The sequence below is a fragment of the Micromonospora luteifusca genome (assembly GCF_016907275.1).
GTDB classification, from domain to species: Bacteria; Actinomycetota; Actinomycetes; order Mycobacteriales; family Micromonosporaceae; genus Micromonospora; species Micromonospora luteifusca.
Window position 1 is genome coordinate 576,093 of record NZ_JAFBBP010000001.1, and the last position, 230,686, is coordinate 806,778.

Sequence of the window (230,686 nt, forward strand, 5' to 3'; positions counted from 1 at the left end):
GGGGTCGAAGGGTACTTCCGCAGCGGGGCGGCCAGTAACGAGGCCCTGTTCCACGAGTTCGTGACCTGGTGCGACCGGACCCCGAGCTGCGCACTGCACGGACGTGACGTGCCGGCGCTGTACGACCGGCTGATGCGCCGTGCCGATGCCGGCACGTTGGTCGACGCGGGCACCGGCGCCACGCTGACCTGGTTCGAGCTTGGGTTCGCGACATTCGTCAACTTCTTCGACTCGACCTGGGCCGACCTCGCGAACATGCTTCTCGCGTTGGAGCGGGGCGAGGCCGCTGATCCCCCGCTGGCGTCTCCGATGGTGTCGGTCGACGGCGACGAGGAGCTGACCGAGTACGCCCTACCCGCGTTCTGCCAGGACTGGTCGCTGCCGGTCAACGGGTTCGCCGAGTGGAACCGGTACCTGGAGCTGTCCCGTGCCGCGGCACCGCACCTGCGGGCCTCCCCGCTGGTCGTCCGCTTCGCCGCGATCTGCCTGGGCTGGACGGCGGTCAACCCGCAGCATTCGCTGCGGGTGCGGACGAGCACCCCGGTGCTGTTGCTCAACGGTCGCTACGACCCGGCCACCCCGTACGACGGGGCACAGCGGGTGGCGCGCCAACTCGGCACGCATGGCCGCCTCCTCACCTACGAGGGGTCCGGCCACGCCAGCTACCCACGCACGGAGTGCACCCGCAGTAGCGTCGACCGTTACCTTGTCGATCGAGTCTTGCCGCCGGCCGGCGCGAGCTGCCCGTCCGCCCCGGTCTGAGCCATCGTCTCGTCCGGACGAGCGTCGACGACAACGTGACACCCGGGTCGGCGCCGAGGCTGAGGGCCTCGGCGCCGACCCGGCGTTCGCTGGCGGATCGTCTGCGTGGGCTTCAGGTGCAGCGCCACACCAGTGGTCGGTACCCCTGGTTCTCGTACACCGCACCGACGACGGTCAGGCCGTCGTCACTGATCCCATTGGCCGTGTACGTGCCCGCCTCGGTCGCTCGGACGTCGGGCCGGCCCGGCAACCTGCGGGATGTGCCGTCCGGGGAGACGACGAGCGGCGCACCGTCGCCGACCAGCACGTCACCGTTGCCGGCGATCCCGGCCGCCCCGGGAAACGGCAGCAGGCTCGCCGCCCCGGTCGTGAGCTCCCACCGCACCGGCAGCATCTGCACGGCACCGCCCTTGTCGGCACCGGGGACCATGCCGACAGCCCAGTTGCCGTGCGCCGAGTCGACCGAGGCGTGCGGGTAGCCGTCGGGCAACGCGAGGGCCTTCCCCGTCCCCTGCGGCGTCCACCGGTAGGGCAGTTGGCCCATCGTGCCGACGACCGTGCCGTCCTCGGTGATCCCGGTCGCGGTGGATCCCGCCTGGCCGATCAACCGGTACTCCTGCGGGTGGTTCACCGACCACAGCACGGCGTGGTGCGAGTCGTTGGCACCCCTGGCCGTGCCGGCGATGTCGCCTCGGCCATTGACCGCGTGCACGAGGACCGCGTCGTAGCCGGGCGGGGTGGCCAGGAGACGCAGCGTCCCATTCCGGTAGACCCAGCCGGTGCCGTCGCCGTTGGTGCCGATCACGTACCCGTCCGCGTTGACCGCGTTCCCATGCCGCACGGCGGCCGGCAGGACAGTTGCCTGGCCGTCGGTCCAGAGCACGACCCGTCCGTCCTCGTTGCCGGTACCGATCTCACCGACGATGTGTCGCCCGGTGGGGTCGACGCCGATCGCCACCGCGACCGGTCCGTGGATCGGCTGCGGCAGCCACGACGCCTCGCAGGTGAGCGACGCAGCCGGGGCGGTCGACGTGCTCACGGTCGGTGATGCCGCGAGGGCCGGCGCTGCCGGAGCGGGCTCTCTGGCGACCCCGCCGAACTGGACGGCGCCCACGACGCCGAGCCCGGCCAGCACCGTCGCCGCGGCGGCACCGCTGGCGCGGCGGCGCTGTCGGCGACGCCGGCCGTCGCGGATCGCGCGGCCCACGTCGACTCCCGGCTCGGGAACCGGCGCCGAGCGCAGCAGTTCGGTGATTCGCTGGTCATCCAACAAGGTCATCTCGAATTCCTCCCGGCCATCTCGGTAACGGCGAGCACCTGGCGGATCGCCACCAGCGCACGAGCCGTCTGCGACTTCACGTTGCCTTCGGAGCAGCCCATCGCCGCAGCCGTGTCGGTCAGCGACAGATCACACAGAAACCGCAGGACAAGTACGGTTCGCTGGCCGCGGGGAAGATGGGCAAGCGCGGCGACCAGGCTGTCCCGCTCGGCCACCTCGTCGTGTGGCGTGACCGGCCGCTCCGGCTCCGGTGTCGACCCGAACAGCCGGACCTTCGCCCAGCTCAACCGCTTCTCGTCGACGAGCTTGTGGACCAGCATCCGGTGCACGTACGCGTCGACGTTGTCGGCCCGGCTGACCTTGCGCCAGTTCACGTACAGCGCGGTGATCGTCTGCTGCACGACGTCGTCGGCCAAATGGGCGTCGCCGCACATCAGGAACGCGGTCCGATGCAGGCTCGGCAGTCGCGCGGAGACGTACTCCACGAACTCCCGCTCGCCATCAATCATTGAGGCTCCCTCCTCCGCACCCTCGACGGGTCCGGACGACCGTCAGGTTGCGTCGACGCCGAGGTACGGCGGGGTGCCAGAGCAGCGCCGGTGACCGTAGCACCGCTGACCTGCCGGAGAACGTTCTGTCCTCGCCGTGGAGAGCAGGTTCCCCCCTGCGAGGGAGCGTCTTCCCCTGTCGGCGGGGGCCGCCCGCCGCGGCGCAGCGGAAGGATCAGGTGCATGACGACATCGGCATCGACCGCTCGTAGGAGCAGCCGGGGCCTGACGTACGCGGTGCTCGGCTGGGCTGTGGCATACGGGGGCGTGCGTCTGGCGTGGACCATCGGTGGAGCCCCGGAGTTCCGGCAGTTCGGGTCGGACCTGCTGGGGTTCACCGGCTGGTGGTCGGTGGCGTTGTGCGTGGCCGCGGGTGCGGTGGCGGTCGCCCTGGAGCGGGTGCCGGCGTGGCGGCCGGCGCTCGCAGGAGTCGCCTGGACGGTTGCCGGTGCGCTGGTCGCGGCGGCGGCGATCCTGCTGCCGGAGTTGGTGGGCTTCCTGTTCTTCACGGTCGGCCCGTACTTCGAACCGATTGCGTTCGCCAGCCGGCTCGGTTGTGTCACCGGAGCGATCCTGCTCGCCCTGGCCACAGCGCGGTATCAGCGACGTACCCGGGGTGGCTGTCCGGACTGCTGCCGGACAGTCACCCCGGGTACGCGACGCGCAGCACCCGCGCGGTGGGCGTGGTGGGCCGCGTACGCCGCGGTAGCCGGCCTCGTCACCCGCTTCGCGGCTCAGGTCGTGGTGGGCTTCGACGGTCTCACGCACGACGCATCCGTGATCGGGTTGGAGATCGGTCTGTTGCTGGCCGGGGTGCTGTTGCCGCTGGCACTCGTACACCGCTGGGGTGAGATCTGGCCGGGGTGGGTGCCGCTGCTCGCCGGCCGGACGATCCCTCGGCTGGTGTTGCTGGTGCCCGGCTTCGGGCTCGGGGCGGGCATCGTGGCCTACTTCGGCATGGGGATGGTGCAGTTGCTGTCCGGATCGGTCAGCCAGTTCTCCGACGCGTTCCTCTGGGTGGCGCTGTCGGCGTACTGCGTCCTGGGGCTCGGCCTCCTCGTGGGGTCGAGCGACTACCACCTGCGTACCCGCGCCGCGTGCACGGCCTGCGGCCGGTGACAGCGCCGATCATCCTGCGGCGTGCTCACCCTCTGAACACGCCTGCGCGGCCATGCGCACGGCCGCCGTCGCGGGAGCCTCAGCCACACGCTGGGGCTCCCGCTCGGCGGCGGGCAGATGGTCCTCGTAGGTCGTGCGGCGGTCAGTGTGAGTGGCGGGGCACGGCACTGCCGCTGCCACCGACGAGGAAGTCGAGGTCCGCGCCCTCGTCGGCCTGGAGCACGTGCTCGCTGTAGAGCCGCGTCCATCCCCGCTCGGCCACCACCGGTGGTGGCTGCCAGGCGGCGCGGCGTTCCGCGAGTTCCACGTCGCCGACCAGGAGCTCCAACTGCCGAGTCGGGACGTCGACCCGGACCAGGTCTCCGGTACGCACCAGTGCGAGCGGGCCGCCCACGGACGCCTCCGGAGCCACGTGCAGGATGCAGGTGCCATACCCGGTGCCACTCATCCGGGCGTCGGAGATCCGCACCATGTCGGTGATGCCGTCGGCGAGCAGCCGCCGCGGCATGGGCACGTTACCCACCTCCGGGAAGCCCGGGTAGCCGCGAGGACCGGCGTTTCGTACCACGATCACCGTGTCGGGTGTGACATCGAGGTCCGGATCGTCGGCCGCGACGACGTAGTCCTCGATCCGGTCGAAGACGAGCGCCGGGCCGGTGTGCTTGAGGAGGTGAGACGAGGCCGCGGAGACCTTCAGTACCGCCCCGGACGGCGCGAGTGACCCGCGCAGCACCACGGTGCCCGAACCGGCGGGTTGGAACGGTTCGGCGAAGGTGCCGATGACGTCCCGGTTCCAGCACTGGGCGCCGCTGATGTTGTCGGCCACACTGTTCCCGCTGACGGTGACGTGGTCCAGGTGCAGCAGCGGGGCGATCTCCTTCATCACCACCGGAACGCCGCCCGCGTAGGCGAAGTCCTCCATCAGGTACGCCCCGGACGGCATCAGGTTGACGAGCATGGGCACGTCGGCGGTGAGGGTGTCGAAGTCCTCCAGCGACAGCGGGACGCCGAGGCGTCCGGCAATCGCGAGCAGGTGTACGACGGCGTTGGTTGAGCCCCCGATCGCGGCGTTGACCCGGATGGCGTTCTCGAACGCATCCCGGGTCAACACCGTGGACAGTCGTTGGTCCTGTTCGACCATGGTGACGATCCGGCGGCCGGCGGCCTGCGCGAGCGCATACCTCCGCGAGTCGACCGCCGGTACGGCGGCCGCTCCCGGCAGTTGCACACCCAACGCCTCCGTCACGCAGGCCATCGTCGACGCGGTACCCATGGTCATGCAGTGACCCCGGCTGCGGGACATGCCGACCTCGGCCTCCGAGCAGTCCGCGGCGGTCATCCGACCGGCGCGCATCTCCTCGGTGAAGCGCCAGACGACGGTGCCAGACCCGATGTCCTGGCCACGGAACTTGCCGTTGAGCATCGGCCCGCCAGTGATCATCAGAGTCGGCAGGTCGACGCTCGCCGCGCCCATCAGCAGGCCCGGGGTGGTCTTGTCACAGCCGGAGAGCAGGACCACCCCGTCGAGCGGGTTGGCTCGGACCAGTTCCTCCAACTCCATCGCCAGCAGATTGCGGTAGAGCATGGTGGTGGGCCGCATGAGGGGCTCGCCCAGGCTCATCGCGGGGAACTCCAGCGGCAGGCCACCGCTCTCCCACACACCCCGCTTCACCGATTCGGCCAGGTCGCGCAGGTGGGCGTTGCAGGGTGTCAGCTCCGACCAGGTGGTGGCGATGCCGATCACCGGTCGCCCGTCGAAGACGTCGTCCGCGAACCCCTGATTGCGCATCCAGGACCGATGGATGAACCCGTTGCGGCCCTCCGCACCGAACCACTGCTCGCTGCGCAATGGCCGATTCGTCGTCGACATCAGCACACCTCTCTGTCACTCGTTCTGCCGCGGGGTGAGCGGCGATCAATATGCGCGTGGTGGATTGGCTGGTGGCACGAGCGTGACCTACCTGAGGCCTCCGACGGAGAGTCCGCCGCGCCAGTGACGTTGGAGGCTGAAGAACGCGATGATCAGTGGGATCACGGACACGAGTGAGCCCAGGATGATGAGGCTCCACAGGGAAGTGGTTCCCGCGTTGTTCGCGGACGCGATGCCCTGCCAGAGGCCGAGGCCGACGGTGACGGGAAAGAGCCGGTTGTCGGAGAGCATGGCCAGGGGCAGGAAGTAGTTGTTCCAGGAAGCCACGGCCGACAGGAGAAGCACGGTGACCACCGCGGGGCGCATCAGTGGGAGGGCGATCTGGATGAACGTGCGGACCTCCCCCGCTCCGTCGACCCGCGCCGCGTCGAGGAGCTCGTCAGGGACCGCGTCGCGTGCGTAGACGTGCATCAGGTAGACGCCGAACGGGTTGAGCAGCGACGGGAGGATCACCGCCCAGACCGTGTTCGTCAGGCCGAGCCGGCTGAACAGGATGAAGGTCGGAATGACCAGGGCGGTGGCGGGCACCATCAACGCGCCGAGCACGATCGCGAAGCTGAAGCGCCGGGCGGCGAACCGGTACTTGGCGAACCCGTAGCCGGCCATGACCGCCAGGACCGTGGCACCGATTCCGCCGGCGATGGCGTACAGCGTCGAGTTGAGCATCCACCGGAGGTAGATGCCACCGTCGTAGGTGAACAGCTGCTTGAGGTTGCCGATGTAGTCGATCTGGTCGGTGAACCACAGGGTGTTACCGCCACCGAACAGGCCCGGCGCGTCCTTGGAGCTGTTGACGATGACCCACCAGAAGGGCACGAGGAAATAGATCACCAGGAAGCCGAGGAGGATCTGCAGAGGGAGATAGCGTTGCGGTCGGCGGGCGCCTGCGCGGACGCTGGTGCGGTCAGTCATCAGAGGAAACTCCTCCGCTTGCGGGTGAAGAACAGGAAGGCGTACACGCAGATGAAGACGATTCCGCCGAGTGCGAACGAGATCGCCGACCCGTAGTTGAAGTTGGCGAGCGAGAACGCCTGTTGGTACGCGTACATGTTGGGGGTGAAGTCCGACCCGATCGTGCCGGCGGCGAGGAATCGCAGGATCTGCGGCTCGTTGAAGAACTGCAGCGTGCCGATCAGCGAGAAGACCAGGATCAGGATCAGCGCGGGCGCGATCAGCGGGATCTTGATCCGCGTCGCGACCTGCCATCGTCCGGCGCCGTCCATCCGGGCGGCCTCGTAGAGCGTCGGATCGACCCCCTGCAACGCGGCGTACAGGATGATCATGTAGTAGCCGGCCCACTGCCAGGTGACGACGTTGAGCAGGCCGTAGAAGATCAGGTCGCTGCTCAGGAAGTCGGGTGCGGTGGCACCGAACAGCCCGAAGATGTCGGTGAGCGGGCCGAAGCCCTTGCTGTAGAGGAACCCCCACATCACCGCGCCGATGACGGTGGGGATCGCGTAGGGAAGAAAGATCATCAGGCGGGAGAAGCGAGCGAACAGGGTGGTCACCGCGTCCAGAATGAGGGCCAGCGCGAGCGCGATGACGATCTGCAGCGGGATGGAGACGAGCGAGAAGCGGATGACGAACCACGCCCCGGACAGGAAACTCGGGTCGGTGAACGCCTTCACGTAGTTGTCGAAGAGGACGAAGCTGGTGCCGCCGATCAGCTTCTTCTGAAAGAGACTGAGGTACAGCGCGTATCCCAGCGGCGCGATGAGGAACGCCAGGAAGACGACCCCGAATGGCCCGACGAAGAGCCATCCCATCAGGTGCTCGCGGAGGTGCACTTTGCCGCGGATCTTGCGCGACTCATTGTGAGCACGCGGTGCGCGCTTCTCGGTTACGAGTGTCATCTTGGTCTCCGGGACGTGGACGCCGACGGTCGAGGGGTGGGCCGGCCGCCCAGTGCCGGCGCGGCCCACCCATTCGGTCACTGAACGGTGAAGCCTTGTTCCTTGGCGTACTTCGCCACGTCCTCCTGGAGCCGGTCGGCAGCCTGGGAGCCGGTGACAGAGCCCTTGATGACCTCGCTGATCTGCTTCGTCATCGCGTCGAGGTAGTACTGACCGAAGGGGGCGTAGGAGACGCCCTTGTAGGCGTCGGCCGCGGGGACGTAGACCTCCTTGTTCGCCTGCTGGCCGTTGAAGAAGGCCACCTTCAGGTCGATGAACGCGGGATCCTTGAGGGCCGTGAGGTTCAGCGGGAAGATGATCTGGTTGGTCCAGCCGTCAGTGAGCGACTCCTTGTCGGCGTAGAGGCCGTAGGCGACCTTCGCCGCGAGGTCCGGCTTCTTCGCCTGCTTGGTCACCGAGAAGGCCGACCCACCCCAGTTCACCTGCACCGGGTTGGCCGCGTCCCACTGCGGCAACGGCGCCACCGCGAACTTGCCGGTGTCCTGACCCTTGCCGACGCCCGCGCCGGTGAGATAGCCGGGTGCCCACGCCGCCGAGATGTACGTCGCGTAGTTGCCGTTGATCACGCCGGAGATGTACTCCGGGGTGAACTGGTCCTGCGTCCCCACCAGGCCCTTCTTCGCGAGGCCACCCCAGTAGTCCAGCACGTCCTTGGAAGGCTGGTCGTTGAGCTTCACGCCGATCGCCTTCGGCTGCGCCGGGTCGTAGATGAACGGAGTGGCGCCCTTCTGGATCTGGAGCGCCATGGTGAGCGCCGAGACGTTCGCGCCGAGGTCGCCGAAGAGCGGGCCGCCGGCGTCCTTCACCTTCTGCGCGGCCTGCTCGTACTCGGCCCAGGTCTTCGGCGGGGTGATCTTGTACTTGTCGAAGATGTCCTTCCGGTAGATCATCGCCACCGGACCGCCGTCGACCGGGACGCCGTAGACCGCGTCACCGACCGACACGTCCTTCCAGGCGCCATCGCTGTAGTTGGCCTTGACCGCGTCGAAGCCGTACTTCTTGATGTCGACGAGCGCGCCCTGGATCTGGAAGGTCGGGATCCGGTCCGCCTCGACCATGATCACGTCAGGCGCGCCGGTGCCCGCCGAGATGGCCGTCTGGAACTTGTCGTACTCGTCGCTGCCCTGCCCGACGTTGGTCCAGCAGACCTGCACCTCGTTGTTCTGCTTGTTGAAGTTGTCGACGACGAGCTGCGTGTTGGGGTACCAGCCCCACATCGTCACGACCGGCAGGTCCTTCTTGGTGATGCTGTTCGTGCAGTTGCTCGCGTCGCTTCCGCCCTCGTCGGAGGAGCAGGCGACGAGGCCGCTCCCGGCCGCGAGCATGGCTACCGTGGCAAGTAGTCGTTTCGTCTTCATTGACGTGATTCCCTTCGGGGATCGCGGTATACAAGGGGCGGTGCGCCTACATCGAGGGCTGGCGATCGACCGGGACGAGTAGGGGTGATACGCCCCTACTCGGTCCTCGGCCGATCGCGTTCGTGCGGATTCTCGAATTGCTCATGTCCGAGGGGCACCACCGGGGGCAGAAGCCCTGCTCCCGGTGGTGTCGCCCGAACGGGCTCCTAGCGCTTGAACAGCCGTGGCGCCAGGTCGATCAGGTTCTTCTGCCACACGTCCCAGCCGTGCGGCCCGGGGGTCACCCCGTCGAACTCGTAGCGGATACCGAGGTTGTTCAGCGTGGTCAGAGATGCCATGAAGCTCGGGTACACGAAGTCGGTCTGGTCGCCGACGTACAGACGCAGCATCTTGGTCCCGTTGTTGATCGCCGCTACGTCGACCCCGGAGCCATTACCGAATCCGGCCGAGAACGCCGCGACGTAGGCGAACTCACCCGGATAGGCCCGGAGAACCCCCAGCGCCTGCCCGCCGCCCATCGACAGACCGGCGAGTGCCTGCTGCGACGAGTCGCTGGAGATGTTGTAGCGGGCACGGGCCGTCGGGACGATGTTCTCCCGCAGTTCCCTGTTGAAGTTCGACGAGTTGCCGTTGCCCATCACGACCACCATGGGCACCAGGTCACCGTCGAGGAACTGATGGTCGAGGATCTGTTTGGCGCGCCCCATCTCGGTCCAGTCCGTGTAGTTCTGGCCGCTGCCATGCTGGAGATAGAGCACCGGGTACGGCTGAGCCCGCCCCGGGTCGTACCCGGGTGGGGTCCACACCAGCGCGGTGCGATCCTGGCCCGCCACGGTGCTGGAATAGGTCATGCTCTCGACCTTGCCGCCCTGGCCGGCGGGCACGTCCGACAGCAGGCGGGCGCCCGGTCCCGGAATGAAGAAGGTGCTCCACATCGGTTCCGAGGTCACCTTCGTCGGGTTCGCGACGTCCTTGACCGCGACCCGGTCCACGATGAACCGGTAGTAGTAGAACCACGGCTTCAGGGGACCCACTGTCGCACGCCACCGGTCACCATCGCGGGTCAGCGGCACGCGCAGCCAACTGCCTCCCGGCGCCCAGTTCGCCCACACCGTGACATGCTGGGCGTCCTTGAACTCGGTGGTGGTCTCGAAGGTGACGAAGCCGTCCTTCGTGACGAAGGGGGTCGGAGTGGTGCCAGCCGGCGGTGGGGTGAACTCCCCCTCCAGCGGTTGGTGACCCGGGCTCGGGCCGTGGTCCGACACGTGCCCGAACAGCCGCGGCACGAAGTCGACGAGGTTCTCCTGCCAGGTGCGCCAGTTCGCGCCGCCGTCCGGGTTGACCCCGTCGAACTCGAACGTGACACCGGCTCGATCCAACGCATCCGTCAGTCGATAGGTGGGGTTGTGCGCGGGATCGGTCACGTTTCCCGTGTACAGGCGCAGCAGCTTGACGCCGCGGTTGATCGCCTTGGCGTCCTTCCGGTCGACGCTCGGGGCGGCGAGCCCCGAGAACCAGCCGACGTAGCCGAACTGACCCGGCTTCGCGAGGGCCGCACCCAGCGCCTGCGTCGCCCCGTCGGACACGCCCGCGATGGCCTGGTGCGCCGGATCACGCAGGACCCGGTAGCTGTCGCCGACCGCCTTCCGGAGGTCCTTCAGCTCCTTGTCGTCCGAGCCGTTGGCATCGTTGATCACGACCACCATGGGCTTCATGGCGCCCTCGGCCGAGAGGTTGTCGAAGATCTGCTTGGTGCGGCCGAGGTCCAACCAGTCGGTGGCGGCTACGCCGTCGCCCGATTGCAGGAACAGCGTGGGGTAGTTCTTGGGGCCCTTGCCCGCGTACCCCGGCGGAGTCCAGACCAGGGCGGAACGCTCACCGTTCCTGGTCCGGTAGGTCAGCGTCTCGACCTTGCCACCGGCTCCCGAGGGCGCATCCACCAGCCACCGTGCCGAGTCACCGGTGACCAGGAAGGTGCTCCAGAGAGGCTCGGACGCGACACTGGTGCTGTTCGTCGGATCCTTGAGGCTCTTGGTGTCGTCGGCGGTGACCTGGTAGTGGTAGAGCCCCGGCTCCAGCGGGCCGAGGAAACCCGACCAGGCGTCACCACGGCGGGTCAGACCGAACTCCGCGACGGTGGAGGAGGGACCGAAGTTTCCCTCGACGACGACCTGTGACACGGAGCCCAGGTGCTCCTGGATGTACGCGGCCGGAACGCTGAACGAGGCGTAGCGGTCCTGGGAGACCTCCAGCCACGGCGTGTCCGCCCTCGCGGGTTGCTGGGCGACCAATATCGCCGCGAGTGCCATGACTCCAGCGGACAACGCCGCCGTGAGCCGACGCACGCCCGATCGGCGTAAGCGCCCATGGTACGGTTCGACTACCACGCTCCACTCCTTTCCTGTGCCGGCCGCGGATGCGACCCGATTGACCGGCTCAACTCATCGGTGGATCCTGCCGAGCGTTTGCGTCCACACCCCCTTCATGTTCTTGCCACGGCGCACCTGGCGTGATCGCCCGGTGCGGCGCGATGTCGGGCGTGACCGGGTGGTCGCGCCGGTGGTCGTGTGTCACGGCCCTGCCGTGCTCTTCGGTGGCGCGGTCGAACGGCGGACGACAAGGCTGGTCGGAAGCACTATTTGGCGCGCGCCCTCCCACTCGTCGGTCACCAGTGACTTGAGCATGCGCGCGGCCCCGTAGCCGAGCTGATACATCGACTGGTCCACAGTGGTCAGCCCCGGCTCGGTCAACGCCGACTCCGGTATGTTGTCGAACCCGACGACGGACAGATCCGCGGGGACGGAGAACCCCAACTCGGTGGCGACCTCCAGCACCTTGAGGGCCATGCCGTCGCTCGCCGCGAAGATCGCCGTTGGCGGATCCGGCCGTTGCAACAGTGCGCGAGCCAACGGGGCAGCCGACTCGGGGTTGAAATCCCCTTCGCCGATCAACGTCGGGTCGACCGGGATGCCGGCGCCGGCCAGTGCCGCCCGGTAGCCCTCCTCCCGCGACCACGCCGCCGCCAGGCTGGAGCGGCCCGCGATGAAACCGATGCGCCGGTGGCCCAGGTCGAGCAGGTGCTTGACCGCGGTGGTGGCACCCGCGAGGTTGTCGGCGGTCACCGAGGGCGCTGCCGAGCCCCGCACCGGGTCGATGGCCACGACCGGTGTCCGGCTCTGCACCTCACCAAAGGGCGTGACGACGATGCACCCGTCGGTGAGGGTGCCCGACAGGCGCGTCACGTGCCGCTGCTCCCAACCCTCCAGATAGGACCCGTAGAGATCGCTGTTGGCATAGATGATTAAGTCGAAGCCCGATCGGCTCAACGCCTTCATCACCCCCTTGAGCACCTCGGCCGTGTACGACGGGAAGCTGTGCGCCACGAGGCCCAGAACATTGGTGCGGCTGCGCCGGAGGCTCGAAGCCACCAGACTCGACTCGTAGCCGAGCTGCTCGATGGCGGAACGGACCTGAGCGATCGTGCGGGCACTGACGCCGTAATGCCCGTTGACCACGCGCGAGACGGTGGCGGTGGAAACGCCGGCGGCTCGAGCAACATCACTCATTGTTACCGGCGCATTGACCTCGATCATGCGACTCCCTCTGGACTGCAATCGTTATCGGTTACGTTTCCAGGGTGTTGCCAACGTAACTGAGAGCGTTAACAAACACAAGACCCTCTCGCCCTTGAGCAGGCCCCGATAAGGCGGTCCTACCAGGAGGGTTTCCAGGGCACGACTCATCATCAGTCGCCGTCGCAGATGCGCGAACAACTGTCACTCTCGGTGGCCGATGTGGAGAGGCCGATCCCGCGCTGAATCAACAAGTTGACATCGGGACGGCACGATCAGTCAGGATTCGTTCCCACCCCGGTACGGCGAGCCCGTCGTCTCAGCCAGGGCCAGACCGCAGCGCCCCGCCGGACAGATCCCGGACCTCGGCAGTACCGGTGTAGACCTTCGGTGTCGCCGCTCCGCCCGCGTCCGCACTAATGACAAAGCTGCCAGCGAGGATGCGATCGTCGGACGAGAAGCCCACGTACACCTCGATCTGTCCGGGTTCGACGGTGTAGTCCATGTTGCGGTCGTAGAAACCGAGCTGGGCCGTGGGCAGGTCGAACCGTACGGCCACCCGCTGGCCGGCGGCGGCCGAGACACGGGCGAAGCCCTTCAGCTCAAGCACCGGTCGGGTGACCGTTGCCTGCGGGTCGCGGACGTAAAGTTGGACGACCTCCTCACCCGCCCGGTTTCCGGTGTTGGTGATCGTGACCTCGACACCGACGCTGTCTCCGGCACGGACCTCCGCGCGGTCCACCGTGGCACCGTCGATCTCAAAGGGCGCGTAACCGAGACCGTGGCCGAAGCAGTATCGAGGCGTGACCGGCGAATCCACGTAGTCGCCGTGCCAGTGCGACCGCCCGCCGGACACCTTGTGGCCGTAGAAGACAGGTATCTGGCCCACGCTGCGGGGATACGAGATCGGCAGCCTTCCGCTCGGGTTCACCTCGCCGAGGAGAACCTCGGCGACCGCCTGCGCCCCGGTCTCCCCGGGCAACCAGGCCATCAGCACCGCGGCGCACTGCTCGTGCAGGAAGTCACTGCCGACCGGTCGACCTGCGACGAGCACCGCCACGACGGGGGTGCCGGTGGCGACGACGGCGCGCACCAGCTCTTCCTGCACACCCGGAAGGTCCAGACTCGACCGGTCCCGCGACTCACCGGTGGTCGCCCTGGGCGTCAGCCCCGAGCGGTCCCCCAGGACCAGCACCGCGATGTCGGCTGCCGCGGCAGCCGCGACTGCCTCGCCGAACCCATCGGTCGACGGATCGACCACATCGCATCCCGACACGTAGCGCAGCCGGTCGCCCAGCCGGGCCAGGAGCTCGTCGCGCACCGTGGGCACACCGTCGGTACTCTCGTCGATCTCCAGATCATCCGGGATCGTCATCATCTCGCCGAGCAGGCCCCGCCGCTCGCGCGCCTCGATCAACGCCTCGATGTGGGCCGCGAACGAATAGTCACCGAGCAGGTGTCGGGCATCGTCGGCGTTGGGCCCGATGAGAGCCACCGTTCCAGCATCCGAGAGCAGCGGCAGCACGCCGTCGTTCTTGAGCAGGACGAGGCTCCGGCGAGCGATCTCGAGCGCCACGTCCCGGTGCCGCTCCGCATTCGCCGCCGTCCCGACCGCACCCTCGTCGACGTACGGATCCTCGAACAGCCCGAGTTCGAACTTGTGCCGGAGGACCCGGGAGACCGCCTCGTCGAGCCGAGCATCGCTGACCTCGCCGGCGTCCAGGGCGTGCGTGAGGGCGCCCGCGTACGCGTCCGTCGCCGGCAGTTCGACGTCGACACCCGCGGTGAGTCCCAGAGCCGCCGCCTGCTGTTTGTCCTGCGCGAAGTGGTGGTAGGAGTGGAGGTCGTTGACGGCGAAGTAGTCCGAGACCACGCTTCCCGCAAAGCCCCACTGCCGACGGAGGATGCCGTCGAGGAGCTCCTGGTTGGCGTGGCACGGGATGCCGTCGAGTTCGTGGTAGCCGGCCATCACCGACTGCAGCCCGCCTTCGCGGACCGCCGCCTCGAACGGATACAGGTACACCTCGCGCAACAGCCGCGGCGGCAGGTGGGCCGGTGCCCAGTTCAGCCCACCCTCGGATGCTCCGTAGCCGACGAAATGCTTGGCCGTGGCGATGACGCCGTCCGTCAGGTCGTCGCCCTGAAGGCCCCTGACGAAGGCCACCCCCATCCGGGCCACCAGGTACGGGTCCTCGCCGTAGGTCTCCTCCGTCCGACCCCACCGCGGGTCACGCACGACGTCGAGCACCGGCGAAAGCCCCTGGTGACTCCCCATGGCGCGCATCTGTGCGCGAACGGCGTCGGCCAACTGACCGTTGAGCTCCGGCGCCCAGGTGCTCGCGACCCCGATCGCCTGCGGGAAGATGGTCGCCTCCCGCGCCATCACTCCCGAGCACACCTCCTCGTGCACGATCGCCGGAATCCCCAGCCGGGTCTCGGTCACCAGGAACCGCTGGATCGCGTTGGCGGCCTGGGCCACCTGCGCCGCCTTCAGGTTGGTGGCTCCGGCGACGCGGGTCACGTGCCCCAGGCCGTGTCCGAGGATCGGCCGGGCCCGTTCGGCGGAGAACCGCCCGCCCTCCAGCACCGCGAACGCCCAGGTGCTGCCCAGTTGCGCGAGCTTCTCCTCCCGGGTCATGCGTGCCAACAGGTCCGACACCCGCACCTCGACGGGCACGGTCGCGTCGACGTAGCTCGGCTGAGTCGCTGGCTCCACAGTGGTCATCCGGTCACCCCAATCACCGCAACGACGTGTCATCTGGCCTCATCGGTCACGACGCCCCCGGCTCCTGGTCGCGAGCACGGACGCGAGCGGTGGCGGCGAGGCGAACCCGGGAGCAGGACACCCGATCGGGTGGGGGCCGCGGAGTGCGGGCCGCCCGACGTGAACATTGATCACGGGCGTCGTGTTCCCTTACGTAAACGTAATCGGTAACGTTTACATTGATCGAGAACGTAATCGACGGGCATCGCGTTGTCCAGAGCCCACACTGCCCCCACCACCCCCCGGTCCCGGCACGGCGGCGGAGATCTCGGCGTCCGGACCGCGCACGAAGGGAGCCAGTCCTGAACCCCCACCTGTACGCAGCGCCGGAGCACCTGGCCGGCACCGCAAGTCCCCTCCCCTACCGGGTGATGTCGTGAACAGGGCGCGTTTGACCCTGGACCCACGTCGACGCGTGGCACCGGTACCACGCCGGCTCTTCGGCTCGTTCGTGGAGCATCTGGGTCGCTGTGTCTACGGAGGCATCTACGAGCCGGGACACCCGACGGCCGACGCGGACGGCTTCCGCGCCGACGTCCTCGCGCTGGTCCGCGAGTTGGGCGTCACCACGGTCCGCTATCCGGGCGGCAACTTCGTCTCCTCCTACCGGTGGGAGGACGGCGTCGGCCCGGTCGACCAACGACCGGCCCGACTCGACCTCGCCTGGCACAGCCTGGAGACCAACGCGTTCGGGCTCGACGAGTTCATGCGCTGGCTCGGCAAGGCGGACGTCGAGCCGATCATGGCGGTCAACCTCGGCACCCGTGGCACCGCCGAGGCGGTGGACCTTCTTGAGTACGCCAATCACCGCGGTGGGAGTCACTTCGCCGACCAGCGCCGGGACAATGGCACGCCCGACCCGTACGGGATCCGGCTGTGGTGCCTCGGCAACGAGATGGACGGCCCGTGGCAGGTCGGTGCGCGGACCGCAACCGAGTATGGGCGCCTCGCCGCGCAGACCGCGAAGGCCATGCGCCGATTCGATCCTGACCTCGAACTCATCGCCTGCGGCTCGTCGCACTACGGCATGCCCACGTTCGGCACCTGGGAACGCGACGTGCTCACCGAGGCGTACGACGACGTCGACCTGATCTCGCTGCACGCCTACTATCAACCGGTCGACGACGACCTGCCCAGCTTCCTCGCCTCTGCCGAGGACATGGACAGGTACATCGACTCCGTCACCGCCATCGCCGACTCCGTCGGGGCGATCCGCAAGTCGACCAAGAAGATCATGATCGCGTTCGACGAGTGGAACGTCTGGTACCAGTCCGCCGCACCATCCAAGCCGCCGAGTGGTGAGGACTGGCCGGTCGCGCCGCCACTGCTGGAGGATCACTACAGCGTGGCCGACGCCGTCGTCGTCGGCGGCCTGCTCATCAGCCTGCTCCGGCACAGCGACCGGGTGACCGCGGCGTGCCAGGCCCAACTGGTCAACGTCATCGCACCGATCATGACCGAACCAGGGGGCTCGGCCTGGCGCCAGACCATCTTCCACCCCTTCGCCCGCACCGCCCAGCACGCCCGGGGAGCCGTGCTCGACGTGCTCCGCGACGGCAGCACGACGACCACCGACCGCTACGGCGAGGTCGACGCCGTCGACGCGGTCTCCACCTGGGACGAGAGCACCGGCGAGATGACCGTGTTCCTCGTCAACCGCGTCACCGACACCCCTGCCGAGGTGACCGTCGACGTCAGCGGCGTCCAGGTGACCGGGATCATCGAGTGCGTCACGGTCGGCGGCACCGACCTTGATGCCCGGAACACGCCGGACGGCCCGGACCACGCCGCCCCGCGCGCGAACGGCACGGTGCAACAGGCCGGTGCCGGTGTCCAGCTGACGCTTCCACCCGCGTCCTGGAGCATGCTGCGGTTGCGGGCCACGGAAGTGACCCCGTGATCGGCTGACCATCGGCCGACGCGCCCCGGCCGCCCACTCCTGGTTGTCACCAGGGGTGGGCGGCCGGGGGTTCCGCAGCGTGCCCAGGGGTCAGGCCTGGGTTTACCGGGTGGCGACCGGAGCGCTCTGGGATTCGTTGAAGAGCTTGTCACCCTGGTAGTGGGCGACGATCGGACCGTCCAGCTCACCGTGCACGGTCTTGTTCAGCCGGGCGACACCGTTGTGCACCGGGGCCGACCCGAGGTGCGTGTCGCCGGCATAGAAGTCGACCTTGCCGGAGGGTGCGGCGGTGGTGGTGCTGACGGCACCGACCGTCGCGGTGGCGGTGACCTTGATGTTGTGCGTGGCGCCGGCGGGCGTCGTCGTGACGTCGAGTCCGGTGGTGGTGGAGCGGAACGTCAGGGTCCGCAGGTAGTGGTCCAGCAGGGGGCGCCAGACGTGCCAGGTGTGCACGCCGGGCACGTTGTACTCGTCCAGTTCGACCCCGGCGGCCCGCAGGGCGGCCGCGTTGCGCTGCGAGTTCTCGGCGATGTTGCCCAGGCGGTCCTGGAGCCCGGTGCCGATCATGATGCCGCCGGCCACCGCCTTCATGCTGTCGACCTGCGCCGGGGTGGCGGCCGGTCCGCCCGCGCTCCAGGCGGCGTGGTAGCCGAACAGGTCGGTGTGGTCGTACATGAGGGTGTATGCGCGGCTGCCACCGGCGGAGAAGCCCGCGAACGCGCGGTCCTGCGGACGGGTGGCGACGTGGTAGTTCTGCTCGACGAACGGGAAGATGTTGTTCCGCAGTTCGTTGACGTAACCCTCGTTGCCGCCGGGCAGGCCGTTGAAGTCGGTGGACACGATCACCATCGGCTCCACGGCACGATCCTCGATCGCGTTCTCCAGGATGAGGTGGGCCATGCCCTGCATCGTCCAGGCCGTCGAGTGGTCACCGCTGCCGTGGCTCAGGTAGAGCGTCGGGTACGGCGTGGCCCGGTTGGGGTCGTAGCCGTGCGGCAGGTAGACGACGATGTCGTGCACGCCCGGAGGGTTGGTCGACAGCGGCGAGGTGTACCGCCGGGACTCCAACTTGCCGATCTTGGCGACCGGCGCCTGGTAGCCGGTGTCGTACGTCGGGAACTTCTTGCTCTCCGGGACGTAGATCGTGCTGCGCACCGCGCCGGGCGCTCCCGGGTACTGCGGCTGGATCTGCCACTGGTTGGCGGGGTCATCGTGCAGGGTGCAGCCGGTGGCGAGCTCGTTGGTGCAGTCGTGGGTGAACGCGTAGCGGAAGGTGCCCGCGGGCAGCGGCGTGGTGAACGTCCACACGCCATCGGGGCCCTTCTGCATGGCCTGGATGTGCCACGGGGTGGCCGCGACGTCGCCGGGCTGCCACTCGGCGGGTGGCCGTGCGTCGCCACAATCCTGGCAGGAGATGTTCTCCGGTCGGGAGTAGAACCAGTCGCCGTAGATGTGGACCTGCTGGACGTCCGCGGGCGCCCGGTACCTGAAGGTGACCGCGTACCCGGTTGGTGCCTTGTCGGTGCGGGTGACGGTCGGGCCCAGCGGCGCGGGCGGCGCGGCCGACGCCGCGGGGACGGCGACCGTGCCGGCCGCGACGGTGACGGCGGCGAGCAGTGCGAGCATCAGCCGACGCCTCGGCGCCGGCGTCAGGGGACGGGGGATTGCGACGGGCATGTACCTGCTCCCTCTTCGGCGTGGTCAGGCCGCAGCAGCGGGCCAACCGACAATTCGATGGTGAGGCGAACGAAATACCAGTACCGAGCGATGCCGCGATGTGAGCGTTAACATCGCTCCCCATCGAAAATACAATCATCCATTACGGACGGTCAAGACTGGACGGGGCATTTATTTAGACGGATTGCATAGGCATTAATTAGGGCAGCATTCAGCGGCGCGCCCGAATCGAAGGCGCGCAAATACAGCTCGAACCTTCCTGGTCGCGACCGTGCGTAGACCGGTCGCGACCAGAAAGGCCAGGCGTATGTGACCTACCGACGCGCTATGCCACCCCTGATTCCAATTTTCCGTCAACTCGCCGGGGAATGGTTTTGTACTCGTCCCGTAGTTCCTCGGGAAGGACCCAAACCGGCGCGTCCTGCCACGCCAGCGGGCGAAGGAACCGCCGGATCGACGTGGCGCCCACCGAGGTGTGCACCGCGTTGGTCGACGGCCAGGGCCCACCGTGGTGCTGGGCCCACGACACGCGGACACCCGTGGGGTAGCCGTCGAAGACGATGCGACCCGAGCGGGCGGCGAGCACGTCGACCAACCGGCGTACGACACCGGCGTCATCGGCCGGTCCGCGATGGATGGAACCGGTCAGCGACGGTGCGACGGTCGCCAACACGGCGTCGAGTTCGGCGACGTCGTCATACCGGACCACGACCATGAGCGGCCCGAAGCACTCGTCGGCGATCTCGGTGGTCAGGCCGGACAGACCGACCTCCAGCAGCATCGGCGCCACGGTGAAGCCCGCGCCGGGCTCGACCTGGGGCCGCGCGGAGACATGAGCGCCGGCCCGCTCGAACGCCGCAGCCTGATCCTCGTACGCGTCACGGATGCGCTCGTTGAGCAGGACCGCACCGCCGGCGGCGGCGACCCTCCCCCGCAGCGCGTCGACCAGGTCGTCAGCGCCCGGGTCCGACGGGAGGAACGCCAGCCCCGGCTTGGTGCACAGTTGACCGCCCGAGCCGGTGAAGGAGGCGAACAGCCCCTCGGCGATCTGGTCACCCCGGTCGGCTGCCGCACCGGGCAGGACGACGATCGGGTTCACGCTGCTCAGCTCGGCGTACAGGGGAATGGGATCAGGGCGTTCGTCGATGGCCGCCTGGATGGCGCGGGCGGCACCGAGGGAGCCGGTCAGAGCGGCCGCGCGGATCGCGGGGTGGCGCACCAGCGAACGGCCCGCCTCCTCCCCGTACACGGTCGCGATCACACCATCGGGTCCGCCCAGGTCACGGATGGCCGACTCGATCGCCTCGGCGGAGGCGTGCGAGGTCAGCGGGTGGGACGGGTGGGCCTTCAGGACCGTGGGGCAACCCGCGGCGAGCGCGGCGGCGGTGTCGCCCCCGGCGACCGAGAAGGCGAACGGGAAGTTGCTCGCCCCGAAGACCGCGACCGGCCCGAGAGGTACGAGCATCCGCCGCAGGTCCGGGCCGCGCCCGAGCGGTGTGTCGGCGGCGTGGTCGATGGCCGCCTCGACGTACCCTCCGTCGCGCAGGACGTCGCCGAACATCCGGAACTGGACCGCCGCCCGCGTGAGCTCCCCGTCGAGTCGCGCGTGACTCAGCCCGGTCTCCGCCTCCGCGGCCGCGACCAGGTCCACGCGACGGGACTCCAGGGACGCCGCGATCGCGTCCAGCAGGTCGGCTCTGCCGAGTCGCCCCTGGCCGGACAGCCACTGCGCCGCTCGGGACGCTTGGCCGGCAATCGCCTCCAGCTGAGACTCGTCCGTCTCGGTGAGATCCGTCGCGCGACTGCGACCGTCGCGCGGATCGACCGTGTTCACCACGTTCACAGCAGTTCTCTCCTCGCCAGATTGCTCATCAGATCGCGGACGCCGAACTGCCAAGGCTCGCACTCCTCGGCGTGCCGCACACGATTGACCAGGGTGCCGAGCGCCGGGCAGCTGATCCGTACCACGTCGTCGACCTTGTGGGTGAAGCCCTCACCGGGGCGGTCGCGGTCCTGAATGGGGGCGAACATCGTGCCGAGCATCAGGGCGGCGCCGTCGGGATAGTAGTGGTGTGGGCCGATCAGCTGCCGCACCAACGCCTCCGGCTCACGCGACATCTGGGTCATCTCCGAGACCGCCTCCAGTCGGAAGCCGTCCACGCCGTGGACCTCCAGACCCACTTCCAACTCGCGCACCTGCTCCAGGCCGAACCGCTCGTCGAACAGCCTGATCAGCGGGCCGAGGGCACACGAGGCGTTGTTGTCCTTCGCCAGGGGAAGCAGGAGCGCCGAGCGGCCCTCGACATCGCGCAGGTTCACGTCGTTGCCGAGGGTGGCGCCGACGACCCGACCGCTGGACTGGACGATGAGCACGACCTCGGGCTCCGGGTTGTTCCAGGTCGACGCGGCAAGCACACCGACCGGAACGGCGGTGCCGACGGCCGAGAGGATCTGCCCCTTGGTGAAGATCTCCGCGTCCGGCCCGATGCCCACCTCCAGGTACTGACTCCACATGCCCTCGGCGACCAGCAGATCCTTGAGCTTCTCCGCCTCCGCGGAGCCCGGAGCCAGGCTGTGCAGATCCGCACCGATGTCGGCGAGCATCCGACGGCGGAGGTCCGCCGCGAGCGCCAGGTCTCCCCGGGCCCGTTCCTCGATGACGCGTTCGATCAACGAGACGGGGAAGGTCACCCCGGCGGCCTTGAGCGCCTGAAGGTCGACCGGGGCGAGCAACCAGGGCCGGTTGTGGTCGCGGTTCGTGGCACCCGTGTTGGCCAGTATCTCCCCGAATCCGCCCACCCGCGGCCCGTCGAGCCCGGCCACCGTGGCGGCGGGATCGGGTAGCTCGCAGATGTCCCGGACGGTCGGGAACCGGTGGCTGATGTCGATGACCTCGCCGCCTCGGACGGCCACGGGTGCGGGGCCGTCGACGGACGGGTCCCAGATCCGGCCGATGAGGACGCTGTGCTCGGCGTCGTCCGGCAGCGCCTCGGCACCGGTCCCGAACCAGTCCGCGTCGGCGGTTAGCCCGCGGGGCTGTGGCACCGTCATGAGCCGCTCTCCAGGTTGAAGAAGGACCGCTCGTCCCGAGGACGGATGTCGTAGACGGCGTCCCGGAACATCTGGAGCGGATGCGGTGTGAATGGGTGCTGCTCGATCGCGGCGAGATTGAGCTCGATGCCCAGTCCCACCCCGGTCGGGATGAGCACGTCGCCGTCGTCGGTCAGAACCAGCCGCTCGTTGGTGATCTCGGGACGCCAGGGCACGTCGGTCGCCATGATCTCCAGATACCGGAAGTTGGGCAGCGTCGCCCCGAGTTGCAGCGTCGCGGCCGTGCTGAGCGGACCACTCGGGTTGTGCGGCGCGAAGCCCACGTAGCTGGTCGCCGCGAGCGTGGAGATGAAGGCCAGCTCCGCGATCCCGCCGGCGTGCGTCACGTCGGGTTGGACGAAGTCGACCGCCTGACGGGCGAGCGCCGGTGCGAAGCCCTGCCGGCCGAACCACCGCTCCCCCGCCGCGATCGGCACCGGCGACGAGCGACGGATGTCGACGAGCGCGTCGAGGTTGTCCGGTGGGCACGGCTCCTCGAACCACACCGGGTCGAACTGGGCAATCTCCTTCGCGACCTTGATCGCGTGCCGGACGTCGAAGCGGCCGTGCCCCTCGATGAACAACTCCACATCGCGGCCCACCGCGCCGCGAACGGCGTCGATCTGCGCGAGCACCCGGTCCAACTGCTGGGTGGTGATGGTGAGGTCGTAGTTCTCGAACGGGTCCCACTTGAGGCCCCGGAACCCGGACTGCACGGTCCTGCCCGCGGCGGCCGCGTAGTCCTCCGGCGTGACGGCGCCGGAGAACCAACCATTCGCGTACGCGCGGACCCGGTCCCGGGTCGCACCACCGAGGAGCCGTGAGACCGGGACGCCGAGCTGCCGCGCCGAGATGTCCCACAGGGCCATCTCCAGCGAGCTCAACGCGGTCATGATGACCGGGCCGCCCCGCCAGTACCAGTCCCGCGCGGTCTCGTAGAGGATCTTCGAGATGCTGGTGGGATCCAGGCCCACCACCGCCTCGGCCAGCTCGGCGATCGCACCCTGGACGGCGCGTTCCTTGCCCTCCAGGGTGGCCTCGCCGAGCCCGACGATCCCCTCGTCGGTGTGGACGCGCACGATGACGAGGTTCGTGCGGTAGAAGTCGACGACGAGCGTGTCGACGGAGACGATCTTCATGTTTCGACTCAACCCTTCACCGCACCGGCGGTCATGCCGGACACCACGTACTTCTGGACCAGCAGGTAGAAGGCGACGGCGGGCAGCGTGAACAGGAAGGCCACGGCCATCACTGTCTGGATCGGCGTGCCCAGCTCACCGATGAAGTTCGCGATGCCGACGGAGGCAGGCTGCAGGTCCGGATTGAAGATGAACGTCACCGCGAACACGTACTCGTTCCAGGCGTGGAAGAAGGCGATGACCGCGGTCGCCGCGATCGACGGCGCGATCAGCGGCACGTTGATGCGGGTCAGGGTGGTGAAGGGCCGGGCGCCGTCGGCACGCGCGGCTTCCTCCAGCTCCTTCGGGATGCCGTCGATGGCACCCTTGAGGATCAGCGCGACGATCGGCAGAACGAAGGCGGAGTTCACGAGGATGAGGCCGGTCAGCGAGTCGAGCAGTTCGAAACGGCGGAACAGCGCGAACAGCGGGACGACCATGAGCGCCTCGGGAAGCATCTGCGTGAACAGCAGCACGACGGTCACCAGGGCCTTGCCCCAGAACGAGAACCGGGACAGCGCGTAGCCGAGCGGGATGCCCAGGCCGACGGAGAGGACCATCGTGCCGACGGCGATGATCAGGCTGTTGAGCAGCCACCCACCCGCCTTGCCCTCGGCCAACGCGTCCACGAAGACCCCGAACTGGCCGAGGTCCGGCGTGAGCCGGGGCTTGTCGGCGAAGAGGTCGCTGTTGCTGGACAGCGCGGTGACGAACATCCAGTACAGCGGGAACACCGCGACGCCCAGTACGACGAGCACGGCGACGATCCGTGCGGTGACACCGAAACGGAAGCGCCTCATCGGACGTCCCCCTTCTCCACGGCACGGGCGACCAGGCGGCTGCCGATGATGACGATGAGCGAGATGACGACGCCGACCATTCCGATGGCCGCCGCCGATCCGAGTTCCTTCGAGTCGAATGCCTGCGAATAGAGGTCGATGACGAGCGTCTCGGTGGCACCGACCGGCCCGCCCTTGGTCATCAGCCAGATCAGCTCGAACCGCCGCAGCGACCAGATCGTCATGAGCAGCGCCAGCAGACCCACGGTGGGCTTGATGACCTGCCAGGTGACGGCGCGGAAGGTGGCCCATCGTCCTGCGCCGTCCATGTGCGCGGCCTCGTTGAGCTCCGCGGGAACAGACTGCAGCGCGGAGAGCAGCACCACCGAAGTGAACGGGAACAGCTGCCAGATGGTCGTCGCGAGTACCGCCGGGAGCGCGTAGCGGGAGCTGTCCAGGATGGCACCACCCGGCACACCGAGTCCCACGGCGTCGAGGAAGCGGTTCACGATGCCGTACTGCGCGTTGAGCATCCAGGTCGCGATGAGCGCGACCGCGATGCCCGGAGCGGCCCAGGGGACGGTCACGAGCGCCCGTGCAACGCCGCGGCCCCGGAATTTCTTGTTGAGCAGGAGCGCGACGACGAGCCCGGCGCCGATGGCGACGACGACGCAGGTGATCACGTAGACGATGGTGATCAGCAGGGTGCGGTGGAATTCGGGGTCGCCGAAGATGCGGTTGAAGTTGTCGAGCCCGACCCACTCGCTCTTGGTGGGGTTGAGCAGTCTCGTCCGGGTGAAGCTGAGGTACACCTCCTGGAGGAGGGGTACCGCCTGGAAGACGAGGATGAACAGGGCGGCGGGGGCCAGGAACAGGTACGGCGTCCACTTGCTGCCCAGCGGGCTGGGCCGACGCCGGGCCCCGGCCCGGGGTGTTGTCTTCGGTGCTCCGGTCTGCTCGACCACAGTCATCGGGTTTGATCCTTCGGGGGGAAGGACGCTGCCGGCGCACGGATCGTCGCGCCGGCAGCGTCGCCGTGTCGAGCTGTCAGCGGACCAGTTCGGTCGCCTGCTGCTGGGCGCGATCCAGCGCCGACTTGAGGTCGGTCTTGCCCTGCAGTGCCGCGACCACGTTCTGCACGACCACCTTGCGGATGTCCGGCGTCTTGGCCTCGAACCCCAGCACGATCTGCGGCAGGCTGGTCTCGGTGAGTCCGTCGAAGACGGGGAGGAACGGGGTCGCCTTGAGCGTCTCCGGGCTGCGCTGCGTGGTGGTGGCCACGCTGCTCGCGCCGAGGATCTCCTGCAGCTTGACCTGGTTCTGCGGCTCCAGCGCCCACTTGATGAAGGTGCCGGCCTCGTCCTTGCCCTCGCTGGCCTCGTTGACCACGATGGGCGCGAGGATCGCGCCCTGCTTGCGGACCGGGAACGGGATGGGTGCGACGTTGAAGTTCAGCTTCGCGTTCTGGCCGCGCGTGGCGGTCACGTAGCCGCCGTTGTTGAGTTCCATCCCGACCTTGCCCTCGGCGAACATCCGCCGGAACGTCGCCGCGTCCGCTCCGCGCGGGATCACGTTCGCGTCGTACAGGTCCTTGAACGCCTGCAGGCCCTTGAGGTTCTCGGGCGAGTTGATCGTCAGGTTCTTACCGTCGGACCACGCGCCGCCGAAGCCGTAGACGTAGTTGAAGATGTCCTGCCAGACGCCGGCCTCCTCGGCCTCCGTCTGGCGGAACGCCAGGCCGAAGACGTCGCCCTTGGTCAGCGACTTCGCCGTGGAGGCGAACTGCTCGTAGGTGGTCGGCGGCGTCGGAATCAGGTCGGCGTTGTAGAACATCGCGTAGTTCGACGCTTCGAAGATGATGCCGTGCCGGACACCGTCGTGGACCATGAACTGGTCCGGCTGCTTGAGCAGGTCGTACTTGCTGGCATCGACAAGCTTGTCCAGCGGCGCGACGAGGCCGGCGTCCGAGGCGGCCTCGAACTCGGGCATGTCGAAGCGGACCAGGTCAGGCCCCTTGCCGCTGCCCATCTGGGTGAGCACCGTCTGGCCGAAGGTCGGGTACGGCACCGCGGCGGCGGAGACCTGCACCTTGTCCTGGCTCTGGTTGAACTCGTCGAGCCACTTTGTCAGCAGGGGTCCACGACCCGGGTCGCCGAAGGTCGAGGCGGCGAAGGTCAGTTTGGTGACGCCGTCACCGGATCCCCCGTCGGAGCCACAACCGGTCAAGAGAGTGGCGACCAAGCCGAGGGCACATGTCGCCCTGGCGAGGCCGAGATAAGCGCGCTGGTTACCCATCGTTACTCCACTGTTACGAGTCAGAGTCATCTGGATGAAATTGCAACGATCGTAGCGCCATGTGCAACGGTGTCAAGTGGCGGTTGCGCATCGCGTCAACTACATTGCATATATTGCAACGGATGCGATGGCGTATCCGTCGCGCGAGGGGAGACAGAGCCTTGGCGCAATCGATTCGTCGCGCGATCGACCTCATCCGTCGATCGGCGGAGCACCCACTGTCGCTGACGGAGGCGGCAGACGTGCTCGGCGTCCACAAGTCCACAGCCCTGCGGATCCTGCAGACACTGGAATCCGCGCGCTTCGTCCGCCGGACCGGCGCGGGCACCTATGTGCTGGGCAGCGGGGTGATCGAGCTGTCCGAGCTTGCGCTTGGCTCGATGGACCTGCGCCAGTTCGCCGCCGCCCACCTGCGGGCGTTGCAACGCGAGACCAGCCACACCGTGCACCTGGCGCAACTGACCGGCGACGAGATCATTTACATCGACAAAGTGGACAGTCCAGCGTTCGACGCCGTAAAGCTGCCGTCCCGGGTGGGGCGCGCGGTTTCGATCTACGCGAGCGCCGTCGGCAAGACGATCCTGGCGTACCTCCCGCCGGAGGAACGCCACCGACTCCTCTCCCACGTCGTCTTCGAGAAGTTCACCGACACCACCTTCGCCGACCACGACTCGCTCGAAGCCGAGCTCGCCCGCATCCGCGAAAACGGCTGGGCCACGGACGACGGCGAGCACGACGCCTACGTCATGTGCATAGCCGCGCCCGTCAGGGATTCGCGGGGCCAGGTCATCGCCGCCGCCTCGATCACGGCGATCGAGGTCATCGCGAGCCTCGACACACTGAAGAGCAACCTTCCACTCCTCCTGGAGACCGCGAACCGGATCTCGTACGAACTCGGCTACACACCCGCGTCCCCCGCGAGCCTGGACGACTCCGACGACGGATCGACCCGTCTGACGATCGAGTCGACTGAGCGACGGAGGGTCGGGACGTAAGCCGTCCGTTACTGACCGGGGGTCTCGGGCGGGGTCCAGTACCACGTTTCGAGCAGCTTCGGCTGCCCGAGCCCGTTCACCCTCTCGACGGGGGCGTCATCGCCACGGACATATCCGGCGGACTGGGCGACGCCCTGCGAGGGCACATTGCCCTGCACGATGCCGAGCCGCAGCCGGGAGAAGCAGAGCTTTTCGTGGCAGAACGCCGTCATCAGGCGCAGGGACCGCGACGCCAGGCCCTGGCCACGGTGTGCCGGGCCGATGGCGTACCCCAACACCCCGCTCGCCACGTGGAGCGCGACGAGGCCGAGCGGCTCTCCGCCGTCGCGCGTCACGGCCAGATCGACGATGCGCTGTGCACGGCGCTGCCGGATTCTGGCCAGGAAGGCGTCCGCGTCGAACGGAGCAGGAATGTCGGTGTTAGCGGCCATGTCATCCGCGTCGAACAACCGCGCCATGAACGGCGTGTCGGAGTCAGCCCATTCCCGCAGCACCACCCCCTCCCCGGTCAGCACGAGAGGAGAGTCGGTCGGATCGACCGCTGGCACATTTGTCGATTCACAGCCCACGCAACATCCTTACACGGGCGTTTCCCCATTTTCATCGGGCCACCCTCATCGAAGGCTTCAATTGAATTTTCCGCCCCGGTGTCTCTTTTTGATTCGAGCGATTCGCAGGAATAGCTTCTTCCTCGGGCTGAGGCTTTCCTCCGGCTCGGGACGCGGCGACCCGATCAAGCGACGCAGAACTCGTTCCCCTCAGGGTCCTGCATGACAACGTGGCCGAGGACGTCGCCGTACCACTGCTCACGGACCACTGTGGCGCCGGCGGCGACCAGCTCGGGCACGCGCTGTCCGATCAGTCGGGCCCGCTCGCCCATTCCCCCCGGACCTGGACCGGCGACCCGGATATCGATGTGCACCCGGTTCTTGGCGGACTTCCCCTCGGGCACCTTCAGGAAAGCGATCGCCGGGCCTCGACCATCAGGGTCGATGATGGACGCGCTGTCTGGCTCGTCGAAGCCTGGCTCCTCGACATAGCCCAGAGCCAACGCCCAGAAGGCAGCGACCCGCTGAGGGTCGTCGGCGTCGAACCCCACCGTCCAGAAGGTCGCCATGGCACCAACGTACGCGAGCCGGGCCGGAGTGCTCAGGCTCCGGTGAGCCGGTGGTGCTCGTCGGTCTCCAGGTCGATGAAGGCCTGGATCATGCCCCGGTAGATCCGCTCGATCAGGTCCGGGTCCGCGCCGGCCTCGTTCGCCAGCGCACGCACCCGGGCCACCACCTGCGCCACCCGGTCCGGCGCGCGGACCGCCTGCCGGTCGCCCTTGAGTGGTGCCGCACGCCGGACCAGTGCCTCCCGCCGGGCGAGCAGCCCGACGAGCTCACCGTCGAGCTCGTCGATCCGGGCGCGGATCTCGGCCAGCGCCGACGCGGTCTCCGTCATGCCGGAATTTCTGGCACGGACGACCGGTGGCCTCCGTGGCTCGCCAACAGCGCGTCTGCCACGATTTCGGCGTCGGCTTGCGCGACCTCCGCGGGGTACTCCGGCAGCAGGTCGTCCCAGATGACCAGCCACGACCCGTACAGTTGGGTCTGCCCCTCGGGTCGGGCGAAGAACCACACGTGCAGGTGCGCGCCACCGTCTCCGACTCGATAGACGTGGGCCCGCGAGACGTGCGGCAACGCCTGGATGTGGCGGACGATGCGAACGCTCAACAACCCCAGCTCGGCGGCCAGTTCGTCAGGTAGATCCGCCATGTCGTAGTGGTCGCGCGGATACAGCATGAGCAGCAGCGGAACGCCCACTCCCGGAATCCGGGCCAGCCGCCAGTGATCGTTGAACCAGATCCCTTCGTCCCGGTCGCGGCAGGCATCGCAGTCCGACGGATCCTCGCCGTGACGCGCGGGTTCCGGGAGCACCGGCGGACGCAACGGCGCTACGCGCAGCCCGGCCGGGTCGAAAGGACTGATATCCCATCCCGTCATGTCCGCCAACGGAAGCCGGCGCTCGCCGTCCGCGGCGGCGACTGCGTGGTCATAGAACTCATCCGGTCGCAAAGCCATGCGGCGAAGACTAGTCCGACAAGATCCGGGCCGGGGAACCACTTCCCGGCGGCGAGGGAACGAATCCCCCCTTCGGGAGGGATCGGTTCTGCTCCCACATCGTCCACCGTAGAGGTCACGCAGGGCCGCGGCGAAGCGGCCCGGATCGGGAGGACGACCATGCGTCAAGCATTCGGATGGGGCATCGCCGCGGTGGCGATGCTAGTTACGGCGACGGCGACGGCGACTGGGGCCGCGGCTGGGGCTGCGGATCGCGGGCCCGCGCGGGTGACCGGATCAGCGGAGTTCGTCCTGCCGTACGGACAGGACGGGGACGTACGCTCGTTCGCCTTCGACGTCCGGTCGGCGCCGTACAGCCGCACCATCCTGCTTCCGGGAGGAGAGGAGGTGAGCTCGCCTGCCGACGCGACCGGCACGGTCTGGGTCGAACACCGGCTGGCCACGCAGAACATCACCGTGCGGTTCGAAGCCGCAGTCGACTGCATGATCACCAGCCCCGGCCACGCGACCCTGACCGGCATCGTCACTCGCGCCGACGAAATGGCCATAGGGCACCTCGGCAAGCGCGTCGGTTTCAGCGTCCAGGACGGCGGTCGCGGCCGCGACCGCGTCGGCTTCACCTGGTCGGCCAGCTTCGACCAGGACGAGGCAGCCAATTGGGGCCCGGCCCGAATCGGTACCTGCCTCGCGCCGGCCGCGTTCGCCACGGTGAGCCGCGGGGATTACACAGTGCGGCACGCCCAGTTGACGGCGCCGCCGAACGGCGACTGACGTGACCACGGGGTAACCGGAGCATGGCGGGGCGAGAGGGCCGCCCCGCCGTGGCGCGTCCTGCTTTCCGAACCAGCGCTTCCCATCGGCCATCGTGACGGCACGCGGGACGGCAGGTCAGCCGCAGGCAATCTCCGCACCGGCCTCGTCCTTGGTGGGCCGCTGGATCACCTGAATCTTGTCCACCACGGCCAAGTCTCGGACATCCACCAGGAGAGCACAGTCGAACACCCGGCTTTTCGTCGTGACCCGGAACGACTCGGGCATCGCTTCCAGCGTGCCTGCCGCGAGCAGATCCGGACGGTCCTTGAAGAGCTTCCGGTAGTTCTCCCACGCCTGTTCCCGGCTCTCGAACTTGCGTTCCACCGGCTCCAAGGCGTCGAGCGCAGACTCGACAGCGGCATTCTGCTCGTCGGTCGCGTCCTGCTGCAGGAAAACGCTGACGACGTACTCGTGGGGCTGGGTCCGTGTGACGGCAAGGGTTACCGCCGTCGCGACGAGTGCGCCGACGATTGCCGCCACCCCACCCACGAGCACCAGCGGAATCCACGGCCCCTTGCGGGAAGCGGGCGGTGCAGGCGCGGCGGGCGACTCGGACGCCGCGGGCGGGCCTTCCGCAGGGAGCGGCTCGGGCAGGGACGAAAAAGAGTGCGACTCCGACACGGCGCACAGTAAAGCAGCACCTGCGGTTCCGCGTGGTGCCCGCGACCGTGTGGTCCTCAGACGCGGCTTCGTCCCGAGTCGAGTGGCATTTCCCAGCCGCGGGCCAGGGCGGCGAATTCCTCATGGAACTGCGGGAAGGTCTTGTCGACGCAGGACGGTTCGTCAAACTCGATTCCCGGCGTGCGCAGGCCGGTCACGCTCATGCTCATCGCGATGCGGTGATCTGAGCGGGTCCGCACCAGCGCTCCGGTCGGGGTCCCCGGGTCGATCTCGAGCCAGTCGGGACCCGAGCGGGTGGACACGCCGCAGGCAGTGAGCGCGGTGGTGATCGCGTCGATGCGATCCGACTCCTTGACCCGACAGTTCGCCACATCGGTGATACGGGTCGGCGCATCGGCGAACGGCGCGATTGCCGCCAGGGTCATCATGGTGTCGCTGATGTCGCGCATGGCCACCGTTCCTGGTGAACGCAGCCGGGCCGGGCCGGTGACGGTGACGCTGTTGTCGTCGACGTCGACCCGGCAGCCCATGGTCGGCAGAATCTCCGTGGCGAACCGCAGATCGCCCTGGCTCGACCGCCGGCCGAGACCCGGCACCGTCACGGTGTTTCCGGTGACGGCGGCAGCGGCGAAGAAGTACGACGCCGTCGACGCATCCGGCTCGATCCGATACTCCTGAGCTTGGTAGGTGCCCGGCGGAATCGTGATCGTGGAGTCCTCCCAGCTGGACTCGACCCCGAACTGGCGCATCATCGTCAGCGTGAGATGCACGTACGGCGCGGAAACGGGATTGCGTGCCCGCACCTTGAGGCCGTCACGCATCGCCGGTGCCGACAGGCACAGCGCCGACAGGTACTGGCTGGAGAGGCTCGCATCCACCTCGATCGTGCCGCCGTCGACGCGTGCGCCGTGCACGACCCACGGCAGGCTGTCCCCCGGTGCGGCGTCGACCCGCACACCGAGGCCCCGAAGCGCCGTCAACAAAGACCCCATGGGGCGTGCACGCATCTGCGCGCTGCCATCTATCACATAGCGCCCCAGTCCCAGCGCTGCCAGAGCCGGAACGAACCTCGCCGCAGTGCCCGAGTCGTTACACCACACCCTCGCCTCCGTGGTCGGCGGACCGGCCGGATCACCGGTCACGGTCCACACCTCGGGCTCGCGGGTCACCGGAAATCCGAGGCTGTCGAGGCCCTCTGCGAAAGCCACCGTGTCGGCCGCGACCAGCGGAGCCACCAGACGGGTGGTCCCCTCGGCCAGAGCCGCGATGACCAACGCTCTGGCCATGATCGACTTTGAGCCGGGAACGCGCGCAACTACCTCGCGGGGTGCAGACCTCATGCAACGCTCTCCTAGCTCGCCGGGCATGGCACCACCAGATTAATCAGGTGTATCAGCGCCATCCGCTCAGCCGGCCCCGGTCTCAGACGGCGGGCTTGCTGTCGGTGGCGGCCTCCGAGAGGGCTCGTGCGGCAGGCGGCCCATTTCCGTCGTAAGGTGCACCTCACAACACGTGTTGGGTTGGAGGCTGCGGTGGTCGCGACGACGGTGACCGACGCGATGGTGGCCGAGGTCATGGCCGAACTCGCCGGACTTGAGGACGCGAAGATCCGCGAGGTGAACGCGAGACACGGTGACGATCACGGCGTCAACCTCGGCAAGCTTCGCGCACTCGCCAAGCGGCTGAAGACGCAGCAGGAACTCGCGTACCGGCTCTGGGAGACGGAGGAGACCGCGGCGAGACTACTGGCGCTCCTGATCTGCCGCCCGAAGGCGTTCGAGCGTGACGAACTGGACGTCATGCTGCGCGAGGCGCGTGCACCCAAGGTGCACGACTGGCTCGTGAACTACGTCGTGAAGAAGAGCCCATACGCCGAAGAACTGCGACTGGCCTGGTTCGTCGATCCGGATCCCGTGGTGGCGAGTGCGGGCTGGGCGTTGACCACCGAACGCGTGACGAAGAAACCCGAGAGCCTCGACCTCCCCAGACTGCTCGACGTCATCGAGACGGAGATGAAAGGCGCCCCGGATCGCCTGCAGTGGGCGATGAACCACTGCCTGGCTCAGATCGGGATCGCGCATGCCGAGCACCGCGCCCGGGCGATCGACATCGGCGAACGCTTGGAGGTGCTCAAGGACTACCCGACCTCCCCGGGCTGCACGTCACCGTTTGCACCCACCTGGATCAGTGAGATGGTCCGCCGAGCACGATAAGGAGTCCGTCGCGTCAGTGGTCATCGTGCAACTCGGCCAGGTCGCGGCCCCTCAGTCGAGACAGAACTCGTTGCCCTCGACGTCCTGCATTGCGAGGCACGACTCGTTGTAGTCGTCGGCGAGCAGTAGCTGCACGCGTACCGCGCCGAGCGCGGTCAGTCGCGCGCATTCGGCCTCGAGTGCGGCCACACGCTCTTCCCCCACGAGCCCGGTGCCGACCCGCACGTCGAGATGCAGCCGATTCTTGACGACCTTGCCTTCGGGGACGCGCTGGAAGTAGAGCCGCGGGCCGACACCTGAGGGATCAACGCAGGCGAACGCTGAACCTTGGCGCTCTGGCGGCAGCGTGCGATTGAAGTCGTCCCAATTCGCGAACCCGTCCGGTGGCGGCGGCACGACGTACCCCAACACCTCGCACCAGAAACGAGCGACGCGCTCAGGCTCTGCGCAGTCGAAGGTGACCTGGAACTGCTTGACCGACGCCATCGACCCACCATAGAGACGGGGTCTCATGTTGCCCCCACCACCCCGTCCAGGTCGTGGTCATCGAGGCGCGGCTCGGTCCGCTGCACCCGCCGTCGGCTTGACAACGCTATAGCTATCCGTTATCCATTGACGATCTACACAAAGGATGTGCCGGGTTGCAGGACGTGGTGCTGGCCATGCTGGCGAAGGAGCCGACGCATGGGTACGAGCTGCGCAGCCGGATGCGTGCCGCGCTCGGCCCGCTGGGCGAGGCGATGAACGCCGGGCAGATCTACGTGACGCTGACCCGCCTGAGCAAGGCCGGGCTGGTGACCTCAGAGCGGTCCGAGGGCCTGCCGGACCGGCCCGAACGCCGGGTGTACGCGTTGACCGCGGAGGGGCAGCAGCGGGTCACCGCCTGGCTGACCGAAGTGAACTGGCCGAAGCCTGACCTCGCGGAGTTTCACCTCAAGCTGGTGGCTGCCGCGTCCGCCCGGCTGGCCGATCCGCTGGCGCTGGTCGACGCGCAGCGGCGCGAGGTCCTGCGCCGGCTGCGCGACGCGCAGCGGGCCGCGTTGGGCCGGTCGGTGGATCCGGTCGCCGGGCTGCTGCTGGAGGGTGTCGTGTTGCGGCTGCGGGCCGACCTGGAGTGGTTGGAGGCGTGCGAGCGCATGTGGACCACGCGTGATCGGACTGGACGGAAGGCGGAGGCGTGACCGGATCGACGGCGTTGCAGACACGTGGGCTGACCATGCAGTACGGCGAGGACAGCGGGCTGGTGCGCGCGGTCGACGAGGTTGACCTGGACGTGCCCACCGGGCAGTCGCTGGCGATCATGGGGCCCAGCGGCTGCGGCAAGTCGACGTTGCTGCACCTGCTCGGCGGGCTGCAACGGCCGACCGGTGGGCAGGTGTGGCTCGGCGACCGGCGGATCGACGCGATGAGCGAACGGGCCCTCGCCCGGCTGCGGCGCGACAGCGTCGGGTTCGTCTTCCAGTCGTTCCACCTCATGGACGAGCTCACCGCGGTGGAGAACGTCGAGTTGGCCGGGCTGCTGGCCGGCCAGCAGCCCGCCCGGGCCCGTAAGCGGGCGCTGCACCTACTCGACCGGGTTGGGCTGGCCGACCGCGCCGCGCACCTGCCCTCGGCGTTGTCCGGTGGGCAGCGCCAACGCGTCGCCATCGCTCGCGCGTTGAGCAACGAGCCGCTGGTCGTGCTGGCCGACGAACCCACCGGCAACCTGGACAGCGCAGCCACCCTGGAGGTCCTACGGCTGTTCGAGGAACTGCGCACCGCGGGACAGACCCTCGTGGTGGTCACCCACGACCCGCGCATCGCCGCGGTCGCCGACCGGGTGATCGCCATGCGCGACGGTGCGTTCGCCGACGACAACCGACTCGCCAGCACCGGCACCGTCTACGACGAGCGGCGCTGACATGTCCGGTCGCCTCCTGTTCGTCTGCCGGCTGCTGATGCGGGACCTGCGCCGCCGCCGAACCGAAACCGCCCTGCTCCTGGCCGCCATCACCGCCGCGACCGCCACGCTGACCCTCGGCCTGGCCCTCAACGAGATCGCCGACCGGCCGTACCAGCAGACCCGGACCGCCACTGCCGGACCGGACGTGATCGCGACACCCCGGGCCACCGGCCAAGCCGCGTTGGACGAGCTCGCATCGCTTGCCACCGCGGCCGGCGTCACCGACCACAGCGGCCCCTTCCCGATCGCTTACCTGACGATGACGGCCCACGGCAAATCCGCGCACGCCGTCATCGAGGGCCGGGACACCACACCCGTATCGGTCAACCGGCCCGCCGTGACCGACGGCACCTGGGTACGCCCCGGCGGCGTGGTCGTCGAGCGCGCCTTCGCCGACGCCCTCGGCATCCGCACCGGCGACACGGTCGACATCGACGGCCACCCGCTACGGGTGATCGGGACCGCGGTCACCGCCGCGAGAGCGACGTATCCGTACGCCGGATGGCACTATCCGGGCAGCCCCTTGGTCGAGCGCGGAGGCCTCGTCTGGGTCGACCGCAGCGACACCGCCACGCTCGCGGGCAGCCAACCGCTGTCGTACACCCTCAACATCAAACTCGTCGACCCGGCGGCGAGCACCACGTACGTCGTCGGCGACCAACTCACCACCTGGCAAGAGATCGACCACCTCAACGGTCGGCTGTACGCCGACGCGCAAATCACGCTGCTCGTCGGCAGCTGGCTGCTCAACGGCCTTGCGCTGGCCGGCGTCGCCGGCATCGTCGCGGGCCGGATCATCGGCCAGCGCCGCCGGGTGGGGCTGCTCAAGGCCGTGGGCGCCGGGCCGGCCATGATCGCCGCCGTCCACCTCGCCGAGTACCTCGTGATCGGACTTGCCGCCGCCGCGACGGGCCTGGCCGTGGGCTGGTTCGCCGCACCCGTGCTGATCCGCCCCAGCGCCGGACTCATCGGCTCCGTCAACACCGAGCCACCCACGCTGCGCACGGTGATCGCCGCCACGGCCCTCGCCCTCGTGATCGCTGTGGCAGCGACCCTGGTGCCGGTGGTGCGCGCCGCTGCCACCAGCACCGCCCACGCGCTGGCCGACGCTGCAACACCACCGCGGCGTCGGCGGATGCGTATCTGGCTGTCGCGGCAGCTGCCCATCGCCCTGCTGATCGGGGTACGCATCAACGCCCGCCGGCCCCGCCGCGCCCGGCTGGTCACCGTGAACACCCTGATCACCACGACCGCGCTCGTCGCCATCCTCATGGTCAACACCCAAGTGGTGCGCTTCGACCTCGGCTACACGGAACTCGCTAACCCCCGGGTGGAACGAAGCGAGCAGGCCACGCTCGTGCTCATCGTCGTGTTGTGCATCCTTGCGCTCATCAACGCCGTCGTAAGCACCTGGACCGTAGTCCTCGACGCCCGACAACCGCTGGCCGTCGCGCGGACGCTCGGCGCCACGCCCGCGCAAGCCGGCATGGGCCTGGCGCTAGCGCAACTGCTTCCCGCCATACCCGGCGTCGCCGCGGGGATCCCGGCCGGCATCGGGCTTGTTGCGTTCGTCAGCAGCGGCCAGGTCCAGTACCCGCCCGAGTCCCGGCTGCTCGCCATCGCACTCGGAGTCCTGCTCGCCATCGCCGCACTCACCGCCATCCCCGCGATGGTTGCCACACGGCGCCCGGTCGCGGACACACTCCGGTCCGCACCTGCCTGACAGCCCCCAACGGCCTGAATCCGCCCGGTCACGCTGGGGCACCTCGATATCCACTGCGGGAACCGAAACTATATCCGCGACGGATATACGTCAAAGGGCGAGTCAGGCTTCGTCCCAGCGCTCGGCGTCGGCTTCCCACCCGGACGGCGCTGCCCGACGTACGTCGTCTGTGCCGACCACCTGCAGGTCGGGCGCTCGGACCTTCACAACGGGGACATCGAATGCGAACTCCACGTTCCGCCCGTCTGCCAACGAGACCGTCACGTGCGTGTCGGGACCTGCCGGGTGGTTGTCCATCCATTGCACGTGGACGACCTCAGCCGTCAGGGACCCGTCCGGATGCATCCTCCAACAGGCCGCCGACATGATCGACTCCATGTCGCCGATGTGGCGGTATCTCGCCCGGCGGATACCGCCACATCGGCGAAGCGGAGTGGATCTGATAGGGGCACCCCATGCCGATCGACAGCGGCTGGCGCGAGATCGCCGGCGCCACACTGGTCTGGATGCAACAGCACCTCCGGTAACCGCCATCTCCGACATGGGGCCACTGTCAGGTGTCGGCGACAGCCGGCGTCGTTGAGGCTCGGCGATGTTACGATCGAGCGTCGTCGATTCCGCTTCGCGCGCCGTATGCATTCGCAGAACGCATCGACAATCTACCGACGGGGAGATCATGACGAGCCGCAACCAGACACCCCGTGCGATCTGGTCACGCATCATTCCCGCGACCATCGCCCTCGGCTCGCTGGTCGCCACCACGATGACCGGGCCGGCGCCCGCCGCCGCCGCGATCACCGGTCCCGCCAATCCGGTGGTCACCTGGGACCTCAATGCCCAGACGGCGATCTGGGACATCGCGGCGCAGCAACCGAACGAGCAGGTGCGCAGCTTCGCAATGGTGAGCGGAGCCGTCTACGACGCGCTGAACGCGATCGCCGGCACCCCGTACCAGCCGTACCTCGTCGCACCGCCGTCCCGCGGGACCGAGTCGGCGGACGCTGCCGTCGCCGCCGCCGCCCACGACGTGCTCGCCGCCCTCTTCCCCGCTCAGCAGGAGCGGCTCCGCACACAGTACGACGCGGCTCTCGCCGCGATCCCCGACGGGCGCTCGAAGCAGGACGGCGTTCAGGTCGGGGCACGAGCCGCGGCCGCAATGGTCACCGCCCGGCAGGACGACGGCGCGTTCGGCGACCAGCAGTGGCGGAATGGCACAGCGCCCGGCCAGTGGCGACCCACGCCCCCGCTGTTCCTGTCCCAGGGAGCATGGACCGGGCACATGCGGCCGTTCCTCATGCCCCGGGCGTCGATGATCCGCACCCCTGAGCCGCCACGGCTGACCAGCAAGGCGTACACCCGCGACCTCAACGAGGTGAAGGAACTCGGCTCGGCGACGAGCACGGTACGCACCCAGGACCAGACCGAGGCCGCGAAGTGGTGGCACGACCGGCGATCCGCCTCCTGGGAGATCAAGCGACAGCTCGCCACCACCCAACGGCTGGACGCCCTGCAGACCGCGCGCTTCTTCGCGATGACCGACCTCATCGTGGCCGACTCGGGAGTGGCGTGCTTCAGCCAGAAGGACTTCTGGAGCTACTGGCGTCCGGTCACGGCGATCCAACTGGCCGACACGGACGGTAACCCGAGGACGGCCGCCGACCCAGGTTGGCAGTCGTTGCTCGTCACGCCACCCTTCCCCGAGTACCCCTCCGGCCACGCCTGCGGCACCGGTGCGCGGATGTCGCTGTACCGATACTTCTTCGGCCGAGACGACATCGCATTCAGTGGGTCCAGCGCCGACTCCGGCACCACCCGCCAATTCAGCAGCTTTTCGCAAGCGCTCGACGAGCTCATCGGCGCGCGCGTCTGGGGCGGCGTCCACTTCCGCACGGCCGACGTCGAGGGGGCGAAGCTTGGTGAGGAGGTCTACCGCTACGCGGTCCGGCACTACTTCCGCCCCCTGCGGTAGCCCGCCGGCCTGACCTGCCCGGCTGAGATTTTCGGAAGGCAGGGACGAAAACCTGACCGGGCGGTGCAACCCCGGGGCGCGACCCCCGCGTCGTACGGCCGTGACAGTCAGTGCAGAGATCGAGAACACATCCATCCTGGTCGGTGGAGAGGAAAAACCCGGGTGAGGCGGGCCGACGAGGACGACTTCCACGACTTCGTCGCGTGCCGGATGGATCGCTGGCGACGCAGCGCCTTCCTGCTCTGCCAGGACTGGCACACCGCCGACGACGTCGTGTCGGCCACGGTCGCGAAGCTCTACCGGAACTGGCGCAGAGCGGGTCAGGCGGACAACCGTGACGCGTACGCCCAGCGGGTCCTGACCCGCGCCTGGCTCGACGAGCGACGCCGGCCCTGGAAGCGACGGGAACAGACGAGCGCGACGCTGCCGGACGTGGCCGCGGTGGTCCCGGAAACGGTCACCGACCGTGAAGGACTCGCCGCATTGCTGCGGTCCCTCGCCCCGAAGCAGCGGGCGGTGCTCGTGCTCCGCTACTACCTGGACTATTCGGTCGAGGAGACCGCGCGAACCCTCGGCATATCCACCGGCACCGTCAAGAGTCAGTCGGCACGCGGGCTGGCGAACCTGCGCACCGTCGTCACCGGCCAGTCTTGAGGAAGAGGCAGCAGATGGGTCACCAGTTGTTCGACGAGTTGATCGGCACACCACCGGCACCCCGGGTCGATGTGGAGCGCATCGTCCGACGCGAACGGCGCGCTGGCAGTGTCCGACTGATCGGGGGCCCGCTGGCCGCCCTCCTGGCGCTGGTGGTCGGCGTCGGTGTCGCCGTACGCGATCAGGATCCCGGCCCGGCTCCGGGCCCGCCACTGGCCGCGCCCACCCCCACGGCCACGGACACCGGGTTCCGCCTGGTCTTCGATACCGACGAGAGCGCCGAGGCCAGCGCGAACCGCCTCAGCACGGAGTTCGAAGCCGCGCTGCGTGAGGTCGCGCCCGGGTCGACGTGGTTCTGGATCCCCGACCACGTCGACGAGGCCCGCAAGCCGGACGGACGGCCGCCGGTGTTCACCCACCACGGCCGGGACGACATGGTCAGCGGCGGATCCGGCGTGTCGTACCAGGGACGGAAGGGCCCGCTGGGCGTGTCGATCTCCCCGGACGTCTTCGAGTCGGAACCCGCCGGCCGACCCGGTGACTCCGTCGAGCCCGCCGGGCCCGCCGGGTACCACTGGCCGTGCGAGCTGCCGGCCGGCCACCTCGGTGACCAGCGGTACCACCGTGTCTGTGCGGAGGGGACCACCCCCGGTGGCCTGCGGATGAAGGCCGAGACGCTGACCGGGAAGCGGGACGGGAGCGTGCAGCACATCGTCACGATCAAACTGCCCGGCAATCGAGCGTTCAGCGCGAGCGTCAGCAACATGTTGGGGGTCGACGAGCAGGCTGTCGCCGCGCAGCCAGAGCCCCCGCTCTCCGCAGAGCAAGTCAGGGCCGTCGCCGTACGGGTCGCCGAGCGGATCAGGGCTTGACCGCCACGAAGTCAGCGCTGTCGGAGCAGCCCGCGTCCAGCCATGAAGGCTCGCAACGTCTCGGCGTCCGCGGCGGTCATCAACCAACGCGGGATCACGGTCGCCGGCATCCGATCGACGTACACGATCCAGAACTCAGGGGTGTCCCGTACCTGGGCGACTCCGTCCCAGGCGATGCCGCCGGACTCCGAGCCGCTGCGCATCATGATGTTGTCGTCGGTGATGTCGTAGGCACCCTCGACGGCGTAGCGACTGGAGCGACGCCTGGCCCGCAACCGCACCCACGGGAGGTACAGCATCGACAGCAACCCACCCACGACCATCGCCATCCACAGCGTCGACGTCCGATTGCCCCACGCGAACCCCCGCGAGACGACGTAACCGATCGCCCCGACCGCCGCCAGCGCCGCGCCGATGTAGCCGTACCTACGCAACCGAACGCTGCCGAGCGCAGCGGCCACGCGGCCTGGGTAGGCGGGATCGGCGGGGACGTCAAAACGGATGTGCACGCCAGAACGATAGTGCCCCCGCCCGCCCCTGGCAGCGCCTGACTCCCGCCCCTGGCCGAATCGTCAAGTGCCGTCCGCTGTCGGCGGCAGGCGCAGCGCCGGCTGATCTTGCGGACGACAGCCCACCCGGCGGCTCGGCGCGCATAGGGAAGACTGGCGGCATGGCTGACTTGAGCGATGCGAAGGCTGCGCTACACCACTACCTCAAGGCGGCTCGCGAGGACCTGATCTGGAAGCTCGACGGACTGAGCGAACGCGAAGCCAGACTGCCCCGCACCGCGACCGGCAACAACCTGCTGGGAGTCCTCAAGCATTGCCTCAACGTCGAAGCCGGTTACTTCGGGCCCACCTTCGGACGCGAATTCCCGGCACCCGAGGCACTGGTCCCCCTGCAGGCGTTCGACGAGGACCCGCAGGCGGACTGGTACGCACGCGAGGACGAGACGAAAGATGGGCTGATCGACCTGTACCGCCGTGTCGGGATGTTCGCGGATCAGACGATCGACCAGCTACCGCTCGACGCGCCGGGGCGGGTGCCGTGGTGGCGGCCAGGTGGGCAGGACGTGACGCTGCAGAGGATCATCATCCACGTGACCAGCGACCTCGCCCGTCACGCAGGTCACGCCGACATCATGCGGGAGCAGCACGACACGGCGATCGGCCTGCGGCGGGAGAACACGAACATCCCCGACGACTACGACTGGCCGGCGTACGTCACCAAGCTGACGAAGCTGGCTGACCGCTTCGGATGAGGGGGCGAACCGCAGGCGAATCAGGCACTAGCCCGCGTGCGTGCGACGGGTCGTACTGAACCGGCGTTGGTAGGCGGCGGGGCTGATCGACAGCTTCCTGGCGAAGACCCGTCGCATGCTTTCGTAGCTGGGGAACCCGGCGAGGCTCGCGGCCTGCGTCGCGGTGTGGCCCTGGTCGAGCAGTGCCCTGGCCATGTCGAAGCGGATGCTCTCCACGTAGCGGGCCGGTGTGGTGGACAGCTCGTCGTGGAAGAGCCGGGTGAGATGGCGGGTGCTCACGTTGAGGTGCTGTGCGAGACCGCCGAGCGAGTGGTCTCCGCGGGGGTCCGCCGTCACGGCGTCGGTGATTCTCCGCAGAGCCGGCGAGCGCGGCGGCGGTCCCTGCAGCGGTGCGGAGAACTGTGACTGGCCGCCCGCACGCTGCATGTACACCACCAGGGCACGTGCGACGTCGCGCGTCAGGTCGGGCCCGTGGTCCTCTTCGACGAGAGCGAGCGCCAGGTCGATACCGGCCGTCACCCCTGCCGAGGTGTACGTGGTGCCGTCGCGAACGTAGATCGCGTCGGCCTCGACACGACACGTCGGGTACCTGGCGGCCAGCTCGTGCGCGACCCGCCAGTGCGTGGTCGCGCGCTTGCCGTCGAGAATGCCGGCGGCGGCGAGGACGAACGCTCCGGTGCAGATCGACGCGACCCTGCCGGCCACAGCCGCCGGTATCCGTGCGGCGTCCGCCAGGTCGGCGGGGACCTGGGTGCGCGGATAGTGGTCGGACCCGGCAACCAGCAGCGTGTCGAAGGCCGCCTCCGCGGAGACCGCGCCGTCGACCGCCATCCGAACCCCGAGATTCGACGTGACGTCCGCACCAGTCGGCGACAGCAGCACGATCTGGTAGTCGGCGCCGAACCGGTTGGCTTCCTTGAACACCTCGGCCGGACCGGCGATGTCCAGCAGCGTCACTCCGTCGTAGACGAGGATCGCGACGAGATGGCTGCCAGCGTTCACCACCATTTATTGGTAGCACGCGATTACTGGAGATGGCGGGGAACCTCGCGGGCGGTTGCTCACATCACGACTGCCGTTTCACCCTGTCTGGATATGAGTGATTCCTGGCCGGACGAAGGCGGCGGCAGGCGACGATCGGTGGGCAGCATGGAGGTCGCCAACACGGGTCGCACATTTCGCGGAAGGTCAGAGAAGATGCCAGAGGTCATCGCGGGGTTGGAGATTCCTGAGACAGCGGCGGTCGCCGAAGCGACCAGCCACATCCGGGAGACGACCCCACCTCTCATCTACCACCACTCCCGAAGGGTCTTTTTCTTCGGCATGATCAACGCGCGCAAGCTTGGCGTGAATCCGGACCCGGAATTGCTCTACCTGGCGGCCATGTTCCACGACAGCGGCCTTCTGACTCCCTTTTCGGACGTCGAGCAGCGCTTCGAGATTGATGGCGCCGACCACGCGCGCAAGTTCCTCCTCGACCGGGGTTTCTCGACGGCGTCCGTCGAGACCGTGTGGACGGCGATCGCACTGCACACCACGCCCGGCGTCCCCGACCGGATGGGCCCTGAGATCGCGACCACGTACCTCGGTGTCCTGACCGACGTGCTCGGCCTCGGCCTGGACGAACTCGATCAAGATCAGCTCGCCGAGATTCTCGCCAGCCATCCACGAGGCGACTTCAAGAACGAGTTTCTGCGAGCCCACGTCGCCGGGCTGAAGGACCGCCCGGAAACCACGAACGGCACCGTGAACTCCGACATACTCGAACACTTCCTCCCCGGCTTCCAGCGCGTGACGACGGTCGAGCGCATCCTCGGATCGCCCTGGTCGAGCTGATCGGAGACCGGCCGCCACAACCACGGCCGGCCGACGAACTTTCCTGAGAGGCTTCGAGTATGCAAGCGATTACCGTAAGCGACCGTAACGCGGGTGTCGGCGGGCTCACCCTGACCGACATGCCATACCCTCACGCCGCGGAGAACGACGTCATCGTGCGCGTCCATGCCGCGGGCTTCACTCCCGGAGAGCTCGACTGGCCGGCAACGTGGTCCGATCGCGGCGGCCACGACCGGACACCCAGCATTCCCGGGCACGAACTGTCCGGAGTTGTGGCGGAACTCGGCTACGGAACCACCGGCCTCAGCGTGGGTCAGCGGGTGTTCGGGCTGACCGATTGGGCACGCAACGGGTCCCTGGCCGAGTACACCGCGGTGGAGGCTCGCAACCTCGCCCCCCTCGCGGCCGACATCGATCACACCGTGGCAGCCGCGTTGCCCATTTCCGGACTGACCGCATGGCAGGGGCTGTTCGACCACGCCCACCTCACGACCGGACAGACCGTCCTCATTCACGGCGCGGCGGGCGGTGTGGGCTCGATCGCCGTCCAACTCGCCCGGGAAGTGGGCGCCCACGTGATCGGCACCGGCCGGGCCGACGACCGCGAGGTCGCGCTCACCCTCGGCGCACAGACCTTCGTCGACCTCGACGCCGAGGATGTGCGGCACGTCGGACAGGTGGACGTGGTGTTCGACGTCATCGGCGGCGACATCCTCGACCTGTCGACCGCACTGGTACGCCCGGGCGGCACCCTCGTCAGCGTCGCCGTGCCGCCTACCGCACAACCGAAGGACGGGCGGGCCATCTTCTTCGTCGTCGAACCTGATCGTGCCCGGCTGAGCGACCTTGCCCAGCGCCTTCGGACCGGACGGCTCAACCCCATCGTCGGCGCCGTGCGACCGCTCTCCGAAACGCCCTCCGCGTTCGCCCGCCGCCGCCGCACACCCGGCAAGACGATCATTCAGGTTCAACAATGAGGAGACGTGCATGGCCAAGGTGGTAGTGGGAGCGACTCCCTTTCAGGGGCACGTGAGCCCGGTCCTCACGGTCGCGGCGGACCTGGTCAGGCGTGGTCATGAGGTGGTCGTGTACACCGGATCCCGGTTCGAGAAGCGGGCTCTGGCGATCGGAGCGCGATTCCAGGCGCTGCCGCCGGAAGCCGACCTCGACGACCGGAGCCTGGACACCCTCTTCCCGGCGCGGGCCACTCTGCCGCCAGGGCCGGCCCAGTTGTCGTTCGACTTCGAGACTTTCTTCCTCGGCCAACTGCCCGCGCAGGTGCGCGGTCTCCGCGCGCTGCTGGCGACGTTCCCCGCGGACGTGGTGCTCGGTGAGCTCGGGTTCTGGTCGATACCGGTGCTCCACCTCTCCACGGCGCGGGAGGAACGCCCGACGCTGGTGACGCTGGGCACCGTCCCGCTGTTGATCCAGAGCGAGGACGTTCCCGCGTTCGGTGCCGGCATGCTGCCGACGCCCGGCGAGGAGGCACGCGCCCGCAACCGAGCGATGAACGCCGAGGTACGCCAGGTCTTTGCCGACCTGCAGAGGTTCGGCGAGGCGACGCTGACGTCGTTGGGCGTGACATTGCCCGACTACCTCTTCGACGCGCCTTTTCGCCGTACGGACCATTACCTGCAACTGACCGTGCCCAGCTTCGAGTACCCCCGCAACGATCTTCCCGAGCACCTGCGGTTCGTCGGCACGCTTCCTCCGACGTCCAGCAGCGGTTTCACCGAGCCGGCATGGTGGTCTGAGCTGTCGGGCGGTCGGCCGGTGGTGGTCGTGACCCAGGGAACCGTCGCCAACACCGATCTGAACGAACTGGTCATCCCCACGGTGCGCGCCCTCGCCGACCTCGACGTCCTCGTGGTGGCCGCCACCGTCCGCGAGGACGGCCCCGACCTGGTACGTCAGGCCCTGACCGAGGTGCCGGACAACGTGCGGCTGGCCAGCTTCGTACCGTTCGACCGGCTACTCCCGCACGCCGACGCGCTGGTCACCAACGGCGGTTACGGCGGGGTGCAGACCGCCCTGCACTTCGGAGTGCCACTCGTGGTCGCCGGTGCCAGCGAGGACAAGCCGGAGGTCGCGGCCCGCGTCGAGTGGAGCGGCACCGGCGTCAACCTGCGCACCAGCACACCGGGGACGAGCGAGTTGCGCGCCGCGGTGCGGGCGGTGCTGCACGACCCCGGCTACCGTTCACAGGCAGGGATCATGGCCAAGGAGATCGGCCAGCACGACCCGTTCGACGCGATCGCCGACATCGTCGACGGGAGTGGTAAGTCACGGTAGAAGTTCGACGTAACCGTCGCTCCCGTGCACCCGGATGCGCTGTCCATCGGTGATCAGCCGGGTGGCGTCCAGGACACTGACGACAGCCGGCAGGCCGTACTCCCGTGCGATCACCGCGCCGTGTGTCATCAGTCCCCCAACTTCCGTCACCAGGCCTGCGATGGCGACGAAGAGGGGCGTCCAACTCGGGTCCGTGTGGGCCGTGACGAGGATGTCGCCCGGTTCGAGATCGGCCTGGGCCATGTCCAGGATGACGCGGGCGCGCCCTTCGACGGTGCCGGCGGAGACCGGTAGGCCGACCAGGGCACCTGTCGGCACGCCATCGCGTCGGTACGCCCCGGTGATGGCCTCGCCCTCGGAGGTCAGCAACCGGGGCGGGGTGAGCGCGTGGTACGACCGGAACGCGTCCTTGCGCTGCTGGATGAGGGTGGCATCCACCTGCTTCGAGCGCACGACCTCGTGGAACTCCTGGAACGTGAGGTAGAAGACGTCCTCCGTCGCGGGGAGCACCTTGGCCTGCACGAGGCGCTCGGCCTCCGCGAGCAGGGCCAGCTTGTAGATGAAGTAGCGGCTGACGATGCCGTACTTCGGGTACTCCCGGTAGCCGATGAAGGTCCGGACGCGGTCGATCATCCGCTTGGTCTCGTCGGCCTTCTGCTCGCCGTCCGGCAGTGCCCGCAGGCGTTCGAGCACCTCCTGCGTCTTCCTCTGCGCCTCCTGCCGTCCTTGCTCGAAGCGCCGTCGGGCGGCGCCCGGCTCGAAGGTCCTGACGTTGTCGAGGATCGCGGGCACGAGCGTGGCTGGGCGTTCGCGCCACCGCGGCCTCGTGATGTCGATCTCGCCGACGCAGCGCATGCCGTACCGGTCGAGGTAGGCCTCGATGGCGTCGCGCGCTTCGGTCCCGCCCACGAACTTCGGCAACTCGTCCAGGAAGCCGTCGTCCTCGACGCCCTCCAGGAACCGCACTACCTCCGGATGCGGGCGGATCACGTCCGCGACGTCGAGCAGCGCCAGTCCCATCTCGGACGTGACGTTGCCGGGGGCGGAGAGCGTGAGGGTGTCGGCCGCGTTCTTCTCGCCCAGCCACTCCCCCAGCCGGTCGTTGAGCCACGAGGTGGCGTCCATCCCCGCCATGATCGCCTGCATGTTCAAGGGCTCACCGAGGACCCGCTTGTGTTCCTGGAAGGCTCCCAGCAGGAAGTCGAACAGCGCCGGGCCGGTCTTCGTCTGGATGTCGCGCCGCAGGGCGGCGATGGACGCCTGACTGCGCTCGATCAACGCGGTGACGATGGCCGGATCGGTCTCGATCGGGGTGGGCGCACCGCCGACCGGCGGCTTACCGGGACCGCTGTCCGGGAGTGTCGGGACGAAGTCGTGGCGGTCGAGGATGGTCTCCAGCGCGTCCTTGGTCAGCGGATCGGACTTCTCCGCCATCTTCAGGAAACCGGCGCGGCTCGTGGGCGAGGCCAGGAGCCGGGTGGCGTCGACGAACAGCCTTCCGCCGGCTTCGTGCATCGGCGCCATGGCCGTCAGCCGCCACATGGAGAGCCCGAGTGGCTTCATCGGGTCGGTCATCATCTGCTGGTGACCAACGGAGAGGTAGACGTGGTTCTCCTGGTCGCTGGCAGCGGGGATGGGGAACAGCGTGGTGATCGGCCGACTCTGCACGATCTGGAAGTCGTCGTCGACCAGGCACCATTCGATGTCCTGTGGGTTGCCGAAGTGCGCTTCGATCCGCCGCCCGAGCTGCACGAGCCGCACGACCTGCGCATCCGTCAGCGTCGGCTGCTCCTGCCGCCGCGGGTCGATCGTCACCTCCTGCGTCCCGCCGGCCGGCAGGGCGTGAACGGCACGCTGTTTGACGGCGAGCGTCCTGGCGACGATCTCGCCGTCACGCACCTTGAAGACGTCCGGGTTCACCCGTCCGGAGACGAGGGCCTCGCCGAGGCCGAAGCTGGCGTCCACGGTGGCGACCCTCCGGTTGCCGGTGACGGGGTCGGCCGTGAACAGGATGCCGGCCGCCTCCGAAAGGACCATCTGCTGCACGACCACGGCCATGTGGGTCTTCCGGTGGTCGACGCCGTTGCGCAGGCGGTAGGTCACGGCGCGCTCGGTGAACAGCGACGCCCAGCACCGGCCGACGTGCTGGAGGATCGCCGCCGGGCCCACGATGTTCAGGTACGTGTCCTGCTGGCCCGCGAAGGAGGCCGTCGGCGTGTCCTCTGCGGTCGCGCTGGAACGCACGGCGTAGGCGGCCTGCTCGCCGAGCTGGGCGAGCGCACTGGTGATCGCCGCAGCGAGATCGTCAGGGATGGCGATCGCCTCGATGCTCCGGCGGATCTCCGCGCTGAGCGTACGGATCGTCTCGCGGTCATCCGGGTCCAGCCGCGACAACTGATCGAGCCGCTCGTCGATCGAGGGCGCTTCCGCCATGATCCGCCGGAAGGCGGCCGTCGTGACGCAGAAGCCAGCCGGGACGCGAATGTCGTCGATCCGCGACAGCCCGCCCAGGTTGGCGGCCTTGCCGCCGACGACCGCCACCTGCGTCTCGTCAACCTCTCGAAGAGCCAACACATACTGCTCGGTCATCGGGACACCTCCGCGGCAGCCATGCTCCGTTGCGCCGCACTGGCCGAAAACCCACCCACGTCGTACCCCCGTTTTGTGGTCGGTGCCGTATCCGGCCGCCGATTCTGCGGCAAGACCCGGGTCTTGCCGCAAGCCCCCCGGTGCGCTATATGTTAGAAGTGGCAGGGAGTCGGATCTCCATGCCACTTCTTCTTGTCCTCCTTCCGCCGCCAGCTGCGATCCTTCGCCCGCCTGGAGCGCGCCGGGTGCCCTTCCCCGGATGCCGGACCCCCACGACCGCGACCGCACCCTGCGTTCTTGCACGCCGGTGACGACGCTGCCACAGCCAGGGCCGGGAGCACTGCGGAGATCGACCTCATCGATGGCGCCACCAGGGGTGTCCCCGCATCCCGACAGCTCTGGGTGCTCTTGACATCGGAGAGCGTGCCCAGCCACACTTCGCCTTGCTAAATGGATTTAGCGTGGGCGAGGTCCACTACAGAGGGGTTGCTCAGATGAGGAAAGCGATCGGAAGACGCAGGCTCAGCCGTGCGATCTCGTTGCTCGCGATCATGTCACTCGGTGCAGGCACCATCTTCTCCACGCCGGCTGCCGCCGCAGGCAGGCCCTCGGTTGTGGAAGGCGCGACTGTCAAGGCTGACCGCGGTTCACCGACCGGTTACACAGTGAAGTTCGTCTACCACAATCCCAACGCCACCCAGGTCCGCCTTGCCGGGGACCTGACGCTGCTCGACCTCGGCACCGGCACCACGCGGTATCAGCCGGAAGAGTGGCAGCCGGGGCGCTACCACGCCGGAGGTACCGAGTTCCTCCGGGACATGACCAAGGACTCGAAGGGATACTGGTCGGTCTCGGTCCCGCTGCACGCCGGGGGCCTCAGCTACTGGTACCGGGTCTGGGACCCGACTCAGGGCTGGGTGAACAAGCGCATCTGGGATCCCGCCTCGACGGCCCCTCGGCCCCCGGGCGAGTCCTCGTTCCGGGTGCGGAACAACGACGTCCTCGACACCGTGTACGTGCCGTACGCCAAGAAGCAGAACGACCCGGTGCTGAAGGAGCGTGCCGAGTACGAGCTGCCGACGGCGGACCCCTCGAAGCGGGGCACCGTCCAGTACGTCCCCTACACCACGATCCTGGGCGACAGTGGCCACTACCTCGGCGTCTACCTGCCAGCCAACTACGATCCGCACCGCGCCGAGCCGTACAAGGTTGCCTATCTCGCCCACGGCATCTTCGGTGACGAGACCGACTTCATGGTCCCTGCGAACGTCCCGAACATCCTGGACAACATGACGGCCAAGGGTGAGATCGAGCCCACGGTGGTTGTCACCATGGGCAACCACTTCACGGGCACCAGCCTCGGCTTCGCCTCCTACAACCAGACCAACGCCGCAAACAACCTGGTCCAGACGATCCTTCCCCTCATCGAGGCGAACTACAACGTCTCGACCGAGCGCGCGGGGCGGGCCTACGCCGGCTTCTCGTACGGCGGGATGACGGGTGGCGTCGTCATCAAGAACTACCCGACCACGTTCGCCTTCTATGGACACTTCTCCGGTAATCCCTCCCTCACCGCGCAGGACTACGCCAACATCTCGGACGCGGTCGGGGACGACGACCTCTTCGTGTTCCTCGGCAATGGTGTCTTCGAGGGCAGTCTCGACGCCCAGAACGCCATCGCGAACAACTTCAGGGCTCAGGGGTTCGCCGCCGCGACGGCCCAGGTCCCCGGCGCGCACGACGGGATGACGGCGGGCCAACTGTTCACGATCTTCGCCAGGAACTACCTGTGGTCGGGCGTCGACTCGCACCCGGGCACGGCCAGAGTCGTGGTGAAGGCGAAAGCCGCACCCGCGTCGGTCGTACGCGGTGGCACGTTCACGCTGGACGTCGACGTGCGGGCACAGACCAAGCACAAGAAGGCGCCGAAGGTGACCGGTGAGGTCACCGTGACCTTCGGCGGCACCACGCAGGTGGTCGCGCTGACCGGTGGCGCAGCCGTCGTCAAACTGCCGACCACCGGACTGTCGGCAGGGGTGTACCCGGTGCACGTCGCCTACTCCGGTGACCCGACTTACGCCCCCGCCGCCGCGGTCCACCAGCAGCTGCGGGTTCGGTAGACAGCAGGCACGGTGGGCCGGCGACCTCGCGTCGTCGGCCCACCATCCGCGGTCCAGGGCGACTTCCCGCGTCGGAGTTCGCGTCTGGTCATGGCGTGAACGCGGAGGGCAGGCCGAGTTCGGCCCTGGCGACTTCGATGAAGTCGCGCTCGGCCGCCCACAGGGCGTCGAACCGGTCGGCCGGCAATGCGTCGGCGCTGTTGCCCGCTCGAACGGCCGCCAGGAGCCTGGCCTGGCGCACCAGCTCCGACGAGCCGCTCACCACCTCGGGTCGCCCGGCCACCAGCCGGAGCGCGGTCTTGGTGCTCTCCAGCCGCTCCCGGTAGCGGCTGCCCTCGTCGTCGAAGAACGGCATGAGGTCACCCGGATCGCGCGGGCGCGGCACCGCGGTGATGTGGGCAGCCGGGTTGAGGACGAACGCCACATACTCTCGGGCCGCGCCGATGAACTCGGTGTACGCGTTCAGCCTGATGTCACGCCACTGCCGGTCCTGGTCGCGGCGCCACAGCCGGTCCTGAGCCCGGACGGTGAGCCACCCACCGATCAGGACCGCCAGCATCGTCGTCGCAGCGGTGACACCCGCCTGGATCAGACTCACCGGCACCACCCCATGTTGATCCTTGACTCACCATACCGATCGATGTCACCACCACGGGAGGTCGAGCAAGGGCCCTGAGCTGCCGCAGGGGTGGCTCAGGAAGGGGGCGGACGTGCCCGTACCAAAAAGGCAGGGTGAGCGGAGCGCCCACCCTGCCCATCGGGCTTTTGCCGAAACGTCAGTCGCTCACGCCCGGACCGCCTCGATGATCGTCTCGGCGACCTCGCTCGGCCGGGAAACCACCATCGCGTGCGAACCGCCGACGACCTCGCGCTGGCCCCGCGGGTCAGCCCGCTCGGCCATGAACCGATGCGCGGCGACCGGGATGTTCCTGTCGGCGTCCCCGAACACGAACCAACTGGGCAGCAATCGCCAGGCCGGGTCGCCGGAGAGCCCCTCGCCCAGGGCCTGTTCGGTGATGGGCCGCTGAGTCCGAGCCATCAGCGCGGCGACGTCGGTCGACACGTCGGCGGCAAACTGCTCGTGATACGCGTCCTGGCCGATCGCCACCTCGTTACCACCGGTCGACACCGGGTACTGCACCAGCGTGTCGGCGAGCGTGCTGCCGGGGTATTTCCCGGTCAGCGACAGCCCCGACTCACCGGTGTCCGGGCAGAAGCCGTTGACGTACACGAGGGCCCGCACCGCTGACTCGTCGGCTGCGGCCTGCGTGATCACCATGCCGCCGTAGGAGTGGCCGACGAGGATGACCGGACCGCCGATTCCGCGTATCACGTCCCGCACGTACGCGGCGTCGGCCGCGACGCTTCGCAGCGGGTTGGCGGCGGCAACCACGTCGTACGCTGCGCCCAGCCGGTCGATCACACCGTTCCAGCTCGCCGACTCGGCGAACGCTCCGTGCACGAGGACGATGGTGGGCTGCGGTTCGGGCATGACACGAACTCCCTTACTCCGTGGCGCTGTTCACCCTCCGGCCGCGCCGGTGCGCCTGAATACCCCTTCCGCGAGGGTGAAACCTGCGGCCCTGGCACCGCCGCTCACGGGTGACCCCCATGAGCGGCGGCTCTTTCTCGTCACTCGGTGCGCAGGGCCACCGCGACCCTTGTCTTCGCCGCCCAGCCGGCGGGCAGCAGCGCGCCGACCACGGCGATGACCAGCCCGGCGAGGCCGAAGAACAGCAGATCGACCGAGCCGTACACGTCGAGGACCGAGTCGGGCAGGCGGAAGCCCACGCTGCCCGCCATCTCCGTGATGACCGTGCGTTGCAGCCAGACGCCGACCGCCGCACCGACCGCACCGCCGAGCAGGCCGGTGACCACGACCGAGGCGATGACCATCGCCGTGGTTTGCCGGGGGGTCATCCCGAGCGCCTTGTGCACGCCCAGGTCGTGGACGCGTTCCCGGGTTTCCAGGACGACCGTGTTCAGCACGCCGAGGCCGGCGACGACCATCAGCATGAGGCTGAGCAGTCCGGTCAGCGCGTTGACGATGATGATCATTCCGTCGGGTTGGTGGTTGAGGCGGTCGGCCGCCGCGCCGACCGGCTCCAGCGCGGTCGTCAACGCTTCGGCGTACGTCCCGACGTCGGTGCCGGACTCGACGGAGACGTAGTACATCGACGGCGCCAGCTCCGGCTCGGCCGCGCGCAGAGTGGCGATGTCGGTGACGACCTGCATGCCGTCGTTGTCGGTGTTGAACGCCTCACCGACGATCGTGACGGTGGTGTCGACGCCGCTGTCGGTCAGCACGATGCTGTCACCCACCCGTTTGCCGGCCGCGGTCAGGAACGGGGTCGAGACGACGATCTGCCCCGGCCCGGTCAGCCAGGTGCCCGACACCATCCGGTAGTAGCGCGCCGAGTCAGGCCCGGTGACGGCAACCGCGTCGAGCTCGCCGGTGATCCCACTAGCGGTGACCTCGCTGCGGGCCACGCCCATGTACCCGCCGGTACCCGCCTGGGCCGCGATCACCTTCTCGATCGCGGCCGGGTCGTCGAACGGCTGCGGCTTCCCTGGCCCCGGCGGCGGCTGCTCACCGGGCGCCATCCGGTGCGGCGCCCCGACCTGGACGTCGGCGATGTCCTCGACCTCCTGGACCCGGTTGAGTGACGTGCCGAGCCCAACCGCGAAGGTGACTGCGGCCGCACCGAACGCGATCGCGGCGACGATACTGACCGCTCGGACCGGTCGGGCGAAGGGGTGCGCCAGGCCGAGGGTCACCGGCCGGGAGATCGGCAGGCGGCTGGTCAGACGGGCCGCCCACTGGCCGCGGCCGGGTCGAGGGGTACGGCCGACGGCGAGCGCGTCGACGCTGCGCAACCGGCCGGCCCGGGCGGAGGCGGCCAGGGCGGTGACGGCCACGATGGTGAGCGCGCCGCCGACCACCACCGCGTCGACCCAGAGCGCGACCCCGTTGTCGTTCGTGCCGTAGAGCTGGTTGGTCTGCGCGAGGATCGGTACGGTCAGCAGGTTGCCGGCGACCACACCGAGCGCCGCACCGACCGTGGCCGGGATGAGTGCCTGACCCACGTACGCCCGGACCACCTGGGCCGGCGTGAAACCGAGCGCCTTGAGAATGCCGATCCGGCGGGTGGCGGTGGAGACCGCACCAGCGATCACGTTACCGATGATCAGCACCGCCATGACCACGCCCAGCATGCCGAACGCGATCAGGAACGGCACCAGCAGGAGGGTCTCACCGGTCGCATCCCGGCGGACGTCGAGCCACGACACCGCGCTGGCGAACGCGGCGGCGGGGACGGTCGCCTCCACCGCGGTCCGGCCGGCCTGGACCTGCTCGGCCGTGCCGGCCGTGGTGAAGCGGTAGAGCATCTGGTACGTGCGGGGACCATCGGGTCCGGCCCAGGCGGCGAGCTGTGCCGGGGTGGTCCAGGCGTCGGCGGTCCGGCTGGCCGAGCGGGCGACCCCGACGACGGTCACCGCTCGGCTGCCCGGCGCGTCGGACACCGTCCACTGCCGGCCGACCATCTGCGGTGGCAACTGCATGCGACCCCCGGTGGCCAGCACGATCTCCCCAGGGGCGGTCGCCCACCGGCCTTCGACGAGGCTGACCCGGTCGACCGCGCCGCCCGCGTCGGCACGCCCGACGACGTTCACCGGCGGTATCGGATCGCCCGTCGCGCTGATCAGGTTCAACTGCGCGTTCGGGAATGGTCCCGCCGACGCGGCAACCCCTGCGGCGCTCGCTGTCGCGGTCAGCTGCGCCTCGGTGACCGCGGCGGCGTTGAACTGGGCGGTGAGGTGCGCGCCCTGCTGCTGGCTGAAGGCCCGGTCGAAGGGCCCCTGGGAGGCCACCATCAGCGAACCGCCGAGGACGGCCGAGGTCACCGCGATCATCACGACCAGGCCGACCACGATCGTCTGTACGCGTCGCCGACCGACCCCGGCCCGGACCACCCGAGCCAGTGCGCTCATCGGACCTGCTCCATCGCGGAGTCGGCGGCGACCTGCCCGTCGAGGAGCTGGACGGTCCGGGTCGCGCACGCCTCGGCGAGCGTCAGGTCGTGGGTGACCACGACGATGGTCTGGCCGTCGGCGTGCAGCTCGGTCAGCAGCCGCATGACCTCCTCGCCGGAGGCGGTGTCCAGCGCACCGGTCGGCTCGTCGGCCAGCAGCAGCGCCGGCCGGTTCATCAGCGCGCGGGCGACGGCGACCCGCTGCCGTTCACCGCCGGAAAGCCTCCCCGGGTACGCACCGGCGTGCCGGCCGACGCCGAGCCGGCCGAGCAGTTCGGTGGCCCGGCGCTGGGCGGTGCCGCGGCCCATCCCGGCCAACTGCGCCGGCAGCATGACGTTGTCGGCGACGGTCAGGTCGTCCAGCAGGTTGAAGAACTGGAACACCAGACCGATCCGGGCCCGCCGGTAGCGGGCCGAGGCCGCCTCGCCGAGCTGGTCGACCCGGACCCCGTCGACGGTGACCGTGCCGGTGCTCGGCCGGTCCAGCCCGGCCACCAGGTTGAGCATCGTCGACTTGCCGCTGCCGGACGGACCGAGAATCGCCACCGCCTCGCCGGCCGCGACGCTCAACGACACCTCACGCAACGCCGGCGGCCCTTCGTCGTACCGGCGTGTCACCTCACGCAGTTCGATCAGCGGTGTGGTCATGTCCCCGTCTCCTCAGGTGGTCGTTAGCTGGCCAGGCTGACGCTAGGAGCGGGTACGGGCCGGACACATCGGCAGCGGGAGGCATCTTCCGTACCTCATCGGGATGAGCGGTTGCGGCGTCATCCCTGCGAGGTAGGCGTGCGGTGTAGGGCCGCCGCTCCTGCGGCCGATGCACCGGTCCGGCCCGGCGACGAGAATGAGCCGATGACGGGGCGTGCGGTGTTCATCCGGCTGTGGGCCGGCATCCGGTCCCTGGCTCGTCCGGTCGGCCAGCTGCCGCCGTTGTCGCGCCGGGGGCAGCTGTTCGACGCGCTCGTGGCGCTCGGGCTCGGTCTCGTCGCGATCCAGGCGGGCGTCGACGACCAGCCGGCGCCGGACCGGATCGCGTTCAGCCGGGGCGAGCCCCTGCCGGGCTACCCGATGCCGCCGCGGCCACCCGACCCGGTGTGGCCACCCTTCCTGCCGGTCGAGGATGACGGGACCGACTGGACGGCGGCCCTGCTCATCCTGGTCGTGCTGCCGCTGCTGTTCCGCCGCCGGTACCCGTTGGGGGTGCTCTGGGTCGTGCTGGCCACTGCCGTGCTCGTCGACGACAACCCGGCCGCGCTGCGGCTGTCCTTCTTCGCCTGCGTCGTCGCCGGCTACAGCGCCGCTGTCTTCAGCCCGTACAAGATTCTGGCGTTGGCCAGCCTGCCTGCGGCCGCGATTCTGCACGCCGGGCTGCAGTCGGACGCCAGCTCGGTGTCCGACAGCGCCGTGCCGTTCCTGATCCTGCTTCCGATCGCGGTGGCGGCCGAGGGGCTACGCCGGTGGAAGCAGCACGCGGACGAGGGCCGGGAGCGCATGTCGGCGATGGAGCACGAGCAGATCGAGGCGCTGCGCCGGGCGACGGAGTTCGAACGGGCCCGGATCGCCCGGGAGCTGCACGACGTGGTGACGCACAACGTGAGCGTGATGGTGATCCAGGCCGGCGCGGCCCGCAAGGTCATGGGGTCCAGGCCCGAGGACGCGCGGGCGGCGCTGCTCGCGGTCGAAGCCGGCGGCCGGGCGGCGATGACCGAACTGCGGCACGTGATGGGGCTGCTCACGATGGACGGTGACGTGATCGGGGCGGAGGGTGAGACCGATCTGGCGCCGCAGCCAGGGCTCGACGGGTTGGACGCGCTGGTGCAGCGGATGCGCGACTCGGGGGTCGAGGTCGAACTCGTCGTGCGCGGGCAGCGTGGGCCGCTGCCGTCCGGCATCGAGCTGACCGTGTATCGACTGGTGCAGGAGGCGCTGACGAACACCGTCAAACACGCGACCGGCGCGTCTGTACGTGTGCTCGTCGAGTACGCCGAGGACCACCTGCGGGTGGAGGTGACCGACACCGGCGGCCGAGCCGGCGTGACCGCCGGCAGCGGCACCGGGCGCGGGCTGATCGGTCTGCGAGAGCGGCTCTCGGTCTACGGTGGCACCCTGCAGGCGGGCCCACGGCTCACCGGTGGGTACCGTGTCGAGGCCCTGATCCCGGTGGAAAAGTCATGAGCGCGGGCAGCGCGGACGACGGCCGGGCGGGCACACCTATGGGGGGCACGGGATGACCGCAGCGCTGCGGGTGGTGGTCGCCGACGACCAGGCGTTGGTCCGGGCCGGGTTCCGGATGATCCTGACCGCCGACGGGATCGACGTGGTCGCCGAGGCGACGACCGGGGTCGAGGCCGTCGACGCGGTCCATCGACACCGGCCCGATGTGGTGCTGATGGACATCCGGATGCCCGACATGGACGGCCTCGCGGCCGCCCGCCAGATCCTCACCGGCGTCGGTGAGGCACCCCGCATCATCATGCTCACGACCTTCGACCTCGACCAGTACGTGTACGCGGCGCTGACCGCCGGGGCCAGCGGCTTCCTGCTCAAGGACGTCACCCCGGAGCAGTTGGTGGCCGCCGTCCGGCTGGTCCGCTCCGGCGACGCGCTGCTGGCACCGACGATCACGCGGCGGCTCGTGCAACGGTTCGCCCAACGCGACACCGACCCGCCGGCGATCCACCGGGACCTGAACGCCCTGACCCCGCGTGAGCTGGAGGTGCTGGGCCTTTTGGCCCAGGGCCTGAGCAACGTCGAGCTCGCCGGTCGCCTGCACCTGTCCGAGGCGACCGTGAAGACACACGTCGCCCGAATTCTGGCCAAGCTGGGCCTGCGCGACCGGGTCCAGGCCGTCGTCGTCGCGTACCGGACCGGCCTGGTCACCCCCTGATCGCGCTCGCCCGGTAGGTCGAGAACGACGCACGCGTTCGTGGGTCCTCGCGCTGGGCGACACCGTCGCGGGCACCCTGACGGGCCGCGGCTTCAGGCGGGCCTCGGTCGGGATCGCAGGCGACGCATCTGGGCGTGGCTGAGGTCATCGGCTCGCTGCATGTGACGGGTGATCACTTCAAGCTCCTCCTCGGTGTGGTCCTCGAGGATCGCCTGCCAGGCTTGGCCCAGGTCGTCCCAGACCGCGGTGACACGGTCGAGGCGTTCTGGCACCGGGGTGACCAGCACCCGGCGCCGGTCCTCCTGGTCGGGCGTGCGTTTCACGTAGCCCCCACGTTCGAGGCGGTCGACCAGGCGGGTGGCTGATCCCGTGGTGAGGCCGGTCATGTCGGCGATCTCTCGCACCGTGCGGGGCGCGGGCGCCGCCGAGAGCAGGCTCAGAAACTGCACGTCGGTCGGGTGCAGCCCGAGGTGGTCGGCGATGGCCTGGTTGAAGAGCACGTACGAGGCGAGATAGCGGCGGGACGCCATCGACAACTCCTCGTACAACCGGGTCCGGCGCGTTGCAGTCATCCGCAGCACATCCCAACTAGTTGCGCGACACAGCGATTTCACCTAATCTGCTGCGTGACGCAGTTAATGCGTCACGCAGCAATCCTACCTCCTGGAGAACTCATGCTCACCGTTGCCGTCACCGGAGCCACCGGCGCGCAGGGCGGGGCCACCGCCCGCGCCCTGCTGAAGGCCGGCCACCGGGTACGCGCACTCACCCGCCAGCCCGCGTCGCCGGCCGCCGAAGCCCTGCGCGACCTCGGCGCCGAGGTGCGCCAGGCCGACTTCGACGATCGCGCCTCCCTCGACACCGCGCTCGCCGGATCCGACTCGCTGTTCGCGGTCACCACGCCGTTCGGCACCGACCTCACCACCGAGGTCCGACAGGGCAAGGCTCTTGTCGACGCCGCAGCAGCCGCTGGCCTCGGCCACATCGTGCTGACCACCGTCGCGCACGCCGACCGCGGCACCGCCGTCCCGCACTACGAGAGCAAGCGCCTGGTCGAACAGCACCTGGGCGCCTCCGGCGTGCCCTGGACGGTCATCGCGCCGGCCGCCTTCATGGACAACTACGCCACCGGCTGGACCCTCGACGGCCTGCGCACGGGCACCTTCGCCTGGCCAATGCCGGCCGACCGGCCGCTCACCCTCATCCCGGCGGCCGACATCGGCGCGTTCGCCGCGCTCGTCCTACAGCGCTCCGGCGAGTTCGCCGGCCGTCGCATCGACATCGCCTCCGACGAGCGCACCCCCGCCCAGATGGCCGAAATCCTCGCCGGCGCCGTCGGCATCGCGATCACCCACCAGCAGGTGCCCCTGGCCCAGGTCCGACAGCGGTCCGCCGACCTGGCGGCCATGTTCGAATACTTCACCACCGTCGGCCTGGACGTGGACGTCGTCGCACTGCACCGCGACTACCCGGAGGTCGGCTGGCACAGCTTCGCCGACTGGGCCACCGCCCAGGACTGGCCCACGCTGCTGTCCGCCGCAACCACGAACCGCCGCCACTGAAGGCCGCCCACGCCGTCGACCGCCCCTGGTGATGAGTTCTCGCGCCCGCGCCCGTCATACCTAGGACGGGACACGACGAGACGGAAGGATGACACCGATGAGCGCGGACACACGGCTGGAGGAGCTGGGCGTGAGCAGCCAGGGCGGAAACGGTTTGGGCGAGGTCGACGAGCCGGCGTTCGCGGGGCTCGCCGAGCCGCACCGACGGGAGCTGCACGTGCACTGCTACCGGATGCTCGGGTCGTTCGAGGACGCCGAGGACACCGTGCAGGAGACGTTCCTGCGGGCCTGGCGGCGGCGGGAGACGTTCGAGGGGCGGTCGACGTTCCGGGCCTGGCTGTACCGGATCGCCACCAACGCCTGCCTGGACCTGCTCGCCAGGCGCCGCCCGGGGCCGGCGACCGGTGGCGAGGTGCTGTGGTTGCAGCCCTATCCGGACCGGCTGCTCGACGAGCTGCCCGCGGGCGACGCGGACGAGCCGGAGGCCGTCGCCGTCGCGCGGGAGACGATCGAGCTGGCGTACCTGGTCGCGGTCCAGCACCTCGCGCCGCGCCCGCGAGCCGTGCTGATCCTGCGGGACGTGCTCGGCTGGCCGGCGAAGGACGTCGCGGAGATCCTCGGGGACTCCGTCAACTCGGTGAACAGCGCACTGCAGCGCGCCCGCGCCGGGATGCGGGAGCACCTGCCCGCCGAGCGGCAGGACTGGACCGGCGGCGAGGAGGACGCCGGGACGCGCGAGCTGGTGCGCCGCTTCACCGACGCGAGCGTGGCCAAGGACATCGACGGGATTGCCGCCATGCTGCGGGACGACGTCCGCTGCTCGATGCCGCCCACGCCGGGCCTGCAGATCGGCCGCGACGCGGTGGTGAACGACTGGATCCAGGACGGCTTCGCAGACCTGGGGCACCTGCGCGCCGTCGCCACCTCCGTGAACCGGCAGCCCGCCGTCGCCTTCTACCTCTGGCGGAAGCAGGAGAACGTGTACCTGCCGCTGACGATCGACGTCCTGCGCATCACCGGCGGGGTGATCACCGAGATCATCATTTTCCACGACGACCAGTTCCCGCGGCTCGGGCTGCCCGAGCGCCTGCCGGCGAACGGCACGGAGTAGTCCCGGTGGCACGCGACATGAACAGCATGGTTGACACCGGGGTCGTCGCAGGCCCGGCATCGGGGCGGACCAGGCGCACCCACCGATTCCGCGGGCTCGCCGCCACCGGCCTCATTGCCACGCTCGCGGCGATGGTGGCCACCACCCTCGCCGCTGCGCTCGCCCAGGCCGTTGGCGTCGACTTCGAGATCCCCGATGGTGGCGAGACGATCCCGTTGCCCGGGTTCGCCGTGGTGACCGGCTTCTTCTCGGTCGTGGGCATCGTCATCGCCGGCGCTCTGCTGCGGTGGAGCGCTCGCCCCGCCCAGCGATTCGTGTGGACGGCAGTGTCGCTGACCGTGGTCTCGTTGGTCCCGCCTCTCCTCTCCGGGGCGGACACCGCCACCGTCACGGCCCTGATCGGGCTACACCTCGTCGCCGCGACGGTCATGATCCCGACCCTGGCGCGGAGCCTCCGCACCCGGACCGATTGACACACTCGACCTTGCAGGTCAGGACCGGATTTCCTTGACAGGCGTCGATGTTAACGCCAACACTATGACCGCAACACGGGCGCAACGCCACCGTCACGTTTCCCGGCCCGCTCGCGCTCCTCCCCCGGCGGGGTGCCGCGGGTCGGCCGTCCACGGTGGCGTGGCCACCAGGCGCGATCCGGCCCGGTTCACGGCTACTGCTCGGCAATCGACCGGATCGGCCACGGCGCACCGCTGGCACTGCCGTACTGACCAACTGTCGGTCACGAACCTCACGGAGGACAGATGCCGCTGCCACTCCCCGGAACCGACCCAGCCGCCCGCCGGGCACGCCGACGCCTACGGCCGGTTGTGGCCGCGGTGTTGGTGGTGCTCGCCGTGTCGGCCGGTCTGCCAGCGGCGGGGCCGGCGCAGGCCGCATCGGCCGTCAACTACACGAATCCGCTGGTGAACCAGCGGGCCGACCCGCACATCTTCCGGCACACCGACGGCTACTACTACCTGACCGCCACGGTGCCGCAGTACGACCGGATCGTGCTGCGACGTGCGACCACCCTGCAGGGGCTGGCGACGGCGGCGGAGTCGACGATCTGGTACCGGCACACCAGCGGAGAGATGGGCGCCCACATCTGGGCACCGGAAATCCACTTCATCAACAACCGTTGGTACATCTACTTCGCCGCGGGCCGGACCGACGACGTCTGGCGGATCCGGATGTACGCACTGGAGAACGCCAGCGCGAATCCGCTGACCGGTTCGTGGACCGAACGCGGACGGATCACGACCCCCTGGGACACCTTCAGCCTGGACGCTTCGACCTTCGTCGCGAACGGGGTGCGCTATCTGACCTGGGCGCAGCAGGAGCCAGGCATCTCCAACAACTCCAACGTCTACCTCGCCCGGATGGGTGCCAACCCTTGGCAGATCACGGGCACCGTGACCCGGCTCGTCGTGCCGACGTACGACTGGGAGACCCGCGGCTACCGGGTTGCCGAGGGACCGGCGGTGGTCCAGCGCAACGGTCGCATCTTCCTGACCTACTCGGCCAGCGCCACCGACGCCAACTACTGCCTCGGGATGCTGAGCGCCTCCACCACCGCGAACCTGCTCGACGCCGCCTCCTGGAGCAAGAGCCCCACCCCGGTGTTCGTCAGCAACGCGGCCACCAGCCAGTACGGCCCCGGCCACAACTCGTTCACGGTCTCCGAGGATGGGCAGAGCGACATCCTGGTCTATCACGACCGCAACCACCGCGACATCACCGGCGATCCCCTCAACGATCCGAACCGGCGGACCAGGCTCCAGAAGGTGTACTGGAACGCCGACGGCACCCCGAATTTCGGCATCCCGGTGCCCGACGGGGCCACACCGGTGCGGCTGCGGTCACACGACCAGGCCAACAGCTACGTCCGGCACTACGACTACCGGGCGCGGATCGAGCCGAACGTGACAAACCTGGCCGACTCCCAGTTCCGCATCGTCACCGGCCTCGCCAGCGGCGGATCGGTGTCGCTGGAGTCGACAAACTTCCCCGGGTACTACCTGCGCCACCGGGGCTATGCCCTGTACGTCGAGAAGAACGACGGCTCCGCCCTCTTCGGCGGCGATGCGAGCTTCCGTCGCCAATCCGGCCTTGCCGACAGCGCCGGGATCTCCCTGGAGTCCCACAACTTCCCGGGCCGACATGTGCGCCACCGCAGCGGACTGCTCTATGTGGAGGCGGTCAGTTCGAGCGCCGACCGCGGCTCGGCAACCTTCCACCTTGAATAGCCGCCCGCAGGGTGCGGTGCCCGCGGTTGTCGTCCAGCTTGCCCGGAGGCCGGGGCGTTGGACCGGACGGCAGGTCACCGACGACGGCGGGCCATCCACTGCCAGATGTGGATGCCGTTGAGGCTCGGGTCGTTGCGGGCCACGTAGATCCAGGACCAGTGACCAGGGAACTGGTAGCCGTTCCAGACGACGTGGTCGTACAGGCTGATCAGTGATCCCGGGATGAGGTCGTGGGCGTGGATCGTGTTGGTCTCGGGTGGCACGGTGTCGTCGTCGCGGGAGGTGACCAGCCAGGTCGGGGTCTGGATCTTTGCCAGCTCCGCGTCGGTGATCAGCAGCGGGCCCTCCCCGCCGAGCGGCTCGACGACACCACAGATCGGCACCGACGCGGCGAACAGGTCGGGATAGGCCACGGTCATCTCCAGGGACATGTAGCCGCCGTTGCTGCAACCGACTACGTAGATCCGGTCGGGGTCGACACGCTTGCGGCGTACGAGGTCCTGAACGATCTCGCGGATCAGCGGGGCGAACCGGGGGCCGTCCTCCATCCAGTAGGAGGTGCTCTGCGGAGCGACGACGTACGCGCCGGAGAAGATCCGTTGAGCCTGCGGGGTGGCGAAGCCGAGCGCTCCCCGATTGGCGCGCAGCGTGGTCTCGTTGTCGTAGTAGTCGTCGGGCAGCGAGGCACCCTCGCCGCCGCCGTGCAGCCAGACGATCAGCGGGCGCCGGCCGTGCCGGGGCGAGTGGTCGGGCGAGTACAGCCGGTACTTCAGGCCGGAGCCCGAGACGTGGTAGCTGAAGGCGTCCACCTCGGGGTTCGACAGCCGTCCCTGCACGAAGCGCGTGATGGTGACCGGCGAGCCGTGACGCCGGACGAGCGGGGTGTTCTGCGTGATGGTGTAGACGAGGTCCAGCTGGACGTTGCGGCCCCTGCTCAGGATGTAGCCGAGGGTGCCACCGCCGGGTTGACCTTCGGCGTGGCTCAGCTCCAGCACGATGTTGCCGTGCCGGTCGAGTCGGGCCGCGGTCACCGTGCGGTCCATGTCGTACTCGCTGAAGATCTGATCGCCGGGGGCGATCGGGATCGGGCTGGTGGCCTTGGCGTGCACGGTGAACGTGCCGGGGGTCAGCCCGGCCGGGTCGATCGGCCCGAGCCGGCCGGTGTCGAGGGTGACCGAGGTGACCTGCTCACCGCCGTCGAGCGTTCTCGCGTCGAGGGTGAAGCTCACGCTGGTGGGGTGGTGACCACCGGCTTGGGCGGCGAGGCCGGGCAGGGCCAGGCCGATGGCGGCACCGGCCCCACCGGCCAGAACGGTGCGGCGAGTGACAGACGTGGACATGCGGGCCCCCGTACCTGTTACGTAGACGTTCGTCGATAGCACCTCAACGTAGCGTCGCGGAGATCCGCTGGCAACCGGTGCCGCCACGAGCGATCAGGCAGGGTCGACCGTCAGCCCCTCCACCACTATAGTCAGTTCCACTATGGAACTTACTGCGTTCTGGCGTTGGTGGATTGCCGGCACGACCAGCCACCTCGGCTCGGCGGTCGGCGGGCTGGCCCTGCCACTGACCGCGCTGGTCGTGCTGCACGCATCGGCCTTCGAAATGGGTCTGATCACGGCGGCCGGCTATCTCGCGTACCTCTTGATCAGTCTGCCGGCGGGGGTGATCGTGCAGCGCATGCCGCTGCGCGGCATGCAGGTCGCCCTGGATCTGATCCGGGCCCTCGCCATCGCGTCCGTCCCCCTGGCGTGGTGGTACGACACCCTGACGGTGGCCCAACTGGTCGTGGTCGCCCTGGTCGTGAGCTTCGCCAACGTGCTGTTCGACGTGGCGAACCAGACCTTCCTACCGGAGATCGTGCCGGCCGCCCAGTTGCAGGCGCGCAACAGCCTCACCTCCGGCACGCATGCCGCCGCCCAGTTGGGCGGGCCGTCCCTGGGCGGGCTCGCGGTGCAGTTGCTGGGTGCGGTGCCGACGCTGCTCGTGGACGCCGTCAGTTACCTGGTCTCCGCCGTGCTGCTGCGCACCCTGCCCGCCCGGCGGGTGCAGCGACCGGACGAGCGGCCACCGATGGTCACGATGATCCGCGAGGGCTGGCACTACGTGCTGCGACACCCGATCATCGGGCCGGCCATGTGGGATGCCACCGCGACGAACTTCGTCAACGGCGCCATGCTGGCTCTCTTCCCGTTCTATCTGTTCCGCGAACTGCACGCATCGCCGCTCCTGGTCGGGGTGCTGATCGCCGCCGACGGTCTCGGCACGCTCATCGGCGCCGCGCTGACCACCCGCTTCACCGACCGGTTCGGCACCGCACGTGGCCTGATCATCGCGGCCTTCGTCGGCGTGGTCGGCGCGCTCATCATTCCGCTGGGCACCGGCAACGCCGCCTATGTCGCCTTCGCCGTCGGGAATCTCATCTTCGCCGGCTCCACGGTGGTGCTCAGCGTGACCACCCGCACGTACCGGATGCTCGCCAGCCCGCCGGAGCTTCTGTCGCGGGTGATCGCCACGGTCAAGTTCGTCTCCTGGGGCGCCATCCCGCTCGGCGGCCTGCTCGCCGGCGTCCTGGCCGGGCCGCTCGGCGCCCGCACCACCCTGCTGATCTTCGGCGCGCTCACCGTGCTCTCGCCGATCATCTACCTGTCGACCCCGATCCGCCGGCTGCGCGACCTGCCGCTCGACACCGCTCCGAAAGCCGCCGAAGCTCGGGTCTGAACCGCCCCGTCCACGCTGACGGGGCGCTTCGTCGACCTGACTCCGGACCGCACGCGGACCGTCCCCACCGCCGAAGCCCCGGTGCGCACGACGGCCTCTCGGGGGTCAGGCCGCGGTACGCACAGCGACCTTCCTGCGTCAGGCCGCGACGGCCGCCCGGACGTCGTCGCCCGCGTCGCGCAGCCGTGCCGCGGCCTCCTCGGCGCTGCAGTTCGCCAGCAGCAGCACGATGGCCGTCTTGGCGTGCCCACGCGCCGCCGCGAGCGCCCGCGTGGCGGTGTCGAGATCGGTGTCGGCGGCTTCGGCGACGATCCGACGCGCCCGATCGACGAGCTTCTCGTTGGTGGCGTTCATATCCACCATCAGGTTGCGGTAGACCTTGCCGAGCCGGGCCATTGTTGCGGTCGAGATCATGTTGCAGACGAGCTTCTCAGCGGTGCCGGCCTTGAGCCGGGTGGAGCCGGTGAGCACCTCGGGGCCGGTGGGCACCTCGACGGCGACGTCGGCGTACCGGCTGATCACCGCTTCGGAGTTGCAGGCGACGGAGACGGTCGCCGCTCCGAGCGCGCGGGCGTGAGCCAACCCGCCGACCACATACGGGGTACGGCCGCTGGCGGCGAGCCCGACCACCGTGTCGCGGGCGGTCAGGCCGATCGCGTCGAGGTCGGCGACGGCGCCGGCCGGGTCGTCCTCCGCGCCCTCGACGGCGACGCCGAAGGCTCCCGCTCCGCCGGCGAGCAGACCGACGACCCGGTCGGGTGACGTACCGAAGGTGGGTGGGCACTCGACCGCGTCGAGCATGCCGATCCGGCCGCTGGTGCCGGCACCGAGATAGATCAGCCGCCCGCCCTGGCGCAGCGACGCCACGACGACGTCGACGGCCGCCGCGATGTCCGGCACGGCCCGCCGGACGGCTTGCGCGACCGAGTGGTCCTCGTCGTTCATCGCGAGGAGCAACTCCGTGGGGGACATCTGGTCGAGATCACTGGTCTTCTCGTTGCGGGTTTCGGTGCCGAGGGTGCTGAGGTCCACGGGTTGTTCGTTCCTCTCGCTGGTGTTCAGTCGCCGGGCGGCGAGCGGTGGCTCGCCGGTGCGGTCGACGTCGAGCGCGTGCTCGCGGCGGCCAGGCTGAGGGCAGTTGGGGACGGGCCCCGGCGGTCCGGCAGGACCACGTCGGCAACGCGCCGTTTCGACCGTGCCAGCCTCGGCGGCACGGTGTGATGGTGTGTGCCCGGGATGTCGCTTCGGGCCGCATCCGGTGCCGGCTCCCGACGGCCGGGCACGTTCTGCTGGGCCACCGTCTCCCCCATATCAGCAGGCTGGGACCACAGCGTAGCCAGCCCGGACCGGCAGTGGCAAAAAGTTTCGCGTTACCCTTGGCCAACGTCACTTATTGACAACCGCTGGTTGGGAGTGAGCCGTGCGTCAACTCGACCTTGTCGTAATCGTGCTGTACCTCGTGGTGATCGCCTTCGTCGGACTACGACTTTCTGGCAAGCAGAAATCCGCCAAGGACTACTTCGTGGGCGAGGGTCGACTGCCGTGGTGGACCGTCTCGTTCTCCGTGGTCGCCACCGAAACCAGCGTCCTGACCGTGATCAGCGTGCCCGGTGGCGCCTACAGCGGCCAGGGGTTCGGCAACGTCGAGCTGGCCCTGGGCTACGTCATCGGTCGCGTCGTCGTGGCCGCGGTTCTCATCCCGCTCTACAAGCGCGGTGGCTTCGTCAGCGCCTACCAGTACCTCGGGGAGCGGTTCGGCCTGAAACTCCAGGGCCTGGCGTCGATCACGTTCGTCTTCACCCGTCTGCTCGCCGAGGGCGTACGGCTGTTCGCCTCGGCCATCCCCATCAAGCTGCTCCTCGACGAGTTCGGCCTTCAGGTCGGCTACCAGGCGATCATCATCGTCCTGACGCTCATCACGGTGGTCTACACCTACCTCGGTGGCATCAAGGCGGTCATCTGGACCGATGCCATCCAGATGGGGCTCTACCTGGGCGGGGCGATCCTGGCCATCGCGGTGCTCAGCCACGCCGTCGGCTTCGACGGCTACTCGCAGGCGCTGGACGCCGGCAAGTTCCAGCTCTTCGACACCAACTTCACGCTCGCGCACGTGCTGACCAGCCCGTTCGCCCTGCCGACCGCCATCATCGGCGGCGCGATCTTCGCGATGGCCAGCCACGGGTCGGACCAGCTGATCGTCCAGCGCATCCTGTCCACCCGCACGCTGCGCGAGGGGCAGAAGGCGATGATCTCCTCGGGCATCTTCGTAGTGATCCAGTTCGCGGCGTTCTCGCTGGTCGGCGCGCTGCTGTGGTCGTACAACAAGGGTCAGACCTTCAAGGAACTCGGCCTGGCAAGTAGCGACAACCTCTACCCGAGCTTCATCCTGCACGCCCTGCCGGTGGGCATCTCGGGTCTGCTGGTGGCCGGCATCCTCGGCGCCGCGATGGGTTCGCTGTCGTCCGCGCTGAACTCGATGTCGAACTCCACAGTCGCCGACTTCATCCACAGCTTCTTCCGGAAGGTCCCGTCGGATGACGTGATGCTCCGGCTCGCCCGGGTGATGACCCTGGTCTGGGCGGTGCTGATGGCGATCTTCGCCTGCGCGTTCAGCTCAAGCACCGGAAACGTCTACCTGACCGGCCTGACCATCGCGGGCTACACCTACGGGGCACTGCTCGGGGCCTTCCTGCTCGGCCGTCTCGTCAAGCGGGCCAACCAGGTCGACGCGGTGATCGCCTTCCTCGTCACCGTGGCGGTGATGACATACATCGTCCGCTACGTCAAGATCGATGTGACGACGGCCGGGACCACCACCGCCACCGCCATCGCCGCGCAGTGGCTGGTGCCGATCGGCGTCCTGATCACCCTGCTCGTCGGCACGGTGTCGAGCCGGTTCCACCCGGCCCCGGCGACGCCGTACGACCACCGGCACACCGACGAGGCCGATGATCCGGCGGCGGCACCCGCCGGACGGGCGTGAAGGAGGACCTGATGCGCGTGATCGGCCTGATGTCCGGCACCTCCTACGACGGCATCGAAGCCGCCGCGGCCGAGTTCGACCTGAGCGGCGACACCGTGCGGATGCGACCCCTGGGCCGCCTCAGCCACCCGTACCCCGAGCAGTTGCGTGGCAGGATCGCCGCCGCCCTGCCGCCCGCCCCGACCACCACCGAGGCGATCTGCGTGCTGGACACCGGCATCGGCCAGGCCTTCGCGGAGGCCGGCGTGCGGGCCCTCGCGGAGCTGTGCGACGGCGATGCCGAGCTGGTCGTCTCGCACGGGCAGACCATGCACCACTGGGTCGAGGCCGGCACGGTTCGGGGCACGCTCCAGCTGGGTCAGCCGGCCTGGATCGCGGAGGCCACCGGCCTTCCGGTCGTGTCCGACCTGCGCAACCGCGACGTCGCCGCCGGCGGTCAGGGCGCGCCCCTGGTCGCTCTCTTCGACGCACTGCTGCTGGGTGGCCTGCCCGGTGTCCCGGCCGCGCTGAACCTGGGCGGCATCGCCAACATCACCGTCGTGGCGCCGGACGCGGACCCGCTCGCGTTCGACACCGGACCGGCCAACGCCCTCCTCGACGCCGCCGCGCGCCACTTCAGCGGGGGCACCGAGGAGTACGACCGGGACGGGCGCGGCGCGGCTGCCGGGCAGGTGGACCAGGCCCTGCTGCGGCGGCTGCTCGACGAGCCGTACTACCGGCTGCCCGGCCCGAAGAGCACCGGGAAAGAGCTGTTCCATCTGCCCTACCTGCTCGCCGCCCTCGCCGACGCGCCCACGCCGGACCCGCAGGACGTGCTGGCCACGCTCACCCGACTGACGGCGGTCACGGTCGCGGGCGCCTGCCGCGACCACGGCGTCACCCGGCTCGTCGTCTCCGGTGGCGGCGCACACAACCCGACGCTGATGCGCATGATCGCCGACGAGCTGCCGGGCGTCCACCTGTCGTCCAGCGACGACCTGGGCGTCGCATCGGACGCCAAGGAGGCGCTGGCCTTCGCGCTGCTGGGCTACCTGACCGTGCACGGGCTGCCGGGCGCCCTGCCCTCGGGCACCGGCGCGCGGCACGCCTCCGTGCTCGGCAGCATCACCCCCGGCCGGCAGCCGCTGCGGCTGCCGGACCCGGCCGGCACCGCTCCGCACCGACTGCTGATCGCCGGCCATGCCGCCGTGCCACCGGTAGCCAGCTGACCACGTTTCCCGGGGAGGACCCGCCGATGAGTCCCGTCGTAGGAGTACCCGCGCCGACCGCGGCCGACGTCCACGCCCGCGAGGTTGCCGAGCTGCTGCGCTCGCGCCTCACGGATCCGACCCGGGCCAGCACCGAGCTGCCCCGGAGGCTGGCGGCGGCGCACGACGCCTCGCCGTACCTGTTCGAGCCGCAGGCCGTGGTTCGCGCCGCCTCAGCGGCCGAGGTGGGGGCGCTGATGGCCGGGGCCCGGGAGGCCGGTGTGCCGCTGATCCTGCGCGGCGGGGGCACCAGCCTCGCCGGGCAGGCCGGCGGCACGGGGATGCTTGTCGACGTCCGCACCGACTGGCGGCACGCCGAGGTGCTCGACGACGGTCGCCGCATCCGGCTCCAGCCGGGTCTGACGATCCGGCAGGCCAACGCTCGGCTGGCCCGCTACCGACGCCGGCTCGGCCCGGACCCGGCCAGCGAGGCCGCCTGCACGGTGGGCGGCATGGTGGCCAACAACTCCAGCGGGATGACCTGCGGCACCACCGACAACGCGTACCGCACCATGGAGTCGCTGCGCTTCGTCCTGCCGTCCGGCACCGTCGTCGACTCCGGCGCCCGCGACGCCGACGACCGGCTGCGGGCCGACGAGCCCGAGCTGCACGCCGGGCTGCTGCGACTGCGCGACCGGGTGCGCTCGACACCGGGGTCGCGCGCCACGATCGAGCGGCTGTTCGCGATGAAGAACACCATGGGGTACGGGCTGAACTCCCTGCTCGACCACAGCAGCCCGGTCGACATGCTGGCCCACCTGATGATCGGCAGCGAGGGCACGCTCGGCTTCGTGGCCGAGGCCGTCTTCCGTACCGTCGAGATCCAGGACCACGCCGCCACCGGCCTGCTGATCCTGCCCGGCCTCACCGACGCCACCGACGCGCTGCCCGCCCTGCTCGCCGCCGGCGCCCGTACCGCTGAGCTGCTCGACGCGGCCGCCCTGCGGGTCAGCCAGCGCGACCCGGATGCGAGCCAGGCCCTGCGCGGACTGACGATCACCGGGCACGCCGCACTGCTGGTGGAGTTCACCGAGGACAGCGCGGAACGGCTGGCCGCGACGCTGGCCGACGCCCGAGGAGTGCTCGACCGGCTGCCCGCCGTCACCGGCACCGAGCTGACCCACGACCCACGCGAACGGGCCCGGCTCTGGCACCTGCGCAAGGGCCTCTACACCGCGGTCGCCGGCGCCCGCACACCCGGCACCACGGCCCTGCTGGAAGACATCGCGGTGCCGATGCCGCGCCTGACCGGCACCTGCGACGGCCTGATCCGCCTGTTCGACCGACACGGCTATCCGGACGCGGTGATCTTCGGACACGCCCGCGACGGCAACCTGCACTTCATGCTGACGCAGTCCTTCGACACACCAGCAGAGATCGACCGCTACGCCCGGTTCACCGACGACATGGTCGACCTCGTGCTTGCCGAGGGGGGAACACTCAAGGCGGAGCACGGCACCGGCCGGGCCATGGCCCCCTTCGTCCGCCGGCAGTACGGCGACGAGTTGTACGACGTGATGCGCGAGCTCAAGCGGTTGTGCGACCCGAGCGGTCTGCTCAACCCCGGTGTGCTGCTCAACGACGACCCGACCGTGCACCTGCAGCAGCTCAAGGCCGTCCCGACCGTCGACCCCGAGCTGGACGCCTGCGTCGAGTGTGGCTACTGCGAGCCGGTCTGCCCCACCGCCGACGTCACCACCACACCTCGGCAGCGCATCGTCCTGCAACGGCAGATCGCCCTCGCCACCGCCGCCGGAGACGAGGAGCGCCGCCGGGAGCTGACCACCGACTACGCGTACAGCGCGGTGGACAGTTGCGCCGCGGACAGCCTCTGCGTCACCGCCTGCCCGGTCGGCATCGACACCGGCGCGGCGATGAAACGGCTGCGCGCCGAACGGCACAGCCCTCTCGCCCAGCGCACCGCCCGCGGTGCCGCGCGGCACTGGAAGACCGCCGTGGCAGGCGTCCGGGTGGGACTGAACGCCGCACACACCGCACCGACCCCACTGACCCGCGCCGCCACTCGGGTGATCCGTGGGCTCGGTGCCACCGAACTCGTACCCCTGTGGAGCGACGACATTCCGCGCGCCGGCGCTCCCCGCCCCGCACCCCGCAGCGCGCCGGACGCAGAGGCCGTGTTCTTCGCGGCCTGCATCGGCAGCATCTTCGCCTCGGAGGACGGCCCGTCCGGCGGCTCGGCGGCGGCGTTCCTACGCCTGTGCGAACTGGCCGGGGTGCCGCTCGTCGTACCGGCCGGCACCGCGGGCCTGTGCTGCGGAACGCCCTGGCAGTCCAAGGGCTACCCCGTCGGTCACCGCGAGATGGCCGAACGGACCCTGGCCGCACTCTGGGTGGCCAGCGACCAGGGTCGCCTACCCATCGTGTGCGACGCCTCATCCTGCACACACGGGCTGACGCAGCTGACCGACGCCCTGGCCGAGGAGGACCGGGCACGTTACCGCGCTCTGCGCTTCGTCGACAGCGTGACCTTCACCGCCGAACACCTCCTGCCAGCGCTGCCGGAGCCCCGACGGATGGGCTCGTTGGCCCTGCACCCGACGTGCTCCACCGTGCACCTCGGCGGCATCGACGACCTGCGCACGGTGGCCCGGGCGGTCGCCGACACCGTGACCGTGCCGGACAGTTGGGGGTGCTGCGCCTTCGCCGGCGACCGAGGGCTGCTGCATCCCGAGGTCACCGCCAGCGCCACCGCGGCTCAGGCCGCCGAGGTCAACCAACGCGGGTACGACGCGTACGCCTCCTGCAACCGCACCTGCGAGATGGGCATGAGCCGGGCGACCGGGCAGCCGTACCGACACGTGCTGGAAATTCTCGTCGAGGCGATCGAGCCGCCGGCGTAGCCAGGGCCCGCATCCGTCAACGTTTGCGGGCCACCCCAGCGAGCATGGTGTAGTAGGTCTCCTTCTGCTCGGCCACGGCCTCACCGTCGGGCCGCCACTCGGCCAGCGGCACCAACCCCGGCTCGATCAGCTCGAAGTCGCCGAAGAACGCCTCGATCTCCACACGGCGGCGCCAGCGCCCGGTGCCCAGGCCCTCGTTGAACACCCGCTCGGACTCGCGCACCCTCGCGGACGTCTCCGGATGCTCCTCGGCCGGATCCCAGAAATGCGTGATCGCCAGATGGCTGCCGGGCGGCAGCGCGTCCCGCAGGGTCGCCGCGATCCCGCCCGGGTCCTCGGCATCGTGCAGGTGGTGCAGGACCGAGAAGAGCAGCAGACCGATCGGCCGGGTGAAGTCGAGCTTCTCCCGCACGACGGGGTGCGCGAGTATCGTCTCGGGGGAACGGATGTCCGCCTCGATCAGCGCACTGGTGTCGTCGCCGGCGAGCAGCGCGCGCCCGTGCACCAGCACCGACGGATCGTTGTCGACGTAGACGACCCGTGCGGCCGGATCGACCTCGTGCGCGACCTGGTGCACGTTGGTCTCGGTGGGCAGCCCCGATCCGATGTCGAGGAACTGCCGGATGCCTGCCTCGGCCGCCAGGTGACGCACCGCCCGGCGTAGGAGAGCCCGGCACGCGCGCCCCGCCTCCAGCCCGTCCGGTGCGATCTCCAGCACGCGCTGGGCGACCATCCGGTCGACCGCGAAATTGTCCTTGCCGCCGACCATGAAGTCGTAGACCCGGGCGATGCTCGGGGTGGAGATGTCAACGCCTGGGGGTGCTACCTCTTCTGCGGTCATCGGGCACCCTCCGTTGTGGAATCGACGATCCGGCATCGAGAATAATCGAGGGACGTCGTTGTCGGGTGCCCGTCGGTCCTCAGAACGGGGCGTCCACCGACAGCCGGCGCACCTGCGTCAGGTACGGGTCCAACTCCCCCACCTCGAACCGGCACGTGCCGATGACGTGCCAGAACTGGTTGGCCGAATCACCGTCCAGCTTGTACCGCCCGTCCGGGCTGACCGCGGCCCAGCCGTCCGGCAGACCGATCAGGGTGGAGCGCAACTGCGCGTGCTCCGGATCCGCGACGTCCCAGAGCCGCACGGTGCCGTCGTCGCCGGCACTGGCAAGCATGCTGCTGTCCGGGCTGAACGCCACCGACCAGACCCGCCGGGTGTGCGCGGCCAGGGTGCCGTGCAACCGGCCGGTGCCCGGATCCCACAGTCGGATGTTCAGGTCGTCCCCGGCGGTGGCGAGCAGTGCGCCGTTCGGGCTGAACGCGCAGGACCAGAGCCGACCGGTGTGCGCGGTGAGCACACTACGGCGCTCACCGGTCGGGGCGTCCCACACCACCGCCGTGCCGTCGTTGCTGGCGCTGGCGAGCAACGTCCCCTCGCTGTTGAAGCACACCGCGTACACCCGGTCGGTGTGCTGCTCCAGGATGTGGCGGCAGGTCGCGGTGGCCGCATCCCAGAGCCGAACGAGGTGGTCGTCGCAGCCGGTGGCGATGACCTCGCCGTCCGGGCTGAACGCCACCGCCCGGACCCGCCCCCGGTGCGGTGCGAGGGTGGCGAAGTGCCGACCGGTACGCCTGTACCACAGGCGGACCGTGTCGTCGTCGTTGGCGGTAGCCAGCGCGTCGCCGTCCGGGCTGAACGCCGCTGCCCAGACATGGTCGGTGTCCACGTTCAGCTCGCGCTCGTGGGCCCCGGTCTCGGAGTTCCACAGGTGCACTCCCCCGTCGCCGCTCGGCGCGCCGACCAGCGGGTCGCCCGGGCAGAACACGGCGGAGAGCAGCCGGTCTGCCGGACTGGCCAACTGTCGGACCAGCCGCCCGGTACGCGGCTCCCACAGCCGCACCACACCATCGTTACCGCAGGCGGCCAGCACCTCGCCGTCGTCACGGAAGGACAGCGACGTGATCCGCCGCCCGTGGCCGCGCAGGGTGTGCTGAAGCTGCCCGGTCCGCGCGTCCCAGAGTCGGGTCGTGCCGTCGTTGCTGCTGGTCGCCACCTGAGCCTGGTCCGGCCGGAAGACCACCGGCCAGACCGAGCCGCGATGCCGGGTCAACTCGTGCCGAAGCTGGCCGTCGGCGGTGTCCCAGAGTTGGATCGCGCCGTCGCTGGCGGCCGTGGCGAGTGTGGTTCCGTCGCCGTTGAACCGGACGCTGTAGATCGCGCCACGCTGCCGGCTCAGCACCCGGACCGGGCGGCCGGTCTCGACGTCCCACAGTCGCAGCGCACCATGCGTGTCGCCGGTGGCCATCAACCCGCCATCGGGGTGCACGTCGAGGGCGTACACGTCGGCCTCGTGGCCGCGCGGCTGGCTGAGCAGTTCCCCGTCGGTGGCCCGGCGGATCCACACCCGGCCGTGCTGGCCGACGGCGACCAGCGCCCGGCCGTCCGGGGTGTGCACCACCCGGTAGATGACCTCCGGTGCCCGCACCTCGAAGGCGAGCTCGCCCGAGGTGATGTCCCAGCAGCGGAGCACGCCGGCACTGTCCACGACCACGACCCGCCGGCCGTCCGGGCTGAACGAGGTGCCCCAGATGGGCGCGGCATGTCCGGACCATTCCTGGCGCAGCCGGGCGGTACGCGTGTCGTAGAGCCGGACCACACCGGCCGCGTCGCCCACCACCAACCGACCTCGCGCGCCGTCGGTGAGCATCGGCCACACCCAGCCGGCGAAGACGTCCTCGATGACGTGCCGCACGTCCCCGTGATCGGCGTCCCACAGCCGGACGGTGAGGTCGTCCGCGCCGGTGACCAGCTGGTGCGAGGCGGCGTCGAAGCGGACCGCGTACACCCGACCCCGGTGACCCTGCAGGGTCCGCACCGGCAGGCCGCTGGCCGTGTCGCAGATCAGCACACCACCGTCGTCGCTGCCCACGGCCAGCACCGTGCCGTCCGGGCTGTAGGCCGCCGGCACCGGCAACCGACCCACCTCGAAGCCGTACGAGACGCCGACGGCGGGCGGGGCCAGGCCCGGAGTCACCGGACGGCCCGGGGCGACCACCGCGCCGCGCAGCTCCGGTGCCCGCAGCAGCGCGGCGTCGGCGTTCACGTCGATCAGCGCGGCCCGCCGCCAACTGCTGCCGGCGACCTGCGCGTTTCGCAGGTCGGTTCGGAACAGGCGGGCCCCGGCCAGTTCGGCTGAGCGCAGGTCGGCCCCGGCGAGGCGAGCCTGGTCCAGGCGGGCGCCGCGTAACCGGGCGTGTACCAGCCGAGCCCCGGTCAGGTTGGTGGCGACCAGGCGGGTGTCGGTCAGATCCGCGCCGGTCAGATCCGCCTCGGCCAACTCCCGATGGGACAGGTCCTCACCGCGCAGCACCGCGCCACGCAGGTCGGCCCGGTCGGGCAGCCGCAGCCAGGCGCTGAGCCGCAAGGCGTTGGCCCGAACCGTCTCGCCGGCCGTCTCGTCGCCGAGCACCCGCATCGCCCAGGCGGTGCTGCGAGCCGAGTCGGCGAGGTCGCCGAGGAACTCCACGGCCAGCGCCGACAGGGGCCGCGCCGAAAGGGCCGATGGTTCTTCGCCCTGGTTGAGCTGGGTGGCGATTCCATCGGCGACCAGCCACTCCATCACGGAGGTGTGGATGAACCCGAACAGGCCGTCGTCGGTGCGGACCAGCAGGCTGCCCGCGCCCACCGCGTGCGTCGCCTGCGGTGCGGAGAGCCGGGACTCGACCAGCCCGGCGAGCTGCTCGGCGGTCTCGGCCAGCTCGGCCAGGCGCAGGTACGACTCGCCGCTCTCCCAGAGCTGGAACGCCAACCGGCTCACCGCGTGCCAGAGCTCGGGGCGACGCAGGCCGACCGACGCGCCCGGCACCCCCTGGGTGCGTCGCTCCTCGAAGTCGAGCCAGGACTCCAGGATCTCCCGGTAGAGCGCGGCCGCGCTGAACGTGCCGCCCGCACCCGCGACGGCGGTCAGCCGTCCGTCGTCGAGGCCGGCGATGAAACCGAGCATCCGCGGGTTGCGGGAAAGGCCGAGCAGGTCCTTCACCCCGCCGAGCAGGTCCATCCGCTCCCGGGCGGCCCGCTCGTCCCCGCCGTAGCGGTGCCGCAGGAAGTCCTTGATCTGCCCGGAGGTGAAGTCCTCGATGGCCAGCACCCGCCGGTGCGGCAGCATCCCCACCCGCTCGCCGAGGGCGGTGAGCACCTGCGAGTTGGTCTTGAAGTGCTGGGTGCGGCTGCTCACCACGACCTTCGCGTTGCCCTCGGCCGCCTGGAGCAACGTCTCCAGGTGGTCCGCCGCCCGGTCGTAGGTGACCCGGGCCACCAACTCGTCGAAGCCGTCGAAGAGCAGCACGATCCGCCCCTGCCGGAGCATGTAGCGGAACGCCTTGAGGTCGATCACCTGCTCGCCGTGGTTCGCCAGGTGGGCGGCGACCAGCCCGTCGACCGAGTGGGCCTTGTCCAGCGAACCCAGCTCCACCAGGATCGGGATCAGGTCGGGAGCGGCGGTCGGCAACCGGCGGGCAACCTCGCGCATCGCGAACGTCTTGCCCCGGCCGAAGTCGCCGAGCACCAGCACGAACCGACCGTCCGGCGCGGAGACAAGCTCGAGCAACTCGTCCACCACGTCCTCGCGGACCTGCTGGTCGGTGCCGACCAGGTGGCGGTAGCGCTGCGGCACGTACTGGCCGGGTGGGTAGAGCCGGTCGGCCTGCAGCCGTGCGGTCTGCGCGGCGACGTAGTCGCGCAGGTCGAGCAGCCCCTGGAACTCGGTGAGGTGCAGCACCCGTACGCCGCGTCGCTGTGCCTCCTCGGCCAGCCCGCGCGGGACCCGGTCGCCGTCGTAGACCAACTCCGACGCGATGTCCGGGTCGGTTGCGTGCACTCGCCGGGCGAAGTGGTCGAGATCCGCGGCGGTCGGGGTGCCGACGTACGCCCCGACCCGCTGCTGCCGGACCACCCCGTCGGCGCGGTAGGTGACGAACAGGTGCGGCGGCTCGGCCGCCACCCTGCGGACCAGCACCCGGTCGTGACGCGCCTGGCAGACCTCGGCCAGTCGGTCGAGCAGTCGGTCCAGCGGCGCCACCGGGAGCACCGCCGGTGTGCTGGCCGCCGCGTCCTGAGTGGGCCCCTCGGCGGCGGTGGGCAGCCGCGGGTCGGGCACCTGGGCCGGCCCGGCAGCCCCGAACGTCGCCTCGGTCCGCGACCACTTCATGGCCGTCGGCTCGCCCACCTCGTGCCTGTCGTCACGGCCGAGCACCCAGCGGGTCATCCCGTCGGCGGCGAGCCGGAGCACCTGCGCCCGCCCGCTGTGGGACGCGGCGACCAGCGGCACCACCGAGTCGACCCGGCCACCGGTCGGCGCGGTGTCGGTGAGCTGCAGGTTGAGCATCGGCCCGAGCAGGCGGTTGAACGACCCCCGATCTCGCAGCGTCACCCCGTCCGGGACCGCCGCCTCGTCGGCGTACGGTGTGCGCGGGCCGGGGGCGTGCGCCATCGCGCCCAGCCGCAGCCAGCCGGACTGCTGGTAGTGGCGCAGCCGCTGGGCGAACCAGGTGGACTGGGCCTCGCCGAGGAATCCGTACCGGTCCTCCTCGCGGTGGGTGACGGCGATGGTGGAGTTCAACCCGGCCACCACCACCCGCAGGTCCGGCACCGGAAAGAGCGTCCAGGGTTGCTCGCTGTCGAAGAGCCGGTCGTCGAGCCCCTGGTAGAGGTCGTCGAAGAGCCGCGCGTAGTGCCGCCACTTCGGCCAGTACGGCGGCTGCGGGTCGACGTCGTCCGCCTCGCAGGTGGCGAAGTACGCGCGGCTGGCGGCCATGGTCACGTCGCGCGGACCGGGCACCACGATCAGACGGTGCGGCTCCAAGCCGAGCAGCACCCGCAGCCCGGTGAGGAAACTCAGCGCGCCGGAGAACTCGCGGGGGCTGCCGGACTCGGTCAGGTTGCCCGCCACCACCAGCAGGTCGGGCCGGGGAACGCCGTCGTTCATCAGCAGGGTCAGGTCACCCATCAGATGTTCCTGGAGCTCCCCCGGGGTGACCGGGGCGCCTCGCTCGATCACGCCCCGACCGAACCGCGGGCCGGCCACCTGCAGCACGGTCAGTGCCGTCCGCACGGTCGGCACGGCCACCGAGGCGGGCGGGAACGGTGGCGGGTTGATCGGCGTACGGCGCGCACGGCGCGGCGCGGGCGGGCCGACGACGGGTGCGGAGAGCACCCCGGCCGGGTCGGCGGGGTGGTGCGGAAAGGCGGGTTGCCGCACGGGCTTCGCGCGGCCGTTGAGCGCTTCCCGGAGCCGGTCCAGCACCCGCGAACGCGCCTGTGTGGGGTCGCTGACCCCGACCAGGTCGACGTAGGTGATGGTGGCGAGCAGGCCGTCGATCGGGCAGTCCTCCACCCGGACGGTGACCAGCTTGCTGCCGGTGCCGTCCGGGTCCGCGCGCAGCGCGGCCTGCCATTCCAGCTTTCCGTACGTGGAGTGCAGGTAGCGTTCGGACAGGACGGCCACCACGACCGCGGCCTCTCGGACCCCTCGGTCCATGAAGTCGATGAAGTTGGTGCCGGCCACGAAGTCCCACGCCTGGAGCAGGGTGCGGTAGCCGGCGGCCTCGAACTCCCACGCCAGCCAGGTCGCCCAGCGCTCGTCGGCGGGCGAGTAGCTGATGAAGAAGTCGATGGGGCGGTCGGACCGGGTCGGTTGCGTGCCTACAGCCACCCGGTCATTATGGCCACCCACCGTCAAGCCGTCGCCACCATACGCGGTCGCCCCGTCGAATCCGGCCCGGTTGAGCGAGCCGTGGTGTGCGAGGATCATGCCTTGTGGAGACTATCGGCGACCCACCGTCGACGGCACCGGACCGATCCCGTTGGGGCCGGCTGCACGTACTGGACTGGATCGCGATCGCGCTGGTCACCAGCGGCGCCCTCTGCGTCCTGACCGGACTCCTCCCCCGCGCCGACGCCGAGGCCACCATGCGTCGGATCCTGCCGATCCTGATCTTCCTCGGCACGGTGGTGGTGCTGGCCGAGCTGACCGCCGTGGCCGGGGTCTTCGACGCGCTCGCCGCCCGGGTGGCGATCGCCGCCCGAGGCAATTTTCGCGCGCTGTTCTGGCTCTGCGTCGGGTTCGCCTCGGTGACCACGATCGCGCTCAACCTGGACACCACCGCCGTCCTGCTCACCCCCGTGATGATCGCCCTGGCCCGGACGCTGGGGATACCGCCGATCCCGCTGGCGATGACCACGGTCTGGCTGGCCAACACCGCGAGCCTGCTGCTGCCGGTGTCCAATCTGACCAACATCCTGGCCAGCGACCGGATCGGGCTGGCTCCGGTGTCGTGGGCGGCCCGGATGTGGTGCCCGCAACTGGTCGCCATCGCGATCACCATGTTGCTGCTCTGGTGGTGGTACTGGCGGCCGGCGCGGGCCACCGCGGATCCGTTCGTGCCACCGCCACCACACGTGCCACCCGACCCCGTGCTCTACCGCACCGCGCTCGTGGCCTGCCTGCTGTTCGTCGCCGGGATCCTCGCCGAGGTCGAGATCGGGCTCGCCTCCGGAGTGGCCGCCGCGATCCTCGTCGCCGGGTTCGCGGTCCGCGCGCGGGGCAGCCTGAAACTCCAGCTGATCCCCTGGCGGCTGCTGATCTTCGTCACCGGGCTGTTCCTGGTGGTGCAGACCATCGGCCGGCACGGACTGGACACGCTGATGGGCGCTTTGATCGGCAACGACCCCGGTGCCGAGGGCGCAATGCGGGCCGGCGCCGTCGGCGCGCTCTTCTCCAACGTGGTCAACAACCTGCCCGCGTACGTGGCCGGGGAGGCGGTCATCAACGCCGACCACCACACCCAACTGCTGGCCCTGCTGGTGGGTGCCAACGTCGGCCCGCTCGCCACCCCGTGGGCGTCGCTGGCCACACTGATCTGGTACGAGCGCTGCCGGGCCGCCGGGGTCGCGGTCCCGCTGGGCCGGTTCATGGCCACCAGCGCTGTCCTCGCCGCTCTGGGCACCACAGCCACCGTCGCCGCCCTGCTGGTCACCCCGTCAGGCTGAGCGCCTCAGGGCGGGCGGCAGCGACGAACCGCCCTGACCATTCACCAGCCGACATTCGTCAGGCTGATCGGCGTGAGTTGGCGGACCTGCGGTTCGATCCACTGTGCCGCCGTCACCAGCTTGACCAGCCGGTCGATCGTCTCCGGTGGGGCGGCGACGAAGCTGCGCCGGTCAGCCGGGCACCCGTACCGATCGTCGAAGCAGCCGCCGTCGAGGGCCCGGACCACCATGCCGGCCTCGGCAGCCAGCAGCATCCCGGCCGGCAGGTCGACCGACTCCGGACGGTAGCCGACAATGCCGTCGATGTCGCCGCGGGCCAGCATCACCCAGGACAGCAGCGGCGCCCACAGTTGCAGCACGCGCCGGGCGGTGGAGTCGAGCACCACCTTGAGCGCGCGGGCGGTGCTGTCGTCCCGGCGTACCTCGTGTCCCTGGGTCCAGGCCAGCACCGGCGCGGCCGGGACCGGCCGGGGCGGCGTGCGCAGCGGCTGGCCGGCCGGGCCGTCCACGTGCACGAAGGCGCCCTGGCCACGGATGGCCGACCAGGTACGGTCGGAGACCGGGTCGTGCACCACCCCGACCACCGGCGACCCCCGGTCGCAGAGCGCGATCCCGACCACGTACGCGGGCAGGCCGATCGCCACGTTGTTGGTGCCGTCGAGCGGGTCCACCAGCCACACCCAGGAGTCGTCGACGGCGTACTCGCCGCCCTCCTCGGCGATCACTCCGTGCTCGGGCCAGCGGGCCCGGATCCGCTCGACGATCAACTGCTCGGCGGCCAGGTCCAGGTCGGTGACCACGTCACCGGAGTCGTTCTTGGCCCGGACGTGCATCTCGCTCCGGGTGCCCCGGCGCAACAGCCGCCCGGCAGCCTGGGCGGCCTCCACCGCGAACCGGTGCGCGTCACGCAGGTCTGGCCCGGATCTGCTCGGCGTCACTTCCATGCTTCCTCCAGCCCTCAGCCCCGTGCCAGCAGTCGAGCGATCTCCCGTGCCATCCGAGCCGTCTCCGCCACGTCGCAGCGTTCCCGGTGTGTCCGGTGGCTGCGCCCGTCCACCGCGCCGAGGCTCAGGTCGGACACGCCGGGCGTGGTCCGGCCCAGCGCCACGGTCACCGCCGGCTCGCCCGAGTCCACTTCGGAGGTGTGGAAGCCACCGGCGCGCAGCGCGTACGAATTGCCCGCGGAGTGGGTCTCCACGGTGGAAGTCGCCGCTGTCACCAACCGGTCGGTGGCCACCATCTCGTCGACGTCGCCTCGGCTGTGCACCTCGTACACCCTCCAGGCGGGGTCGGCGGGCGCCTCGGTCACCTCGACCAGCTCGTTACGGACCCGCCCGTGCAGCACATGGCTGAGCAGGTCCCAGCTGTGCGAGTGCACGGTGGAGGTGGTCGGCTGGACGGCCGGCGGTTCGGCCGGCCAGGCGTGCACGCAGATTCCGTCGGGGCCGGCGCGGTTCACCGGCAGGCAGGTGAAGCCGAGCGGATGCCGCACGGCCAGCAACGGCCGCCGCCCTCCGGCGACGTCGTCGAGGACGGCCAGCACCCAGTCCCGGAGCAGCTCCGGCCGGGCACCCCGGTCGATCTCACGTTCGAGGTCGGCGTAGCTCATCATGCGTACGGGTTCCTCGCCTGGATGGCCCGGCTCACGATGTCGGCGACGTCGCGGTCGCCGAAGGACCGGGGTAGTGGCAGCCCTAGCGCGGTGAACAGCCGACGTACCTGCTCCACGGAGGGCTCGTCGTCGAGCTTGACCTGCCCAGCAGCCTCGACCGGCACCCGTCGGCTCTGCTCACGGCTGTACTGCAGCTCGATGTTGTAACGGTTGTAGTAGAGCTCCTGGTGGTCGATCCTCAGCGCCGGGGTCTGCGGATTCTCCTGGGTGATGATGACGCAGCTCGACGAGAGGTCGTAGCGGAAGGTGGTCATCTGCGCGGAGAGCCGGACGTCGATGGTGAGCAGACCGGAGCGCTGCCGGTGCCAGCAGGCGGCCAGCACGGTCGCGTAGGACTCCTTGCGGGTGCGGTCGACGGTCCACTGCTCGCCTGGCCCGTCCGGGGCGAGGCTGCGCCGGAACCGTGCGTACCGCTCACAGACCGCCTCATCGGTCGGATCGATGATCTCGATGGAGAAGTGCAGGGTGGCGTTACGCCGACGGGCGTGCTCCAGACACTCGGGCAGGGTGACCGCCCGCGTGTAGGTGCCGGTGCCGCCCTTGAAGTCCCACCGATCGGTGTGCCGGCGGGCCTCGGTCAGGGCCAGCCCGACCTCGCTGCCGTGCAGGACACGGACCATGGAGACACTGTCGATAGCCTCCCGAGTCCGATTGAGAACCCCCTCCGGACCGATGATCTCCTGCATCTGCGGCACGAGTTCGGTGAGCCGGTCGCGGGTGTCCCGGACCACCTGCCGTACCTCGCGCTCGGCGGTCTCCCGGCGCAGCCGGTCGCGCAGCAGTGCCTGGGCGAGCAGACCGAGGATGAGCAGGATCGCGCTGTTCACCACGTCCTGGCTGACGCCGTTGTTGAGCCCGAGGATCGCGACGGTCAACGCCAGGAGCAGCCCGATGAACGCGTCGAGGTTCTTGAGGACCCAGGTGAAGATGCGGGCCATGACATCCCCCGTGGAAGACGGAACCCCCATGATAGCCCTATGTCAATATCATGATTACGCGTTGTTCCGGAACCCCGAATCCTGAGATGAAGACGGTTCGCCCAGGCGTCGTGCGGCGCAGATCAGCGACCCGCCGAGCCCTGGTGCGACCCGAGCGAGCAACCGGGAGGTGATCCAGCGCCCGCCGGGCAGCCGCCACCCCACGTGGTTGGAGCGCAGCGCCAGTGGCGCGAAACCGACTCGACGAAGCACCCGTCGCAGCAGCGACGCGGTGAACGGACGGATGTGCAACCAGAGGTACGGGTGCAGCGGATCCACCTGACGGGGCGCGCGGCCGGTGAGGAACATGAGCCGGTCCTGCACGGTCGCCAGGTTCGGGGTGGTGAGCACCAGCAACCCGCCCGGGGCGAGGACCCGGTGACACTCCCGCAGCAGCGCCACCGGGTCGAAGACGTGCTCGATCAGCTCACCGGTCAGCAGCCCGGCGAAGCTGCCGGCGCGAAACGGCAGCCCGCGAGTGGCGTCCAGGCAGACCGGTAGCGCCCGACCGGCGGCGGCTCGACGGGCCGCACCCAGCGCGGCCTCGGCCATGTCCGCCACCACGAGCGGCACGGGCAGCTCCGCCGGGTCGACCATGCTGCACGGGCCGCAGCCCAGTTCCAACACCGGCCCGCCCCCGAGAACGTCGTCGACCATCAGCCGGGCCGCGACCGCCCGGCGGACCCGGTGGTACGGGTCGTCGACGTACCCGTTGACCAACACGCCGTCGTGGTAACTGCGCCGGTTGGCGTGCCGGCCGTGCGCCTGCGCGCCGCCCGACGAGGCCCCGGTCAGTGGCTCGGCCATCGCACCCCCCACCGCGGTCGCCGCCTCCGGCGGCGGCGACCGCCTCCAGCCTCGCACCATTCCGGACCGCGCAGCTCGTCGGCGGCCCGAACGGATTCGCGTCGACCGCCGCTACGACTACGACGGTGACCGCCGCCAACCCCGCGGCCGGCCGTGACCGAGCGGCGGAGCACGGACGGAAGCTCGCCCGTGCTCCGCCGCTCGGAGGGTCGACACTCTAATTCGGCGGCGTCTCGTCGGTGGTCTTCTGCTCCAGGACGACGTTGTAGCTGAGAAGACTTCCGGGTTCGAGCCTGGCCGTCGTGCCCGCCGGGCGCAGAACGCGCGACTCCTCGCCGAGTGCGCGCCCGGTCGCGGCGTCGACCACGAAGCGATGCTCGATCGAGCCGGTGGCGGCACTCCCCGAGGTGAACGCGAAGCCTTGGCCGGGGCGCCCCCGCTGGTCGGCCACGTCACCCAGCGACCGCACGCCGGGCAGGGTGGCGATCAGGCGGAAGGCCGCCGCACGCACAGGACCGCTGACCGGGATGTCGGCGATCAGGCTGGACGCGACACTCAGCAGCCACTGCTCCCGGTCGGTGGGCAGGTCACCACCGCCGCCGTCGAAGTGCCTGAGCAACGCGGTCCGCAGGGCCGCCGGGTCCGCCGGGAGCTTCTCGAGATCGCGTACGGAGATGTTGGTGGTGCCGAAGGCGTAGGTGTTCGCGCCCTCCGATGAGGAGCTGCGCCGCGGCCCAGCGGTAGTGCTGATGGGAGAGCCGGGGCCGAACTCGCCGGTCGGCAGCGGTTTGCCGACCATCACCTGCTCGGGCGATCCCGCGGCGCGCCACGCGGCGGCATCCGAGGGTGTCAGCGGAGTCATGCCGAGGTTCTGGGAGATCACCCGGGTGGGTTCCGTCCCGGAGCGGGACAACCAGGTCTCGTCCGACGACCTGGTCGTCATCTCGTACGTCGAGGTGCCGGAACTGACGGTGAGCACCGACCCGCTCTCCGCCCGGACGACCAGATACCTGCCGGTGCCCGAAGCGTCCTTGCTGCTGCGCTCGGCGGCCGCCAGCAGGATCTCCGGCGCGGTCAGGGGGCGTACCGCCTCGGCGGACGTCGCGGACCCGCCGGGCGTCGGCGCCGAGCCGCCGGGCGTCGGTGCGGAGCCGCCCGGGTTGGCCGCGACCACAGCGACCGCGGCGACGGCCGCTACCGCGAGCCCCCCGGCCGGGATCAGGGCGGCCGCCCGGAGACGCCGCACACGGCGCACGGGAGCCTTCACGTCCGTCAGAGCGAAGGGCAATGGTGCCGTCCCGGGCGGGTCCAACCGCGCCGGCCGCGCGTCGGCGAGAGACTTCATGACGTCGGGGCGATTCTTCATCGGCTCGGCTCCTTGGCGACAACCGGCTTCGTGACGGCCGGCGCGGTGATGGTCGGCTTCGTGGAACGTGACTCGGCGGCCCGCGGCTCCCCAGCGGCCGCGACGGCACGGGTGAGGCGGTTGCGGGCTCGGTGCAGGCGCACGAGGAACGCCGGGGCGGAACAGTTCACGACCCGGGCCGCCGCACGGGGTGAGAGCCCATCCCAGGCGGTCAGGGTCAGCACTTCCCGGTCGTTCTCCGACAGCCCTGCGAGCGCCGTCAGGATCGCCGACCGCTCGGCGACGCCGTCGGCGACATCGGGTGCGTCGGCTGCCCACGCCAGCATCTCGGCGGCAATGGCCCGTTGCCGTTCCTCGTCGCGATATCGCTGGCGGATCACGTTGCGCGCGACACCGAGCAGCCACGGCAGTGCCGCCCCTCTGGGCATCTGCGCGAAGCGCCGCCAAGCGACGAGAAACGTCTCGGCCACGACCTCGTCCGCGAGCGACCTGCCGGCGCGAGCGACGGCGTAGGCGTAGACGCGTCCGCGGTTGTCGGCGTACAGCGCGGTGAACTCCGGTGCCGTCTCAGGGTCTGCCACTGATGAGCCGTCCTTAGTGAAGGTGTCCTGTCACCAGGTAATGCGCCGGGAAGCCGACTTCTTACCGGCGAACTCCGATCGGATTGGAACTCGCACTCACGTCATCGACGATCGCGCAGAACTCGCGGCGTCGGTGCATGGTCAGGTCGAGAACCACGGCAGTTCACGCAACGTTGATCAAGTGGGCAGAGGCTGTCCGGGCGAACCAACCCGTACCACCTTTGGGAGCCCGACACATGCGTGACAGCGCTCGATTGCTCCGGCGCGGCCGATCCGCCCTGGTCGCCGCAGTGGCCGCCGGCCTGCTGCTGGCGGGTGGAGCGGCCCCGCCGGCCGCCCTCGCCTCGCCCGCCGGCGCCCGGCCGGGCACGCCGGTTCCGGTGCAACTGTTGTCCATCACGGACCTGCACGGCTACTTCGGCGACTACACCACGACCGTGCCCGGGGCCCGGGCCGGCGAGCCGGCCCGTCAGGTCGGCGGCGGCGCCTACCTGACCGCACACCTCAAGCAGCGCCAGGCCGGCCAGCAGAACTCGATCCTCTTCTCCGCCGGGGACGACTTCAGCGGTTGGCCGAACGAGACCGGATGGTTCTGGAACGAACCGACCGTCGAGTACCTGAACTCGATCGGGCTGGACTTCTCCACGGTCGGCAACCATGAGATGGACCGAGGCTACGAGTTCCTCCGGCACATGGACGACGGCACCTGCCGGTGGCGGCCCGACAACGACATCTGCTTCACCGACTCAACCGGCCAGCGATTCCACGGCGCGGACTACGACTACTACTCCGGCAGCCTGGTGGACGACCGCAGCGGCAAGCCCAAGATGCCGCCGTACCACGTGGAGTACGTCAGCGACGGGCACGGCGGCCGACTGCCGGTCGGTTTCGTGCACGCCACCACCAAGCTCATGTCCGAGGAGCAGATGTCCTACACCCCGGAGGGGTTCGACTTCCTCGACGAGGCCGACACGGTCAACAAGTACGCGGCGGTGCTGCGCCAGCAGGGCGTGAAGGCCATCGTGGCGGTCATCCACGAGGGCTTCACCCAGCAGTCCGGTGCCGGGTACGACGAGTGCGTCAACCCGTCCGGCCCGATGTACGACGCCAACGCCCGGATTTCCCCGGACGTCGACGCGATCGTCACCGGACACTGGCACGCCCTCGTGAACTGCATGCTCCCCGACCCGGCCGGCAACCCGCGCCCGGTGGTGGAGGCGGCCAACCACGGCCGGCTGTTCAACGAGATCAACCTGCAGCTCGACCCGCGTACCGGTGAGGTGCTGCGGGACCGGACGACCTCGGTCAATCACGCCAACACCCAGGACGTGACCCCGGACCCCGAGACCCTGCGGATCGCCGACTACTGGCGGGCCGAGCTGACGAAGCGGTCGAACCTGCCGGTCGCGCGGGTGACCGCCGACCTGACCCGCGCCCCGGGCGACAGCGCCGAGTCGGGCATGTACAACGTCACCGCCGACGCGTTCCTCTGGGCCGCGAACAAGGACGGCAAGGCCGACCTGGCGGTCGCGATGCCCGGCATCCTGCGCCGGGACGTCCAGTACGCCGCCGACCCGGCCAACCCGGCCGATGCCCCGGGCCGGGTGCTCTTCTCCGAGATCGCGCTCGGCACCGTCTACGACAGCGGCATCGGGGTGGGGCTGGTCCGGGGCGACGTGACCGGCGCCCAGCTCGACAAACTGCTGGAGAGTCAGTGGCAGCAGGCCGCGGACGGCACTGTGACGTACCGGCAGATGGCGGTGTCGGGCAACGTCCAGTACCGCTACGACCTGTCCAGGCCGGTCGGCGACCGGGTCGACCCCGGCAGCGTGCGGATCGGCGGGAAGCCGCTGAAGCCCCGGTCGACGTACCGGATCGCGACCCTGGCGAACAACTTCTTCGCCAAGAACGCCACGCCGGGCTTCACCGCACTCTTCGACGCGCGCAAGCAGGACCGCAGCCTGTACAACGGCGGTGACGCCCTGTGGCGCTACCTGGAGAAGGCATCCCCGGTCCGACCGCCCGCGCTGAACCGGGCGACCCCGGTGCGATCGAGCTGAGACGGGCCGGCACACCGGACCGGACGGGTGTGGGCGGCCAGGCGCCGCCCGCACCCGGGCCCGGTTCAGCGACTGTCAGACCGGCGGCCAGGCATTGGCCAGCAGCTGACGGAAATGCGCCGGGAACCACTCTCCGAACGGCGGGGCGTCCGGCATCGCCCCGGTGTCGTACGAGGAACCGCGGGGCGGCAGGTAGTACGGGTCGCACAGAGGCTCGTACGGTTGGCCTGAATTCGGGGTGCCACTCGCGCCGTCGGACTCGCCGGGCGGCTTGACCCACGCGTACGCGTCGATGCCCGGTTCCGGTTCGACGGCTGGTCGCTGGCCGAGGCCGGAGCCCTTCTGGTTGCACCAGTTGCCGACCCTGGCCCGCCGATCGATCCGGCTGCCGTCGACGTATGTGTTCACATCACCCGCGGTCGCCGGCCCGGCGGGTCGGGCCGGGCCGCCCCAGCCGTTGCGAGAGGTGTCGACGACTACGCCCACCTCCGGGGAGAAGCCCGCCCCCGTCAGCAGTTCGCGCAGGTGTTGCGCGTAGGGCACCTCGTCGACGAACGGGTTCCAGTCGACCCACCGGGACTGGTACACCGGCTGGCCGTTGACGACGTCGTCGGCGCGGAAGTACTCCTCGCGTAGAACGGAGTAGTTGGCGGTGTTGGCGACGAAGCCGTGCACGTTCGCCACCGTGCTGCCGGCGGTGCTCGCGGCCTCCAACAGCAAGGCGGTCAGCGGAGCGGAATCCTCCGGCCAGCCGACTTCGCCGTGGTGACTGATGTCCAGGTACGCGTAGACGTTCGGCACGGTGCCGAGCCGGGCCAGGGCGTACCCGATCCCCTGTTGGTAGGTGCCGCGCGCCTGCACCTCGTCGCAGGCCGGGGTGGCGGTGTACCGGGAGCCGGTGTTGGCGACAAGGTTGGGCAGCGAGTTCGGCTCGACGAAGGTGTCCAGCCAGACGGCGGTCGGCTGGCCGGCGACCGTGTCGCCGCCCGGCTCGGCGGCGGCCCGATCGGCCCACTCGGGATTGACGTAGACCTGGGCTCCGACGTACGGGTTGTCCACCCTGGGCGGCGGATCGGCGGCCTGCGCCGGCCCGCCGCCGGCGAGCACCCCCACGACGAGGACGGACACGGCGGTGGCGAGGACCGGTCGGACCCGGGCGGGTACGCGTCCTCGACCTGACATGGTCATGGTGGTGACTCCCTCAGCTCCTGACCCGGCGGCAACGGTGGCCTGCGGCTACCGGCCCGGTCGCTCCGGCCGCACTGGCACCACGGCCGACGACCCTCCGCTATATATTGACATACTTCTATTTGAATCAACGGGGCGAGCCGAACCGGGCGCGTCCCAGCGGGGCCGGCACGACTTGGAGGAGATTGATCGATCCACCAATTCCCGGGGTGTGGCGCAGCCCTTCCGCTGCCTTTACGGCGCGGTGAAGACCCACCACATCTTCGATAATCAATCCGCTGCCGTGCCGCCAATTCGCCGCCTCGGCGTACGGGCATGCACGACAGATAGGCGACTCGCACGGAGTTGGCATTCCGGCCACCCGGGGGATGCCACGCTGCCGCTGGGCGAATGCGATCGCTTCATCTAAATCTGCTGCTCAACGTCTCGATATATGGTCGGTACGACCACCGACGACGTGAATCAACTCTCATGTAAGCCGAATTTCCGAACCAATCGGCGCACCATTGCCTCCGGATACGGTCAGACGTCCCTGCGGGAAGGCAAAGCTCGATGCACCCCATTCACAATCCAACCGACAACGGCACTCCGATCACGGAGGATGCCGCTGCACGGCTCACCGCCCAGACGGTCGGACCAGTACTACTCCCCGGTAACGAGCAGTACGACACCGAGTGCGCGTCGTACAACCTCGCCATTCCGCAGCAGCCGGCGCTCGTGGTCGGCGCCGCCAACGCCGCCGACGTGCAAGCCGCTGTCCGCTTCGCCGCCGAGCAGGGCCTACCGGTCGCGGTGCTCGCCACCGGTCACTCCGCGCTCCCCTCGGCCGGAGCCCTCCTGATCACCACCCGGCGGATGGACGCGGTCACCATCGACGCCGAGGCACGTACCGCCCGGATCGAGGCCGGCGTGCGGTGGCAACAGGTCGTCGACGCGGCGGCCAAGCACGGGCTGGCGCCACTCAACGGAGCGGCCCCGACCGTCGGCGCAGTCGGCTACACGCTCGGCGGTGGATTGAGCCCGATCGGACGCACCTTCGGCTTCGCCGCCGACCACGTCCACCTGATCGAACTCGTCACCGCGGACGGCGAGCTGCGCACGGTGACCGCGACCGACGAGCCGGACCTGTTCTGGGCGCTGCGCGGCGGCAAGGGCAACTTCGGCGTGGTCACCGCGCTGGAATTCGCCCTTTTCCCGGTCAGCCAGATCTACGGCGGTGGCCTCTTCTTCCCGGGTGAGCAGGCGGCCGAGGTGCTGAAGGCGTGGGGACGCTGGACCGCCGGCGTGCCGGACGAGTTGACCTCGTCGGTTGCATTGCTGCAGTTGCCACCGGTCCCCGAGGTGCCCGAGCCACTCCGCGGCCGGCTGGTGGCGCACGTACGGATCGCCTACCTCGGTGCGGCGGAGGAGGGCGAGCGGCTGATCGCCCCGCTGCGCGCGGTCGCCCCGACACTGATCGACTCGGTGACCGAAATGCCGTACACCGCGGTCGGCTCGATCCATGCCGACCCGCCGACCCCGATCCCGTTCGTGGACCGCTCGGCGCTGCTACGGGAGTTCACCCCGGAACTGGTCGACACGATCATCACCCAGGCCGGCCCGGGCTCGGGCAGCCCGCTGACCGTTCTGGAGATCCGGCACCTCGGTGGGGCATTCGACCGCCGCCCGGAGCCAACGAACGCGATCGACCTGGGAGACGCCGCTTTCGCCTTCTACGCCGTCGCGGTCGGTGCCCCGGACCAGGCCGAGGCGTTCCAGGGTTACCTGACCCGCCTGATCCAGGCCATCCAGCCGTGGAGCACCGGCGGGCGGTTCGTCAACCTGCTGGGCGCCAGCGACGCCAATGCCGAAGGGGTCGCGGCGGCCTACCCGCCGAAGACGTACGAGCGACTGGCCGCGATCAAGCGCAGCTACGACCCGACCAACATCTTCCGCGTCAACCACAACATCATCCCCGCCTGAACGAGTAGGGCCGAGCCGGGTAGCGGGCACGTCGGGAAACAGCACCTCCTCGACGTGCCGCCGCCCGGCATCGGCCGCGCTCGGCTCTCGCGCGGCCCCACCCGCCGGCCCGACTTCTCGATCGCTCAGGTCTGCGCGGCCGGCGGTCCAATTCGGACGGCCACGCCGTCGAGGATCAGGTCCAGCCCGAGCGTGAAGTCCGCGTCGGCGATCGTCGCATCGGGAGTGTCCGACGGCGGCGCCTCGAACAGCGTCGAGGAGAACAGCCGGGCAGTCTCGGGGAAGCGCTCGGGCTCGACGAGCCGTGCCAACGCACGGCCGTAGTCGCGCTCGGCGTCGGCCTGTCCCTGGCCTTCGGCCCTGCCCTCGGCAAGGTCGCTGTACTGCCGCACCGACTGCGTGACGTAGCCGCTGATCAGCGACAGGACGCCGATCTTGTGCGCCCAGTCGAGGGGGGTCCGGGACAGGACCGCCAGCCCGGTCTCCATCCAGGCGATCTGGTTCGGCCCGGACGGCGGCCCGGAGGTGGGCACGCGCGTCAGCCACGGCCGACGTTGGAGCACCGCGCGATGCTCGAAGGCCCAGCCGCGCAGCCCGTGGCGCCAGTCCTCGGTGGGGATCGTTGGTGGCACGCCCAGGGCGGCGTCGGCCATCAGTTCGAGCAGTTCGTCCTTGGATCCGACGTACCGGTAGAGCGACATGCCGGTGACGCCGAGGTTCTTCGCAACCTTGGGAAGGGTCACGCCGCCGAGCCCGTCGCGGTCGGCGATCTCCACCGACGCGGCGACGACGCGGTGGACGTCGAGGGCCGCCGGCCGCCCGAGGCGCGAGGTCTCCGACCTGCCCCACAGCCTGCGCAGCCGAGCCGGAATGAAGTCCTCGCTGGTCATGGCCCCCTCGTTCGCCTACCGAGAAACAGGCACCATCATGTCAGACAGCATTAGTTTGTCTGTGATACTTTCTCAAACAAACTAAAGCAGATTTCGGGGAGAGGGCGACCATGAGCGTTGAGACGGCACCACGGCGGACATCGAGAGGGCCGGTCCTGCGCGCCGAACGCGCCCTCGCGCCGGATCTGACCCGGGGAGCGATGTTGCTGATCATCGCCCTGGCCAACGTCGCCGGGGTCGTCTTCGCCGGCGAGCCCGGCCTGGATGCCACACCGGCAGGCATCGACCGCGGCATCAACTTCCTGCTCTTCGAGCTCGTCCACGCACGCGGCTACCCGGTCTTCGCCGTGATGTTCGGCTACGGACTGGTCCAGCTCGCCCGACGCCAGGACGCCGCCGGCGCCACACCCCGGCAGGTCCGCTCGGTGCTGTTGCGCCGCAACCTCTGGCTCGTCGCCTTCGGGTTCGCACATGCCGCGCTGCTGTACTACGGCGACTTCCTCGGCGCGTACGGCATCGTCGGGGTCGTGATGACCGTCCTGCTGCTGCGCCGCGGTGAGAAGCTCCACCGGATCGTCCTGGTGCTCTGGGCGCTGATGGCGGTCGAGGTCCTGATCCTCGGCGCCATCGTCGCGAGCACCATCGCGGGTTCAGGCGGATCCGCACCGCTTCCGGCAGGCCGTGTCGATTCCCTCGCCGCGTCCGGCTACCTCGCATCCGTCGCGGATCGTCTCGGCGAATGGCCGATGCACACGCTGACCGTCGTGCCCTTCATCGTCATCGCCTGGCTGGGCATGTGGGCCGCCCGCCGCCGCGTCCTGGAGGAGCTGGCCCGGCATCGGACGCTGCTCAGGTGGACCGCCGCCCTGGGGCTCGGCGTCGCCGTCGCCGGAGGTCTGCCGGCCGCCCTGATGAGCGCCGGGTGGCTGCACGTCGACAAGCCGACCGCCAGCCTGATCCTCATGCTCCACGGTGCCAGCGGAATGTTCGCCGGTCCGGGCTACGCCGCGCTCTTCGGCCTGTTCGCCCTGCGGGTGACCCGGCCCGGCCCCATCGTCGGTGCGCTCAGCGCCCTCGGCCAACGTTCCCTGTCCGGATATCTGTTCCAGTCGGTGGCGTGGCTTCTCCTCCTGGCACCCTTCACGCTCGCCCTGGGCCAGCGCCTCGGCAGCCCCACGGTGACCGGTGTGCTCATCGCGGTCACCGTCTGGCTGGCAACCGTGCTGATCGCCAGCCTGCTCGACAGGCGCGGGCAGGGCGGGCCGGCCGAGATCGTCCTGCGCCGGCTGACCTACCGGCCGCGAAGCTAGGACTGCTCCCCTACCGCGCAGAGTCGTCGCGGAAGCCCGTCGACAGTCGGAGATGGCCAGGGGTGTGACACGGCTACCGGGTCACACCCCTGACGCATCTACCAGGACACGTCAGTTCGCGGCTGACGGGCCTCCATCCGTGATCTCGATGGCTCAGCAGCCGATCCGGCTGGACCCGACCGCGACATCGTCGTACCAGAGGGTGTCGGACCCGCCACCGTAGCTCTCCCAGCCCAGCTTCAGGTCGGTGAGCTGCGGCCGCCAGGTGCGGTTGTACCACTGGCCGTCGATGTCGTGCGTCGGTACGCCGTCCGCGGTCAGCCCGGTGATGGCAGTGCCGTCCAGCCAGGTACGCAGCTGACCGGCCGCGCCATCCACCATGAACTCCAGACAGGACCAGCGATTGGTGGGCAGTGGCACGCTCTGCGCCACCCCGGCGGGACTCTGCTCGGGCAGAGTCGCGTCGTCGGAGGCGCGGTTCCACTGCAGGGCGCCGTTCTGGCCGCCCAGGCGCAGGTCCTTGTTGCCGTCGCCGGAGTCGGTCATCGCCATCATCGTGGTGTGATCGGTGGGCTGGGCGGTGGTGTGCCGAACCCAGATCCGGCCGTACCGGACACTGCCCAGGCCGCTGAGGTTCTTCGTGGACCTGATAAAGACGTGGTTGCAGTAGCCGGCGGCACCGTTGATCCGGACCGCCCGGCTGCCGCTGTGCGTGGTGGCCGTGTCGATGCTGGCCGTGCCGGCGCCGGAACAGTCCGGGTTCACCACCGTCCAGTCGCCGGACGGCGTCGAGCCGGTCTGGTTCTCGAAGCCGTCACAGAGCACCGCCCCGGCACACCCGCTCGGCGGACCAGTGGTCGGCGGAGCGGTGGTTGGCGGCGCGGTAGTCGGCGGAGCGGTAGTCGGCGGAGCGGTAGTCGGCGGCGCGGTAGTCGGCGGAGCGGTAGTCGGCGGCGCGGTAGTCGGCGGCGCGGTGGTCGGGGTCGGGCCGGCGCCGTTGCACGGTACGCCGTTCAGGCTGAACCCGGTCGGCACGCCGCCGCTGGAGCCGAACGTGCCCTGCACGCCGAACTCGGTGGAGCCGCCGGCCGGGATGCTGCCGTTGTACGACGCGTTGCGGGCGGTCACCGCCGATCCGGACTGGCTGACCGTCGCGTTCCAGCCGTTCGTGACGCGCTCGTCCCCGGCGTACGTCCAGGTGACGGTCCAACTGGAGACGGCGGTGTCGCCGGGGGCGACCTTGATGTTGGCGGTGAATCCGCCGGGCCACTGGTTGGGCGTGTAGTCGACCCGGCAGCCCTGAGCGGCCGCGGCCGGACCGGTGAGCAGGGCTGTGCCGGTCGCGGTCACGGCGGCCAGCGCGGCGACGATCGCGAGGATCGAGGCGGGGCGGGCACGGAGAATCGTCATGGAGGGTCCTTCTGTCATCGAGCTGGACGGAGTCGGCGCGGCGGCGCGCGTCCTGGGACGGACGCAGCACGACAACGCGCCCTGGGTGTGGTGCGGCGGTGCGCCACAGCGACTGGTCGGTGCGTACGACCGACGTGCCCGGCTCGGGGTGGACCTGTCAGCCGCCGACGGCCCGGTCGCCCGGACCCCGGCGGCGCCCAACCTCAATCTATTTACCGACGCCTATCTAATCAAGCGTCGGCGTTCCTGGTGGGATCGAGCGCAGCGGCCAGCACCCCGGTTACGGTGATCGTGCGTATCCTCGACAGGCCACCGGGACGATGCCCCAGCCGCCTCCGACCCCGGTGTCTCCTCCGGCAGCTGCGACGGTGGCGGTCGGCGGTGGCGGTCGGCGGGGTCATCTGTGCCCCTGGGAGCGGGGGAAGGCGGTCCACCCATGTTCAACACCGCGCGCCTGCAGGTCGTGCTGGAGATCGCCCGGCACGGGACCATCGTCGCCGCGGCCGAGCAGCTTCGACTCAGTCCGTCCGCCGTCTCCCACCAGCTCGCCACCCTGGAGCAGGAGGCCGGCGTGGCCCTGGTGGACCGGGGGCCGCGGAGCCTGCGGCTCACCGTGGCGGGCCAGCGCCTGGCCGACTACGCGCAGCAGATCATGGATCTGATGTCGGTGGCCCGCGACGAGTTGTCCGCCCACGGGGAGGGCCGGCGGGGTCTGCTGCGGATCGGCTTCTTCGCCACCGCCGGCACGGAGCTGCTGCCGCGTGCCCTGTCCAGCTTCACCGCCGACCACCCGCAGGTCGAGTTGGCGTTGATCCTGGGGCAGCCGTCGGACCTGCTCCCCCGCCTCAACCAGGGCGAGCTTGACCTCGTGGTGGTGTTCGACCATCCGCTGAGTCCCACCCCGGAGATATCCTCCGCGAAGGTCTCGTCGCTGATGGTCGATCCACAACTGGTGGTCCTCCCGGCCGGACACCCACTCGCCGGGCGCCGGCTGCGGCTCACCGACCTTGCCGACGAGCCCTGGATCACCACCCTTGGCGTGCAGGGCGAGGTCTCCGTGCTGGAGTTGGCGGCACGCGCCGAGGGTTTCCAACCGCGGATCCGCTGCCGCAGCGATCACTACGAGGTGGTGCTGGGCCTGGTCCGGGCCGGTGTCGGCGTCGCGTTGGTGCCCTCGCTGGGTCTGCGTGACCCCGGCGAGGTGGCGGTCCAGCCGCTCGCCCACGCCAACCTGCACCGGGAGATCGGGGTGGCGCTGCGCCCCGGAAACCCGAACCCGGTGGTCGGCAGCTTCGTGGACCGGTTGACCGACGCCGCGTCGGGGCTCAGTCAGGAACTGGTGGAGCGCTGGCCGTGGGTGCGGGCAAGCCGGTCGACGGTCGTGCCCCACCGCCGTAGCTCCCCCACCGCCGCCCGCTCCGCGCCGGACGGGAACGCCGCGACGACGGCGTAGACGACGGTGTACCGGCCGACGACAATGCCGGCGTCGGCGCGTACGCCGGTGTCGGTGCCGGTCTTGTTCATCACCTGGACGCCCTCGACCGACCAGGGGTCGTGGCCGATGGTGTCGGCGACGAGCGTGCGGTCGGTGTTCCGGGCGAGCCATCCGCGCAGCAGTCCGGACGCCCGCTGGCCCTGCCAGGAGCCGGTCGCCACGTCGAGGAGGAAGGTGCAGAGGTCGTGGGCGGTGCCGGTGGCGAACGTCGGTGGTACGCCCGGGCCTCGGGCGGCCCGGATCCGGTCGTGCACGGTGGTGTCCCGAAGGCCACTGCGGCAGGCCAACTCCTGAACGGCATCGAGGGTCACCAGCCGCAGCAGGGCGTTCGTTGCCGCGTTGTCGCTCACCGCGGCGACCGCCGTGGTGAGGTCGGCGACGGTCCACCGTCGTGGCGCGAGGTGGCCGAGCAGACCGGTTCCGCCGAGTGCCCGGTCGTCGTCGAGCAGTTCGACCGGCTGGTCGGGCGCGAGGGTGCCGTCGGCGAGGCGACGGGCCACTTCGCCGAGCAGCAGCAGCTTGCCGACGCTGGCGAGCGGCAGCACGAGACCCGGGTCGAGCGAGAGGACGCGCTGGTCGTCCAGCCGTCGCACCATGGCACCGACCCGGACGGGGGCGGCCGGACCGTCGGCGGTCACGTCTGCCTCGGTGGGGCAGGCTCGCGGTCCGCCACGGCCAGCACCCGACCCGGTCGGGCGTCGGTGACCCGGTCGCCGTCCACGACGACCCGGCCGCCGACGACGACGTACCGGACACCATGTGGCGGCGCGAGCGGGTCGTCGTAGGTCGCGCCGTCGGCGGTCTGCGCGGGGTCGAGGACCACGAGGTCCGCCGCGTACCCGTCGGCGAGCAGACCGCGCTCGGCCAGGCCGAAGCGGCGGGCGGGCATCCCGGTCATCTTGTGCACGGCCTCGGTCAGGCTCAGCAGGCCCACGTCACGGACGTAGTGGCCGAGCACCCGGGCGAAGCTGCCCGCCCAGCGCGGGTGGGGCCGCCCCGGCTTGGGCACGCCGTCGGAGCAGAGCATCGCCAGTGGGCTGGCGAGTACGCGCCGCACGTCGTCCTCCCGCATCGAGTGGCTGAGGATCGTCACGTTGCCGGCCTCGGCCGCGAGGAGGTCGCAGACGCAGTCGACGGGGTCGGCGCCCCGGGCGGCGGCGAGATCGGCGATGGTACGCCCCTCGACGTCCGGGCTGGTCGGGGCGGACGCGACCCTGATCAGGTCCCAGCCGCCGTTGCCGACGGTGTTCTCCCAGCCGGGCAGCCCGGAGGCCAGGTCGGTCCGGATCCGGTCCCGAACCGTCGCCTCTCGGACGGCGGTGAGCATCGCCGGCACGCCGTCGGCGATGACCCAGGGCGGGAGCAGGGCGTGCAGGGCGGTGCTGCCGGCGGTGTACGGGTAGACGTCGCAGAGGACGTCCAGCCCGTCGGCCCGGGCCTGCTCGAGTCGGGCCAGGGTACGCACCGTGGCCCCCCAGGAGCCTCGCCCGGCCGTCTTGTGGTGTGAGATCTGGAGTGCGGCCCCGGCCGCCGTGGCGATCTCGATCGCCTCCTCCAGCGCCGACTCGACCTGCGACATCTCGTCGCGCAGATGCGTCACGTACGGCTTGCCGTGAGCGGCGGCGACCCGGGCGAGCGCGATGACCTCGTCGGTGCCGGCGTTGACTCCGGGCGAGTAGATCAGTCCGGTGGAGAGCCCTGCCGCGCCGGCGGTGAGCGCCTCGTCGAGCAACGTGCACATGCGCCGGAGCTCGTCGGCGGTGGCCCTTCGCTGCGCGAAGCCGACGACCGCGGCGCGGAGCGTGCCGTGGCCCACCAGGGCGGCGAGGTGGTTGCGCCGGGCCGAGCCTTGCGCGGCGGCGAACTCCGCGAAGGACACGTACGTCGACGCGGGCGGGCCGAACGTCGCGGCGACCAGGTCCCGCACCGTCTCGGCGTGCATCGCCGGGACGGGGAAGGGACTGATCCCGCAGTTCCCGCAGATCTCGGTGGTGACGCCCTGGCGCAGCGGCGCGAGGCGCAGCATCTCTCGCTGCTCGTCGTCGCCCGCGAGCAGGTCGGAGTGGGTGTGCACGTCGATGAAGCCCGGGGTGACGACCAGGCCGCCGGCGTCCACGACCGTGGCGGCGGAGCCGCCGCTGCCCGCTGGCAGCAGCAGCAACCGGCCGTCCCGCACCCCCACGTCGGCGCTGCGGGCCGGCGAGCCGCTGCCGTCGATGACTTCCCCGCCAGTGATCAGCAGGTCGAGCACCATCACAGCACCTTCGACAGGAACGCGCGGGTCCGTTCGTGCGTCGGCGCGGCGAGAACATCCCGCGGCGGGCCCTCCTCGATGATCACACCGTCGTCCATGAAGACCAGGTGGTCGCCGACCTCGCGGGCGAACCCCATCTCGTGGGTCACCACGATCATCGTCATGCCGCTTGCCGCCAGGTCCTTCATCACCTCCAACACCTCGCCGACCAGTTCGGGATCGAGCGCCGAGGTCGGCTCGTCGAAGAGCATCAGCTTCGGCGACATCGCCAGGGACCGCGCGATGGCCACCCGCTGCTGCTGCCCGCCGGAGAGCTGCGCCGGGTAGTGGTGCGCCCGGTCGGCGAGCCCCACCCGGTCGAGCAGGTCACCGGCGCGCTTGCGTGCGTCGGCCACCCGGGCGCCCTTCACGGCGACCAGGCCCTCCATCACGTTTCCCAGCGCGGTGCGGTGCGGGAAGAGGTGGAACCGCTGGAACACCATGCCGATCGACTCGCGCTGGCGGCGCAGCCGGGCATCCGGCAGCGGCCGCAGTCGCCCGCCGCGCTCCTCGTATCCGATCAGCTCGCCGTCGACGTAGATCCGGCCCGCCTGCGGCTCCTCAAGGTGGTTGAGGCAGCGCAGCAGGGTGGACTTGCCGGAGCCGGAGGGGCCGACCACGCAGACCACCTGGCCACGCTCGATGACCAGGTCGATGCCGCGCAGCACCTCCAGTCGACCGAAGCTCTTGCGTACCTGCTGGCACCGCACCATCGGCGCGGTCATCGCGCGATCCCGGTGAAGCGCAGGTTGCGGCCGATGCGTCCACGCAGCGTGCCGGGCACGGTGGTCCCGAAGCCCCGGCTGAACCGGCGTTCCAGGAAGTACTGGCCGACGCTGGCGACGGTGGTGAGGACCAGGTACCAGATGGACGCGACGATGAGCAGAGCGATCACCTCGAAGTTGGTCAGGTAGAGCCGCTGGGCGACGGTGAGCAGGTCGGCCCCGGCGATCACCGAGACCAGCGAGGTGGTCTTGAGCATCGAGATGAACTGGTTGCCGGTGGGCGGGACGATGATCCGCATCGCCTGTGGCAGCACCACTCGCCTCATGATCTTCGGGCGGGACATACCGAGGGCCGCGGCGGCCTCCTGCTGGCCCGGATCGACAGCGCGGAGTCCGGCACGGACGATCTCACTCATGTAGGCGCCCTCGTTGATGCTGAGCCCGAGCAGCGCCGCGACGAAGCCCGTGACGAGGGCGTTCGTCTCCCAGGTCACCAGCTTCGGGCCACCGAACGGCACGCCGAGGCCGATCTCCGGGAAGATCAGCGCGATGTTGAACCAGAAGATCAGCTGGACCAGGAGTGGCGTGCCCCGGAAGAACCAGACGTAGGCCGTGGCGCCGGTACGCAGGATCCGGCTGTCGGAGATCTGCATCAGGGCCACCACCACGCCGAGGACCACGCCGATCAGCATCGACGCGACCGTGAGTTGGATGGTGACCCACAGGCCTTCCAGGATGACCCGGTCGAACTGGTAGTCGGCGACGATGTCCCAGTGCAGGTTGGGGTTGATGGCGATGGACCAACCCAGCCAGACCAGGACGAGAGCGACCACCCCGGCGGCCAGCCACCGTCCGGGTCGGACGGGGTGGCTGATCCGGTTGGCTTGCGGGGCGTCCGACCCCGCGGGCGCCGGGTCCGCGGCCCGCACCCGCTCGTCAGATGTACGGTCCACGGGCGTGCTCACTTCTGGTCGTTGACGGTGGCAGCCTGGATGGCGCTGCCCGTCACGCCCCACCTCTCCAGGATCTTCGTGTACTCACCGCTGTCGATCAACTCCTGGAGTGCTCGCTGCACCGCGTCGCGCAACTGGCTGTCCTTCTTGTCGACCGCGATGCCCCACGGTCCGGCCTCGTACTGGGCCTCCAGCACCTCGTACTTGCCGCTCTCCTGGGCGAGCATCTTGGCGACCGGGTAGTCGACGATGGTGGCGACGGCCCGGCCGGCGTCGATCTGGAGCAGACCGGTGGGCGCGTCCTCGCTCTGCGAGATCGTCATCTTCTTGGCGCACGTGGCGTTCTGCCCCTCGCCGATGGCGAGGTTGGAACTGCCCTTGGCCAGAACGACGGCGCGGCCGCACAGGTCGGCGAGATCCTTGACGCCGGCGGGGTTGCCCTTGGCCACCATGATCGAGCCACCGGCCTGGAAGTAGTCGACGAAGTCGACCGCCTTGCGCCGTTCCTCGGTGTCGCTCATCGACGACATCGCCAGGTCCCAGCGGTCGGCCTGCAGGCCGGGGATGAGACCGGGGAAGCTGGCGTTGGTCATCTCCAGCTTGAGGCCGAGCCGCCCGGCGATGGCCGCGGCCAGTTCCGGGTCGACGCCGGTCAAATCCTGCGTGCCCTTCTTGTACATCTCCATCGGCGGGTAGCCCTCGGCGGTGGCGACCCGGAGGGCACCCTTCTCCTTCATGGCAGCGGGCACGAGGTCGGCGGCCTTCGCGTCGGCGGCGACGGAGGCCGCGCCGCCGGACTGCGGCGTCTGCCCGCTCGTCGAGCGGCCACAACCCGTCGCCGCGATCGAGATGGTGACGAGACCGATGATGACGTGGAGCGCACGCTTCCTGAGCACGGCAAACCTCCTGGCTAAGCGACTGGCCGGGACCTTATCCGGGATCCGCCAGCGTGAACAGCCTGAGTGCTCTGCATGGTGTGCATCGAAAAACTCGGTGCTGAGTTGCCCTCCAACGGGACCTGGATGACCTGCGCCCGGGATTCCTAGCCCCGACCGCGGTCCGGCGCGGCGATCAGCGAGTCCAGATGACGGCGCAGGACGGCGCGCAGCAGGTCCGGTGTGAAGCGTCGCGGGAACAACACGGCCTGCAGGCCCAGGCCGTCGAGCAGGGCACGCAGGCGGACGGTCTCCAAGTCGACGTCGAGATCCGCAGGCAGGCCGCCGGACGCCTGCGCGCCCTGCAGTGTGCGAAGAACCAGTTTCTGCAGGGTCTGCTGCATCGCCTCGGCGTGGGTGAGCAGCGAAGGACGAGTCCGGGCCGCCGTGCTGAACGTGTGCCGGAGAAGCACCTCGTCGCGTCGTACGTCGTCGAGCGGCAGGAACTCGGCGAGGAGTTCCTCGGTGCGGCGGCGTCGCTCGTCGCGGCTGCCGCCGGACCCACCGAGCAGGCGCTCGGCGTGCGCCCAGACGCGCTCACCGACGCGGCGTCCGTGCTCCTGCACCGCGAAGATCATCAACTCGTCGTGGTCGGTGAAGTAGTGCCGAACAGATCCGACGGCCAGCCCCGCCTCGTCGGCCACATTGCGCAGGGTGGCCGCTTCCAGGCCATAGCGCGCGACGACGGTGTGCACCGCGTCGGCCACCGCACGACGGCGCTCCTGGGGATCGACGATCTTTGGCATGAGGTCTTTATAGCACGGCCATGCCATGATAATTTGACACGGCAGTGCCACAAACGGGAGGTGCAGCAGTGAGCGGCTGGGTCCTGGCGGCGATCATCACCCTTGCGCTGATCGCCATCGTGGTAAAGCGGCTGATCGGCGAGCCACTGAACGGGCGCGACCTGTGGGCGCCGCCGGTGATCCTCACCGCCATCGGCCTCTACACCCTGCTCAAGACCGACGGCCTCCACGCTGACGACTACGCCTGGCTGGTCGGGGGCTCCACATTGGGTCTCGCACTCGGCTATCTGCGCGGCTCGCTCGTCGTGGTCTACGAGAAGCGCGGCTTCCTGTGGCAGCGCTACCGCGGCCGGACCTTCGTGGCCATCGTCGGCACGCTTGTCGTGATGCTCGGCTACGGCCTGCTTGCCGACAAGGTCGGCATGCAATCGGCGGCTCGCCCGATCCAGCTCTCCATCGGCATCAGCTTCATCGGCGAGGCGCTGGCCGTGACCCGCCAGGGCATCGCCCTGCGGGTGCCGTTCGCCCCCGAACGTCGATGACGACATCGTCCTCGCCGAATAACACCAACACCGTTTCGCGGCAACTTCTTCATACGGTCCCGAGACATTTCTCACTGCTCGGCGTCATTTCCGCTGGCCGGAGAGGACGCGCTCGACCAACCCCGCAGAACCGGCGACATCATCCCTGTTCGCATTGAACCTCGCATACTTTGGATGACCGAGAACTATCCGGAATCTGTCGAGATCTACTCAGCTGTCCCCATGGCGGCTTGTCTGCTTTCGATGCCATCGCGACCCATTCGCCCCGCCCTACCGGCCCTCGCGATGCCGGAAACGAGACTGTTCCTCGACGATGCGGTTGACCATGACTACAATTGACATGAGTCGACGTTTCGAAAAATGGGGTATGAGTTGCGAGTCACACTCTTTGGTACCTCCTTGCTGCAAAACGGGCATCAGCGCAGTCAGATCACCCGCGCCCAGAACAGGGGCCTGCTGGCGCTTCTGGCGCTCAATGCAAATATCTTTGTCACGTATGACTGGGCGATCGAGGCACTGTGGGGCGGCCGCCCCCCGTCCAGCGCACGGACCCAGATCCACACCGGGGTGCACGCGATCCGACGCGCCCTGCGCAAGCTGGCCGCAGAAGACCTGCTGACCAGCAACTCCTGTGGCTACGCGCTACGGATCGACCCGGGTCAGGTGGACGCGACCCTGTTCGAGCGGAAGGTCCAACAGGCCCGGTCGGCCTCCGCCGTCGACAACCACGACGAGGCGACGACGCTCCTGGAGGAGGGCTTGGCCCTGTGGAGCGGCCCGGCGCTCGGTGACGCCGCCGGCGCCTTCGTGGCTGGCGCCCGACAACGGCTCGACCAGCAGCGCGCCAGCGCGATCGAAGACCTCATCGCGCTGGAGATGCGGGCCGGAAGGCACACGGACGTCGTCGACCGGTTCTCTGCGGTGATCGATCAGTTTCCGTTGCGGGAAAGATTGCGCGGCCAGTTGATGCTGGCGCAGTTCCGGGCCGGCAACAAGGTCGCCGCCATTGAGAATTACCAACAGTTCCGCACACAATTGGCGGACAAAATCGGCCTCGACCCGAGTCCGCAATTGCGCGCGCTGCAGCACGCGATCATTCGGGACGACATCTCGCTCGACGGCAGCGCCCAGCAGTTCGCCACCCCGTTCGACTCGGCGATTCCCGTGGTGTGAGCTGTTCAACCCATTACATTGATGTGACGTATCCCGCTGATCGGTCGCCGGACACCATGGGCAGGTCGGCGACCGATCAGCGGGCCATCGAGTGTCGTCAGCATCTGGTCAACCGACTGCGCACGAAAAGCAGCGGCTCCGTGTCAGACAGCAGATCGAAGTCCCGGACCGCGGCGATGTACAGCGTGTGGTCCCCGGCGGCCGCGGCTTCGGTCACCCTGCACTCGAAATAGCCAATGCCGTCCAGGAGGATGGGCGCCCCACTGTGCGGGGCGGGCCGCCAACGCAGATCCGCGAAGGCGGTCACCCCGGTCGGCCGGTCGCTGCGCGCAAACCGGCGGGCCGTCTCGGCCTGGTCCGCACCGAGAATGTTGACCACGAAGTTGCCCGCGTTGCCGACGCTCGTCCGCGCCCGCCCGTCGGTGACGAGTGAGACCAGCACCAGCAGCGGGTCTGTCGACACCGTGACGAACGAGTTGACGGTGGTGCCGAGCAGTTCACCGGGGTGCCCGGTGGTCAGCACCGTCACGCCGGTCGCGAAGTGTCCGGCCACCTGGCGGAAACGGTCAGGACTCAACCGGCCCTCGCTGTCGGTCGTCGCGGCCGTCGGACTCGTCATCGCAGGGCTGTTTCCAGGCTCGCCGCGTACGGACGCAGCTCCCCCAGATGCTCCAGGCCCGACAGGACCCGCGCAGTGGGCACTCCGAAATCGATGAGGCAGGCGACCTCGTCAACGCCAGCGTCCGCCAGCCGGTCCAGCACCTTGCGGGCCTTCTCCGGCGCGCCGAGCAGGCCACCATCGTCGACGTACCTGTCGAACGATCTGTCGATCAGGAAGTCGATGTCGGACGGGCGCATCTTCGCTGGATCGATCTTGCGGGCGCTGCCCGCCTGCGAACCCAGCACCAGGCCGAGCGAGCTGCGCAGATAGTGCGTCAGAGGGCCGCGGACCAACTCGCGAACCTCATCCTCGCTGTCCCCCACGAAGGTGTGCACCATGAGCACCACGTGTCCGGGGCGCTGCCCGGGCTCGGCCTGCTCGGCCGCCGCTTCGCGATATGCGGCGATCTTGTCAGCGAGCTCGGGAACGCTCTGACCGAGCAGATGGGTGAGGAGTCCCGCACCGCTGCGACCTGCGGCGCGGAACGTCTCGATCCCCCCGGCACTGGTCACCCAGACCGGCAGCTCCGGCTGCACGGGTGGCGGGTAGATCCGCAATTCCTGCTCCTGACCGACGCCGTCGGCGACGGTGATCGTCTCGCCCCGCCACAGCCGGCGCACCTGCTCCAAGTAGTCGATCATGAGCTGGCGGCGGTTGTCATAGTTCTCCGGCCGTAGGGCGAAGTCCCGGGCGTGCCACCCCGACGCGAAGGAGAGCCCCACTCGACCACCGGACAGGTTGTCGACCACGGACCACTCCTCGGCGATCCGCAGCGGGTGGTGCAGCGGCGCGACGACACTTCCCGCTCGGATGCCGATGCGCGACGTGAGCTGCGCGACGGCAGCCGCCGTGACACTGGGGTTGGGATAGATCCCACCAAACGGATGGAAGTGCCGTTCCGGCATCCACACCGCGGAGAACCCATTGACGTCGGCGAACCGAGCACCCTCACGCAGCAGCTCGTACCGGTCGGCGTCGGCTTCGCAGCTGTCGTTGGCGAAATAGAAGAGGCTGAGATCCACTTTAGCTCCCCGCGAAGACGGTCTTCAGGACCAGGTCGTACGCCGCGTCCAGGTCGGACGAGGCCGACAGCTCCCAGATTGGTCGGTCAGCCAGACACCGGCGCAGATCGGCCTCGATCACGGCGACCAGGTCCGGGTCGTCCTTGCCTGCGGCGTAGTCGTCGCGCCACTGGCCGACGACGTCGTCGAACTCGATACGGCGGATCTCGTCGGCGCCGCGATTGAGCACCACCGTGGTGTCGACCTCGGCCAGCGAGCCGGTCTGCCCGTGAGCCGCCACCGGCACGGTGACCCGGTACTTGGTGCCGCCGTCGACGGCGGCCCGGGGCGCCTGCGCGAGCTGTGGATGCCCGTCGAGCAACTCCGGGGTGAGATAGACCGCGCACGGGTAACCCCAGAAGACGCCCGGTGGGTCGTCCAGGTGTCGGACCATGATGTCCTCGCCCAGCATGGTGGCGCCGCGACGCATGGCCCAGGTGGTGAACGTCGACTTGCCCATGCCGGTCGGGCCGCAGACCAACGCCGTACGCCCGTCGACCTGGAGGCCACCGGCGTGCATCGGGTAGTGGCGCGGCGATCGGCACACCAGGTAGAGGAATATCCGTTCCAACATCCAGCGGCCCCAGACGACGGGGTCGGCGAGGTCCCTGCGAGCGAGGGTCATCTCGACGGTCCACCGGGCCGGGTCGACGGTGGCGCGGGACGCCCCGGCGTCGATCATGATGATGTCGGCTTTGAGCACTGCCGGGTTGTGCGGCGGCTCCACCGCCGGGGCGTCCCCGTCGTCGACGCGTACGGTGAGGCGGACCACCGGGCCGGCCGCATGCCGGTGACCGTCGGGGTCGGCGAGGGTCGGCCCGAAGGCGTCATCCAGCACCGGACGCGCGGCCGGATCGGCGTTGACCTGCACCAGGAAGCCGTAACACTCGTACCAGTACTCGTTGTTCATCGCGTGGTACTCCTCGTCATCGGGGTCGTAGTACCGGCAGCCGGCCGGTCAGGTGGTGGCTGGCGAGGGGACGACCGGGTCGGCTGCCACGACGCCGTACCGCTCTCGGGTGCGCAGCCCCCAACGGGCCACCGCGGGCACCAGGGCGCTGGCGGCGAGCATCAACGCGCCCAGCACCAGCCAGCCGGGCCAGCCGAAGCCGATGACCAGCGCGGTCACCAGGGCCGGGGTGATGGCCGCCGACAGCTGTTCGGTGGTGGCGAACAGACCCTGGTACTGCCCGATGGCATGCTCGGGGGCGAGCTCGTAGGCCAGTGCCCAACCGCCCGCGGCACAGAGCAACTCGCCCAACACGTGCACCACGGCGCCCACGATCAGGATGCCGACCGCGAGCCACGGTGCCCGGCCCGCGGCGAGCGCGAAGATGGCACAGCAGGCGGCCAGTGCCACACCACAGCGCTGCAACGCCCGGGCACCGCCCACCACGTCGTCGGCGCCCCTGCTGACCCGAACCTGGAACAGGACGACCATGGCCGTGTTCAACACGAGCATCGCGGAGAAGGTCCAGGTGGGGGCGGCGGTCCGCTCGGTGATCCAGATCGGCACGCCGACGGTCAGGATGCCGGCGTTCATCATCAGCACGGTGTTCAGCAGCGAGATCACCACGAACGGCTTGTCTCGCAACACCGGCAACCGCGGTCCCTCCGCCGGCTTGCTGACGCCGGGCACCTGCGGGAAGGTCAGATAGACCAGGCCCGCGCCCACGTACAGCACACCGCTGAGGAAGAGCATCCCGAGGTAGACCGGCCGGGTGTCGAAATGCAGGGCGACACCACCGGCCACCGCACCGATCGAGACGCCCAGGTTGTTGGTCGAGCGCATGAAGGCGCGGGCCGCCACCCGCTCACCCGCCGGCACGACCTTCGCCACCAGCGCCCCTCGGGAGGCGCTGGACGACGCCTCGGCGAGCACCACCAGACAGCTTGCCACCACGAATGCCGGGAACGAGCCCACCAGGGCGTACGTGAAGATCAGCGCGCCCTGGAGCACCACGAAGAAGGTCGCCGTGTTGCGCGCGCCGAGCACGTCCGCCGCATGCCCGGCCGGGATGCTGGCCAACATTCCCACGAGCGCGGCGATGGTCAGCCCGAGGCCGACCTGGGCAGCGGGAATGCCGACCGAGCGCAGGAAGAACAGCACGCTGACCGAGAGCAGGATGCCGTGCCCGACACTGCGCGCGAAGCTGCTGCTGACCAGCCGCCGGATCGGGCCGGGCGGGGGGACGACGTGGTGCAGGAGGTTCATCGAACCAGCCTTTCGGAGCTGACGTGATGGTGCGGTGGTCCTAGGCCGCGGTCGCGGCACTCATGAGTCGACTCCGATCGATTTTGCCGTTGGCGTTCAGCGGCAGGGAAGACCGGTACTCGAAGCGGGACGGGATCATGTGCGTGGGCACGTGCTGGCGCAGCCAACTGCGTAGCTCGCGCGGCTCGGCGTCCGCGCCGGTGTGGAACGCCACCAGCCGGGCGTCACCATCGTGGACGTCGGCGACCACCACGGCCTCGGCAACGTCGGGATGCCGTCGCAGGGCGGTCTCGATCTCGCCCAGCTCGATCCGGTAACCCCGAATCTTCACCTGGTTGTCGAGTCGACCCAGGTGCACCAGCTCACCGCCCTCCCAGCGCACCCGGTCACCCGTGCGGTAGTAGTGCTCCGCGGTGAGCGGTTCGCTGCCGTCGTACACGCGGGTGCCGGTGGTGTCGTGCAGCAGGAACCGACCGATGTTGTCGGCCGGGTCGAGATACCCGTCGAAGCGCTGCGAACCGCGCACGACCAGCTCTCCGTCGTCGGCGGGACGGCCGTCCGGGTCCAGGATCAGGTGTTCGAGAAAGCCGTACACCGGCCCGATGGGGATGGTGTCGTTGGACGCCTTCGGCCAGTGCCGCGGGTCGCCCGGCAGCCGGTACTCGGTACAGGCCACGGTGAGTTCGGTGGGACCGTAGACGTTCTCCAGCACGGCGTTGGGGGCGGCGGCCCGCCACAGCTCGGCCTGCCGCAGCGTGAGCTGTTCGCCGATGAACAGGCTGTAGCGCAGCTCGGTGGCCCGACCGGCCGGCAGGTTGCCCAGGCCCGCAGTGACCGAGACGACCGAGGGCACCGAGAACCAGTGCGTGATGCGGTTGTCCACCACGTAGTCGACAGGCGTCAGCAGGTCGTTGCGCTGCGGCACCACCAGGGTGGCCCCGCCGCCCCAGGTGACGAAGAGGTCGAACACCGACGGGTCGAACGTCAGGTCGAAGGTGTGCGACGTACGGCAACCCGGCCCCACCTCGTACCGGGTGATGTTGTGGCCGATGTACGGCGCCAGGTTCCGGTGCCGGATCGGTACGCCCTTGGGCCGGCCGGTGGAGCCGGAGGTGAACAGGACGTACGCCACGGCGTCCGGGGACACGTCGTAGGGCGCCAGGTCCGCCGGGACCGGGCCGGTCAGCTGCGCCGGGTCGACCGCCAGCACCGGCACCGGCAGCAACTCGGTGAGCCGGGCCGCTGCCGCGGCGTCGGACAGCACCAGTTCGGCACCGGACAGCTCGCACACCGTGCGGTTGCGCTGAGCCGGAAAGCTGGGATTCAGCGGCGTCACCGCCGCAGCGAGCCGCAGGGCGGCGAGGTAACCCACGTACGTGGCCAGGTCCCTCGTGGCCAGCAGCGCGACGCGGGCGGGCGCCCGGCCGTGTCGGGCGAGAACCGCACCCGCCAGCGTCTCCGCGGCGTCGTGCAACTGCCGGTAGGTCAGACGCCGACCGCCGACCTCGATCGCGGGTTCGTCAGGAAAACGCCGCACCGATTCGGCGAACCACTCGTACAGGGTCTTGCCCGAGTCAGCCATCGGCGCGCACCCATTCCGTGTCGGGGGCGGTCGAGAACGGCACCGGGACCCGTATCCGCATGGTGTCCGGTGGCGACTGCGGGGCGGGTTCCAGATGCAGCAGCTGCACGTCCGGGGCTGCCGGTAGGTCGACGCAGTCGCACGAGTCGGTGGTGAAGCCGGCGAACCGGTAGGCCACCTCCATCATCCGATTGCGTCCGGTAGGCCGGAAGTCGGCGACCAGGTGCACGCCGGCTCGGGCCGCCGCGTCGGTCAACCAGCGCAGGATCATCGATCCGGCACCGAACGACACCACCCGGCAGGAGGTGGCCAGCAACCGGAGATGCCAGGCGCGCGCGCCTCGGACCAACAGGACGACTCCGACCGCGCCGTGCGAGCCGAACCGGTCGGACAGAGACACCACCAGCACCTCGTGTCCGGGGCCGCCGATCAGACCACGCAGCGTCTCCTCGCTGTAGTGCACGCCGGTGGCGTTCATCTGACTCGTCCGCTCGGTCAGCTCGGCGACGCGGGCAAGATCCTGCGGGCGGGCCCGCTGAATCTCCAGGACCAGCGCGAGCGTTCGGAGGAAGTCGTCGTCCGGGCCGGTGAACTCGGCCCGCTCGGCGTCGCGGCGGAAGTTCGCCTGGTACATCGCCCGGCGGCCGCGCGAGTCCTCGGTGACCACCGGAGGCGTGAACTCGGCGAGATCGAGCAGCGACAGCGCCTGTTCCGCCGGATAGCAACGCACCTCGGGCAGGTGATAGTTGACCTCGGCCCGCTCGGTGGGCTGATCGTCGATGAAGGCGATGGTGCGGTACGCGAACTGGAGCTGGTCGGCGATCGACCGCACCGCCTCGGACTTCGGTCCCCAGCTGATCTGCGGCAGGACGAAGTACTCGGCCAGGCCGAGCTTTTCCAGCCGCTCCCAGGCCTGGTCGTGATCGTTCTTGCTGCACACCGACTGCAGGATGCCGCGGGCGTCGAGTTCCACGATGACGTCGCGGATCTCGTCGGTGAGCGCAACCTCACCATCCTCCAGCAGAGTGCCCTGCCACAGCGTGTTGTCCAGGTCCCAGATGAGGCACTTGACCACGTCGTTCACGATCGTTCCTCACACTTCCCAGAGCGTGGCGGTCCAGGCGGCCACGGGGCTGTTGTTCAAGACCAGGACGAGGTCGCCCTCGCCGAGTTCCTTGGACGCGAGCAGGCTGTCGAGGTTGAGCACCACGTCCATCGCACCGAGATGACCCAACACGCTCAGGTGCTCCCGGCAGACGGGGTGGATGGGCAGGCCCAACAGCGAGGTGTAGAAGTCGTACGCGCTGGCGGTGACGTTCTGCATCAGCGTCGCCGCAACCTGCCCCCGATCGACGCCGGCGTCCGCGAGCACCTGTTCCACCAGCCGACCGAGCCGCACCCGACTGTGCATGGCCAACTCGAAGCGGTACCGGTCCGGCGAGGCACACTCCTCACGCCACTCGTACCAGGGCGCGCTCTTGTAGTCGACCGTGAACAGGTCGTGGAAGGCGCCGTCGGTCTCCATCCGGTGCGCCCGCAGCACCGGGCGGCCACCCCGCACGACGGTCATCGCGTACGCCCCGTCGCCGATGACGGTGACCGGGTAGCGGATGCGGTCGACCCCGGTCGGCATGCTGGCGTGCGCGATCAGCACGGACCGCCGGGACGGGTCGGCGACCAGCAGGTCGCGTGCGATCGCCCAGGCCGCGCTGGACCCGGCGCAGCCGAGCCCGTCCACGGCGAAGGCCATCGACGCGGAAACGCCACTGTCCTTCTGCACCCGGCAGGCATCCGACCCCAGCAGCACGTCCGGGGCCCGGCCGGTGACCAGGATCAGCACGTCAGGATCGATCGGCTGCTGCGCGGCCAACTCCCGACAGACCTGGGCGGCGTAGGCGCCCTGCTCGCCGTCGGCGAAGACACCGACCGTACGGACGCCGCTGGCCCCCACGAACTCCTGCTCGACCACACCCAGGGCGGCGTGCTCGGGCAGCTCCGTGACCGCCAGCCGCTTCTCGGGCAACAGGCAGCGAATCGCCCCGATGCCGATGTCGTCGGTCGTCACCGCGCACCCCCCGCCGTCGCCAGGACGTGCTCGGCGAGGAGCAACTGGCAGATCTCGTTGGTGCCCTCGATGACCTCCATCAGCTTGGCGTCGCGGTGCGCCCGGGCCACGACGTGGCCGTCCTGCGCACCCGCCGAGGCGAGCACCTGCACCGCGCTGGACGCCACCCGGGTGGCGTCACCGGCCGCCCGATGCTTGGCGACGACGGCGGCGGTTACCAGCTCCGGCGAGTTGGCGTCCCAGGCGGCACTGGCGTGTGCGCACAGCCTGGTGGCGGTCTGCTCGGCGACATACTGCTCCGCCAGGTGTCGGGCGATGAGCTGGTGATCGGCCAACGCGACGCCGAACTGCTGCCGGGTGGTGGCGTGCGCGGCACTGGCCGCCAGGCACGCCCGCATGATGCCGGCGCAACCCCAGGCCACCGAGATTCGGCCGTACGTCAGCGCGGTGGTCACCAGCAGCGACAACGGCTGACCGGCACCACGCAGCAGCGACGCCGCCGGTAGCCGGACCGCGTCGAGGCGCACGTCGGCGTGCCCGGCGGCCCGGCAACCCAGCGGGTCGGGAACCCGGGTGACGGTCACGCCGGGAGCCGTCGTCGGGACGAGGATCGCCGCAGCGCCGGCGCCGTACCGGCCGAAGACGAGCACCACGTCGGCGTAGGCGGCGCCGGTGACCCAACGCTTGGCACCGGTCACCGTGACGTGGTCACCGTCGCGCTCGATCAGGGTGTCCATCGCGGACAGGTCGCTGCCCGCGTTCGGCTCGCTGAACGCGACAGCGGCCAGCTCCCCGCCGGTCAGCCGGGCCAGCCACTCCCGCTGTTGACCGGCGTCGCCGAGGCGGGAGATGGTCCAGGCGGCCATGCCCTGGGAGGTCATCAGGCTCCGGAACGAACTGCACAGGCCACCGGTGTACGCGGTCAGCTCGCCGTTGTCGACGCTGCTGAGGCCGGGACCGCCGTGGGCGGTGCCGACCTGGGCGCACAACACGCCGGCGGCCCCGGCCTTACGGATCACCTCGACCGGGATCTCGCCGCGCCGGTCCCACTCACCGGCGTGGCCGGCGATCAGGTCGGTGACGAGGGCCTGCAGGTCGGCGCGGACGTCAGCCATCGCTGCCCTCCCCGCGGAGGCGCTCCACCAGGGCGGTCATCCGTTGCACGGTGCGGAAGTTGTCCAGGTTGAGATCGTCACCGGTGATGCTGATCCCGTAGGTGCTCTCGATGTGCACCAGCAACTGCATGGCGAACAGCGAGGAGACCCCGCCCTGGGCGAAGAGATCGGTGTCGGGCGCCCAGGTGGTGCGGGTGTGCTCGGACAGGAAACTCAACAGTTCCTGCTGCACGGCCTCGCTGGTCCGATCCCCGGTCGAGGTGGTCATCGCTGCACTCCTTGGTAGTCGTGGAAGCCGCGTCCGGTCTTGCGGCCGAGATCGCCGGCCCGCACCTTGTCGATCAGCAGCTCGCTGGGTCGGTAGCCCTCGTCGCCGGTGCGGTCGAGGAGGACCCGCAGGCTGTCGACGACGTTGTCCAGGCCGATGAGGTCGCCGGTGGCCAGCGGGCCGGTGCGGTGCCCGAGACAGCCGGTGAAGAGAGCGTCGACGGCCGCCGGATCGGCGATGCCGTCCTGCACGATCCGAGACGCCTCGTTGATCATTCGCTGCAACACCCGGTTGATCACGAAGCCGGGGCCGTCACCGACGACCACGGGTTCACGTTCCAGCCGGGTCAGCAGGTCCAACGCGGTATCGAGGCTGGCCTGCGCGGTACGTGGGCCGCGGACGACCTCGATGGCCCGGATCAGGTACGGCGGGTTCATGAAGTGGGCACCCAGTACGTCCTCCGGGCGGAGCGCCGCCCCGGCCAGCTCGTCCACCGGGATGCCGGAGGTGTTGGTCAGCACCGGCGTACCGGCAGGCAGGACGGTGCTGACCTCGGCCACCAGCTTGGCCTTCCATTCCGGCCGTTCGGTGATGGATTCGACCACCACGGTCGCCTCGGCCACCGCGTCGAGCGAGTCGGTGACGGTGAGGGGGCCGGCCTGCGCGTCGCGGCGCAGCCCGCCCATCAACTGCGCCATGCGCAGCTGCTGACGCACCTTGTCGGGTGCCTCGGCACGCCGGTCCGCGTCGATGTCGATCAGCACGACGGGCACGCCGTAGCCGATGGCCAGCGTCGCGATGCCGACGCCCATCGTGCCAGCACCGAGCACCGCCAGTCGGTGTTCCTCCTGCATCATGGTCACCGCACCTCCGCCGCGTCGTTCGTCGTCTTGAGCAGGTTGTTCAGCAGCTCGCCGAAGGCCGGGTCGCGGTCGGCGAGGAAGGTCAGACAGGTACGAAGCAGCGCGCCCGACGGAGCGGGGCGCAGACCGCGCTCGGTCAGCCAGGACTGCCAGGCCTCCGCTTCGAGTCCCGTCTCGTCCAGCTCGTGGCCCTCCTGCTCGTACAGCGCCACCGTGGACAGCAGCTTGTTGCCCGTGTCGAGGGCCTGCGCGGAAACCCGCTGCTGCCAGTCATCGGCCGGGGTGGCCTCAGTGGGCAGCCCGGCCTCGGCCAGCAGCTGGAACATCCGACGCGGGCTGACCGCGTACCGGTCGACCAGGTGGAAGGCGCGACCAGCCGCACCTCTACTGACGGTCAGCTCGGCCATCGCCCGGGCGACGTGGTCCACCGGCGCCATCGGCAGCGACCGGTCGTCGAGCGGATGTGCGCCGACGGCCAGGCCGCTGGCCAGAATGGCCCAGATGAGGTCCTTGTCGTTGCACGCCCCGGTGCGGGTGGAGCCGAGGATGAAGCCGGGCCGAAACACCCGGATGCGCATGCCGTCGCGCTCGGCGCGCTCGAGGATCCGCTCGGCCACCCACTTGCTGACGCCGTACCCGCCCTGCAGCGGGTCCAGCGGCTGTTCGCGGGTCTCCAGGATCCGACCGTCGGTGCCGAGAGCGTAGTGGGTGGCGGCGACCGTCGAGACGAAACCGACATCGCGGATGCCGTGCCGACGGGCCCAGCGGACCAGGTCCACCACGCTCAGCACGTTGTCCTGGCGAAGCGTCCGGTACGGCTCCGTGAAGACCACCTTGGCGGCGCAGTGCAGGATCGAGCCGACGCGGCGAGCCAACTCGCCATCGCGGTAGGTCTCACAGATCGTGGCGATGTCGGTCAGGTCACCAAGAACGACATGCACCCGCGCCGGGTCGGGGACCGGCAGGGCGAACTTCTCCGCCGTGGTCGCCAGCCGTTCGCGGGCCGACTCCTCGTCGGCGGCGCGCACGATGCAGTAGACCCGACCGCTGGTCGTGGCCAGCAGCTCGTGCAGCAGGAATGCGCCGAGGAATCCGGTCGCCCCGGTGAGCAGCACGTCGGTGCCCACCTCCGCGGGCTCGGTCGCCAGCGGACCGAGGTCGATGTCGAGGTCCACGTCGACGAGGGCCCCGTCACCGTCGGCAACCTCGTCGATGTCCTCCGGTCCGCGGCCGGCGCCGCCGGATCCCTGCAGGCCACGGACCATCTTCGCCAGCCGGCGGATCGTCGCCTGACTACCGCCGGCGCGGTGCACGTTGACCAGCACGCCCTGCGAGCGCTGGATCTCCAGCGCCATGCGTACCGACAACAGCGAGGAGCCACCGAGGGCGCCGAACTCGTCGTCGAGCCCGACACCATCCATGCCGAACAACTCACGCCAGATGCGCACCAGCTCCACCTCGACCGGGTCGGCGTCGCCGTCGACCGGTACTGCGGCGGGTGCCGGCGCGGTGGGTGCGAGCATCGGGCCGATGCGGTCCAGGGCCCAGTAGCGGCGGCGCTGGAAGGGGTACGTGGGCATCGGCACCCGCCGTCCGGCCAGGTCGGGCAGCGCCGCCCAGTCCACGTCGACGCCGTGCAGCCATGCGTTGGCCAGCGCCTCATCGACATCGTCGGCACTCGGCCGCACGGGCAGCACGTGGACGTCACGGCCGGACGTGCCGTCTCCGAGCAGCAGGGTGAACCGTCCCGGCGTGGCCGGCACGACGGCCTGGTCGGCGATTTCCAGGGCGGGCCCCAGGGCGGCACGGAGCCGGTCGAGCACCGCCGCCTCGGCGCTGTTGTCGGGCGGCAGCACCAGCACCGGGCGGAGCCGATTTGCGCGCACGGTACGCGCGGCAGGCGGGCGGGGCAGTCGCAGTGCGGCGGCGAGCTGGTCGGCCGGGGCGGTGACGACCCGACGCTCGGTGAACGACTGCCGGCCGACCCGCAGCGTGTACGCGACGTCCGAGGCGGCCAACTCGCCGGTGTCCAGCACGTCGGCCAGTCGGCGCGACATCGCGTCGAGTTCGGTGCGGTTACGGGCGGAGAGCAGCAGGCGAACGGCGTCACCGGTCGGGGCCGACGGGCGGGTCGATGCGGGCGGTGCCCCGAGCACGACCGCCACGTTGGTGCCGCCCAGCCCCATCGAGTTGACCAGGACATGCCGGTCGTCGTCGGCGCACACACCCGCCTCACGGGACAGGTACAGCGGGCTCTCGGCGAGCGCCCCCGGATTGCGGGGCTGCTCGAACAGCGGGTGCGGTGGCAGCACACCGGTGTGGGCGACCTGCACGGCCTGGATCAGACCGGCGATGCCGGCGGCAGACCCGCAGTGTCCAATGTTGACCTTCACTGAGCCCAGAGCGCAGAAGCCGGTGCGATCGGTGGTGGCGCGGATGCCCTCGGCAAGGCCACGCAGCTCGATCTGGTCGCCCAGCGAGGTGCCGGAGCCGTGCGCCTCGACGTACCGGAGCTGGTCGCCGGAGATGCCGGCGACACGCAGGGCGGCAGCTACCACGTCGGCCACCCCGGACGGGCTCGGCGCCGTGAAGCCGGAGCGGTCGCTGCCGTCGTTGCCGACGGCGCTGCCCCGCACAACTGCCAGCACCGTGTCGCCGTCGGCCTGTGCGTCGGCGAGCCGACGCAGCACGACCGCCCCGACACCGGACGTGAACGAGGTACCGGTGGAGCGGGCGTCAAACGCCCGGCACATGCCGTCGGCGGACATCAGGCCGCCGGGCACGTACCGGTAACCGGCCACCGGCTCCGAGACCGACGCGCCACCGGCCAGGGCGATGTCGCATTCTCCGGACAGCAGGCTGAGGACCGCGTAGTGCACGGCGTACAGGGCTGAGGAGCAGGCGGTCTGCACGCCGACAGCGGGGCCACGCAGGCCCAGCTTGTAGGCCACCCGGGAGGTGAGGAAGTCGACCTGGCCACCCAGGTGCAGGTCGAAATCGTCGACGGCGGCGGCCAACCCTTCCCGCGCGGCCTTCGCCGCGAACAACGCCTGCATGTACGCGCTCGGGCTCGCGCCGGCGAAGACGCCGACGATGGGGCCCTCGGGGCGGGCCGGGTGCCCGGCGGACTCCAGTGCCTCCCAGCACACCTCCAGGAAGAGCCGCTGCTGCGGATCGGTCGTCTCGGCCTCGGGCGGCAGGTAGCCGAAGAAGTCCGCGGCGAAGTCCGCGGCCCCGGGCAGGGCGGCACCGACGCCGACAAAGTCGGGTTCAGTGCGCGCTGCCTCGTCGACGCCGGCCGCCCGCAGTTGCTCGTCGCTGAGATCGCGGGTCGACACGTGTCCCTTGCGGACGTTGCCCCAGAACTCGTCAGGCGTCCAGGCGTCCGGGAACCGGCACCCGACTCCGATGATCGCGATGTCGGTGTCTGCGCTCATGACGGTCGTCCCCTTCATCGGCTCGCGGCGGCGTCGGACTGGCCTGCCGAACGACGCCGGTCCAGCAGACTGCCGCGGTTCCGCGCGCCGAGCAGGGCCAACTTCCGCTCCCCGCTCTCGTCGGCGAGCAGCGCTGCCTGGGCCCGTACGGTGTTGTGCTGGAAGAGGTCGGCGGCCTCCAGCGTGCGGTCTGTCAGTTCCTGCAACTCCTCAAGTACGACGATCAGCAGGAGCGAATCACCTCCGGCCTCGAAGAAGTTGGTGTCCAGCGGCACGTCGGCCACCGGGGTGTCCAGGGCGTTCGCCCAGGCGGCAGCCACCTCGGTCGCCAGGTCCGGCTTCTCGTCGTTCACAGCGGGTTTCCCTTCAGCACGGGTAGATCCAGGTCAGCGGTGAGATCGGATGCGCACCGGGCGCAGTCGTCCAACAGGTCGACAACCGCGCGTTGCTCGAACAGGTCGGTCGCGTACGCCGCGGTCAGTACGAGCCCGTCCGGCCGGGCCTCGGTGCCGACCTCCAGTTCGAACTTGACGCGGGTGGCGCTCAGCGGTGCGGCTTCGGCGGTCACGCCGGGGCCGAACGACGGCGGAGCAGGTGCCACGTCCCCTGCGGCGAGATAGACCGGGGTGATCGGCGGGCGGCTCAGGTCGCGGTCGGGATGCAGCGCGGCGGCGACAGCGTCGAAGGGCGCGTCGGCGTCCTGGTAGCCGACGAGGCTGTCCTCGCGGACCCGACGCAGCACCTCCCGCCAGGTCGGTGAGCCGGCCAGATCGACGCGCAGCACAGCCGTGTTGACCAGCATGGCGACGGCGTTGGCGGCGTCGCGGGCCTCCCGGCCGCCCCACGGGTACGCGAACAGGAAGTCCCGTTGGTCGCTCCGGCGGGCCAACGCCACGGCCAGTACCGCCGCGGTGGTCATGAAGGTGGTCACGCCCAGCGGGCGGGTCGCCGCCCGGATCCGCTCGGTGAGGTCCGCCGTCAGCGGGCGGGTCACGGTGGCACCGGCGACCGGCTGGATGGACGGTCGAGGTCGGGCATGCGGCAGGCGGATGTCGGTGGGCGCACCTCGCAGCCGCGCGACCACCGCGGCGACCCTGCGGTCGGCGGCGGCGGCGTCCATCGGGCCGGCGAGCGTCGCTGGGTGCACCGTCGGGGGTAGCACCGCAAGGCACCCTTCGGCGCCGGCACTGTACCGCTCGCCGATCTGGTCGAGCAGCAGTTGCATGGACCAACCGTCGGCGGCGATGTGGTGCACGGTGAGCACCAGCAGCGTCTCCGACCCGGTGCCGAGCAGATGCGCGCGGGCCGGGGCGTCGACGGCCAGGTCGAACGGCGCCCAGCAGGCGTCGTCCAGGCAGGCGGCGAGCTCGGCGGGTGGCACGTCGTCGACGCGGGTGACGGTCGGTGGCGGCCCGTCGGTGCGGTAGCGCACCCGCCGCTCGGCGCGGACCAGCCGGAACCGGGAGCGCAGGGCCGGGTGGCGACCCAACACCTCCCGCACCGCTTCCTCCAGCCGGTCACGGTCGACCGCACCGGTGAGGCGGACGACCAGCGGCGACAGGTATGCCGCGCCCAGGGCGGGCAGCCGGCTGATCGCCCACAGCCGCTGCTGGATCGGAGTCGCCGGGTAGGAGTCGTCCGCGCCGGGGGCGGTGCCGTCGTTCGCACCGGCGCTGGTCTGGTCAGCGGTGGCGGTGTCGAGCAGGCGGGCGAGACCGGCGACGGTCGGCTCGGTGAGGAAGTCGCGCAACGGCACGGTCTTGCCGGTCCGCCGATCAGCCTCGGCGAGCATGCTCACCGCCAACAGCGAATGGCCACCGAGGGTGAAGAAGCTGTCGTCCGGGCCGAGGTTGTCCGGGCGTTCCCCGCGCTCGGAGAGGACATCGGTGAACAGGGCCGCCACGGCCGCTTCGGCGGCGGTCAGCGGGCGGGCCGCCGCCGTCGTGTGGGCCAGCCGCGTCGACGGAAGGGCGGCGAGTGCCGCGAAGTCGACCTTGTCGTTGCCGGTACGCGGCAGGGCGTCGACCGCGTACACGTCGGTCGGCAGCACCGCCGGCGGCAGCCAACGCTGCAGGGGCCGGACCAGGTCGTCTCGGCCCGGCAACGCCGCGCTGTCGGTGTCGAGTTGGACGTAGGCGACCAGCCGGGGCGGGCTGTCGACCGCGTGGACGGCTGCGGCACGCACCCCCGGCTGGTCCTCCATCAGCCGGGCCACCTCACCCGGCTCGATCCGATGGCCGAGAATCTTGACCTGTTCGTCGACCCTGCCCAGATACTCCAGCCGACCGTCGCGGCGCAACGCGACCCGATCGCCCGTGCGGTAGAGGCGCGCGCCCCGGCCGGCGTCCCACGGGTCGGCAGGGAAGGCGACGGCGGTGCGCTCGGGATCGCCGAGGTAACCCAACGACACCCCGGCACCGCCGACGCACAGCTCGCCCGGTACGCCGTCCGGCAGCGCCTCCAGATTCGGCCCGAGCACGTAGGCGCGGGTGTTGGGCAGCGGCCTGCCGATCGCCGGCTGCCGTGGGTCGGAGAGGTCGGTGAGGGCGAACGTACTGACACAGCAGGCCTCGGTCGGGCCGTACACGTTGACCACCGGCACCCCCCACTGCCGGGCGCTCTGCTCCACGGTCTGGCGGGGCAGTGCCTCGCCGCCGACATAGAGTCGGCGCAGGCTGGTGCCGGTCTCCTCGTCGGCGTCGAGCACGGCGCGGAAGAGGCTGGGAGTCAGCGACATCGTGGTGGCGCCCTGCGGTCCGTGCAGCAGCCGGGCCAGCAGGCGGGGGTCGCGGCGGGTCTCCTCGTCCGCGACGATCAGCTGGGCGCCGGCGGCCAGCGCCCGGAAGGTCTCGAAGGTGGCCGGGTCGAACGAGACCGAGAACGCGCAGAGCAGGCGGTCCGTGCTGTTCAGGCCCGTCTCGGCGTTCCACCAGGAGATGGTGTTGAGCAGGCCGCGGTGCGGCACGATCGCGCCCTTCGGCCGGCCGCTGGTGCCGGAGGTGTAGATGATGACGGCCGGGTCGTCGGCGTCGATCGGTGGCCGGCGCCGCCGGGGCGGGGCTTCGCCGACCATGGCCTCGTCGAGGTGTACGACGGGCAGCGCGAGCCGACGCAGCAGATCGGCGCTGACCAGGCTGCGGCCGGTGGCGTCGAGCACGATCGCCGACGCGCCCAGCTCGGTGACGATGTGTTCCAGCTTGTCGACGGGAGTGTCCGGGTTGAGTGGCGTGTACGCGGCGCCGGCCCGCAGCACCCCGAGCCAGCCGGCGACGAGCGCACCACCTCGGTCGGCGACCACGGGTACCCGGCCACCCACCGGCACGCCGACTGCGGCGAGTCGGTCCGCGACCCACCAGGACCTGCCGTCGAGTTCCCGCCAGCTGGTGTCCGTGCCGGCGCACGTGACGGCGCGGGCCTCCGGGTCCATGTCGGCGATCCGCTCGTCGATCGCTTCCAGCACCGTCCGGTACGGCGGGGTGCGGGACTCGCCGACCAACGTGCCGGCCGGCACTCCGTCCGCCGAGGTGGACAGGGGCAGCCGGCACACCAACAGCTCGGGATCGGTGACGGCTGCACCGAGCAGGGCAACGAAACCCTCGGCGAGCGCCACGGCGACGTCGGCCTCGTAGCGGTCCGCGTCGTACTCGACCAGGCCGGTCAGGCCGTCCTCGCCCTCCTCCAGCACGAACGCCACGTCGAACTTGGCGGTCCCGGTGAACAGCTGCACCGGCGTTGCCCACCGGGTCGGCCCCTGGGCGGTGGGTGCGTTCTGCAGGACGAACGCCACGTCCACCGGGTCGCCGTACGCGGCCGGCAGTGCCGCCACCAGTTGGTCGTACGGGATGCGCTGGTAGCTGAGGGCCCGGAACGCCTCGGTGCGCACCGCCGTGCACAGCTCGGCGAAGGTGCGGTCGGCGGCGGGGCGGCAGCGGACCGGCACGGTGTTGGCGAAGAAGCCGACGAGTCGCTCCAACTCGGACCGGGGCCGGTTGGCGGCGACCGTGCCGAGCAGAAAGTCCTCGCGGCCGGACCAGCGACTCAGCACCGTCTGGAAGGCCGCCAGCAGCACGACGTAGGGAGTGGCGCTCAGCGCGCCAGCCAGCTCACGGCTGGCTGCCCAGGTCTCGGCAGGAAGGGTGAAGCGGTGTTCGCCGCCGGATCGCGTCGGCGCGGCCGGGCCGCCGGCGCGACGATTGCCCAGGACCATTCCGCTCGCGACGGTAAACAGCTCGGCCACCCGCTCGGTGAGCAGGGTGCGGGTGCCGCGGGCGTCGAAGGCGGCGCGGTCGGTGACGGCGAAGTCCGCGTACCGCACCGGCAGCGGTTCGAAGTCGGGCGCCGCACCGGCCAGCGCCGCCTCGTACGCGGTGGCCAGGTCCTCGAACAGCGGCGCCAGCGACCACCCGTCCACGGCGATGTGGTGGATGTTGATGAGCATCGCGTCGCCGCCGGGCAGGCCGCGCCACAACGTGCACCGCCAGGGCGCCTCGCCGGCCAGGTCGAACGGGACGCGTGCCCGCTCGTCGGCCTGCCGGCGGGCGATCGACCAGGCGTCGGCGTGACCGGCCAGGTCGATGACCTCCAACGACACCGGCCCGGGGTCACCGACGAGTTGGACCGGCCGGCCGTCGCGCAGCCGGTAGGTGGTACGGAGCACCTCGTGCCGGGTCGCGACGGCGGCCAGCGCGTCGGCCAGTGCGTCGGCGTCGGCGCCCTGGGTCCACCGCACCAGCAGCGGCACGTTGTAGGTGGGCGTACCCGGTGCCGCGGTCTCGATGTACCAGAGGCGTTCCTGCGCGAACGACAGCGGCGCGACCGACGAGTCGGATCGAGCCAGGGTGGTTGGTATCACGACATCCCCCGTGTCAGAGATCAGTCAGCGGAGTGGCGCACGGCGATGCGCCCACGGACGGAGTTCGGGGCTGCAGCGGTGGCTGGCCTCGGGTCGTTCAGAGGGTGGCGGGCTGCCGGTCGCGCAGCCGGTCCACGAGGTCGGCGGCCGAGGTCGCCAGCAGCACGTCGTGCGGTTCCACTTCGACGCCGAGTCGTTCGGTGAGCCGCGACGCGGCCTGGATGGCCAGGATCGAGTTGCCGCCGAGGTCGAGGAACGTGTCGGTCCGGGTGACCCTGCTGAGGTTCAGCACGTCGCGCCAGGTCTCCGTCACGCCGGCCAGCACCGGATCCCCGCTCTCGGCCCCGCCCGGGCCGTCGTCGGCGACCAGCGCGAGCAGCGCCGCGCGGTCGGCCTTGCCGGTCTGGCCGACCGGTAACGCCTCCAGGACGATCCAGCGGGCTGGCACCATGTATCGGGGAACGCGGGCCACCAGGGCCGCCGACAGCTGCGACGGGGTTGGTGCGCTCCCCGCGCCGGGCAGGACGAAGCCGACCAGGAGTGCCTGCGGGCCGTCGCCGACCTTCTCCACGATGGCGACATCGGCCAGCCCGGTGGCCATGATGGCCCGCTCGATCTCCTCCAGCTCGATGCGGAACCCCCGCAGCTTCACCTGCCGGTCGTAGCGGCCGAGCAGTTCGACGCCGCCGTCGGGGGTCAGCCGGGCGAGGTCGCCGGACCGGTAGACCATCTCCCCGTCGGGCAGTCGGACGAACCGCTGCGCGGTGAGTTCGGGCTGCCCGAGGTAGCCCAGCGCCACCTTCGGGCCACCGATGCACAACTCCCCCGTCGCGCCCTCGGCGACCGGACGCTGCTGATCGTCGAGCAGACGCAGGGTGGTGTGCTGCAGTGCCCTGCCGATCGGCACCCGATCCACGCCGACGAGGTTGGCCGCGGTCACCTCGTGGTACGCGGCGAAGGTGGTGGTCTCGGTCGGACCGTACGCGTTGACCAGCCGTCGGGGCGGCGTGGCCGCAAGCACCGCGCGGGCGGCGGCGAGCTGCATCTGCTCCCCGCCGACGAGCAGGTTCCGCACGGTGCCGAAGGCGGCCGGGCGTTCCCGCGCGACCATGTGGAACAGCGTGGTGGTCAGGAACATCGTGGTGATGGCCTCGGCGCGCAGCAGATCCACCCAGTCGTCCAACGTCATGTCGGTGACCGCGGGCAGCACCACCAGCGTGCCGCCGGCGGTCAGCGTGCTCCACACCTCGAAGGTGGTCGCGTCGAAGGCCGGGTTCGAGAGGCTGACCACGCGGTCGCCGCGTGCCACCGGGCAGTATTCGGCGCCGTCGACCAGCCCCACCACCGCGCGATGTGGCACCACCACGCCCTTGGGGCGGCCGGTGGAGCCGGAGGTGTACGCCACGTAGAGCGGGTCGTCGCCGCCCGCCTGCTCGTCGAGGGTGGGCTGGTCCGACACGGCTGGTGCCGCTGCGACAGTAGCGCGCAGCCAGGTGAGGTCGGCCGGCAGCGCCCAGTCGGCCGGCTCGCCGTCAGCGGCAGTGACCACCAGGCGTACCGCGGCCTCGGTGACGAGCGCGGTGTTGCGGTCGGCCGGATTGCTGACATCCAAAGGCAGGTAGGCGGCGCCGCAGCGGGCGATGGCGAGGATTCCGACGATCAGCTCCGCAGAACGCTCCATCGCCAGCGCGACGATGTCGCCGCGCCGGGCGCCGTGCCGGGTCAACTCGGTCGCCAACCGGGTGGCCGCCTGCCACAGCTCCCGATAGGTCATCTCCCGGCCGGTGACCGCCTCGCGCACGGCAGTCGCGTCCGGGCTTCGGCGCACCCAGGTGCCGACGAGGTCGTGCGCAGATCGCGAGGTGATCGGTTCACTGTCCAGAGGTACGGCCGCCACGTTGGTCCCCCATGTGTTTACCTTCTGGTCATACGATGGCCACCGTGACTACACGTTCACTTAACGCGATCGAGCTGGGGAAATACGACGACGGCGGCCCGAGGGGCCGCCGTCGTTGCTGAGTGTCGGAGACTGTTCAGCGGGTCGCGGCCCGCCGCAGCACCGCGACGATCTCCCCGATGTCGCTCTCGGAGAGCTGGGGCAGCTCACCGGCGAACTGCTGGTGGGCGGCGGCGATCACGCCCCCGCTCGGCGCGCCCGCCTCAAGCGCCAGCTTCAGATCCTTCGTGGCCAGTCCGTACGAGAACTGCGTGGGCGCCTCAGGATTGTCCAACCGGGCGCGCACCCGCGGCACGAGTGAACCGAGCGCGGTGCCGCTCAGCGCCGTCATCGTGGTCTCCGTGGACAGCCCGAGCCGATCGCCCAGCGCCAGCGCCTCACCGACGAGCACGAAGGAGCCGCACAGCGCCACGTTGACGACGAGTTTGACGGCCGCGCCCGCACCCAGTGGCCCGACATGCTGGACCTTGCCGAGCACGTCCAGCACCTCGCGTACCCGGGCCAGGGTCTTGTCACCGCCCCCGAAGAGGATCACCAACTCGCCGGCTGCGGCGGCCGGCAGGCTGCCCTTGACCGGGGCGTCCGCGAGGTCCAGGTCGGGCAGCCGGTCGTGCAGGGAGGCGACGTAGTCGGGGCCGACGGTGGACATCTCGACCAGCGTCACCCCCGGGTCGAGCGCGGCGGCGGCACCGTGGTCGCCGAAGAGCACCGCGTCCACGGCGGCCGGTCCCGTCAGCATGGTGATCACCACGTCGGCCCCAGCGACCGCCTCGGCGGGGGTCGCGGCGGCCCGAGCCCCCGCCTGCACCAGCGGCGCCACCTTCTCAACTGTCCGGTTGTAGACCGTCACCTCATGGTTGGCAGCAATCAGCCGACCGGCCATCAGGGAGCCCATCCGGCCGAGACCAAGAAATCCGATGCGTGTCATCCGCACAACCTAGCGTCACCCATCGCGGCACGCCCCGCCCGATCATCAACCTCGCCCGTCGATCGGTTGCGGGTAGGGTTGCGCGGGTGACTGTCGACCAGACGCCCCTCTTCGTGGTCGCCGACGTGCACGGCCACCGCGCCGAGCTGCGCAACGCGCTGCAGGATGCCGGCCTCACCGACGCGGCCGGGCACTGGTCCGGCGCGGACGCGCGGCTGTGGCTGCTCGGTGACTACGTCGACCGCGGACCGGACGGGATCGGGGTCATCGACGACGTACGGCGGCTGACCGGCGAGGCCGCCGGAGTCGGCGGCGAGGTGCACGCACTGCTGGGTAACCACGAGGTGCAGTTGCTCGCGGCGTACCTCCTCGACACCAGCACGGTGCCCGGCTGGCAGCAGCAGGACGGCTTCCGGGGCGCCTGGGCACGATTCGGCGGTCGAGACGACGACCTGCGCCGGCTCCGCGACGAGCACATCTCGTGGATCGTCTCCCGACCGGCCATGGCGGTCGTCGACGGCTACCTGCTGGTGCACTCCGACACCACCCGCTATCTGGAGTTCGGCGACAGTGTCGCCGCCGTCAACGCCGAGGTCGCGAAGGCGCTCGCCAGTCGGGACGCCGCCGGCTGGCTGGCGTTCTGCTATCAGATGAGCGACCGTGGCGCGTTCCGGGACAGCGAGCCGGCCAAGCCGGACGACCCGGTGGCCACCATGCTCGGCACGTACGGTGGCGAGGTGCTGGTGCACGGCCACAGCACGCTCACCAAGCACTTCGGGGTCGCCCCTGGCGAGGTGCGCGAGGCCCTGCGGTACGCCGACGGCCGCGTCCTCGCCATCGATGGCGGCGCCTACGAGGGCGGTCGGATCCTGGTCACCCGGCTCGACGACCTCACGAGCTGATCAGGTTGTTCTGCTTGAGCCAGGTCTGAACGGTAGGCCCGGCAGCGTCGACTTCTTCGCCGCGCACGGCCAGCCCGGTGGCGACCGTGGCACCCCGGCAGGAGGCGGCGTAATCACGCTCGGTGGTGCCCAGCCCGCTCATGGCGTAGGTGGTGATCGGATGAACAGTCTTGCCGGTGAAGTCGTAGCCCTCGGCGAAGGTTGACATGATCATCGGCGCGCGGACGTTCCAGATCCCGCTGGCCAGCAGCACGGTGGTGTACCGGTCGACCGATGGGAGCGGGTTGGCGATGGCGGGGCGCGCGTCGGCGTTCTGCTCGCGTACGTTGCGCGCGACCGTTTCGTCGTAGTCGTCGGAGTAGGGGTCGGCGGCCTCGATGCGGTGCACGTCGCAGCCGATCAGCTCGCCGATCATGTCGGCGAGCCGTTGTGTGTTGCCGGTCCGCAGGAACCGGCGACCGCCGTTGTGGTAGTTCCAGCCGGCGCGGGAGAAGTACGCCACCAGCACCGCTGGCCGCCCGCCCAGCGCGGTGGAGCGGCCCGGGGCCGTGCTGGCCGTCGGCTGCGGTCCCGAATCGGCCGCGCAGCCTCCCGAGGCTGCCGCCACCGCGGCGCCGGCCACTCCTACCCCGCTCAGTCGCAGCAGCGACCGGCGCCGAATGGCGATGCCCTGCACGTCGTCACCTCCGGGTACGTGCTCTGGATCAGTCGACCCGGCGTCCGCCGAGCCACTGGACCATCTTCGGGTCGCGGTGGTCGAAGAACACGGTCTCGCCGGTGTCCAGGCCGGCGATGCGGGTCATCTCCTCGTCGCTTAGCTCGAAGTCGAAAATGTCGAAATTCTGCGCCATCCGCTCGGGACGCACCGACTTCGGGATGACCACGACGTCACGCTGGGTCAGCCAGCGCAGAACGACCTGGGCGACCGACTTTCCGTGCACGCTGCCGATATCGGTCAGGGTCGGGTTGCTGAACAGGTCGTTCTTGCCTTCGGCGAACGGCCCCCACGACTCGATCTGCACACGATGCTCGCGCATGAGCTGCTGGTCGGCGTGGCGCTGGAAGAACGGATGGGTCTCGACCTGGTTGACCGCGGGGATCACGTCGTTGTGCTGGATCAGATCCACCAGCCGGTCCGGGAAGAAGTTCGACACGCCGATCGCCTTGATCAGCCCCTGGCTGTAAAGCTTCTGCATCGCCCGCCACGAGCTGTAGTAGTCCCCCAGGGGCTGGTGGATCAGGTACAGATCGAGGTAGTCCACGCCCAGCTTCCGCAGGGACGTGTCGAACTCGCGCCTGGCGGTGTCCTCGCCGGTGTGTTGGATCCAGAGCTTGGTCGTGACAAACAGCTCCTCGCGGGGGATGCCGCTGGCGGCGATCGCCCGGCCGACGGCTTCCTCGTTGCCGTAGGAGGCGGCGGTGTCGATGGACCGGTAGCCGGCCGCCAACGCGTCGGTGACGACCTGCTCAGTCTGCTCACCGGGGACCTGAAAGACACCGAAACCCAGAATCGGCATCTGGACCCCGTTGTTGAGCGTGACGAGTCGGTTCTGCACAGCCATACCGGTTCCCTCCGCTGGTTCGGTTCTGGTCCGGACCACCACCCAACCCGGTTTCGCGGCCGGCAAACAGTGACGGTCCTGCCCGGTAACGCCAGACCCTCCCTACGCGCCCGAACAGCGCCGTACGTTCGAGGACATGGACAACCGCAGTGAGGTCCGGGACTTCCTCACCACCCGCCGTGAACGACTCACTCCCGAGCAAGCCGGTGTCCCGTTCTTCGGCGGAAGGCGGCGGGTCAAGGGCCTGCGCCGCGAGGAGGTGGCGATGCTCGCCGGGATGAGCACCGACTACTACACCCGGCTGGAACGCGGCAACCTCACCGGCGTCTCCCACTCGGTGCTGGACGCCCTCGCCCACGCGTTGCAACTCGACGAAGCCGAACGCGCCCACCTGTTTGACCTCGCCGAAACCGCCAACGTGCCCAAACCCGGGCACCCACCCCGGCGAGTGGCACGCCGGACGCCAGTGCGGGCCGGCGTCCAGCGCATCCTGGACACCATCAACGCCCCCGCGTACGCCCGCAACGGGCGAATGGACATCCTGGCCACCAACCGACTCGGACGGGCCCTGTTCGCCGACGCCCTCGGTGCGACTGGCGGTTTCAACCTCGTCCGTTTCCTGTTCCTCGATCCCCGCGCACAGGATTTCTACCCCGCCTGGCGCTCAGTGGCCGCCGACAGCGTCGCCGCCCTGCGCACCTACGCCGGACGAAACCCCTACGACCGCGCGCTCACCGACCTGGTTGGCGAACTCAGCACCCGCAGCGAGGCTTTCCGCACGTGGTGGGCCACCCACAACGTGAAACTGCATCACACCGCCACCAAGACGATGCGCCACGCCATCGCCGGAGACCTCGAACTCACCGGCGAAGCCCTCCACCTGCCCGGCGACTCCGACCTGACGATCATCACCTACACCTGGGAGCCGGCAAGCCCCACGGAGCAGGCACTCGTCTTTCTCGCCTCCTGGAATTCCCAGCCCGCCGACGACGCCACCGGTCAACACTCGCGCTCACCCCGAGGCCCGACCTCCAGGTGAACCGCGCGCGTACCGGCCCGGCCCTGCACCTCAGCGGCCGGTTTACCATTCCGCCATGGACGACACCACCCGCGGCGTACGTATCAGACGCGGTGGCCCGGCCGATGCGCCCGCCGTACTGGACATGCTCGATGCCGCGGTGACCTGGATGAACGATCGCGGCAACACCGAGCAGTGGGGCACGACGCCGTTCTCTGCAAAGCCCGGAGGGCCCGAGCTGGTCGACCGGTACCTGACCGAGAACCTCCCGTACATCGCGGAGGTGGACGGAACGCCTGCCGCAACCTTGGTATTGGACTCCGGTCCCAACCCGACGGCGCCGATCGCGCCCGCGAAAGAACCCGAGCGGTTCGTTCGCCTACTCGTCTCCCACCGACGATTCGCCGGTCAGAAGCTCGGGTCGGCCCTGCTGGCACACGCGGTCGAGGAGACCCGGCGCGCCGGCGTCGGGTTGCTACGGGTCGACTGCTGGGCGGGCGGCGGTGGTCAGTTGGTGGCGTACTACGAGCGCCACGGGTTCACGTCCACCGAAACCTTCCTAGCTGGAGCCTGGCCGGGGCAGGTGCTGGCCCAGCGGGTCGGTTGAGCCGCAGACCTCAGTCGACCCTGACCACGTACTTGCCCCGCACCCCGCCCGCCTCCAACGCCCGGTGTGCCGCCGCTGTCTCCTGCCCGGCCGATCCCGGGTTCCGCCAGGGCTGAACAGCCGCGTCCGCCCCCACCCACGTCGAGCTTGGCTGGCGCCCCGTCCCGCGTCGCGCTCATGTTGCTGCCCGCAACGACGGCGGTGTCGCCTCCCCGCCTCGACGGGACGCCAGCCTGGATCGCCGAACGGGCGGGTGGGCGGGACGGCGGAGTCACCCTCCAGCGGGAAGGCGTTCGCTACGTCGAGGGAGGTGGCAGGCGTGTGGTGAGTCCGATGGTTGACCTCATCCGCGGCGCGACACAGCGCCGCAGCAACAGGGGGAGAATCGGATGCGGAAAGTGATCCGCCGCATGGCATTGACCGCAGTCGCGGCCCTGGCCACAACGCTGGGTGCTGCCACCGTGGGCGGCGTGGCGAACGCGACGACCGAAGGCCCCGCCGCACAGGAGACTGCCAGCGTCGGGAGGGTGCAGGGTTGGGGGCGCCTGCACTACCAGGATCCGATCCATGACGTGCAGTTCTCCGTGGACGCCACCGTCACCTACCCACCGGGGCCGACCCGATGAGCCGGGAGATCGGGTGGCTGAAGCAACGCTTCGGCTTCAGCATCGCGGACAACGGCAAGGGGCACTTCGACCGGGTTGGGTGGTCCGGCCCGCAGCTGCGAGACGTGCCCGGACGGCCCGACGATCCCGAGCTTCGGCGATGCATGGCTCCGGCACCGTTCCACACCGTCCGGGCGGGTGGTTACACGGTTGTGGGCGCAGACTTCGCCGGGTGACAAGGTGCTCGGGGCCGGCGGCTACGTCGGCCCCGATGGGATCCCCCGTGGGCGCGTCGCGCTCGGCGAGGCGGTCATTCCGGTTGCTTCTTTTCAGCGGCGAGGCGGTTCGCGAGGGCTAGTCCGGCGGGCGACTGTCGGGTAAAGCCGTCGAGGAATCTGATGAAGGCACCGATGTCCGTCCCCGCACTGGCGTGGTCGAGCAGCTCGTACAGCTGGTTCTCGATCTCTACGACGCGGAGGGCTTTGTCCCGCCCCTGCCTGGTGAGCGTGAGCCGGACCTGCCGTCGGTCGTGTTCACTTGTGGTTCTCTCCACGAGACCTGCGGCGACAAGTCGATCGACGATGCGACTGGGGCTGGTGCCGGTGTCGCAGACGAGCATGTCGCCGAGTTCCCTGAGTGCAAGCGGTCCGTGGTCGCCGATGATGCGCAGTGCTTCCGATTGCGCCGGCGTCACACCGATCTCGGACAGCCTCACGGTGAGCTGACGGTTGCCTTCTCGTTGTGCTGCGAGGATGAGGTAGCGAAGCTGCTCGGCTGTTCTCACACCGGCATCGTGCCGTGTTCCCGCAGGGCCGTGGCCAGGAGCCCGGGTGCCGCGGGGTCGTGTGCGGCGAGAATCGGCATGCTCGGGTGGCGGGCGGCCAACATGTTGACTCGATGGGTGACCTCGTGCAGTCCGCTGAGGTCGCCGACTCCGGGGATGCGATCGGCCGCGAGACGCTGCACGTCATAGGTGACGTCGCCGACGAAGAGCATGGGCGGCAGCCCTTGAGCGCGTAGCAGCAGCGACATCGAACCAGGCGTGTGGCCGGGGGTCGGCAGCAACAACAGGGAGCCATCGCCCATGACGTCGTGGGCGTGCGTGAACGGCGCGATGGCGGGGTCTTCGACGCGATGCGGGGTGACAGCCGTGAAGCTGACGCCGGGCACGTGGATGTGCTCCCGCAGCAGACCGGCGAAGACTGCGAACCTCTTGTCGACCTCCGCCAGTTCGTTGGCATCGACCAGAATGTGCGCCGATCTCGGCAGCTCCCGCAGACCGCCGATGTGGTCTTGATGCAGGTGGGAGACGATCGCCACGCGTACGTCTGCGATGTCGTAGCCCTGGTCGCGAAGTCGCTCGGTCAGGGTGGCGCCCGCAGGAACGTCGAACTTGGCGAGCCGGCGGTAGAGGTGTCCGGCCGGACCGCCAGGGAAGTATCCCGGGTCGGTGACCGAGCGCCGGTCCTGGCCGGTATCGAACAGGACCAGTCCCTCGTCGTGCTCGATCACGTACACGTTGATCGGGAGGGGTTCGGTCCACCGGCGCGACGTGTTGAGCCACCACCACAGCGGGCTGCCGTTCGTCTCGCGGTGCTCCGGACGGATCTGGACGGTGCCGGTGCTGACCACCGTAACCCGCTTGATCGGCCTCATCGTGCCCCTTAGATGTCGTGACATGCATGTCGCGACATGGATTGAACGCCGGAGTGCCTCTCCTGTCAAGGCCTCCCCCCTGCTTCATCCGCTGGGGCGGGATCGCGGATGGGACGCGTGGGCTATGCCGGCAGTGCCGCGACCGTGGCCGCGACGAAGCCGTCGGGGTTGTCCAGCATGATGTTGTGGCCGCTGTCGGGTACGGCGACCACCCGCACGCCCGCATCGGTCAGGGCCTGTGCGCCGATCGGTTCGTTGCCGGCCGGGTGGAGGTAGGTGCGCGGCACGGGCAGTTCGAGCAGCAACTCTCGCATGGTGGGGATGGTGCCGCGGCCGAGGTGTGCCGCCGTGCGGTACAACGCCTCCGGGCCCGTGAGCCGCATCGTCGCCGCCCAGGCCGGGCCGACCCGGGTGAGCGTGTCGGTTCGGCCGTCGCCGTGGACGAACTGCTCCTCGGTGTAGCGGGAGCGGATGCCGACGCCCGGAGGCTGCGGGTCGAGGGTGGCGTCGACGAGGACCAGTGCGGAGACAAGGTGTGGATGGCGGGCGGCCAGGACGATGGCGACGGCCCCGCCCATGCTGTGCGCGATCACCTCTGCGGTGCTGACCCCGGCTGCTGTCAGCGCGGTGGCGGCGAGGTCGGCGTGCTCCTCCAGGGTGTACGAGGCGTCGGCCGGCCGATCGCTGATGCCGTGCCCGAGCAGGTCCATCAGCAGGCTGCGCCGTCCGGCGAGGGCGGGGTTGGTGGCCACCGCCGCGTAGTACGCCGGTGAGGAGGCGCCGAGCCCATGCAGGTAGACCCGTGTGGGCTCGGCGCCGGGGAGTTCCACCCAGCGGATCGTCGTGCCGTCCGGTCGGACCTGGGCGCCGCGCATCACGTACCTCCTGACCTATACCTCGCGTTCGAGATATTCCGTTGCCGAGGTAAGTTAGCACGGTGTTGGAGTTCGCGATATTGGGCTTCCTGGCCGACGCCCCGCTGCACGGGTACGAGCTACGCAGAAGTGTTGCCGCACTCACCGGCCACGTCCGGCCGATCGCGGACGGGACGCTGTACCCGACGATCAAGCGGATGGAACGTGCGGGTTGGCTTCGCCGGGACGTGCAGGCGGGCCAGGTGGCGGCACCACGGCACGTGCTGATCCTCAGCCCGGCCGGACAGGCGGAGTTACTGCGTCAGCTCCGCACACCCGACGAGCTCTTCATCAGCGACGAGAACCGCTGGTTCACGCTGCTGGCCTTCCTGCACCACCTCGACGACCCGGTCGCCCAGGCGGCCGTCCTGCGCCGCCGGCTCGATTTCCTCACGCAGCCGGCGAGCTTCTTCTGGGACGGCGACCGACCGCTGCGCGCTGACGACTTTCCTCACGACCCCTTTCGCCGAGGGTTGTTCCGCATCGCCACCGCCACCAGCCGCACCGAGATCGCCTGGCTGCGAGAAATGCTGACGACGCTCCCGGGATGACCATCCGGACCGACTCCGGCCGACTGACGCTCACCCCTCCCCGCGAGCCACGGCCGCGGGCGCCAGAACGATGTCGAAGCGCACCCGTGACCACGTGCGGTCTCCCAGGTCCCGACCATCGGGAGTGGGGGAACCGGCCGGCCGGGGCTCGAAATCCAGCACCAGCGAGTCCCGTACGCCGAACACGCTGTCGCGGTCCAGCAGCTCGTCCCCGCGCACGAAGATGTGCGTCACCAGGGTTCTGAGCCCCTCCCCCTGAATCATCAGATGCAGGTGCGCGGCCCGCATCGGCGACCGTCCGGTGGCGGCCAGCAGCCGGCCGACCGGGCCGTCGTGCGGGATCGGGTACGGCGTCGGGGTGACCCCCCAGAAGCGGTAGCTCCCATCGGCGTCGCTGTACAGGTGCCCGCGGGCGGCGGAACGACCGTCGCCGTACTGGACGTCGTAGAAGCCGTCCTCGTCGGCTCCCCAGATCTCGATGCGCGCGTGCGGCACCGCGTTGCCGCCCGTGTCGGTGACCCTGCCCTCGACCCAGCACGGCTGCCCGGACGCTCCGGCCGCGATGTCCCCGCCGAGTTCGATCTCCGGTGACCCGTCGACGAAGAACGGGCCGAACACCGTCGCCTCGGTGGCGTCGCCGTACGCCTCGTTGTTGATGGTGATGGTCTGCATCGAGGCACCCAGGACGTCGGAGAGCAGGATGAACTCCTGACGCCGATCGTCGGTGATGTGCCCGACGGCGGTGAGGAACTCGATGGCACGCTGCCACTCCTGCTCGGTCAGCCGCACCTCCCGCAGGAAGGCGTGCAGGTGCCGGGTGAGCGCCTGCATCAGCTCCCTGACCCGCTCATCCGGCGCGTCGTCGAACGACGCGGCCACCCTTTCGACGAGCTGTGACTCGCGGTTCCGCTGCTCCAGGGTCATACTGGCTCCCCTCCGTCCCATGCTCGGCGTAACAGGTCCTCGAGGTTCTCCCGAGTGACCGGCGTCGGGTTGTTCGGCGGCACGGCCGCCAGGACCGCGTCGACGGCAGCCGGGATGTCGGTCTCGCGCAGCCCGTAGTCCCGCAGGGCGCGAGGTGCCGCCACCTGCTCCCGCAGGCGCTGCAACCCCTCCAGCGCGGACGCCGCACCGAAGGCCGCCGCCATCCGCTGCCCGCTGGTGGGAACCGACGGTACGTTGAGCGCGAGGACGTACGGCAGCACCACGGCGTGGGTCTGCGCGTGCGGGAGGTTGTACATCCCGCCGAGCACGTGGCAGATCCTGTGGTGCAGCCCGGAGCCGGCGGAGGCGAACGCCACGGCGGCCAGGTAGGCCCCGTACAGCGTCTGTTCGCGCCCCGCGATGCCCTGCGGTTCGCGCACGACCTCGGGGAGCCCCTGGCTTAGGGCGCGGATGCCCTCCACCGCGAGTGCCTGGTCGATCGGGTCGACCCGCGGCGCCCACATCGAGTCGACACAGTGCGCCAGCGCGTTCAGCCCGGAGGCCACGCTCAGCGGCACCGGCAGGGACAGCAGCAGGCTGGCGTCGTAGACGACAGACCGTGGCAACACGCGGGCGTCGACCCCGGTGGTCTTGCGGCCACCCTCGGTCAGCCCCCAGACGTTGGTGGCCTCCGAGCCCGCGTACGTGGTCGGAACGGCGACGATCGGCAGCCCGGTGGTCAGCGCCACCGCCTTGGCCAGGCCGGTGGTGGAACCGCCACCGATGCTGACGACGACGTCGACGTCGTGCTTCTCGGCGACCATGCGCGCCCGCTCGGCGACGTCGGTGGGCACGTGCATCACCACCTCGTCGTGGCGCACCGCGGCCGGCAGGGCGGCCACCAACGGGTCGGCCAGCGCTCTGTTCGCTGCCGTGGCGATCACCATCGGGCGGGTGGCGCCGAGCCGAGCCACCTCGTCGGCCACGTGACCTGCCGCCTGGTACGACGCGAACACCACCCGCTGCGGCAGCGTCTCGTGCGTGAAGCTGACCGTCACGCCGCACCGCCCCGGCCGAGGTCGGTCACCTCAGCCCCGGGTGGAGCAGGTCGTCGAGGCCGATACGCGTGAGGAATTCGGCGCGGATCCGGTCGGCGACCACGCTCACGACCTCCGAGCCGTCGTCGGCGGGGTCGATGTGGACGCGGAACGGCCGCTTGCCGTGCGGCGTCTGGACGATCCGCACGACCGCCGCGGCGACCTCGGCGACGTCGGCGTCCGGCGGCGCGAGTTCCGCCAGCCGCTGCGAGACCTGCTCCATGAGGCCCGCGTAGCGCTCGTCGTACGCCTTGACGGTCGCCTCGTCCGCCGGGCGGCCACTGTGGGCGAAGTGGTTCGTGCCGTGGGTGAAGGAGCCCGGTACGACGATGCTGGTCTCGATGTTGAAGCGGGCCAGCTCGGCGGCGTAGCTGATGGCCAGGGCGTCCATGCCGGCCTTCGCCGCGAAGTACGGGCCCAGGTACGGCGGGGTGCCGCCCCGGGTGCTGCTGGAACCGATCCAGACCACGAGGCCGTTGCCGCGTGCACGCATGTGCGGCAGGGCCGCCCGGTTCACCCGTTGTGTGCCGAGCACGTTGATGTCGTAGACGTGGGCGATCTCCTCGGGGGTGAACGCCTCGGTCGGCCCGGTGACCATGTGCCCGGCGTTGTGGACCAGGACGTCGAGCGCACCGTGCGCAGCGATGATTTTCGCAACGGCGACGTCGGCGGACGCCTGCGACTGCACGTCGAGTTCGATGGTGCGCAGGTCGACGTTGTGGTGGTCGGAGAAGGCCGCGGCCTCGGCGACCGCCGCCGCGTTGCGGTCGGTGGTGGCGCGCATGCTGGCGTAGACGGTGTGGCCGGCGCGGGCGAGCGCCCTGGCGGTCAGCGCGCCGAAGCCGCTGGAAGCGCCGGTGATCAGTACGACGGACATGAGAGGTGGGCTCCTTCGTTCGTTGCTGCTGTCCCTGGGGGTCAGAAGACGATGACGCTGCGGCCGTGCGCTGTCCCCGACGCCATGGCCGCCAGGGTGGCCGGTGCCTGGTCGAGGGAGACGCGGGTGATCTCGGGGAGGATCCCGTGCGCGGCGGAGAAGGCGAGGGTGTCGCGGAGGTCGTGCGGCGACCCGGACGGGTTGGCCATCACGTGCAGTCGGTTGAGGACCATCGGCTGACTGGGCAGGCTCAGCGGGGTGTTGTCGTAGCCGCAGAGCACCAGCGTGCCGTCCGGGGCGAGCCCGCCGAACGCGGCCGCCGCGGCCGCGGTGGTGGGCGCGGCGTTGAGGATCACGTTCGCCCCGCCGTCCCAGTCCTTCAGCGCCGCGGCGGGGTCCTGCTCGCTGGACACGATGAACTTTTCCGCGCCGAGCGACAACGCCTGCTCCTCGGCCCGGCGGGAGTGCCCCAGGACCGCGACGCGAGCGCCCATCGCGACGGCGTAGCGGATCGCCAGCGCTCCGATGCCACCCGAGCCGATGACGGCCACCCGTGACTCCGGGCGGGTCCCGGCCTGCCGAAGCCCGTTGAACGCCGTGATACCCGCGCACATCAGCGGCGCCGCCGCGACCGGGTCCAGTCCGGCCGGCAGCGGAGTCACGAAACCCGCTTTCAACACCGCGAACTCGGCGTACCCGCCGTCGACGACGATGCCGGTGATCCGCTTCGCCGGGCAGAGGATCTGGTCACCGCGTACGCAGTAGTCGCAGTGCCCGCACGAGTCGGCCAGGAACTGCGCCCCCACCGCCGTACCCACCGCCGGGAAGGTGACCCCCTCCCCCACCGCCTCGACGACACCGGTGATCTCGTGACCCGGCACCACGGGAAAACGAGCGAACGGAAAGTGGCCGCGGACCAGGTTCAGGTCGGTGAAACACACCCCACAGGCGGTCATCCGGACCAGGACCTCGCCGGGTCCGGGGGTGGGCACGTCACGTTCGACGAGCGACAACGGGGCGTCGATTCCGGTTGCGACAGCAGCATGCATGGTTGATTGCTCCTTCTGAGTCGGTCGATCGGCCGCCCCGTCGAGCGGCCGGCGTCGGGCAGCGGCGGCGCGTCGCGTGGGACGCGCCGCCGTGGTGCGACGGTGGCGGGCGGGAGCGGGGATCGCCTCCGGCCCGGCCACCGTGTGCCGTCCCTCAGTCCGTCACTTGGCGAGGAAGGCGAGCAGCGCGTTGTTGACCTCGTCGGCGTGGGTCCAGAGCAGACCGTGGGGCGCACCGTCGATCTCGACGTAGTCGGCGCTGGGAAGCGCCTTGTGGAACGGGCGCCCGGTGGCGTCGATCGGCAGGATGCGGTCGCCGGTGCCGTGCAGGATCAAGGCCGGAACATCAATGGCGCGGATGTCGTCACGGAAGTCGGTGATCCAGGTCAGCGGGGCGGCGGCGGCCGCGTACGAGCCGCCGCTGGCGGCGACGGCCGCGCTGTTCCGGACGGCTTCCTCGCTGATCCTGCTGCCCAGGTTCTCGTCGAGGTTGTAGAAGTCGGCGTAGAAGGCCGTGTAGTAGGCGTAACGGTCCTTGCGCACCTGCTCGGAGATGCCCTCGAAGAACTCCCGCGGCGCGGCGCCGATGGGGTTCTCGTCGGTCTTGAGCAGGAACGGCTCCAGCGAGGCGAGGAACGCGACCTTTGCGATCCGCACCGATCCGTAGCGGCCCAGGTACCGGGCGACCTCGCCGGTGCCCATCGAGAAACCGACGAGTACGGCGTTGGTCAGATCAAGTGTCTCCAGGAGGACGTTCAGGTCCCCGGCGAAGGTGTCGTAGTCGTACCCGAGAGCCGTCTGGCTGGACTGGCCGAAGCCACGCCGGTCGTAGGTGATGACCCGGTAGCCGGCCCTGAGCAGCTCGGCCGACTGCTTCTCCCACGAGTGTCCGCTGAGCGGAAACCCGTGGATCAGGACGACCGGCTGACCCGTGCCGTGGTCCTCGTAGTACAGCTCGATCGCCGTGCTGTTCTCTTCGCCCACCCTGATGTACGGCATGTGCGTTCCCTTTCCCTGAATGGTCCCTCGCTGTCGAGGGCGCCGCGGGCGCCGATGCCGGGTGCCGGCGGAGCGCCGTTGCTCCGCCGGCCGCATTGGTCGTTCGGCGTGCTCCGCCGCGGCGATGCAAGAGTCGGGCACCGGCGCCTGGGAACGCATCCGTCACATGACTGGACGCCCGTTCACGAGTCGACAGGGAGGTGTGGCAGGTCTCGCGATTCGTGCTCGGGCACCTACCGGTGGCTGCCCAGAATCCTCGTCGGAGGCGTGCACCCGGCGCAGGCCAGTCATCCGCCAAGTCATCTGACCGGTCACTCGGCGAGCCGGCGGAGACAGGCTGGGTGACGCAGGGTGCGGAGGTTTCGCCACCCGCGACAGCGGCACCGGAAGCAGTGGAAACGGAGAACGACATGCAGCACCCTCGGGCCGCCCGGGGCGTGTCCTGGGCGCGTAGGGACGACTACCGCTCCACGGCTTTCACGACCCCCCGCACGGAATCCTCGATGCACGGCGAGACCGTCATCGCGGCGTCGCCGGAACGGGTGTACGCACACCTGGTCGACGTCTCTAGGTGGCCCGACTGGCTTCCCGGGGTACGACGCGCGCACGCTCCGAACGGGATTCGGCTTGGCGCGGCGTTCGAGATCGAGATGTACGGGATCCGCCTGGAGGCCGTGGTGCCCGAGTACGAGCTCAACACCCGGTTCGGTTGGATCGGTTCCTCGCCGAACATGAGCATCTACCAGGCGTGGGACCTCGTCCCGTTCCCGCCGGGTACGCAGGTGGTCGCGCGGAAGGTCGAGCGGGAGCTCACGACGGTGGTGGTGGGCAACTCGCGGGTGGAGGAGCTCTACTACGCCCACCAGGACGCGCTACTGCGACTGAAGGAGGTGGCGGAGGCTGGCGGGCCGTCGGCGTGAGGGTCATTGCCGGGTACGCGACGGCACCTCGTCCGGACGCTACAGTCCGGGCGCCTGTCCGATCCCTCCGTCCGCGTCCTCGCTCAGTGCCGCGAGCGCGTCCCGGAGCGCGGCCCGGGAGGTGATGCCCAGTTTGGGGAAGATCTGGTACAGGTGGGTGCCGACCGTCCGGTGCGAGAGGAACAGCTTCTCGCCGATCTGTTTGTTCGTCAGACCAGAAGCCGCCAGTTCCGCGATCTCCCGTTCCTGATGGGTGAGCACGGCAGTGCGTCGATCGTTTCTCGGCTTCGCGAGGCCGGTGGCGCGCATCTCGTTGCTCGCCCGTTCGGCCCACGGCCGGGCGTCGAGCCGTTCGAAGGTCGCCAGGGCCGCCCGGAGTTGGGCCCGGGACTTCGCCGTCGCTCTGGAGCGGCGCAACCGCTCCCCGTACGCCAGACGTACCCGGGCCAGGTCGAACGGCCAACGCTCGATGTCGGGCAGCGCCAACGCCGCCTCGAAGAGCTCCTCGGCACGGTCGTCCGGGGCGGTGAAGGCTGACGCCGCCGCGCTGAGCAGCGCGAGCCGCGGCGACAACGAGCCGACGTTCGCCTCCCGGAGGCAGGCGGTGTGCGCCGCGGCCTCACGGACCCGGTTGGTCCGGACAGCCGCCTCCACCAGGTCCAGGCAGCCCCACAGGGCGTGCGGCACGTACGGCGCGAGCGTGCCCGCGGGACTGACCAACGTCGCGTGCTGGTACGCGCTCTCGAAGTCCCCTCGCGCCAGGTCGTTCAGGCCCCGCACGTGGTAGGCGTAGAACTCCGCCGCCCGCGCGCCGCGGGGCACCGCGAAGCGCAGAATGCGGTCGGTCAACGCATCACAGGCCTCGGCGTCTCCCCGCGCGGCGGCGAGCAGCGCGTGGATGTACTGGAAGTACCAGCCGAAGAATCCGAACCCGTGCTCGTCGCACAGTCGGATGCCCTCGTCCGCGAGGTCCGCGGCCTCGCCCCATCGCCCGCTGTGGTAGTCGTCCATGCAGAGGTGCAACAGCACGCCGAGGTGGCGGCGGGCCGGCGCGGCACTCTCCCGGCCGAGGCGGACAATTCGCCAGTCGGCCTCTCGACACGCCCCGAGCCGGTCCAGGTAGATGGCGGCGATGCCGACGCGGACGATCTCCGTAGGGTCGACCTCGGCGCCCGTACCGGCGACGAGCGCGTCGAGGCGGCCGGTCACCGCGTGCCCCGTGCGTGCCGGGTCGCTGAAGGTCGCGGCCATCACCGTGAGCAGCTCGGGCGCTGCGGGCGTCAGCCGGTTGAGCGCGGCGAAGAACGGCTCCCAACTGGTGGGCTCACCCGTGAAGAAGCAGAGCAGCAGGAGCGTGTACAACACGTCGATCAGTGCGTCGTCGTCGGCGTCGTAGCCGTGGTTACCCGCCTCGATGGCGCCGACCAGCAGTCGGTAGGCGGTCCGGACGTCGCCGTCGCTGTTGAGCAACAGGTGCACCGCGGCGGCCGTGGCGTACAACGAGCCACCTGGGCTGACCCGACGAGCATCGTCCAACAGTTGCGAGGCGTTGGTGAGTTCGCCGCTGGCGTCGGCGCCGATGTAGGCGGCCTGCGCCAGCCGTCGACCGCGCTCGACGGGCTCCGGTGTCAGGTCGGCGGAACGGGTCAACGACGCGACGGCGCCCACGGCGTCGCCGCGGCGCATGATCTGGTGCGCGGCCTGTTCCAGCAGCGCGGCGACCCCCTCGTCCGGCCCGACCGCCGCCTCGCCGAGGTGCCATGCCCTGCGCTCCGGCTGCCCGACGAGTGTCCGGGCGAGGGCGCGGTGCGCCCAGCGCAGTTCACCACTGGTGGCCACCTCGACGACCGCCGACTCGATCAGGGGGTGCCGGAAGGCGAGGTGATGTGTGCTGCTGTGGACCCGGACCAACTGGTCGCGCTCCGCCGGTTCGAGATCATCGAGGTCGTGGTCGCTCGCCGCATCGAGGAGCACGCCGAGTTCGCCCGTACCGCTCAACGCGCCTAGCAGCAGCAGCCGGCGGCAGGCCTCGGGCAGTCGGGACACCCGCGTCGCGAAGAGTGCCTGCAGCCGTCGGGTCAGTGGCAGGACGGCCGGCAGGGGGGCCTCGGCGAGACGTTGCCGCCCGCTCAACGCGGAGGGCAACTCCAGGAGGGCGAGCGGGTTCCCCCGAGCCTCCGAGAGCAACCGTCGCCGGACCGCCGGGGCGACCTCGGGAAAACGTTTGTTGATCAGTTCGCTGGCGGCGTCCGGCCGCAGGGGCCGCAGTTCGAGTTCGGGGATTCCGCCCTGCTCGAAGAAGCTCGCGGTGTGCGACCGGGTCGCGCCCAGAAAGCCCACGCTGGTGCCCACCAGCCGGCGCGCGACGAACCCGAGCACCGCCGAACTGGACCGGTCGAGCCACGGGAGGTCGTCGACGATGAGCAGCAGCGGCTGGGCCGTGGCCATGGAGCGGAGCAGGAGCAGTACCGCGTTGGACACCAGCAACCGGCCCGGCGGCGGGCCGCTGCCGAACCCGAGCGCCACCTGGAGCGCCTCATTGTGCACGCCCGGGAGTTCGGCGAAGGCGTCATAGAGCGGAAACAACAGCTGGTTCAAGCCGGAATAGCTGATGTCCGCCTCGAACTCCACCCCGGCCGCCCGGAGCACGCGCATCCCCGTCTCCGTGGCCGACTCCGCGACCGCGTCGAGCAGCGCCGTCTTGCCCACCCCGGGCTCTCCGGACACCAGCATCGACCCGCCGTTGACCATCGCCTGGCGCAGGAAAGTGCAGGCCACGGCGAGTTCTTCGGCACGGCCGATCAACGACCACGTCGGCGTTTCGGATCGATTCATGCCAGGCACCTCCTGACCGCGTTCCCAGGAAGATTCGCCGGCGGCGCGCCGGAATGGCCGATGCGCGGGGAACGCGCCGACCGGGCAACTCCGAGTCCCTGTACGCGGGCCAGGGCCGGCCTCCCATCCTGGAAGACCGGCCCTTGGCCTACTGGGTGCTCGGAGCGACTCGAACCGCTGCCCACTGATCGTTCACGTCCGCTCGCGAGGCCGCCCGGCACCATCGGGGATCGTCAGCCGTTGAGCTTGCCGGCGATCTTGACGACCCGCTGCGCCATGTGGTCGAGGGCGTTGAGCTGTGCGTCGCCCAACGGAGCGTCGTTGCTTCCGCCGGTGACGTGCGAGACGCCGTACGGGTTGCCGTCGCCGAACTTCAGCGGGTCGGTGTAGCCGGGGGCGACGACCAGACCGCCGAAGTGGTGGATCGTGTTGTAGAGCGCCAGGAGGGTCGACTCCTGGCCGCCGTGGGCGGTCATCGACGCGGTGAAGCCGGCGTACACCTTGTCGGCCAGCAGGCCCTGCCCCCACTGCGGGCCGAGGGTGTCGATGAACTGCTTCAGCTGGCTGGAGACGTTGCCGTAACGGGTGGGGGTGCCGAACAGCACCGCGTCGGCCCAGACCACGTCGTCGGCGGTCGCCTTCGGCTCGTTCTTCGTAGCGTCGAAGTGCTGGCTCCAGGCGGCGTTGGAGGCGATGGCCTCTGCCGGGGCAAGCTCGGGAACCTGACGCAGCCGCACCTCGGCGCCGGCCTTCTCGCCAGCCTCGGCGAGCCGCTTGGCCATGGCGTGGAGGGTGCCGGTCGAGGAGTAGTAAATGACGGAGAGCTTGGTCATCGAAGTGGTCCTTTCGGCAAAGTATTTGCCGGCGATAAATTTGCGTCGGCAACAACTCGACTGTAGCAGCGGTAGCGAGGCGGTCGCCACCGGGCCCCGGCCTGGCCCCCCGAGTGCCGCAACAAGATCCACAAACCGCGAAGGCCGCACCGGGCAGATGCCCGATGCGGCCTTCGGTGCTCAGGCTCGACGCGCCTGAACTACTCAGCTGGACTGCCGACGTTCCCGGCCCGGCCTGCCCCGCTCAGTGTCCGTACGCGTCGTACGCCTTCCAGTCCTCGACCGGGGTGAGCGGAACAGGTGCGGGCCGCTCCACCACCGTCGTCAGCTCGATCCGCTGGCCTTCGGCTGCCGACCGGAGCAGGGTGGTCATCGTTTCCAGTACGTGCAGCGCGACATCGCCGCCAGCACGCGGCGGACGCTGACCGTCGGCCCTGACCAGGTCGATCAGACCGATGCCTCGGGACGACTCGGCGTAACCGGCCCGCGGTTCGAGAACACGCCATTCGCTACCACCGAGCGCGAAGAGGCGGACCGCACCGTCGAAGCGGTTCGGATCGGGTACGGCGAGCGTGCCGGTCTCCCCATGCACCTCGATCGGTGCGGCCGTCGTCGCGACGCCGTCGAAGCTCGTGGTGATGGTGGAGAGAGCACCGTTGGCGTGCTCGAGCACGCCGGTCACGTGGGTGTCCACCCCCGCCGGGATCCGCTGGCCGCTGCGCGGGCCGGAGCCGATGACGCGCTCGTCGCGCAGGCGGCTGGCGGCTCCGACCACCGCGCGGACCGGTCCGAGCAGGTGGATCAGCGCCGAGATGTAGTACGGCCCCATGTCGAGCAACGGGCCGCCGCCCGGGGCGTAGTAGAAGTCGGGGTTGGGATGCCAGCGTTCGTGCCCTGGCGTGACCATGACGGCGGACGCGGACATCGGGCGTCCGATGAGCCCGCCGTCGATCGCCGCCCGCGCCGTCTGCGTACCCGTCCCCAGCACGGTGTCCGGCGCGCATCCGACGTGGACGCCAGCCGATGCGGCCCGTTCGAGGATCGAGCGACCGTCGGGCAACGTCACGGCGAGCGGCTTCTCGACATACACGTTCTTGCCCGCGTCGATCGCGCCGAGCGAGATGTCGGCGTGCGCCGCAGGGATCGTGAGGTTGAGCACCGTCTGCACGTCCGGGCAGGCGAGCAGGCGCTCGACGCTCAACGCCTCGGCGCCGGGAACCGTGGCCGCGACCGCAGCCGACCGGGAGGCGTCGAGGTCGGCCACTGCGGCGATGCTCACCGCGGGATGGTTCGCGAGTGTGTCCAGGTACGCGCGGGAGATGAACCCGAGACCTACGACGCCGACGCGGTGCGGGTCGCCCACAGCATCCCCCTCTCGATGACGGTACGGACGCCTGCGTGCTCCAGCACGTCGAGGCTGTGTCCCGGGGTCGTCACGACAACGCGCCCGGCACCCCAGAGTCGGGTCCAGATCGCCGGCGAGGTGACCGGCCGGTGCCACGGATGCCACGCCTGCGTGGGGTGGGTCGTGACGGCCAGAACGTCGATCAGGTCATCGTGCAGCACCCAGTACTGCTCGGTGACCAGGTCGAAATCCTCGATCCCCGCGGTGATCGGATGCTCCCGGCCGAGGTCGGTGATGCGCACCGTGTGCGGCAGAAAGTTGTCCTCCGCGCCGCCGTGCCGCTCGCACGGCTCCTTACCCGGATGCGTGGCGAACTGGCCGCCCACCAGATGCAGGTACTCGGAGGACGCGCGGAACGAGTCCACGATGCCGCCGTGCCAACCGGTGAAGCCCGTACCGGCGATGACCGCCGCGCTGAGGCCCGCCGATTGCTCCGAGGTGATCTGCGACATCGTCACGCACTGCACCACGAGGTCGGTGGCGGCCATCTCGGCGGCGTCGGCGTAGATCTCCGCCGACTCCTCGACCCGCACGGCATAGCCGCTACGTTCGAGGAAGGGGATGAACAACTCCGTCGCCTTGACCGGCTGGTGCCCCTCCCACCCGCCCCGAACCACCAGTGCTCTCTGCTGCGCCACCCTCGCTCCCTCCCACGGTCGGTCACCACCGGGCTGGCCGTTCCCGCCCCGGCGACGTGCCGCCGATGCCCGTACCGGTCGAGCACCGAAACCGTACTCGTAGATGCCGCATTTGATCTACGCCAGTCGACATCTGCGCCGATCGGCCCGCGATCCCATGGAACTTTTTCCCGGGATGGCGTCGGATCCGGGCCGAGTCGTTCGTAGAACGGGCGGAAGGCGGGGACGTCCGCCCGATCCGAAGACGGATGGGATGCTCAACCAGCTGGCAGGCGAAGGTGACATCCCGATCGGGTCCTACGTGCACGGAAGGAAGAGGCATGGCAAAGCTGATCTACGTAACCAATGTGTCGCTGGACGGCTACATCGAGGACGAAAGCGGATCCTTCAACTGGTTCCCGCGCGACGACGAGGTTTTCACGTTCACCACCAACCTCCTGCGGTCCGTGGGTACTTTGCTTTACGGGCGGCGCCTGTACGAGATGATGGCTGTCTGGGAAACCGACGCTGCTCTGGCCGCGCAGTCCGGCCTCATGGCTGACTTCGCGAACGTCTGGCAAGCGGCGGACAAGGTCGTCTACTCCACGACTCTCACCGCGGTATCGACGGCCGCCACCAGCCTGGAGCGCCGTTTCGACCCCGCCGTCGTACACCAACTGAAGGCCACGGCCAGCAGTGATATCGCCGTTGGAGGCGCCAACCTGGCGGCGCAAGCCATGCGCGCTGGACTGGTCGACGAGTGCCAGTTGTTCGTCTGGCCCACGGTCGTCGGAGGCGGCAAGCCGTGGCTGCCTACTGGCGTGCGCACCGACTTCGCGCTCCTCGACGAACGCCGATTCCAGAACGGCGTTGTTCACCTCCGTTACCGCGCTCTCGGCCACTGACCCAAGCATCGGAGGTCCGTCGCATGACCGAGTGACGGTCGCGGTAACGTCCCGGGCCGACAGCATCGAGAGGTTGCCGGCGGGCTGGCCACGCCCAACCGCTGGTACGCCACGAAGATCGCCCGCGAGTGGAACGTCCCGGCTGGCGGCGTCGGCTACGTGACCCGGTTCGATGTCCAGCGTGCGCACCTGGACCGTTACGAGGTTCATCAGGTCGGTGGCCGCGACGTGCGGGAGTACTGGATCCCCGCAGAGGAGCTTGACGACCTCAACGCCCACATAGTCGGGGCGATCGTCGAAGAAGCCGACTACCGCGGTCCCGTGAGCGACCAGTTTCGCGTTCGACTTTGCGGCCTAGCGGGCCGGCGGCGCGAGCATTCGCTCCACCGAATCGAGCTGGCACCAGGCGAGCGAGTCGTACCCGTCCTCCTCGCCCATCCGGCGTAGCTCCGCGAGGGCGTTCGCATCCCCGCGCAGGGCCAGACCGCTCGCCGCGTAGACGCGGACCTCCCTGTCGTCGCCGCTCATCAGGGCGGTGAGCTGTTCTCGCAGTGCGGGCGCGTCGATCACGGGATAGATGAACTGGGCCGTCGCCACCGCGCGGACCGTCGGGTCCGGGTCCCGGGCCAGGCTCAGCATCGCCTCCAGGACGTGCGGTGGTGGGTCGTCGGCGGGTCGGCCGATGCCGTTGAGCAGGTCTGCGGCCGCGCGGCTGCGGACCTGGGGGCGATGGTCCAGGACGAATGGCAGGAACTCGTAGAGGATCGCGCCGATCGGGCTGAAGCCGGCGTAGGCACCGAGCACACTGCACAGCGTCTCGGTGTCCGTCTCGACCGCCATCCGGTCCCGCAGCACCGTCAGGGCATCGGCGGCGTACGGCGCGTCGGCGGCCTCTCCGTCCAGAGTGGAAAAGTGCAGCAGTTCGGCGGCGAAGCCGCGCACCGCCACCTGCGGGTCGGCGAGCCGCCCGGCTACCCACCGGAAGGTTTCCTCCACCGGGAACCGGGTAATGACGATGTGCCGCGACGTCTGCCAGTCGTACGATTCCGGGTCCGACGACCACAGTGCACGCGCCAGCAGTTCGTCGCGCGAGACGGGGAGGTCCAGCCACTTTTCGAGGACGGTGACGGCGGCCCGGTGCTCGGCGAGAACCTCCGCTCGTCGGCCGTCGGCGGCGGTCAGGCGGATCCGCAGCGCTCGGGGCGAGTGTTCGTCCGCGCTGAGGTGGTCCCGCGCCACCGTGACGGTGTCGTCGTCCACCGCACCCGCTCGGCGGCGCAACTCGGCCTCCGGGTCGACGTCGAGCCAGGCCCGGGCTGCGTCGAGCGCACCCCGCAGTGTGGCCTCCGGGATCGGGTAACGAGACAGCAGTTGTTCCAGCAGCCCGCTGGCTCCGTGCTCGGCCGCCCAGACCACCGGGTCGACGTCGCCCCAGGGTCCGCAGGGCACGGCTTCACCGGGCTGGTACAGCAGTTGTGTGAGCCCTGGGCCGCCCCAGCGGACCATCTCGCCGGCCACCGCGCGGCCTTCGTCCTGCCACTGCGCTTCAACCGGCAGCGCGTTCAGGTGTCGGCGGACAGTGCCGAGGTCACCGTCCCGGACAGCATCGATCACCGCTTGCTCCACACGGCCATTCTGCCCTTACCGCCCAGCGCAGCTACACGACTGTCTCGATCTCATCCAGAGCTGTGACGGTACGAGAAACTTCGCGGATCAGATCGAGCGGTTCTTCGGTCCAGTGCGAGGCGAGCACGAGCTCACGGGCCGGATCGACCCACAGCAGGTGTCGCCCGCCGTTGCCGCGGGCGCTGCGGCCGGTCGCCGGGGCTCCGGGCCACGGCACCTGCTCATCATTGAGCCACCACAGATAGCCGTATTCCCGTTTGACCGGGCACGGAGCCCATGACTGGTCAACCCATTCGGCGCTCAGCAGTCGGGTCCCGGCGTGGGTCCCTCGGTTCAGAAAGAGTTGCCCGATCAGGGCCAGATCCCTGGCCGGGATGACCAGGCCCCCGCCCCAGTGCGCGCCACCAGAAACCACCTCGACCCGGTGGCCGTCGATGTCGACAGCGCTCGTCCGGTACCCGTGCCACGACCACCGGTCGGAGCCACCCATCGGGTCCATGACGCGCTCCCGCAGCACGTCCGGCAGCGCCCTGCGAAACAGGAGTGTGAGCGCGTACGTCAACAGGTTCATCCGCACGTCGTTGTACGCCCACCCCTCCCCCGGCGGTGTGCCGTGCACCTCTGTCCGCTCGCGGAAGCTCTGCGCGTCCACGCTCGTCGGTTTGCCCCACAGCTCGCCCTCCCACTGGCTCGACTGCTGCAGCAGATGACGCCAGGTGATGCGCTCGTTGTGCGGCCCGTGGAATTCAGGAACGTCGACGACCTGGTACACCGGTTGGTCCGGCACCAGCAGCCCGTCGTCGAAGGCCAGGCCGGCCACGACCGACACGACGGACTTGGTGACGCTGAACGCCATCTCAGGGGCGTCCGGATCGCCCCAGGCCGCGACCTCTCGACCCCCGACCCGGACAACACCACTGGCCCCACTGGCGGCAAGCAACGGGCCGACAACCTCTCGGTGACTCGTGTCGGACACCTGTGCTGCCAGGTAGGTCTCGATGTCGGCAGCATCCCTCGTCCATCGGGCACCAAACTCCCGGACGATCCGTCCCAGAACCTGCTGATCCACGGATGCGGTCTTGATCATTCGTCGTGTCATCGATCGAGGCTGTCATACAGCCGCTCGCGGCGGTGCGCCCCGAAGGGCACATCAGCCCCCTGCGTCATTTCCCGGTGCGGTACGTTCTCGAGGTCCACGGCCGGCGACGGCAATCGCGAGGGTCGTAGTCAGATCTCCGTTTTATGTAGTGTGCCGAAGTGACAAGAAGCGAGCGAATCGCGGACCAGCTGGACCGGCACTGGCACAAGAACCTGCGGCCGCGGCTGCACGGTCTTGCCGACGAGGAGTACTTCTGGGAGCCGGTGCGCGGCTGCTGGAGCATCCGCCCACGTGACACGTCGGCCGCACCGATGTCGGCAGGTTCGGGGAAATGGACGATGGACTCCGCGTCCCCCGACCCGGCGCCGGCGCCGGTGACCACGATTGCCTGGCGGCTGGCGCACATCATCGTCTCCTGCCTGGGCTATCGGGTCGGATGGCACTTCGGCGGCCAGGACGTCGACTCCCAGACATTCGCCTACGCGGGGACCGCCGACGAGGCGCTGAAACAACTCGATGAGATGTACGGGAGATGGAACTCGGGGGTCCGCGAGCTTTCCGACGCTGACCTGGAGAATCCGCCCACGGTGGGTCCCGAGCGGTTCCCCATGGAGGGCATCGTCCTGCACGTCAACAGGGAACTGATCCATCACGGCGCCGAGATCTCCCTGCTGCGCGACCTCTACCGCTGGCAGGACGAAGCCGTACCGCGCCGAATATGACGTCCCGGCAACCGGCGATCGGCTTGGGAAACCTTCAAACTGCAGCTATCCGACCAGTGCCTGGGTGCCGAGCACGGTGAGCATCGCGAGGCGGTCGGCGTCCTCGGTGCCGGGCTCGGCGGTGTAGACCATGATGCGCAGGTCGCTGCCCGCCACGGTGAGCACGTCGCAGTCCAGCGTCAGGGGGCCGACGTGCGGATGATCGATGGTCTTGCGTGCAGCCTCATGACGGCCGACAGTGCCGGAATCCCACAACTTCGCGAACCGGTCGTTGTTCGCGCGTAGTTCCGCGACCAGCTGCCGGAGCTGCTGGTCGGCCGGATAGCAGCCCGCGGCCGCACGCAGGTCGGCAACCAGCGCCGTCTCGAACGCTCGCAGGGACTGCTGGGTGTGCCGGGCTCGGGTACCCGGTCCGAGAAAATGCCGCCACACCGCGTTGCGGTGGTTGCCACGCCAACCGGATGGATCGCCCATCAACGCCGCGTACGGCGGATTAGCCACAAGCAGCGTCCAGGACGCGTCGTAGACGCCGACGGGTGTCCCGGTCAGCCTGTCCAGCAGCCGCTGGACGCTCGGGGTGATGTAGGCGGGCACCGTTTCCGGGCCCGACGGTGCCAGCCCGGCCAGCCGAAACAGGTGTGCGCGCTCGGTTGCCGAGAGCCGCAGGGCCCTGGCCAGGGCTTCGACGACCTGCGCCGACGGATTGGACGCGCGGCCCTGTTCGAGGCGGGTGATGTAGTCGACGGAGATCCCGGCCAGCAGGGCGAGCTCCTCGCGGCGCAGTCCGGCCGCACGTCGGCGCCCACCGGCGGGCAGCCCGGCGGCCTCGGGCGAGACCCGGTCGCGCCAGCGGTGCACCGCCTGCCCGAATTCCGTCGTCGTCATGCTCACCAGTGTGCCCCTTAAGTTGTGGTATTGCCTGGTACTGGCAGTCCCAGGAAGACGGGACGACTGGGCGACCGCACCGCCGGGCCGGAGCCTGGAGGCATGACAACAACACTGATCACCGGAGCGAACAAGGGACTCGGCTTCGAGACCGCCCGTCGACTCATCGCCGCAGGTCACACCGTCTACCTCGGCAGCCGGGACGCCGAACGCGGGCGCCGCGCCGCCGAGCAACTGGGCGCGCGAGCCGTCCAGCTCGACGTCACCGACGACGCGTCCGTGGAGGCCGCAGCGCAGGCCATCGAGGCTGACGGAGGACTGGACATACTGATCAACAACGCGGGCGTCGAGGGAAGGGGTGCCGGCAACATCGTGATCGGCGCTGCGGACGTGACCGCCGACACGATGCGGGAGACGTTCGAGACGAACGTCTTCGGCATGGTCCGCGTCACCCACGCGTTCCTGCCGCTGCTGCAGCGTTCGGCGGCCCCGGTCATTGTCAATCTCAGCAGCGGCCTGGCCTCGCTGGCTCGGGTCACCGATGCGGGCACCCCGACGTACGCCTACCCCGGGGTCGCCTACCCGGCGTCGAAGACCGCGGTCAACATGATCACCGTGCAGTACGCGAAGGCGTTCCCGAACATGCGGATCAACGCGGTCGAGCCAGGCTTCACCAAGACCGACCTGAACGGGAACACCGGAATCCAGACTGTCGAGCAGGGCGCCGAGATCATCGTCCGCATGGCGCAGGTGGGCCCCGACGGCCCCACCGGAGGCTACTTTGACGCCGAGGGCGCCCTCCCCTGGTAGGAGGAGGGGTAATCAGGTGGAGGAGACCGGCCTGGTCGGCCCGTGCACACGCGGGGCCGGCCAGGCCGCATCCACGCGATGATCCACGACGACCAGGGCGTACGCGTCAGTTCTGGAATGGAGAACGTCGCGACGACACCGTTGTGGTCGGACCTGGTGCCACCGACGCGGTCGTGGCGTTGATGTGTGTAACGAAAATCGAGCCTTTATCGAGTACGTCGAACATGCTCTTCTTGTCGATCAGCGCCTCACCAGCCTGGTTGGTCCCGCCAGCTCTGATGTGGATGCATGTCGGGTACTCGACCCAGCGCTATCGCCTGAATCCCCTTGCCCGGACAGTGCACTCGGGGCTCGAGGGGGTGGGAAATTGGGACAGCCGACGGGTGAGTCCGTCATGATCCAGGACTGGTTCAGTGTGCCGCGGGTGTCCGCCGAGAACCGGGCGGCGGTCTTCGGTGCGCGTACCCAGGACCCGCGGGTGGAATTCGTCGCGCTGACCGTACGGTACTGGATGGACGCGCACGCCACCCGCTCGATGACCCGCGACCGGGTGTTGCAGGCGATGACCGGCCGGATCTCCGCCGACAACGTCTGGGACCTGGTCGCGATGCTGGCGAGGCTCCGGCTGGCCGAGGCGTTCTTCGACCTGGCGGCCTCAGACGTCGACGCGGACGGCGCGTTCCGACGATTCCTGCTCGGCCTCGACCCCGCGCTGCTCGACGCGATGCGCCACTACGCAGCCTGGAACGGCATCAATCCCAAGCTGTTCCTCGACGGCTTCCTGGTGGGCGTCGGGGAGTCGTTCGCGACGGTGGTGGTCGACCTCGGCAAACTCGTGCAGCTGGTCGGTCGCCTCCAGCAGGAGCAGCTGACCACCCTGATCGTGCTCACCGTGGATCCCCGGGCCGGTCTGCAACGTCTTGCCGAGCAGGCCACCGTCGTCCGCGAGGCGTTGGCCGGCGTCGTGGCCGCGTTGGACCCGAGCACCGTGCCCGAGCGGTTGCTGACGCTCTGGCGCGGCTGGGCGGCGGAATTCGGGCGGCACCTGGAGGAACTCGACCCGTTCGCGGCCGGCCGGCTGCTCGGCAGGATCGCTGGCGACCTGTTCCAGCTGCTGACCGGCCTGGTCCAACTGGTCCGGCTACTCGGTGGCGTGGCGGTGCGCGCCGCGATCCGGTACGTGCCGCTGCTGATCGTGGGTGCCCGGGAGGCCGCCGCCGAGGTCCGTCTCCTGACCACCCAGATCGCCGCGCTGCTCGTCGCGATCGGCCGGGCGGCACTGCTGGCCACGCCGCAGGTAGGCCTGGCCGTGCTGCGTACCCTGTTCCCCCCGAAGGTGCTCGACGCGTTGTTCCGGCAGGGCCGGACGCTGCTGGTCGACGCCGAGTTGACCCTGACCGTGTTCAACCAGGCTGCGCACGCCGAAGCGTTCGCCGGGGCGGGTGCGGGAGCCCGGCTCAGCGCGCTGATCAGCGCCGACGGCAAGCCGGTCCTGATGGCGTGCATGTCGGAGACGGTGTCGTCGGCCGGTCGCTCGGCCAGCCGAGCGGAGCTGAACCAGGCGCTCGACGAGATCATCAAGCGCGTCGAGGGCCTGCGCGAGCTCAAACCGCCCAAGACCCCCCGGGACATCCGGGCCGCCGCAGTGCGGGCCGCCATCGCCCGCCAGCTCGAGCAGCGCCTGACCACGGTGTTCAACCGGGCGTTGCAGACCGCCGCGTACGAGGAGTTCCGCGCGCTGCGTAAGGCCGGGCAGGCGCAACCCTGGCGGCTCGGCCAACAGGTACACCGGCGGATGGCGGCCGAGACCGCTCAGTTGGTCGCTCGCTCACCGGGGTTGCAGCCGTTCGCGGAGAAGTCGCTCGCCACGGTCGTCGAGGCGGTCCGCGCGGCCAACCCGGAGCTGGCTGCGGCCCTGCGCGGCTCCGACGCGGTGCTACGGCAGACGGTCGCCCAACTGCTGCTCAGCCACCCGGACCGGGACCTTCTGCTGCGCCTCGTCGGGTTCACCCGGAGCCCGTCCGCGGCCGGCGCGGAAAAGGCGTTGGCCGCCCACCTCGCCGAGCGGTTCGGGTGGAAGGCGTCCACGACCGTCGGTGAGCTCCGCAGCGACCTGCTGTTGGTCGACAGCGAGGCGGCCCGGGTGACAAACGTGGACTGGACCGCGTCGACGAAGCTGGAGCGCTTCGAGAAGACGTGGGGCACGGTCGCCGACGACCTCGGCGAGGCGTTCGACGGTCGCTGGGAGGCGATCGCGGACGCCTACCAGCGTGCCAAGAAGGGCGGGGTGCCGGCGGAGGTCGTCGCCGGCCTGGAAGAGCTGACGGCACACGCCGTGCGAGAGACCGTCGTCCGGCAGGCCGCCCTCAGCCAGTTGTTTCCCGGGTTCTTCGTCACCTCGCACGAGATGACCTACCAGGGCCTGCAAACCCTGTTCAAAATGCCACTTTAGAGGAGCACCGATGGGTGAAGTCGTCGTCGCCGACGCGGACCTGGCGACGCTGGGGTTCAGCACCGCGCACTCCGACCGCTACGTCTACTCCAACTACTTCGTGCCGGTCCAGCTCACCTTCGACGACGGGGAGACGCCCCTGCTGCCGTTCTACGTCAAGCAGGCGCTGATCGAGGCAATGCGGTACGGCGGGCTCTCCCATGACCGGCTGCCGCACCTGCTCAAGGAACTCGGCCTGTCGGGGCTGTGGAAGGCCAATGACATGGACGCCGCCGAGGCGGCGCTGCCGGGGCAAGACTCGGGCATGGCCAACCGCGAGCCGCGGGCCCGGCGCCAGACCCTCCTCGGTGACCAGGAGGCGGAGTTCGTCGCCGGTCTACTCCAGTCCGACGTGGGCATCGCGTTCCTCGACCGGACCCGGATCCGGCCGGTGGGCTTCGCGCTCGGCGAACACGTCTACGCCCTGGCGCTCGCGCCCGGCGAGGAGGCGGTGCTGGAGCAGCGCACCTACACCAAGCGTGAGCTGACCCTGGAGGAACAGGACGAGACCGAGCAGCAGACGGACGTCGAGCTGACCAGTGCACTCACCACGGAACTGCAGGAGGGCTTCGAGCGGCAGAAGTCGCTCACCGACACCTGGGGGCTCAACGCCAGCCACACCGGCCAGTACACCAGCCCGACCGGCGTCTGGGGCACCTTCAACGCCAGCCACACGATCGGCTACACGCGCAGCGTGACGGCGGCCAGCCAGGAGACCAGTCGCCGTGCGGTCAAGGACAGTCAGACCGCCACCTCCAAGGTCGCCGCCCGCTACCGCACCCAGCACAAGACCGACTTCAAGTTGGTCAGCGAGTCCGGTATGGAGTCGACCTCGAAGCGGACCGTGCGCAACCCCAACCGGGCAACGCCGATCACGCTGCACTACTTCAAGGTGCTGCAACGGCTGGAGTTGGCCCACGAACGGTACGGCGCCCGGGTGTGCTGGGCGCCGACAGTGAAGGACCCGGCGCTGGCGTTCGCCAAGAAGATCACCGACGGGCGGCAGCGGATCCGTGACAACGCTCTCGCCGCGCTGCCCGCCGTGCCGGTCAAGCCGGTGCGCCCGGTACCGGGCGTACCGGCCGCCGTGGAGACCCGCACCATCTACTCCCCGGTCGTGACACTCGACAAGTGGGGATTCACCGGCGACATGAGCGCCGACTACGACATCGACGTCGTCTTCGACAGCGGTTGGGAGTGGGACGGCGACATCGAGACCATTCGGCAGAACCTCACCCTGATCACTCGCCGGCCGCCGTCGGGTATCGCGGCTCGGGTGGTCGGCGTTCCGGTGATCACCGACGCGAACGGTCAGCCGGCACTGCGGGTACGCATCCACGTCGGTGCGGCCAGCTGGCTCGCCGGGCCCGGTGCCGACGTGCAGCTCGCCGCCACGTTCCGGCGTACCCCGACGATGGTCGACGGGAACGCCGACGACGCCGCCTACAACGCGCTGGTCGCGGGCTACCTGACCGACCTGCAGGACTGGCAGGACAGGCGCGATGCGGCGCTGGCGGCGGCGGAGGAGGCCGCGGACGAGTTCGAGGCGCGGCTGCGCGGCGGGTTCTCACCGGTCAACGAGATGGTCTCGCAGATCGTCGAGGCGCACTTCCCGGCCAGCGTGCGGGACGAGGCGTGGGAGATCGAGTTCTGGCACCGCGTCTTCGACTGGGAGCGCGCCTCGTTCGTGTCGTACCCCGGTTGGTGGTCGGCCGGTGACGCCCGGGCCCCCGAGCGCGACCCGAGTGACTTCCTCAACGCCAGCTGGGCGAAGCTCTATCTTCCGGTACGGGCCGGCATGGAGCTGGCGGCGCTGCGGTGGATCTTCGGCAAGGCGGTGGCGACCCGGCTCGCGCCGGCGGTGGAGCAGCAACTGGCCGCGTTCGTCGACGAACTGGCCGCGTTCCGCACCAGCCACCTCGGCACCGGCGACGAGATGCCCGACCTGACCAGCGAGTGCCAGGAGGTGCCCGAGCGGGTCTACTGCCTGGCCAAGTGGGCCGAGCTGATGCCCACCGACGGCACCCACCTGGAGGTCGTGCAGGGCGCGACGACCGCAGCCGACGCGGTGACCAGCAAGGAGATCACGGACGCGGAGGCTCTGCGGGCGGCGCTGCTCGACGGCGAGGTGCAGACCAACCGGCTCAGGACCAAGGCGTACGACCAGATGACCGAGGCCGCCGACGTCGACATCCACCTCGGCACACCAGGAGGCAACAGCCCGACGGCGTGACACGGCGGCGGTCTCCCCTCCGCGTCGGCTCGCGCCCGGCCTGCGGTCGGCGAGGCAGGCGCGGCTGGTGGGGTGTGGTGGTGCGACCAACGCAGGTTCGACGTGGTGAGGTGATCGACGCCCTGGCCGTGGTGCTCGCTCTCAGTGCCGTGGCCGCACCAGCCCTGCGTCGAACGCCGCGATCACCAACTGTGCCCGGTCTCGGACGGCGAGCTTCGCCATCAGGTGCGTGATGTGCGTCTTCACCGTCTTCACCGAGATCACCAGGGCAGTCGCGATCTCGTCGTTCGACAAGCCACCGCCGATCAGGGTCAGCACCTCGACCTCACGGCCGGTCAGCCGCCGTAGGGTCGGTGTCGGCCGTTCCGGTCGGGGAGCCGTGACGTAGTGCGCGACAAGCCGGGTGAGGATCGACGGCGCGAACAGCGATTCACCGAGGTGGGTGCGGCGGATCGCCTCGATCAACTCCTCGGGGCGGGAGTCCTTGAGCAGGAAGCCGGACGCGCCCGCGTGCAGCGCCTCGTACACGTACTCGTCGAGTTCAAACATGCTCAGGACCAGGACGCGGGCGGCGGACAGTGCGGGGTCGGTGCAGATGCGGCGGGTGGCCTTGAGGCCGTCGAGGTGCGGCATCCGTACGTCCATCAGGATGACGTCGGGGCGGGTGGTGCGGGCGCACGCCACGGCGTGCGCTCCATCGCCGGCCTCGCCGACGACGGCCAGGTCCGGCTCGTTGTTGATGATCATGGCGAGGCTGTGTCGGAGCAGCGCCTGATCGTCCACCAGAAGCACCCGGATGCCGCTCACGCCGCCTCGTCCCTGATCCGCGCAGTGAGGCGGAAGCCCCCGTCGACGTGCTCCGCCGACAGCGTGCCACCGAGACTGCCGACCCGCTCCCGTAAACCGGCCAGCCCGTGCCCGGCGCCCGGTGCTGCCAGCCATCCGTCGACTGACGGTCCGGCGTCCGCAACCGTGACCACCACGTACGTTCCGTCCCGGTACACCCGCACCCGCACGTCTGTCGGTCCCGCGTACCGTGCCGCGTTGCTGAGCGCCTCGCGCACGGTCTTGCAGACGGCGACCTGTACACCCTGCGACACCGGGCCGAGCGGCTCGACCGTCAGCCGTGTCCGAAGCCCCGCGAGCGACGACCCGTGCACGATCCCGGGCAGGTCGTCGAGACTGTCCACCGGCGCACGGCGACTGGCGGCCGACGGCTCACGCAGCACCGTGAGCATGCGGCGTAACTCGGCTGTCGCATGCCGGCTCGCGTCCTCGATATCGGTGAGTGCCGCCTCCACCTCGGCAGGCTTGGGTAGATGCCGGGTGGCCGCCGCGCGGACCGTGATCAGACCCAAGCCGTGCGAGACGATGTCGTGCAGGTCGCGGGCGATCCGCAGCCGTTCGGCGAGCACCGCCTCGGACGCTGCCCAGGCGGTCAACCGGGACTCGTAGGCGGTTCGGTCGGCGCGTGACCGCCGCACCGCCCACACCGCGGCCGCGACGGCGCCACCGACCATCAGCGACGGCAGGATGACCGCGAGCGGGCCCTGCGCGCCGACCGTACACATGGCCATCACCAGCACGCTGATCGCCACGACAACGACCGGCACGGTCCTGGACCGCCCGGAGGGGCGCGGATGGGCGTTCACCGCCCCGACTGTAGATCTCAGACCAGGGTCTGACGGCCCGCGGACCGACTCGGCCGTCGAAATCCGAGAACGGTCGGATGTACGAGGCCCGCACCTTCGGTTGACTCGGCTCATGATCACGATCGATCGCGTCAGCAAGACCAAGGGCAGGACACAGATCCTGTACGACGTCAGCTTCGAGGCCCGACCCGGCCGGGTCACCGGCTTCCTCGGGCCGAACGGAGCCGGCAAGACGTCGACGCTACGTATCCTGCTCGGCCTGGACCGCCCGCAGAACGGGACGGCACTGATCTGCGGGCGCCCGTACCGGAAACTGGACCGCCCGCTCACGACGGTCGGCGCACTGCTCGACGGCAGCGGGGCGCACCGGGCCCGCACGGCCCGTGCCCACCTGCGGTGGGTAGCCGCCAGCAACGGCCTGCCGGACTCCCGCGCCGACGAGGTCCTCGAAATCGTCGGCCTGACCGGCGACGCACGTAAGCGTGCCGGCCGCTTCTCCCTCGGCATGAGCCGCCGGCTCGGGCTCGCCACCGCCCTGCTCGGCGACCCTGAGGTGCTGGTCCTGGACGAACCGGTCAACGGCCTCGACCCGGCCGGGATCCGCTGGATGCGCGAGTTCCTCAAAGACAGCGCCGCGCAGGGCCGCACGCTCCTGCTCTCCAGCCACCTGATGGGCGAGTTGGCCGAGATCGCCGACGACGTCATCGTGATCGACAAGGGCCGGATCGTGATCCAGGGCAGACTCGCCGACGTCACCGGTGGTCATCGCACACTCGAGGACGCCTTCTTCGCGCTGACCGGCACCGAGGCGGGTGGCCCGTGGTGAGCCTGGTCCGCGCCGAACTCCGTAAGCTGCTCGGCCTGCCCACCGCCTGGGTGGGCCTGGTGCTGGGCACGCTGACAGCACCAGTGGTCGTCCTGCTGAACGCGCCGTACACCCGCCGGGCGATCGCCGCCGGCACCCTCACCGACACGTCCGACCTGGGTCTACGCGACCTGGGTATCGGCCTGATCGGTCCGATGGTCCTCGGCGTGATCGTGGTGAGCAGCGAATACACGTCCACTGGTCAGGACGCCCCCGGTGCCCGCCAGCTCACCGCGACGCTCGCCGCGGTGCCCGACCGGCTACGTCTACTCGTGGCGAAGACCACCGCGCTCGTACTGGTCGTCGCGGCACAGGCGGTGGTCACCGCGACCGCCACGCTCACCCTCACCCAGGTGCTGCACGGCGAACACGCGCCCGCACCCGCCCCGGCCCGAGTCGCCGCCGCGCTCCTCTACTGGACGCTGACCGCACTACTGGCGTACGCGCTCGCGTTGATCACTCGCAACGGCGTCGTGCCGCTGACGCTGCTGATCATCAACAGCTCCGTCGTCTCGGTGTCGTACCTGCTGACGAAGGTCACCGACCTCGCCGCCTACCTGCCGGACATCGCCGGGACGCAGATGTTCCTCCGCAGCGGGGACTTCCCCGTCGAGATCGCTCCGGTGACCGCGGGACTGGTGATGACCACCTGGGTCGTGGCACTACTCGCGGTCGGCGCGGTCCTGTTTCGCCGGCGGGACACGTGAACACCGCACGCGCGGAACTCCGCAAACTGCTGACCCTGCCGTCGCTGCGCCTGACCGCACTGCTGACCTGGACCGCCAACCTGGTGCTGACGTACGCGTACCGAGCGGCCGGGTCCCGCGGTGAGCCGCTCGGCGACGACGCCGCCCTGGCCCCGCTCGCCTACACCCAGGCCGGTTTCCTGGTGCTCGGCGTGCTGGCGGCCGCATCCGAGCACCAGGAGGGTGGCCAGATCCGCACCACACTGCTCGCGGTGCCCCGGCGCCTGCCACTGCAGGCGGCGAAGGCCCTTGCGCTGGCCGCTCTGACGCTCCCGGTGGCCGCCGCGACGGCGACCACCAGCACCCTGTCGGCCGGCGAGGCCACCTGGACGCCCGCCGCGACCGCCTACCTGACACTCACCACGTTGCTCGGGGCGGCAGTCGCCAGCGTCGTCCGCCGCGCAGTGCCCGCCGTGATCCTGCTGCTCGGCCTGTACTTCATCGCCGGCCCGCTGCTCCGCGCCTGGTCCGCCACCAGCGCCGCCTACCTGCCGGACACCGCCGCCCTCGACCCGTCCCGTGGTGCCGCGGCAACGCTCGTCTGGACACTCACCGCCCTGACGCTCGCCGCTTTCACCGTCGACCGACGCGACGCCTAGGAGTCCACAGCTCCCCTTCCACCAGCCAGCCGACCAAACACTCGCGCGCCGTTGACGCACTTCGGAAACCAGCTACCGGGTGGCGGGCCAGTGCTCCGCCCTTCAGGGTGGGGGTGAAGGTCCGTGCTGGGAGGGCCGTCAAGGCCCGAGCTGTGGCTTAAACCGGGCGGTTCTGCTGCTCGATGTGCTGACGCACGACGCTCAGCGGTGCCCCGCCCTCGGAGCCCGCGAAGTACGAGACTGACCAGGGCTTGTTGGCCCGGTAGTAGTGACGCACGGGGTTGGGGAACGTCTGGCGCATCCGCCGACTCGACACGCCCTTGAGGGTTTTGACCAGCTTCGCCAGGGCCACCTTGGGCGGGAAGTAGAGCAGAAAACACAGTGTCTACCAGTGCGGATGCCTTCACGGTCTGCCGCAGACCACATGGGACACTCGGTTTCGTGCAGCTTCGTTACAACTTCCGGGTCTATCCGGACGCCGTCCAGCGCACCGCGTTGGCGAGAGCGTTCGGGTGTGCCCGGGTGGTGTTCAACGACGGGCTGCGCTTGCGTCAGCAGGCACGCGAGGCGGGCGAGAAGTACGTTTCGGACGCCGACCTGTCCAAGCGGGTTATCACTCAGGCTAAGGGCACGCCGGAACGGGCGTGGCTGGGCGAGGTGTCCGCGGTGGTCCTGCAGCAGGCCCTCGCGGATCTGAACACGGCGTACCGTAACTTCTTCTCCTCGATCACCGGCAAGCGCAAGGGGCCGCACGGTGGCACCGCCCCGGTTCCGGTCCCGCAAGAACAACCGGCAAGCGATCCGGTTCACCAGGAACAGCCGGTTCAAGGTCCTCGACAACGGCCGACTTCGGCTGCCAAAGATCGGCGACATGCCGGTTCGGTGGTCGCGTAGCCTGCCGTCCGAGGCCATCTCGGTCACGGTGATCCGGGACGCGGCCGGGCGGTACTTCGCCTCGTTCGTCGTTCACACCACCGACGCACCGCTGCCGGAAACGGACTCCGAGATCGGTATCGACCTGGGCCTGACCCACTTCGCGGTCATGTCCGACGGCACGAAGGTGACCGCACCGAAGTTCCTGCGCCGCGCGGCCCGCAAGCTCAAGCGGTTGCAGCAAGACCTGCCCGCAAGACCAAGGGCAGCAACCGCCGCAAGAAGGCCGTGGTCAACCTCGCCCGCACTCATGCGCGGGTGGCCGACACCCGACGGGACTGGCAGCACAAGCTCTCGACATCGATCATCCGCGACAACCAAGCGGTGTACGTCGAGGACCTGTGCGTGATCGGTCTCGGCAGGACTCGGCTTGCGAAGTCCGTGCACGATGCGGGGTTGGCCAGTTTCACCGGCATGCTGGAGTACAAGGCCGCCCGGTACGGGCGCACGTTCGCCCGGGTGGACAGGTTTTTCCCGTCAACCCGGAAGTGCTCCACCTGCGCCCGGGTCAACGACAAGATCGCGCTGAACGTCCGAGCGTGGGACTGCCCATGCGGCGCAGCCCACGACCGGGACGTCAACGCCGCGAAGAACGTCAAGGCCGCCGGACAGGCGGACTTCAACGACCGTGGAGCGCAGATAAGACCAGCATCCGTGCCGGCACCGCGCGGCGAAGCGGTAACCCACCCAGACGCCGCGTGTTCCACACGCAGCGTCGAGGGAATCTCCGCCCTTTAGGGCGGCGAGGATGTCAAAGGTGACCGGTGTCGTTGAAGCTGACCAGGGTCGGCGGACGATCGGAATCCCACTGCACGACGGTGATCGCGCAGTTGCCCTGGTTGAGGCCCATCCACCGCCATTCCGGAGCGTCCAGGACGTGCCGGACGAACCAGCCGATCACGAAGTTGTGCGTGATCAGCAGTTCGTTACGGTCCTGCTCGCCTGTCACACCGAAGTGTTCGACAGCGGCTCGCAGCGCGACGGCGTCCTCGTCCCGCTCGTCCGTGGGCACACCGTCCAGCCAGGAAAGCAACCGGTCCGGGTAACGGCCGCGTTGACTGATGGAGGGCACCGGCGTGCGATCCGCTACGAAGTCGCAGGCATGTCTGGGCACCTGTGCGAGGTGGCCACCGACAATGTCGGCGGTCTGGGCCGCTCGGGTGACCGGGCTGTGGTGGATCGCCGAGAAGGGCACCGTACGCAACCGTCGGCCCAGCTGATCTGCCTGCTCCCGACCGAGGGGCGAAAGACCTCCGGCTGAGGCGTGGTCGGAGGTCTGATCCTGTTCGCCGTGACGGACGAGGTACAGCTTCGTACGAGCCATCGACACACACCTTCAATCAGCGTTCGGCGAAGATCACCATAGACCGTGCGGAGGCTCTCGTGGCCGCGGCGTAACTACGCGAAGGTGAGGCCACCGGACCGGGCTCGTTTGAGTTCGGAGAAGGACCGGCAGCCGGCGAGCAGGCGGGCGCCGTCGAAGACACGCAGGGCCTCCTCTCCACGGGGAATCGAGGTCAGCACGGGGCCGAAGAAGGCCACGTCGTCGACGACGACCGTCGGGGTGCCCAGGTCCTCCCCCACGAGTTGCTGTGCGCGGGCGGTGCTCGCCCGCATCTGCGGGTCGACGTCGCTGCGATGAGCGGTGTCGGCCAGGTCGGCGGGAAGGCCGGCCTCGGCCAGGGCCTGCGGGATGACGGTGTCGAAGTTCTTGTCGCCGTCGTCGTGGATCCGGCGGCCGAGCGCCGGGTACAGACGTGCGAGGGCGGCGGGGCCGTGTTGTGCGGCCGCCGCCACGCACACCCTGGCCGGGCCCCACGCCCGGTCGTTGAATTCGCGGTACCAGGGCTCCAGGTCGCGATGCTCGTTGATCACCGCGAGGCTCATCACCTCGAACCGCAGGTCGAGCGGCCGCATCTGCGCCACCTCCATGAGCCAGCGGGAGGTGATCCAGGCGAACGGGCAGGACGGATCCACGTACGCCGTGACCACCGGGATCGACGTTCGGGGCGAGTTGTCTTCCATGGAAGACAAATTACCTTCCCTGGAAGGTAAGATGCAAACGTGGATGACGACCGAGTCGCCGAAATCGTTGGTCAGTGGGCTCGCGAGCGACCAGACCTCGACCCCGGCCCGTTGCTGATCATCGGTCGGATCCAGCAGATCGCGGCCATACTCGATGCGACCCTGCGGCCGCCGTTCGCCGCGGCGGACCTCGGCAACGGCGACTTCGACGTGCTCGCGGCGCTGCGCCGCGAAGGCGAGCCGTACACGCTCACGGCGGGCCAGTTGAGCCAACGGATGCTCGTGACCACCGGGGCGGTGACCAAGCGGGTGGACCGGCTGATCGCCCGCGGCCTCGTGTCGCGATCGGTCTCCACAGCCGACGCCCGCGGCCGGGTGGTCGGGCTGACTCCGGCCGGAGCGGCGTTGACCGACCGGCTCATCGAGGAGCATCTGGCCAACGAGGCGGCCATCCTTCGTGACTTCACCGACAGCGACCGCACCACTCTTGAACGCCTACTGGCGACGATGACTCGGACCCTGGCCGCCCAGGATGTGGGCCCGGGAGAACCTGCCGGCCCGCCCCGCCATCGGCTACCCCGACGCTGATCCGCACCCGATCGCCTCAGTCGCGGACCCGATGCCCGGAGCCAATTTCTCCCCTCCCGCCGGTCGACGCGACGTCCGCCAACTCCGCATCGGGGTCGTGGCCGTAGAGCCACTGGAGGTGGCTCAGGTCGACCTGCCGGGCCAGGTCCTCGTCGCGGGCGCGCTGCGCCGGCCCGTCGGGCAGGTGGAAGAGGGCGGCCCGATGCCGGGCCTGCCGGTGCACCTCCGCCACCCGGGGGCGGCGTGCCCGCTGGTACCGGTCGAGGGCGGTGGCCGGGTCCGCAGCGAGCAGGTCGGCGAGGAGCAGGGCGTCCTCCAGCGCCTGGTTGGCGCCCTGCGACAGGTACGGCAGGGTCGGGTGGGCGGCGTCACCGAGCAGCACCAGCCGACGGCTGTGCCAGGACCCGGTGATCTCCCGGTCGTACAGTCCCCAGCGGCTGATCCCGCGGGCCGCGCCGATGACCCGGCGCACCTCGGGATGCCAGCCGTCCAGTGCGGCGGTCAGCTTCTCGACGGCCACGTCGCCGGTGTCCGCGCGCTGCGCGCAGACCGCGCTGACGTGCACCGTCTGTCGGGCGGCGATCGGGTAGTACGTGACGTGGGCGCCGGGCCCGAACCAGAAGAGCACCCGGGGTACGCGGCGCAGCGCGGGCACCTCGTCCACCGGGAGCAGGCCGCGCCAGACGGCGTAGCCGGAGTAGCGCGGACTGTCGTCGATCAGCGCGGGACGCACCACGGAGTGCACACCGTCGGCGCCGATGACCAGGTCGGCGGTGTCGCTGGTGCCGTCGGCGAGGTGCAGCGTGGCCTGCTCGTCGTCCTCGCTGACGGAGACGACGCGCCGGCCGAGCCCGAGGTCGGCCGCCGGCAGGAGCCCGACCAGGCCGCGTTGCAGCTCGGCGCGGTGGATGAGCACGTACGGGGCGCCGAAGGCGGTCACGCACGCGTCGCCGTGTGGGACGGCGCAGAGGAGCCGGCCGTCGTCCCAGCGCCGGATCTCGATCGATTCGGCGGCCACGCCGTGCTCGCGCAGCGTCGGGCCCACACCGAGCCGGTGCAGGATCCGCACCCCGTTCGGGGAGAGCTGGATGCCGGCGCCGACGGCGGTGAACCGGGCCGACTGTTCGTAGATGCGGTACGGCATCCCGTGCTGGCGCAGCAGCGCGGCGACGGCCAGCCCGGCCACCCCGCCGCCCACGATCGCGACCCGGGTCACGCCGCCACCTGACCCGGCTCGTACCCGTACAGCCAGGCACGGGCGTCCAGGTCGGCGGCCTGGCGCAGCACCACGTCACGGGCGGCCTGTTCGGGACCGTCGGCGAGGTGCATGTGCCGGGCCTGCGCGCGGGAGGCGCTCTGCACGGCGGTGGCCCGGGGCATGCGCTGCTGCTGGTAGCGCAACAGCCGGTCGGGGGCGTTGGCGCGGGAGGCGCCGGTGAGGCAGGAGGCCAGCTCGACGGCGTCCTCGACGGCCTGGTTGGCGCCCTGGGCCAGGAAGGGCAGCATCGGGTGGGCGGCGTCGCCGAGCAGGGTGACCCGCCCGACCGACCAGGCGGTCAACGGTTCCCGGTCCCACAGCGCCCAGTACCGGACCTCGCGGGCGGCTCGCGTGACGGCGGCGACCGGGGCGTGCCAGCCGTCGAAGGCGGCGACCAGTTCGGCCGGATCCACCGTGGCGGACCACGATTCCACGGGCGGCTGACGCAGGGGTGCGATCGCGGCGAAGGCGAGCGCCCGGCCGCCGCTGACCGGATAACAGACGAAGTGCCGGCCCGGGCCGAGCCACATCCGGGCCACCGGGGCACGGGCGCCCGCCGGCAGTCGGTCCATCGGCACCAGACCACGGAACACGCCGAGGCCGGAGAAGACCGGTGTGTCCGGGACGAGCGCGGCGCGGACCGCCGACCGCAGCCCGTCCGCACCGACCACCACGTCGGCCCGGTGGGTGCGGCCGTCGGCGAAGGTGAGCACCACCTCCTCGCCGTCACCGTCCACCCTGGCCAGTGGCCGGCCCAGATGCAGCCGGGTGGGGTCCACCCGCGCGTGCAGGGCGTCGCGCAGGTCGGCCCGGTGCATCCCCAGGTACGGCGCGCCGAAGCGCACCTCGCAGGCGGCGCCGAGTTCGGTGCGGGCCACCGGGCCGCCGGACCAACCGTGGATCTGTGCCGCGGCGAGTCGGACGGCCCGGGCGTCCAGCGCGGGCCGCAGGCCGAGTCGGTGCAGGGGCCGGACCGCGTTCGGGGAGAGCTGGACGCCGGCGCCGACCTCGGTGAGCCGGTCGGCCCGCTCGAACACCTCGTAGGCCGTGCCGGCCGCGTCGAGGGCGGCGGCCAGGGCCAGTCCGCCGATGCCGGCGCCGACGACCGCCACCCGCGGACCACTCATGACGGGTTTCCGTCCGGGTACGCCGCGGCAAGCCAGGCGTAGGTGCGCAGCTCCTCGAAGAGGCTGCGGCCGAGCCGGTTGTGCAGCATGTGGACGTGGGAGAAGAGGATCTGGGCGGGCGGGGTGTCGCCGGCGGCGGCGATCTGCTCGGCCAGCTCCGCGATCGCGGCGTGCCAACGGCGGAACGGGCCGTGTGCGTCCGGGTCAGGGACCGGGCCGGTGGCGTCGACGGCGCAGAGGGCGGCCAACTGCTCCGGCGTGGTGCCGGAGTTGCCGGCCCACACCCTCCAGGCGTCCATGCTGCGGCGGTAGAACTCGGCCTGCCGCTCGGGACCGCCGAGGGCGGCTGCGGCGGCGATGGTGCCCCGCAGTCCCAGGCCGGTGCGCAGCCCTTCGGAGGGCCGGCCGGGCAGCACGGCGACGACGAGTTCGCTGGAGAGCTGGAACAGCCGCTCGGTGGCGGGCATCAACGACTGCCCGCCGTAGCGCAGGTGCTCCGGCTCGTACACGGCCCGATGCACGCCCGGCGGCATCAGGTCGCGCACCTGCCGGTCCGCGCCGCGTTCGGTGGCGGCGAAGGTCACCGCGCCGGCCCGGTAGCCAGCCTCGTCGAGGGGCTCCTCGTCGTCGGCCAGCCGGCCAGCCTCGGCCAGCCGGTCGCGCAGCGCCTCCTCCACCCGTTGGTACGCCTCGGGGTCCAGGTCGCCGACGCGGAACCGCAGGTGGGTGCCGGCCTGCCAGAAACGCATGAAGAACCAGGGCCGGCCGTCGAGGTTGGCGGCCACCGGCCGGATCACCTCCTGGATCACCCGGTCCTGTACCGAGCGGGCGTCCGAGGCCAGGTGCAGGTGCCACGAACTCCATTCGGTGGGCCGGGTCGCGGCGGGGTCGGGGCGGAGCACGGTCTGGGTCACGGCATCTCCTTCGTTCGTGATTGCGGGGCTCGCAGACCCGGTTCACTGCTCACGCTCACGGCACGTCTCCTCACAATCTGATGTCGAGCAGCCCGCCGCTGGCGTGCCGCGGGGTGCCCACCACCGCGGCGAGCGCGATCATCTCGTCGCCGGACAGGCCGAGCAGGTCCCGTGTCGGGTTCTCCACGAACGCCCGGACCGGCCGGGCGAACAGGTCGGCGGCGCTGGCCGCGAGGGAGAGGCCGTGCGCGGCCCAGCCGACGGCGTACTGGGTGGCCGTCCAGGCGGTCGGCCCGTGGGCGGCGTGCAGTTCCCGGGGGCGGACCGACAGGAACCACACCATGGAGGCGTGCCGGACGCCGCAGCCGTCGGTCGGGGTGAGCGGGTAGCCGTACGTCGACTCCAGCTTCGTGGTGATCTCCCGGTCGGCTCGGTGCAGGACGAGTTCGCCGTCCGGCCCGACCCGGTGGACGCCGTCGGCGTACCCGTCGATGTCGCGCAGGGCGACCGAGACGGTGATCCGGTCACGGACGGCGGCCAGGGTGGGCCCGGGCGCCGGCACGGCCAGCCAGCGCACGATGTCGTGCACGACCGCCGCCGGCAGCCGCCGGCGGCGGGAGTCGAAGCCGGGCCGGCCCGCCGGCATCCGCCCCGAGTTCCGACGCCAGGTCAGCTCCGCCCAGTCCGGTGCGGTCGGCGCGGCGGCCGCGCCCGCGGGCACGCCGGAGCCGAGCCGGGTGGGTGGGTCGGTGAACGACTGTGCCCGGTTCACCCCCGCCACCTCGGCGAGGACCGGGTCGGGTGACCCGGCGGGCGGGTCGGCGGGCGTCGGGCCGGGCACCAGAGGGGGCGCACCCAACCCGACGGTGACCGGCAGCGACCACTCCCCGGCGGGGTCGAGCCCCAGCTCGGCGAGGACCGCGCCGGCCCCGGCGTCGGGCAGCCGCACCCACGCCGGCATCCGGAAGTGGTGCAGGCCGATGGCGAGGGCGCGCAGCGCGTAGCCGGTCTCGATGGCGACCAGTGAGCCACGGAACCAGCGGTAGCCGCGTGGGATGCGGGTGTAGCGACCGCTCAGCGCGAGCTGCCGGGCCCGAGGTCGGTGCCCGGGCACCGACAGGGTGGTCAGCGCGTGCCGGTCGGGGTCCAGCAGCGCCCAGTGCTCGCCGTCGTCGGCGAAGACCTGCACCGGGTACAGGCAGCGCGGTGAGGCATAGCCGCGGTGGGGGTTGTAGACGTTGTCCGGGTCGTACCACTGCGGCCCGTACGCGGCGACCAGAGCGTGCCCGAGCGGGTCGGCCACCTCCCCCGCCACCTGCCCGTGCGGGTACGCGGTCCGGCCCAGCAGTTCCGCCGTCCCGTAGGGCAGCAGCCGGCGGGTGCCTCCCTCGGCGGCGGCCGGGGTGGGCGGGTGGACGTGCGTCTCCATCGGAGGCACCGGCTCGGACAACCACGGTGGGATCACGGTCTCGTCCGCCCCGGCGGCGTACGCGTACCAGAGCGACTCCCGGCCGATGGTGTGGTCGGTGTACGGCGCGGGGACCCGCAGCCCGGCGCTCACGGGAACGGGTGGGGATCGTAGGGCAGGGGGCGTCCGGCCTGGGCGGTGCCGGCGAGCGCGGCGGCGAGCCGGTGCTGGCCCAGCAGCCGCTGCTGGGCGTGGCCGAAGCACATCGGCAGGATGCCGGGTACGACCATCTTGACCACCGAGATGCCGACGTCCCGGTGCTCCCGGGTGCTCTGGTCAACCAGCACCATCCGGTCCATGCCGGCCGCCGCGTAGAGCTCCCGGACGTGGTCCAGGGCACCCCGCACGTCACCGGCGGCGGCCCGGTCGAGCTGGCCGGGCCAGTCGCCGAACGCCTCAGCGGTCGTGGTCTCCGGGCCACCCAGCACGGCGGTGGCGCGGGCCAGCGTGGCCGGATGCATGTAGTAGCGGGGGTGATGGACCAACTCCTCCATGTTCCACGGATCGGCCAGCATCGGCTCGATGTCGGAGGTGTCCGGGTCCTGCGGGTCGGTGACGAGCTGGGCTACCTCCCGTAGGGCGCCCCGGATGGCGGTGGCCGGGTTGGCGCCGGACCCTCCGGAGTGGAAGGTGGCCGGGAATCCGCCGGTCCGGTTGACGGCGAGGGTCCACACGATCGGCAGGGCCACGTCGTGGGTGGCGACGAGGATGTGGACGTCGAAACCGCGGGCGTGGATGAGGTCGATCAGGGCCTGACTGTCCGGGTCGGTGATCGTCGAGGTCGGGATCACCGGCAGCGGGGTGGCCCGGTGCCAGGCGATCAGGAAGGCGTCCCGCTCGGCGAGTTCGAGCAGCGAGTGCAGGGCCGCCTCCTCCAGGCAGGAGCCGGCCGCGCAGCCGCTGGAAGAGTCGTAGAAGTGCTTGCGGTTCTCCCGTGGGTTTGCGCGGCGCGCCGCGCGGGCGGCCCGGCGGTTCAACCGGTACCGGTACTCGTACTGGTAGAAGCCGATCTCGGCGGGCACCAGCACCGGCCGTCCGGTGCTGAGGTCGTGGCCCCACACCCAGTCCATCGGGGTGTCCGGGAGCACCGGGAGCACCCGGGCGGTGGGGTGGGCGAGCTGCTCGTCGGTGTGCCCGCCGAGGATGGCCGGGTCGAGGGCGTGGTCGGCGACCTGGTGGTAGGTCAGCCCCTGAAGCACCGGCGCGTCGAACGGGAAGCCGCCGAGGCGCTCGTAGAGCTCGATGAGGCCGACGGGTTCGGCCTCCCGGAAGGTCATCGCTCGGCCGTGTCCCCAGGCCGGCGCGTCCGGCATGATCGACATGCTCATGGCGAAGGGCGCGGCCGACTCCAGAATGATCTTCTGAACCGGTCCGAAGCGCTCGTCGACGACCCGGTCCCGCAGCGCCCCCGGAACGACCAGGCGGGCACCGTCCGCGGCCCGGGTGGGGTCGCCGGGTGCGGCCGGGTGGCTGCGCAGGGTCAGCGGCTCCGGCCGCCAGTCCAGGTCCGGGTGGAAGCGCGGTGCGCAGGACGGGCAGTAGAAGTGCCGTGGGATCCGGTGCCGCCGCACACCGGCCGGGCCGATGACAGCGAGTTCGCCGGGGGCCAACGGCACGTCCGCCAGGTTCCGGGCCGCCGCCGCCAGCAGGTCCGGCAGCAGCGGGTCACCGGTGCCGGTCCGCCAGCGGTTGAGGTCCAGGCGGGCCTGCAACGGGTGCTCCAGCACCGAACGCTCGCGGGACTCGGCGCAGACCGGGCAGCCGGCGTCGGTGTCCGGCACCCAGCGCGGGCCGACCTGCACCTCGTCGTCGTACACCCGCACCGACAGGTGCTCGCGGCCGTCGGCGGCGCTGCGCCGCCACTGCCCGGTCTGCCAGTCCAGGTTGAATCCGTGATCGAGCGTCACGGTGGCGCCGACCGCGAGCAGGGGGGCCAGCGCGGTGAGCCACTCGTCGGCGGCGTCAGCGGCGAACCCCGGCCCGACGGTGGGCCGGTCGGTGTCAGTGCCCATCGGTCTGCTCCTCGATGTCGCCGGTCACCTCGACCGGGCCGTACCAGAACGGAAGCTCACCCAGGACGGGATCGGCGTGCCGGGCGCGACCGCGGAACCGGCGGCCGTTCGCCGCGGCCAACGCGGTGACCTGCTTGCGCAGCGCGTCCACCACGCCGTCACCGGCGAGCAGCAGCGCGTCGGTGTGCAGGGCGGGTGCCGGCTCGCCGCCAGCTGCCCGGACCTGCCCAGCGGTGACAGCCACCCCCACGGCGGCGCGGACGGCGGTGTCCGTGTCCGGCCCCCAGGCCACGCCGAGCGTCTTCCCGTCCGGGGTGCCCACCCGGGCCAGCCGCCAGTCCAGGCCGGGCACCGCGCGCAGGTCGACGATGTGCGGCTGAGCACCCAGGCTCTGCCGGATCCGGTGCGTCTCCGGGTCCAGGTCCGCCGGGTCCATTGTGTGGGCCTGCTCGGCTTCCGCGGCGAGCAGCCGCAGTGCGCCGTCGAGCAGCCACGTCTCCTCGGTCAGCCCGGCCGCGCCGCCGCCGGCCGCCCGCCGCATCCCCTCGATCGCCGCCGCGACGTACGCGGTCTGGAGGTCCGGCCCACCGGCGAAGACCGAGCCGGTCCGGCCGTCGCGGTACGCCAACTCGCGCTGCGACAGCGGCAGCTGAGGCAGCTCCGGTTCCCGGTCACCCCGGGTGTACGGGCCGGTCCAGCGGGCGGTGAGGGCGGAGACCACCGGGGTCATGTCGTCGATCGTGGGCAGCGGAACGGGCTGGGCGTCGTCCAGCAGGTGCCAGCGTTCGTCGTCGGCCAGCGGCGCGCCGAGCACCACCCGGTCGGCGGTGAGCGCGTCGGAATGCACGACGTGTGCGTCCCGGCGGGTGTCCTGACCAGCGATGACCGTGAACAGCAGATGCGCGGCGAGCGCACCGGCCAGCGCGTCCGCGACGGGACGGGCGGCCGGCGGCACGTCGTCCGCCGCAGCCTGGTCCAGGACCCGGTCCCGCCACGCCGGCCACACCGCGGCTGTCGCGGTGTCGGTCACCACCGGGCCGGCCACCAGCACCCGGTCGTCCAGCAGCACCGGCAGCACCGGCACCGCGGCCGGCTGGGGCGCCTCGCCAGCGGAGAAGCAGCGGATCACTGCGTCGAAGCCGGTCAGGTCGTCGGCCGCGTCCCGGGCCTCCGCCGCACCGATCCCGGCCCGGAGCAGCCCCCGCACCGCCGGCCCGGTGACCTCGACGGGGCCCACCACCGCGACCCGCGCCGCCCGCACCGCCGAGAAGGCCGCGTACGGATCGACGGAAACCGCCTCCAGGTACGCCAGTGGCCCGGCCCACCGCTGCCGCTCGGCGTCGCCCGGCTCGGCGACGGTGTGCGCCGCGAAATCCAGGAGCAGGTTGTGCCCCCGTAGCTGGTCGACCAGGTGGCGGACGGCCGGCCTGGCCCGTTCGGTGCCCAGCGCGGTCACCATCTCGTCCTCGGTGGTGCCGACGTCCAGCAGCGGCACACAGGTGTCGGCGATCCGGAACAGCAGCGTCGAGCCCCGCAGGACGAGCTGGTCGCGGCCCCCGGCGAGGTAGACGCCGTCGGGCGTCGGCGCGTAGTGCAGGTACGGTCGCGCGCGCAGTCTCATGACTTCTTCCCTCCGTACTGGAACAGGCCGCCGGGGCGCCTGCCGATCTCGACCACCCACTCGTAGGCGTGCGTGCCGTCGACCACCCCGGGAAGTGCCTCCTCCAGGTAGTCCACGGCCTTGCCGTCGGCCCGGCGCTCGAGCATCCGCGGCAGCACCCGGGTGCCGAGGGCGGAGGTCAGGTCGACGTACTGCGGCTTCTGCTTCTGCCGGCGGGGCATGATGTCGGCGGGGCGCAGCGATCGGGGCGCCTCGTCGTCGAAGGCGGTCTTGACCACCACCTCCTCCGGTACGCCGTACCGGCCGCGCCAGCCGGTGAGGGCGAGCAGCCGCTCGGGGCCCTCCGGTGCGGCCAGCGCCCCGTCCAGTTCGGCGCCGCCGTACCAGCGGCGGCGGCTCACCACCACGTCGCCGACGGCGATCCGCGGGGCGATCCGGGTACGGGCCCGGTCCCACGGGTTGCCGCCGTGCCAGAGGTCCAGCAGGTAGTTGTTGAGTCGGCCGCCGGTCGCCAGGCAGGACGCCACCGACAGTGGCGGCGGGAACAGTCCCGGGTGGCCGGTGCCCAGCGGCAGCACCCGTAGCCGCTGCCCGTCGGCGTCGGTGACCGCGAGCGTGTCGGTGTCCGGGTCGTGCACCAGACGCAGCGCGTACCAGTCGTCCGGGCCCAGCCCGTCCGGCAGCACGCGGGGATGGGCGTTGACGTTGAGCCGGTGCAGCCCCAGGTCCTCCACGACCCGTGCGCCGTCCCAGCCGAACCGTTCGGCGAGCCGGTCGGCGAGGTACGGCAGTGCCCGGCCGCCGAGCCGCCGGTCGCCGTCGAGGAAGCGGGAGTAGAGCATCCCGTGCCCCGGCAGCCCGTCGTTGACGACCAGCCGGTCCCCCGCCCACTGCGCGAGCACCCCGTAGCTGAGCGGGTCCCGCCGGAACTCCTCGGGCAGATCGGCGACGAGCTCGTACGCCTGCTCGGCGGACCACCGCACCTCGGGCTCGCCCGCCTCGGCGGCCCGGGTGATCTCCGCCTGGCTGAAGGCCATGATCCGGCGGCGCAGCGCGTAGAGGCGCAGCAGCGGGTCGTCGCCGACCGGGCTGTCGTCGGTGAGCGTGGCGGCGTACTCCCCGGCCGCCACAGCCTGTGCGGACACCGCCTCGACGAGTTCGTCGGCGTGGTCGGCGAGCGGGACGCCGGCACCGGCGCCGAACCGCCCGACGAAGGCCCGGGTGGTCATCATGCGCACGTCGTGCAGCCAGTCGAAGACCGACAGCAGCTCCACCGCCGCGCCCAGGTCGGCCAGGTTGCCCCGCACCGGTTCAATGTCCACAGTAGCTGGTGCGAGGAGGTAGTCCTCCTCCACCATCACCTGCGCCGGCCGCTGCGCCAGCCGGCTGACCCGGGCCAGGTCGGCGCGCAGGGTCGCCAGGTCGGCGCCCCGCTCCACCACCGGCCCGTCGGCCAGCCGGGACAATCCGGTACGCACGTCGGCGAGCGCGTCGGCGGCCAGGGTGTCCGGCCGGTCCAGTTGCTCGGCCAGGTCGGCGTCACCGTTCTCGGCCTCGTTGAAGGTGCACAGGATGCCGCTGTCCAGCGCCCGCAGCACGATCTGCTCGGCGTCGGGCAGCGGGCAGCCGGCGTGCGTGGACACGTACGCGGCCACCGCCCGGGCCGGCCGCGGGCCCATGGCGATCGCGTCCATCAGCAGCTTGATCGGGCCCCGCAGCGGTGCGGAGAGGCGCTGGTAGCCGCCCTCGGTGGGGCGCAGGAAGAACAGCGCGCCCTGCTCCGGCTCCACGGCGGAGGTTGGCGAGAGCCCCACCCAGGCGCCGAGCCGCGCCGCGCCCGCCGGCGGGTTCAGCCCGCCCAGCACATAGGCGATCATGACGCGGTCCAGGCTGGGGAAGGAGTGCGCCCCGGTGAACGGCACCCCGCGCGGGTCGACCCCGTCGGGGCCGGGCACCGCGATGCCGACGGCGGTGAACCGGGCCAACGGGCTGGTCCGGACCATGGCCCGGGTGACGTACTGGATCAGGCCGCGCTCGGACTTGCGGGCTCGGGCGGCCACCGGTTGGCCGGTGGCCACGGCAGCCCGGTAGCGCTCGGCCTCCTCGTGCACCTCGGGTGCGAGCAGCGCCAGCGAACGGCGCAGGTCCTCGTCGCCCAACAGCCCGGCGAGGGTCCCCCGTTCCCGCTCGGCCGCCGCCGGGTGCTCGGCGATGAGCCGGGCCCGCAGCTCGTCGCGACGATGCCGGGCGACGACCCAGGCCGCCACGGCGGGCAGATGCGTCAGATCCGTGCGGGGCTCCCGGTCCCGGGAGATGGCGCGGCGGGCCTCCACCAGGCGCTTGCGTTCGGCCTCGTCGGAGCTGGCACCGATCAGCCGGTAAAGGTCGTCGGCGCAGCGGGCGGCGCTGTCGGACAGCGCCCGGTCCACGTCGGTCAGGTCGGCCAGGAGCACGCGGAGCGTCGGGTCGGCGAGGCGGGCCCGGCGCAGCGGGTTGATCCGCAGCTGCCAAAGGGGCTCCGCCGGCGAGGTGATGGCCGTCGGGGCGAGAGGCGCCGGTGCGGCGGGGGCGAGGGTCATGCCGCCCTCCCCGCGGCCGCGACGACCCGGACCCGGTCGCGGGTGAGCCGGTCCTGCCAGCTCTCACCGAGCACCTCGTCGACCAGCTCGCTGATCGCGTAGCACATGTAGTAGCGCTGCATCGGCGACACGGTGAGCAACGGAAGCTGCTGGTAGAAGAGGTTGATCAGCACCCGGTAGGCGGCGAACCACTGGGTGGTCCGGTCGTAGGCGCCGGACGCGGCGACCCTGCGGTGGAACTCGGTGTCCGGCTGGTCGCCGGTCGGCACCACGTCGGGGGCGCTGGGCGGCCCCATCGCGGCGGTGTCCACGCTGCCGGTGATCTCGTCCAGCAGGTCGAGGCTGAGCGTGCCGTCGGTCACGGCCGCATCGAAGGTGCCGGCACAGTAGGCGAACGCCGTCCGCCAGGCCGCCGCCGGGCCGCTGGGGGTACCGGCGAGCCGCTGCTCGACCACCGGGCGCAGCACCGCCGCGTCCCGCGCCAGCCGCTCTGCGAAGACCGGGCGAACGTCGCGGGTGGGCCGCGCCCAGGCCAGGAACGCCTCGACGTGCGACCGGAACGAGTAGACGCCGTGCGCCAGCCCCAGGAAGTACGAGTCGGCGAGTGCCGCGAAGGCCTCGCCGAGGCGCACGTTGCCCTGTTCGGGCCGGCGCGCCAGCTCATCCACCATGTCCAGTAGTGGCGTGGTCAGGACGCTCTGCGCCACCTCCCAGCCGGGCAGGGCGCGCAGCGCCGGCTGCCGCGGGCCGGTGTCCTCCCGGCGGAGCAGCTGCACCGCGCCGTGTTCGGCCATCGGCAGGTACGGCGGGGGCACCGCCTCCAGTCGGCCGAACTCGCGGGCCTGGGTGAGGTAGTCCTCCTCGCTGAGGGCACGGGCCTCATCCAGTGGGCCGGCGTCCAGCTCTGCGGCGACGGTGGCCCAGTCCGCCGTGCCCCCGGCGCCGCCGTACGCGACGACGTCGACGTGGGGACCGTGTCGCCAGCCCCGACGGAGGTGGACGACGGCGTTGCCGTCGCCGTGCAGTGCGCGGGCCACCGGCACCACGGATCGTGCCAACCAGGGAAGCGTCACAGGCCCCCTGGTGTGGAGCCGCACACCGATCACGTCGGTGGCGAGCTCATACGCCTCGGTCGTCATGTCGACGCACCTTTCCGGAATTGTCTCGACGAGCAGGAAATTCACTGGGAATTCGATTCTCGACCCGCACGGCGATCGAACAACAATGTTCCTGACAACTGTCAGCAATTCGCTGACGGCTCGTCCCGGCGGGTGGTTTGCGCCTTTTGAGCGACCTACGCTAGGGTCTGCTCATGTCTGCTGACACCGGCGCGCGACAATTGGGCGGCGAGTCCGTGAATCGCCGAGGCCCGCTCGCCATGGGCGTCGTCACAATGATCGTCTACGGATTGCTCTGGTTGATCGTGGGCGTGACCGGCCTACCGGTGCCCACCGGCGTCCGGCTCGCCCTCGGCCTGGCCGCCGTGGTCGGCGCCGGCGTCCTCCTGGTGGCGGGCCGGCGCTTGCGAGCGCGCGGTCCGGCCCGGGTCCGCCGCGTCCGCCCACATTCGATGCGCTGGTTCCACCTGGTCAACCTTGCCCAGACCGCATTGATCGTCGCCGCCGTCTTCGGGCTGCTCCGGGCCGGTTCCCCGGGGCTGATCGTGGTGGCCGTCTGCCTGGTCGTCGGCTTGCACTTCCTGCCACTGGCCCGGATCTTCGACGTCCCCGGCTACTGGTGGACCGGCGCGCTGCTGATCCTGGTGGCCGCGGCCGGCGCGACAGCGTACGGTCTAGATACGGGCAACGAGACCGTACGCGCGGTGGTCGGCCTGCCGGCCGCCGTCGCGCTCTGGTCCACCGCGCTGGACGTTTCCCGGCGCGGTTGAGTTAGGGCCAGGCGCACCGACGTCGGCTGCACTCGTCCAACTTCGACTTGGACGAGCACAGCCGACGTCAGCCGCGTCAGCAGGTGCTGGGCGAGCGGGTGGTCGAGGGCGACGGTTGGTTCTCGCCGCCGTTCATCCACTGTGTCCGGTCGCCGGTCCGGCTGGTCTCGGTCCGACTCTGACTGTCGTTCAGCAGGTGCTGGACGAGCAGGTCGAGGAGGAGGACGAGGTGCCGATGCTGCCGCTCGACGCGCCCAGCTCCGGCAGAGCCACGCCCTGCGCGACCTCGAGGACCTCCAGGTCGGCGATCTCGAACGAGTCGAAGGTCTTGTCGTCCTGGGCGGCGGCCTGGGTCTCGTCGATGCTCATGTCATTTCTCCTTCTGTTTTGAAGGGCTTTTCTTCAACCCTTCCGGTGAAATCAATTCTGGCCCCGCCCAACGACCGTGTCCATGCTTTGCCAGCGCCTGCTGACACATATCACGGTGGCAATTACACCCGTGCCGGCCGCAATCGCGAAAGGGCCGCCCGGGGCAAGGTGAGAGCCTTTCGGAAAAGGCCCACCCAGGCCCGGACGGCCCCTGCGGCGATGCTTCGGCAGGTCATTCGCGACCGAGCTCCTCGCCGGCCCGCAGCGCCCACTCCGCGCCGTTGAGCAGCTGCCAGCCGTCCTCGGTGCGCCACGTGCCCAGCTCACCCGCCGGCCGGCTGCCGAGCAGGAAGTCCCCCACCGACGTCTCTCGCAGCCAGTCCAGCCGCAGCACCCGGGCGGCCAGGTCGGCGTCGCCGATCCCCAGCCCGCACGGCGCCAGCCCCATCGCCGTCGCCACCAGGTACATCGTCTGGTAGACCACCCCGCAGTGCCGCAGCGTCATCCCGTAGGCGATGCCCGCGTACTTCCAGGACAGCCGCTGGAAGCGGGAGGTCAGCGTGATCAGCACGTCACCGTCCGCCTCGCCGCCGGTGGCTCCCGCGGCGACGTCCAACATCGCCGCCTGATCCGCCGGATCGTCGTTGACCAGCACCAACCGGTGCGCCACCGAGTCGTAGAACCAGATCCCGGCGTCCAGGCCCGCGCAGCGGCGCACGGTCAGGTACAGCTCGATCTCGTACGCGGATCCGCCGGTCGGATAGGGACGCCCCACGATCTCGTTGCCGGTCGGGTCGCCCTCGGCACCGCGCAGCACCCGCACCCGACCCACCCGGTAGAGGAACTCGCCGAGCTGGCGCAGGGTGAGCGGCTCCTCGCCGTAGGAGCGGATGGACCGGCGGCCCTCCAGCGCCACGGTGAACGCCGGGTCCCGGGCCAGCACCTCGTCGAGCTCCGGCCGGTACAGCTCCACGGTGCGGCCCGCCGGCGGCTCCTTGACCGCCGGCAGCGGCGGGATCTCCCCCCGGTGCGGGTAGATCCCGCCGATCGGGTCGTCGTAGCGACCGGGGCGGGTGCGCGAGTGGAAGAGCAGGTCGTGGAAGGACCACTGGCGCAGCGTCGTATCCGCCTCGGACTCGAAGCCGCCGGCGCTGTCCGCCGCGTCGACCAGGCCCGCACCGACGAGATGACCCAGGAGCGCGCCGACCGCCGCGACGTCGAGGTCGTCGCCGGCCAACTCCACCGGGGTACGCGGGGTGCCCAGCTCGGCCACCAGGCGGCGGGCCGCCGGGTGCACCAGGAGAACCCGGTGCCGGGCCAGCGGCGACTCCAGCACCAGCGCGCCCTCCCTGGTGCGGCAGAAGGCGAAGCGGGACAGCCGCACCCGGGCGGTCGGCGGCACGGTGACCGGGCCGTACTCCGCTCCCGGCGCGGTCCGCTCCAGCCGCAGCATTTCGCGGCCACCGGCGACGACGCCTCGGGCGAGCAGGTGGGGTGCCCGGTCGAGAAAACCGCGCAGCTGGGCGGCTTCCCGCCCGGTCAACCCGCTGACCAGGTCGGCAGGGTCGACCGGCCCGTCGGCGAGCCGGCGTAGCGCCGCGCCGAGTCCGGTGCCGACCTGCCGCATCGCGACCACGCCGGCGGGGCTGGTGAGGACGACCCGGCCGGCTTCGAACTCCGCCCGGACGTCGTCGCGGAACCCGACGAGCGTGCCGTCGGTGAGGGTTGTCGTCTGCATACTGCACTCCGTATCCGTCGCGGGGCTGGGTTTCGGGTCTCGCCGCCACGGATGCCGGACCTCGCCGGACACGACGCAACGAGGCGCCGCCGCCACTGTCACCCGCCGCCCTTGCCGCCGTCATCGACGGATGACGCTCGCACCGCACTCCGGTGACACCGGTCATGGCGGCTTCGTGACACCTGTACCGGCATCCGTGACGGACATCGTGGTGGCGCTGGCCCGGGTGAGCGGTCCGGGTAGAGGCTGGCCGGGCCCCCGCCTCCTCGGCGGAGGGCGAAGCCTGCGGACGGGAGGTCACGGTGGAGACCGGGGAGGCGCACTACGTACGGCGGCTGCTGGACGCCCTGCACCGGCGACCCGGACGGCCCGTCCTGCACCGACCGGAGGGCGCGACGACCGGTAGCGAACTCGCTGCGGCGATCCTCGCGACCGCCATCGGACTGACCCGCGCCGGCGTGGCCCGCGGGGAGACGGTGGCGGTGCTGACCGAGCCGAACGTGCCGGCGATGCTGGTCACCCGGTATGCCGCGCACCTGCTCGGTGCCACCGTCACGCACGTGCGCTCGATGAACGCCCGCGCCGACGGTGAGCATCTGTCGACAGTTGCCCGCCTGCGGGTGCTGCGCGCCACCGGTGCCCGCACCCTCGTGGTCGACGCGGCGAACGCCGGGCGGGGTCGGGAGTTGGCCGCCGCGGCGCCCGCACTGACGGTGCTGGCGGCTGACGACCTGTGCCGACACCGGTCGGGTCGCCTTCCGACCGCCGATTGGCACCCGAACGACATCGCGGTGGTCGACCTGACCAGCGGCAGCTCCGGTGACCCGAAGCTGGTGCAGCAGCCGTTCGGTGCCCGCGACACCCGGATCCGGGTGTCCGCAGGCGACGGCTCGCCGGACTGGCCGGTGACCATGCTGTCGGTGACCCCGGTCAGCCACGCCACGGCGACCATGGTCGACGCGGTCCTGATCGGCGGGGGCGCGGTGGTGCTCCGCGACGGCTTCGCCCTGGACGACCTGGTCGACGCCGTCGTCCGGCACCGGGTGACGGACGTCTACCTGGCGGTGCCGCACCTCTACCAACTGGTCGACCGACCGGAGGCCGCCCGGCGGGCGCTGCCCTCGCTGCGCCAGGTGCTCTACAGCGGTACCTTCGCCGCTCCGACCCGGATCGCCCAGGCGGTGACGCTCTTCGGCGAACGGCTGACCCAGCTGTACGGCAGCACCGAGGCCGGCGGCATGTGCACCCTCACCCCGCTCGATCACGCCGAGCCGGAGCTTCTCCCCAGCGTCGGCCGACCCTTCTCGTGGGTCGATCTGGAGGTCCGCGAGGCCGACGGGCGGACCGCAACGCCTCGCGGAACCATCGGTGAGGTCTGGGTACGCGCGGCGACCACCATGGCCGGCTACCTGGGCGACCCGGCGTTGACCGCGCAGACGATGCACGACGGTTGGCTGCGCACCGGCGACCTGGCCCGTTTCGACCGCTACGGCTACCTTCACCTCGTCGGACGCATCGGCAGCGTGATCAAGGCGAACGGCTTGAAGATTCATCCGTCCACCGTGGAGCGTGTCCTCCTTGCCCACCCGGCGGTGGCCGACGCCGTCGTGTACGACCGACGCGACCCGCGCCACGGCGAGACCGCCCACGCCGCGGTGCAGCTGCGTCCGGGGGTCCGGTGTGGCGCCGCCCAGCTGCGCGACCACATCGCCGCCGGACTCTCGCCGGCGCACGTGCCGGCCGGCTTCTCGTTCCTCGACGCGCTGCCGCTGACCGTGTCGGGAAAACCCGACCGCGTCGCCCTCCGCGCCGCAGCCGACTGACCCTCCGTTCAGTTGGGTTGAAACATCCGGATGGTCAACGCGTGACGATGGTCGGCCGGAGAGCTGCGATGGTCGGACGAGTGGCCCCTAACGTCGGCGTCGTTGATGCGAAGCTGGCCGGGTGACGATCAGGGTTCTGCTCGCTGAGGACATGAACATGGTCCGCGGTGCCCTCCTGGCACTCCTCGCCCTGGAGCCCGACATCGACGTCGTCGCCGAGGTGGCGTCGGGTGACGACATCCTGCCGGCGGCGCTGGCGCAACGGCCGGACGTCGCGGTGCTCGACATCGACCTGCCGGGAATCAACGGGCTGACCGCGGCAGGTCTACTGCACGAGCAGTTGCCGAGCTGCCGCTGCCTGATGCTGACCAGCCTCGGCCGGCCGGGCAACCTGCGCCGGGCGATGGCGGCGCACGTCGCCGGCTTCATCCTCAAGGACGCCCCGCCGGAGATCCTGGCCGACGCGATCCGGGGGGTGGCGGCGGGCCGCCGGGTGGTCGACCCGCAGTTGGTGCTCGCCGCCTGGGACAGCGCCGAATGCCCGCTGACCACCCGTGAGGCCGAAGTGCTCCGGCTCACCGAGAAGGGCGCCGAGCCGACCGAGATCGCCACGCGGCTGTTCCTGTCCCCCGGGACCGTCCGCAACTACCTGACCACCGCGGTGACGAAGCTCAACGCCCGGAACCGGATCGACGCGATCCGGATCGCCCGCGAGGCCGGCTGGCTCTGACCCGGCCTCCCGGCCGGTCAGGACGCGAGCTGGGCGGGTGCCTCCACGGCGGCGGGCAGGCTGACCGGCAGCTCCGCCCGGAGCCGGAACCAACCGTCCGGAGAGCAGCAGGTGACCAGGCGGCCGCCGAGTGCCCCGGCCCGGTCGGCGAGGTTGCGCAACCCGCTGCCCCCGTGCTCGGACGGCAGGCCGGGCCCCTGGTCGGCGCCGTCGTTGGCGATGGTGAAGAGCACGCGCCCGCCCTGCTCGCTGACCAGCACCTCGCAGTTGCGCGCCCTGCTGTGCCGCAGCAGGTTGGTGACCCCCTCGCGGAGCACGGTGGCGAGCACGGTGCTGACCGCCTGCGGCAGCGCGGGATGATCGATCTCCATCCGTACCCGGATGCCGGCGGCGGCCAGCACCGACTGCGCCGAGCGGGCCTCGTCGCCCAGCGACATGTCGCGGTAGCCGCTGGCGAGCTCTCGTACGTCAGCCAGCGCCTGCCGTGAGATGCCCAGGATGTCGTCCAGTTCGGCGAGCGCCCGGTCCGGGTTGCGGACCACCAGGCGCCGGGTCAACTCGCTCTTGAGGGTGACCGCGGAGAGGCTGTAGCCGAGCAGGTCGTGCAGGTCACGGGAGAAGCGGAGTCGTTCCCGGATCACCGCCAACCGGGCCAGTTCGGTGCGGGTCGTGTGCAGTTCACCGACCAGGATGGACATCTGGGACAACCCGTAGACGATGAGGCCGGTCAGCACCGTGGACACCGTCGTGTACGCCACGAGCAGGACCTCTGTGGTCATCGCCGACTGGATCACCATGGTGCCGAACACCGTCGCCGCGAAGGCCACGACCGAGCGGGGAGGCGCCAGCATCAGCAGGAAGCTGCCCGCGACGAAGCCCGGCATCCCGACCCAGGACTGGCCGAAGACGAGGAACGGCAGGAAACCGAGCAGCGACTGGGCAATGAGCAGCCCCAAACGGGCCGGCCCGGCGAGCCGACGAGCCCGATCGGTCAGGAAGAACAGCTGCAGTGACAGAAGGCCGCCCATCGACACCAGGGCGAGCACGACCGCACGCGGCTCCTGTGCCGCCTCGATGATGTTGAGCAGCGCGACCAGGCTGAGCCCGGTGACGACGGTGGCGACCACGGCCCGGGCCAGTCGCGACGCCGTGGGTCCGGTGCGCACGTCGTCGTTGGGCGGTCTCGAATCGTCTGGTGGTGTCCGGTCCATGTGCACGCCCCCCGAGCGCCGATCTTCTCCGCGCGAGCGTATGCGGTCACGCCCTCGCGGCGGATCCGCGATAACGGCGGAACCTGATGTTAAGGTCTGCGCCGCCCGAGCGGGGGGCAGCATCATTCGTACGCCCGCCCCGCGGACTGCCCGTCCCCACTGGTCGCCGCCGCCCGCTCGGTATGCGCGCCTGCGACCGCCACGCCCGTCGCGAGCAGATGCGCCACCGCCTCGCCGACCAGCGCCGCCGGCAGTCCGACGGCCGCCGTCAGCCCCGCCAGGGTGCGCGGCACGGCCAGCGCCTCGACCAGCGGGCCGCCGTCCGGGCGGTGCAGGACCACCCGGTACGCGCTGCCGGGCAACTCCAGCACCAGAGCACCCGACTCGCGGCGAGTCTGGACCGCCGGGGAGAGCCACACCGGGCGGTCCACGGGCGGCGGCGCCAAACAGAACACCGCGCTCGGGGTCAGCGGCACAGCCGAGAGCCACGGACCGAGGCCGTCGTCCAGCCCCACCGACCGGACCACCACATGCTGAAGGCGGTCCAGCAGCGCGGACAGCCGGCGACGCCGGTCCTCGACGCCGTCCTCCGCGACACCCTGGAGAACGTTCTCCAGGGACACCGGGCCGAAGCTCATCCGACGCAGCGACTCCACAGTCGTCGGGTCCGGATCGTCCACCCGGATCTCACCCCACCGGGTCAGCAGCAGCACGCTGCCGTCCGGGGCGCCGGTCTCCACGAGCACGTCCTCCGGGAACGACCAGAGTGCGACCGTCCTGACCTGCCGGCCGGGCTGCCACCACGAAATGTGGCTGTTCACCTGGGCCCTCCTCGCTCCGGCGACGCGCCAGTGGATCAGACAAAGATCGGGATGGGGTTCAGGTCCTCGTAGCGGGTGGCGGTCTCGAGCCGGCCGAGTTGGACCGGCAGGTCGTAGAGGCGCCCCGGCGCGAACCTGGCCCAGAAGTGCCGCAGTCCCGGTACGAGCACCTTCACCACCGGCAGGTCGATGTCCGGTCGTGTCTGGTCGAGCACCAGCAACTCCAGGCCGTGCGCCGCCACCGCCCGCTGCACCGTGCGGACGTCGTCGCGCAGGTCGGTGCCCGGGACGTAGCCGTAGTCGGCGGGCGTACGGGCCGACACCTCGGCGTTCGGCCTCAGCCAGGGTTGGTTGGCCACGGTCGCGCTGGCCCACCAGCGGCGGGCCTCCGGGTCGTCGCAGGCGTACCCATGTCCGTCCGCGTCCACCTCCACCACGGCGGGCAGCAGCTGGTTGACCTCCGTCAGGGCCCGGCGCAGCGCCACCGTCGGGTCGAGATGCGCACCGAAGCCGAAGACGATGTCCTCCGCCGGCTTGTCCGTCCGCCGGGACAGCGCCACGAACGTCGGCACGCCCAGGTCGGCGGTCAGGTCCAGGGCCCACACCTCGCGGCGCAGCCGGCGGTGCACCTGCCGCAGCTCGACCATCCACCCGTCGGCGAAGGCGTCGAGGTCCACCCCCGGCTGCCGGGTGCGGTTGTACCACCACAGCGCCACCGCGTCGCGCTCCACCAGCTCGAAGAAGCCCTGGCAGATCGCGTCCTCCAGGCTCGCTCCGGCGGCGTTGCCGTTCGAGTCGGCCCGCAGGCAGCGCTGGCTGGCCTCCGCCGGGGTGCCGTAGTAGAGCAGGGCGGTGGGGAGCAGGCGCTGCCGCCCGGCGGTCAGCGACCACACCGGCGTCCAGTCCAGTTCGGCCTGCTCGTCGAAGCGGGGACCGATGTATTGAAACGCCGAGTGCCGGGTGTTCCAGGCCGCGCGGTCGGCGTACTGGCGATCGTGGAACAACTGCACCGAGTTGGGGTGGATGGCCTCGTCGCCCAGCTCGGCGAAGCGGCCCCGGATGCGCAACTCGTCGCCGTGGAACGTGCCGGACTGGCGCTCCAGCGCCTCACAGAGCGCGCTCACCCGAGCCTGCTCGGCGGTGGTGCCCTTGCCGCCGTGTTCGCTGCGCAGACCGCGGCGCAGGTCGTCCAGGCCGCGCACGTCCAGGGCCAGGTTGGCGCCCGCACGGTAGGAGTGCAGGAACTCCGGCCCGTGCGGGTCCCGGCGGATCTCCCGGACCAGCCCGGTGACCGGGCTGACCAGGTGCTCGTACCGCTGCCACACCTGCTCCGGTGAGAGCGCCCGGTGGCCGCCGCCGTCGGTCGACGCCTTGGGCCGGCTGACCGGAGTGACCGGGCGGCGGGTGCGCTCGCGGACCAGCTGCGGGTCGCCGCAGGAGGGGCACTGCGGGCGGGCCCGCAGCTCATGATGCCGCCCGTCGAGGGTGAGGGTGTCCACAGTCCACACCGCCTGCTGCCCGGCGTAGCGGTGGCCGGCCAGCCACTTCGTCGCCTCGAGGGCGACGAGTTGGGCGGCGACGGCGGTCGACGGCGGCACGGCGGCGACGGGACGAGGCACCGGCCCGACCCGTCCGAGGACGCGCTGCACGTACGCCTCGGCCCGTCGATGCAACCAGAGCCGGTGCGCGAGGCAGTGCCAGCAGGCCTGACCCGGTTGCAGCACCGGGCCGATCCAGAGCTGGGTGCCGACCGGGCGAGCCAGCAGCCAGGGTCGGGCGGTCTCGCTCTGCCGCCGGTCCACCGCGGCCAGCTCGGCGTCGAGGTAGTCGGCGCAGAGCACCACGTCGAGGTCGGCGGCGCCCTCGCCGGTCATCAGGGTGAGGCCGGTGGTGGTGCAGGCCTCGCGTACCGCCGTGTCGTCGACCCCGCCCACGGCCTGGACGCGGACGGCGGCGCTGGTCAGGGCGGAGGTCGCGGCACCGCTGTCCAGCCCGGCCGACTCCCAGTACGCCACGGCTCGCGGGTCGTGCTGTCCGACAGTTGGCGTACGGGCGACGAGCAACCCGGCCTCGGCCAGGTCGCGGACCAGGCCCGCGCATTCCTCCGGTGCCTCCCGCAGCACGGTCGCCACGTCGCGGGTGCCGTCGAGCAGCGGGGTGAGGTGTTCCATCCGGGCCGCTTGGACGGCCGTCACACCGTGCTCCGAGAAGAGGTACGTCGCCTCGCCGGCGACAACCTCCGGGCGCAGGTGCCGCCGGAAGCCCACAAGTGACGGCTCCGCGACCCCGGTCATCTCAGGCGGCCCGCTCGTCGAGGGCGGCGTCCGCCAGACAGATCCAGGTGAAGGCGGTGGCCGGTGTGTCGGACGTCGTCCACGCGTCGTGCTGGCTGATCCGCAGGCCGGAGCTCGCACCGGCGAGGCCACGGAAAGCGTTGGCGGTGGTGCCCGCCACACGGGCGTCGCTGGCGGGTGCGGATGAGTGCGCCATGGTGATCCTCGTTCCAGGTGAGGCAGGGGATCGACTCGCCCTGCGATGGGAAAATCGTGTCGTCGCGAGGGCGTCCGCACCAGTGCCGACGTCACCGACCCGATGTGAAAAACACACGTGGTCGCGGCATGAGATTTTCAGGCTCGCCGACTGTGCAATTTCATGCTCGCCTCAGGATCGGCGCACTGTTCCGATCGCGGTCGCGTCGCCATGCTTTTGGGCAACGTCGAATTGGCCTCGGCAGCGCCGGCCACCGACGAATTCTCTCACCAGCGGGGTGGCCCAATGAGCATTCGAATTGTCGTCTGCGACGACCACGCTCTGGTCCTGGACGCGTTCGCGGAGACGCTGCGGACGGTCCCGGGCTTCGAGATCGTCGGTCTCGTCAACGGTGGCCAGCACGTGGTCGCCACGGTCCGGCAGCTGCGTCCCTCCATCGTGATCCTGAGCATGGGGATGGCCGGCACCGACTGCCTGCAACTCGCCCGTCAGGTACGCGAGGCACTCCCCTCCTGCGGCGTCGCGCTGATCGCCGCCGCGCCCACCCGAGCCCTGGTGGATCGCGCGGTGGAGGCGGGCGTGCTCAGCGTGATCCCGAAACACGCACGCCTGTCCCACCTGGTCGGCGCGGTCCGCGGGGTGGCCGCCGGCTGCCTCACCATCGACCCGGCCCTGATCGGGCCGCCTGGGGCGCGGGCGCAGGCCCTGTCCCACCGCGAGAGGGAGATCCTCAGCCTCACCGTCGGCGGCGCCTCGGTGAAGGAGATCGCGAAGGAGCTCTTCCTCTCCGCCGGGACGGTCCGCAACCTCTCCTCCTCCGCGATGCGCAAGCTCAAGGGGCGCAACCGTTTCGACGCCGCCCGCATCGCCTACGAGCAGGGCTGGCTCTGACCGGCCTGTGACATCTGTCCCGGCCTGCGGTGATGTCGGTCAGCGACGCCGCTTTCCGGCCGCCGGGCGCCCTAGCGTCCGGGAAAACCAATCGAAAGGGAACAACCGTGACAGCACCGGAGCACCCCCGATGAGCGCCCTGGTCGTGGACGGACTGCGCAAGCGGTACCGCGACCACGAGGCCGTGGCCGGCATCGGCTTCACGGTCGAGCAGGGGGAGATCGTCGCCCTCCTCGGCCCGAACGGCGCCGGCAAGACCACCACACTGGAGATTCTGGAGGGCTTCCGCAGCCGCGACGCCGGCCGCGTGGAGGTGCTGGGCCGTGACCCCGGCGACCGGGCCGAACGACGCTGGCTGCGGGAGCGGGTCGGCCTGGTGCTCCAGGACATCGCGGTGGAACCGCACCTGCGTGTCCGGGAGACGATCGCCCGCAGCGCCGGCTACTACCCGGCCCCACGTGACGTGGACGAGGTGATCGAGCTCGTCGGACTCGGCGAGAAGCGCGACGCCAAGGTGAAGGACCTCTCCGGCGGGCAGAAACGCCGGCTGGACCTCGCCCTCGGCGTGATCGGCGACCCGAAGCTGCTCTTCCTCGACGAGCCCACCACGGGTTTCGATCCGACCGCCCGCCGCGGCGCGTGGGAGGTCGTCCGCAGCCTGCGCGATCTCGGCACCACCGTCGTGCTGACCACCCACTACATGGACGAGGCGCAGGCGCTCGCCGATCAGATCGTGGTGCTCAACGCGGGCCGCGTGGTGGCACAGGGCACCCCGGAGACGATCGGTGGCCGAGACACCGCCCGTACCCGGATCCGCTTCGCCCGGCCCGACGGGGTGGCACCGGAGGAGCTGCCCGTCGTCCCCACCGAAATCGACGAGACGAGCGTGACCCTCGAGGTGGACGACGCCACCGGGGCGTTGCACCGGCTGACCGGCTGGGCGCTGGAACGCGGAACGTCGCTGCACCGACTGACGGTGGAGCAGCCCACCCTCGAGGACGTCTACCTGAGCCTGACCGGCGACGCCGCCGGCCGGCCCGAAGCCGCGTCCACGCAACGTCGGCAGCGCCGCAGGAACCGGAGGGCAGCATGACCACGTTGAATCCCGTCGCCGTCGGCGTCACCGACGAGACCGCCGACGGCCCGTCCGGCCGTCGCCGCAACGACCTGGCCGTGCTGCTGCACCAGATCCGGTACGAGCAGCTGTCGTTCTGGCGCAACCCGCAGGCCATGATCTTCACGTTCATCTTCCCGCTCGCGTTCATCGCCATCATCGGTGCCGTCTTCGGTGGCGGGGAGGCCAGTGACTTCTTCTACGGCCGCACCGGCATGCAGTACTACACGGCGACCATCGCCGCCGTGTCGGTGCTCGGGGCCTGCTACGGCCAGCTCGCCATCGCGCTCGCCGCCCGACGGCAGACCGGAGTGCTCAAGCGACTGCACGCCACCCCGCTGCCGGCCTGGATCTACTTCGCCGGGCTCCTCGCACACTGCCTGATGGTCAGCGTCATCGACGTCATTCTGGTGGTCGGCGTGGGCGCGCTGTACGACGCGCCGATGCCCTCCGACTGGGCCTCGGTCGGTGTCACGCTGCTGCTGGGCTCGGTCTGCTACTGCGCCCTGGGTGCGGCGGTCGCCTCTCTGGTCAGCAACTCGGAGGCGGCCCCCGCGGTGGTGCAGTTCGTGCAGTTCCCGCTCGTGTTCATCTCCGGAAGCTATTTCCCCATCCACTCCGACACGTTGAACACCCTTGCCGGGCTGCTGCCCGTGAAGCCGTTCAACGATGCACTGTTGTCGGCGTTCACCACCGGCGACGGCCTGCACTGGAAACAGCACGGCGTGCTGCTCGCCTGGGGTGTGCTCGGCACCCTGATCGCCGTCCGCCGGTTCCGCTGGGACCCGCGCCCGGAGTGATCCGCGGCCGTACCGGCCCGCCAGCACGGCGGCGTCCGGACGGTGAGTTCCGGCCCTGGTTCCGGAGCTCGCCGCCCGGACGTCGCCGTTCTCGGCTGCGGCTGCGGCTGCGGCTGCGGCTGCGGCTGCGGCTGCGGCTGCGGCTGCGGCTGCGGGACCCTGGTCGACGCAGGAGCGCGGCACGGCGTGGAAGCCGGCGCCCCGTCATCGGGGCAGGGACGTGCTCACGCAGCTGGATCGCGCTCACGGTGGAACGCGCCCCTCGGTGGCCCTCCCGGGTCTGTCGAGGGGCGTACGGCCGTCTGGACGGGTGGCGTCCGGCGCCCCTGGATGGTGGCCAGGGTGAGCCCTTCCGGGTCCGCCTGCGGGTCGCGCTGACCGATGGGCAACGGGACCGCCACGGTCGGCACGGCGATGCGTCGTCCGGCATGGCGCCGCGTTGGTCGGCGCGGCCGTGCGGAGTCCGACACGGTGATGCGTCGGTCGGCACGGCCGTGCGGAGTCCGACACAGGCGACTGCGCCCGACCCTCGGCCGAGGCCGTGGATCGGGCGCAGTGGACCGGCGCTGTGGACGCCGGGCGTCAGTGGGCGAAGGCGGTGAGGTTCCAGCGCTGGCTGCGCAGGCGATCCTGCCAGGGTTCTCCCAGCACGTCGTCGATGGTCTCCGCGACCGCGTGGCACATGTAGTAGCGCTGTAGCGGGGACACGGTCAGCAGCGGCAACTGCTGGTAGAACAGGTTCGTCAGCAAGCTGTACGAGGCGAAGAACGGCGACGGAGACTCGGTCACGCCCGACTCCCCCACCGCCCGGTGGAAGTCGCTGTCGGGTTCACCGGCGAGGCGCCGCCGCGGCCCACCGTCCGGGCCCACCGAGTCGACCAGGTCCGGGGTGAGCACCCCGCTCGCGGCCGCGTTGTCGAGCGCGCCGGCGCAGTAGCCGAGCGAGGCCCGCCAGCCCGACGCGGCCGCCGACGGCGCGTCGGCGAGCCGGTCGGCGACCACCTGCCGGATCTGGTCGGCCTCCTTGGCGAGGCGGTTGGCGAAGGTGGTCCGGACCTTGCCGGCCGGCTTCGCCCAGGCCAGGAAGGCCTCCGCGTGCCAGCGCAACGAGAGCGCCCCGTACGCGGTGCCGAGGGCGTGCGTGTCGGCGAGCGCGACGAATGCCTCGGCGAGGCGTACGGTCGCCCGTTCCGGGTGGGCGGACAGCTCGTCGACCAGGCGCATCAGCGGTCGGCCGAGCGTGCTGCGCACCACATCCTTGAGCTGGTTGAACGCCGGCGCTGGTTCCTCCATGCCGGCGGCCCAGAGGAACTCCACCAGGCCGTGCGTCCGCAAGGTGCCGTACGGCTGCGGCAGCCCCTCCAGCCGGCCGAACTCCTCTGCCTGTGCCAGGTACACCTCCTCGGTTAGTGCGGTGGCGGGATCCAGCGGCCCGGCGTCGAGCCGCGCGGCGATGGAGTGCCATGGCGGCGGCGGGCCGAAGGCGCGCCGGGCGATGATGTCCACGTGTGGGCCGTGCAACCAGCCCCGCCTGAGGTAGACGATGCGTCCACTGCCCTCGGCGAGAGTCCGCGCGACCGGTACGACGTGGTCGGCGAGCCAGGGCAGGCTCACCGGCCCACGGGTGTACAGGCGCAGACCAGTCACGCCGGTGGTGTCCAGTTCCACGGTGTGCGGTGGCACGGCGTCAGCCAGCATCTCCATGACCTCCCATAGGCATCGGAAACCGTCCACTGGTGCCGGTTCGGATGAGCGTTCCGCCGACTGCCGGCGGCCGTTCCGCCTCGGATCATCCGGGCTTCGGAGCACCGTGGGAAAGCGCTGGAAACGATCCGCTGACAAGTGTCACCCCGCTTTGTGGGCGGCTGTGAAAAACGCACATGACGGAACGTCAGCGGGACGATGACAAGTGTCCCCGACCGACCCGGCGACCCGTTACGGAAGGCCGTTCGCGCCCCATCATCAAGGCGTGGCGCAATGGCCCGGACCGGGCCGCCGGATGCACCGGAATTCGCACCACCCCGTTATCGGAAAGGACCACCGTGTCCACTCGTCGTCAGTTGCTGCGCCTCGGTGCGGCGTCGGGCATCCTCGGCGCGACCGGTGGCCTCGCCAGCCTCGCCGACCGGTTGGCGGCCACGCCCGCCGCGGCGGCCACCGTCGCACCGCCGGCCACCGTCCCGGCGCCGTTCACCGTGCCGCTCACGGTGCCTCAGACACTGCGACCGGTCCGTCGTACGGCCACCACCGACTACTACTCGGTCATGATGCACCGCCGCCGGTTGGAGATCCTGCCCGGCACCCGCACCGAGGTCTACACCTACAACGGTGACCTGCCCGGCCCCACCATCCGGGCCCGCTCCGGTCGCCGGGTGGTGGTCCGGCAGCGCAACCGGCTCGACATGCCGACCGCGGTGCACCTGCACGGCGGGGCGACCACGCCGGACGACGACGGTTCCGGCGGTGTGACGATCGCCCCCGGCGGGGAGCGCGTCTACACCTACCCCAACCATCAGCCGCACGCGACCCTGTGGATGCACGACCACGCCCACCACATGGAGGCCGAGCACCTCTACCGCGGTCTGAGCAGCCTCTACCTGCTCACCGACGCCACCGAGGAGGCCCTGCCGCTGCCGCGCGGCCGGTTCGACGTCCCGCTGGTGCTGCGTGACGCGCATTTCGACGCCGAGGCGCAGCTGGTCTGGACCATGGACGACGTCGAGAACCGGAACACCATCCTGGTCAACGGTCGGCCGACGCCCCGCTTCGAGGTGCAGGCGCGGCGGTACCGGCTGCGCCTGGTCAACTCCAGCAACATGCGCATCTTCCTGCTGCGGCTCGCCGACAGCGGGATCTTCAACGTGATCGGCTCGGACGGCGGGCTGCTGGAGGCGCCGGTCGACACGCCGTACCTGCTGCTGTCCCCTGGGGAGCGGCTGGAGGTGGTGGTCGACTTCGCCCGCTACGCACCGGGCAGCTCGGTGGTGCTGGAGAACCTCATGGGCCCGGGACCGACGGACCAGGTCGGTCAGGTCATGCGCTTCGACGTCGTACCGGCAACAGCGCGGGATCGCAGCGCGGTGCCGGCCCGGCTGCGCACGCTGCCGACGCTACCCACCCCGACGGTACGGCGGCAGGTGGAGTTGCGGATGGACGAACCGGGGACGGGCCACCGGGCGTACATCGACGGAAAGGTCTTCGACCCGGACCGGATCGACACCACCATCGCCTGGGGCACCACCGAGGAATGGACGGTAACGAATGCGAACACCACCATTCCCCACAACTTCCACATGCATCTGGTGCAGTTCCGGGTGCTCGATCGCGGGCCCAACCCGGCCGACCCCACCGAGTCCGGCCTGAAGGACACCGTGACCATCTTTCCCGGCCAGTCGGTACGCCTACAGGCGACCTTCAACACCTGGCGCGGTGTGTACCCCTATCACTGCCACATGGTCGACCACAGCGGGATGGGCATGATGGCCCAATTCAGAGTCGTCTGATCCTGACCTGCTCGAAAGAGACTCCCGGCCCACCGGACCGGGCCGCACACCTTCGGGACAGGAAGGATGAGAATGCCACTACACAGCCATTCGGCACGGTCGTTGCGACTACGCCGACTGCACCATCACAGCACCGCCGGCCTGGTCGTCGCGCCGGTCGACCACAGCATCGCCGACGGTCCGGTGGTGACGCCAAGCCAACCCATCGACCGGCTCGTCGGCCAGCTCGCCGGCGGCGGTGTCGACGCGGTCGTGGTGCACAAGGGCAGCATGCGACACATCGGACCGGACAGGTTCGCCGACATGTCGCTCATCGTGCACCTGAACGCGAGCACCAGTCAGGCTCCCGACCCCGACGCCAAATACGTCGTCACGGCCGTGGAGGAGGCGATCCGCCTCGGTGCCGACGGGGTCAGCGTGCACGTCAACCTCGGCTCGCGGCAGGAGCACCAACAGATCCAGGACCTGGCCCGGATCGCCGACTCGTGCGACCGGTGGAACCTGCCGCTGATGGCGATGATGTACCCGCGCGGGCCGCGAATCGAGGATCCTCGCGACCCGGCCCTGCTCGCACACGCGGTCACCATCGCCGCAGACCTCGGCGCCGACCTGGTCAAGACGGTCTATCCCGGCTCGGTGGCGGGGATGCTCGACCTCACCAGCATCTGCCCGATCCCGGTCCTGGTGGCCGGCGGGCCGCGACGGGGCAGCGAGGCCGAACTGCTGCGCTTCGTCGCCGACGCGCTGGCCGGCGGGGCCGCCGGAGTGGCGATGGGTCGCAACCTCTTCCAGGCCCATGACCCGGAGCAACTGGCGCGCAGGGTGGCGCGGCTGGTGCATCGCTACCCGATGGAACAGATCGACGACCTAGAGGGAGGACACCATGACGGGCAACAGACTGTGCTGGCTTGACATTCGGGCGGCTGGCGAGGCGACCGCGGCCATCGTCGAGGAGGCCGTACACCAGGGCCTGGACGCCGTGGTGGCGTCCGACCCGGCGGCCTTCGCGGGCCTGCCACCGACGCTGGGCAAGGTTCTGCTGCTGCCCGGCGGTGAGTTGCCGGACCACCTCGGGGAGGCCGACACGGTGGTGCTGCCCGACCCGAGCCCGGAGCGGGCCGCGCATCGGGCCGCGCAACGGGCGGCGCACCCCGGTGTGCGCTTCGGTCGCTACGTCGAGATCGTCGACGCGCCGTCCCTCGCCGAGGCCTGTACGGCGGCCCGGGAGGAGGAGGTCGCGGTCCTGGACTTCCGCGACCCCACCAAGATCCCGCTGGAGATCGTGCTCGCCGCGGCGGCCGAGGCCGAGGGGACGATCGTGACGGTGGCCCACGACGTGACCGAGGCCGAGATTCTCTTCGGAGTGCTGGAGGTCGGCTCCGACGGGGTGCTGATGGCCGCCCGGTCGGTGGGGGACGCCACGGCGTTGCGCCGCGCGGCGACCGGCCAGCACGGTGAGATCCCGCTGGTGGAGCTGGAGGTCACCCGGACGCAGCACGTGGGCATGGGCGAGCGCGCCTGCGTGGACACGTGCACGTACTTCGGGCAGGACGAGGGGATCCTGGTGGGTTCCCACTCCAAGGGAATGGTGCTCTGCGTCAGCGAGACGCATCCCCTGCCGTACATGCCGACCCGGCCGTTCCGGGTGAACGCCGGCGCCATCCACTCGTACACCGTCGCGGCGGACGGGCGGACGCACTACCTGAGCGAGCTGGAGGCGGGCAGCAAGGTGCTCGCGGTGAACACCAAGGGCCAGACCCGGCTGGTCACGGTCGGCCGAGTCAAGATCGAGACCCGGCCACTGATCTCCATCGACGCGGTCGCGCCGAACGGGCAAATGGTCAACCTGATCCTTCAGGACGACTGGCACGTGCGGGTGCTCGGGCCCGACGCGGTGGTGCTCAACTCGACCGAACTGCAGCCCGGGGACCGGATCCTGGGCCACCTGCCCACCGCCGACCGGCACGTCGGCTACCCCATTGAGGAGTTCTGCCGCGAACAGTGAGTGACTGTTCGGCACAGAGGCGCGCCCCGCAGGCGTTCATCGGCCTGCGGGGCGCGCCTCTGTCCACGGCTTGATGCGGCACGTGCGGATATTCTCCGGCCTGGCTCGGGTGCGGTGCGGGTGGCACGTTCAGAGGGAGCGGGTTTCCTCAAGGATGACCCGGCCGCCCACCTCGACGGTGTCGTTCGGACCTGGTCGAGTCAGGATCTGCGATCCCTTGCCCTGCATGATGTCCAGCGCCCGGCGCAGCTCGGCGGTGAGCACGATCGCGGACGCTCCGGTGGCTTCATCCTCGACGATGGCGTCGCCCCGGCGGGGAAATCCCCTGGTACGCACCCGACCGGCGGCCTGGTCCTGCCACGCCCACGCGTACAGCCACCCGTCACCTGGCGGCGGACCCGGCAACGCCTCGACCTCCTCGGCTGAGGCGTACTGCTGCATGCGCCTGTCGGGCGCCCACCGCGCGTGTCCCCTGATCCAGGTGAACTCGCCGTCCTGCCAGGTTGGCACCGTGCCCGCCGGCGGGCGTAGGAGTTCCGGCCTGGCGCGGAACCGACTCAGCAGCCAGGACGTGCCCACCAGGGGATGCCCGGCAAACGGCAGTCGCACGCTCGGCGTGTAGATGTCGACGACCCCGGTGCCGGCATCATCGACGAAGACGGTTTCGCTGTAGCCCAGCCGTGCGGCCACGGCCTGGCGGTCCTGCCCAGCGGCCACGGCATCGCCGTCAAGAACAACGCCGAGCTGGTTTCCGTACGTACCGCCGGGACCGCAGAACACACGAAGTACATGGAGATCTGCCACAAAAGCGATGCTATCCACAGCCGGATTGCTGATCCGCGCAGGTCGCAGGTCGCGGCCAATCCGGATGACGGCCCCGTTCAGACGGTGACGCGCCGACCATAACGATGGGCCCGTTGACGATGCGGCGACTGAGCAGCCTTAATCTCTGGCTCGACTGCGATCCTTACGTCTACTGACCGGGCAAGGCCTGTCAGATCGATGTAATCCGGATCAGGTGGCCGGTGACTGGAGGAGCCCTTGCGCTTGCGATTCGAGCATCGTGACGCCGAGACGGACGCGAGCATCGTCAGCCATGTGTGGCGCACCCGCAGCGAAGCCGAAGACACGATGACATCCGCGGCGCGCACGTGCTGCCAACTGATATTCACGCGGATGCAGGGGTATCTACTCGCCAGCCTGCGCGGGCCGGAGACCAGCGCGACTATTGCGCCGGTCCCGCCGGACGCCGAGTTCCTCGGTATCCGGCTCACGCTCGGCACCGTTCTTCGGCCGCATCCGGCAGCCTCGATCGTCGACGGGTTCGCGCCCTTCCCAGTGACGGGCTCGGGCCGGGTGGTCATCGGCGGCGAGGACTGGGAAGCGCCGACGTACGAGAACGTCGAGCAGTTTGTCCGGCGCCTGCGGGACGCAGGTCTGCTGGTGCGATCACGTCTGAAGGTTGAGGGGCACTTCGCCGGGCACCCCGAGGGCCACCCGTCCAAACGAACCCTTCAGCGGCAGTACCGCGCGATCACTGGCCTCTCGCAAACCGCTGTGACGCAGATCGACCGCGTGAACGCCGCGGCCACGATGCTGCGCGATGGGCGCGACTGGCACACGGTCGTCGAGGCGCTGGGGTACTTCGACCAAGCTCACCTGGCACATGCGCTGCGGCGCTACGTCGGGCGCACCGCGCGGGGGCTGCAGGCGGGCGACGACGCAAAGCTGTCGTTCTTGTACAAGAACTGCCCGTGGCCAGGCAGCTAACCTCCGTTTGCCGGCCGCCCCGACGGCTGTCCGCGATCCGGAATTCGGAGGAGAACCGTGCTGCTCAGCGTCAACGTCTTCGTCAGCCTCGACGGAATCATGCAAGGACCGGGAGCACCTGACGAGGACCGCTCGGGCGGCTTCGACCGCGGCGGGTGGCTCGTCCCGCACGCATCCGTGCACACCAACGAGGTAGTCGAGGGCTGGTTCCGTGAGGCGGACGCATTCCTTTTCGGCCGTACGAGCTATGGACTGCTCGGCGGGTACTGGCCGAAGGTCACCGCACCTGGCGACCTGATCGCCACCAAGCTGAATACGCTGCCGAAGTACGTCGTCAGCAAGACGCTGACGGACAAGGACGCCGACTGGAGCCCGACGACGGTCCTCCGCACCGGCATCGTCGACAACGTGCGCCGGCTCAAGGGGCTCCCCGGCAAGGAACTCCAGGTTCACGGCAGCTGGAAGCTCGTGCAGGCGCTGCACCAGGCCGGACTTGTCGACCTCTACCGGCTGCTCCAGTACCCGGTCGTCGTCGGAACCGGAAAACGCCTGTTCCCGGACGGGTCGACGTCCGCGACATTCGCAACCTCCGAAGGGAGCGCGCGCGTGCTGCCTGGCGGCGTTGTCTCGCTGACGCTGACCCCCACGACCCTCGGTGTGATCTCTGCGGGCGCGTACACCGTGGACAGGGGGCGCTCGACGCCGGTCGCCCAGTGACGCCGGTGCCTGATGGTGCAGGGCGTTGTCCCGGTGCCGGCCACGCAGGCTGACGACGTGACTCGACCCGGACGGCGGTGAACCCCGAGAGGTTTACCGCCGTCCGGCCGTCGCCGGCCCGACCGGCTGCCACAAGGTCACCGGCGGTCCGGCCCGGCGCGGAGAGTGGTCCTCCGCGCCGGGCCGCGGCATCGGGTGGGGTCAGCTGGCCGCGCAGGTGGCCGTCGCGCTCGGGCCGGTGCCGGTGCCCTGGAAGCCGAAGTTGGTCGACTGCCGGGCGCCGACCTGTCCGTTGTAGCTCACGTTGGTGTACCGGACGGTTCCGCTGGTGCCGGCGGCCTGGGCGTTCCAGACGCTGGTGACCGCCGCGCCGCCGGGCAGCGTGATGGTCACGGTCCAGCCGTTGATGGCCGCAGCGCCGGCGGTGACCGTCACGCTCGCGGTGAAGCCACCGGACCACTGGTTGACCGTCACCGATGCGGCGCAGCCGTTACCGGTCGGCGGCGGCGTGGTGGGGGGAGCCGTGGTCGGCGGTGCGGTGGTGGGAGGAGCCGTGGTCGGCGGCGCGGTCGTCGGCGGGGTCGTGGTCGGGGGAACCGTCGTCGGCGGCGCGGTGGTGGGCGGATTGGGTACGCCGTTGGCCAGGCTGTAGGCCAGGTCGGGCTGGAACGAACCGGCCGTGTAGCGGCAGCCGTCCGCCTCCCCCGGCGGCTTCACCCAGAGGTACGCGTCGATGTTGCTGTCGCCGGTGTTTGTCGTCGGGTACTGCCCGATGCGCCGGTCGGTGTTGTCGTCGCCGCACCAGTCGCCGCTGGCGCCCCCGTTGCGGCTGGTGTCGATGACCTGGCGCTTGCCCGAGATGCCCATGCCGTTGAGGGCGGAGATGACCGCCCGGCCGAAGTTCGCCTCGTTGGAGGTGGAGTTGTAGTTCGACACGTTGCTGAAGAAGCCGTCGGCGTACTGCACGCCGGCCGCCCGGAGCCGATTGGCCGTCTCACCCGCGCTGTTCCAGGTGGAGTGACCGGCGTCGAGGTACACCTTGGCGTTGGAGTTGCCCGACTTGATGGTCTGCGTGGCCGTCGAGATCGCCTGGTTGCGCGCGCTGATCTCGGCGCTGCTCAGGCACGTCAGCAGGGCGAGCGAGTCGGTTTCCAGGATGATGATGACGGTCTGGTTGCCCAGCCCTCTCGCGAAGTTGGACACCCACGTCTGGTACTGGTTGAGGTCCGGCGCCCCACCGGCGCTGGCCCCGCCGCAGTCCCGGTTGGTGATCTCGTAGACCGCCAGCACCGGGATCTGCTGCGCCGCGTTGGCGGCACCGATGAACCCGGAGACCTCGGACTGCACGGTCGACGGGTTGAAGTTGGCGAACCAGCGAGCCTGCGGCTGACTCGCGATCTTGTCCCGGATGACGGCGGTACGCGAGTCGCCGGGGTTCGCGGCGACCCAGCGGACGACGGCCGAACTCGGGTCGCGGTAGAGCGATCCGGACAGCGTGCCGGCGGAGGCGCTGCCGACGGCGAGGCAGACGCCGATGGCGGTGGCGCCCGCGACGGCCGCCACGCTGATCGCCGCCGATCTGCGGCGGAGCGAGGAGAGGGTAGGCACGACGTGTTGCCTCCTGATCACATAGATGTTTCTAAGTTTATGGGAGCGTTCCCATGGACGGTAGCGGAGGCACGCGTCGCTGCCAAGATGTGGAGACTCGTCGTCGAGGCAGTGACGACGGCGAATCAGTAGGCCAGGAGGAACTACCAGACCGCCGACGGCTCCACCCGGAAGGCGGCCATCTGCTGCTGGATGAAGAGCGAAGCTCCGGCCAGGGCTACAACCCCGGCCGGAGCTTCGATCACACGGCGATTGTCCAGGCGTCAGCAGCTGGCGTTCAGGCCAGCCCAGTCGGCGCGGTCGTTGTAACCACCGTCGCCGCCGTCGCCGACCAGCAGGTCGAGCACCCGGACGCCGGTCAGGTCGACGTCGACCTGACGGATGTCGTCACGGGTCAGCACGCCGCTGTCGAACAGGACCCGCCCGTCGCCGACCACCTGGAAGGTCGAGGTGGCTCCCTCGGGCCCGACGTTGCGTACCGCGTCGTCCAGGCCGACGGTCGCGGTCAGCCGGTCGCACTTGTCGCCCAGGTAGTAACGGACCGTGGAGGGTGAGGCGACGCCGAGGCCGGTCGGGTAGACCTGGCCGACCATGCTGATCGGTGACCCGCCGCCGACGCTCTGGTCGACCGTCGGAGTCATCCAACCGCTGGTGGCGCTGATCCACGCGTGGTGGGACAGCACGGCGTCACCGGTCGGTGGCGCCGGGGCGACCACCACCGTCGACACCGACGTCTGGCGCGACTTGCCGCGCCCGACCACCTCGTACGACGTGGTGGCGGTCAACGCGGCATCCCCGGGGGCGGCGGTGGCTGGCAGGGTCACCGTGAAGGCGAAGGTGATGGCCTGACCTGGGGCGAGCACGACCGACGCCCCACTGAGTGCCCGGACCGTCCAGCCGGCCGGTGCCGCGAGTCCCACCTGGGGCTTGAGGACAGGCAGCAGGCCGTCGTTGCGTACGACGACCTCGACCCGCGCCTGGTCACCGCCGCCGACCACGGGTGCGGTCCCCTCCGGCGTGGCGGAGTTGCCGACCTTCGTGACCTGCGGAAGGCCGGCGGTCACGTGCGGGGCACCGGGCAGACCGCGCGCCGGGGCGACCCGGAGCAGTGCGGCGCCGTGCGCCGGAACCGCAGCGCTGAGGGTGCCCGCGCTCTCGGTGACCTGGTTGGTCCACGCGTTCTGCACGGTGAAGCGGGCTCCGGACAGGCCGACGGACGAGGCCTTCGTGGTGATGATCTTCGAGCTCTCACCGCGGTTGAGCAGCACCACGGCCCGATCACCGTTGGCCAGGCGCTTGACCCAGGTCTCGGTCGTGCCGGCGGGGCCGACGCGTACGGCCTGGACACCGGCGGGGTCCTGGTTGATCGCCAGGGCCTCGGGGTCGGTGAGCGTGTCGATCGAGGCCTGGCTGAGCTTGCGGATGTCACTGCCGATCACCAGCGGCGCGGCGGCCGCGGACCAGAGCGTCATCTGCGTACGGAATTCCTCCTCGGACATGCCGAGCCCGGGAGCCAGGTAGTCCGGGTCGTTGAAGTGCCCCGGTCCGGCGACCTCGGGGTGCCGCGCGTTCGCGTCGTAGTTGCGCAGCACGTCCTTGAACTTGATGTCACCGACAAAACCCACGTCGGTGTAGGTCCGCCAGGACTGCGCGATCTCCGGAGCATAGGTCCAGGAGTACGTCGACTGCTGCTCCTCCGGGTAGTTGCCCCAGTCCGGGGAGGTCACCGGGTTGCACAGGTTGAAGATGATCGGCCGCTTGCTGGCGTTGTTCCGCAGCGCCTGGGCGAACTCGGTGTAGGCGGTCTTCGGGTCCAGGTCGGCGGCGATCCCGCAGAGGAAGTCCACCTTCACCGCGTCGAACTCCAGGGCGGCGAAGTGGTCCGCGTCGCGCTGGTAGTAGCCGCCGCCGCTGCCGAGCCCGCACTTGCCGGGGATGTACGGACCGGCGTCGGTGTAGATGCCCGCCTTCAGCCCCTTGGAGTGGATGTAGTCGACCAGCGGCTTGAGCCCGTTCGGGAAACGACTCCGGTCGGCCTGCAGGTCACCGGCGGCCGTACGCGGCTCCGGGTCCTGCCAGCCGCCGTCCAGCCAGACGATGTCGTAGCCGGCCTTGGCCAGGCCACGGCTGACGATCGAGTCGGCAACCTCCCGTACGGACTCCTCGGAGAAGTTGCCGCCGAGGCCGAAGTAGGTGTTCCAGCCCTGGTAGGGCGTGGGGCTGAGCACCTGCTGGGGTGCCGGTTTGGTGGTGACCACAGCGTCTTTCGTGGCTGCGGCGTGGGCCGGAGCGGGCACGATCAGCAGGCTGGCCGTGACGGCGGTCAGGGCGGTGAACAGATGTCGTCTCACGCGGGGTTCCTTCACAGCAGTGGGGCAGACCCGTACTCCTGGGTTGTTTCGACCGATCTTGCGATCTGTTACGCGCGGATGTCAATATTATTTAATAAATTATGTTCGGAACGTGCGCGAGCTGTCCGCCTGCGCGCGGCCGCGCGCATGTGCAGCCGCCTGACCCGTCCGGATTACTTTGATCGGCGTCGTACGATGGCTGGGTTGTGCTGCGCCCGCGACAAGGAGTTGCCGTGCCCCGCCCCCCTAGTACCGCCCGGATCGTGGAGCACCCCGACGTGTCCGAGGTTTCCCTGCAGCAGGTCATGGAGGCGCTGGCGGATCCGGTACGGCGAGCGGTGGTGTCCCAGTTGGCCGACCGGGGCGAGGACATGACCTGCGGCTCGTTCGAGACACCCGTGTCGACGTCGACGTTGACGCACCACTTCAACACGCTGCGCGAAGCCGGCGTGATCCGCCAGTACTACGTGGGGACAGCCAAGATGAACGCGCTGCGGGCGGACGAGATCGAGCGTCGCTTTCCCGGCCTGCTCTCGGCGGTGGTGGCCGCCGCGGGCACCGAGACGCGGGCAGGTACGGCTTGAGCTCGCGGCCGCTTATTCCGACGATGGTCGAAGTTTGACGGTGGTCGAACTTCGGGTTAGCGTGTGGGGCGGCACCGAGCCGCTCGGCGTCGTTACCGTGATCCCTAGTGCAAGGACTCATGCACCGTGGCAAAGCTCGTACAGTTCGACCGGATCGGTGGACCCGAGGTTCTGACCCTGCGTGACGTGGAGGTGGCCACTCCGGGCGCGGGTGAGGTCCGGATCCGCGTCGATGCCATTGGCCTGAACCGGGCCGAGATCATGTACCGCGAGGGCGTCTATTTCGACCAGCCCGCGTTCCCCTCCACCCTCGGCTACGAGGCCGCCGGCGTGATCGAGGCCGTCGGCCCGGGCGTGGACGGCCTCGCCGAGGGCGACACCGTCGCGGTCGTGCCGGCGTTCCTGCAGAGCAGGTACGGCACGTACGGCACCCACATCATCGTCCCGGCCTCGGCTGTTGTGCCTCGCCCCGCCCAGGTCGACCCCGCTCAGGCGGCAGCCGTGTGGATGGCCTACATCACCGCCTACGGCGCCCTCGTCGAGTCCGGCAAGGTGCGTCCCGGCGACCACGTGCTGATCACGGCGGCCTCCAGCAGCGTCGGCCTGGCCGCCATCCAGCTCGCCAACCACATCGGTGCGATCCCGATCGCCACCACCCGTGGTTCCGGCAAGAAGCAGCGCCTGCTGGACGCCGGCGCAGCCCATGTCATCGTCACCGACGACGAGGACCTCCCGGCCCGGGTCAAGGAAATCACCAGCGGCGAAGGCGTCCGCCTGGCCTTCGACCCGGTCGCCGGCCCCGGCGTCGAGACCCTCGCTCTCGGCATCGCCACCGACGGTTTCCTGGTGGTCTACGGAGCCCTCGACCCGCGCACCACCCCGCTCCCCAACGCGCAGTCCTACCCAGCGTTGAACAGCAGCACCTACACCCTCTTCGAGATCACCATGAATCCGGAGCGCCTGCGCCGCGCCGTCGCGTTCGTCAACGCCGGACTCGCCTCGGGTTCCTTCGCCCCGGTCGTCGACCGCACCTTCGACCTCACCGAGATCGCCGAGGCCCACCGCTACATGGCGGCCAACGGCCACGTCGGCAAAATCGTCGTCACCGTCACCCACGACGACACTGTTTGATGCCGTAGGCAGGTGAAGGCCTCCGGTTGTGGAGTGGAGCCGTCCAGGAACCGCTCCGGCAACAGGAGGCCTTCCTGTCCCCCGCCGACGCCGCCAAGATCCGGCTGTCAACCGCCGGCACCGTAGACGCCGGCGCCCATCGGCTTGTCGATTTCCAGGTCCGTTGCCGCGGCGACCCGGGCGATCATCATGTATTGCCCGATCACCATCAGAAGTTCGACCACCTCACGCGGGGAGAGTAGCCCCGTCAGTGCGGTGGCGGTTTCGTCGGAGGGGCGGACGTCGCGGACGACTTCGGTCGTGAACTGCAGGACGATCCGCTGGTCCGGCGAGAAACAGTCGGCCTCGATCTCGTCGCGCCCAAGCGCGTGGACCATCTCGTCCGTGGCACCGACGGAGCGGGCGATCGGCGCGTGCTGGACCCACTCGTACTGGACGTCGCTCAGCCGGGCAACTCGCAGGATCGCGATTTCGCGCAGCAGCGGGTCGAGGGCCAGGTCCTTCAGCAGCGTGCCTCCCCAGCGCATCCAGTCCGGAAACGCCGTCTCGGCATTGGCCATGACGCGGAAGAAATTCAGGGGAAGCGCGGCCTGCAGCGCTTCGCGCACCGGCGCGGGGGCGTCAGCAGGGTTCACGCATGGCAGGCGACTCATAATTTCCCCCTCATAATCGGCAAATCGGGTGTCACGGACCATATCCGATCCCAGTTGCGCTCGACGCCGATCCGCTCGGGGAGACCGGCGATGGGGCAGCGATGAGCGCACCCGGAACGCACTGTCGGCACGCGTTGATCTTGCGCGTCCGCAGGGGCTCGAACCCTGACTCCTGATTCGTAACAGGCCCGAAACTACCGGTTGAAAAACCTGGAACTTTCTGCCAGCCTGAGAGCCATCGATCAGTGTGAACGTTAACAAGATCCTTCCACCGCTGGAGGCGCCACACGCGACCGCCAAGCCCACCAGCATGCCAGGCGACCCCGTCCACCACTTCTGAGCGGGGCTCCACTCGGACAGCGACAGAGATCTTTCTATCCCACCCCCGGTGGATCAGCATGATTTCCCGGGCCCGCCCCGCCAGGCGTACCCGCCTCCGCGAAAACGCACTCTTTCCGGAACGGCCGCGAAAATTCTGGCCCTGAGCGTGTCGCAGGTGTCCACTGTGGCCCATTTCGCCAAGACGACAACTGCCGGGTCTGCTGACGCTGGAGCCCGCCCCGCACCCACCCATCACCAGGAGGTATCGACAGTGCGAGGACACGGACACCATCCCCCACCCTCGGGGAATGCCCCTGCTGCTCGAACGTCCCGCAATCGGGGACGGCTGTTCAAGCTCGCCGCGGCCGGGCTCGCAGCCGCAGTCGGGTTGTTCACCCTGACGGTGACGACCGGGTCGGCGTCGGCCGCCGACAACCCGTACCAGCGGGGCCCGGACCCCACCCGGACCAGCGTCGCCGCCGTGAACGGCCCCTTCGCCAACACGTCGGTCAGCGTCCCGACCGGGTACGGCTTCAACGGCGGCAGGATCTACTACCCGACCGACACCAGCCAGGGCACCTTCGGGGCCATCGCGATCTCGCCGGGTTACACCGCGTTGTTCTCCGCCGAACTGGCCTGGATGGGACCGTGGCTGGCCTCCCACGGCTTTGTCGTGATCGGCATCGAAACCAACAGCCGTAACGACTTCGACACGGCCCGAGGGACCCAGTTGCTCGCCGCGCTGGACTACCTGACACAGCAGAGCCCGGTACGCGACCGGGTCGACCCCAACCGGTTGGCGGTCGCCGGTCACTCCATGGGCGGCGGTGGCGCGCTGAGCGCAGCCACCCGGCGCTCGTCGCTGAAGGCAGTGGTCGGCATCGCGCCGTACTCGCCGTCGTCGAACCTGGCCAACGACCGGGTGCCCACGATGATCTTCGCTGGGCAGGCGGACACGGTGGTCACCCCGTCCTACGCCACCAACCTCTACAACAGCCTCCCGGCCACGACGGAGAGCGTCTACCTGGAGGTTGCCGGCGCCGACCATGGGTTCATGGTCGGACGGTCGAACCCGGTGATGATCCGAACCATGCTGCCGTTCGTCAAGATGTTCGTCGACAACGACACCCGGTACAGCCAATTCCTCTGCCCGCTGGCGGACTCCAGCGGCGTGGTCACCTACCGCAGCACCTGCCCGTTGCTGCCCTCGACGCCGACCACCCCGACGGCGACCCCCACCAACACGCCGACGCCCACCGCTTCGCCCACCGTCCCACCCAACTCCGCCAGCGAAATCGTCGGCACGCAGTCCGGCCGGTGCATCGACGTACCCAACGCCTCACACAACAACGGCACCCGGGTAAGCCTCTACGACTGCAACAGACAGTCCAACCAGTCCTGGACCTACACCGCAGGCAGACAACTACAGGTGTACGGCAACATGTGCCTGGACGCGGCAGGCTCCGGCAACGGCGCGGCGGTCCAGATCTACAGCTGCCACAGCCAGACCAACCAACAGTGGAACGTCAACTCCAACGGCACCATCAGCGGCGTGCAGTCCGGACGATGCCTGGACGTCTGGAGCACGGCCAACGGAGCCCAGGTCCAGCTGTACGACTGCCACGGACAAACCAACCAGCAATTCAGGCTCGTGTCCCTCGCCCGATAACCATGATCGACTCGACCGACAACCTGTTCGAGGGCGTGCAGATCGACAAGCTGTACGGCGGGATCGCACACACCTGAGACAGGCGGCTGGACCGAAAGCGGGCGGGCTCGGCGACATGCCGGGTCCGCCCGGGTCGCACGGGCTGATCAACGCATCGACAAGCACTGCCAGCGCCACCCGGCCTGTTCGCCCGGCCGGCCGAGGCACTGGCTGCCGAGGGGCTGCGGCGACAGGTCGCATCGGTCGGGCAGGCGTACTCCTGCCCGGGTTCTCAATCCGGGTGCTTGTCAGACTTGAACACCCCGCCGCGCCACGAACTCCAGGAAGTCTGATGCTTCAACGGTTGGGTCGCCGGCGTCGTGATAGTGGAACCACACCTCGTCGCTGCATCGGCCATTCAGGACGGGGAAGCACCAGTAGTCACCTGTGCCGACAGGAGCTATCGCGACGAACGACCCGTCCCGGAACTCGGCCTGACTGACGGAGACAACGTCGTCGACCTGGTTCGAGGACCCTGCTGCGGGTATGGGCAGCAGGTCGAGGAATCCGAAGGAGCCGCCCCCGTAGCGCACCATGAAAGCCTTGTACTGCTCAGGCAAGGTCACACTCAACCTTCGCTCCGCCTCGGCGGTCTCCTCCGCCGACGCGGTCAGTCCTTTGATCACCTTGAAATCTTCAACTGCATCGAAGCCCGACCGGGCCACGCGGGCTCGTAGTGATAGAACCTGCTCGTCGAACTCCGCGAAGTCCATGCCGTCGATCATCTCCGACTCCTGGACAGGTAATGGTGCCGCCGGTGGTTGGAGTTGGAACCGAAGATGATGCCCTGCGTGCCCATCGTCGATCTGCTACCGGAATGCGGGCCAGTGCTCCAGCCTTCAGGCCGGGGGTGAAGGCTCGCGGCTGGGAGCGCCGCTAGGCCCGAGCAGTGCCTTAACCGGGACGGTTCTGCTGCTTGATGTACTGCTTTACGACGTTCAGCGGCGCGCCGTCGACGGAGCCTGCGAAGTACGAGCCTGACCAGAGTTTGTTGGCTCGGTAGTACTGGTGTGTGAGGTCGGGGAACTCCTGCCGCAGGCGGCGGGAGGAGACGTCCTTGAGGTTGTTGACCGGCCGGGCCACGGCCGCCTTGGTGGGAAGTTGACCAGCAGGTGCACGTTCTCGTCGTTGAACTCGACCAGCTCGGCCTCGAAGTCGGCGCACACGTCCGGCATGATCTGTTCCATCGGGGTCGGGTGTCGGTCGGTGAACACCTTGTGCCGGAACTTCGTAACGACAACCACGTGCCGGCCAGTGCGCATGCCTTGAGGTTCAGCCATAGACCAACATGGGACAGTGGTCATTGTGCAGCTGCGTTACAACTACCGGATCACCCCGGACTCCGCCCAGCGCACCGCGCTGGCCCAAGCGTTCGGGTGCGCCCGCGTGGTCTTCAACGACGGGCTGCGTCTGCGTCAGCAGGCACGCGCGGTAGGCGAGAAGTACGTCTCGGATGCCGACCTGTCGAAGTTGGTCATCACTCAGGCCAAGGCCACCGAGGAACGCGCCTGGCTGGGCGAGGTTTCCGCCGTGGTGTTGCAGCAGGCCCTCGCTGACCTGAACACCGCGTACCGCAACTTCTTCGCCTCGATCACCGGCAAGCGCAAGGGTCGCACGGTGGCCCCGCCCCGGTACCGGTCACGTAAGGACAACCGGCAGGCCATCCGGTTCACCAGGAACTCCCGGTTCAAGATCCTGGACAACGGGCGCCTGCGGTTGCCGAAGATCGGCGACGTGCCGGTGCGCTGGTCGAGGACCCTGCCGTCCGAGCCCAGCTCGGTCACAGTGATCCAGGATGCGGCAGGCCGGTACTTCGCCTCGTTTGTCGTCACCACAGGCGAGGGTGAGGCGCTGCCTCCGGTCGAGTCCGAGGTGGGCATCGACGTGGGTCTGACCCACTTCGCGGTGCTCTCGAACGGCACGAAGGTCACCGCACCGAAGTTCCTGCGCCGCGCCGCCCGCACACTCAAGCGGCTGCAACAGCAACTGTCTCGCAAGCAGAAAGGCTCGGCCAACCGCAAGAAAGCCGTCGTGAAACTCGCCAGGGCGCACGCCCGGGTGGCTGACACCCGCCGCGACTGGCAGCACAAGCTGTCCACGACCATCGTTCGCGACAACCAAGCGATCTATGTCGAGGACCTGTGCGTCGTCGGTCTCGGCCGGACCCGCCTTGCCAAGTCCGTCCACGACGCCGCGTGGACCAGCTTCACCAGCATGCTGGAATACAAGGCCATCCGATACGGCCGCACGTTCGGCCGGGTCGACCGGTTCTTCCCATCCACCCGGATGTGCTCCTCCTGCGGACGCGTCACCAACAAGATGGCACTCAACATCCGAGCGTGGCGCTGCCCGTGCGGCAGCGCCCACGACCGGGACATCAACGCGGCTAAAAACATCCTCGCGGCGGGACGCGCCGAGAGCCTAAACGCCTGTGGAGCGCAGATAAGACCAGCATCCGTGCCGGCACCGCGCGAGGAAACAGGAATCCGCCCAGACGCCGCGTGTTCCACGCGCAGCGTGGAGGGAATCTCCGCCCTTTAGGGCGGAGAGAGCGTCAAGAGCCGGAGTGACCACGCCGCGCCCTGACCCGGCGTCGCGTGCCACATGGCTGGCCTCGGTGTACGCGAGCGTCAGAGGAGCCGGTGGTGCGGTCACCACCTCGGTCGAGGAACCAACAGTCGGCCGAAACTACAACCGGGTCGGTGTGCGACTCGGTGACGGCACGCCGCTGTGGGTCCTTCTCAGTCCCGCGGCCGCCTTGGTCGCTGCAGCTCAACAGCGAGATCCTCATCTGATCACCCTGTTGTTCGCTGACGTCCCGGGCGGAGAGATCTATCGCCGAGCGGGATTGCGGGTCGCCACTGCGGCGGAGCTGGAGCAACCGATCGAGGATCGGTACCTCCGGGTGCTGACCGACGCAGAACGCCGAGACGTCGCCTACCACCGTCCGGGCCGGCTTGGCGACCTGCTGTTCAACTGGTTCGACTGACCTGCCCGTGAACCTCGCGGCTCGCCCCCAAACTTCCCGGGATCTGTAAACAACCCTTGATATTAAACTTCACGAACGTCAATATGTGGAGGTCGCGGGTCGTCGATGCCTGGGGAGTGAGCCATGAGAAGCCGTCGGATTTTCGCAGTGGTGGCCGGGGCGGCGATGACCGTCACGGCCGCCGTCGCCTTCGTCCCCAGCAGCATCGCGGCCGTGTCCTCGGCCAACGCCGTCCCGATGGTCGCCTGCACCGCCCCGGCCTGGGCCGAGGGCACCACCTACCAAACGGGCGCCCAGGTCACCTACGGCGGCCGGCTCTACCAGGCTCTGGTCACGCACACCGCGCACCCCGGCGCCGGCTGGAACCCCGCCGCGACGCCGTCGCTGTGGCGTGACCTCGGCGCGTGCTCGGGAAGCACTCCGCCGCCCACCACGCGACCACCGACGACCCCGCCGTCCACCACCGCGCCGCCCACCACGCCGCCACCGACCACACCTCCGCCCACCACGCCGCCGCCCACCACGCCGCCGCCGACCGGTGGGACCTGCGGGGTGAAGTCGCGGCCCACCGGCAAGGTGTTGCAGGGCTACTGGGAGAACTGGGACGGCGCCTCCAACGGCGTACACCCCGGCCTCGGCTGGATCCCGATCACCGACAGCCGGCTCAGCCAGCACGGCTACAACGTGATCAACGCGGCGTTCCCGGTGATCCGCTCGGATGGCACGGTCCTCTGGGAGAACGGCATGGACGCCGGCGTGAAGGTGTCCACCCCGGCCGAGATGTGCCAGGCCAAAGCGGCCGGCGCCACCATCCTGATGTCCATCGGCGGGGCCGCCGCGGGCATCGACCTGAGTTCCACCGCAGTCGCCGACCGTTTCATCGCGACGATCGTGCCGATCCTGACGGCCTACCACTTCGACGGCATCGACATCGACATCGAAACCGGCCTGACCGGCAGCGGCAACATCAACACCCTGTCGACGTCGCAGGCCAACCTGATCCGGATCATCGACGGCGTGCTGGCCCGGATGCCGTCGAACTTCGGCCTGACCATGGCACCGGAGACGGCCTACGTCACCGGCGGCAGCGTGGTCTACGGCTCGATCTGGGGCTCGTACCTGCCAATCATCAAGAAGTACGTGGACAACGGCCGGCTCTGGTGGCTGAACATGCAGTACTACAACGGCAGCATGTACGGCTGCGCCGGCGACTCGTACCCGGCTGGCACCGTGCAGGGCTTCACAGTGCAGACGCAGTGCCTGAACAACGGCCTCACCATTCAGGGCACCACCATCCGCGTGCCGTACGACAAGCAGGTCCCGGGCCTACCGGCGCAGAACGGGGCGGGCGGCGGCTACATGTCGACGTCGTTGGTCACGCAGGCCTGGAACTCCGTGCCCGGCCTCAAGGGCCTGATGACCTGGTCGGCGAACTGGGACGGGTCGAAAGGGTGGACCTTCGGCGACAACGTGAAGCGCCTGCAGGGCCGCTGACGGTTGAGGGCGCCCCAGCTTGGCCCCAGGCTATGGCGTCAAGCTCACCGTCGCACAGCCGACCACGCGGTGGCGATAGCCCACGCTAGCTGGTCAATTGCACCTTGCTGCCCCGATTGCCGGAAAGCCGGCTCACTAGCATCCCGGACCAGCACAGTCCCGGCGAGGATGGCGGCGGTGCTTGGTCCCTGGGAAAGGAAGCGGCAGAAGGCACGATAGGCATGAATGTCGGCTCTCGTGAGGGGACCAACGATAACCGCCGAGGACTACGCCCGTACCCCTGGAGGGGACCCGGGCCGTCACGGGTTTTCCGGGTCCAGGTTCCGCTCGCGGAGCAGGGCGTCGAGCTTGGCCTCGATCCGCTCGTCCGACTCCCGGGACTGGGACGAGCCCCAGTAGTAGAAGAGGGCCAGACCGGCGGCCTGCCAGATCAGCTGAAGAAACTCAGACTGCCAGTTCTCCAGTGTTGACGAGAAGAACTGGGGAAGGAACTCACTCCACGAAAATGCCTGCCCGTGCTGGGTGGCCTCGTTACTTTCCACGGTCATCTGAAAGAAGAACTGGCCAACCCAGGACAGGAGGAACAACGCACCGGTGACCAGCGCGAAGGCGTACGCCTTCGGCCATCGCGGCTTGCGAAATGGTGGCCCCTCAGGGCGGCCACGCCGCGCGGACCGCCAGCCGTTCTGTCCAGCGGTGCCATCCGACGAAACTGTCCCGGCGGTCGTGCCTCCTGCGCTCATGACAAACCCCATCTCTACAGGTCAACGCCCACGAACGTGCCCCGGAGCTTCGGGCACCAAACCGACGCAGCCTGAGGGTGGGCACGGCTGCGTCGAAATCACCCGATCAGTTGACTGCCTGTTGGCGGCCTGGTCCGACCAGTCGTCGCCCACCCCTGGGCACCGCCGCGGCTGCGGCAGCTGTCAGAGACGTGTACCGCCGGTTCGCGAGGCGCGATGCTTTCGACGACCTGGTCAAGCTCCTCGGCGCCCACGAAACCGCCGAGGAGGAGGTCGTGCACCCACTCGCGCGGAGCCTGCCCGGTAGCGGTGGTGACGCCATGGTTGACGACCGCCTTGAGGAGGAGCGACAGGCGAAGGAGACGCTGCGAACCTTGATAGCCGGAGGTGTGGACGCCGACGGCTTCGACACCGGGATCAACGCAGGAAAACCCGGAGGGAACGCGGACACCCCCTCTTTCTCGCGCGGGACCATCCGGCCGCCCCGCCCCACCTCGCGTGGGCGGCCGGTGGTTTCCCGATCTGTTTGTGAGCAGAGGACAGGGGTACCGATTTTCGCAGTGCTTCGGACGGAACCCGGGGCGACACATCCGCTAGCCCTTCGGTCCAGGAGGTAGTCAATGCGAGCAATGGTCTACCGCGGTCCGTACCGCCTGCGCGTGGAGGAGAAGGACCGTCCCGCCATCGAGCATCCCAACGACGCGATCATCAAGGTGACCCGTGCGGCGGTCTGCGGGTCCGACCTGCACCTCTACCACGGAATGATGCCCGACACCCGGGTCGGGATGACCTTCGGTCACGAGTTCGTCGGCGTGGTCGACGAGGTCGGGCCCTCGGTGCGGAACGTCCAGCCGGGCGACCGGGTCATGGTTCCCTTCAATGTCTACTGCGGGTCGTGCTTCTTCTGCGCCCGGGGGCTGTTCAGCAACTGCCACAACGTCAACCCCAACGCCACAGCCGTCGGCGGCATCTACGGCTACTCGCACACCTGCGGCGGCTACGACGGCGGTCAGGCCGAGTACGTCCGGGTGCCGTTCGCCGATGTCGGCCCGAGTCTGATCCCCGAGTGGATGGACGACGACGATGCCGTCCTGCTCACCGACGCGCTCGCCACCGGCTACTTCGGGGCGCAGCTCGGCGACATCGTCGAGGGTGACGTGGTCGTGGTCTTCGGCGCCGGGCCGGTGGGCCTGTACGCCGCGAAGTCGGCCTGGCTGATGGGCGCCGGCCGGGTCATCGTCATCGACCACCTCGACTACCGGCTGGAGAAGGCGGCGTCCTTCGCCCACGCCGAGACCTACAACTTCGCCGAGTACGACGACATCGTCGTACACCTGAAGAAGATCACCGATCACCTGGGTGCCGACGTGGCCATCGACGCCGTCGGCGCCGAGGCGGACGGCAACCTCCTCCAGCACGTCACCGCAGCGAAGCTGAAGCTGCAGGGCGGCTCCCCCGTCGCCCTCAACTGGGCGATCGACTCGGTACGCAAAGGCGGCAACATCTCGGTGATGGGCGCGTACGGGCCGATGTTCAGCGCCGTCAAGTTCGGCGACGCGCTGAACAAGGGCCTGACCCTGCGGATGAACCAGTGCCCGGTGAAGCGGCAGTGGCCGCGCCTGATCGAGCACATCCGCAACGGCTACCTCAAGCCCAGCGACATCGTGACCCACCGGATCCCGCTGGAACACATCCCCGAGGCGTACCACATCTTCTCCGCCAAGCTCGATGGCTGCATCAAGCCGCTGATCGTTCCGAACCCCGCCTGACCCGACCGGGAGCCCGACCATGGCCTACACAGCCGACAAGCCGAAACTGGCCGAATCCAGCGACGAACTGCGTGCCCGGATTCCGGGGTGGGGTGTCGACCTCGACCCGATGGACCGACCCTCGGTGCCGAAGGAGCGGTTCGACCCGACCCTCAACGGTGCGCACTGGGAGTTCCCCGAGCGACAGCCGGAGAAGGGGCCGAGGGAGAGGTCGATCGAGCACAAGTTCCTCACCCCGGTCTTCGGTACCTCGTGCCCGCCCAGGGGGCTTTCCGGGATCATCCGCCGGTACTCCTACCGCACGTACAGCGAGGGACGCGCCGCGCACTGGTTGCTCCTGCTCGCCGCAGACCGGGTGGACGCGGTCGAGAGCACCTTCGCTTCGTTCCTGACCCGCCGTCCCGACAACCCGATCACCGAGACCGGCGTCCTGAGCGAATTCACCCACCACGGGCTTCCGTCCCGGCTGCACGGCAAGCGGGTCGACCGCGTACACCATCTGCTCGACCCGGTCCTCGTCGCCGCGCCCTGGGTGCTGGCCGCAGGGGCCGCCTATCTGGCCCTCCGCCGCGTCGTCGGCCACCGGCAGAACTAGGGCCTCTCCATGGTCGTGGTCAGAGCCTCCCCGGCAATCCTGCTCCGAGGAGGCTCTGACCACTGTTGGCGGACAGGTTCGGCTATCTCACAGGCGCGGGTCCTGCTGGACCTTGAGGGCGTTGAGGATCGGGTCGCCCTCGCCCTTCTCGCGGCGAAGCTCGATCTTCAGATCGCCACCGGTGTGCTCGACGGTGACCATGTTCATGTCCGCGGTCAGCGCACCCACCTTCGCCTGCACGTCATGGTCGTAGAGCGCGACCTTGCCGTCGACCAGAACATCGAAGGCACGCTTGCCGGCCTTGACCTTCTCGATCTCCGCGAAGTCGAGGGCGATTCGGTACTTCCCGGCGGGGGCGTTCTTGAACACGTAGCTGAACGTCTCGCCGGTCCGCTGGGTGCGGAGCAGCGCGTCGTCCTCGGTGCCGGCGATGTCGGCCTTGGTGGCGCGCGCCTTGCCGCCGACGTAGCCCCACGGCTTCGAGCCGAGCTCCTGGTCGGGCGACCAGATGAAGCCGTCGGCGCCGACGTATCCGGGTCCGCCGACGTCGACGCCCTTCCAGTAGGCCGAGGTCGCCAGGCGGACCGGCTTGAGCTGGGCCTCGCCCTTGCCGGCGTTCGACGCCATGAGCACGTCGCCGACGAGCACGCCGGGCTCGACGTCGGCGTTGTCGGCCGTCGCCGTGACCGTGGTGGACTCGCCGACCGCGAGCTTGACCGTGCCGGTTGCGGCCGCGCCCGTGAGGGTCAGCCACGGAAGGTCGGCGGCCTCGTGCCCGCCGTCGCTGGTGCGGTTCTGCTCGCTGATCCGCACCTCGAGCGGGGCGGAGCCGCTGTTGGTCACGGTCACGTCGGCCGTCGCCTTCTGGTCCTTGTCAAGGAGCCAGTCGAAGTCACCTCCGGTGACGGTGGCGATGCCCGTGGTCAACGCCGTGTCGACCACCTCGGCCTGATCCTTCTTGGCGATGGTCACGGGGTGACTGGCGGCGACGTAGTTCGGCGCCGACACCTCCACGGTGTTCTCGCCGACCAGCGCCTGGGCCTTCCAACGGCCCTTCGCGTCGGCGGTGATGACCCGCTCACCGCCCGGTCCCTTGAGTGTGACGATCGCGCCCGCGATCGGCTTGCTGTCGTTCGCGTCGGTGACGGTGCCCTCGATCGTGCCCGCGGCCGGGAGGGTGTACTCCAGCCCCAGGCCGGCCTTGAGGATGGGCTGGTTGAAAGAGTACTGGCTCGCGGGGTTGCGGTTCAGGCTCTCCAGGCCGACCGTCGCCGACGAACCTCGGGTGAGGGGGTTGTCGCCGCCGATGCCGTCGCCGTACCCGATCTGGACCCGTCCGTCCGCGATCAGGGTGACCGAGAAGCTCACGCGAGCCGTCCGGTCGCTGTAGAAGGCGACGTTGCGCCACTCGATGACCTGCGCCGCCACCCCGTCCACCTCGGTCGTGCCGAAGTAGATGCCTGCCTCGTCGTCGACGATGAGGTCGTCCCAGAGCGGATAGATCGCGTCGATCGGGTACGGCGACGGCAGTGCCGTGTTGTCCGCCAGCGTGCTGGCGCGGTCGAAGGCCAGCGTGCCGTTCGTCGTCACGCACACCCCGTCCCAGGCCGTGTCGTAGAAGGGTTGCAGGAAGGTGGAGTCGAACCACAGCACGCCGCAGGAGTCATCGCCGTGCCACCCGGACTCCTCCGTGCCCTGGCGGTAGAGCCCGTCGGTCACCTTCAGCGAGTACGAGCGACCGGCGGGGGCCACCGGCACGGGGCCCGGCTCCGGCTGCTCGGGCTGGGGCTCCGGCTCCGCCGTGTCCGCACGCGGGTCGAGCGTCACCCGCAGCGCGGCAATGGTCGGGGCCTGTAGTCCCTTGGAACCCCGCAGCTCCACGGTCAGCGGACCGCCCTCGTGCTTCACGACGGCGGTGCGCCAGTCGGCGGTGTTCGGCCCCACGGCCGCGGCCGGGTCGTACGCGTACTCCGTCAGCGATCCGTCCACGAGGACGTCGAACACCCGCTTGCCCTTGGCCACCTTCTCGATCTCGGCGAACCCGAGATCGATCGCGTAGGTGCCCTTGGGCGCGTCGGGGAACCGGTAGAACAGCTGCTTGTCCGGCGTGGTGCGCTGCGACTGGAACAGGGCGTCGTCCGTCGTGCCTTCGATCCCGGCCTTCGTGGAGGTGACCTTCGTCTTCCCCTCGTAACCCCACGCCTCCTTGCCGGCGGCTTGGTCGCCGGACCAGGTGTAGCCGGAGCCGTCGGTGAACTTCGAGCCGCCGGCGTTGATGCCGACCTGGTACTTCGTGGTCGTGAGCGTCACCGGGACGTAGGTCTTGGACTGGCGTCCGGAGTCGGACCTCACCACGATGTTCGCGCCGAGGACTCCTGGCTTGGCGTCCTTCGAGGAGATCGAGACCTTGACGGTCGTCGACTTACCCGGGGCAAGGGTGCCGCCGGTCGAGGAGAGCGACAGCCACGGCAGGTCGGTGAGCAGGTCGTCCTCGACGTCGACGAGCACGACGTCGTCGGCGACCTGGTCCGCCGCCCACAGCGCGCCGGTCGAGTCGGTCTCGAGGCCGCCGCCCTGCGTCGCCTTCTGGCCCGGGAACCACCACGCGTTGACGAGCGAGCAGTCGACGGGGTCGACCTGCAGCAGGCGGGTGGGCCGGTCCGAGGTGAGGTCGGTGTACCAGATGGTGTCGGACGCCTGGTTGTAGGCCAGGCCCATCACCTCGGGCAGCGGCGGCGCGCAGAACGACAGCAGCGCACCGGCGTTGTCGTGCGACGTGCCGGCGACGGTGCCGATCATGCCGTTCGCCCGGCCGCCGACGTAGAACACGTCCTGGGTCGGGTTGTAGGCGAGTCCGGTCAGCTGCAGCGTGGACCAGTCACCCTTGATCTGCCGGGTTTCCTTCCCGGTCTCTCGGTCGAAGCAGTGGATGTAGCTGGCCGGGCTGTCTTCCATCTGGCACATGTCACCGGTCTTGGTGTCGAGCGCCATGTCGAACGCGCGGTACGCGGGGTTCCACGACGCGTCGAAGACCTTCCCGGTCGGCTTGCCCGTCACCGTCCAGGCGGTGTTGGTCCGCGCGTTGTAGTCGTGGACCCAGACGTCGCCGTCGTACCCGATGCCGGAGGGCTCCTTCTCCGCGATCGTGCCCGGGATGGCGATCCGGGTGATGACGTCGCCGCCGGAGGTCGTACCGACCTTGGCGGCCGCCTGTGCTTCCGCGGCGCTCGCCGTCGCCGCCTTGCCGTCGGCGTTCGACGGCTTCATGCCGCTCGCACCGGCCTTCCACGCGGTGAGGTCGATCGTGCTGTCCGCACCCTTCCCGGTGCGCGCGGTGGCGCCGGCGGCGTCAAGGTCGGGGTGGCGCGCGGCCTCGCCCAGGTTGTACGTCAGTGGGGCGGAACCGTTGTTGGTCAGCGTCAGCGAGCCCACACCGTTCTGGTCGGTGCCCAACAGCGCCTCGAGGCCGTCGGCCTTCAGGCCGGCGACGCCCGTGGTCAGACGCGCGTCGATCTTGGCGTTCGCGTAGAGCTTGTCGAGGGAGAAGGGGTACGCCGCGGTCGTGTAGTTCGGCACCTCGACCGTCATGGTGTAGTCGCCGACGGGAAGCTGGCGATGCACGATGCCGGTCCCGTTGGTCGTGACGGTCTCGACGAGCCCACTCTTGTTCGAGAAGGAGACCGTGGCCCCCGCCACCGGCAGCCCGTCGTTCTGGTCGACGACGGTCGCGTTGAGGTACCCGAAGTCAGGCAGGTCGTAGGTGACGACCATCCCGTCGCGCAGCACCGGGGCGCTGTCGGAGAACCGGATACCGTCGACGCCGGCCCAGCCCTGTATGCCGGTGATGGCGTGGGAGCCGGCGGTCACCGGGTCGTCGGCCCCGATGCCGTCGCCGTAGCCGAAGATCACGGTGCCGGAGCGGGTGAGGGTGGCCGAATAGCTGACCGGCTCCGTGTACTCCGTCCGGTCCGGATAGGCCCAGAGTTTGGCGTTGCGGAACTCGACGACGAACGCGTCCTCGCCGTTGACCTTGGTGGCTGCCGTGAAGACTCCTCCACCGGGGGCGAACTCGACGGGGGTCTGGACGTAGAACGGGAAGATACCCGCACCGCCGCTGTCGGGCCCGGTGCCGATCTCCGGAGAGATCACGCCGCGCAGGCTGATACCGAGGGTGTCGTGGCTGCCGTTGTAGAGCGCGATCGGGAACGGCAGCTGCACCGTCGCCCACACGCCGCTGGTGAACGCGACCGGGTCGGTGCCGCGCAGGTACTCGCCGTCGGAGACCGCGCAGCTGTAGCCGCCCTTGTCGACGACGAGCCCGACGGGGATCTCGCGCGACTCGTTCTGCGCGCCGACGGTCAACGGGACCGTCGTGGGCGAGAAGCAGGCGTTGGGCTTGACGTTCAGCGCGTACCCGCCCTCGGGGACAGCGCTGAACGTGAACGCGCCGTTGGCATCGGTGCGTACCGGCTTCAGCGGCGTGTCCGTGACGGAGACGTCGGCGTTGGGGACGGGCTTTTTCTTGTCGTCGACGACTCTGCCGCTGATGTCGTGCCGCGCGGCGGCCGTGAGCGGCAGCTTGACGGAGGTGTCCTGGCCGAGGGTGACCGTGACGTTGGCGGTCGCGGTCAGGTAGCCGAAGACCTTGGTGCTGAGCTGGTAGTCGCCGACCGGGAGGTTCGTGGTGAACCGGCCGTCCTTGTCGGTGCCGATCGACCGGCTGAACGGTCCGCTGATCGTCACGTCGGCGGCGGGGACCGGCGCGCCGTCCGCGGTGACGACACCGGTGAGGGTGCCGCCCGTGCGGGGCGCGAGCTCGATCAGGCGGACGAGGTCGAGCCGGCCTTCGCCGTACTTGTTGTTGAAGTCGGCGGTGCCGCCGCACTCGGTGTCGTCGACGTCGACGGCCGACTCGGCGAGCAGGCGGCGGGTCTCCTCGACCTGCCCGATGAGGGTCGGGTCGTAGCTCCACAGCGCCGCGACGGCGCCGGCGACGTGGGGGGCCGCCATCGAGGTGCCGGACATCTCGACGTAGTTGTCGTTCGGGTAGGACGAACGGACAGCGTCGCCCGGAGCGGAGATCTCGGGCTTGATCCGGTCGCCTTCACCCTCGCCCTTGCGGGAGAACGACGCAAGCGTGCCGTCCGAGGCGTAGGCGCCGACGGAGTAGGCACTCTCGGCGGAGCCGGGTGAGGAGACGGTGTCGCAGGCCGCGTACGGCGTGGTGTTGCCCGATGACCAGACGCTGAAGATGCCCGCGGCGCTCCAGGCTTCGTCGATGGCCCGGAAGAAGTCGTTGAAGCTGTGCTCTTCGGTCTGGCCCCACGAGTTGTTGATGACGTGGGGACGCTTGGACGGGTCGGGGTTGTTCCCGTGGACGTCGGTCGGGGCGAGCAGCCACCAGCCGGACTTGAGCAGCGACTCCACGCCGGTGCTGTCACAGCAGCCGTTTGTCGCGATCCACTGCGCCTCCGGGGCGACGCCGACGTGGTTGGTGCCGTCGTCGCCGACCATGGTGCCCATGGTGTGCGTGCCGTGTCCGTTGTCGTCGCACGGCGCGTCCGTGCACGGGCCCCGGGCGGCCATCCAGTTGTAGTTGTGGTCGACGGTGCCGTCGGGCTTCGTGCCGCGGTACTGCTGCATCAGGGCGGGGTGGTCGAATTGGACGCCCGAGTCGAGGTTGGACACGGTGATGCCCGCGCCGGTGGCGCCCATGGCCCAGGCCTCGGGGGCGTGGATGGCGTCCAGACCCCACGTGGAGGTGCCGGCCTTGGCTTCGGCCTTCGGGGCGGCGGAGCGGGCAGCCTGGTCAGCTGGGCTCTTCTGGTCAACGGGCTTGACCAACGCGACCTGCGGCGTCGCGTGGATCTCGGCGACCTGCACCTTCGAGGCCACGTTGAGGGCGAGCTTCTCGTTGCCGCCCTTGACGAGCACGGTGTTGGCGATCGGGTACGAGGTGTATTTGACGCCGGCCCGGTCGAGTTCGGTGGAGACGGATGCCAGGGAGTCCTTCGCCGCCGCGTTCAGCGCGTCGTAGACGAACTTCCCGCGAGCGGTCCAGTCGGTGATCTTCTTCGTCGGCTCGAGGTTGGCCTTGGTGTCGAACGTGATCCAGAAGTCGGACGCCGCAGACGTGCGGAAGCGGTCCTTGAGGTTTGGGGCGATCTTGTTGGCGGCGGCGCCTGGATCCGGCTCAGCGGCGGACGCCGGTGGTGCCTGGATCATGCTCAGGCCGACCGCTGCGACCAGCGAAGCCGCGAGGGCTTTGAGTTTCATGTGGGTCCTTGCCTACAGGGGCTGGTAGGGGTCGTGGTTCTTGTGGTCGTCGGCACCGTCGCCACCGTCGGCGTCGGGGGCGCGGACGGGCTGCTCGCGGGGCAGCTCGGGCGGTGGCGGGTGCTCGATCGCGGCGTCGTCACGCGCGACTGGTCGGTCAGGCATGCATTGCCCCAGGGCTATGGATCATGGGGCCATGCTCGAACGGATCAGTGGCCGTCGCTATCCAGCGGATACGTCAATTTTCACGACGGGTCGTCGAGGGAGTCCTCTTCTGCGAACACTCCGGCCTCCACCGCCTTGACCGCGAGCGCGGTCCGGGAGGTCACCTTCAACTTGCGCATCGCCGCACGCAACTGCTGATCCACCGTGGCTGGTGACTTGGCCAGGATCCGGCTGATCTCCCGGTTGGTCTTGCCGGCGACAACCAGTTGGACCACGTCGAGCTCGCGCGGTGAGAGCTGGTCGCCGTACCCTCGTCGGCCGCCGCGCCACAGTCGCGGAACCTCGGCGCCGTGTTCGCGAAGCCGCTGTGCGACACGGTCCGCGTCGCCGCGGGCTCCGAGCCGGAACAGTTGCTCGTACTGTGCGGCCAGCAGCTCTCGGCCGTGTTCGATCTGGCCGTGCGCGATGAGCGCCTCGGCTTGACGCTCCCGGGCGAGCATGGCGTCGTAGGGGCGCGGCAACGCGCTCCAGGCGCGCGCCGCCCGGTCGAATGCCGTCGCCGCGCGAGCGTGGTCTCCGGCTGCGGCGAGCAGCAGGGCGCGGCATACGGCGAGCGCGGCGCGGGGCGCAGGCGCCGTACGGCCCCGCAGTCCTCTGGCGAGCTGGTCGCCCAGGCGTGTCGCGGTCTTGAGGTCGCCTGCGGCGAGGTGCGCCTCGATCCGGGCGGGGACGAGGTCCGTCGCCCAGATCCAGATGCCCTTTCTCCGGACGGTGTCCATCGGCTCGCTCGTGATCTGCAGCGCCCGGCCGCTGTTTCCGTCCGTCAGCCACAGTCTGGCCAGCGCGGCGGCGGCCTCCATCGTGTCGTCGGCCGCGCCGAGACGGGCGGACTCCTCGAGGACCAGGCGGAACTGCTCCTCCGCGGCGCGCCGCCGTCCGGTTGCGGCCGCCAGTCGGGCCGCGAGCCGGATGCTGCCGAGGTAGTGCGCCGGCCGGTCCCGGTCGGCATCGGCGAGTGCCGCGCTCTGTTCGGCGAGACCCTCCCACCGGCCGGTGAGCCACGCCAGGTTGGCCTGTTCGAGTCGGACGTTGTGTTGCAGCCGGGACGCCTGCTCGGTCTCGGCAAGGTGCCTGGCCACGGCGAGGTGTTTGTCCGCGTCGGCGTACCGGCCCCAGGCCACTGCGCCGGTCCCGACGTTTGCGTGGATGCGGGCCACGTCGAGACGCTCCGCCGAGGTCGCGCCGTCGAGGGGCAGGCCGACGACGACGTCCCAGGCCTCCTCTTCGCCGAGCATGAGCAACGCCGCGGCTCGGTTGCCGGCCAGGTTCAGCCGCTCTGCGGGAGAGACGAATTCGGTGGTGAGTTCAGCGGCGCGATCCAGCCATCGCCGATGGGTCGACGCCGGCCACGGTCCCGCATAGGCCCAGCCGAGGTAGGTCATCGCCCGGGCCGCCTCGACCGGGTCATGGTCGAGGTTGGCCACCGCCTGCTCGAGCTCGCTGAGTGCGGCCTGCGCCTCACCCGCGGTGATCAGGAGCCGACCCAGGGGGTTGCGGATCTCGGCCTGCTGGCGGGCGGAGAGACCGGGGGTCTCCAGCACCGAGCGCAGGGTACGGATCACCCGGTGGTGAACCTCATCGACAGGTTCGCGACGGCCCAGTGCGGCCACGCCGGCGATGCTCGCTGTTCGTGCCCGATCCGCCGGCGGCAGCACGGCCCACGACAACAGATCGACAAGCATGTCGACCGCCTTGGTGTGGTCACCCGACGCCATGGCCAGCTCGGCAGCCTGCTCGGCGTATCGCGCCCAGGACCGCGTCTCGCCCGCCTCCCGGAAGTGGTGGGCAAGGCGTGCGACAGGCGGCGGGTGGATGTTCTCCAAGGCGCGGCCGGCCAGCAGGTGGACGTGTCTGCGGTCGGTCAACGGGATGGCTTCGTAGACAGCCGTGGCGGCCAGCACATGCCGGAATCGCCACTGGTCGCGGTCGTCTGCGTCCAGGACGCCGGCGTCGGCCGCTTCGGCGATGGCGCTTCGACACGTGGCGGGTGACAGCGCGGCGGTCCGCGCGATCGTGGCCACCGATGACCGCTCAGCCAACGTGGCCGCGGCTCGCAACACCTGCTGCGCTGGCGGCGACAGACGGCCCACCCGCTCCCGGGTGGAGTCGCGAACCGTTGGCGGCACCCGCAGCTCGCGCAGCTTCAGCCGGACCCACTGCCCGTCGCGGAAGACGAGGTCGGCGCGGTCGCACATGAGGCGAACCGACTCCTCCAGTGCCAGCGGAACGCCACCGGTCCGCTCGTGCATGAACGTCGCGAACTCCTGCGATATCGGGTTGCCGTCCAGCATCGAGGACACCAGCGCTGCCGTGTCGTCGGGTCGCATCGGCGCCAGGGCGATCCGCAGCTGGGTCACGCCGGCGGGCAGCCGGGACGTCAGCCGCAGCAACAGCGACCCGTCGTTCACCTCCTCCGGACGGTAGGAGATCATGAGGCTTGGCCCGTCCGTTTGCTGCCGGGACGTGACGAACAGCAGGAACTCCAAGGTCATTTCGTCGGCCCAGTGGGCGTCCTCAAGCACGAGTACGTCGACACGCAGAGCCCGCAGCAGCTCGTCCAGGGCGCGGAACAGGCGATGCCGTGCCGCCTTCGCATCGCCCAGGGGCTGCAGTGCGGGCGGCAGGTCTGAGGACCATTCAGGGAACAGGGGCCGTAACGCACCCGCAAGCGCGGTGAGCGGCAATCGCGACACCGGGCCGTCGATCCCACGGAACGCGTCGACGATCGGCCCCAAGGTCAGCGACTCGCGAAGCGGTGGGCACACCGAGACCAAGGCGGTGCGCTGGTCCGGCGCCGCCAACCACTCTCGCAGCAGTCGGCTCTTCCCGATTCCCGCCTCGCCCTCTACCAGCACGATCGCCGGTGGCCGGGCCAGGGCGTCCCGGAGGGCCGCCATCTCCCGATCACGACCCACGAAATCCGGCGTAGAAACCGTTGGAGAAGTCCCGGGCGAGGGGTCGAGCATGCGTGATGATCTCGCTTTTCAGTGCTCGGGCGCAAGTACACGGCGGCTACTCGGCTGCGGTGGCCCGTCGAGCGCGGCCCAGCGACACCGCCAACTCCGCCACCCGCCGGGCAACCTCAGCAGGGTCGCCGCCGCCGGACAGCGCTGCGGACTCGGCTGGTGCGGCGGACTCGGTGTATCCCTCACCTTTTCCGCGATGAGCTCGTCCACGTGAGCGGCACTCTGGAGGTAGCGCCGACCAACTCGAAGCGGCGCATCGCGGCCACGTCACATCCTTCGCGGTTGAGGGGTCGGCTGAGGTGGGTCCCGGCGGATAGGTCGAACGTCGAACTGGCCGGCGGCCGTCATCGTCTGCATCGGGTCTCTCGGGACCTCAGTCAGCTGGAGCACGCCCAGGAGGCTCGGCGGAAGCGCGCGGGCGGCCAGAGTGGTCAGATCCCGTATCGGTGTGCCAGCGACGTCCTGGTCGCGGGACTTCTCGTACAATCCGGTGAACCGGCGGTCGAATCTCAGTTGCCGTTCGACGATCAGGTTGTAGTGGAATCGCAGCTCGTTAAAGGTCTGCGGAACTCGCCCGCGAGGGGCCAGCACCGCGCCGATGCCCTGCGTCGCGTCGCGGCAATAGGCCTCCCGCTCGTGCTCGTTGAGCCGTCGGCAGAACAGCTCCTGCACTCGCAACAGGCTGTACACGACGATGGTGTAGACGGCTGTCGAATGCAGCGGATCCTGCTGTTGAAATGTTGAGGCGTCGCGCCGTTTCGCCCACCCGAACTTCCGCGGTGACTCAGGGTCGCGAGCCAGCCGGAACGACTGTTCGCCATCACCGAACACGCCGGTCATGGCCAGTTCGAGCAACTCCTCGACGGCGTTGGCGTGGCGTCCGCCGCGGGCTGTGCGCACGATCGACGTGGCAACCGGCTCGTACGCGAAAAGCGTGATGGCCGCCGCCCAGACTCCGCCCAGAACCGGCAGTCGCACGGCGTTCAATTCATTGATGACCGATGACCCGGCCCGGTGGGTACCCACAGGTGACTCACCGGGATACGGCCACAGGGGATGCGACTGGCTGCGCAATTTGATCCTCCGGTCGGGAAGTTGACTCCCTCTCGACGCGATCGGGCTGGGGAAAGTTCAGAACGGTCGCCTGTCGGGAACATCACAGGTCAGGCGACCGGTGCCACGAGGCCACGAACGCGCGTCGGAGACAGCGGCGCTCGTCGACACAACGCCCGTCCAGCGGACGACAGAGCAATGGCCACCGACCCCTGTGGAGGCCGGTGCCATCGCCGTCAGGTAAGCGGCCACGTCAGATCCCACCCAGCCGACGAGCACGGCCAGGTCGGCGTCGAGGGTCGCTTCACCTCCCGGTAAGGGCTCCTGGACGTGTCCCGACCGGTTGTTGTCTCGGCTGAGGGCCGGTCAGCACGCGATGTTGTCCGCACGACGGCGCCTCGATTCGCTGGGCGATGTCCCAGGTTGGCCAAGACGATGCCGGTGACGTTTTGCTGAAACCCCACCGCTGGCGATGTCCTCAACCAGCGCCCCTTGGGGAAGCGGCAAAGTCGGAGATCAAGCAAGAGCAGAGGCCCGCAGGCCTATCAGTGAACGGCCGAGCCGCCTCCCTGCGACGCCAGGTAATCATCAATGCGCTTGCCACGGCTCCAGAGTTGGTCGAAAAACTTCCGCCACCGGGCTTGAAATTCGGCATTTTCGGCGCTCAGGCCGCTTATTTCCTGAGTCCTGAGTACTCATTCCAGAGAAAGTTATGAAGGTCGTCCGACCGTCGATCAAAGCCATATTGATATTGTCGGCATCAACGCTCCAAGGAATGATCTTCGCTTCATAGGCAAGGATCTCGGCCGTCTCGGCGTAATGATCCTTGAGCCACCTCACAAATGGGATCTTCGGCGCACCGTCCTGCGTCGGGACTCCAATCACTCGCAACACGCGACGGTCACCGAGCTCAGCCCACTTCAGGAGCTCAGCAAAGTATTTCCTGGCGGCTTCGTTCGCGTATCGGGTGGGTGGAAGCTCTCGAATATACGTGACGCAGATTTCGTTCTTCGCTAATTCAAGGTGGCTCGTGAGTGCCGAATAGAACGCTTGAGTGGTGTCAAAGTATCTGACTGTCAGAGACTGCGGGGAGCCTTCCATTCTGTCAGATGAGGAAGAGATCGGCGATTCGACGTCGGCTGAGAAGATTGCCAGCCGAAGCCCAAGGAAGCGCTTCACCTCGTCGTCGCCGCCGCCCAGACCTCGAACTATCTCCTCCAGCAACTGCACCTCTGGAACCTGACCACCCTTCAGAACCCGATCCACGGTGCCACGACCCCGGTTGATCGAACTCGCCAGCGTGCTCACACTCCGCACCCGAGACTCGTGGAAGAGCTGCGTCAGCGAAGCCGCCAGACGCCTCTGAGCTTCCCCGTCCTGGCTCCGAAGGGTCATGGCGCTCGCCCCATCCGTGATCCTGCCCATCGATGAACACGCTTTGCCGATCTTGAACAGATTTGCACGATTTTGCTCTCCGTTCATCGTACTCGAACATGCACAGTGACGCCATTTCACACTTTTGATATCTCATCTTCGATCTTCGATGCACAAAGTCTGATGCTTCATTGCCTAGGTGCACTTTCTACCGGCATCGGTGCCGAAAAGATGGCCCCCTACCCGTTCTTCGTGTTTGCTGAGGAGCAACAAGCGAAGGGGGCGGCCATGTAAGCGCCAGAATCTCAGAGGACCTACCTAGATGAAGCAGAAGCCGCTGCTGCCCCGGCAAGAGACAAGCAACGGCTTCGACTAACGAGAGGTTTGCACCCATGCTCGTCAAGCTCACGATACAGCGTCGACTCGGACTCTGGGAGTTTCTCGCGGTCCTTGTGACGGGCCTCCTACTCATCATCACTGTGGTGACCCGAGATCCCGATTGGCTCACCTCCGTTGCTGCGGCATTGATTGCCGCGGCGGCCGCTCATACCAAACGGAAGCCGGCTGGCCGACGACGCCGACCTACCTCTGGACAGTCTGACGAGGACATTTAGCAGAAATCAACAACAAGGGGATCATGATGGAGCCTCCCACCAGCCAGTCAACCCTGATCTGCACCGCCTGTCGGACCACGAAGGCCCTACGACGTTTGCCTATGTTCAACTGTTTGGGCCCCTGCACTTCCGAGATGGTGCTGGTATGCCCGAACTGCGAGGAGAGGCTGGCTAGAGAGTCCCTCGCCGAAGGGCTTGAATGATCGAATCTGAGCGGCGCATCGCGATTCCGCGCGTGCGCCGCTCGGCATCCGTTGCCCTGAGGTGAGCACCTTCCCAGCCACCGGCAGCCGCTCTCCGCCGCCCGCTTCGGTCAATCGGCCGCGTCGAGCAACAGCCTGGCGGCCCACGCCGCGCCATCGGTGCGGATCGTGCCGGCGACGGCGGTCGCCCGTGTCCGGGTCTCGGGATCGAGGGCCGCTCTCAGTGCGGCCGACAGCGACTCGGCGGTCGGGGTCGGACCGGCGTGCGCCGCGCCGATGCCCAGGTCGGCGACCCGGCCGGCCCAGTACGGCTGGTCAGTCGCCAGGGGCACCACCACCTGCGGCGCACCGGCCCGGGCCGCCGTCGTCAGGGTCCCCGCGCCCCCGTGGTGCACCACAGCGGCCACTCGGCGGAACAACGCCTGCTGGTTGACCTCGCCCACGACGAAGCAGTCCTCGGCGTCATCAACCGGAGCCAGCCCGGCCCAGCCCCGCCCGACCAGTACACGGTGCCCCTGCGCCCGGATCGCCTCGATGGCCACGGCGGCGATGCCCCGCGGGGCGCGCATGCTGCCGAAGCCGACGTACACCGGGGGCGCGCCGACGTCCAGGAACGCGACCAGGTCGGCCGGCAGCGGGCGTTCGTCGGGCAGGATCCACGCGCCGGTCTGCACCACGTCGAGGTCCGCCGTCTCCCGCCACGGGCCCAGGATCGGGTCCGCCGCGAGCCACGGCCGGTCGGTCAGCACGTGGTCGCGGATCTTGTCCACCGGAGGCAGGCCGACCGACGCCCGGTGGGTGTTGATCGGCTCGCCGAACATCGCGTCATAGGTCCGCGCCTCCAGCCGCCACAGTGTCCGGTTGTCCGTCACCCCCCTCGGAGACGGCCGGCCCCAGGGCCACGGCGGGTGATGCGGCGACGGCAGCCCGATCGGGCAGAAGGACACGTACGCGTACCGGATGCCCAGCTTCTCGGCCACCGACGGCGCCACGAAGAGCACCATGCCGGCAGCCACGAGCAGGTCGCATCCCTCGGCCGCCGCCGCGATCGTCTCGAACTGCGTGGCCATCATCTCGGCCACGGCATGCGAGGCGTCCGCCGCCGACGATGGTCGCACCAACGAGCGCCAGGGCTGGCCGATCGTCACCAGCGGGACGCCGACGCCAGCCAGCAACTCGACGAACTCCTCGTCCGGGGGTGCGCACACCCGTACCTCGGCGCCGAGTTCCCGCAACCGCACCGCGAGTCCCACGATCGGTTCGACGTCCCCGCGTGACCCGTATGTCGACAACAACACGCGCACTTCGCGTCTCCCGTTTCCGTAGGTGCCGCCCTCGGTCAGCGATTCTGCGACACCGATCGGATTCCGGCGCAAGTCCCAGGGCGGGGACGCCGGACGCATCGCCATAGCTCTCTATAACGACAACGGAACTTCCCCTGACATCGACAGAGTCGGTATCAGTTGAGCAACCCCCGGTTCACGCACAGGTAACGATTGGTAGATTCTCAGCCGTGTCTACGGCGAAACGGTTCGCTTTTCTCGACCACGGGCAAGGGCTCAGGGAGTAGCGTGCCCAACGATCCCATCACAGACATCCGCGATCCGCGCCATCCGCTCCTGCACGGAACACCGGAGCTGGGACGTTCCCTCCAACCACCGGCCTGGGCCGGCATCACCGGCCTGGCGGTCGTCATCCTCCTCGCCGCGATCGCCATTCCGCCGCTGATCTCCCGCGGCAAAGACCAGCGGCCCGACGGGTCCCAGGCGCGACCGCCCACCGCTACCGCCCTGCCCACCGCTACCGCCCCGGCGGCCTCGACGCCACCGACCGGCGGCCCCTCCTCCCACGTCGGCCCGAGCGCGACAGTGGGCGGCGCGCCGCCGATCGCGACACCGGATCGTGGTACCCCGAGATCAGGGAAGGGCTCGCCGAGCCCGTCGAGGACCACATCACCCAAGGCGAACCCGCCGGCCCGTTTCACGCCGGTCACCGTCCAGGCCGAGAACCCCGCCAACAGCCTCAGCGAGGGTGCCCTCCCCGTCTCGTGCGACACCTGCGACGGTGGAGCCCGCGTACGCTACCTCGGCAAGGTCACCGTCTACCTCGACACCAACCTGGCCGGCACCCGAACCGTCACCGTCACCTACGAGATCGACGGCAACCGGCGGATCAAGGTAGCGATCAACGACGCGGCACCCATCACCTTCAACACCAGCGGCACCGACTGGGAACAGCCGAAGACCTTCTCCTTCGTCGCCTCGATCCCCGCCGGGCGCACCGCCATCACCTTCTACAACGACGAGGGTAGCTCCCCCGACATCGACAAAGTCACTGTCAGCTGATTGGCCGATCGATGAGCTGGTTTGTCGCGTACGCCGCCGTGTCCCGGGCGTTGCTGCTCGGGCGGCTCACCCTGACGTTCGCCGCGGTCGGTGTCGGTGTGGGACTGGTCGACGACTTCTGGCAGAGCCTCGGCTCGCTGGCCGTCGTCGCCGGGACCACGATGGTTCAGCTCACGGTGCTGAGCCGGTGGCCGACGGCGATCCGGTGGCGGTTGTGCGTCATCGCCGTCGACGCCGTTCCGATGATCGGTGTGCTGCTGCTCAGCCGTGGTGGGGTCGCCTACTTCTGCTATGCGGCCGGCCACGCCGCGCTGGCCGGCGCGTTGCTCGGCGTACGCGGGCTGCCGCTCTGGATCGCCGACGCGGGGCTCGGCCTGGCCGTGGCCATGGAGCTGCTCCGGGCCGGCGGCAGGGAGGCCGCCACGTCCATCGCGGCCCCGTTCATGCTCGCCTTTCCGATGATCGACATCGTTTGCGGGATCGCCGCCGCCGTCGTGACCGCTGCGCTGGCGAGATACATCGACACGTCGGTGGCGGCGGTGACCGCCGTCCAGCACTCGACGGCCGCGTCGGAACGTACCCGGCTGGCCCGGGAGCTGCACGACTCGGTGGCGAAGACGCTGCGCGGGGTCTCCTTCGCCGCGGTCGCGTTGCCGTCCCTGCTGCGCCGCCAGCCGGACCTTGCCGAACAACTCGCCGCCACCGTCTCGCTGGGGGCGGACACCGCCGTACGCGAGGCCCGCGAGCTGCTGTCCGGGTTGCGCCGGGACGCGCCGGACCGACCGTTCTCGGACGTCGTCCGGGGCATCTGCCGGGCCTGGTCGAGCAGCGCCGGCATCCCGGTGCGGGTCACGGCCACAGCGGTCAACCCGCCGGTGGCGGTCCGGTACGAACTCACCCAGATTCTGAACGAGGCGCTGCAGAACGTGGCTCGGCACGCACGTGCCAGCCAGGTGTGGGTTGACCTCAACCAGCCGGATGGGCATGTGGAACTCACCATCCGGGACAACGGCTCGGGGTTCACGGTGCCTGGTGAGTTGACCGAGCTCTCCGCCTCCGGCAACTTCGGAGTCATCGGGATGACCGAGCGCGCCCAGGCCGTCGGTGGCACCCTGCGCGTCGATTCGTCCGCCGGGGCGGGCACCAGGCTCGTGACCCGGGTGCCACTGACGGCTGTGGACCCGGCGGCCAGCCGCTACGGACAGGCGGTCTTTCCGTGATCGACGTCCTGATCGTCGACGACAACCCGATCGTCCGGGTCGCCATTCGCGGCTACCTCGCCGGTATCGAGGACATGCGGGTGGTCGGCGAAGCCCCCGACGGGCGGACCGCCGTGACCATGGCACGACGGCTGTGCCCGAACGTGACCCTGCTTGACCATCGCATGCCGATCGCCGACGGGCTGAGCGTCGTCACCCAACTCTCCGAACACACCGCCGCGCTCGTGCTGACCAGCGACACCGCCGACGAACTCATCGCCGCGATGCTGCGCGGCGGCGCCAGCGGCTACCTCGTGCACGGCGAGTTCGATCCGCCCGAGTTGGTCCGCGCGATCCGCGCGGTGGCGTCCGGTCAGGGTTGGCTGTCGTCCCGGGGCGCCTCGGTCACCATCGCCGCCCTGCGGGACCAGGCGGCCCGCGAGCGGGACCAGGCCAGTCAAGTGGACCAGCTACGCCTGGTACGGCAAGGGTTCGGCCTGACGCGGCGGGAACAGGACGTCATCGAGCTGCTGTGCGCCGGCCACTCGAACGCCGCGATCGGCCGGCGCCTGCTGCTGACGGAGAAGACGGTCAAGAACCACCTGCATCACATCTTCACCAAGCTTCGGGCCACCAACCGGACGGAGGCGGTCCTGCGCTGGTCGGGCCGACAGTAGCCGTCCGGGTTCCGGCAACAGGCGCCCGGGTCCGGCGGCAGCCGCCCCGCGACGGCGCCGCCCGTGGCTACGGGCGGTACACCGGCGAGGAGCGACCAGTCGGCTGAACGCGCGGCCTACCGCCGTCGTTGTGTTGACCGTCAACGGTTTCAACAGGACGGGAAACGGCACCGGATGGCACACGCATGAACGGCGGGTCGTCGTGATGACGAACAAGCGCAGCGACAATGGACATCCGTTTGTCTCGGCAACCCCCACGATCAGCGTGTTACTGGTGCATCCGAGGCCGACCGAGCGGGCGGCCATCCGTGCCGTGCTCGACACCGACGATCGGGTACACGTGGTGGCATGCACCGGTGACGGCGGCGAGGCGCTGGCCCTGGCTCGCCAGCTACGGCCGACCGTGACGCTGCTCGACGACCGGGTTCCCGCGCCCGACAGCATGGATCTCGTGGGCTCGCTGGCCCAGCGTTCGCTGGTGATCGCGATGACGAGCGTGACCGAGCACGGCGCGATAACCGCGAAGCTGTGCGCGCCCGTCCGGGGCTGCCTCGTCTACGGCCACTTCGAGCCCGCCGACCTGTTGGGTGCCGTACGCGCTGTCGCGAGTGGGCTGGCCTGGCTGTCACCCGTGGCGGTGGCGGCCGTCATCTGTTCGCTCCGCGTGCCCGCCGTGTCGTAGAACGTCGCCTCACGACCGCGCGTCGGCCTCGGCGAGGATCCCGCGCGCCACGCGCAGCGCATAGAAGGAGCGCGAGCGTACGGTGCCCTCCGGGATGCCGATCCGCGCCGCGACCTCCGCCACCGACGCGTCACGGTAGTAGAGCTCGACCAGCACGGTCCGGTGCTCGGGGGTCAGCTTGCGCAGGGTGGCATGCAGGGCGAGCCGGTCGGGAAGCGTCTCGAACGTGTCGTCCGGTGAGCTGGCCCAACTGACGTCCACCCCCAGGATCTCCGACTTGGCCTGGCGGGAGCGGGCCAGGTCGATCGCGAGGTGCCGGGCCACGATGAACAGCCACCGGCGGATCGTGGAGGTGTCGTCCGGCAGATCGTCCAGCTTGCGCCACGCCCGCAGCATCGTTTCCTGCAACAGGTCCTCCGCCGTTCCGGCCTGCCCGCGCGTCAGCCGGAGCAGGAAGTAGTACAGCGGTTGGGCGTTCGCCTGGAAGACCTCCAGCATGCGGCGCTCGAGGTGCGCTTCCCGGTCAAACCGGTCGGCTACGCACACGTCGCTCTTCATCGCCTTGCCTTTCCTGCGTGGAGAAGCGCTTTGTCTCGCAACGGACGCTACTGACGCTCCACTCCGGAACTCCTGAGCCGAAAGACTCAGTGGGACCCAGGTCCGGTCCCAGATGCCGCAGGCAGACCCGGGCGCTCGGGCCGGTGGGTACGGGCGTCGCCGCCGGCGAGCAACTCGGCCAGCGTCTGCGCCGGCGCGTCGCCGTCCGCGCGCCAGCCCAGCCGACCCGCCGACAGGACCCGCACGACGTCGACCCGCTCGTACTCGCCGCCGGGCAACAGCAGTTCCACCTTGGCCTCGAGCAGCGCCGCGGCTGCGGAACGGACCGGCGCCAGGCGGGCTATCTGGAGTGCGGTCGCGCGCACGTCGATCGCGCGCCGCCACGGCACGCGCAATTCCAGCAGGCGGCGGCCCGGGCGGACCCTCGGCCGCCGGCGCAGCAGCACCAGGGCGCCGTTCGACGAGGCGACGTTCGGGCCGGGCAGCAGCGCGTACGCGGTCGCGTCGTGCTCCCAGGGCCACCGCGAAACGTCGCTCGGCAGCCCCTCGATGCCGTGTTCCGCCCCCGAGCAGCGCATCGCGAGCGCGGGTCCGGTGGGCAGTGCCGCACGGGCCGTGAAGTTTCCAGACGCCGCGACGTCGTAGCTCGCGACCAGCCTTGTCCGGCCCAGCAGGCCGCCGGGCAGCAGATAGGACTTTTCCCGGTTGGCGAGCAGGGCCTGAACCACCGGCGGTTCGTGCACGTTGATCGATGACGTGTCCACCGCGCCACCCGGCTCGACCCGTACGCGGAGCAGGTGTGCACCGGCGGCGAGCGTGCCGGGGGCGGGCGGCCGGAGCGTACCGACGAGGAACAGGTGCGGCGTGGGCACGCCGCGCTCGACGGCCTCGGCCGGCGGGCACCCGCACACCACATAGAGCTCGACCGGATCCTCGTTGACCTCCGGCCGCGCGGCGAGCCAGTCGATGCCATGCCGCAGCCCGCGCCGGGCCGTGACCAGCGAGGGCGTCGCGCTGACCGGAAGGTCGGGGCCGGCGGGCGTACGAGGCGCGGCCGGACGACTCGACGCATCTGGCGGCGGTTCCGGAGCAGGTCCGGCAACCGCCGAAGATCGCGCCGAACGGTCAGCGTCGACCAGCAGGCCGTTCTCGCTTCGCCAGCGCCGCTGCGGCTGGCCCGAGTCCAACCGCTGCCACTCGACCGGCCGGCCGTCCCGATCCACCGCGCGCGCCGTACCGTCCAGGCTCTCGACGTCGGCGTCCGGTGGCAGGATCCAGACCTGCGCGCGCAGCGCGCTGGTGAGCTGGGTGCCGTAGTCGCGCAACCCCGCCGCGGCGGACCCCGGATAGCCGGCGAGCAGCACGAGGTCCTCGCCCTGCCAGCCGGCGGCCCGCAGCATCCGGTGCAGCACCCTGGGTCCCAGCGCGTGCGGGACGTCATCGGCATGCTGTGCCGCCCACCGCCCGTCGGCGAGGACCGTCAGGTCGAGGCGGAACAGCCCGTGCTGGGTCCGCAGCTCTGCGTAGCGGGCGGCCATCGCACGCTCGCGCTCCCGCGCGACGGTGACCAGCGGTACGCCCGGATAGCTGCTGACGATCCGCTTGCCGACCGGGGACAACCGCCCGTCCAGGTCGGACTCGAAGCGGGAGGATCCGGTGGCCGTCGGCAGGTACGCTCGCCACGCCGCCGGTCCACCGGCCCGGTCGGCGGCGCTGAGGTCGTGGCAGCTCTCCAGGATCTCGGTCAGCGCGTTGCGCTCCGGCGCCCAGACGATCGCGCCGGTGTTCTCGGCGAACGCGGTCAGGTTTCCGTGTAGCAGCGCCTGCTCGTCTCCGTCGAACGGCCACCGTATCCACATCCGTACCTCGCCGCCGTACAGCGGCATCTCGGAGAGGGCGGCGGCGAGCCGTCGTCCGCCGACGATCTGGTACGAACCGCCGTAGTCGCCGATCACGAACCCGCCACCACGGACGGCGGCACCGATCGTGGTCAGCTCCGGGTGGCCCGCCGCCAGGTCGGCTGCGGCGGCACGCCGGGCCACGAAGTCCGCGCGGGTCGCCAACGTGATCCCGCCGGGCAGCGGTGCCGTGACGAGCCCGGTCCGCGGCCGGAGCAGTCCGCCGTTGGCCTCGTACCAGCCGGGCAGGTCGGTCGTCATGGCCGGCGGCTGAATGACGAGCCAGTCAACCGGCCGGCCGGTCATGGTGTCGACGAGCGCCGGTTCCCGATGCGTACCGTGGCGGTAGCTGAGCT

The 230,686-nt window shown here is 70.0% G+C and carries 192 protein-coding genes and 3 pseudogenes (2 of these 195 only partly in view); 77 read left to right on the forward strand and 118 right to left on the reverse strand.

Going from position 1 to position 230,686, the window contains the following annotated elements; translation table 11 throughout:
* Positions 1–762, forward strand: the 3' end of a protein-coding gene (locus tag JOD64_RS02490; RefSeq protein WP_204940696.1) for an alpha/beta hydrolase. Its footprint begins 825 nt before the window's first position; only the last 762 of its 1,587 coding nucleotides appear in the window; its start codon lies off the left edge, out of view; it ends in the stop codon at positions 760–762.
* A 112-nt stretch (positions 763–874) separates the two neighbouring features.
* Here the strand turns inward: JOD64_RS02490 and JOD64_RS02495 are convergent, their stop codons facing one another.
* A complete protein-coding gene (locus JOD64_RS02495) occupies positions 875–2,041 on the reverse strand; it encodes a hypothetical protein (RefSeq protein ID WP_204940697.1) in 1,167 nt (388 codons plus the stop codon).
* Positions 2,038–2,550 (reverse strand): SigE family RNA polymerase sigma factor, encoded by a 513-nt coding sequence (locus tag JOD64_RS02500; RefSeq protein WP_204940698.1) that lies wholly within the window; start codon positions 2,548–2,550, stop codon positions 2,038–2,040. Before JOD64_RS02500 ends, JOD64_RS02495 begins: the two co-directional genes overlap by 4 nt.
* 306 nt (positions 2,551–2,856) lie before the next feature.
* On the opposite strand from JOD64_RS02500, the gene JOD64_RS02505 reads away from it, so the two are divergent.
* The gene (locus tag JOD64_RS02505; protein ID WP_204940699.1) at positions 2,857–3,708 is read left to right on the forward strand and encodes a hypothetical protein; all 852 of its coding nucleotides are present in this window, start codon (positions 2,857–2,859) and stop codon (positions 3,706–3,708) included.
* Between the two features lie 142 nt (positions 3,709–3,850).
* On the opposite strand, the gene JOD64_RS02510 is transcribed toward JOD64_RS02505, so the two are convergent.
* The 7 genes from JOD64_RS02510 to JOD64_RS02540 all read right to left on the reverse strand — a co-directional run bounded on the left by JOD64_RS02510 (position 3,851) and on the right by JOD64_RS02540 (position 15,206).
* The gene (locus JOD64_RS02510) at positions 3,851–5,578 is read right to left on the reverse strand and encodes an IlvD/Edd family dehydratase (RefSeq protein WP_204940700.1); all 1,728 of its coding nucleotides are present in this window, start codon (positions 5,576–5,578) and stop codon (positions 3,851–3,853) included.
* Between the two features lie 87 nt (positions 5,579–5,665).
* Positions 5,666–6,550, reverse strand: coding sequence for a carbohydrate ABC transporter permease (locus JOD64_RS02515; protein WP_204940701.1), 885 nt, complete (start codon positions 6,548–6,550; stop codon positions 5,666–5,668).
* Complete coding sequence (locus JOD64_RS02520; protein ID WP_204940702.1) at positions 6,550–7,491, reverse strand: carbohydrate ABC transporter permease; 942 nt, start codon at positions 7,489–7,491, stop codon at positions 6,550–6,552. Before JOD64_RS02520 ends, JOD64_RS02515 begins: the two co-directional genes overlap by 1 nt.
* Before the next feature lie 77 nt (positions 7,492–7,568).
* Positions 7,569–8,909, reverse strand: a complete 1,341-nt coding sequence (locus JOD64_RS02525) for an ABC transporter substrate-binding protein (RefSeq protein ID WP_204940703.1) — start codon at positions 8,907–8,909, stop codon at positions 7,569–7,571.
* A 206-nt stretch (positions 8,910–9,115) separates the two neighbouring features.
* On the reverse strand, positions 9,116–11,218 hold the full coding sequence (locus tag JOD64_RS02530) for an alpha/beta hydrolase (RefSeq protein ID WP_239559357.1): 2,103 nt from the start codon (positions 11,216–11,218) through the stop codon (positions 9,116–9,118).
* A gap of 261 nt (positions 11,219–11,479) precedes the next feature.
* On the reverse strand, positions 11,480–12,502 hold the full coding sequence (locus tag JOD64_RS02535; protein ID WP_204940705.1) for a LacI family DNA-binding transcriptional regulator: 1,023 nt from the start codon (positions 12,500–12,502) through the stop codon (positions 11,480–11,482).
* Positions 12,503–12,800: 298 nt separating this feature from the next.
* Positions 12,801–15,206 (reverse strand): glycoside hydrolase family 3 N-terminal domain-containing protein, encoded by a 2,406-nt coding sequence (locus JOD64_RS02540; protein WP_204940706.1) that lies wholly within the window; start codon positions 15,204–15,206, stop codon positions 12,801–12,803.
* Between the two features lie 415 nt (positions 15,207–15,621).
* On the opposite strand from JOD64_RS02540, the gene arfA reads away from it, so the two are divergent.
* Positions 15,622–17,145 (forward strand): arabinosylfuranosidase ArfA, encoded by a 1,524-nt coding sequence (arfA, locus tag JOD64_RS02545; protein ID WP_204940707.1) that lies wholly within the window; start codon positions 15,622–15,624, stop codon positions 17,143–17,145.
* A 102-nt stretch (positions 17,146–17,247) separates the two neighbouring features.
* Here arfA and JOD64_RS02550 read toward each other — a convergent pair whose 3' ends face one another.
* The 7 genes from JOD64_RS02550 to JOD64_RS02580 form a co-directional block, all read right to left on the reverse strand.
* On the reverse strand, positions 17,248–18,822 hold the full coding sequence (locus JOD64_RS02550; RefSeq protein ID WP_204940708.1) for an alpha/beta hydrolase-fold protein: 1,575 nt from the start codon (positions 18,820–18,822) through the stop codon (positions 17,248–17,250).
* Positions 18,823–19,147: 325 nt separating this feature from the next.
* The gene (locus JOD64_RS02555; protein ID WP_204940709.1) at positions 19,148–20,665 is read right to left on the reverse strand and encodes an aldehyde dehydrogenase (NADP(+)); all 1,518 of its coding nucleotides are present in this window, start codon (positions 20,663–20,665) and stop codon (positions 19,148–19,150) included.
* Positions 20,662–21,873, reverse strand: a complete 1,212-nt coding sequence (locus tag JOD64_RS02560; RefSeq protein WP_204940710.1) for a fumarylacetoacetate hydrolase family protein — start codon at positions 21,871–21,873, stop codon at positions 20,662–20,664. The genes JOD64_RS02555 and JOD64_RS02560 overlap by 4 nt, the downstream gene beginning before the upstream one ends.
* A complete protein-coding gene (locus JOD64_RS02565; protein WP_204940711.1) occupies positions 21,870–23,051 on the reverse strand; it encodes a mandelate racemase/muconate lactonizing enzyme family protein in 1,182 nt (393 codons plus the stop codon). The genes JOD64_RS02560 and JOD64_RS02565 overlap by 4 nt, the downstream gene beginning before the upstream one ends.
* Before the next feature lie 8 nt (positions 23,052–23,059).
* The gene (locus tag JOD64_RS02570) at positions 23,060–23,890 is read right to left on the reverse strand and encodes a carbohydrate ABC transporter permease (RefSeq protein WP_204940712.1); all 831 of its coding nucleotides are present in this window, start codon (positions 23,888–23,890) and stop codon (positions 23,060–23,062) included.
* Positions 23,887–24,840, reverse strand: a complete 954-nt coding sequence (locus tag JOD64_RS02575; RefSeq protein WP_204940713.1) for a carbohydrate ABC transporter permease — start codon at positions 24,838–24,840, stop codon at positions 23,887–23,889. Before JOD64_RS02575 ends, JOD64_RS02570 begins: the two co-directional genes overlap by 4 nt.
* A gap of 76 nt (positions 24,841–24,916) precedes the next feature.
* Positions 24,917–26,164: an ABC transporter substrate-binding protein gene (locus JOD64_RS02580; protein WP_204940714.1), complete on the reverse strand. Its 1,248-nt coding sequence runs from the start codon at positions 26,162–26,164 to the stop codon at positions 24,917–24,919.
* Between the two features lie 59 nt (positions 26,165–26,223).
* Between JOD64_RS02580 and JOD64_RS02585 the strand changes: the two genes are divergently transcribed.
* Positions 26,224–27,159 carry an IclR family transcriptional regulator gene (locus JOD64_RS02585; protein WP_204940715.1) on the forward strand — a complete coding sequence of 312 codons (936 nt, stop codon included), beginning with the start codon at positions 26,224–26,226 and terminating at the stop codon, positions 27,157–27,159.
* An 8-nt stretch (positions 27,160–27,167) separates the two neighbouring features.
* On the opposite strand, the gene JOD64_RS02590 is transcribed toward JOD64_RS02585, so the two are convergent.
* From JOD64_RS02590 to JOD64_RS02605, 4 genes are all read right to left on the reverse strand, one after another.
* Positions 27,168–27,674: a GNAT family N-acetyltransferase gene (locus JOD64_RS02590; RefSeq protein WP_204940716.1), complete on the reverse strand. Its 507-nt coding sequence runs from the start codon at positions 27,672–27,674 to the stop codon at positions 27,168–27,170.
* Positions 27,675–27,892: 218 nt separating this feature from the next.
* Positions 27,893–28,276 carry a VOC family protein gene (locus JOD64_RS02595; RefSeq protein WP_204940717.1) on the reverse strand — a complete coding sequence of 128 codons (384 nt, stop codon included), beginning with the start codon at positions 28,274–28,276 and terminating at the stop codon, positions 27,893–27,895.
* A gap of 32 nt (positions 28,277–28,308) precedes the next feature.
* On the reverse strand, positions 28,309–28,605 hold the full coding sequence (locus tag JOD64_RS02600) for a chorismate mutase (protein WP_204940718.1): 297 nt from the start codon (positions 28,603–28,605) through the stop codon (positions 28,309–28,311).
* Positions 28,602–29,225 (reverse strand): HIT family protein, encoded by a 624-nt coding sequence (locus JOD64_RS02605; protein WP_204940719.1) that lies wholly within the window; start codon positions 29,223–29,225, stop codon positions 28,602–28,604. The genes JOD64_RS02600 and JOD64_RS02605 overlap by 4 nt, the downstream gene beginning before the upstream one ends.
* A gap of 387 nt (positions 29,226–29,612) precedes the next feature.
* Here JOD64_RS02605 and JOD64_RS32700 point away from each other — a divergent pair, with 387 nt between their 5' ends.
* A complete protein-coding gene (locus tag JOD64_RS32700; RefSeq protein ID WP_239559360.1) occupies positions 29,613–29,996 on the forward strand; it encodes a hypothetical protein in 384 nt (127 codons plus the stop codon).
* 117 nt (positions 29,997–30,113) lie between these two features.
* On the opposite strand, the gene JOD64_RS33690 is transcribed toward JOD64_RS32700, so the two are convergent.
* Entirely contained in the window at positions 30,114–30,659 is a 546-nt protein-coding gene (locus JOD64_RS33690; RefSeq protein ID WP_204940721.1) for a permease-like cell division protein FtsX, read from the reverse strand.
* 56 nt (positions 30,660–30,715) lie between these two features.
* Positions 30,716–31,999, reverse strand: coding sequence for a 3-phosphoshikimate 1-carboxyvinyltransferase (gene aroA, locus JOD64_RS02620; RefSeq protein WP_204945858.1), 1,284 nt, complete (start codon positions 31,997–31,999; stop codon positions 30,716–30,718).
* A gap of 219 nt (positions 32,000–32,218) precedes the next feature.
* On the opposite strand from aroA, the gene JOD64_RS02625 reads away from it, so the two are divergent.
* Positions 32,219–32,872, forward strand: a complete 654-nt coding sequence (locus JOD64_RS02625) for a DNA alkylation repair protein (protein WP_204945859.1) — start codon at positions 32,219–32,221, stop codon at positions 32,870–32,872.
* Between the two features lie 51 nt (positions 32,873–32,923).
* Here the strand turns inward: JOD64_RS02625 and JOD64_RS02630 are convergent, their stop codons facing one another.
* Positions 32,924–33,358 (reverse strand): VOC family protein, encoded by a 435-nt coding sequence (locus JOD64_RS02630; RefSeq protein ID WP_204940722.1) that lies wholly within the window; start codon positions 33,356–33,358, stop codon positions 32,924–32,926.
* 164 nt (positions 33,359–33,522) lie between these two features.
* Here JOD64_RS02630 and JOD64_RS02635 point away from each other — a divergent pair, with 164 nt between their 5' ends.
* Genes JOD64_RS02635 through JOD64_RS02645 form a run of 3 tightly spaced genes read left to right on the forward strand, consistent with a single transcriptional unit; the run spans position 33,523 to position 36,537 of the window.
* Positions 33,523–34,053, forward strand: a complete 531-nt coding sequence (locus tag JOD64_RS02635) for a PadR family transcriptional regulator (RefSeq protein ID WP_307813894.1) — start codon at positions 33,523–33,525, stop codon at positions 34,051–34,053.
* Entirely contained in the window at positions 34,050–34,772 is a 723-nt protein-coding gene (locus JOD64_RS02640; RefSeq protein WP_307813183.1) for an ABC transporter ATP-binding protein, read from the forward strand. Before JOD64_RS02635 ends, JOD64_RS02640 begins: the two co-directional genes overlap by 4 nt.
* A 1-nt stretch (position 34,773) precedes the next feature.
* Positions 34,774–36,537, forward strand: a complete 1,764-nt coding sequence (locus JOD64_RS02645; protein WP_204940723.1) for an FtsX-like permease family protein — start codon at positions 34,774–34,776, stop codon at positions 36,535–36,537.
* A 102-nt stretch (positions 36,538–36,639) separates the two neighbouring features.
* Here JOD64_RS02645 and JOD64_RS02650 read toward each other — a convergent pair whose 3' ends face one another.
* A complete protein-coding gene (locus tag JOD64_RS02650) occupies positions 36,640–36,915 on the reverse strand; it encodes a hypothetical protein (protein ID WP_204940724.1) in 276 nt (91 codons plus the stop codon).
* 298 nt (positions 36,916–37,213) lie between these two features.
* Between JOD64_RS02650 and JOD64_RS02655 the strand changes: the two genes are divergently transcribed.
* The 3 genes from JOD64_RS02655 (at position 37,214) to JOD64_RS02665 (ending at position 40,032) form a co-directional block, all read left to right on the forward strand.
* The gene (locus tag JOD64_RS02655; protein ID WP_204940725.1) at positions 37,214–38,506 is read left to right on the forward strand and encodes a vanadium-dependent haloperoxidase; all 1,293 of its coding nucleotides are present in this window, start codon (positions 37,214–37,216) and stop codon (positions 38,504–38,506) included.
* A gap of 162 nt (positions 38,507–38,668) precedes the next feature.
* The gene (locus JOD64_RS02660) at positions 38,669–39,160 is read left to right on the forward strand and encodes a sigma-70 family RNA polymerase sigma factor (RefSeq protein ID WP_307813184.1); all 492 of its coding nucleotides are present in this window, start codon (positions 38,669–38,671) and stop codon (positions 39,158–39,160) included.
* A 14-nt stretch (positions 39,161–39,174) separates the two neighbouring features.
* Positions 39,175–40,032 (forward strand): hypothetical protein, encoded by an 858-nt coding sequence (locus tag JOD64_RS02665; protein ID WP_204940726.1) that lies wholly within the window; start codon positions 39,175–39,177, stop codon positions 40,030–40,032.
* A gap of 11 nt (positions 40,033–40,043) precedes the next feature.
* Here JOD64_RS02665 and JOD64_RS02670 read toward each other — a convergent pair whose 3' ends face one another.
* Positions 40,044–40,541 carry a YcxB family protein gene (locus JOD64_RS02670; RefSeq protein WP_204940727.1) on the reverse strand — a complete coding sequence of 166 codons (498 nt, stop codon included), beginning with the start codon at positions 40,539–40,541 and terminating at the stop codon, positions 40,044–40,046.
* Between the two features lie 161 nt (positions 40,542–40,702).
* Here JOD64_RS02670 and JOD64_RS02675 point away from each other — a divergent pair, with 161 nt between their 5' ends.
* The gene (locus JOD64_RS02675) at positions 40,703–41,293 is read left to right on the forward strand and encodes a DinB family protein (RefSeq protein ID WP_204940728.1); all 591 of its coding nucleotides are present in this window, start codon (positions 40,703–40,705) and stop codon (positions 41,291–41,293) included.
* A gap of 27 nt (positions 41,294–41,320) precedes the next feature.
* Here the strand turns inward: JOD64_RS02675 and JOD64_RS02680 are convergent, their stop codons facing one another.
* Complete coding sequence (locus JOD64_RS02680; protein WP_204940729.1) at positions 41,321–42,301, reverse strand: GlxA family transcriptional regulator; 981 nt, start codon at positions 42,299–42,301, stop codon at positions 41,321–41,323.
* Between the two features lie 189 nt (positions 42,302–42,490).
* Between JOD64_RS02680 and JOD64_RS02685 the strand changes: the two genes are divergently transcribed.
* From JOD64_RS02685 to JOD64_RS02695, 3 genes are all read left to right on the forward strand, one after another.
* The gene (locus JOD64_RS02685) at positions 42,491–43,129 is read left to right on the forward strand and encodes an HD domain-containing protein (RefSeq protein ID WP_204940730.1); all 639 of its coding nucleotides are present in this window, start codon (positions 42,491–42,493) and stop codon (positions 43,127–43,129) included.
* Between the two features lie 119 nt (positions 43,130–43,248).
* Positions 43,249–44,106 carry an NADP-dependent oxidoreductase gene (locus JOD64_RS02690; protein WP_239559364.1) on the forward strand — a complete coding sequence of 286 codons (858 nt, stop codon included), beginning with the start codon at positions 43,249–43,251 and terminating at the stop codon, positions 44,104–44,106.
* A gap of 10 nt (positions 44,107–44,116) precedes the next feature.
* Positions 44,117–45,421 carry a glycosyltransferase gene (locus JOD64_RS02695; protein WP_204940732.1) on the forward strand — a complete coding sequence of 435 codons (1,305 nt, stop codon included), beginning with the start codon at positions 44,117–44,119 and terminating at the stop codon, positions 45,419–45,421.
* Here the strand turns inward: JOD64_RS02695 and rph are convergent.
* Positions 45,413–48,010, reverse strand: coding sequence for a rifamycin-inactivating phosphotransferase (rph, locus tag JOD64_RS02700; protein ID WP_204945863.1), 2,598 nt, complete (start codon positions 48,008–48,010; stop codon positions 45,413–45,415). The genes JOD64_RS02695 and rph overlap by 9 nt on opposite strands.
* A gap of 665 nt (positions 48,011–48,675) precedes the next feature.
* Here rph and JOD64_RS02705 point away from each other — a divergent pair.
* Entirely contained in the window at positions 48,676–50,130 is a 1,455-nt protein-coding gene (locus JOD64_RS02705; RefSeq protein ID WP_204940733.1) for an alpha/beta hydrolase-fold protein, read from the forward strand.
* An 88-nt stretch (positions 50,131–50,218) separates the two neighbouring features.
* On the opposite strand, the gene JOD64_RS02710 is transcribed toward JOD64_RS02705, so the two are convergent.
* From JOD64_RS02710 to JOD64_RS02725, 4 genes are all read right to left on the reverse strand, one after another.
* Entirely contained in the window at positions 50,219–50,728 is a 510-nt protein-coding gene (locus tag JOD64_RS02710) for a hypothetical protein (RefSeq protein WP_204940734.1), read from the reverse strand.
* Between the two features lie 186 nt (positions 50,729–50,914).
* Complete coding sequence (locus JOD64_RS02715; RefSeq protein ID WP_204940735.1) at positions 50,915–51,622, reverse strand: alpha/beta fold hydrolase; 708 nt, start codon at positions 51,620–51,622, stop codon at positions 50,915–50,917.
* Between the two features lie 140 nt (positions 51,623–51,762).
* Positions 51,763–54,123 carry an ABC transporter permease gene (locus JOD64_RS02720; RefSeq protein WP_204940736.1) on the reverse strand — a complete coding sequence of 787 codons (2,361 nt, stop codon included), beginning with the start codon at positions 54,121–54,123 and terminating at the stop codon, positions 51,763–51,765.
* Positions 54,120–54,812, reverse strand: a complete 693-nt coding sequence (locus tag JOD64_RS02725) for an ABC transporter ATP-binding protein (protein ID WP_204940737.1) — start codon at positions 54,810–54,812, stop codon at positions 54,120–54,122. The genes JOD64_RS02720 and JOD64_RS02725 overlap by 4 nt, the downstream gene beginning before the upstream one ends.
* A 204-nt stretch (positions 54,813–55,016) precedes the next feature.
* Here JOD64_RS02725 and JOD64_RS02730 point away from each other — a divergent pair, with 204 nt between their 5' ends.
* The gene (locus JOD64_RS02730; protein ID WP_204940738.1) at positions 55,017–56,339 is read left to right on the forward strand and encodes a sensor histidine kinase; all 1,323 of its coding nucleotides are present in this window, start codon (positions 55,017–55,019) and stop codon (positions 56,337–56,339) included.
* Between the two features lie 52 nt (positions 56,340–56,391).
* Positions 56,392–57,051 carry a response regulator gene (locus tag JOD64_RS02735; RefSeq protein ID WP_204940739.1) on the forward strand — a complete coding sequence of 220 codons (660 nt, stop codon included), beginning with the start codon at positions 56,392–56,394 and terminating at the stop codon, positions 57,049–57,051.
* A 92-nt stretch (positions 57,052–57,143) separates the two neighbouring features.
* Here JOD64_RS02735 and JOD64_RS02740 read toward each other — a convergent pair whose 3' ends face one another.
* Positions 57,144–57,623, reverse strand: coding sequence for a MarR family winged helix-turn-helix transcriptional regulator (locus JOD64_RS02740; protein ID WP_204940740.1), 480 nt, complete (start codon positions 57,621–57,623; stop codon positions 57,144–57,146).
* 102 nt (positions 57,624–57,725) lie between these two features.
* Here JOD64_RS02740 and JOD64_RS02745 point away from each other — a divergent pair, with 102 nt between their 5' ends.
* The 4 genes from JOD64_RS02745 (at position 57,726) to JOD64_RS02760 (ending at position 61,967) form a co-directional block, all read left to right on the forward strand.
* Positions 57,726–58,613, forward strand: a complete 888-nt coding sequence (locus tag JOD64_RS02745; protein WP_204940741.1) for an NmrA/HSCARG family protein — start codon at positions 57,726–57,728, stop codon at positions 58,611–58,613.
* Between the two features lie 97 nt (positions 58,614–58,710).
* Positions 58,711–59,724: an RNA polymerase subunit sigma-70 gene (locus tag JOD64_RS02750; protein ID WP_204940742.1), complete on the forward strand. Its 1,014-nt coding sequence runs from the start codon at positions 58,711–58,713 to the stop codon at positions 59,722–59,724.
* Positions 59,725–59,741: 17 nt separating this feature from the next.
* The gene (locus tag JOD64_RS02755) at positions 59,742–60,197 is read left to right on the forward strand and encodes a DUF6069 family protein (protein ID WP_204940743.1); all 456 of its coding nucleotides are present in this window, start codon (positions 59,742–59,744) and stop codon (positions 60,195–60,197) included.
* A 285-nt stretch (positions 60,198–60,482) separates the two neighbouring features.
* Positions 60,483–61,967 carry a family 43 glycosylhydrolase gene (locus tag JOD64_RS02760; protein ID WP_204940744.1) on the forward strand — a complete coding sequence of 495 codons (1,485 nt, stop codon included), beginning with the start codon at positions 60,483–60,485 and terminating at the stop codon, positions 61,965–61,967.
* Positions 61,968–62,041: 74 nt separating this feature from the next.
* On the opposite strand, the gene JOD64_RS02765 is transcribed toward JOD64_RS02760, so the two are convergent.
* Positions 62,042–63,307 (reverse strand): prolyl oligopeptidase family serine peptidase, encoded by a 1,266-nt coding sequence (locus tag JOD64_RS02765; RefSeq protein ID WP_204940745.1) that lies wholly within the window; start codon positions 63,305–63,307, stop codon positions 62,042–62,044.
* A gap of 142 nt (positions 63,308–63,449) precedes the next feature.
* Here JOD64_RS02765 and JOD64_RS02770 point away from each other — a divergent pair, with 142 nt between their 5' ends.
* A complete protein-coding gene (locus JOD64_RS02770) occupies positions 63,450–64,688 on the forward strand; it encodes an MFS transporter (RefSeq protein ID WP_204940746.1) in 1,239 nt (412 codons plus the stop codon).
* Between the two features lie 138 nt (positions 64,689–64,826).
* On the opposite strand, the gene murQ is transcribed toward JOD64_RS02770, so the two are convergent.
* Positions 64,827–65,720, reverse strand: a complete 894-nt coding sequence (gene murQ, locus JOD64_RS02775) for an N-acetylmuramic acid 6-phosphate etherase (protein ID WP_307813187.1) — start codon at positions 65,718–65,720, stop codon at positions 64,827–64,829.
* Between the two features lie 388 nt (positions 65,721–66,108).
* Here murQ and JOD64_RS02780 point away from each other — a divergent pair, with 388 nt between their 5' ends.
* From JOD64_RS02780 to JOD64_RS02790, 3 genes are read left to right on the forward strand one after another with little or no spacing between them, the layout of a single operon-like run.
* On the forward strand, positions 66,109–67,671 hold the full coding sequence (locus tag JOD64_RS02780; RefSeq protein WP_204940747.1) for a sodium:solute symporter: 1,563 nt from the start codon (positions 66,109–66,111) through the stop codon (positions 67,669–67,671).
* An 11-nt stretch (positions 67,672–67,682) separates the two neighbouring features.
* Complete coding sequence (locus tag JOD64_RS02785) at positions 67,683–68,879, forward strand: anhydro-N-acetylmuramic acid kinase (RefSeq protein ID WP_204940748.1); 1,197 nt, start codon at positions 67,683–67,685, stop codon at positions 68,877–68,879.
* Between the two features lie 26 nt (positions 68,880–68,905).
* Complete coding sequence (locus JOD64_RS02790) at positions 68,906–71,779, forward strand: FAD-binding and (Fe-S)-binding domain-containing protein (protein WP_204940749.1); 2,874 nt, start codon at positions 68,906–68,908, stop codon at positions 71,777–71,779.
* Between the two features lie 16 nt (positions 71,780–71,795).
* Here the strand turns inward: JOD64_RS02790 and JOD64_RS02795 are convergent, their stop codons facing one another.
* Positions 71,796–72,620: an SAM-dependent methyltransferase gene (locus JOD64_RS02795; protein ID WP_204940750.1), complete on the reverse strand. Its 825-nt coding sequence runs from the start codon at positions 72,618–72,620 to the stop codon at positions 71,796–71,798.
* A 79-nt stretch (positions 72,621–72,699) separates the two neighbouring features.
* Entirely contained in the window at positions 72,700–78,489 is a 5,790-nt protein-coding gene (locus JOD64_RS02800; RefSeq protein WP_204940751.1) for a WD40 domain-containing protein, read from the reverse strand.
* 104 nt (positions 78,490–78,593) lie between these two features.
* Between JOD64_RS02800 and JOD64_RS02805 the strand changes: the two genes are divergently transcribed.
* Positions 78,594–79,826 carry an ArsB/NhaD family transporter gene (locus tag JOD64_RS02805; RefSeq protein WP_204940752.1) on the forward strand — a complete coding sequence of 411 codons (1,233 nt, stop codon included), beginning with the start codon at positions 78,594–78,596 and terminating at the stop codon, positions 79,824–79,826.
* A gap of 41 nt (positions 79,827–79,867) precedes the next feature.
* Here JOD64_RS02805 and JOD64_RS02810 read toward each other — a convergent pair whose 3' ends face one another.
* From JOD64_RS02810 to JOD64_RS02835, 6 genes are all read right to left on the reverse strand, one after another.
* Entirely contained in the window at positions 79,868–80,770 is a 903-nt protein-coding gene (locus JOD64_RS02810; protein ID WP_204940753.1) for an inositol monophosphatase family protein, read from the reverse strand.
* A 14-nt stretch (positions 80,771–80,784) separates the two neighbouring features.
* Complete coding sequence (locus JOD64_RS02815; RefSeq protein WP_204940754.1) at positions 80,785–81,438, reverse strand: hypothetical protein; 654 nt, start codon at positions 81,436–81,438, stop codon at positions 80,785–80,787.
* The gene (locus JOD64_RS02820) at positions 81,435–82,436 is read right to left on the reverse strand and encodes a hypothetical protein (RefSeq protein WP_204940755.1); all 1,002 of its coding nucleotides are present in this window, start codon (positions 82,434–82,436) and stop codon (positions 81,435–81,437) included. Before JOD64_RS02820 ends, JOD64_RS02815 begins: the two co-directional genes overlap by 4 nt.
* Before the next feature lie 54 nt (positions 82,437–82,490).
* Entirely contained in the window at positions 82,491–83,282 is a 792-nt protein-coding gene (locus JOD64_RS02825; RefSeq protein WP_204940756.1) for a class I SAM-dependent methyltransferase, read from the reverse strand.
* Between the two features lie 217 nt (positions 83,283–83,499).
* Entirely contained in the window at positions 83,500–84,648 is a 1,149-nt protein-coding gene (locus tag JOD64_RS02830; RefSeq protein ID WP_204940757.1) for a CU044_5270 family protein, read from the reverse strand.
* Positions 84,645–85,229 (reverse strand): RNA polymerase sigma factor, encoded by a 585-nt coding sequence (locus JOD64_RS02835; RefSeq protein ID WP_204940758.1) that lies wholly within the window; start codon positions 85,227–85,229, stop codon positions 84,645–84,647. Before JOD64_RS02835 ends, JOD64_RS02830 begins: the two co-directional genes overlap by 4 nt.
* Before the next feature lie 236 nt (positions 85,230–85,465).
* On the opposite strand from JOD64_RS02835, the gene JOD64_RS02840 reads away from it, so the two are divergent.
* Positions 85,466–87,289 carry a bifunctional metallophosphatase/5'-nucleotidase gene (locus JOD64_RS02840; protein WP_204940759.1) on the forward strand — a complete coding sequence of 608 codons (1,824 nt, stop codon included), beginning with the start codon at positions 85,466–85,468 and terminating at the stop codon, positions 87,287–87,289.
* A gap of 75 nt (positions 87,290–87,364) precedes the next feature.
* On the opposite strand, the gene JOD64_RS02845 is transcribed toward JOD64_RS02840, so the two are convergent.
* Positions 87,365–88,477 (reverse strand): glycoside hydrolase family 6 protein, encoded by a 1,113-nt coding sequence (locus tag JOD64_RS02845; RefSeq protein ID WP_204940760.1) that lies wholly within the window; start codon positions 88,475–88,477, stop codon positions 87,365–87,367.
* Positions 88,478–89,029: 552 nt separating this feature from the next.
* Between JOD64_RS02845 and JOD64_RS02850 the strand changes: the two genes are divergently transcribed.
* Positions 89,030–90,439, forward strand: a complete 1,410-nt coding sequence (locus JOD64_RS02850) for an FAD-binding oxidoreductase (protein ID WP_204945864.1) — start codon at positions 89,030–89,032, stop codon at positions 90,437–90,439.
* A gap of 125 nt (positions 90,440–90,564) precedes the next feature.
* On the opposite strand, the gene JOD64_RS02855 is transcribed toward JOD64_RS02850, so the two are convergent.
* On the reverse strand, positions 90,565–91,329 hold the full coding sequence (locus tag JOD64_RS02855; protein ID WP_239559368.1) for a TetR/AcrR family transcriptional regulator: 765 nt from the start codon (positions 91,327–91,329) through the stop codon (positions 90,565–90,567).
* Positions 91,330–91,439: 110 nt separating this feature from the next.
* Between JOD64_RS02855 and JOD64_RS02860 the strand changes: the two genes are divergently transcribed.
* Positions 91,440–92,639 carry a DUF418 domain-containing protein gene (locus JOD64_RS02860; protein ID WP_204940761.1) on the forward strand — a complete coding sequence of 400 codons (1,200 nt, stop codon included), beginning with the start codon at positions 91,440–91,442 and terminating at the stop codon, positions 92,637–92,639.
* A 153-nt stretch (positions 92,640–92,792) separates the two neighbouring features.
* On the opposite strand, the gene JOD64_RS02865 is transcribed toward JOD64_RS02860, so the two are convergent.
* Positions 92,793–94,049 carry a cellulose-binding domain-containing protein gene (locus tag JOD64_RS02865; RefSeq protein WP_204940762.1) on the reverse strand — a complete coding sequence of 419 codons (1,257 nt, stop codon included), beginning with the start codon at positions 94,047–94,049 and terminating at the stop codon, positions 92,793–92,795.
* A gap of 436 nt (positions 94,050–94,485) precedes the next feature.
* Here JOD64_RS02865 and JOD64_RS02870 point away from each other — a divergent pair, with 436 nt between their 5' ends.
* Entirely contained in the window at positions 94,486–95,502 is a 1,017-nt protein-coding gene (locus tag JOD64_RS02870) for a LysR family transcriptional regulator (protein WP_204940763.1), read from the forward strand.
* 41 nt (positions 95,503–95,543) lie between these two features.
* On the opposite strand, the pseudogene JOD64_RS32710 reads toward JOD64_RS02870, so the two are convergent.
* From JOD64_RS32710 to JOD64_RS02895, 6 genes and pseudogenes are all read right to left on the reverse strand, one after another.
* Positions 95,544–96,140: pseudogene (locus JOD64_RS32710) on the reverse strand (serine hydrolase); the annotation flags it as partial.
* Between the two features lie 38 nt (positions 96,141–96,178).
* The gene (locus tag JOD64_RS02875) at positions 96,179–97,798 is read right to left on the reverse strand and encodes an N-acyl-D-amino-acid deacylase family protein (RefSeq protein ID WP_204940764.1); all 1,620 of its coding nucleotides are present in this window, start codon (positions 97,796–97,798) and stop codon (positions 96,179–96,181) included.
* The gene (locus JOD64_RS02880) at positions 97,798–98,562 is read right to left on the reverse strand and encodes an amino acid ABC transporter ATP-binding protein (protein WP_275581274.1); all 765 of its coding nucleotides are present in this window, start codon (positions 98,560–98,562) and stop codon (positions 97,798–97,800) included. Before JOD64_RS02880 ends, JOD64_RS02875 begins: the two co-directional genes overlap by 1 nt.
* Positions 98,559–99,515: an amino acid ABC transporter permease gene (locus JOD64_RS02885; RefSeq protein ID WP_307813189.1), complete on the reverse strand. Its 957-nt coding sequence runs from the start codon at positions 99,513–99,515 to the stop codon at positions 98,559–98,561. Before JOD64_RS02885 ends, JOD64_RS02880 begins: the two co-directional genes overlap by 4 nt.
* Before the next feature lie 8 nt (positions 99,516–99,523).
* Positions 99,524–100,411 (reverse strand): ABC transporter substrate-binding protein, encoded by an 888-nt coding sequence (locus JOD64_RS02890; RefSeq protein WP_204940765.1) that lies wholly within the window; start codon positions 100,409–100,411, stop codon positions 99,524–99,526.
* 146 nt (positions 100,412–100,557) lie between these two features.
* A complete protein-coding gene (locus JOD64_RS02895; protein ID WP_239559370.1) occupies positions 100,558–101,196 on the reverse strand; it encodes a TetR/AcrR family transcriptional regulator in 639 nt (212 codons plus the stop codon).
* A gap of 68 nt (positions 101,197–101,264) precedes the next feature.
* Here JOD64_RS02895 and JOD64_RS02900 point away from each other — a divergent pair, with 68 nt between their 5' ends.
* Together JOD64_RS02900 and JOD64_RS02905 are read left to right on the forward strand one after the other, a co-directional pair.
* Entirely contained in the window at positions 101,265–101,738 is a 474-nt protein-coding gene (locus tag JOD64_RS02900; RefSeq protein ID WP_204940767.1) for a DUF1453 domain-containing protein, read from the forward strand.
* 360 nt (positions 101,739–102,098) lie between these two features.
* Positions 102,099–102,911, forward strand: a complete 813-nt coding sequence (locus JOD64_RS02905; RefSeq protein ID WP_204940768.1) for an AfsR/SARP family transcriptional regulator — start codon at positions 102,099–102,101, stop codon at positions 102,909–102,911.
* A gap of 97 nt (positions 102,912–103,008) precedes the next feature.
* Here JOD64_RS02905 and JOD64_RS02910 read toward each other — a convergent pair whose 3' ends face one another.
* From JOD64_RS02910 to JOD64_RS02980, 15 genes are all read right to left on the reverse strand, one after another.
* The gene (locus JOD64_RS02910) at positions 103,009–103,530 is read right to left on the reverse strand and encodes a flavin reductase family protein (protein WP_204940769.1); all 522 of its coding nucleotides are present in this window, start codon (positions 103,528–103,530) and stop codon (positions 103,009–103,011) included.
* The gene (locus JOD64_RS02915; RefSeq protein WP_204940770.1) at positions 103,527–104,594 is read right to left on the reverse strand and encodes an LLM class flavin-dependent oxidoreductase; all 1,068 of its coding nucleotides are present in this window, start codon (positions 104,592–104,594) and stop codon (positions 103,527–103,529) included. Before JOD64_RS02915 ends, JOD64_RS02910 begins: the two co-directional genes overlap by 4 nt.
* Position 104,595: 1 nt before the next feature.
* Positions 104,596–105,543, reverse strand: a complete 948-nt coding sequence (locus JOD64_RS02920) for a P-loop NTPase family protein (RefSeq protein WP_204940771.1) — start codon at positions 105,541–105,543, stop codon at positions 104,596–104,598.
* A gap of 48 nt (positions 105,544–105,591) precedes the next feature.
* Positions 105,592–106,848, reverse strand: coding sequence for an MFS transporter (locus JOD64_RS02925; RefSeq protein ID WP_204940772.1), 1,257 nt, complete (start codon positions 106,846–106,848; stop codon positions 105,592–105,594).
* A gap of 40 nt (positions 106,849–106,888) precedes the next feature.
* On the reverse strand, positions 106,889–108,430 hold the full coding sequence (locus JOD64_RS02930; protein ID WP_204940773.1) for an amino acid adenylation domain-containing protein: 1,542 nt from the start codon (positions 108,428–108,430) through the stop codon (positions 106,889–106,891).
* Complete coding sequence (locus JOD64_RS02935; RefSeq protein ID WP_307813191.1) at positions 108,423–109,514, reverse strand: HAD-IIIC family phosphatase; 1,092 nt, start codon at positions 109,512–109,514, stop codon at positions 108,423–108,425. The genes JOD64_RS02930 and JOD64_RS02935 overlap by 8 nt, the downstream gene beginning before the upstream one ends.
* A 9-nt stretch (positions 109,515–109,523) precedes the next feature.
* Positions 109,524–110,495 (reverse strand): 3-oxoacyl-[acyl-carrier-protein] synthase III C-terminal domain-containing protein, encoded by a 972-nt coding sequence (locus tag JOD64_RS02940; protein ID WP_204940774.1) that lies wholly within the window; start codon positions 110,493–110,495, stop codon positions 109,524–109,526.
* Positions 110,492–111,610 (reverse strand): acyl-CoA dehydrogenase family protein, encoded by a 1,119-nt coding sequence (locus JOD64_RS02945; RefSeq protein WP_204940775.1) that lies wholly within the window; start codon positions 111,608–111,610, stop codon positions 110,492–110,494. Before JOD64_RS02945 ends, JOD64_RS02940 begins: the two co-directional genes overlap by 4 nt.
* Positions 111,603–111,878 carry an acyl carrier protein gene (locus JOD64_RS02950; RefSeq protein ID WP_204940776.1) on the reverse strand — a complete coding sequence of 92 codons (276 nt, stop codon included), beginning with the start codon at positions 111,876–111,878 and terminating at the stop codon, positions 111,603–111,605. Before JOD64_RS02950 ends, JOD64_RS02945 begins: the two co-directional genes overlap by 8 nt.
* On the reverse strand, positions 111,875–112,735 hold the full coding sequence (locus JOD64_RS02955) for a 3-hydroxyacyl-CoA dehydrogenase family protein (protein ID WP_239559886.1): 861 nt from the start codon (positions 112,733–112,735) through the stop codon (positions 111,875–111,877). The genes JOD64_RS02950 and JOD64_RS02955 overlap by 4 nt, the downstream gene beginning before the upstream one ends.
* 2 nt (positions 112,736–112,737) lie before the next feature.
* Positions 112,738–116,178: a thioester reductase domain-containing protein gene (locus JOD64_RS02960; protein WP_204940777.1), complete on the reverse strand. Its 3,441-nt coding sequence runs from the start codon at positions 116,176–116,178 to the stop codon at positions 112,738–112,740.
* Between the two features lie 14 nt (positions 116,179–116,192).
* On the reverse strand, positions 116,193–116,531 hold the full coding sequence (locus JOD64_RS02965; protein WP_204940778.1) for an acyl carrier protein: 339 nt from the start codon (positions 116,529–116,531) through the stop codon (positions 116,193–116,195).
* Positions 116,528–121,030, reverse strand: a complete 4,503-nt coding sequence (locus tag JOD64_RS02970; RefSeq protein WP_204940779.1) for a non-ribosomal peptide synthetase — start codon at positions 121,028–121,030, stop codon at positions 116,528–116,530. The genes JOD64_RS02965 and JOD64_RS02970 overlap by 4 nt, the downstream gene beginning before the upstream one ends.
* A gap of 97 nt (positions 121,031–121,127) precedes the next feature.
* Positions 121,128–122,927, reverse strand: a complete 1,800-nt coding sequence (locus JOD64_RS02975; RefSeq protein WP_204940780.1) for a non-ribosomal peptide synthetase — start codon at positions 122,925–122,927, stop codon at positions 121,128–121,130.
* A gap of 136 nt (positions 122,928–123,063) precedes the next feature.
* A complete protein-coding gene (locus tag JOD64_RS02980) occupies positions 123,064–123,915 on the reverse strand; it encodes an NAD(P)-dependent oxidoreductase (protein ID WP_204940781.1) in 852 nt (283 codons plus the stop codon).
* A gap of 86 nt (positions 123,916–124,001) precedes the next feature.
* Here JOD64_RS02980 and JOD64_RS02985 point away from each other — a divergent pair, with 86 nt between their 5' ends.
* On the forward strand, positions 124,002–124,817 hold the full coding sequence (locus JOD64_RS02985; protein WP_204940782.1) for a metallophosphoesterase: 816 nt from the start codon (positions 124,002–124,004) through the stop codon (positions 124,815–124,817).
* On the opposite strand, the gene JOD64_RS32715 is transcribed toward JOD64_RS02985, so the two are convergent.
* Both JOD64_RS32715 and JOD64_RS02995 read right to left on the reverse strand, forming a co-directional pair.
* Positions 124,807–125,493, reverse strand: coding sequence for a flavodoxin (locus tag JOD64_RS32715; protein ID WP_204940783.1), 687 nt, complete (start codon positions 125,491–125,493; stop codon positions 124,807–124,809). The two genes, JOD64_RS02985 and JOD64_RS32715, sit on opposite strands and share 11 nt — an antisense overlap.
* 28 nt (positions 125,494–125,521) lie before the next feature.
* A complete protein-coding gene (locus tag JOD64_RS02995; protein WP_204940784.1) occupies positions 125,522–126,379 on the reverse strand; it encodes an aldo/keto reductase in 858 nt (285 codons plus the stop codon).
* A 136-nt stretch (positions 126,380–126,515) separates the two neighbouring features.
* On the opposite strand from JOD64_RS02995, the gene JOD64_RS03000 reads away from it, so the two are divergent.
* From JOD64_RS03000 to JOD64_RS03015, 4 genes are all read left to right on the forward strand, one after another.
* Positions 126,516–127,418, forward strand: coding sequence for a helix-turn-helix transcriptional regulator (locus JOD64_RS03000; protein WP_204940785.1), 903 nt, complete (start codon positions 126,516–126,518; stop codon positions 127,416–127,418).
* A gap of 55 nt (positions 127,419–127,473) precedes the next feature.
* The gene (locus JOD64_RS03005; protein WP_204940786.1) at positions 127,474–128,004 is read left to right on the forward strand and encodes a GNAT family N-acetyltransferase; all 531 of its coding nucleotides are present in this window, start codon (positions 127,474–127,476) and stop codon (positions 128,002–128,004) included.
* Between the two features lie 389 nt (positions 128,005–128,393).
* Positions 128,394–128,630, forward strand: a complete 237-nt coding sequence (locus JOD64_RS03010) for a hypothetical protein (protein WP_204940787.1) — start codon at positions 128,394–128,396, stop codon at positions 128,628–128,630.
* Complete coding sequence (locus JOD64_RS03015) at positions 128,627–128,845, forward strand: hypothetical protein (RefSeq protein WP_204940788.1); 219 nt, start codon at positions 128,627–128,629, stop codon at positions 128,843–128,845. The genes JOD64_RS03010 and JOD64_RS03015 overlap by 4 nt, the downstream gene beginning before the upstream one ends.
* A gap of 74 nt (positions 128,846–128,919) precedes the next feature.
* On the opposite strand, the gene JOD64_RS03020 is transcribed toward JOD64_RS03015, so the two are convergent.
* The 3 genes from JOD64_RS03020 to JOD64_RS03030 form a co-directional block, all read right to left on the reverse strand.
* Positions 128,920–129,393, reverse strand: coding sequence for a MarR family winged helix-turn-helix transcriptional regulator (locus JOD64_RS03020; RefSeq protein ID WP_204940789.1), 474 nt, complete (start codon positions 129,391–129,393; stop codon positions 128,920–128,922).
* Entirely contained in the window at positions 129,390–130,265 is an 876-nt protein-coding gene (locus JOD64_RS03025; RefSeq protein ID WP_204940790.1) for an MBL fold metallo-hydrolase, read from the reverse strand. Before JOD64_RS03025 ends, JOD64_RS03020 begins: the two co-directional genes overlap by 4 nt.
* Positions 130,266–130,387: 122 nt before the next feature.
* On the reverse strand, positions 130,388–131,140 hold the full coding sequence (locus JOD64_RS03030) for an alpha/beta fold hydrolase (RefSeq protein ID WP_204940791.1): 753 nt from the start codon (positions 131,138–131,140) through the stop codon (positions 130,388–130,390).
* Between the two features lie 62 nt (positions 131,141–131,202).
* On the opposite strand from JOD64_RS03030, the gene JOD64_RS03035 reads away from it, so the two are divergent.
* Entirely contained in the window at positions 131,203–131,730 is a 528-nt protein-coding gene (locus tag JOD64_RS03035) for a PadR family transcriptional regulator (protein WP_204940792.1), read from the forward strand.
* A gap of 30 nt (positions 131,731–131,760) precedes the next feature.
* Here JOD64_RS03035 and JOD64_RS03040 read toward each other — a convergent pair whose 3' ends face one another.
* The 5 genes from JOD64_RS03040 to JOD64_RS03060 all read right to left on the reverse strand — a co-directional run bounded on the left by JOD64_RS03040 (position 131,761) and on the right by JOD64_RS03060 (position 136,676).
* Complete coding sequence (locus JOD64_RS03040; protein ID WP_204940793.1) at positions 131,761–132,654, reverse strand: hydroxyquinol 1,2-dioxygenase; 894 nt, start codon at positions 132,652–132,654, stop codon at positions 131,761–131,763.
* On the reverse strand, positions 132,651–133,712 hold the full coding sequence (locus tag JOD64_RS03045; RefSeq protein WP_204940794.1) for a maleylacetate reductase: 1,062 nt from the start codon (positions 133,710–133,712) through the stop codon (positions 132,651–132,653). Before JOD64_RS03045 ends, JOD64_RS03040 begins: the two co-directional genes overlap by 4 nt.
* 25 nt (positions 133,713–133,737) lie before the next feature.
* The gene (locus tag JOD64_RS03050; protein WP_204940795.1) at positions 133,738–134,628 is read right to left on the reverse strand and encodes an SDR family NAD(P)-dependent oxidoreductase; all 891 of its coding nucleotides are present in this window, start codon (positions 134,626–134,628) and stop codon (positions 133,738–133,740) included.
* A gap of 41 nt (positions 134,629–134,669) precedes the next feature.
* On the reverse strand, positions 134,670–135,677 hold the full coding sequence (locus JOD64_RS03055; RefSeq protein WP_204940796.1) for an alcohol dehydrogenase catalytic domain-containing protein: 1,008 nt from the start codon (positions 135,675–135,677) through the stop codon (positions 134,670–134,672).
* A 162-nt stretch (positions 135,678–135,839) separates the two neighbouring features.
* Positions 135,840–136,676, reverse strand: a complete 837-nt coding sequence (locus JOD64_RS03060) for an alpha/beta fold hydrolase (RefSeq protein ID WP_204940797.1) — start codon at positions 136,674–136,676, stop codon at positions 135,840–135,842.
* Positions 136,677–137,086: 410 nt separating this feature from the next.
* Between JOD64_RS03060 and JOD64_RS03065 the strand changes: the two genes are divergently transcribed.
* On the forward strand, positions 137,087–137,596 hold the full coding sequence (locus tag JOD64_RS03065) for an SRPBCC family protein (RefSeq protein ID WP_204940798.1): 510 nt from the start codon (positions 137,087–137,089) through the stop codon (positions 137,594–137,596).
* A gap of 39 nt (positions 137,597–137,635) precedes the next feature.
* Here the strand turns inward: JOD64_RS03065 and JOD64_RS03070 are convergent, their stop codons facing one another.
* From JOD64_RS03070 to JOD64_RS03085, 4 genes are all read right to left on the reverse strand, one after another.
* Entirely contained in the window at positions 137,636–140,431 is a 2,796-nt protein-coding gene (locus JOD64_RS03070) for a helix-turn-helix transcriptional regulator (RefSeq protein WP_204940799.1), read from the reverse strand.
* Between the two features lie 233 nt (positions 140,432–140,664).
* Positions 140,665–141,264, reverse strand: coding sequence for an NAD(P)H:quinone oxidoreductase (gene wrbA / locus JOD64_RS03075; protein ID WP_204940800.1), 600 nt, complete (start codon positions 141,262–141,264; stop codon positions 140,665–140,667).
* A 244-nt stretch (positions 141,265–141,508) separates the two neighbouring features.
* Complete coding sequence (locus JOD64_RS03080; RefSeq protein WP_204940801.1) at positions 141,509–142,627, reverse strand: Gfo/Idh/MocA family protein; 1,119 nt, start codon at positions 142,625–142,627, stop codon at positions 141,509–141,511.
* Complete coding sequence (locus JOD64_RS03085) at positions 142,597–143,307, reverse strand: ThuA domain-containing protein (RefSeq protein ID WP_204940802.1); 711 nt, start codon at positions 143,305–143,307, stop codon at positions 142,597–142,599. Before JOD64_RS03085 ends, JOD64_RS03080 begins: the two co-directional genes overlap by 31 nt.
* A 320-nt stretch (positions 143,308–143,627) precedes the next feature.
* On the opposite strand from JOD64_RS03085, the gene JOD64_RS03090 reads away from it, so the two are divergent.
* Positions 143,628–144,191, forward strand: a complete 564-nt coding sequence (locus tag JOD64_RS03090; protein WP_204940803.1) for a dihydrofolate reductase family protein — start codon at positions 143,628–143,630, stop codon at positions 144,189–144,191.
* Positions 144,192–144,545: 354 nt separating this feature from the next.
* On the opposite strand, the gene JOD64_RS03095 is transcribed toward JOD64_RS03090, so the two are convergent.
* Positions 144,546–145,805: a hypothetical protein gene (locus tag JOD64_RS03095; RefSeq protein WP_307813193.1), complete on the reverse strand. Its 1,260-nt coding sequence runs from the start codon at positions 145,803–145,805 to the stop codon at positions 144,546–144,548.
* Between the two features lie 43 nt (positions 145,806–145,848).
* Positions 145,849–146,916 (reverse strand): serine hydrolase domain-containing protein, encoded by a 1,068-nt coding sequence (locus tag JOD64_RS03100; protein ID WP_204940805.1) that lies wholly within the window; start codon positions 146,914–146,916, stop codon positions 145,849–145,851.
* 158 nt (positions 146,917–147,074) lie between these two features.
* Here JOD64_RS03100 and JOD64_RS03105 point away from each other — a divergent pair, with 158 nt between their 5' ends.
* The gene (locus tag JOD64_RS03105; RefSeq protein ID WP_204940806.1) at positions 147,075–147,638 is read left to right on the forward strand and encodes a DinB family protein; all 564 of its coding nucleotides are present in this window, start codon (positions 147,075–147,077) and stop codon (positions 147,636–147,638) included.
* A gap of 45 nt (positions 147,639–147,683) precedes the next feature.
* Here JOD64_RS03105 and JOD64_RS03110 read toward each other — a convergent pair whose 3' ends face one another.
* On the reverse strand, positions 147,684–148,523 hold the full coding sequence (locus tag JOD64_RS03110; RefSeq protein WP_204940807.1) for a helix-turn-helix transcriptional regulator: 840 nt from the start codon (positions 148,521–148,523) through the stop codon (positions 147,684–147,686).
* Positions 148,524–148,625: 102 nt separating this feature from the next.
* On the opposite strand from JOD64_RS03110, the gene JOD64_RS03115 reads away from it, so the two are divergent.
* The 3 genes from JOD64_RS03115 to JOD64_RS03125 all read left to right on the forward strand — a co-directional run bounded on the left by JOD64_RS03115 (position 148,626) and on the right by JOD64_RS03125 (position 154,057).
* Positions 148,626–149,333, forward strand: a complete 708-nt coding sequence (locus JOD64_RS03115) for an SDR family oxidoreductase (RefSeq protein WP_204940808.1) — start codon at positions 148,626–148,628, stop codon at positions 149,331–149,333.
* A 367-nt stretch (positions 149,334–149,700) separates the two neighbouring features.
* Complete coding sequence (locus tag JOD64_RS03120) at positions 149,701–151,785, forward strand: hypothetical protein (protein ID WP_239559371.1); 2,085 nt, start codon at positions 149,701–149,703, stop codon at positions 151,783–151,785.
* A 10-nt stretch (positions 151,786–151,795) separates the two neighbouring features.
* Positions 151,796–154,057: a hypothetical protein gene (locus JOD64_RS03125; protein WP_204940809.1), complete on the forward strand. Its 2,262-nt coding sequence runs from the start codon at positions 151,796–151,798 to the stop codon at positions 154,055–154,057.
* A gap of 141 nt (positions 154,058–154,198) precedes the next feature.
* On the opposite strand, the gene JOD64_RS03130 is transcribed toward JOD64_RS03125, so the two are convergent.
* Together JOD64_RS03130 and JOD64_RS32725 are read right to left on the reverse strand one after the other, a co-directional pair.
* Positions 154,199–154,864, reverse strand: coding sequence for a response regulator (locus JOD64_RS03130; protein ID WP_307813195.1), 666 nt, complete (start codon positions 154,862–154,864; stop codon positions 154,199–154,201).
* The gene (locus JOD64_RS32725; protein WP_307813196.1) at positions 154,861–155,709 is read right to left on the reverse strand and encodes a sensor histidine kinase; all 849 of its coding nucleotides are present in this window, start codon (positions 155,707–155,709) and stop codon (positions 154,861–154,863) included. The genes JOD64_RS03130 and JOD64_RS32725 overlap by 4 nt, the downstream gene beginning before the upstream one ends.
* Positions 155,710–155,821: 112 nt before the next feature.
* Here JOD64_RS32725 and JOD64_RS03135 point away from each other — a divergent pair, with 112 nt between their 5' ends.
* From JOD64_RS03135 to JOD64_RS03145, 3 genes are read left to right on the forward strand one after another with little or no spacing between them, the layout of a single operon-like run.
* Complete coding sequence (locus tag JOD64_RS03135; RefSeq protein WP_204940811.1) at positions 155,822–156,535, forward strand: ABC transporter ATP-binding protein; 714 nt, start codon at positions 155,822–155,824, stop codon at positions 156,533–156,535.
* Entirely contained in the window at positions 156,532–157,281 is a 750-nt protein-coding gene (locus JOD64_RS03140; RefSeq protein WP_204940812.1) for a hypothetical protein, read from the forward strand. Before JOD64_RS03135 ends, JOD64_RS03140 begins: the two co-directional genes overlap by 4 nt.
* On the forward strand, positions 157,278–157,919 hold the full coding sequence (locus JOD64_RS03145; RefSeq protein ID WP_204940813.1) for a hypothetical protein: 642 nt from the start codon (positions 157,278–157,280) through the stop codon (positions 157,917–157,919). Before JOD64_RS03140 ends, JOD64_RS03145 begins: the two co-directional genes overlap by 4 nt.
* A gap of 157 nt (positions 157,920–158,076) precedes the next feature.
* Here JOD64_RS03145 and JOD64_RS03150 read toward each other — a convergent pair whose 3' ends face one another.
* Positions 158,077–158,301 (reverse strand): transposase, encoded by a 225-nt coding sequence (locus JOD64_RS03150; protein WP_307813896.1) that lies wholly within the window; start codon positions 158,299–158,301, stop codon positions 158,077–158,079.
* 59 nt (positions 158,302–158,360) lie between these two features.
* Between JOD64_RS03150 and JOD64_RS03155 the strand changes: the two genes are divergently transcribed.
* Positions 158,361–158,813 (forward strand): helix-turn-helix domain-containing protein, encoded by a 453-nt coding sequence (locus tag JOD64_RS03155; protein ID WP_204940815.1) that lies wholly within the window; start codon positions 158,361–158,363, stop codon positions 158,811–158,813.
* A pseudogene (locus tag JOD64_RS33890) lies at positions 158,791–159,590 on the forward strand (RNA-guided endonuclease InsQ/TnpB family protein). The gene JOD64_RS03155 and the pseudogene JOD64_RS33890 overlap by 23 nt, the downstream one beginning before the upstream one ends.
* Before the next feature lie 13 nt (positions 159,591–159,603).
* On the opposite strand, the gene JOD64_RS03165 reads toward JOD64_RS33890, so the two are convergent.
* Positions 159,604–160,176 (reverse strand): histidine phosphatase family protein, encoded by a 573-nt coding sequence (locus tag JOD64_RS03165; protein ID WP_204940816.1) that lies wholly within the window; start codon positions 160,174–160,176, stop codon positions 159,604–159,606.
* Positions 160,177–160,250: 74 nt separating this feature from the next.
* Complete coding sequence (locus JOD64_RS03170; protein ID WP_204940817.1) at positions 160,251–160,877, reverse strand: mycothiol-dependent nitroreductase Rv2466c family protein; 627 nt, start codon at positions 160,875–160,877, stop codon at positions 160,251–160,253.
* Positions 160,878–160,916: 39 nt separating this feature from the next.
* Here JOD64_RS03170 and JOD64_RS03175 point away from each other — a divergent pair, with 39 nt between their 5' ends.
* Positions 160,917–161,465 carry a MarR family winged helix-turn-helix transcriptional regulator gene (locus tag JOD64_RS03175; protein ID WP_204940818.1) on the forward strand — a complete coding sequence of 183 codons (549 nt, stop codon included), beginning with the start codon at positions 160,917–160,919 and terminating at the stop codon, positions 161,463–161,465.
* A 16-nt stretch (positions 161,466–161,481) separates the two neighbouring features.
* On the opposite strand, the gene JOD64_RS03180 is transcribed toward JOD64_RS03175, so the two are convergent.
* The 8 genes from JOD64_RS03180 to JOD64_RS03215 form a co-directional block, all read right to left on the reverse strand.
* On the reverse strand, positions 161,482–162,681 hold the full coding sequence (locus JOD64_RS03180; protein WP_204940819.1) for an FAD-dependent monooxygenase: 1,200 nt from the start codon (positions 162,679–162,681) through the stop codon (positions 161,482–161,484).
* Positions 162,678–163,850, reverse strand: a complete 1,173-nt coding sequence (locus JOD64_RS03185) for an FAD-dependent monooxygenase (RefSeq protein ID WP_204940820.1) — start codon at positions 163,848–163,850, stop codon at positions 162,678–162,680. The genes JOD64_RS03180 and JOD64_RS03185 overlap by 4 nt, the downstream gene beginning before the upstream one ends.
* Complete coding sequence (locus JOD64_RS03190; protein ID WP_204940821.1) at positions 163,847–164,764, reverse strand: thiopeptide-type bacteriocin biosynthesis protein; 918 nt, start codon at positions 164,762–164,764, stop codon at positions 163,847–163,849. The genes JOD64_RS03185 and JOD64_RS03190 overlap by 4 nt, the downstream gene beginning before the upstream one ends.
* Positions 164,765–164,834: 70 nt before the next feature.
* Positions 164,835–166,325: a hypothetical protein gene (locus JOD64_RS03195; RefSeq protein ID WP_204940822.1), complete on the reverse strand. Its 1,491-nt coding sequence runs from the start codon at positions 166,323–166,325 to the stop codon at positions 164,835–164,837.
* Positions 166,322–168,244, reverse strand: a complete 1,923-nt coding sequence (locus JOD64_RS03200) for a TOMM precursor leader peptide-binding protein (RefSeq protein WP_204940823.1) — start codon at positions 168,242–168,244, stop codon at positions 166,322–166,324. The genes JOD64_RS03195 and JOD64_RS03200 overlap by 4 nt, the downstream gene beginning before the upstream one ends.
* A complete protein-coding gene (locus JOD64_RS03205; RefSeq protein WP_204940824.1) occupies positions 168,234–169,865 on the reverse strand; it encodes a hypothetical protein in 1,632 nt (543 codons plus the stop codon). Before JOD64_RS03205 ends, JOD64_RS03200 begins: the two co-directional genes overlap by 11 nt.
* Positions 169,862–172,444, reverse strand: coding sequence for a lantibiotic dehydratase family protein (locus JOD64_RS03210; RefSeq protein ID WP_204940825.1), 2,583 nt, complete (start codon positions 172,442–172,444; stop codon positions 169,862–169,864). The genes JOD64_RS03205 and JOD64_RS03210 overlap by 4 nt, the downstream gene beginning before the upstream one ends.
* On the reverse strand, positions 172,441–173,583 hold the full coding sequence (locus JOD64_RS03215; RefSeq protein WP_204940826.1) for a hypothetical protein: 1,143 nt from the start codon (positions 173,581–173,583) through the stop codon (positions 172,441–172,443). The genes JOD64_RS03210 and JOD64_RS03215 overlap by 4 nt, the downstream gene beginning before the upstream one ends.
* A 173-nt stretch (positions 173,584–173,756) precedes the next feature.
* Between JOD64_RS03215 and JOD64_RS03220 the strand changes: the two genes are divergently transcribed.
* Both JOD64_RS03220 and JOD64_RS33390 read left to right on the forward strand, forming a co-directional pair.
* Entirely contained in the window at positions 173,757–174,332 is a 576-nt protein-coding gene (locus JOD64_RS03220; RefSeq protein ID WP_204940827.1) for a hypothetical protein, read from the forward strand.
* A 47-nt stretch (positions 174,333–174,379) separates the two neighbouring features.
* Positions 174,380–174,514, forward strand: a complete 135-nt coding sequence (locus tag JOD64_RS33390) for a hypothetical protein (RefSeq protein ID WP_275581275.1) — start codon at positions 174,380–174,382, stop codon at positions 174,512–174,514.
* Positions 174,515–174,521: 7 nt separating this feature from the next.
* Here JOD64_RS33390 and JOD64_RS03225 read toward each other — a convergent pair whose 3' ends face one another.
* Both JOD64_RS03225 and JOD64_RS03230 read right to left on the reverse strand, forming a co-directional pair.
* Complete coding sequence (locus JOD64_RS03225; RefSeq protein ID WP_204940828.1) at positions 174,522–174,701, reverse strand: thiazolylpeptide-type bacteriocin; 180 nt, start codon at positions 174,699–174,701, stop codon at positions 174,522–174,524.
* A 232-nt stretch (positions 174,702–174,933) separates the two neighbouring features.
* Positions 174,934–176,439 carry a SagB/ThcOx family dehydrogenase gene (locus JOD64_RS03230; protein WP_204940829.1) on the reverse strand — a complete coding sequence of 502 codons (1,506 nt, stop codon included), beginning with the start codon at positions 176,437–176,439 and terminating at the stop codon, positions 174,934–174,936.
* Positions 176,440–176,741: 302 nt separating this feature from the next.
* Here JOD64_RS03230 and JOD64_RS03235 point away from each other — a divergent pair, with 302 nt between their 5' ends.
* On the forward strand, positions 176,742–178,262 hold the full coding sequence (locus JOD64_RS03235; protein ID WP_204940830.1) for a class I adenylate-forming enzyme family protein: 1,521 nt from the start codon (positions 176,742–176,744) through the stop codon (positions 178,260–178,262).
* A gap of 121 nt (positions 178,263–178,383) precedes the next feature.
* Positions 178,384–178,992: a response regulator transcription factor gene (locus JOD64_RS03240; RefSeq protein ID WP_204940831.1), complete on the forward strand. Its 609-nt coding sequence runs from the start codon at positions 178,384–178,386 to the stop codon at positions 178,990–178,992.
* Between the two features lie 17 nt (positions 178,993–179,009).
* Here JOD64_RS03240 and JOD64_RS33695 read toward each other — a convergent pair whose 3' ends face one another.
* From JOD64_RS33695 to JOD64_RS03260, 4 genes are all read right to left on the reverse strand, one after another.
* The gene (locus JOD64_RS33695; RefSeq protein WP_204940832.1) at positions 179,010–180,158 is read right to left on the reverse strand and encodes a sensor histidine kinase; all 1,149 of its coding nucleotides are present in this window, start codon (positions 180,156–180,158) and stop codon (positions 179,010–179,012) included.
* 167 nt (positions 180,159–180,325) lie between these two features.
* Positions 180,326–181,024: a hypothetical protein gene (locus JOD64_RS03250; protein WP_204940833.1), complete on the reverse strand. Its 699-nt coding sequence runs from the start codon at positions 181,022–181,024 to the stop codon at positions 180,326–180,328.
* A gap of 35 nt (positions 181,025–181,059) precedes the next feature.
* Entirely contained in the window at positions 181,060–183,318 is a 2,259-nt protein-coding gene (locus JOD64_RS33395) for a TOMM precursor leader peptide-binding protein (RefSeq protein ID WP_204940834.1), read from the reverse strand.
* Between the two features lies 1 nt (position 183,319).
* Positions 183,320–183,514: a hypothetical protein gene (locus JOD64_RS03260; RefSeq protein WP_204940835.1), complete on the reverse strand. Its 195-nt coding sequence runs from the start codon at positions 183,512–183,514 to the stop codon at positions 183,320–183,322.
* Positions 183,515–183,799: 285 nt separating this feature from the next.
* On the opposite strand from JOD64_RS03260, the gene JOD64_RS03265 reads away from it, so the two are divergent.
* From JOD64_RS03265 to JOD64_RS03275, 3 genes are all read left to right on the forward strand, one after another.
* Positions 183,800–184,405, forward strand: coding sequence for a response regulator transcription factor (locus JOD64_RS03265; RefSeq protein ID WP_204940836.1), 606 nt, complete (start codon positions 183,800–183,802; stop codon positions 184,403–184,405).
* Positions 184,406–184,535: 130 nt separating this feature from the next.
* Positions 184,536–185,498 carry an ABC transporter ATP-binding protein gene (locus tag JOD64_RS03270; RefSeq protein ID WP_204940837.1) on the forward strand — a complete coding sequence of 321 codons (963 nt, stop codon included), beginning with the start codon at positions 184,536–184,538 and terminating at the stop codon, positions 185,496–185,498.
* A complete protein-coding gene (locus tag JOD64_RS03275) occupies positions 185,495–186,319 on the forward strand; it encodes an ABC transporter permease (RefSeq protein WP_204940838.1) in 825 nt (274 codons plus the stop codon). The genes JOD64_RS03270 and JOD64_RS03275 overlap by 4 nt, the downstream gene beginning before the upstream one ends.
* 582 nt (positions 186,320–186,901) lie before the next feature.
* Here JOD64_RS03275 and JOD64_RS03280 read toward each other — a convergent pair.
* Positions 186,902–188,017 carry a hypothetical protein gene (locus tag JOD64_RS03280; RefSeq protein WP_204940839.1) on the reverse strand — a complete coding sequence of 372 codons (1,116 nt, stop codon included), beginning with the start codon at positions 188,015–188,017 and terminating at the stop codon, positions 186,902–186,904.
* A gap of 344 nt (positions 188,018–188,361) precedes the next feature.
* Between JOD64_RS03280 and JOD64_RS03285 the strand changes: the two genes are divergently transcribed.
* The 3 genes from JOD64_RS03285 to JOD64_RS03295 all read left to right on the forward strand — a co-directional run bounded on the left by JOD64_RS03285 (position 188,362) and on the right by JOD64_RS03295 (position 191,827).
* A complete protein-coding gene (locus JOD64_RS03285) occupies positions 188,362–189,822 on the forward strand; it encodes a multicopper oxidase family protein (RefSeq protein ID WP_204940840.1) in 1,461 nt (486 codons plus the stop codon).
* A 72-nt stretch (positions 189,823–189,894) separates the two neighbouring features.
* Entirely contained in the window at positions 189,895–190,734 is an 840-nt protein-coding gene (locus JOD64_RS03290; protein ID WP_204940841.1) for a 2-amino-3,7-dideoxy-D-threo-hept-6-ulosonate synthase, read from the forward strand.
* A complete protein-coding gene (locus JOD64_RS03295; protein ID WP_204940842.1) occupies positions 190,706–191,827 on the forward strand; it encodes a 3-dehydroquinate synthase II in 1,122 nt (373 codons plus the stop codon). The genes JOD64_RS03290 and JOD64_RS03295 overlap by 29 nt, the downstream gene beginning before the upstream one ends.
* A gap of 129 nt (positions 191,828–191,956) precedes the next feature.
* Here JOD64_RS03295 and JOD64_RS03300 read toward each other — a convergent pair whose 3' ends face one another.
* Positions 191,957–192,631, reverse strand: coding sequence for a PhzF family phenazine biosynthesis protein (locus JOD64_RS03300; protein ID WP_307813200.1), 675 nt, complete (start codon positions 192,629–192,631; stop codon positions 191,957–191,959).
* Positions 192,632–192,874: 243 nt separating this feature from the next.
* On the opposite strand from JOD64_RS03300, the gene JOD64_RS03305 reads away from it, so the two are divergent.
* Together JOD64_RS03305 and JOD64_RS03310 are read left to right on the forward strand one after the other, a co-directional pair.
* Entirely contained in the window at positions 192,875–193,597 is a 723-nt protein-coding gene (locus JOD64_RS03305) for a helix-turn-helix domain-containing protein (protein ID WP_239559373.1), read from the forward strand.
* A gap of 57 nt (positions 193,598–193,654) precedes the next feature.
* The gene (locus tag JOD64_RS03310; RefSeq protein ID WP_204940844.1) at positions 193,655–194,314 is read left to right on the forward strand and encodes a dihydrofolate reductase family protein; all 660 of its coding nucleotides are present in this window, start codon (positions 193,655–193,657) and stop codon (positions 194,312–194,314) included.
* Between the two features lie 201 nt (positions 194,315–194,515).
* On the opposite strand, the gene JOD64_RS03315 is transcribed toward JOD64_RS03310, so the two are convergent.
* Together JOD64_RS03315 and JOD64_RS03320 are read right to left on the reverse strand one after the other, a co-directional pair.
* Positions 194,516–195,922 (reverse strand): glycoside hydrolase family 6 protein, encoded by a 1,407-nt coding sequence (locus tag JOD64_RS03315; protein WP_204940845.1) that lies wholly within the window; start codon positions 195,920–195,922, stop codon positions 194,516–194,518.
* Positions 195,923–196,185: 263 nt separating this feature from the next.
* Positions 196,186–198,273 carry an NPCBM/NEW2 domain-containing protein gene (locus JOD64_RS03320; RefSeq protein WP_204940846.1) on the reverse strand — a complete coding sequence of 696 codons (2,088 nt, stop codon included), beginning with the start codon at positions 198,271–198,273 and terminating at the stop codon, positions 196,186–196,188.
* A 233-nt stretch (positions 198,274–198,506) separates the two neighbouring features.
* Here JOD64_RS03320 and JOD64_RS03325 point away from each other — a divergent pair, with 233 nt between their 5' ends.
* Both JOD64_RS03325 and JOD64_RS03330 read left to right on the forward strand, forming a co-directional pair.
* The gene (locus JOD64_RS03325; protein WP_307813201.1) at positions 198,507–198,857 is read left to right on the forward strand and encodes an ArsR/SmtB family transcription factor; all 351 of its coding nucleotides are present in this window, start codon (positions 198,507–198,509) and stop codon (positions 198,855–198,857) included.
* A gap of 126 nt (positions 198,858–198,983) precedes the next feature.
* On the forward strand, positions 198,984–199,988 hold the full coding sequence (locus tag JOD64_RS03330; protein WP_204940847.1) for a zinc-dependent alcohol dehydrogenase family protein: 1,005 nt from the start codon (positions 198,984–198,986) through the stop codon (positions 199,986–199,988).
* A 107-nt stretch (positions 199,989–200,095) separates the two neighbouring features.
* Here JOD64_RS03330 and JOD64_RS03335 read toward each other — a convergent pair whose 3' ends face one another.
* Entirely contained in the window at positions 200,096–200,623 is a 528-nt protein-coding gene (locus JOD64_RS03335) for a carboxymuconolactone decarboxylase family protein (RefSeq protein ID WP_204940848.1), read from the reverse strand.
* Positions 200,624–201,359: 736 nt separating this feature from the next.
* On the opposite strand from JOD64_RS03335, the gene JOD64_RS03340 reads away from it, so the two are divergent.
* The gene (locus JOD64_RS03340; protein WP_239559918.1) at positions 201,360–202,631 is read left to right on the forward strand and encodes a poly(ethylene terephthalate) hydrolase family protein; all 1,272 of its coding nucleotides are present in this window, start codon (positions 201,360–201,362) and stop codon (positions 202,629–202,631) included.
* 287 nt (positions 202,632–202,918) lie between these two features.
* Here the strand turns inward: JOD64_RS03340 and JOD64_RS03345 are convergent, their stop codons facing one another.
* Complete coding sequence (locus JOD64_RS03345) at positions 202,919–203,395, reverse strand: SMI1/KNR4 family protein (RefSeq protein ID WP_204940850.1); 477 nt, start codon at positions 203,393–203,395, stop codon at positions 202,919–202,921.
* A 169-nt stretch (positions 203,396–203,564) separates the two neighbouring features.
* Positions 203,565–203,950 (reverse strand): annotated as a pseudogene (tnpA, locus tag JOD64_RS32745) (IS200/IS605 family transposase).
* 16 nt (positions 203,951–203,966) lie between these two features.
* Between tnpA and JOD64_RS03355 the strand changes: the two are divergent.
* The 3 genes from JOD64_RS03355 to JOD64_RS03365 all read left to right on the forward strand — a co-directional run bounded on the left by JOD64_RS03355 (position 203,967) and on the right by JOD64_RS03365 (position 207,153).
* Positions 203,967–205,211 (forward strand): RNA-guided endonuclease InsQ/TnpB family protein, encoded by a 1,245-nt coding sequence (locus JOD64_RS03355; RefSeq protein ID WP_204940852.1) that lies wholly within the window; start codon positions 203,967–203,969, stop codon positions 205,209–205,211.
* Positions 205,212–205,473: 262 nt separating this feature from the next.
* Entirely contained in the window at positions 205,474–205,659 is a 186-nt protein-coding gene (locus JOD64_RS32750; RefSeq protein ID WP_239559375.1) for a hypothetical protein, read from the forward strand.
* A 123-nt stretch (positions 205,660–205,782) separates the two neighbouring features.
* On the forward strand, positions 205,783–207,153 hold the full coding sequence (locus JOD64_RS03365; protein WP_204940854.1) for a carbohydrate-binding protein: 1,371 nt from the start codon (positions 205,783–205,785) through the stop codon (positions 207,151–207,153).
* A gap of 299 nt (positions 207,154–207,452) precedes the next feature.
* On the opposite strand, the gene JOD64_RS03370 is transcribed toward JOD64_RS03365, so the two are convergent.
* Positions 207,453–207,896 (reverse strand): DUF6766 family protein, encoded by a 444-nt coding sequence (locus JOD64_RS03370; RefSeq protein WP_204940855.1) that lies wholly within the window; start codon positions 207,894–207,896, stop codon positions 207,453–207,455.
* A gap of 77 nt (positions 207,897–207,973) precedes the next feature.
* Between JOD64_RS03370 and JOD64_RS32755 the strand changes: the two genes are divergently transcribed.
* From JOD64_RS32755 to JOD64_RS03385, 3 genes are read left to right on the forward strand one after another with little or no spacing between them, the layout of a single operon-like run.
* Positions 207,974–208,513, forward strand: a complete 540-nt coding sequence (locus tag JOD64_RS32755) for a hemerythrin domain-containing protein (RefSeq protein WP_307813204.1) — start codon at positions 207,974–207,976, stop codon at positions 208,511–208,513.
* A 3-nt stretch (positions 208,514–208,516) separates the two neighbouring features.
* A complete protein-coding gene (locus JOD64_RS03380) occupies positions 208,517–209,665 on the forward strand; it encodes a zinc-dependent alcohol dehydrogenase (RefSeq protein ID WP_204940856.1) in 1,149 nt (382 codons plus the stop codon).
* A gap of 19 nt (positions 209,666–209,684) precedes the next feature.
* Positions 209,685–210,260 (forward strand): hypothetical protein, encoded by a 576-nt coding sequence (locus JOD64_RS03385; RefSeq protein WP_204940857.1) that lies wholly within the window; start codon positions 209,685–209,687, stop codon positions 210,258–210,260.
* An 87-nt stretch (positions 210,261–210,347) separates the two neighbouring features.
* Here the strand turns inward: JOD64_RS03385 and JOD64_RS03390 are convergent, their stop codons facing one another.
* The 6 genes from JOD64_RS03390 to JOD64_RS03415 all read right to left on the reverse strand — a co-directional run bounded on the left by JOD64_RS03390 (position 210,348) and on the right by JOD64_RS03415 (position 224,275).
* Positions 210,348–216,536, reverse strand: a complete 6,189-nt coding sequence (locus JOD64_RS03390) for a S8 family serine peptidase (protein WP_204940858.1) — start codon at positions 216,534–216,536, stop codon at positions 210,348–210,350.
* Between the two features lie 12 nt (positions 216,537–216,548).
* A complete protein-coding gene (locus JOD64_RS03395) occupies positions 216,549–216,701 on the reverse strand; it encodes a hypothetical protein (protein WP_204940859.1) in 153 nt (50 codons plus the stop codon).
* A gap of 80 nt (positions 216,702–216,781) precedes the next feature.
* Positions 216,782–219,676, reverse strand: a complete 2,895-nt coding sequence (locus JOD64_RS03400; protein WP_307813205.1) for an ATP-binding protein — start codon at positions 219,674–219,676, stop codon at positions 216,782–216,784.
* 318 nt (positions 219,677–219,994) lie between these two features.
* Positions 219,995–220,705: an oxygenase MpaB family protein gene (locus tag JOD64_RS03405; protein ID WP_204940861.1), complete on the reverse strand. Its 711-nt coding sequence runs from the start codon at positions 220,703–220,705 to the stop codon at positions 219,995–219,997.
* Between the two features lie 663 nt (positions 220,706–221,368).
* Positions 221,369–222,262, reverse strand: a complete 894-nt coding sequence (locus JOD64_RS03410) for a hypothetical protein (RefSeq protein WP_204940862.1) — start codon at positions 222,260–222,262, stop codon at positions 221,369–221,371.
* Positions 222,263–223,081: 819 nt separating this feature from the next.
* Complete coding sequence (locus tag JOD64_RS03415; RefSeq protein WP_204940863.1) at positions 223,082–224,275, reverse strand: glycosyltransferase; 1,194 nt, start codon at positions 224,273–224,275, stop codon at positions 223,082–223,084.
* Positions 224,276–224,542: 267 nt separating this feature from the next.
* Between JOD64_RS03415 and JOD64_RS03420 the strand changes: the two genes are divergently transcribed.
* From JOD64_RS03420 to JOD64_RS03435, 4 genes are all read left to right on the forward strand, one after another.
* Positions 224,543–225,316 (forward strand): carbohydrate-binding protein, encoded by a 774-nt coding sequence (locus tag JOD64_RS03420; protein WP_204940864.1) that lies wholly within the window; start codon positions 224,543–224,545, stop codon positions 225,314–225,316.
* Between the two features lie 11 nt (positions 225,317–225,327).
* Positions 225,328–226,536 (forward strand): sensor histidine kinase, encoded by a 1,209-nt coding sequence (locus tag JOD64_RS03425; RefSeq protein ID WP_204940865.1) that lies wholly within the window; start codon positions 225,328–225,330, stop codon positions 226,534–226,536.
* Positions 226,533–227,192, forward strand: coding sequence for a response regulator (locus JOD64_RS03430; protein ID WP_204940866.1), 660 nt, complete (start codon positions 226,533–226,535; stop codon positions 227,190–227,192). The genes JOD64_RS03425 and JOD64_RS03430 overlap by 4 nt, the downstream gene beginning before the upstream one ends.
* A gap of 274 nt (positions 227,193–227,466) precedes the next feature.
* Entirely contained in the window at positions 227,467–227,874 is a 408-nt protein-coding gene (locus JOD64_RS03435) for a transcriptional regulator (RefSeq protein WP_204940867.1), read from the forward strand.
* A 9-nt stretch (positions 227,875–227,883) separates the two neighbouring features.
* On the opposite strand, the gene JOD64_RS03440 is transcribed toward JOD64_RS03435, so the two are convergent.
* On the reverse strand, positions 227,884–228,432 hold the full coding sequence (locus JOD64_RS03440; protein WP_204940868.1) for a sigma-70 family RNA polymerase sigma factor: 549 nt from the start codon (positions 228,430–228,432) through the stop codon (positions 227,884–227,886).
* An 86-nt stretch (positions 228,433–228,518) separates the two neighbouring features.
* On the reverse strand, positions 228,519–230,686 hold the 3' portion of the coding sequence (locus tag JOD64_RS03445) for a hypothetical protein (protein ID WP_204940869.1). The gene runs 322 nt beyond the window's last position; the window shows 2,168 of its 2,490 coding nt (coding positions 323–2,490); the start codon falls outside the window, past its right edge — the gene reads right to left on this strand; the stop codon is at positions 228,519–228,521.

What these genes read in the sequence shown, in the direction of transcription:
- JOD64_RS02495 (WP_204940697.1), bottom strand. Translation starts at nt 2,041, where the DNA reads ATGACCTTGTTGGATGACCAGCGAATCACCGAACTGCTGCGCTCGGCG.
- JOD64_RS02500 (WP_204940698.1), bottom strand. Translation starts at nt 2,550, where the DNA reads ATGATTGATGGCGAGCGGGAGTTCGTGGAGTACGTCTCCGCGCGACTG.
- JOD64_RS02510 (WP_204940700.1), bottom strand. Translation starts at nt 5,578, where the DNA reads ATGTCGACGACGAATCGGCCATTGCGCAGCGAGCAGTGGTTCGGTGCG.
- JOD64_RS02515 (WP_204940701.1), bottom strand. Translation starts at nt 6,550, where the DNA reads ATGACTGACCGCACCAGCGTCCGCGCAGGCGCCCGCCGACCGCAACGC.
- JOD64_RS02520 (WP_204940702.1), bottom strand. Translation starts at nt 7,491, where the DNA reads ATGACACTCGTAACCGAGAAGCGCGCACCGCGTGCTCACAATGAGTCG.
- JOD64_RS02525 (WP_204940703.1), bottom strand. Translation starts at nt 8,909, where the DNA reads ATGAAGACGAAACGACTACTTGCCACGGTAGCCATGCTCGCGGCCGGG.
- JOD64_RS02530 (WP_239559357.1), bottom strand. Translation starts at nt 11,218, where the DNA reads ATGGCACTCGCGGCGATATTGGTCGCCCAGCAACCCGCGAGGGCGGAC.
- JOD64_RS02535 (WP_204940705.1), bottom strand. Translation starts at nt 12,502, where the DNA reads ATGATCGAGGTCAATGCGCCGGTAACAATGAGTGATGTTGCTCGAGCC.
- JOD64_RS02540 (WP_204940706.1), bottom strand. Translation starts at nt 15,206, where the DNA reads ATGACCACTGTGGAGCCAGCGACTCAGCCGAGCTACGTCGACGCGACC.
- JOD64_RS02550 (WP_204940708.1), bottom strand. Translation starts at nt 18,822, where the DNA reads ATGCCCGTCGCAATCCCCCGTCCCCTGACGCCGGCGCCGAGGCGTCGG.
- JOD64_RS02560 (WP_204940710.1), bottom strand. Translation starts at nt 21,873, where the DNA reads ATGACGGTGCCACAGCCCCGCGGGCTAACCGCCGACGCGGACTGGTTC.
- JOD64_RS02565 (WP_204940711.1), bottom strand. Translation starts at nt 23,051, where the DNA reads ATGAAGATCGTCTCCGTCGACACGCTCGTCGTCGACTTCTACCGCACG.
- JOD64_RS02570 (WP_204940712.1), bottom strand. Translation starts at nt 23,890, where the DNA reads ATGAGGCGCTTCCGTTTCGGTGTCACCGCACGGATCGTCGCCGTGCTC.
- JOD64_RS02575 (WP_204940713.1), bottom strand. Translation starts at nt 24,840, where the DNA reads ATGACTGTGGTCGAGCAGACCGGAGCACCGAAGACAACACCCCGGGCC.
- JOD64_RS02580 (WP_204940714.1), bottom strand. Translation starts at nt 26,164, where the DNA reads ATGGGTAACCAGCGCGCTTATCTCGGCCTCGCCAGGGCGACATGTGCC.
- JOD64_RS02585 (WP_204940715.1), top strand. Translation starts at nt 26,224, where the DNA reads ATGTGCAACGGTGTCAAGTGGCGGTTGCGCATCGCGTCAACTACATTG.
- JOD64_RS02595 (WP_204940717.1), bottom strand. Translation starts at nt 28,276, where the DNA reads ATGGCGACCTTCTGGACGGTGGGGTTCGACGCCGACGACCCTCAGCGG.
- JOD64_RS02600 (WP_204940718.1), bottom strand. Translation starts at nt 28,605, where the DNA reads ATGACGGAGACCGCGTCGGCGCTGGCCGAGATCCGCGCCCGGATCGAC.
- JOD64_RS02605 (WP_204940719.1), bottom strand. Translation starts at nt 29,225, where the DNA reads ATGGCTTTGCGACCGGATGAGTTCTATGACCACGCAGTCGCCGCCGCG.
- aroA (WP_204945858.1), bottom strand. Translation starts at nt 31,999, where the DNA reads ATGAGGTCTGCACCCCGCGAGGTAGTTGCGCGCGTTCCCGGCTCAAAG.
- JOD64_RS02625 (WP_204945859.1), top strand. Translation starts at nt 32,219, where the DNA reads ATGGTGGCCGAGGTCATGGCCGAACTCGCCGGACTTGAGGACGCGAAG.
- JOD64_RS02630 (WP_204940722.1), bottom strand. Translation starts at nt 33,358, where the DNA reads ATGGCGTCGGTCAAGCAGTTCCAGGTCACCTTCGACTGCGCAGAGCCT.
- JOD64_RS02645 (WP_204940723.1), top strand. Translation starts at nt 34,774, where the DNA reads ATGTCCGGTCGCCTCCTGTTCGTCTGCCGGCTGCTGATGCGGGACCTG.
- JOD64_RS02650 (WP_204940724.1), bottom strand. Translation starts at nt 36,915, where the DNA reads ATGGAGTCGATCATGTCGGCGGCCTGTTGGAGGATGCATCCGGACGGG.
- JOD64_RS02655 (WP_204940725.1), top strand. Translation starts at nt 37,214, where the DNA reads ATGACGAGCCGCAACCAGACACCCCGTGCGATCTGGTCACGCATCATT.
- JOD64_RS02665 (WP_204940726.1), top strand. Translation starts at nt 39,175, where the DNA reads ATGGGTCACCAGTTGTTCGACGAGTTGATCGGCACACCACCGGCACCC.
- JOD64_RS02675 (WP_204940728.1), top strand. Translation starts at nt 40,703, where the DNA reads ATGGCTGACTTGAGCGATGCGAAGGCTGCGCTACACCACTACCTCAAG.
- JOD64_RS02680 (WP_204940729.1), bottom strand. Translation starts at nt 42,301, where the DNA reads ATGGTGGTGAACGCTGGCAGCCATCTCGTCGCGATCCTCGTCTACGAC.
- JOD64_RS02685 (WP_204940730.1), top strand. Translation starts at nt 42,491, where the DNA reads ATGCCAGAGGTCATCGCGGGGTTGGAGATTCCTGAGACAGCGGCGGTC.
- JOD64_RS02690 (WP_239559364.1), top strand. Translation starts at nt 43,249, where the DNA reads ATGCCATACCCTCACGCCGCGGAGAACGACGTCATCGTGCGCGTCCAT.
- JOD64_RS02695 (WP_204940732.1), top strand. Translation starts at nt 44,117, where the DNA reads ATGGCCAAGGTGGTAGTGGGAGCGACTCCCTTTCAGGGGCACGTGAGC.
- rph (WP_204945863.1), bottom strand. Translation starts at nt 48,010, where the DNA reads ATGACCGAGCAGTATGTGTTGGCTCTTCGAGAGGTTGACGAGACGCAG.
- JOD64_RS02715 (WP_204940735.1), bottom strand. Translation starts at nt 51,622, where the DNA reads ATGCCCGAACCGCAGCCCACCATCGTCCTCGTGCACGGAGCGTTCGCC.
- JOD64_RS02720 (WP_204940736.1), bottom strand. Translation starts at nt 54,123, where the DNA reads ATGAGCGCACTGGCTCGGGTGGTCCGGGCCGGGGTCGGTCGGCGACGC.
- JOD64_RS02725 (WP_204940737.1), bottom strand. Translation starts at nt 54,812, where the DNA reads ATGACCACACCGCTGATCGAACTGCGTGAGGTGACACGCCGGTACGAC.
- JOD64_RS02730 (WP_204940738.1), top strand. Translation starts at nt 55,017, where the DNA reads ATGACGGGGCGTGCGGTGTTCATCCGGCTGTGGGCCGGCATCCGGTCC.
- JOD64_RS02735 (WP_204940739.1), top strand. Translation starts at nt 56,392, where the DNA reads ATGACCGCAGCGCTGCGGGTGGTGGTCGCCGACGACCAGGCGTTGGTC.
- JOD64_RS02740 (WP_204940740.1), bottom strand. Translation starts at nt 57,623, where the DNA reads ATGACTGCAACGCGCCGGACCCGGTTGTACGAGGAGTTGTCGATGGCG.
- JOD64_RS02745 (WP_204940741.1), top strand. Translation starts at nt 57,726, where the DNA reads ATGCTCACCGTTGCCGTCACCGGAGCCACCGGCGCGCAGGGCGGGGCC.
- JOD64_RS02750 (WP_204940742.1), top strand. Translation starts at nt 58,711, where the DNA reads ATGAGCGCGGACACACGGCTGGAGGAGCTGGGCGTGAGCAGCCAGGGC.
- JOD64_RS02755 (WP_204940743.1), top strand. Translation starts at nt 59,742, where the DNA reads ATGAACAGCATGGTTGACACCGGGGTCGTCGCAGGCCCGGCATCGGGG.
- JOD64_RS02760 (WP_204940744.1), top strand. Translation starts at nt 60,483, where the DNA reads ATGCCGCTGCCACTCCCCGGAACCGACCCAGCCGCCCGCCGGGCACGC.
- JOD64_RS02765 (WP_204940745.1), bottom strand. Translation starts at nt 63,307, where the DNA reads ATGTCCACGTCTGTCACTCGCCGCACCGTTCTGGCCGGTGGGGCCGGT.
- JOD64_RS02770 (WP_204940746.1), top strand. Translation starts at nt 63,450, where the DNA reads ATGGAACTTACTGCGTTCTGGCGTTGGTGGATTGCCGGCACGACCAGC.
- JOD64_RS02785 (WP_204940748.1), top strand. Translation starts at nt 67,683, where the DNA reads ATGCGCGTGATCGGCCTGATGTCCGGCACCTCCTACGACGGCATCGAA.
- JOD64_RS02790 (WP_204940749.1), top strand. Translation starts at nt 68,906, where the DNA reads ATGAGTCCCGTCGTAGGAGTACCCGCGCCGACCGCGGCCGACGTCCAC.
- JOD64_RS02795 (WP_204940750.1), bottom strand. Translation starts at nt 72,620, where the DNA reads ATGACCGCAGAAGAGGTAGCACCCCCAGGCGTTGACATCTCCACCCCG.
- JOD64_RS02810 (WP_204940753.1), bottom strand. Translation starts at nt 80,770, where the DNA reads ATGGAAGTGACGCCGAGCAGATCCGGGCCAGACCTGCGTGACGCGCAC.
- JOD64_RS02815 (WP_204940754.1), bottom strand. Translation starts at nt 81,438, where the DNA reads ATGATGAGCTACGCCGACCTCGAACGTGAGATCGACCGGGGTGCCCGG.
- JOD64_RS02820 (WP_204940755.1), bottom strand. Translation starts at nt 82,436, where the DNA reads ATGGCCCGCATCTTCACCTGGGTCCTCAAGAACCTCGACGCGTTCATC.
- JOD64_RS02825 (WP_204940756.1), bottom strand. Translation starts at nt 83,282, where the DNA reads ATGGCCGAGCCACTGACCGGGGCCTCGTCGGGCGGCGCGCAGGCGCAC.
- JOD64_RS02830 (WP_204940757.1), bottom strand. Translation starts at nt 84,648, where the DNA reads ATGAAGAATCGCCCCGACGTCATGAAGTCTCTCGCCGACGCGCGGCCG.
- JOD64_RS02840 (WP_204940759.1), top strand. Translation starts at nt 85,466, where the DNA reads ATGCGTGACAGCGCTCGATTGCTCCGGCGCGGCCGATCCGCCCTGGTC.
- JOD64_RS02845 (WP_204940760.1), bottom strand. Translation starts at nt 88,477, where the DNA reads ATGACCATGTCAGGTCGAGGACGCGTACCCGCCCGGGTCCGACCGGTC.
- JOD64_RS02850 (WP_204945864.1), top strand. Translation starts at nt 89,030, where the DNA reads ATGCACCCCATTCACAATCCAACCGACAACGGCACTCCGATCACGGAG.
- JOD64_RS02855 (WP_239559368.1), bottom strand. Translation starts at nt 91,329, where the DNA reads ATGACCAGCGAGGACTTCATTCCGGCTCGGCTGCGCAGGCTGTGGGGC.
- JOD64_RS02860 (WP_204940761.1), top strand. Translation starts at nt 91,440, where the DNA reads ATGAGCGTTGAGACGGCACCACGGCGGACATCGAGAGGGCCGGTCCTG.
- JOD64_RS02865 (WP_204940762.1), bottom strand. Translation starts at nt 94,049, where the DNA reads ATGACGATTCTCCGTGCCCGCCCCGCCTCGATCCTCGCGATCGTCGCC.
- JOD64_RS02870 (WP_204940763.1), top strand. Translation starts at nt 94,486, where the DNA reads ATGTTCAACACCGCGCGCCTGCAGGTCGTGCTGGAGATCGCCCGGCAC.
- JOD64_RS02875 (WP_204940764.1), bottom strand. Translation starts at nt 97,798, where the DNA reads ATGGTGCTCGACCTGCTGATCACTGGCGGGGAAGTCATCGACGGCAGC.
- JOD64_RS02880 (WP_275581274.1), bottom strand. Translation starts at nt 98,562, where the DNA reads ATGACCGCGCCGATGGTGCGGTGCCAGCAGGTACGCAAGAGCTTCGGT.
- JOD64_RS02895 (WP_239559370.1), bottom strand. Translation starts at nt 101,196, where the DNA reads ATGCCAAAGATCGTCGATCCCCAGGAGCGCCGTCGTGCGGTGGCCGAC.
- JOD64_RS02905 (WP_204940768.1), top strand. Translation starts at nt 102,099, where the DNA reads ATGGGGTATGAGTTGCGAGTCACACTCTTTGGTACCTCCTTGCTGCAA.
- JOD64_RS02910 (WP_204940769.1), bottom strand. Translation starts at nt 103,530, where the DNA reads ATGACGAGTCCGACGGCCGCGACGACCGACAGCGAGGGCCGGTTGAGT.
- JOD64_RS02920 (WP_204940771.1), bottom strand. Translation starts at nt 105,543, where the DNA reads ATGAACAACGAGTACTGGTACGAGTGTTACGGCTTCCTGGTGCAGGTC.
- JOD64_RS02925 (WP_204940772.1), bottom strand. Translation starts at nt 106,848, where the DNA reads ATGAACCTCCTGCACCACGTCGTCCCCCCGCCCGGCCCGATCCGGCGG.
- JOD64_RS02930 (WP_204940773.1), bottom strand. Translation starts at nt 108,430, where the DNA reads ATGGCTGACTCGGGCAAGACCCTGTACGAGTGGTTCGCCGAATCGGTG.
- JOD64_RS02945 (WP_204940775.1), bottom strand. Translation starts at nt 111,610, where the DNA reads ATGGCTGACGTCCGCGCCGACCTGCAGGCCCTCGTCACCGACCTGATC.
- JOD64_RS02950 (WP_204940776.1), bottom strand. Translation starts at nt 111,878, where the DNA reads ATGACCACCTCGACCGGGGATCGGACCAGCGAGGCCGTGCAGCAGGAA.
- JOD64_RS02955 (WP_239559886.1), bottom strand. Translation starts at nt 112,735, where the DNA reads ATGATGCAGGAGGAACACCGACTGGCGGTGCTCGGTGCTGGCACGATG.
- JOD64_RS02960 (WP_204940777.1), bottom strand. Translation starts at nt 116,178, where the DNA reads ATGAGCGCAGACACCGACATCGCGATCATCGGAGTCGGGTGCCGGTTC.
- JOD64_RS02980 (WP_204940781.1), bottom strand. Translation starts at nt 123,915, where the DNA reads ATGACACGCATCGGATTTCTTGGTCTCGGCCGGATGGGCTCCCTGATG.
- JOD64_RS02995 (WP_204940784.1), bottom strand. Translation starts at nt 126,379, where the DNA reads ATGGCTGTGCAGAACCGACTCGTCACGCTCAACAACGGGGTCCAGATG.
- JOD64_RS03000 (WP_204940785.1), top strand. Translation starts at nt 126,516, where the DNA reads ATGGACAACCGCAGTGAGGTCCGGGACTTCCTCACCACCCGCCGTGAA.
- JOD64_RS03005 (WP_204940786.1), top strand. Translation starts at nt 127,474, where the DNA reads ATGGACGACACCACCCGCGGCGTACGTATCAGACGCGGTGGCCCGGCC.
- JOD64_RS03010 (WP_204940787.1), top strand. Translation starts at nt 128,394, where the DNA reads ATGCGGAAAGTGATCCGCCGCATGGCATTGACCGCAGTCGCGGCCCTG.
- JOD64_RS03015 (WP_204940788.1), top strand. Translation starts at nt 128,627, where the DNA reads ATGAGCCGGGAGATCGGGTGGCTGAAGCAACGCTTCGGCTTCAGCATC.
- JOD64_RS03025 (WP_204940790.1), bottom strand. Translation starts at nt 130,265, where the DNA reads ATGAGGCCGATCAAGCGGGTTACGGTGGTCAGCACCGGCACCGTCCAG.
- JOD64_RS03030 (WP_204940791.1), bottom strand. Translation starts at nt 131,140, where the DNA reads ATGCGCGGCGCCCAGGTCCGACCGGACGGCACGACGATCCGCTGGGTG.
- JOD64_RS03040 (WP_204940793.1), bottom strand. Translation starts at nt 132,654, where the DNA reads ATGACCCTGGAGCAGCGGAACCGCGAGTCACAGCTCGTCGAAAGGGTG.
- JOD64_RS03050 (WP_204940795.1), bottom strand. Translation starts at nt 134,628, where the DNA reads ATGTCCGTCGTACTGATCACCGGCGCTTCCAGCGGCTTCGGCGCGCTG.
- JOD64_RS03055 (WP_204940796.1), bottom strand. Translation starts at nt 135,677, where the DNA reads ATGCATGCTGCTGTCGCAACCGGAATCGACGCCCCGTTGTCGCTCGTC.
- JOD64_RS03060 (WP_204940797.1), bottom strand. Translation starts at nt 136,676, where the DNA reads ATGCCGTACATCAGGGTGGGCGAAGAGAACAGCACGGCGATCGAGCTG.
- JOD64_RS03065 (WP_204940798.1), top strand. Translation starts at nt 137,087, where the DNA reads ATGCAGCACCCTCGGGCCGCCCGGGGCGTGTCCTGGGCGCGTAGGGAC.
- JOD64_RS03070 (WP_204940799.1), bottom strand. Translation starts at nt 140,431, where the DNA reads ATGAATCGATCCGAAACGCCGACGTGGTCGTTGATCGGCCGTGCCGAA.
- wrbA (WP_204940800.1), bottom strand. Translation starts at nt 141,264, where the DNA reads ATGACCAAGCTCTCCGTCATTTACTACTCCTCGACCGGCACCCTCCAC.
- JOD64_RS03090 (WP_204940803.1), top strand. Translation starts at nt 143,628, where the DNA reads ATGGCAAAGCTGATCTACGTAACCAATGTGTCGCTGGACGGCTACATC.
- JOD64_RS03100 (WP_204940805.1), bottom strand. Translation starts at nt 146,916, where the DNA reads ATGACACGACGAATGATCAAGACCGCATCCGTGGATCAGCAGGTTCTG.
- JOD64_RS03110 (WP_204940807.1), bottom strand. Translation starts at nt 148,523, where the DNA reads ATGACGACGACGGAATTCGGGCAGGCGGTGCACCGCTGGCGCGACCGG.
- JOD64_RS03115 (WP_204940808.1), top strand. Translation starts at nt 148,626, where the DNA reads ATGACAACAACACTGATCACCGGAGCGAACAAGGGACTCGGCTTCGAG.
- JOD64_RS03125 (WP_204940809.1), top strand. Translation starts at nt 151,796, where the DNA reads ATGGGTGAAGTCGTCGTCGCCGACGCGGACCTGGCGACGCTGGGGTTC.
- JOD64_RS03135 (WP_204940811.1), top strand. Translation starts at nt 155,822, where the DNA reads ATGATCACGATCGATCGCGTCAGCAAGACCAAGGGCAGGACACAGATC.
- JOD64_RS03165 (WP_204940816.1), bottom strand. Translation starts at nt 160,176, where the DNA reads ATGGCTCGTACGAAGCTGTACCTCGTCCGTCACGGCGAACAGGATCAG.
- JOD64_RS03170 (WP_204940817.1), bottom strand. Translation starts at nt 160,877, where the DNA reads ATGGAAGACAACTCGCCCCGAACGTCGATCCCGGTGGTCACGGCGTAC.
- JOD64_RS03185 (WP_204940820.1), bottom strand. Translation starts at nt 163,850, where the DNA reads ATGAGTGGTCCGCGGGTGGCGGTCGTCGGCGCCGGCATCGGCGGACTG.
- JOD64_RS03200 (WP_204940823.1), bottom strand. Translation starts at nt 168,244, where the DNA reads ATGGGCACTGACACCGACCGGCCCACCGTCGGGCCGGGGTTCGCCGCT.
- JOD64_RS03205 (WP_204940824.1), bottom strand. Translation starts at nt 169,865, where the DNA reads ATGAGACTGCGCGCGCGACCGTACCTGCACTACGCGCCGACGCCCGAC.
- JOD64_RS03210 (WP_204940825.1), bottom strand. Translation starts at nt 172,444, where the DNA reads ATGACCCTCGCCCCCGCCGCACCGGCGCCTCTCGCCCCGACGGCCATC.
- JOD64_RS03215 (WP_204940826.1), bottom strand. Translation starts at nt 173,583, where the DNA reads ATGACGACCGAGGCGTATGAGCTCGCCACCGACGTGATCGGTGTGCGG.
- JOD64_RS03220 (WP_204940827.1), top strand. Translation starts at nt 173,757, where the DNA reads ATGTCTGCTGACACCGGCGCGCGACAATTGGGCGGCGAGTCCGTGAAT.
- JOD64_RS03225 (WP_204940828.1), bottom strand. Translation starts at nt 174,701, where the DNA reads ATGAGCATCGACGAGACCCAGGCCGCCGCCCAGGACGACAAGACCTTC.
- JOD64_RS03230 (WP_204940829.1), bottom strand. Translation starts at nt 176,439, where the DNA reads ATGCAGACGACAACCCTCACCGACGGCACGCTCGTCGGGTTCCGCGAC.
- JOD64_RS33395 (WP_204940834.1), bottom strand. Translation starts at nt 183,318, where the DNA reads ATGACCGGGGTCGCGGAGCCGTCACTTGTGGGCTTCCGGCGGCACCTG.
- JOD64_RS03260 (WP_204940835.1), bottom strand. Translation starts at nt 183,514, where the DNA reads ATGGCGCACTCATCCGCACCCGCCAGCGACGCCCGTGTGGCGGGCACC.
- JOD64_RS03265 (WP_204940836.1), top strand. Translation starts at nt 183,800, where the DNA reads ATGAGCATTCGAATTGTCGTCTGCGACGACCACGCTCTGGTCCTGGAC.
- JOD64_RS03270 (WP_204940837.1), top strand. Translation starts at nt 184,536, where the DNA reads ATGAGCGCCCTGGTCGTGGACGGACTGCGCAAGCGGTACCGCGACCAC.
- JOD64_RS03275 (WP_204940838.1), top strand. Translation starts at nt 185,495, where the DNA reads ATGACCACGTTGAATCCCGTCGCCGTCGGCGTCACCGACGAGACCGCC.
- JOD64_RS03280 (WP_204940839.1), bottom strand. Translation starts at nt 188,017, where the DNA reads ATGCTGGCTGACGCCGTGCCACCGCACACCGTGGAACTGGACACCACC.
- JOD64_RS03290 (WP_204940841.1), top strand. Translation starts at nt 189,895, where the DNA reads ATGCCACTACACAGCCATTCGGCACGGTCGTTGCGACTACGCCGACTG.
- JOD64_RS03295 (WP_204940842.1), top strand. Translation starts at nt 190,706, where the DNA reads ATGACGGGCAACAGACTGTGCTGGCTTGACATTCGGGCGGCTGGCGAG.
- JOD64_RS03345 (WP_204940850.1), bottom strand. Translation starts at nt 203,395, where the DNA reads ATGATCGACGGCATGGACTTCGCGGAGTTCGACGAGCAGGTTCTATCA.
- JOD64_RS03365 (WP_204940854.1), top strand. Translation starts at nt 205,783, where the DNA reads ATGAGAAGCCGTCGGATTTTCGCAGTGGTGGCCGGGGCGGCGATGACC.
- JOD64_RS03370 (WP_204940855.1), bottom strand. Translation starts at nt 207,896, where the DNA reads ATGAGCGCAGGAGGCACGACCGCCGGGACAGTTTCGTCGGATGGCACC.
- JOD64_RS03380 (WP_204940856.1), top strand. Translation starts at nt 208,517, where the DNA reads ATGCGAGCAATGGTCTACCGCGGTCCGTACCGCCTGCGCGTGGAGGAG.
- JOD64_RS03385 (WP_204940857.1), top strand. Translation starts at nt 209,685, where the DNA reads ATGGCCTACACAGCCGACAAGCCGAAACTGGCCGAATCCAGCGACGAA.
- JOD64_RS03390 (WP_204940858.1), bottom strand. Translation starts at nt 216,536, where the DNA reads ATGAAACTCAAAGCCCTCGCGGCTTCGCTGGTCGCAGCGGTCGGCCTG.
- JOD64_RS03395 (WP_204940859.1), bottom strand. Translation starts at nt 216,701, where the DNA reads ATGCCTGACCGACCAGTCGCGCGTGACGACGCCGCGATCGAGCACCCG.
- JOD64_RS03410 (WP_204940862.1), bottom strand. Translation starts at nt 222,262, where the DNA reads ATGAACGGAGAGCAAAATCGTGCAAATCTGTTCAAGATCGGCAAAGCG.
- JOD64_RS03425 (WP_204940865.1), top strand. Translation starts at nt 225,328, where the DNA reads ATGAGCTGGTTTGTCGCGTACGCCGCCGTGTCCCGGGCGTTGCTGCTC.
- JOD64_RS03440 (WP_204940868.1), bottom strand. Translation starts at nt 228,432, where the DNA reads ATGAAGAGCGACGTGTGCGTAGCCGACCGGTTTGACCGGGAAGCGCAC.